This window comes from Modestobacter lapidis, from assembly GCF_054780755.1.
This window is the reverse complement of the sequence record NZ_BAAGVS010000002.1, coordinates 1-228,538: the sequence shown is the minus strand read 5'-3', so window position 1 is coordinate 228,538 and position 228,538 is coordinate 1. Positions and strand designations below refer to the sequence as shown.

At 74.0% G+C, this 228,538-nt stretch carries 212 protein-coding genes and 1 riboswitch (1 of these 213 cut by a window edge); of the genes, 76 read left to right on the top strand and 136 right to left on the bottom strand.

Annotation, left to right across the window (positions count from 1 at the left end):
• A protein-coding gene (locus tag ACYVG5_RS03725) for an MFS transporter (protein WP_460682972.1) crosses the window boundary here: on the top strand, positions 1–506 show its final stretch. It extends 886 nt beyond the left edge of the window; the window shows 506 of its 1,392 coding nt (coding positions 887–1,392); the start codon falls outside the window, past its left edge; the stop codon is at positions 504–506.
• Between the two features lie 28 nt (positions 507–534).
• Here the strand turns inward: ACYVG5_RS03725 and ACYVG5_RS03720 are convergent, their stop codons facing one another.
• Both ACYVG5_RS03720 and ACYVG5_RS03715 read right to left on the bottom strand, forming a co-directional pair.
• Positions 535–1,458 (bottom strand): GGDEF domain-containing protein, encoded by a 924-nt coding sequence (locus ACYVG5_RS03720; protein WP_460682971.1) that lies wholly within the window; start codon positions 1,456–1,458, stop codon positions 535–537.
• Positions 1,459–1,622: 164 nt separating this feature from the next.
• On the bottom strand, positions 1,623–4,766 hold the full coding sequence (locus ACYVG5_RS03715) for an efflux RND transporter permease subunit (RefSeq protein WP_222046704.1): 3,144 nt from the start codon (positions 4,764–4,766) through the stop codon (positions 1,623–1,625).
• 92 nt (positions 4,767–4,858) lie between these two features.
• Here ACYVG5_RS03715 and ACYVG5_RS03710 point away from each other — a divergent pair, with 92 nt between their 5' ends.
• A complete protein-coding gene (locus tag ACYVG5_RS03710) occupies positions 4,859–5,335 on the top strand; it encodes a MarR family transcriptional regulator (protein ID WP_222046702.1) in 477 nt (158 codons plus the stop codon).
• Positions 5,336–5,365: 30 nt separating this feature from the next.
• Here the strand turns inward: ACYVG5_RS03710 and ACYVG5_RS03705 are convergent, their stop codons facing one another.
• From ACYVG5_RS03705 to ACYVG5_RS03695, 3 genes are read right to left on the bottom strand one after another with little or no spacing between them, the layout of a single operon-like run.
• Positions 5,366–5,773 carry an ankyrin repeat domain-containing protein gene (locus ACYVG5_RS03705; RefSeq protein ID WP_222046700.1) on the bottom strand — a complete coding sequence of 136 codons (408 nt, stop codon included), beginning with the start codon at positions 5,771–5,773 and terminating at the stop codon, positions 5,366–5,368.
• Positions 5,774–5,810: 37 nt separating this feature from the next.
• The gene (locus tag ACYVG5_RS03700) at positions 5,811–6,563 is read right to left on the bottom strand and encodes a dienelactone hydrolase family protein (RefSeq protein ID WP_222046992.1); all 753 of its coding nucleotides are present in this window, start codon (positions 6,561–6,563) and stop codon (positions 5,811–5,813) included.
• Positions 6,564–6,621: 58 nt separating this feature from the next.
• Positions 6,622–7,170 carry a hypothetical protein gene (locus ACYVG5_RS03695; protein WP_222046698.1) on the bottom strand — a complete coding sequence of 183 codons (549 nt, stop codon included), beginning with the start codon at positions 7,168–7,170 and terminating at the stop codon, positions 6,622–6,624.
• A 141-nt stretch (positions 7,171–7,311) separates the two neighbouring features.
• On the opposite strand from ACYVG5_RS03695, the gene ACYVG5_RS03690 reads away from it, so the two are divergent.
• Positions 7,312–8,856 carry a helix-turn-helix domain-containing protein gene (locus ACYVG5_RS03690; RefSeq protein ID WP_222046697.1) on the top strand — a complete coding sequence of 515 codons (1,545 nt, stop codon included), beginning with the start codon at positions 7,312–7,314 and terminating at the stop codon, positions 8,854–8,856.
• A gap of 120 nt (positions 8,857–8,976) precedes the next feature.
• On the opposite strand, the gene ACYVG5_RS03685 is transcribed toward ACYVG5_RS03690, so the two are convergent.
• The 3 genes from ACYVG5_RS03685 to ACYVG5_RS03675 are packed head-to-tail and all read right to left on the bottom strand — an operon-like array spanning position 8,977 to position 10,582.
• Positions 8,977–9,498 (bottom strand): hypothetical protein, encoded by a 522-nt coding sequence (locus ACYVG5_RS03685; protein WP_222046695.1) that lies wholly within the window; start codon positions 9,496–9,498, stop codon positions 8,977–8,979.
• On the bottom strand, positions 9,495–10,079 hold the full coding sequence (locus ACYVG5_RS03680) for a hypothetical protein (RefSeq protein ID WP_460682970.1): 585 nt from the start codon (positions 10,077–10,079) through the stop codon (positions 9,495–9,497). Before ACYVG5_RS03680 ends, ACYVG5_RS03685 begins: the two co-directional genes overlap by 4 nt.
• A 38-nt stretch (positions 10,080–10,117) precedes the next feature.
• Positions 10,118–10,582 carry a PPOX class F420-dependent oxidoreductase gene (locus ACYVG5_RS03675; RefSeq protein WP_222046691.1) on the bottom strand — a complete coding sequence of 155 codons (465 nt, stop codon included), beginning with the start codon at positions 10,580–10,582 and terminating at the stop codon, positions 10,118–10,120.
• A 64-nt stretch (positions 10,583–10,646) separates the two neighbouring features.
• Between ACYVG5_RS03675 and ACYVG5_RS03670 the strand changes: the two genes are divergently transcribed.
• On the top strand, positions 10,647–12,122 hold the full coding sequence (locus ACYVG5_RS03670; protein ID WP_222046990.1) for an AI-2E family transporter: 1,476 nt from the start codon (positions 10,647–10,649) through the stop codon (positions 12,120–12,122).
• A 36-nt stretch (positions 12,123–12,158) separates the two neighbouring features.
• The gene (locus tag ACYVG5_RS03665; protein ID WP_222046689.1) at positions 12,159–13,106 is read left to right on the top strand and encodes a proteasome assembly chaperone family protein; all 948 of its coding nucleotides are present in this window, start codon (positions 12,159–12,161) and stop codon (positions 13,104–13,106) included.
• Between the two features lie 157 nt (positions 13,107–13,263).
• On the opposite strand, the gene ACYVG5_RS03660 is transcribed toward ACYVG5_RS03665, so the two are convergent.
• The 7 genes from ACYVG5_RS03660 to ACYVG5_RS03630 all read right to left on the bottom strand — a co-directional run bounded on the left by ACYVG5_RS03660 (position 13,264) and on the right by ACYVG5_RS03630 (position 20,691).
• Positions 13,264–14,925 carry a catalase gene (locus tag ACYVG5_RS03660; protein WP_222046687.1) on the bottom strand — a complete coding sequence of 554 codons (1,662 nt, stop codon included), beginning with the start codon at positions 14,923–14,925 and terminating at the stop codon, positions 13,264–13,266.
• Positions 14,922–15,392, bottom strand: a complete 471-nt coding sequence (locus tag ACYVG5_RS03655) for a Fur family transcriptional regulator (RefSeq protein ID WP_222046685.1) — start codon at positions 15,390–15,392, stop codon at positions 14,922–14,924. Before ACYVG5_RS03655 ends, ACYVG5_RS03660 begins: the two co-directional genes overlap by 4 nt.
• A gap of 109 nt (positions 15,393–15,501) precedes the next feature.
• Positions 15,502–16,392 carry a formyltetrahydrofolate deformylase gene (purU, locus tag ACYVG5_RS03650; protein WP_222046683.1) on the bottom strand — a complete coding sequence of 297 codons (891 nt, stop codon included), beginning with the start codon at positions 16,390–16,392 and terminating at the stop codon, positions 15,502–15,504.
• 77 nt (positions 16,393–16,469) lie between these two features.
• Positions 16,470–17,390, bottom strand: coding sequence for a non-homologous end-joining DNA ligase (gene ligD, locus ACYVG5_RS03645; protein WP_222046681.1), 921 nt, complete (start codon positions 17,388–17,390; stop codon positions 16,470–16,472).
• Positions 17,387–18,934: a non-homologous end-joining DNA ligase gene (gene ligD / locus ACYVG5_RS03640; protein WP_222046679.1), complete on the bottom strand. Its 1,548-nt coding sequence runs from the start codon at positions 18,932–18,934 to the stop codon at positions 17,387–17,389. Before ligD (ACYVG5_RS03640) ends, ligD (ACYVG5_RS03645) begins: the two co-directional genes overlap by 4 nt.
• Before the next feature lie 18 nt (positions 18,935–18,952).
• Complete coding sequence (ku, locus tag ACYVG5_RS03635) at positions 18,953–19,999, bottom strand: non-homologous end joining protein Ku (RefSeq protein ID WP_222046677.1); 1,047 nt, start codon at positions 19,997–19,999, stop codon at positions 18,953–18,955.
• Positions 20,000–20,124: 125 nt separating this feature from the next.
• Positions 20,125–20,691 carry a DUF1360 domain-containing protein gene (locus ACYVG5_RS03630; protein WP_222046675.1) on the bottom strand — a complete coding sequence of 189 codons (567 nt, stop codon included), beginning with the start codon at positions 20,689–20,691 and terminating at the stop codon, positions 20,125–20,127.
• 178 nt (positions 20,692–20,869) lie between these two features.
• Here ACYVG5_RS03630 and ACYVG5_RS03625 point away from each other — a divergent pair, with 178 nt between their 5' ends.
• Complete coding sequence (locus tag ACYVG5_RS03625; RefSeq protein WP_222046673.1) at positions 20,870–21,289, top strand: hypothetical protein; 420 nt, start codon at positions 20,870–20,872, stop codon at positions 21,287–21,289.
• A 215-nt stretch (positions 21,290–21,504) separates the two neighbouring features.
• Positions 21,505–21,900: an STAS domain-containing protein gene (locus ACYVG5_RS03620; RefSeq protein ID WP_222046671.1), complete on the top strand. Its 396-nt coding sequence runs from the start codon at positions 21,505–21,507 to the stop codon at positions 21,898–21,900.
• A gap of 75 nt (positions 21,901–21,975) precedes the next feature.
• On the opposite strand, the gene ACYVG5_RS03615 is transcribed toward ACYVG5_RS03620, so the two are convergent.
• A complete protein-coding gene (locus ACYVG5_RS03615) occupies positions 21,976–22,962 on the bottom strand; it encodes a DNA topoisomerase IB (RefSeq protein ID WP_222046669.1) in 987 nt (328 codons plus the stop codon).
• Positions 22,963–23,256: 294 nt separating this feature from the next.
• On the opposite strand from ACYVG5_RS03615, the gene ACYVG5_RS03610 reads away from it, so the two are divergent.
• Positions 23,257–23,751, top strand: coding sequence for an ATP-binding protein (locus ACYVG5_RS03610; RefSeq protein WP_222046667.1), 495 nt, complete (start codon positions 23,257–23,259; stop codon positions 23,749–23,751).
• Positions 23,748–24,701, top strand: a complete 954-nt coding sequence (locus tag ACYVG5_RS03605; RefSeq protein ID WP_460682969.1) for an RNA polymerase sigma factor SigF — start codon at positions 23,748–23,750, stop codon at positions 24,699–24,701. The genes ACYVG5_RS03610 and ACYVG5_RS03605 overlap by 4 nt, the downstream gene beginning before the upstream one ends.
• A gap of 71 nt (positions 24,702–24,772) precedes the next feature.
• Here the strand turns inward: ACYVG5_RS03605 and ACYVG5_RS03600 are convergent, their stop codons facing one another.
• Both ACYVG5_RS03600 and ACYVG5_RS03595 read right to left on the bottom strand, forming a co-directional pair.
• Complete coding sequence (locus tag ACYVG5_RS03600) at positions 24,773–26,002, bottom strand: SPFH domain-containing protein (protein ID WP_222046666.1); 1,230 nt, start codon at positions 26,000–26,002, stop codon at positions 24,773–24,775.
• A gap of 102 nt (positions 26,003–26,104) precedes the next feature.
• Entirely contained in the window at positions 26,105–26,536 is a 432-nt protein-coding gene (locus ACYVG5_RS03595) for an NfeD family protein (RefSeq protein WP_222046664.1), read from the bottom strand.
• A gap of 97 nt (positions 26,537–26,633) precedes the next feature.
• Here ACYVG5_RS03595 and ACYVG5_RS03590 point away from each other — a divergent pair, with 97 nt between their 5' ends.
• Positions 26,634–27,371 carry a hypothetical protein gene (locus ACYVG5_RS03590; protein WP_222046662.1) on the top strand — a complete coding sequence of 246 codons (738 nt, stop codon included), beginning with the start codon at positions 26,634–26,636 and terminating at the stop codon, positions 27,369–27,371.
• Between the two features lie 93 nt (positions 27,372–27,464).
• Here the strand turns inward: ACYVG5_RS03590 and ACYVG5_RS03585 are convergent, their stop codons facing one another.
• From ACYVG5_RS03585 to fabG, 3 genes are read right to left on the bottom strand one after another with little or no spacing between them, the layout of a single operon-like run.
• Positions 27,465–28,667, bottom strand: coding sequence for a ferrochelatase (locus ACYVG5_RS03585; RefSeq protein ID WP_222046659.1), 1,203 nt, complete (start codon positions 28,665–28,667; stop codon positions 27,465–27,467).
• Positions 28,668–28,690: 23 nt separating this feature from the next.
• On the bottom strand, positions 28,691–29,458 hold the full coding sequence (gene fabI / locus ACYVG5_RS03580; RefSeq protein WP_222046657.1) for an enoyl-ACP reductase FabI: 768 nt from the start codon (positions 29,456–29,458) through the stop codon (positions 28,691–28,693).
• Positions 29,458–30,162 (bottom strand): beta-ketoacyl-ACP reductase, encoded by a 705-nt coding sequence (gene fabG, locus ACYVG5_RS03575; RefSeq protein ID WP_222046655.1) that lies wholly within the window; start codon positions 30,160–30,162, stop codon positions 29,458–29,460. Before fabG ends, fabI begins: the two co-directional genes overlap by 1 nt.
• A gap of 194 nt (positions 30,163–30,356) precedes the next feature.
• Here fabG and ACYVG5_RS03570 point away from each other — a divergent pair, with 194 nt between their 5' ends.
• Both ACYVG5_RS03570 and ACYVG5_RS03565 read left to right on the top strand, forming a co-directional pair.
• Positions 30,357–31,508 (top strand): acyl-CoA dehydrogenase family protein, encoded by a 1,152-nt coding sequence (locus tag ACYVG5_RS03570; RefSeq protein ID WP_222046653.1) that lies wholly within the window; start codon positions 30,357–30,359, stop codon positions 31,506–31,508.
• A gap of 26 nt (positions 31,509–31,534) precedes the next feature.
• Complete coding sequence (locus ACYVG5_RS03565; protein ID WP_222046651.1) at positions 31,535–32,095, top strand: dihydrofolate reductase family protein; 561 nt, start codon at positions 31,535–31,537, stop codon at positions 32,093–32,095.
• On the opposite strand, the gene ACYVG5_RS03560 is transcribed toward ACYVG5_RS03565, so the two are convergent.
• A complete protein-coding gene (locus ACYVG5_RS03560; protein ID WP_222046648.1) occupies positions 32,071–33,393 on the bottom strand; it encodes a 3-deoxy-7-phosphoheptulonate synthase in 1,323 nt (440 codons plus the stop codon). The genes ACYVG5_RS03565 and ACYVG5_RS03560 overlap by 25 nt on opposite strands.
• Positions 33,394–33,523: 130 nt before the next feature.
• Between ACYVG5_RS03560 and ACYVG5_RS03555 the strand changes: the two genes are divergently transcribed.
• Positions 33,524–34,327, top strand: coding sequence for an MBL fold metallo-hydrolase (locus ACYVG5_RS03555; protein ID WP_222046646.1), 804 nt, complete (start codon positions 33,524–33,526; stop codon positions 34,325–34,327).
• Between the two features lie 7 nt (positions 34,328–34,334).
• Positions 34,335–35,393 carry a DUF2332 domain-containing protein gene (locus ACYVG5_RS03550; protein ID WP_222046643.1) on the top strand — a complete coding sequence of 353 codons (1,059 nt, stop codon included), beginning with the start codon at positions 34,335–34,337 and terminating at the stop codon, positions 35,391–35,393.
• Between the two features lie 280 nt (positions 35,394–35,673).
• On the opposite strand, the gene ACYVG5_RS03545 is transcribed toward ACYVG5_RS03550, so the two are convergent.
• From ACYVG5_RS03545 to ACYVG5_RS03530, 4 genes are all read right to left on the bottom strand, one after another.
• Complete coding sequence (locus tag ACYVG5_RS03545) at positions 35,674–36,294, bottom strand: dihydrofolate reductase family protein (protein ID WP_222046641.1); 621 nt, start codon at positions 36,292–36,294, stop codon at positions 35,674–35,676.
• A complete protein-coding gene (locus ACYVG5_RS03540) occupies positions 36,294–36,800 on the bottom strand; it encodes an SRPBCC family protein (RefSeq protein ID WP_222046639.1) in 507 nt (168 codons plus the stop codon). The genes ACYVG5_RS03545 and ACYVG5_RS03540 overlap by 1 nt, the downstream gene beginning before the upstream one ends.
• Before the next feature lie 3 nt (positions 36,801–36,803).
• Positions 36,804–37,145 carry an ArsR/SmtB family transcription factor gene (locus ACYVG5_RS03535; protein ID WP_222046637.1) on the bottom strand — a complete coding sequence of 114 codons (342 nt, stop codon included), beginning with the start codon at positions 37,143–37,145 and terminating at the stop codon, positions 36,804–36,806.
• A gap of 310 nt (positions 37,146–37,455) precedes the next feature.
• Positions 37,456–38,886 carry an amidase gene (locus ACYVG5_RS03530; RefSeq protein WP_460682968.1) on the bottom strand — a complete coding sequence of 477 codons (1,431 nt, stop codon included), beginning with the start codon at positions 38,884–38,886 and terminating at the stop codon, positions 37,456–37,458.
• Positions 38,887–39,092: 206 nt separating this feature from the next.
• Here ACYVG5_RS03530 and ACYVG5_RS03525 point away from each other — a divergent pair, with 206 nt between their 5' ends.
• A complete protein-coding gene (locus ACYVG5_RS03525) occupies positions 39,093–40,064 on the top strand; it encodes a zinc-binding dehydrogenase (protein ID WP_222046635.1) in 972 nt (323 codons plus the stop codon).
• Positions 40,065–40,124: 60 nt separating this feature from the next.
• Here the strand turns inward: ACYVG5_RS03525 and ACYVG5_RS03520 are convergent, their stop codons facing one another.
• The 5 genes from ACYVG5_RS03520 to ACYVG5_RS03500 form a co-directional block, all read right to left on the bottom strand.
• A complete protein-coding gene (locus ACYVG5_RS03520; protein ID WP_222046633.1) occupies positions 40,125–41,081 on the bottom strand; it encodes a VWA domain-containing protein in 957 nt (318 codons plus the stop codon).
• Positions 41,078–42,058 (bottom strand): DUF58 domain-containing protein, encoded by a 981-nt coding sequence (locus ACYVG5_RS03515; protein WP_460682967.1) that lies wholly within the window; start codon positions 42,056–42,058, stop codon positions 41,078–41,080. Before ACYVG5_RS03515 ends, ACYVG5_RS03520 begins: the two co-directional genes overlap by 4 nt.
• Entirely contained in the window at positions 42,055–43,257 is a 1,203-nt protein-coding gene (locus ACYVG5_RS03510; RefSeq protein ID WP_460682966.1) for an AAA family ATPase, read from the bottom strand. The genes ACYVG5_RS03515 and ACYVG5_RS03510 overlap by 4 nt, the downstream gene beginning before the upstream one ends.
• A 246-nt stretch (positions 43,258–43,503) precedes the next feature.
• Positions 43,504–44,796, bottom strand: a complete 1,293-nt coding sequence (locus ACYVG5_RS03505) for a C40 family peptidase (RefSeq protein WP_460682965.1) — start codon at positions 44,794–44,796, stop codon at positions 43,504–43,506.
• A 295-nt stretch (positions 44,797–45,091) separates the two neighbouring features.
• On the bottom strand, positions 45,092–46,630 hold the full coding sequence (locus ACYVG5_RS03500; RefSeq protein WP_222046629.1) for an AMP-binding protein: 1,539 nt from the start codon (positions 46,628–46,630) through the stop codon (positions 45,092–45,094).
• A 296-nt stretch (positions 46,631–46,926) separates the two neighbouring features.
• Between ACYVG5_RS03500 and ACYVG5_RS03495 the strand changes: the two genes are divergently transcribed.
• The 6 genes from ACYVG5_RS03495 to ACYVG5_RS03470 all read left to right on the top strand — a co-directional run bounded on the left by ACYVG5_RS03495 (position 46,927) and on the right by ACYVG5_RS03470 (position 53,929).
• A complete protein-coding gene (locus ACYVG5_RS03495; protein WP_222046627.1) occupies positions 46,927–47,676 on the top strand; it encodes a CoA transferase subunit A in 750 nt (249 codons plus the stop codon).
• Positions 47,673–48,395: a 3-oxoacid CoA-transferase subunit B gene (locus ACYVG5_RS03490; RefSeq protein WP_222046625.1), complete on the top strand. Its 723-nt coding sequence runs from the start codon at positions 47,673–47,675 to the stop codon at positions 48,393–48,395. Before ACYVG5_RS03495 ends, ACYVG5_RS03490 begins: the two co-directional genes overlap by 4 nt.
• A gap of 91 nt (positions 48,396–48,486) precedes the next feature.
• Positions 48,487–49,368 carry an IclR family transcriptional regulator gene (locus tag ACYVG5_RS03485; protein WP_222046620.1) on the top strand — a complete coding sequence of 294 codons (882 nt, stop codon included), beginning with the start codon at positions 48,487–48,489 and terminating at the stop codon, positions 49,366–49,368.
• A gap of 205 nt (positions 49,369–49,573) precedes the next feature.
• Positions 49,574–52,441 carry an aconitate hydratase gene (locus ACYVG5_RS03480; protein ID WP_222046619.1) on the top strand — a complete coding sequence of 956 codons (2,868 nt, stop codon included), beginning with the start codon at positions 49,574–49,576 and terminating at the stop codon, positions 52,439–52,441.
• 25 nt (positions 52,442–52,466) lie between these two features.
• Entirely contained in the window at positions 52,467–53,228 is a 762-nt protein-coding gene (locus ACYVG5_RS03475; RefSeq protein WP_222046618.1) for an SDR family oxidoreductase, read from the top strand.
• Complete coding sequence (locus ACYVG5_RS03470) at positions 53,228–53,929, top strand: sirohydrochlorin chelatase (RefSeq protein ID WP_222046617.1); 702 nt, start codon at positions 53,228–53,230, stop codon at positions 53,927–53,929. Before ACYVG5_RS03475 ends, ACYVG5_RS03470 begins: the two co-directional genes overlap by 1 nt.
• A gap of 1 nt (position 53,930) precedes the next feature.
• On the opposite strand, the gene ACYVG5_RS03465 is transcribed toward ACYVG5_RS03470, so the two are convergent.
• The 7 genes from ACYVG5_RS03465 to ACYVG5_RS03435 form a co-directional block, all read right to left on the bottom strand.
• Complete coding sequence (locus ACYVG5_RS03465; protein WP_222046616.1) at positions 53,931–54,209, bottom strand: hypothetical protein; 279 nt, start codon at positions 54,207–54,209, stop codon at positions 53,931–53,933.
• A 42-nt stretch (positions 54,210–54,251) separates the two neighbouring features.
• Positions 54,252–55,067: a sulfurtransferase gene (locus ACYVG5_RS03460; RefSeq protein WP_460682998.1), complete on the bottom strand. Its 816-nt coding sequence runs from the start codon at positions 55,065–55,067 to the stop codon at positions 54,252–54,254.
• Positions 55,068–55,069: 2 nt separating this feature from the next.
• Positions 55,070–55,522, bottom strand: a complete 453-nt coding sequence (locus ACYVG5_RS03455) for an SgcJ/EcaC family oxidoreductase (protein WP_222046613.1) — start codon at positions 55,520–55,522, stop codon at positions 55,070–55,072.
• A gap of 79 nt (positions 55,523–55,601) precedes the next feature.
• The gene (locus tag ACYVG5_RS03450) at positions 55,602–57,515 is read right to left on the bottom strand and encodes an ABC transporter ATP-binding protein (RefSeq protein ID WP_222046611.1); all 1,914 of its coding nucleotides are present in this window, start codon (positions 57,513–57,515) and stop codon (positions 55,602–55,604) included.
• Positions 57,516–57,588: 73 nt separating this feature from the next.
• Positions 57,589–58,371 carry an enoyl-CoA hydratase/isomerase family protein gene (locus ACYVG5_RS03445; RefSeq protein ID WP_460682964.1) on the bottom strand — a complete coding sequence of 261 codons (783 nt, stop codon included), beginning with the start codon at positions 58,369–58,371 and terminating at the stop codon, positions 57,589–57,591.
• Positions 58,368–58,598 carry a helix-turn-helix domain-containing protein gene (locus tag ACYVG5_RS03440; protein WP_222046609.1) on the bottom strand — a complete coding sequence of 77 codons (231 nt, stop codon included), beginning with the start codon at positions 58,596–58,598 and terminating at the stop codon, positions 58,368–58,370. Before ACYVG5_RS03440 ends, ACYVG5_RS03445 begins: the two co-directional genes overlap by 4 nt.
• 242 nt (positions 58,599–58,840) lie before the next feature.
• Positions 58,841–60,442, bottom strand: a complete 1,602-nt coding sequence (locus tag ACYVG5_RS03435; protein WP_222046608.1) for an ABC-F family ATP-binding cassette domain-containing protein — start codon at positions 60,440–60,442, stop codon at positions 58,841–58,843.
• Positions 60,443–60,572: 130 nt separating this feature from the next.
• Here ACYVG5_RS03435 and ACYVG5_RS03430 point away from each other — a divergent pair, with 130 nt between their 5' ends.
• Both ACYVG5_RS03430 and ACYVG5_RS03425 read left to right on the top strand, forming a co-directional pair.
• On the top strand, positions 60,573–62,720 hold the full coding sequence (locus tag ACYVG5_RS03430; protein WP_222046606.1) for a DUF2157 domain-containing protein: 2,148 nt from the start codon (positions 60,573–60,575) through the stop codon (positions 62,718–62,720).
• A gap of 69 nt (positions 62,721–62,789) precedes the next feature.
• Positions 62,790–64,616, top strand: coding sequence for an SCO7613 C-terminal domain-containing membrane protein (locus ACYVG5_RS03425; RefSeq protein ID WP_222046604.1), 1,827 nt, complete (start codon positions 62,790–62,792; stop codon positions 64,614–64,616).
• A gap of 110 nt (positions 64,617–64,726) precedes the next feature.
• Here the strand turns inward: ACYVG5_RS03425 and ACYVG5_RS03420 are convergent, their stop codons facing one another.
• The 9 genes from ACYVG5_RS03420 to ACYVG5_RS03380 form a co-directional block, all read right to left on the bottom strand.
• Positions 64,727–65,116, bottom strand: a complete 390-nt coding sequence (locus tag ACYVG5_RS03420; protein WP_460682963.1) for a metal-sulfur cluster assembly factor — start codon at positions 65,114–65,116, stop codon at positions 64,727–64,729.
• Positions 65,113–65,589, bottom strand: a complete 477-nt coding sequence (gene sufU, locus ACYVG5_RS03415) for a Fe-S cluster assembly sulfur transfer protein SufU (RefSeq protein ID WP_222046602.1) — start codon at positions 65,587–65,589, stop codon at positions 65,113–65,115. Before sufU ends, ACYVG5_RS03420 begins: the two co-directional genes overlap by 4 nt.
• A complete protein-coding gene (locus tag ACYVG5_RS03410) occupies positions 65,590–66,915 on the bottom strand; it encodes a cysteine desulfurase (protein WP_222046601.1) in 1,326 nt (441 codons plus the stop codon).
• A 73-nt stretch (positions 66,916–66,988) separates the two neighbouring features.
• The gene (gene sufC / locus ACYVG5_RS03405) at positions 66,989–67,828 is read right to left on the bottom strand and encodes a Fe-S cluster assembly ATPase SufC (protein ID WP_460682962.1); all 840 of its coding nucleotides are present in this window, start codon (positions 67,826–67,828) and stop codon (positions 66,989–66,991) included.
• Between the two features lie 14 nt (positions 67,829–67,842).
• Positions 67,843–68,187 (bottom strand): non-heme iron oxygenase ferredoxin subunit, encoded by a 345-nt coding sequence (locus ACYVG5_RS03400; protein ID WP_222046599.1) that lies wholly within the window; start codon positions 68,185–68,187, stop codon positions 67,843–67,845.
• A gap of 3 nt (positions 68,188–68,190) precedes the next feature.
• Positions 68,191–69,540, bottom strand: a complete 1,350-nt coding sequence (gene sufD, locus ACYVG5_RS03395) for a Fe-S cluster assembly protein SufD (RefSeq protein ID WP_222046597.1) — start codon at positions 69,538–69,540, stop codon at positions 68,191–68,193.
• The gene (gene sufB / locus ACYVG5_RS03390) at positions 69,540–70,946 is read right to left on the bottom strand and encodes a Fe-S cluster assembly protein SufB (protein ID WP_460682997.1); all 1,407 of its coding nucleotides are present in this window, start codon (positions 70,944–70,946) and stop codon (positions 69,540–69,542) included. Before sufB ends, sufD begins: the two co-directional genes overlap by 1 nt.
• A gap of 47 nt (positions 70,947–70,993) precedes the next feature.
• The gene (locus tag ACYVG5_RS03385; protein ID WP_222046592.1) at positions 70,994–71,833 is read right to left on the bottom strand and encodes a helix-turn-helix transcriptional regulator; all 840 of its coding nucleotides are present in this window, start codon (positions 71,831–71,833) and stop codon (positions 70,994–70,996) included.
• Between the two features lie 72 nt (positions 71,834–71,905).
• A complete protein-coding gene (locus ACYVG5_RS03380) occupies positions 71,906–74,443 on the bottom strand; it encodes an ATP-dependent Clp protease ATP-binding subunit (protein ID WP_222046590.1) in 2,538 nt (845 codons plus the stop codon).
• Positions 74,444–74,620: 177 nt separating this feature from the next.
• On the opposite strand from ACYVG5_RS03380, the gene ACYVG5_RS03375 reads away from it, so the two are divergent.
• Positions 74,621–75,574: a COX15/CtaA family protein gene (locus ACYVG5_RS03375; RefSeq protein WP_222046588.1), complete on the top strand. Its 954-nt coding sequence runs from the start codon at positions 74,621–74,623 to the stop codon at positions 75,572–75,574.
• A 62-nt stretch (positions 75,575–75,636) separates the two neighbouring features.
• On the opposite strand, the gene ACYVG5_RS03370 is transcribed toward ACYVG5_RS03375, so the two are convergent.
• Positions 75,637–76,560, bottom strand: a complete 924-nt coding sequence (locus tag ACYVG5_RS03370) for a heme o synthase (RefSeq protein WP_222046586.1) — start codon at positions 76,558–76,560, stop codon at positions 75,637–75,639.
• Between the two features lie 317 nt (positions 76,561–76,877).
• Between ACYVG5_RS03370 and tkt the strand changes: the two genes are divergently transcribed.
• The 5 genes from tkt to ACYVG5_RS03345 all read left to right on the top strand — a co-directional run bounded on the left by tkt (position 76,878) and on the right by ACYVG5_RS03345 (position 84,058).
• The gene (gene tkt, locus ACYVG5_RS03365) at positions 76,878–79,103 is read left to right on the top strand and encodes a transketolase (protein WP_222046582.1); all 2,226 of its coding nucleotides are present in this window, start codon (positions 76,878–76,880) and stop codon (positions 79,101–79,103) included.
• Positions 79,104–79,188: 85 nt separating this feature from the next.
• Complete coding sequence (gene tal, locus ACYVG5_RS03360; protein ID WP_222046580.1) at positions 79,189–80,295, top strand: transaldolase; 1,107 nt, start codon at positions 79,189–79,191, stop codon at positions 80,293–80,295.
• Between the two features lie 145 nt (positions 80,296–80,440).
• Complete coding sequence (zwf, locus tag ACYVG5_RS03355) at positions 80,441–81,958, top strand: glucose-6-phosphate dehydrogenase (protein ID WP_222046578.1); 1,518 nt, start codon at positions 80,441–80,443, stop codon at positions 81,956–81,958.
• Positions 81,959–82,016: 58 nt separating this feature from the next.
• Entirely contained in the window at positions 82,017–83,144 is a 1,128-nt protein-coding gene (locus ACYVG5_RS03350) for a glucose-6-phosphate dehydrogenase assembly protein OpcA (RefSeq protein ID WP_222046576.1), read from the top strand.
• A gap of 98 nt (positions 83,145–83,242) precedes the next feature.
• The gene (locus ACYVG5_RS03345; protein WP_222046978.1) at positions 83,243–84,058 is read left to right on the top strand and encodes a 6-phosphogluconolactonase; all 816 of its coding nucleotides are present in this window, start codon (positions 83,243–83,245) and stop codon (positions 84,056–84,058) included.
• 61 nt (positions 84,059–84,119) lie between these two features.
• Here the strand turns inward: ACYVG5_RS03345 and ACYVG5_RS03340 are convergent, their stop codons facing one another.
• From ACYVG5_RS03340 to ACYVG5_RS03285, 12 genes are all read right to left on the bottom strand, one after another.
• Entirely contained in the window at positions 84,120–84,461 is a 342-nt protein-coding gene (locus ACYVG5_RS03340) for an RNA polymerase-binding protein RbpA (protein ID WP_222046574.1), read from the bottom strand.
• A 196-nt stretch (positions 84,462–84,657) separates the two neighbouring features.
• Positions 84,658–84,894 (bottom strand): preprotein translocase subunit SecG, encoded by a 237-nt coding sequence (gene secG / locus ACYVG5_RS03335; RefSeq protein ID WP_246629819.1) that lies wholly within the window; start codon positions 84,892–84,894, stop codon positions 84,658–84,660.
• Between the two features lie 116 nt (positions 84,895–85,010).
• Complete coding sequence (locus ACYVG5_RS03330) at positions 85,011–86,774, bottom strand: ABC transporter substrate-binding protein (RefSeq protein ID WP_222046572.1); 1,764 nt, start codon at positions 86,772–86,774, stop codon at positions 85,011–85,013.
• Between the two features lie 38 nt (positions 86,775–86,812).
• The gene (tpiA, locus tag ACYVG5_RS03325) at positions 86,813–87,625 is read right to left on the bottom strand and encodes a triose-phosphate isomerase (RefSeq protein WP_222046570.1); all 813 of its coding nucleotides are present in this window, start codon (positions 87,623–87,625) and stop codon (positions 86,813–86,815) included.
• Positions 87,626–87,635: 10 nt separating this feature from the next.
• The gene (locus ACYVG5_RS03320) at positions 87,636–88,829 is read right to left on the bottom strand and encodes a phosphoglycerate kinase (RefSeq protein ID WP_222046568.1); all 1,194 of its coding nucleotides are present in this window, start codon (positions 88,827–88,829) and stop codon (positions 87,636–87,638) included.
• Positions 88,829–89,833, bottom strand: coding sequence for a type I glyceraldehyde-3-phosphate dehydrogenase (gap, locus tag ACYVG5_RS03315; RefSeq protein WP_222046566.1), 1,005 nt, complete (start codon positions 89,831–89,833; stop codon positions 88,829–88,831). The genes ACYVG5_RS03320 and gap overlap by 1 nt, the downstream gene beginning before the upstream one ends.
• Before the next feature lie 187 nt (positions 89,834–90,020).
• Entirely contained in the window at positions 90,021–90,995 is a 975-nt protein-coding gene (whiA, locus tag ACYVG5_RS03310) for a DNA-binding protein WhiA (RefSeq protein WP_246629886.1), read from the bottom strand.
• Between the two features lie 124 nt (positions 90,996–91,119).
• Complete coding sequence (locus ACYVG5_RS03305; RefSeq protein WP_222046563.1) at positions 91,120–92,067, bottom strand: uridine diphosphate-N-acetylglucosamine-binding protein YvcK; 948 nt, start codon at positions 92,065–92,067, stop codon at positions 91,120–91,122.
• On the bottom strand, positions 92,067–93,023 hold the full coding sequence (rapZ, locus tag ACYVG5_RS03300) for an RNase adapter RapZ (protein ID WP_460682961.1): 957 nt from the start codon (positions 93,021–93,023) through the stop codon (positions 92,067–92,069). Before rapZ ends, ACYVG5_RS03305 begins: the two co-directional genes overlap by 1 nt.
• 65 nt (positions 93,024–93,088) lie before the next feature.
• The gene (uvrC, locus tag ACYVG5_RS03295; protein WP_246629818.1) at positions 93,089–95,089 is read right to left on the bottom strand and encodes an excinuclease ABC subunit UvrC; all 2,001 of its coding nucleotides are present in this window, start codon (positions 95,087–95,089) and stop codon (positions 93,089–93,091) included.
• A 104-nt stretch (positions 95,090–95,193) separates the two neighbouring features.
• Positions 95,194–98,085 (bottom strand): excinuclease ABC subunit UvrA, encoded by a 2,892-nt coding sequence (gene uvrA, locus ACYVG5_RS03290; RefSeq protein ID WP_222046561.1) that lies wholly within the window; start codon positions 98,083–98,085, stop codon positions 95,194–95,196.
• Between the two features lie 101 nt (positions 98,086–98,186).
• On the bottom strand, positions 98,187–99,629 hold the full coding sequence (locus ACYVG5_RS03285; protein ID WP_222046559.1) for an amidase: 1,443 nt from the start codon (positions 99,627–99,629) through the stop codon (positions 98,187–98,189).
• A 48-nt stretch (positions 99,630–99,677) separates the two neighbouring features.
• On the opposite strand from ACYVG5_RS03285, the gene ACYVG5_RS03280 reads away from it, so the two are divergent.
• Positions 99,678–100,346: an MBL fold metallo-hydrolase gene (locus ACYVG5_RS03280; RefSeq protein ID WP_222046557.1), complete on the top strand. Its 669-nt coding sequence runs from the start codon at positions 99,678–99,680 to the stop codon at positions 100,344–100,346.
• Positions 100,347–100,362: 16 nt separating this feature from the next.
• Here ACYVG5_RS03280 and ACYVG5_RS03275 read toward each other — a convergent pair whose 3' ends face one another.
• The 12 genes from ACYVG5_RS03275 to uvrB all read right to left on the bottom strand — a co-directional run bounded on the left by ACYVG5_RS03275 (position 100,363) and on the right by uvrB (position 114,395).
• Entirely contained in the window at positions 100,363–101,946 is a 1,584-nt protein-coding gene (locus ACYVG5_RS03275; protein WP_460682960.1) for a polyamine aminopropyltransferase, read from the bottom strand.
• 4 nt (positions 101,947–101,950) lie between these two features.
• The gene (locus ACYVG5_RS03270; protein WP_222046555.1) at positions 101,951–102,409 is read right to left on the bottom strand and encodes a DUF350 domain-containing protein; all 459 of its coding nucleotides are present in this window, start codon (positions 102,407–102,409) and stop codon (positions 101,951–101,953) included.
• Between the two features lie 31 nt (positions 102,410–102,440).
• Positions 102,441–102,857 (bottom strand): DUF4247 domain-containing protein, encoded by a 417-nt coding sequence (locus ACYVG5_RS03265; RefSeq protein ID WP_460682959.1) that lies wholly within the window; start codon positions 102,855–102,857, stop codon positions 102,441–102,443.
• A complete protein-coding gene (locus ACYVG5_RS03260; RefSeq protein WP_222046553.1) occupies positions 102,854–103,366 on the bottom strand; it encodes a DUF2617 family protein in 513 nt (170 codons plus the stop codon). The genes ACYVG5_RS03265 and ACYVG5_RS03260 overlap by 4 nt, the downstream gene beginning before the upstream one ends.
• A complete protein-coding gene (locus tag ACYVG5_RS03255; protein WP_222046551.1) occupies positions 103,363–103,959 on the bottom strand; it encodes a DUF4178 domain-containing protein in 597 nt (198 codons plus the stop codon). The genes ACYVG5_RS03260 and ACYVG5_RS03255 overlap by 4 nt, the downstream gene beginning before the upstream one ends.
• 111 nt (positions 103,960–104,070) lie before the next feature.
• Complete coding sequence (locus ACYVG5_RS03250) at positions 104,071–104,820, bottom strand: SDR family NAD(P)-dependent oxidoreductase (RefSeq protein ID WP_222046549.1); 750 nt, start codon at positions 104,818–104,820, stop codon at positions 104,071–104,073.
• Positions 104,821–104,886: 66 nt separating this feature from the next.
• On the bottom strand, positions 104,887–105,900 hold the full coding sequence (locus ACYVG5_RS03245) for an acetamidase/formamidase family protein (protein ID WP_222046547.1): 1,014 nt from the start codon (positions 105,898–105,900) through the stop codon (positions 104,887–104,889).
• A 32-nt stretch (positions 105,901–105,932) separates the two neighbouring features.
• Entirely contained in the window at positions 105,933–107,147 is a 1,215-nt protein-coding gene (locus ACYVG5_RS03240) for an alpha-hydroxy acid oxidase (protein ID WP_222046545.1), read from the bottom strand.
• 28 nt (positions 107,148–107,175) lie between these two features.
• Positions 107,176–109,272 carry a S9 family peptidase gene (locus tag ACYVG5_RS03235; protein ID WP_222046543.1) on the bottom strand — a complete coding sequence of 699 codons (2,097 nt, stop codon included), beginning with the start codon at positions 109,270–109,272 and terminating at the stop codon, positions 107,176–107,178.
• Between the two features lie 56 nt (positions 109,273–109,328).
• Positions 109,329–110,651, bottom strand: a complete 1,323-nt coding sequence (locus ACYVG5_RS03230; protein WP_222046541.1) for an MFS transporter — start codon at positions 110,649–110,651, stop codon at positions 109,329–109,331.
• 228 nt (positions 110,652–110,879) lie between these two features.
• Positions 110,880–112,013 (bottom strand): TerC family protein, encoded by a 1,134-nt coding sequence (locus ACYVG5_RS03225; protein ID WP_222046539.1) that lies wholly within the window; start codon positions 112,011–112,013, stop codon positions 110,880–110,882.
• A 264-nt stretch (positions 112,014–112,277) separates the two neighbouring features.
• Entirely contained in the window at positions 112,278–114,395 is a 2,118-nt protein-coding gene (uvrB, locus tag ACYVG5_RS03220) for an excinuclease ABC subunit UvrB (RefSeq protein WP_222046537.1), read from the bottom strand.
• 203 nt (positions 114,396–114,598) lie between these two features.
• Here uvrB and glgX point away from each other — a divergent pair, with 203 nt between their 5' ends.
• The 8 genes from glgX to ligD (ACYVG5_RS03180) all read left to right on the top strand — a co-directional run bounded on the left by glgX (position 114,599) and on the right by ligD (ACYVG5_RS03180) (position 126,488).
• The gene (gene glgX / locus ACYVG5_RS03215) at positions 114,599–116,710 is read left to right on the top strand and encodes a glycogen debranching protein GlgX (protein WP_222046966.1); all 2,112 of its coding nucleotides are present in this window, start codon (positions 114,599–114,601) and stop codon (positions 116,708–116,710) included.
• Entirely contained in the window at positions 116,695–119,052 is a 2,358-nt protein-coding gene (gene treY, locus ACYVG5_RS03210; protein WP_460682958.1) for a malto-oligosyltrehalose synthase, read from the top strand. The genes glgX and treY overlap by 16 nt, the downstream gene beginning before the upstream one ends.
• Before the next feature lie 253 nt (positions 119,053–119,305).
• Positions 119,306–119,469, top strand: a riboswitch (cyclic di-AMP (ydaO/yuaA leader).
• A 3-nt stretch (positions 119,470–119,472) separates the two neighbouring features.
• Positions 119,473–120,057, top strand: coding sequence for a LysM peptidoglycan-binding domain-containing protein (locus ACYVG5_RS03205; protein ID WP_222046535.1), 585 nt, complete (start codon positions 119,473–119,475; stop codon positions 120,055–120,057).
• A gap of 143 nt (positions 120,058–120,200) precedes the next feature.
• Entirely contained in the window at positions 120,201–121,967 is a 1,767-nt protein-coding gene (treZ, locus tag ACYVG5_RS03200; protein ID WP_222046533.1) for a malto-oligosyltrehalose trehalohydrolase, read from the top strand.
• Positions 121,968–121,969: 2 nt separating this feature from the next.
• Complete coding sequence (locus tag ACYVG5_RS03195) at positions 121,970–122,722, top strand: dihydrofolate reductase family protein (protein ID WP_222046531.1); 753 nt, start codon at positions 121,970–121,972, stop codon at positions 122,720–122,722.
• An 8-nt stretch (positions 122,723–122,730) separates the two neighbouring features.
• Positions 122,731–123,804, top strand: coding sequence for an ATP-dependent DNA ligase (locus ACYVG5_RS03190; RefSeq protein WP_222046529.1), 1,074 nt, complete (start codon positions 122,731–122,733; stop codon positions 123,802–123,804).
• 40 nt (positions 123,805–123,844) lie between these two features.
• The gene (locus ACYVG5_RS03185) at positions 123,845–125,404 is read left to right on the top strand and encodes an alpha/beta hydrolase (RefSeq protein ID WP_222046527.1); all 1,560 of its coding nucleotides are present in this window, start codon (positions 123,845–123,847) and stop codon (positions 125,402–125,404) included.
• 16 nt (positions 125,405–125,420) lie between these two features.
• The gene (gene ligD / locus ACYVG5_RS03180; protein ID WP_222046525.1) at positions 125,421–126,488 is read left to right on the top strand and encodes a non-homologous end-joining DNA ligase; all 1,068 of its coding nucleotides are present in this window, start codon (positions 125,421–125,423) and stop codon (positions 126,486–126,488) included.
• 22 nt (positions 126,489–126,510) lie between these two features.
• Here ligD (ACYVG5_RS03180) and ACYVG5_RS03175 read toward each other — a convergent pair whose 3' ends face one another.
• Entirely contained in the window at positions 126,511–127,557 is a 1,047-nt protein-coding gene (locus ACYVG5_RS03175) for an LLM class flavin-dependent oxidoreductase (protein ID WP_222046523.1), read from the bottom strand.
• A 241-nt stretch (positions 127,558–127,798) separates the two neighbouring features.
• On the opposite strand from ACYVG5_RS03175, the gene ACYVG5_RS03170 reads away from it, so the two are divergent.
• The 3 genes from ACYVG5_RS03170 (at position 127,799) to ACYVG5_RS03160 (ending at position 129,015) form a co-directional block, all read left to right on the top strand.
• The gene (locus tag ACYVG5_RS03170) at positions 127,799–128,167 is read left to right on the top strand and encodes a hypothetical protein (protein ID WP_222046521.1); all 369 of its coding nucleotides are present in this window, start codon (positions 127,799–127,801) and stop codon (positions 128,165–128,167) included.
• Between the two features lie 81 nt (positions 128,168–128,248).
• Positions 128,249–128,629, top strand: coding sequence for a hypothetical protein (locus tag ACYVG5_RS03165; RefSeq protein WP_222046519.1), 381 nt, complete (start codon positions 128,249–128,251; stop codon positions 128,627–128,629).
• Between the two features lie 182 nt (positions 128,630–128,811).
• Positions 128,812–129,015 (top strand): cold-shock protein, encoded by a 204-nt coding sequence (locus tag ACYVG5_RS03160; RefSeq protein WP_222046517.1) that lies wholly within the window; start codon positions 128,812–128,814, stop codon positions 129,013–129,015.
• 93 nt (positions 129,016–129,108) lie between these two features.
• On the opposite strand, the gene ACYVG5_RS03155 is transcribed toward ACYVG5_RS03160, so the two are convergent.
• Positions 129,109–129,567: a hypothetical protein gene (locus ACYVG5_RS03155; RefSeq protein ID WP_222046515.1), complete on the bottom strand. Its 459-nt coding sequence runs from the start codon at positions 129,565–129,567 to the stop codon at positions 129,109–129,111.
• 242 nt (positions 129,568–129,809) lie between these two features.
• Between ACYVG5_RS03155 and msrB the strand changes: the two genes are divergently transcribed.
• Entirely contained in the window at positions 129,810–130,229 is a 420-nt protein-coding gene (gene msrB / locus ACYVG5_RS03150) for a peptide-methionine (R)-S-oxide reductase MsrB (RefSeq protein ID WP_222046513.1), read from the top strand.
• Positions 130,230–130,485: 256 nt separating this feature from the next.
• On the opposite strand, the gene hemQ is transcribed toward msrB, so the two are convergent.
• The 4 genes from hemQ to hemE are packed head-to-tail and all read right to left on the bottom strand — an operon-like array spanning position 130,486 to position 134,648.
• Entirely contained in the window at positions 130,486–131,205 is a 720-nt protein-coding gene (gene hemQ / locus ACYVG5_RS03145) for a hydrogen peroxide-dependent heme synthase (RefSeq protein WP_222046511.1), read from the bottom strand.
• 53 nt (positions 131,206–131,258) lie between these two features.
• The gene (locus tag ACYVG5_RS03140) at positions 131,259–132,182 is read right to left on the bottom strand and encodes a DMT family transporter (protein WP_222046509.1); all 924 of its coding nucleotides are present in this window, start codon (positions 132,180–132,182) and stop codon (positions 131,259–131,261) included.
• Positions 132,179–133,564, bottom strand: a complete 1,386-nt coding sequence (gene hemG, locus ACYVG5_RS03135; RefSeq protein WP_222046507.1) for a protoporphyrinogen oxidase — start codon at positions 133,562–133,564, stop codon at positions 132,179–132,181. Before hemG ends, ACYVG5_RS03140 begins: the two co-directional genes overlap by 4 nt.
• Positions 133,565–133,586: 22 nt before the next feature.
• Complete coding sequence (gene hemE / locus ACYVG5_RS03130; protein ID WP_222046505.1) at positions 133,587–134,648, bottom strand: uroporphyrinogen decarboxylase; 1,062 nt, start codon at positions 134,646–134,648, stop codon at positions 133,587–133,589.
• An 86-nt stretch (positions 134,649–134,734) separates the two neighbouring features.
• On the opposite strand from hemE, the gene ACYVG5_RS03125 reads away from it, so the two are divergent.
• Genes ACYVG5_RS03125 through ACYVG5_RS03115 form a run of 3 tightly spaced genes read left to right on the top strand, consistent with a single transcriptional unit; the run spans position 134,735 to position 136,781 of the window.
• Positions 134,735–135,346 carry a DUF3000 domain-containing protein gene (locus tag ACYVG5_RS03125; protein ID WP_222046503.1) on the top strand — a complete coding sequence of 204 codons (612 nt, stop codon included), beginning with the start codon at positions 134,735–134,737 and terminating at the stop codon, positions 135,344–135,346.
• 20 nt (positions 135,347–135,366) lie between these two features.
• Positions 135,367–135,498, top strand: coding sequence for a hypothetical protein (locus ACYVG5_RS03120; RefSeq protein ID WP_460682957.1), 132 nt, complete (start codon positions 135,367–135,369; stop codon positions 135,496–135,498).
• Positions 135,492–136,781, top strand: a complete 1,290-nt coding sequence (locus tag ACYVG5_RS03115; RefSeq protein WP_222046962.1) for an HRDC domain-containing protein — start codon at positions 135,492–135,494, stop codon at positions 136,779–136,781. The genes ACYVG5_RS03120 and ACYVG5_RS03115 overlap by 7 nt, the downstream gene beginning before the upstream one ends.
• 19 nt (positions 136,782–136,800) lie before the next feature.
• Here ACYVG5_RS03115 and ACYVG5_RS03110 read toward each other — a convergent pair whose 3' ends face one another.
• The 7 genes from ACYVG5_RS03110 to ACYVG5_RS03080 form a co-directional block, all read right to left on the bottom strand.
• On the bottom strand, positions 136,801–136,938 hold the full coding sequence (locus ACYVG5_RS03110) for a hypothetical protein (protein WP_222046501.1): 138 nt from the start codon (positions 136,936–136,938) through the stop codon (positions 136,801–136,803).
• 54 nt (positions 136,939–136,992) lie between these two features.
• Positions 136,993–137,298 (bottom strand): thiamine-binding protein, encoded by a 306-nt coding sequence (locus ACYVG5_RS03105; RefSeq protein ID WP_460682956.1) that lies wholly within the window; start codon positions 137,296–137,298, stop codon positions 136,993–136,995.
• Positions 137,295–139,241 carry a 1-deoxy-D-xylulose-5-phosphate synthase gene (dxs, locus tag ACYVG5_RS03100; RefSeq protein WP_460682955.1) on the bottom strand — a complete coding sequence of 649 codons (1,947 nt, stop codon included), beginning with the start codon at positions 139,239–139,241 and terminating at the stop codon, positions 137,295–137,297. The genes ACYVG5_RS03105 and dxs overlap by 4 nt, the downstream gene beginning before the upstream one ends.
• Before the next feature lie 117 nt (positions 139,242–139,358).
• Complete coding sequence (locus tag ACYVG5_RS03095) at positions 139,359–140,024, bottom strand: pyridoxamine 5'-phosphate oxidase family protein (protein WP_222046499.1); 666 nt, start codon at positions 140,022–140,024, stop codon at positions 139,359–139,361.
• A 44-nt stretch (positions 140,025–140,068) separates the two neighbouring features.
• Positions 140,069–140,437, bottom strand: a complete 369-nt coding sequence (locus ACYVG5_RS03090; protein WP_222046497.1) for a hypothetical protein — start codon at positions 140,435–140,437, stop codon at positions 140,069–140,071.
• Between the two features lie 98 nt (positions 140,438–140,535).
• Positions 140,536–141,828: a class I SAM-dependent RNA methyltransferase gene (locus ACYVG5_RS03085; protein WP_222046495.1), complete on the bottom strand. Its 1,293-nt coding sequence runs from the start codon at positions 141,826–141,828 to the stop codon at positions 140,536–140,538.
• Positions 141,821–143,860, bottom strand: a complete 2,040-nt coding sequence (locus ACYVG5_RS03080; protein ID WP_222046493.1) for an APC family permease — start codon at positions 143,858–143,860, stop codon at positions 141,821–141,823. Before ACYVG5_RS03080 ends, ACYVG5_RS03085 begins: the two co-directional genes overlap by 8 nt.
• A gap of 208 nt (positions 143,861–144,068) precedes the next feature.
• Here ACYVG5_RS03080 and ACYVG5_RS03075 point away from each other — a divergent pair, with 208 nt between their 5' ends.
• Together ACYVG5_RS03075 and ACYVG5_RS03070 are read left to right on the top strand one after the other, a co-directional pair.
• Positions 144,069–144,737, top strand: coding sequence for a potassium channel family protein (locus tag ACYVG5_RS03075; RefSeq protein ID WP_222046958.1), 669 nt, complete (start codon positions 144,069–144,071; stop codon positions 144,735–144,737).
• On the top strand, positions 144,737–145,405 hold the full coding sequence (locus ACYVG5_RS03070) for a potassium channel family protein (protein ID WP_222046491.1): 669 nt from the start codon (positions 144,737–144,739) through the stop codon (positions 145,403–145,405). Before ACYVG5_RS03075 ends, ACYVG5_RS03070 begins: the two co-directional genes overlap by 1 nt.
• On the opposite strand, the gene ACYVG5_RS03065 is transcribed toward ACYVG5_RS03070, so the two are convergent.
• The 7 genes from ACYVG5_RS03065 to ACYVG5_RS03035 all read right to left on the bottom strand — a co-directional run bounded on the left by ACYVG5_RS03065 (position 145,402) and on the right by ACYVG5_RS03035 (position 150,258).
• A complete protein-coding gene (locus tag ACYVG5_RS03065) occupies positions 145,402–146,232 on the bottom strand; it encodes a DUF3159 domain-containing protein (protein ID WP_460682954.1) in 831 nt (276 codons plus the stop codon). The two genes, ACYVG5_RS03070 and ACYVG5_RS03065, sit on opposite strands and share 4 nt — an antisense overlap.
• A 39-nt stretch (positions 146,233–146,271) precedes the next feature.
• Positions 146,272–146,649, bottom strand: a complete 378-nt coding sequence (locus ACYVG5_RS03060; protein ID WP_222046489.1) for an OB-fold nucleic acid binding domain-containing protein — start codon at positions 146,647–146,649, stop codon at positions 146,272–146,274.
• Positions 146,646–147,500: an alpha/beta hydrolase family protein gene (locus tag ACYVG5_RS03055; protein ID WP_222046487.1), complete on the bottom strand. Its 855-nt coding sequence runs from the start codon at positions 147,498–147,500 to the stop codon at positions 146,646–146,648. Before ACYVG5_RS03055 ends, ACYVG5_RS03060 begins: the two co-directional genes overlap by 4 nt.
• Positions 147,497–148,219 carry a DUF3710 domain-containing protein gene (locus ACYVG5_RS03050; RefSeq protein ID WP_222046485.1) on the bottom strand — a complete coding sequence of 241 codons (723 nt, stop codon included), beginning with the start codon at positions 148,217–148,219 and terminating at the stop codon, positions 147,497–147,499. The genes ACYVG5_RS03055 and ACYVG5_RS03050 overlap by 4 nt, the downstream gene beginning before the upstream one ends.
• 1 nt (position 148,220) lies before the next feature.
• Positions 148,221–148,778 carry a dUTP diphosphatase gene (gene dut / locus ACYVG5_RS03045; protein ID WP_460682953.1) on the bottom strand — a complete coding sequence of 186 codons (558 nt, stop codon included), beginning with the start codon at positions 148,776–148,778 and terminating at the stop codon, positions 148,221–148,223.
• A 47-nt stretch (positions 148,779–148,825) separates the two neighbouring features.
• A complete protein-coding gene (locus tag ACYVG5_RS03040) occupies positions 148,826–149,770 on the bottom strand; it encodes a hypothetical protein (protein WP_460682952.1) in 945 nt (314 codons plus the stop codon).
• A 185-nt stretch (positions 149,771–149,955) separates the two neighbouring features.
• The gene (locus tag ACYVG5_RS03035) at positions 149,956–150,258 is read right to left on the bottom strand and encodes a DUF4193 domain-containing protein (RefSeq protein ID WP_179653302.1); all 303 of its coding nucleotides are present in this window, start codon (positions 150,256–150,258) and stop codon (positions 149,956–149,958) included.
• 324 nt (positions 150,259–150,582) lie between these two features.
• Between ACYVG5_RS03035 and ACYVG5_RS03030 the strand changes: the two genes are divergently transcribed.
• Both ACYVG5_RS03030 and ACYVG5_RS03025 read left to right on the top strand, forming a co-directional pair.
• Positions 150,583–151,626 carry a phosphotransferase family protein gene (locus tag ACYVG5_RS03030; protein WP_222046481.1) on the top strand — a complete coding sequence of 348 codons (1,044 nt, stop codon included), beginning with the start codon at positions 150,583–150,585 and terminating at the stop codon, positions 151,624–151,626.
• 126 nt (positions 151,627–151,752) lie between these two features.
• Positions 151,753–152,292: a LytR C-terminal domain-containing protein gene (locus ACYVG5_RS03025; RefSeq protein WP_222046479.1), complete on the top strand. Its 540-nt coding sequence runs from the start codon at positions 151,753–151,755 to the stop codon at positions 152,290–152,292.
• 24 nt (positions 152,293–152,316) lie between these two features.
• Here the strand turns inward: ACYVG5_RS03025 and ACYVG5_RS03020 are convergent, their stop codons facing one another.
• The gene (locus tag ACYVG5_RS03020; RefSeq protein ID WP_222046477.1) at positions 152,317–153,141 is read right to left on the bottom strand and encodes an inositol monophosphatase family protein; all 825 of its coding nucleotides are present in this window, start codon (positions 153,139–153,141) and stop codon (positions 152,317–152,319) included.
• A gap of 59 nt (positions 153,142–153,200) precedes the next feature.
• Between ACYVG5_RS03020 and ppgK the strand changes: the two genes are divergently transcribed.
• From ppgK to ACYVG5_RS02995, 5 genes are all read left to right on the top strand, one after another.
• Positions 153,201–153,944: a polyphosphate--glucose phosphotransferase gene (gene ppgK, locus ACYVG5_RS03015; protein WP_222046475.1), complete on the top strand. Its 744-nt coding sequence runs from the start codon at positions 153,201–153,203 to the stop codon at positions 153,942–153,944.
• A 329-nt stretch (positions 153,945–154,273) separates the two neighbouring features.
• Positions 154,274–155,605: an RNA polymerase sigma factor gene (locus ACYVG5_RS03010; protein ID WP_460682951.1), complete on the top strand. Its 1,332-nt coding sequence runs from the start codon at positions 154,274–154,276 to the stop codon at positions 155,603–155,605.
• A 399-nt stretch (positions 155,606–156,004) separates the two neighbouring features.
• The gene (locus ACYVG5_RS03005; RefSeq protein WP_246629817.1) at positions 156,005–156,229 is read left to right on the top strand and encodes a DUF7455 domain-containing protein; all 225 of its coding nucleotides are present in this window, start codon (positions 156,005–156,007) and stop codon (positions 156,227–156,229) included.
• A gap of 145 nt (positions 156,230–156,374) precedes the next feature.
• On the top strand, positions 156,375–158,804 hold the full coding sequence (locus ACYVG5_RS03000; protein WP_222046471.1) for a VanW family protein: 2,430 nt from the start codon (positions 156,375–156,377) through the stop codon (positions 158,802–158,804).
• A gap of 122 nt (positions 158,805–158,926) precedes the next feature.
• Positions 158,927–160,069 (top strand): YihY/virulence factor BrkB family protein, encoded by a 1,143-nt coding sequence (locus tag ACYVG5_RS02995; RefSeq protein WP_460682950.1) that lies wholly within the window; start codon positions 158,927–158,929, stop codon positions 160,067–160,069.
• A gap of 64 nt (positions 160,070–160,133) precedes the next feature.
• Here the strand turns inward: ACYVG5_RS02995 and ACYVG5_RS02990 are convergent, their stop codons facing one another.
• From ACYVG5_RS02990 to ACYVG5_RS02970, 5 genes are all read right to left on the bottom strand, one after another.
• Positions 160,134–160,364, bottom strand: a complete 231-nt coding sequence (locus tag ACYVG5_RS02990; protein WP_222046469.1) for a DUF3039 domain-containing protein — start codon at positions 160,362–160,364, stop codon at positions 160,134–160,136.
• Positions 160,365–160,522: 158 nt separating this feature from the next.
• On the bottom strand, positions 160,523–160,876 hold the full coding sequence (locus ACYVG5_RS02985) for a DUF3099 domain-containing protein (RefSeq protein ID WP_222046467.1): 354 nt from the start codon (positions 160,874–160,876) through the stop codon (positions 160,523–160,525).
• Positions 160,877–161,061: 185 nt separating this feature from the next.
• Entirely contained in the window at positions 161,062–161,658 is a 597-nt protein-coding gene (locus ACYVG5_RS02980) for an HhH-GPD-type base excision DNA repair protein (protein WP_222046464.1), read from the bottom strand.
• Positions 161,659–161,724: 66 nt separating this feature from the next.
• Positions 161,725–162,204 carry a DinB family protein gene (locus ACYVG5_RS02975; protein WP_222046462.1) on the bottom strand — a complete coding sequence of 160 codons (480 nt, stop codon included), beginning with the start codon at positions 162,202–162,204 and terminating at the stop codon, positions 161,725–161,727.
• A gap of 92 nt (positions 162,205–162,296) precedes the next feature.
• A complete protein-coding gene (locus ACYVG5_RS02970) occupies positions 162,297–163,061 on the bottom strand; it encodes a hypothetical protein (protein WP_460682949.1) in 765 nt (254 codons plus the stop codon).
• Positions 163,062–163,268: 207 nt separating this feature from the next.
• Between ACYVG5_RS02970 and dtd the strand changes: the two genes are divergently transcribed.
• A complete protein-coding gene (dtd, locus tag ACYVG5_RS02965; RefSeq protein ID WP_222046460.1) occupies positions 163,269–163,700 on the top strand; it encodes a D-aminoacyl-tRNA deacylase in 432 nt (143 codons plus the stop codon).
• Positions 163,701–164,001: 301 nt separating this feature from the next.
• Complete coding sequence (gene sigB, locus ACYVG5_RS02960) at positions 164,002–164,985, top strand: RNA polymerase sigma factor SigB (protein WP_222046459.1); 984 nt, start codon at positions 164,002–164,004, stop codon at positions 164,983–164,985.
• A gap of 55 nt (positions 164,986–165,040) precedes the next feature.
• Here the strand turns inward: sigB and ACYVG5_RS02955 are convergent, their stop codons facing one another.
• Together ACYVG5_RS02955 and ACYVG5_RS02950 are read right to left on the bottom strand one after the other, a co-directional pair.
• Positions 165,041–167,737 carry a bifunctional GNAT family N-acetyltransferase/acetate--CoA ligase family protein gene (locus tag ACYVG5_RS02955; protein ID WP_222046458.1) on the bottom strand — a complete coding sequence of 899 codons (2,697 nt, stop codon included), beginning with the start codon at positions 167,735–167,737 and terminating at the stop codon, positions 165,041–165,043.
• Positions 167,738–167,803: 66 nt separating this feature from the next.
• Positions 167,804–168,988 carry an acetoin utilization protein AcuC gene (locus ACYVG5_RS02950; RefSeq protein WP_222046457.1) on the bottom strand — a complete coding sequence of 395 codons (1,185 nt, stop codon included), beginning with the start codon at positions 168,986–168,988 and terminating at the stop codon, positions 167,804–167,806.
• A 212-nt stretch (positions 168,989–169,200) separates the two neighbouring features.
• Between ACYVG5_RS02950 and ACYVG5_RS02945 the strand changes: the two genes are divergently transcribed.
• On the top strand, positions 169,201–169,920 hold the full coding sequence (locus ACYVG5_RS02945; RefSeq protein WP_222046456.1) for a metal-dependent transcriptional regulator: 720 nt from the start codon (positions 169,201–169,203) through the stop codon (positions 169,918–169,920).
• Between the two features lie 130 nt (positions 169,921–170,050).
• Positions 170,051–172,159 (top strand): S9 family peptidase, encoded by a 2,109-nt coding sequence (locus tag ACYVG5_RS02940; protein ID WP_222046455.1) that lies wholly within the window; start codon positions 170,051–170,053, stop codon positions 172,157–172,159.
• Between the two features lie 23 nt (positions 172,160–172,182).
• Here ACYVG5_RS02940 and ACYVG5_RS02935 read toward each other — a convergent pair whose 3' ends face one another.
• Together ACYVG5_RS02935 and ACYVG5_RS02930 are read right to left on the bottom strand one after the other, a co-directional pair.
• Positions 172,183–173,322, bottom strand: a complete 1,140-nt coding sequence (locus tag ACYVG5_RS02935) for a DUF4192 domain-containing protein (protein ID WP_222046454.1) — start codon at positions 173,320–173,322, stop codon at positions 172,183–172,185.
• 138 nt (positions 173,323–173,460) lie between these two features.
• Entirely contained in the window at positions 173,461–173,754 is a 294-nt protein-coding gene (locus ACYVG5_RS02930) for a Dabb family protein (RefSeq protein ID WP_222046453.1), read from the bottom strand.
• A gap of 101 nt (positions 173,755–173,855) precedes the next feature.
• Between ACYVG5_RS02930 and ACYVG5_RS02925 the strand changes: the two genes are divergently transcribed.
• From ACYVG5_RS02925 to ACYVG5_RS02905, 5 genes are read left to right on the top strand one after another with little or no spacing between them, the layout of a single operon-like run.
• Positions 173,856–175,109 (top strand): glycosyltransferase family 4 protein, encoded by a 1,254-nt coding sequence (locus tag ACYVG5_RS02925; RefSeq protein WP_222046452.1) that lies wholly within the window; start codon positions 173,856–173,858, stop codon positions 175,107–175,109.
• Entirely contained in the window at positions 175,103–175,837 is a 735-nt protein-coding gene (locus ACYVG5_RS02920; RefSeq protein ID WP_222046450.1) for a class I SAM-dependent methyltransferase, read from the top strand. Before ACYVG5_RS02925 ends, ACYVG5_RS02920 begins: the two co-directional genes overlap by 7 nt.
• Positions 175,830–176,927, top strand: coding sequence for a prenyltransferase (locus tag ACYVG5_RS02915; RefSeq protein ID WP_222046448.1), 1,098 nt, complete (start codon positions 175,830–175,832; stop codon positions 176,925–176,927). The genes ACYVG5_RS02920 and ACYVG5_RS02915 overlap by 8 nt, the downstream gene beginning before the upstream one ends.
• A 29-nt stretch (positions 176,928–176,956) precedes the next feature.
• Positions 176,957–177,835 carry a glycosyltransferase family 2 protein gene (locus ACYVG5_RS02910; protein ID WP_460682948.1) on the top strand — a complete coding sequence of 293 codons (879 nt, stop codon included), beginning with the start codon at positions 176,957–176,959 and terminating at the stop codon, positions 177,833–177,835.
• Entirely contained in the window at positions 177,832–178,767 is a 936-nt protein-coding gene (locus ACYVG5_RS02905; protein ID WP_222046444.1) for a glycosyltransferase family 2 protein, read from the top strand. The genes ACYVG5_RS02910 and ACYVG5_RS02905 overlap by 4 nt, the downstream gene beginning before the upstream one ends.
• A 15-nt stretch (positions 178,768–178,782) precedes the next feature.
• Here ACYVG5_RS02905 and ACYVG5_RS02900 read toward each other — a convergent pair whose 3' ends face one another.
• From ACYVG5_RS02900 to ACYVG5_RS02875, 6 genes are all read right to left on the bottom strand, one after another.
• On the bottom strand, positions 178,783–181,362 hold the full coding sequence (locus tag ACYVG5_RS02900) for a multicopper oxidase domain-containing protein (RefSeq protein ID WP_222046442.1): 2,580 nt from the start codon (positions 181,360–181,362) through the stop codon (positions 178,783–178,785).
• A gap of 86 nt (positions 181,363–181,448) precedes the next feature.
• Positions 181,449–181,799: a TraR/DksA family transcriptional regulator gene (locus tag ACYVG5_RS02895; RefSeq protein ID WP_222046440.1), complete on the bottom strand. Its 351-nt coding sequence runs from the start codon at positions 181,797–181,799 to the stop codon at positions 181,449–181,451.
• On the bottom strand, positions 181,796–182,440 hold the full coding sequence (locus tag ACYVG5_RS02890) for a class I SAM-dependent methyltransferase (protein ID WP_222046438.1): 645 nt from the start codon (positions 182,438–182,440) through the stop codon (positions 181,796–181,798). The genes ACYVG5_RS02895 and ACYVG5_RS02890 overlap by 4 nt, the downstream gene beginning before the upstream one ends.
• On the bottom strand, positions 182,437–183,801 hold the full coding sequence (locus ACYVG5_RS02885) for a YibE/F family protein (protein ID WP_460682947.1): 1,365 nt from the start codon (positions 183,799–183,801) through the stop codon (positions 182,437–182,439). The genes ACYVG5_RS02890 and ACYVG5_RS02885 overlap by 4 nt, the downstream gene beginning before the upstream one ends.
• Positions 183,802–183,890: 89 nt before the next feature.
• Entirely contained in the window at positions 183,891–185,924 is a 2,034-nt protein-coding gene (locus ACYVG5_RS02880; protein ID WP_222046436.1) for a TPM domain-containing protein, read from the bottom strand.
• Between the two features lie 45 nt (positions 185,925–185,969).
• Positions 185,970–187,109, bottom strand: coding sequence for an epoxide hydrolase family protein (locus ACYVG5_RS02875; RefSeq protein WP_222046434.1), 1,140 nt, complete (start codon positions 187,107–187,109; stop codon positions 185,970–185,972).
• Between the two features lie 83 nt (positions 187,110–187,192).
• On the opposite strand from ACYVG5_RS02875, the gene ACYVG5_RS02870 reads away from it, so the two are divergent.
• The 3 genes from ACYVG5_RS02870 (at position 187,193) to ACYVG5_RS02860 (ending at position 189,260) form a co-directional block, all read left to right on the top strand.
• Positions 187,193–188,173: a YihY/virulence factor BrkB family protein gene (locus ACYVG5_RS02870; protein ID WP_222046432.1), complete on the top strand. Its 981-nt coding sequence runs from the start codon at positions 187,193–187,195 to the stop codon at positions 188,171–188,173.
• 177 nt (positions 188,174–188,350) lie between these two features.
• Positions 188,351–188,842 (top strand): Hsp20/alpha crystallin family protein, encoded by a 492-nt coding sequence (locus ACYVG5_RS02865; RefSeq protein ID WP_222046430.1) that lies wholly within the window; start codon positions 188,351–188,353, stop codon positions 188,840–188,842.
• A 73-nt stretch (positions 188,843–188,915) separates the two neighbouring features.
• Entirely contained in the window at positions 188,916–189,260 is a 345-nt protein-coding gene (locus tag ACYVG5_RS02860) for a helix-turn-helix domain-containing protein (protein ID WP_460682946.1), read from the top strand.
• Here the strand turns inward: ACYVG5_RS02860 and ACYVG5_RS02855 are convergent.
• Entirely contained in the window at positions 189,199–190,383 is a 1,185-nt protein-coding gene (locus ACYVG5_RS02855) for an MFS transporter (protein ID WP_460682945.1), read from the bottom strand. The two genes, ACYVG5_RS02860 and ACYVG5_RS02855, sit on opposite strands and share 62 nt — an antisense overlap.
• Before the next feature lie 75 nt (positions 190,384–190,458).
• Between ACYVG5_RS02855 and ACYVG5_RS02850 the strand changes: the two genes are divergently transcribed.
• Positions 190,459–191,064 (top strand): TetR/AcrR family transcriptional regulator, encoded by a 606-nt coding sequence (locus ACYVG5_RS02850; protein ID WP_222046426.1) that lies wholly within the window; start codon positions 190,459–190,461, stop codon positions 191,062–191,064.
• Positions 191,065–191,290: 226 nt separating this feature from the next.
• Here ACYVG5_RS02850 and ACYVG5_RS02845 read toward each other — a convergent pair whose 3' ends face one another.
• Together ACYVG5_RS02845 and ACYVG5_RS02840 are read right to left on the bottom strand one after the other, a co-directional pair.
• The gene (locus ACYVG5_RS02845; RefSeq protein ID WP_222046424.1) at positions 191,291–192,223 is read right to left on the bottom strand and encodes a M56 family metallopeptidase; all 933 of its coding nucleotides are present in this window, start codon (positions 192,221–192,223) and stop codon (positions 191,291–191,293) included.
• Positions 192,224–192,225: 2 nt separating this feature from the next.
• On the bottom strand, positions 192,226–192,603 hold the full coding sequence (locus tag ACYVG5_RS02840) for a BlaI/MecI/CopY family transcriptional regulator (RefSeq protein ID WP_222046422.1): 378 nt from the start codon (positions 192,601–192,603) through the stop codon (positions 192,226–192,228).
• A gap of 116 nt (positions 192,604–192,719) precedes the next feature.
• Here ACYVG5_RS02840 and ACYVG5_RS02835 point away from each other — a divergent pair, with 116 nt between their 5' ends.
• From ACYVG5_RS02835 to ACYVG5_RS02820, 4 genes are read left to right on the top strand one after another with little or no spacing between them, the layout of a single operon-like run.
• Positions 192,720–194,267 carry a cytochrome ubiquinol oxidase subunit I gene (locus ACYVG5_RS02835; protein WP_222046420.1) on the top strand — a complete coding sequence of 516 codons (1,548 nt, stop codon included), beginning with the start codon at positions 192,720–192,722 and terminating at the stop codon, positions 194,265–194,267.
• Between the two features lie 9 nt (positions 194,268–194,276).
• Positions 194,277–195,293 (top strand): cytochrome d ubiquinol oxidase subunit II, encoded by a 1,017-nt coding sequence (gene cydB / locus ACYVG5_RS02830; protein WP_222046418.1) that lies wholly within the window; start codon positions 194,277–194,279, stop codon positions 195,291–195,293.
• Positions 195,290–198,706, top strand: coding sequence for a thiol reductant ABC exporter subunit CydC (cydC, locus tag ACYVG5_RS02825; RefSeq protein WP_460682944.1), 3,417 nt, complete (start codon positions 195,290–195,292; stop codon positions 198,704–198,706). The genes cydB and cydC overlap by 4 nt, the downstream gene beginning before the upstream one ends.
• Positions 198,707–198,755: 49 nt before the next feature.
• Complete coding sequence (locus tag ACYVG5_RS02820; protein ID WP_222046414.1) at positions 198,756–199,508, top strand: GAF domain-containing protein; 753 nt, start codon at positions 198,756–198,758, stop codon at positions 199,506–199,508.
• Between the two features lie 10 nt (positions 199,509–199,518).
• Here ACYVG5_RS02820 and ACYVG5_RS02815 read toward each other — a convergent pair whose 3' ends face one another.
• Positions 199,519–200,166: a hypothetical protein gene (locus ACYVG5_RS02815; RefSeq protein ID WP_222046412.1), complete on the bottom strand. Its 648-nt coding sequence runs from the start codon at positions 200,164–200,166 to the stop codon at positions 199,519–199,521.
• An 18-nt stretch (positions 200,167–200,184) separates the two neighbouring features.
• Between ACYVG5_RS02815 and ACYVG5_RS02810 the strand changes: the two genes are divergently transcribed.
• Positions 200,185–200,478, top strand: a complete 294-nt coding sequence (locus ACYVG5_RS02810; protein WP_222046410.1) for a hypothetical protein — start codon at positions 200,185–200,187, stop codon at positions 200,476–200,478.
• Here the strand turns inward: ACYVG5_RS02810 and eutC are convergent, their stop codons facing one another.
• Genes eutC through eat form a run of 3 tightly spaced genes read right to left on the bottom strand, consistent with a single transcriptional unit; the run spans position 200,479 to position 204,121 of the window.
• Entirely contained in the window at positions 200,479–201,252 is a 774-nt protein-coding gene (gene eutC / locus ACYVG5_RS02805) for an ethanolamine ammonia-lyase subunit EutC (protein WP_222046408.1), read from the bottom strand. It abuts the gene before it with no gap.
• Positions 201,249–202,661 carry an ethanolamine ammonia-lyase subunit EutB gene (locus ACYVG5_RS02800; protein WP_222046406.1) on the bottom strand — a complete coding sequence of 471 codons (1,413 nt, stop codon included), beginning with the start codon at positions 202,659–202,661 and terminating at the stop codon, positions 201,249–201,251. The genes eutC and ACYVG5_RS02800 overlap by 4 nt, the downstream gene beginning before the upstream one ends.
• Positions 202,658–204,121 carry an ethanolamine permease gene (eat, locus tag ACYVG5_RS02795; protein WP_222046404.1) on the bottom strand — a complete coding sequence of 488 codons (1,464 nt, stop codon included), beginning with the start codon at positions 204,119–204,121 and terminating at the stop codon, positions 202,658–202,660. The genes ACYVG5_RS02800 and eat overlap by 4 nt, the downstream gene beginning before the upstream one ends.
• A 225-nt stretch (positions 204,122–204,346) precedes the next feature.
• Between eat and ACYVG5_RS02790 the strand changes: the two genes are divergently transcribed.
• Entirely contained in the window at positions 204,347–205,306 is a 960-nt protein-coding gene (locus ACYVG5_RS02790) for a hypothetical protein (RefSeq protein WP_460682943.1), read from the top strand.
• Between the two features lie 5 nt (positions 205,307–205,311).
• Here ACYVG5_RS02790 and ACYVG5_RS02785 read toward each other — a convergent pair whose 3' ends face one another.
• From ACYVG5_RS02785 to ACYVG5_RS02770, 4 genes are all read right to left on the bottom strand, one after another.
• Positions 205,312–206,013, bottom strand: a complete 702-nt coding sequence (locus tag ACYVG5_RS02785) for a cysteine hydrolase family protein (protein ID WP_222046400.1) — start codon at positions 206,011–206,013, stop codon at positions 205,312–205,314.
• 36 nt (positions 206,014–206,049) lie between these two features.
• A complete protein-coding gene (locus ACYVG5_RS02780) occupies positions 206,050–206,454 on the bottom strand; it encodes a hypothetical protein (RefSeq protein ID WP_222046398.1) in 405 nt (134 codons plus the stop codon).
• Between the two features lie 4 nt (positions 206,455–206,458).
• Positions 206,459–206,620 (bottom strand): hypothetical protein, encoded by a 162-nt coding sequence (locus ACYVG5_RS02775; protein WP_222047030.1) that lies wholly within the window; start codon positions 206,618–206,620, stop codon positions 206,459–206,461.
• 77 nt (positions 206,621–206,697) lie between these two features.
• Positions 206,698–207,675 (bottom strand): siderophore-interacting protein, encoded by a 978-nt coding sequence (locus ACYVG5_RS02770; RefSeq protein WP_222046396.1) that lies wholly within the window; start codon positions 207,673–207,675, stop codon positions 206,698–206,700.
• Between the two features lie 196 nt (positions 207,676–207,871).
• Here ACYVG5_RS02770 and ACYVG5_RS02765 point away from each other — a divergent pair, with 196 nt between their 5' ends.
• Complete coding sequence (locus tag ACYVG5_RS02765; protein ID WP_460682942.1) at positions 207,872–208,906, top strand: LacI family DNA-binding transcriptional regulator; 1,035 nt, start codon at positions 207,872–207,874, stop codon at positions 208,904–208,906.
• A 57-nt stretch (positions 208,907–208,963) separates the two neighbouring features.
• Here the strand turns inward: ACYVG5_RS02765 and ACYVG5_RS02760 are convergent, their stop codons facing one another.
• The 3 genes from ACYVG5_RS02760 to ACYVG5_RS02750 form a co-directional block, all read right to left on the bottom strand.
• Complete coding sequence (locus ACYVG5_RS02760; RefSeq protein ID WP_222046392.1) at positions 208,964–210,181, bottom strand: acetyl-CoA C-acetyltransferase; 1,218 nt, start codon at positions 210,179–210,181, stop codon at positions 208,964–208,966.
• 49 nt (positions 210,182–210,230) lie between these two features.
• Complete coding sequence (locus ACYVG5_RS02755; protein ID WP_222046390.1) at positions 210,231–210,620, bottom strand: LppU/SCO3897 family protein; 390 nt, start codon at positions 210,618–210,620, stop codon at positions 210,231–210,233.
• Between the two features lie 139 nt (positions 210,621–210,759).
• The gene (locus ACYVG5_RS02750) at positions 210,760–211,545 is read right to left on the bottom strand and encodes an SDR family NAD(P)-dependent oxidoreductase (RefSeq protein ID WP_222046388.1); all 786 of its coding nucleotides are present in this window, start codon (positions 211,543–211,545) and stop codon (positions 210,760–210,762) included.
• A 133-nt stretch (positions 211,546–211,678) separates the two neighbouring features.
• On the opposite strand from ACYVG5_RS02750, the gene ACYVG5_RS02745 reads away from it, so the two are divergent.
• Together ACYVG5_RS02745 and ACYVG5_RS02740 are read left to right on the top strand one after the other, a co-directional pair.
• Entirely contained in the window at positions 211,679–211,903 is a 225-nt protein-coding gene (locus ACYVG5_RS02745) for a hypothetical protein (protein WP_222046386.1), read from the top strand.
• A gap of 37 nt (positions 211,904–211,940) precedes the next feature.
• The gene (locus ACYVG5_RS02740) at positions 211,941–213,158 is read left to right on the top strand and encodes an MFS transporter (RefSeq protein WP_222046384.1); all 1,218 of its coding nucleotides are present in this window, start codon (positions 211,941–211,943) and stop codon (positions 213,156–213,158) included.
• Between the two features lie 19 nt (positions 213,159–213,177).
• Here ACYVG5_RS02740 and ACYVG5_RS02735 read toward each other — a convergent pair whose 3' ends face one another.
• From ACYVG5_RS02735 to ACYVG5_RS02670, 14 genes are all read right to left on the bottom strand, one after another.
• Positions 213,178–214,479 carry an RNA polymerase sigma factor gene (locus ACYVG5_RS02735; RefSeq protein WP_460682941.1) on the bottom strand — a complete coding sequence of 434 codons (1,302 nt, stop codon included), beginning with the start codon at positions 214,477–214,479 and terminating at the stop codon, positions 213,178–213,180.
• Positions 214,476–214,901 (bottom strand): YciI family protein, encoded by a 426-nt coding sequence (locus tag ACYVG5_RS02730; protein ID WP_222046382.1) that lies wholly within the window; start codon positions 214,899–214,901, stop codon positions 214,476–214,478. Before ACYVG5_RS02730 ends, ACYVG5_RS02735 begins: the two co-directional genes overlap by 4 nt.
• A 269-nt stretch (positions 214,902–215,170) precedes the next feature.
• Entirely contained in the window at positions 215,171–215,875 is a 705-nt protein-coding gene (locus ACYVG5_RS02725; protein WP_222046380.1) for a maleylpyruvate isomerase family mycothiol-dependent enzyme, read from the bottom strand.
• Complete coding sequence (locus tag ACYVG5_RS02720) at positions 215,872–216,699, bottom strand: fumarylacetoacetate hydrolase family protein (protein WP_222046378.1); 828 nt, start codon at positions 216,697–216,699, stop codon at positions 215,872–215,874. Before ACYVG5_RS02720 ends, ACYVG5_RS02725 begins: the two co-directional genes overlap by 4 nt.
• Positions 216,699–217,796: a cupin domain-containing protein gene (locus ACYVG5_RS02715; RefSeq protein WP_460682940.1), complete on the bottom strand. Its 1,098-nt coding sequence runs from the start codon at positions 217,794–217,796 to the stop codon at positions 216,699–216,701. The genes ACYVG5_RS02720 and ACYVG5_RS02715 overlap by 1 nt, the downstream gene beginning before the upstream one ends.
• A 279-nt stretch (positions 217,797–218,075) precedes the next feature.
• Positions 218,076–218,753, bottom strand: a complete 678-nt coding sequence (locus tag ACYVG5_RS02710; protein ID WP_222046374.1) for a hypothetical protein — start codon at positions 218,751–218,753, stop codon at positions 218,076–218,078.
• Positions 218,754–218,758: 5 nt separating this feature from the next.
• Positions 218,759–219,919: an SPFH domain-containing protein gene (locus ACYVG5_RS02705; protein ID WP_222046373.1), complete on the bottom strand. Its 1,161-nt coding sequence runs from the start codon at positions 219,917–219,919 to the stop codon at positions 218,759–218,761.
• 23 nt (positions 219,920–219,942) lie between these two features.
• Positions 219,943–220,845 (bottom strand): hypothetical protein, encoded by a 903-nt coding sequence (locus ACYVG5_RS02700; RefSeq protein WP_222046372.1) that lies wholly within the window; start codon positions 220,843–220,845, stop codon positions 219,943–219,945.
• Positions 220,838–223,498 carry an ATP-binding protein gene (locus ACYVG5_RS02695; RefSeq protein ID WP_222046371.1) on the bottom strand — a complete coding sequence of 887 codons (2,661 nt, stop codon included), beginning with the start codon at positions 223,496–223,498 and terminating at the stop codon, positions 220,838–220,840. Before ACYVG5_RS02695 ends, ACYVG5_RS02700 begins: the two co-directional genes overlap by 8 nt.
• Positions 223,499–223,631: 133 nt before the next feature.
• Positions 223,632–224,324 carry a hypothetical protein gene (locus ACYVG5_RS02690; protein WP_222046370.1) on the bottom strand — a complete coding sequence of 231 codons (693 nt, stop codon included), beginning with the start codon at positions 224,322–224,324 and terminating at the stop codon, positions 223,632–223,634.
• A 31-nt stretch (positions 224,325–224,355) separates the two neighbouring features.
• The gene (locus tag ACYVG5_RS02685) at positions 224,356–224,910 is read right to left on the bottom strand and encodes a tetratricopeptide repeat protein (protein WP_222046369.1); all 555 of its coding nucleotides are present in this window, start codon (positions 224,908–224,910) and stop codon (positions 224,356–224,358) included.
• A 384-nt stretch (positions 224,911–225,294) separates the two neighbouring features.
• On the bottom strand, positions 225,295–226,575 hold the full coding sequence (gene larA, locus ACYVG5_RS02680) for a nickel-dependent lactate racemase (protein WP_222046368.1): 1,281 nt from the start codon (positions 226,573–226,575) through the stop codon (positions 225,295–225,297).
• Between the two features lie 62 nt (positions 226,576–226,637).
• A complete protein-coding gene (locus ACYVG5_RS02675; RefSeq protein WP_222046367.1) occupies positions 226,638–227,501 on the bottom strand; it encodes an SDR family NAD(P)-dependent oxidoreductase in 864 nt (287 codons plus the stop codon).
• A 59-nt stretch (positions 227,502–227,560) separates the two neighbouring features.
• Positions 227,561–228,394, bottom strand: coding sequence for an alpha/beta fold hydrolase (locus ACYVG5_RS02670; protein WP_222046365.1), 834 nt, complete (start codon positions 228,392–228,394; stop codon positions 227,561–227,563).
• Positions 228,395–228,538: the final 144 nt, after the last annotated feature.

Sequence of the window (228,538 nt, the reverse complement as noted above, 5' to 3'; positions counted from 1 at the left end):
CGGGGTACGGCTTCGGGACCTCGATCGTCGTCGCCGGGTTGGTGCTGCTGCCGTTCTCGGTCGGGAGCGTGGTGGCCAGCCGGCTGGCCCGGCCGCTGGACCGGCGCGCCGGCCCCCGCGCGGTGCTGCCGGTGGGCGCGGTCGTGCTCGGTCTCGGCCTGCTGATGTTCGGGCTGGTCCGCGAGGAGCTGTGGCAGCTGTTCGTCGGGACGGCGGTCTCCGGCCTCGGCGTCGGGTGCATGTTCGCCGCGCTGCCCGGGGTGATCGTGAACGCCGTCCCGGTGCGGGAGACCGGCAGCGCGATGAGCCTGAACCAGGTGCTGCGCTACATCGGCTTCGCGGTCGGCAGTGCCCTCAGCGCCACCCTGCTGGAGGCGGCCACCCCCGAGGGCGCGGCGTACCCCGCCAGCGGCGGCTACACCGCGATCGCCCTCGTCGGCTGCGCGGCGTGCGTGGCGATGGCGGTGCTGGCGGTCACCCTGCCCGCGCAGCCGGAACGGGCCTGAGCCGCCGGCTGCGCGACCGGGTGCGCTGTCAGCCGGGGATGCGGACGGTCAGCTGCGGCGGGCGCGGGCGGGTGCGCCGACGCCGCGTCTTCGCCCCGTACATGTCCCGGTCGGCCCGCGCCACCAGCTCGTCGGGGTCGTCGCCGGCGCGGCCGATCGCCCGGCCGACGCTGACCGCGATCGGCAGCGGACCGGCCGGCGTCTGCGCCGGCCGGCGCAGCCCACGGCCCACCCGGCGGGCCAGCGCCTGCAGCGCGGCCGGGTCCGCGCCCGGGGTCAGCAGCACGAACTCGTCGCCCCCGAGCCGGGCCACCACGTCATCCGGTCCGGACAGTTGCTGGAGCCGCCCGGCGAGCTCGACGAGCAACTGGTCGCCGGCGGCGTGCCCGTGCCGGTCGTTCACGATCTTGAACTGGTCGACGTCGCAGAACAGCAGGCCGCACCCGTCGCCGGTCGCGGCGTCCAGGTGCTGCCGCAGCGCCGCGAAGACCACCCGCCGGTTGCCCACCCCGGTCAACGGGTCGGTGGTGGCCCGCCGGTGGCTCAGCGCCTCCCGCTCCCGGCGCTCGGTGACATCGGCGCCGACGAAGGCCATGGCGAACGGGCGGCCGGTCGCGTCGGCCAGCACGCTGTTGTGCAGCGCCACCCGCCGCCGGCCCCCGCCGGCGGCGAGCCAGTCCACCTCATGTGGGAGCAGGTTCCCGCCCGCCATCGCATCGGCGATCGCGACCCGGGCCAGCCCCCTCTCCTCCGGGATGGCCAGCACGTCCCACAGGTGGCGGTCCAGCAGCTCGGCGGCCGGCCGCCCGGTGAACCGCTCGAGGGCCGGGTTGGCCAGCAGGATCCGGCCGTCCCCGTCGGCGACGCAGATCAGCGAGTCGGTCGCGCCGACGAGGGCGAGTGCCAGCGCCGCAGCGGAGGGACGGGCGGCAACGTGCGACGGTGCGGTCACCGCGCCTCCTCGTACGGACCGGCCGGATCGGCCGGATCTGGCGGGACGCCGACCGGGACCTCCCCGGCAGCACTCCCCTGACCTGGTTGCCATCGGCCCCGCCGGGCATGCACTGGCGCCTCCGCCGGACGGTCTCCCCCTACGGGGTCAGTCCGCGGCAGACCTCAGACACCGGCAGGGACGTCCACCGGGCGCGCGGCAGCGGAGCTGCCCGCCGTGGTGGCCCGGTGCCGCGCCCGCCGGTCGGCCCGCTTCGCGCGCCGGGTCTCCAGCGTGGTGTAGAGCACCGGCACCAGCAGCAGCGTGAGCACGGTGGAGCTGATCAGCCCGCCGATGACCACCAGAGCCAGCGGCTGGGAGATGAACACGCCACCCCCGGTCAGCCCGATCGCCATCGGGGTGAGCGCCAGCACCGTCGCCGCCGCGGTCATCACGATCGGCCGCAACCGCTTGCGGGCGCCCTCGGTGACCGCCTCGGCCACGCTGCGGCCCCGCTCCCGGTACTGGTTGACCAGATCGATGAGCACGATGGCGTTGGTGACGACGATGCCGATGAGCATCAGCACGCCGATCAGCGCGGGCACCCCCAGTGGGGTACCGGTGAGCAGCAGCATCAGCAGCGCACCGGTGGCGGCGAACGGCACCGACACCAGCAGGATCAGCGGCTGGGCCAGGCTGCGGAAGGTCGCCACCATCACCAGGTAGACGATCACCACCGCGATCACCAGGGCCAGGCCGAGGTCGGCGAAGGCCTCCCCCTGGTCGGCGGCCACCCCACCGATCGTGACGTCCACGCCGGCCGGCAGGTCGAGCCCGTCCAGCGCGGTCTGCAGCGCGGCGGTCAGCGTGCCCAGGTCCGAGCCCGCCGGTGTCGCCGAGATCGTCGCGCTGCGCTCGCCATCCACCCGGGTGATCGAGCTCGGGGCCTGGACCTGCTCGACGGTGGCCAGCCGGCTCAGCGGCACCAGGCCGCTCGGGGTGGGCAGCGCGACGGCGCGCAAGCCCTCGATGCCCTGGGGCTGCTGGGTCGGGTCGAGGTAGACCGGGGTGGCCTGGTCGTCGACGTCGATGGAGCCGATCGGCAGCGCCGTGGTGAGCCCGGCCAGGGTGCGGGTGACCTCGGCCTGGGTGAGCCCGACCTCCGCCGCGGCGATCGGGTCGACCAGCACCCGCACCACCGGCAGGCCGGCGGACAGGTCGTTGGTGACGTCGGTGGCCCCCTCGACCCCCTGCACCGCCTGCTGCACCTGGTCAGCGGCCGCAGCGAGCACGTCCGGGTCGTCGGCCTGCACGAGCACATCGACGGTGGAGCTGCCGAAGCCCGAGCCGGCCGCCGCCACGGTGACCGTCCCGACGTCGTCCCGCTCCTCGGCAGCGGCCCGGATGGCGTCGCCGGCCTGCTCCGGGTCGGCGTCCTCGGCCAGCGTGATCGCGAACGTGGCCTGCGGCGTCCCGCCGCCGCCGGTGAACGCGGCGATGCCGCCGGCCGAGCCGACCGTTGTCTGCACGGTCTCGACGCCGGGGACGTCCGCGAGCGCGGTCTCCAGCGTCCGGGCGCGCTCGTCCTGAGCGGCCAGGCTGGTGCCGGCCGGGTACTCGGCGGTCACGGTGACGGTGTCCTGACCCGAGTCGCCGATGAAGTTGGTCTGCAGCAGCGGGGTCAGCGCCAGCGTGCCGATGAAGACAGCGACGGCACCGACGACGGTCCACCGACGGTGCGCGATCACCCAGCGGAGCGCCGGGAGGTACAGCCGCTGCAACCAGGTGCGCCGTTCCGCCGCCTCCGCCTCCGCGCGCTCGCGGGCCAGCTCGGTGGAGTCCGCCCGATCCTCCTCCGGCGCCTTCAGGAACGCCGAGGCCACGACCGGGACGATGGTCAGCGAGACCACCAGCGAGGCCAGCAGGGCGATGGCGATGGTGAGCGCGAAGGGGCGGAAGAGCTCGCCCACCAGCCCGCCGACCAGGGCGATCGGCAGGAAGACCGCGGCGGTGGCGAGGGTGGAGGAGGTGATGGCGCCGGCCACCTCGCGGACGCCACCGACGATCGCCCTGGTGCGCGCCTCGCCGTAGGACAGGTGCCGCTTGATGTTCTCGATGACCACGATCGAGTCGTCGACCACCCGGCCGATCGAGACGGTGAGCGCACCGAGGGTGAGGATGTTGAGCGAGAAGCCGGCGACCTGCAGTCCGATGAACGTCACGCACAGCGAGACCGGGATGGAGATCGCCGAAATCAGCGTGGAGCGGACCGAGCCGAGGAACACCAGGATCACGATGAGCGCGAACAGCAGGCCCAGGCCCCCCTCGGTGGCCAGCCCGCTGATCGACTCCTCGATGAACGGCGCCTGGTCGAACACGACGGTCACGGTGCTGCCCTCACCCAGGGCCGCGCGGACGTCCGGCATGAGGCCCTCGACCGCGTGCGAGATGTCGACGGTGTTGCCGTCCGGGGTCTGGGTGAGGCCGATGGAGAGCGCCTGCTGACCGTCGACCCGCGAGTACGAGGTGACCGGGGCCTCGCCCAGGGCGACATCGGCGACGGCGCCCAGGGTGGTCACCCGGCCGCCGGCACCGACCAGCGGGACCGCCCGCAGCTCCTCCACCGAGGTGAGCCGGGAGCCGGCCTGCACCGAGAGCGTCTGGTCGCCGGCGGGAAGCGTGCCCGCCGGGGCGACCACGCCGTTGTCCTGCAGCACCGTGGTGACCGCGGCCGGGGACACCCCGGACGCGGCGAGCGCCGCGGGGTCGAGGGTGATCTCGACGCGCGGCTCGCTGCCGCCGCTGACGCTCACGTCCCGGACGCCGTCGATGCCCTCGAACAGCGGGACGACGGCGGAGTCGATCCGCTCGGCGAGCTCGGTGGCGTCCCCGGGCCCGGCCACGGCCAGCTGCACGACCGGGAAGTCGGCCAGCGAACCGGTGAGCACCTGGGGCTCGACGTCGGCGGGCAGCTGGGCCTGCACCCGGCTCACCGCGGTCTGCAGCGCGCTGGTCGCCCGGTCCAGGTCGGACCCGTACTCCAGCTCGACGGCTACCGTGGCCAGGCCCGTGCTGGCCGTCGAGGTCGTCGCGACGACGCCGTCCACGGAGGAGATGGCCTGCTCCAGCGGTGCCACGACCTGCCGCTCCACCACGTCCGGCGAGGCGCCGGGCTGGGTGGCGACCACAGCGGCGGCCGGGATCTCCAGGGACGGGATGAGCTCCTGTTTCAGCGACCCGGCCGAGATCAGCCCGAACACCAGGACGACGATCGTGGCGAGGGCGACGAGCGCACGGTTGCGCAGGGACAGGACGGCGAGACGGGACACGCGGTTCCTTCCGGACGGGACGGTCGGCGTCCAGAGTAATTTGCTCGACACAAACTAACGGCTAGCGTGGCTTGTTCCCAGGAGGAGGTGCCATGTCCTCGGATGCGTCGCTCCGCCCGCCCGCCGGTCCCGAGGACCCGGCGGTCGCCGCCGTCCTGCGGCTGGGCGCCCAGGTCAGCGAGCACGCGATGCGGCGGAAGCTCGCCCCCCTGCTCGCCACGCCGCTGACCGTCCAGCAGCTGCGCTGCCTGACCATCCTGGTGATCGAGGGCAGCGCCACCCCCCACCACCTCAGCGACCTGCTGGCGGTCACCCCGGCCACGATGACCGGGATCACCGACCGGCTGGTCCGGTCCGGGATGGCCGACCGCGTGCAGGACAGCCGGGACGGCCGCGGCCGGGTGGTCTCCCCCACCGCCGCCGGCCTCCAGGTGGTCCGCGAACTGCTCGCCTCCGACATCGAGACCGACGCCGCGCTGCTGTCCGCGCTCGCCGCCGACGAGCTGGCCGGCCTGCGCCTCGGGCTCAGCGGCATCCTCCGGGTGCTGGGCGCCGGCTTCCCCGACTGAGACCACCGCGTCGCCCGCCGGCCATGCCGGTCAGGAAGGCGGCAGGTCGAGCAGCGCGGTCATCTCCGGCAGCTCGAAGAACGCCGCGGTGGCCCGCGCGCTGGGCTGCCCGGCGTCGGGATCGGCACCGGCGGCCAGCAGGTGCCGCACGGTCTCGGCCGACTGCTTGAACACCGCGGCGGCCAGCGGGGTCTGCCCGCGGTCGTTGATCCGACCGTGGTCCGCGCCGTGCTCGAGCAGCACCGCCACGGTGTCCGGGTGGCCGCGGTAGGCCGCCAGGATGAGCAGCGTGTCGCCCTTGTCGTTGGTCAGGTTGGCCGGCACGCCGGCGTCGAGGTAGGCGGACAGTTCCTCGGTGGCGCCCGCGCGGGCCAGGTCGAACACCCGGCCGGCCAGCTCGATGACCTCGGGATCGATGGGATCCGGCTGCTCGCTCACGACCGGGAGCCTAGGCGACCGGCCCGGCCACGGGCCGTCACCGGGCGGCGACCCGGTCGGTCAGCGCCAGCACGTGCTGCCACGCATCCGCGCAGGCCTCGGCCCACTCCCCGAACGCCCGGTCGAAGAACGAGTGCGGCGCCCCGTCGTAGACGACCGCGTCGACGTCGGCTCCGGCTGCCCGCATGGTGGCCGCCAGGGCCTGCTGGTCCTCGACGGGGGTGGCGCTGTCGGCACCGGCGATGATCATCACGGTGGGCCTGGTGGCCCGGGCGGCGGACTCGCCCACCATGCCGGGCCGCCCGTAGAAGCCGGCACAGCCGGCCAGGTCCAGCGAGCCGCCCGCCTGCCGCCAGGAGTGGCTACCGCCGAAGCAGAACCCGACCGTGACGACCGGTAGGCCCGGCTCGGTACGGCTGCGCAGGTACTCGATGCCGGCGGTGATGTCGGCATCGATGCCGTTCTCGGTGGTCTGCGGGATGTGCGGCTGCCACTCGAAGTCCTCCCCCCGGGTGCCGTTCTCGGCCGGGCCGGCGGTGCGCCCGAACCAGTCCAGCGCGACGGCCGGCAGCCCCGCCTCGGCCAGCCGCTCGGCCAGCGCCACGTAGTAGGGGTGCAGACCGCGGATGTCGGGCAGCACGACGACGCCGGCCCGGGCAGGGGCGGCCGGGGCTGCGTAGGCGGCGGAGAACTCGTTGCCGTCGGCGGCGGTCAGCGTCAGGAGGCCGCGCTCGGCGACGTCCCTGGACCGGGGCGGGGCGGGCGGACGGCTGTCGTGGTCGTGGCACATGGCGCTGTGTCTACCGGCGGGCCGCCGGCCGTGCAGGGCGACGGCCGGGGTTCGGGCCTCAGGCGTCCGTGTCGGCATCGGCGACCACGTCGGAGTCGCCACCGAAGACCTCGGCCGCCACGTCACGGCGCGTGTCGGTGGCCCACTCGTACTGCCGGTTGGCCTGCTCGATGAGCCGGTCAAACAGCGCGGCATCGATCCGTTCGTCGACCTCCGCGACGATCCGCAGGGTCTCGAACCCGCTCCGCTTGGCCCGGACGGCGGACGCCAGAACCTCGAACTCCAGCAGCGAGCTCGACGGTGACCGGCTGAGCAGGTGCCCGTTGAGCTTGGCCCGGCTGGCCTTCTCGGCCAGCCACAGGGCCGCCTGCTTGTACTGCCGCACCGGGAAGCCCAGCGACGCCATGGTCCGCGTCAGCACCACCTTCTCCTCGCGGAGCTCGGCCAGCAACTGCCGCAGGCCCTCCTCGTACCGGTCGCCCCGGTGCGCGCCGATCATCCGCGCGACCAGCTCGATGCCACCGGTGGCGGCGGCGAGGTGGTCGTTGCAGTACACCGACAGCAGGTCGGGATGGCGCGCGCCGGCAGGGCTCGGGGTGTCGGTCACGGGATCTCCTCGCGGACGGGGCGGCGCTGGCAGCGCGGACGGCGGACCCATCATGGCCGGTCCGCCCGACGTCGGCACACCGCCCGGATCCGTCGTCCCGGGGCCCGGGTGGATCTCAGCTGCGAGATACCGTCGGGGCCGATGACGCTCACCGAGGAAGCAACCGGTCAGTCCCTGCGCCAGATCGGCGCCCTCGTGCGCGGTGCCCGCCGGCACCACGGCCTGACCCAGAGTCAGCTCGCCGAGCGGCTGGGCACCAGCCAGAGCGCGATCGCGCGGATCGAGCAGGGCAACCAGAACCTGACCCTCGACCTCCTCGGCCGGCTGTCCGCGGCCCTGGAGAGCGAGCTGATCACCGTGGGCCGGGCCGGCCCGACCCACCTGCGGGTGCGCGGGGGCACCCCGCTGCGGGGCAGCGTGACGGTCAAGTCGTCGAAGAACGCCGCCGTCGCGCTGCTGTGCGCCTCGCTGCTCAACCGGGGCCGGACGACGCTGCGCAACGTCTCCCGCATCGTCGAGGTCGACCGCATCCTCGATGTCCTCACCTCGATCGGCGTCTCGGCCACCTGGGACGAGGCCGGCCGGGACCTGACTCTGGTCGTGCCCGCGGAGCTGGACCTGGCCTCGATCGACGCCGACGCGGCCCGGCGCACCCGCAGCATCATCATGTTCCTCGGCCCGCTGCTGCACCGGGCCGGCACCTTCGAGCTGCCCTACGCCGGCGGCTGCGACCTGGGCACCCGCACCGTCGAGCCGCACATGATCGCGCTGCGCCCCTTCGGCCTGGAGGTCGAGGCCCGGGCCGGGGCGTACCACGCCACGGTCACCCCTCCCGGCGCCCGGAACCGCAGCATCGTGCTCACCGAGCGCGGCGACACCGTCACCGAGAACGCCCTGCTGGCCGCAGCGCGGCACGACGGGACGACGACGATCCGCAACGCCTCGCCCAACTACATGGTCCAGGACCTCTGCCTGTACCTGCAGATGCTCGGCGTGGGCATCGACGGCTTCGGGACGACGACCCTGGTGGTCACCGGCAGGCCGGTGCTCGACGCCGACGTCGACTACCCGCTGAGCGAGGATCCGGTGGAGGCGATGAGCCTGCTGACCGCCGGCATCGTGACCGAGTCCGAGCTCACCGTCCGGCGGGCCCCGATCGAGTTCCTGGAGATCGAGCTGGCGATCCTGGCCGAGATGGGGCTGCGCTTCGACCTGTCGGCGGAGTACCCGGCCGACAACGGGCGCACCCGGCTGGTCGACGTGACGATCCACCCCTCGCAGCTGCGGGCGCCCATCGACAAGGTGCACCCGATGCCCTTCCCGGGGCTGAACATCGACCACCTGCCGTTCTTCGCCGTCATCGCGGCGACCGCGGCCGGCGCCACGCTGATCCACGACTGGGTCTACGACAACCGGGCGATCCACCTGTCCGACCTGACCCGGCTGGGCGCCGACGTGCGGCTGCTGGACCCGCACCGGGTGCTGGTGGAGGGCCCGACGCGGTGGTCGGCGGCGGAGATCGTCTGCCCACCGGCGCTGCGCCCGGCGGTCTGCATCCTGCTGGCCATGCTCGGGGCCAGGGGCGAGTCGGTGCTGCGCAACGTGGACATCATCGCCCGCGGCTACGAGCAGCTCTACGAGCGACTGGTGGAGATGGGCGCCCAGATCGAGGTGTTCTCCGACTAAAGAAGGACCCCGCTGCCCCCCACGCCTCGCGAGCTCGGCGCGGGGCCCTGCAGAGGGGCCGACGGAGCAAGGGGGGCCGAACGGCGAAGCCGAGTCCTGGCCCCTCGGGCACCGCAGGTGTCAACTGCGCAGCAGTGCGGCAACGCCCACGCAGCCGGCGGCCCACAGCGCGCTGGCCAGGGTGCCGATGATGAACCGCTCGGCGGCGGTTGGCGCACGCAGCTCGGCATACCGGCCCAGCCCCTTGACCGCGAGGACGACGGCGAGCCCTTCGGGGAACCCGCGGAGCAGCGTGACCGCGATCGCGATGCGCTCGAGCAGCCCGATCCAGGCCCCACCCCGCAACACCTGGGGATCGGCCGGCCCGCCGCTCGCCCCGGCGCCGGACGGATCCGCGGCCCGCAGCACCGCGGTGGCCACCGGGCCGCCCCCGGAGGTGGCCGCGAGGACCGCAGCGACGAGCCCGGCTGCGACGAGGCCGTCCGACGGCTGCCCTGCACGCCAGGCCAGCGCCGCGGCCACCCCGAGCCCGGCGGCCAGCACCGCCGCGCCGGTCGAGGGGCGCACCCGCTCCGGGCGCAGCGCCAGCCCGGCCCCGGCGAGCGCGACGACGGCCAGCACCAGCACCGCGGCGACGGTCATCCCAGCACCCGGGCCAGCAATCGCGCCGTGGCGGGCCGCAGGTCGCGCTCGACCTCCCACAGCCCCGCCGCCAGGCGCTGGCCCACCGCCTGCCGCGTGACGCCGAGCTCGGCGGCGGCCTCGGCCTGGGTGCGCCCGGCCTCCACCAGCGCGATCGCCTCCCAGGCCTGCTCGCTGCGCCGCTGGACCAGCACCGCCAGCGCGGTCAGCGCGGCCTGGGCGTCGCCGGCCGCCGTGGGCGCCGCACCGCGGACGGCCACCCGGGCCGGGCGGCGCTTGGCCGCCTCGAGCGCGGCGCGGGCGGCCACGAACGCCGCGCCCGCGCCGGCCCGGGTGCTTGCCGGCAGCGGCGTCTGCATCGGCCCGGCCCCCACTCCGATGCTCCAGCCGCCGGCCCGCACCAGGTCGAGCACCACCGCGACGACGACGGCCGGGTCGTCGAGCACACCCTGGAACTCGTCACCGGCCGTGCGCTCGAAGCGCAGCAGCGTCGGGACGTCCGCCAGGGTGCTCAGCGTGCCGGCGACCCGGTCGGGATTGCGACGGCTCGCCCGCTGGTCGACGGTCAGCACGAAGGGCACCCGGCAAGTGAAGCACCTTGCCTTGCCGCCCGCAAGCGTCAGCCCTTGCTCAACTCGGACGGAAAGCCCCCGGTCGCCACGGGCCCCCAGCGCTGCACGGTCACCCGCAGCAGGGACTTGCCCTGCTGCCACATCGCCGCCCGGTACTCGTCCCAGTCGGGGTGCTCACCGCTGATCGACCGGAAGTACTCCACCAGCGGCTCCAGCGCCTCGGGCAGGTCGAGCACCTCCGCAGTGCCGTCGAGCTGCACCCACGGCCCGTCCCACTCATCGGACAGGACGCAGAGCGACACCGCGGGGTCGCGGCGGGCGTTGGCCACCTTGGCGCGCTGCGGGTAGGTGGACACCACCACCCGTCCTCCGGCGTCCAGCCCGCAGGTCACCGGGGAGAGCTGCGGGCTGCCGTCGCGCCGGCGGGTCATCAGCACCGCACGGTGCCGCCTGCGCAGGAAGGCGAGGAGTTCGTCGCGGTCGACCCGGTCGGCGGTGGCGGTCTTCGGCATGCCCAGCAACCTACGGCCGCGCGGCCGGCAGGTCACCGGGGCCGCGATGTGCTGGGATCACCGCATGCCCGAGACGCCCGGCGACACCTCCTCCGACCGCCCCAGCGGCAGCACCGGCGCATCCGCCACCACTCGTGTCGGCAACACCTCCGGCGACACCGTCCCGGATGACACGACGGCCGGCACCACGACCGGCACGATGACCGCCGTGACGACCGGGGACGCGGCCGGGAACGCGGCCAGCACGAGGGCCCCGGCGCCCGGTCCGGACCGGGCGCAGCGGATGCAGGCCGCCACCCGGCACGTCGCGATCGCCGCCGCCCAACTGCTGCTGATCAGCGCCGCCCTCATCGTCATCGGCTACGTGCTCGGCAAGCTCTGGGTCATCCTGCTCCCCGTCGTCCTGGGCCTGTTGTTCAGCACGGTGCTGTGGCCGGCGACCCGGTTCCTCCGCAAGCACGGCTGGCCACCGGCACTGGCTTCCATCGTCACGCTGCTGGTCTTCCTGGGCGCCGTCGGCGGGATCGTCGCGGTGATCGCACCCCAGGTGGTCGGCCAGGTGGAGGACCTCGCCAACGGGTTCGCCGCCGGCCTGCAGCAGGTCCAGGAGTGGATCGCCGGGCCACCGCTCAACCTCGGTGACGAGCAGATCGGCAACGCGGTCGACTCGGTCATCAACTCGGTGCAGAGCAACGCGCAGAACATCGCCGGCTACGCCGTCACGACGGCGACCACGATCGGCACCCTCCTGATCAATCTGGTGCTGGCCCTGGTGCTGACGTTCTTCTTCCTCAAGGACGGCCCCCGCTGGACTCCCTGGCTGGCCGCGCAGACCGGTCCCCGGGCGGCACCGCACGTCGCAGCCCTGTCGACCAAGGCGTGGAAGACGCTGTCGGAGTTCATCCGGCAGCAGGCCCTGGTCGGCTTCGTCGACGCCTTCTTCATCGGCCTGGGCCTGCTGATCCTGGGTGTGCCGCTGGTGCTGCCGCTGGCGGTGCTGACCTTCTTCGGCGCGTTCATCCCGATCATCGGCGCCTTCGTGGCCGGCGCCTTCGCCGTCCTCATCGCCCTGGTCGACCAGGGCTTCACCACCGCGCTGATCGTGCTCGGCATCGTCCTGCTGGTCCAGCAGCTCGAAGGCAACGTCCTGCAGCCGATCATCCAGGGCCGCGGGCTGAACCTGCACGCCGCGGTGGTGATCCTCGCGGTCACCGCCGGGAGCAGCCTGGCCGGCATCATCGGCGCCTTCCTCGCCGTCCCGGTCACGGCGCTGATCGCCGTCGCCTACCGCTACGGCCGCGACCAGCTCGACGGGCTGGCCCCCGAGGTCGCCGCGGACGGCACCCGGCAGGAGCTCACCGGTGACGCCACGGGCTCGCAGCTGGTCCGCTCCCAGGTCGCCGACGAGCCGGTGGCCGAGACCCGCGACGCCGAGCGCGAGGACGATCCCGACAGCTCCACCGCGGCTCCCGGCCCGGGGAGCCCGGTTTCCCGCACCCTCGGGAATGCCCGCCGCCGCCTGCGGCTTCACCGCCAGTAGACAGGCAGGTCGGTTCGAACAGCAGGAGGACGTCCCGTGCGCCAGCTACCGGAGGACCTCGTCGAGGTGCTCCCCGACGCCGAGCCGCTGCTCGCCCGTGCGGCAGCGGTGCGCGCGGCCGACGACCGTGCCGGGCTGGTGCTCGTGCACGACCTGGCCGGCGAGTTCGACGCGGCGCACGCCGGCGCGCTGGCCGGGTCGCACCTGCTGGCCGGCCTTCCGCACCAGCTCGTCGCCCGGTTCGACGTCGACGCGCTGGTGGACTACCGCGGCCACCGGCCGCGGATGGTCTTCAGCGGTGACCGGTACGAGTCGATCACCTCGCCCGAGATCAACCTCTACGCCGTCGAGGACGACGCCGGCACGCCGTTCCTGCTCCTGCACGGCGCCGAGCCCGACTTCGCCTGGGAGCGGTTCACCGCCGCGGTGCGGCAGCTGGTCGACCGCTTCGGTGTCACCTCCGTGGTCGGCCTGCAGGCCATCCCGATGCCGGTGCCGCACACCCGGCCGGTCACCGTCACCGCGCACGCGTCCCGCCGCCAGCTGATCGAGTCCTACCCCGTCTACTGGGGCGAGATGCGGATTCCCGGCAGTGCCGGGGCGCTGCTCGAGCTGCGCCTGGGCGAGGCCGGCGTCGACGCGCTGGGCATCGCCGCGCACGTGCCGCACTACCTCGCCTCGGCCACCTACCCGGCCGCCTCGCTCACCCTGCTCGAGCACCTCGAACGGCTGACCGGCCTGCACGTCCCGACCGAGACGATGCGCGAGGCCGCCGAGGCCAACCGCACCGAGATCGACGAGCAGATCGGCCGTTCCACCGATAACACCGCCGTCGTGGCCGCCCTCGAGGAGCAGTACGACTCGTTCACCTCCGCCCGGGAATCCACCGGCCTGCTCGGCTCGCTGGGCGAGATGCCCAGCGGCGAGGAGATCGGTGCCCAGATCGAGCAGTTCCTGGCCGAGCAGGACCGCCGGCCCGACTGAGGAAGGACCCCGCTGCCCCCCACCGCTCGCACGCTCGCGGCGGGCCCCTGCAGCGGGGCCGGAGGGTCCACCCGAACACGGTGACGACTCGTGCACAGCACGCCCGAGGGCGGCCACCGATCGCTCGGTGACCGCCCTCAGGTGCGTGCAGTGGTCGTCAGCCGGCGACGGCGACGTGCTCGTTGGGCACGCAGTGCGTCATCGCCAGGCCGGTGACGTCACGCCGACCGTTCTTGCCGAGGTTGGCAGCGCGCTGCTGCTCCGCCTCGGACAGGGTCTGGCTCTGCAGCGGCGGCAGGCCACGGACGTCGTCCGCGGTGATGCCGAGCCCCTCGCCGACCCGCTGGCCCAGCTCGTCCTCGCAGAGGAAGAAGTGCCAGACCATGCGCTCCTGGATCTCGCGGCGGCACTGGGACAGGGCGCCGACCAGGTTGGCGACCAGGTCGTCCCGCTCCCACTGCTCCGACAGCAGGTAGCGCTCGCCGGCCTGCTGGTAGTCGTTCGTGCGCGGGATCCGCTTGCGGGTGACCCGGCCGACGATCTCCGGGCCCTGCTCGTCGTGCGTGGGGTACGTGCCCTCACGCAGGCCGCCGGTGATCGACGGCTCGTAGTTGACGTGCGGGTTCGCCCCGTTGTCGTCCACCCCGTAGGCCATCGGCCCGCCCTGCTGGTTGGTGGCGACCCGGGCGTTCTTGGCCGAGTTCACCGGCAGCTGCAGGTAGTTCGGGCCGACCCGGTAGCGCTGGGTGTCGGAGTAGGAGAACGTCCGGCCGACCAGCATCTTGTCGTCGGAGAAGTCGAGCCCGTCGACGAGCACGCCGGTGCCGAAGGAGATCTGCTCGTTCTCGACGAAGAAGTTCTCCGGCATCCGGTTCAGCGTCATGGTGCCGACCTTGCGGAGCGGGAAGATCTCCTCCGGCCAGACCTTGGTGTCATCGAGCGGGTCGAAGTCCAGCTCCGGGTGGTCGTGGTCGTCCATCAGCTGGACGTGCAGGTCCCAGGACGGGAAGTCGCCGGCCTCGATGGCGTCGTAGAGGTCCTTGGTGTGCGCCCCCAGCTGGCCGGCCTGCACGGCGGCGCCGTCGGCCGCGGTGTAGGACTTCACGCCCTGCTTGGGCAGCCAGTGGTACTTGACCAGCTGGGTCTCGCCCTGGGCGTTGACCCACTTGTAGGTGTTCACCCCGAAGCCCTGCATGTGCCGGTAGGTGGCCGGCAGGCCGCGGGGGCTGAACACCAGGGAGACCATGTGCATGGCCTCGGGGGTCTGGCTGAAGAAGTCGAACGCCCGCTCGGCCACGTTCGCCTCGAAGGTCACCGGGTCCGGCTTCTGCGAGTGGATGAAGTCGGGGAACTTGATGGCGTCCCGGATGAAGAACACACCCAGGTTGTTGCCGACGAGGTCCCAGTTGCCGTCCTCGGTGTAGAACTTCACCGCGAAGCCGCGCGGGTCGCGGGCCATCTCCGAGGAGTCCCGGCCGCCGGCAACGGTGGAGAAGCGGATCGCCAGGTCGGTCTTCTTGCCCTTCTCCGAGAAGAGCTTCGCGCGGGTGTACTTGCTGATCGGCTCGTCCCCGACGGTCCCGTCGGCCTCGAAGTAGCCGTAGGCGGTGACGCCGCGGGCGTGCACGACCCGCTCCGGGATGCGCTCCCGGTCGAAGTGGCTGATCTTCTCGAGGAACTGGTAGTTCTCCAGGGTCGCCGGGCCACGTGCGCCCACCGTCCGCTGGTTCTGGTTGTCGTAGACCGGGTGACCCTGACGGTTGGTCAGGACCGGACGGTCATCATTGGCGGCGGATGCCTGCGATGCGACGTCGGTCATGCTCCCACTCCCTCTCCGATGGCAGTTGCTGTTCCGTACCCGTGCTGCCTGCGCGCGACCTGGCAGTCGGCGCAGAGCCCCCAGAAGACGACCTCGGCCTCGTCGACGACGAAACCCGCTGCAGCCGAGGGGGTCAGGCACGGGGCCGCCCCCACGGCGCAGTCGACGTCGGCGACCGCACCACACTCCCGGCACACCAGGTGGTGGTGGTTGTCGCCGACCCGCAGCTCGTACAGCGCCGGCCCACCGGCCGGCTCGATCCGGCGGGCCAGACCGCCGCCGACCAGCGCCTTCAGCACCCCGTAGACCGCCTGCGGCGAGATCGACGGGTGCACGGCACGGGCCGCGGTGGCGATGGTGTCGGCGTCGACGTGCGGGTGCCCGGCGAGCACGTCGAGCACGGACAGCCGGGGCCGCGTCACACGCAGCCCGGCATTCCGCAGCCGGTGCTCCCAGGTCGTCTCCATCGGTGCCCACTCAACACCGTTGTCTTGACTAGGTCAAGAGAAGGACCCCTGCCCCCCACCACTCGCAAGCTCGCGGCGGGCCCCTGCAGGGGGCCATGGGGGCCTCGCTTCAAGCGAAGACGATGGTCTTGGCGCCGTCGACGATGACCCGGTCCTCCACGTGCCAGGTGACCGCCTGGGCTAGCACCTGCCGCTCGACGTAGCGACCCACCCGGCGCATGTCCTCGACGGTGGCGCGGTGGTCGATCCGGGCCACCTCCTGCTCGATGATCGGGCCGGCGTCGAGTTCCGGGGTCACGTAGTGCGCCGTGGCCCCGATCAGCTTCACGCCGCGGTCGGCCGCCGCCTGGTACGGGTTCGCGCCGACGAACGCAGGCAGGAAGCTGTGGTGGATGTTGATCAGCCGCTCGGGGAACCGGCTGCAGAAGTCCGCCGAGACGATCTGCATGTAGCGGGCCAGCACGACCAGGTCGACGTCCCCGATCAGCTCCAGGGCACGCGCCTCGGCCGCCGCCTTGGTCTGCGGGGTCACCGGGACGTGGTGGAAGGGAACGCCGTGCGCCCGGGCCACCGGTTCGAGGTCGGGATGGTTGGAGACGATGACGGCGATCTCGGCCCGCAGGTCACCGGCGTCGACCCGGTACAGCAGTTCCTGCAGCACGTGGTCGGCCCTGGACACGAAGACCGCCAGCCGCGGCCGGTACGCCGCCTCGGTCAGCCGCCAGGTGAGCGAGAACTCCCCCGCCAGCTCCGCGAGGGCCGCCTCCAGGTCGGGACGGCGGGCGGTCAGCCCGGCGAGGAAGAACTCCAGCCGCAGCGTGAACGTGCCGCCCGAGGGATCGGAGGAGTGCTGCTGCGAGTCGATGATGTTCGCCCCGGCATCGGCCATCAGCCCGCTGAGCGCCGCCACGATCCCGGGCCGGTCGGGGCACCGGACGACGAGACGGCCGACGTCGGAGGAACGGGCATCGCGGGGAGCAGGGGCGGACACGCCGCGCATCGTGGCAGAACCGCGGCCCCGGCCCTGCTGCAGGGTCCCGCCGCGAGCGTGCGAGCGGTGGGCAGCGGGGTCCTTCTTCAGCCGGCGGGCAGGTCGACCCGGCGGCGGGCGTCGACGTCGAAGAGGTCGCCGTGCTCGGCCACGCGCGCGAGCACCGCGGCGGTGTCGAACCGCAGGGTCGCGGGGTCGGTGCCGGCCCGGACATCGTCCACCTCGTCCCAGCCGATCGGCGTGGACACCGTGGCACCCGGCCGGGCGCGCAGCGAGTAGGGCGCCACCGTCGTCTTCGCGGTGTTGTTCTGGCTCCAGTCGACCAGCACCTTGCCCGGCCGCAAGGCCTTCTCCATCCGCCAGACCACGTCGTCGGGCGTCTGCCGGGAGAGCTCCTGGGCCAGCGCCCTGGCGTAGCGGCTCGGGTGGTCGCGGTCCGCGCACCGGATCGGCGCGTAGACCTGCAGCCCCTTGGAGCCCGACGTCTTCACCACCGGGTCCAGCCCGTCGGCGGCCAGCCGCTCCCGCAGCCGGGCGGCCACGTGGGCGCACTCCAGGACCCCGGTGCCCGGCCCCGGGTCCAGGTCGAGCACCAGCAGGTCGGGCAGCTCGGCCTGCCCGCCGTCGTCGACCCGCCACTGCGGGACGTGGATCTCCAGCGCGGCGAGGTTGGCCGACCAGGCCAGGTCGGGTACCGCCGACAGCAGCACCATGTCCAGGGTCTCCCGGCCCTTCGAGCTGCCCGGGGAGGGGATGGTCACCCGCTGGACCCAGGGCGGGGCGTGCCGGGCGCTGTTCTTCTCGAAGAAGGCCTTGCCGTCGACACCGGAGGGCCAGCGGGTGAACGTGACCGGCCGGTTCGCCACGTGCGGCAGCAGCACCGGCGCGATCTGCACGTAGTACTCGATGACCTGCGCCTTGGTGAAGGACACCTCGGGGAACAGCACCTTGTCGAGGTTGGACACCTCCAGCTGCCGGTTCTGGATCTGCACCCGCTGACGGCTCATGGCTCCCTCACCACGTCGGCCGGGAGGAGGTCCGCGCGGAGGCCGCGCCACGAGGGGTGGCGCAGCCGGCCCTCGCGGGTCCACTCGGTGAAGGCGACCTCGCCGACGAGGTCCGGGTCCACCCACTGCGCGTCCCGGGTCACCTCGCGGGGCAGCGCGCCGACGAACGGCGACGACGACCGCGGGGTGACGATCCGCTCCAGCTCGGCCAGCGCCGTCGCGGTGAACCCGGTGCCGACGTGCCCGGCGAACACCAGGTCGCCGCGGTCGTCCGGCACCCCCAGCAGCAGCGAGCCGATGCCCCCGGCCCGCCGCCCGGCACCGGGCCGCCAGCCGCCGACGACGACCGCCTGGGTGCGGATGTTCTTCACCTTGCGCCAGTCCGGGCCGCGCCCACCGGGCCGGTACGGGGAATCCAGCCGCTTGGCGACGACGCCCTCCAGCCCGTTCTCGCGACTGGCGACCTGCACCCCGTCACCCACGCCCGGTACGTCGCCGCGGAACCACGGCGTGGTCACCCACCGCTCGCCCGCCGGGCCGAGGGCGTCCAGTCGGTCCCGCCGCGCCGTGTAGGGCAGCGGCAGCAGGCTCTCCCCGTCCAGGGCCAGCAGGTCGAAGACCAGGTAGCTGACCGGCGCGGCGGCGGCCAGCCGCGCGACCTCCGGCCCGGTCCGGTGCATCCGCCCCTGCAGCGTGCCGAAGTCCGGCCGCCCGGCGGCGTCGAGGGCGACCACCTCCCCGTCGAGCACCGCGTCGTGTCCGGCCAGCGCGGCGGGCAGCCGGCCGAGCTCGGGATAGGTGGCGGTCACGTCGTTGCCGCTGCGCGCCCGCAGGGTGAGCGCGCCGTTCCGGACGTGCGCCAGGGCGCGGACGCCGTCCCACTTGAACTCGTAGCCCCACCGCAGGTCGTCGGCGCGGGGCAGCTCGCCGATCGCCGCCAGCATCGGCGGCAGGTCCTCCGGCGCCCCGGCGACCACCGGCCGGCCCGACGCGGGGTCGGGGGGTGCCGCCGGAGCCGCCTGGTCCCCCGGCGGAGCCGTGTGGTCGAGCTTGCGCACGTTCCAGGTGCCGTCGGGCAGCCGGAACAGCACGTACCGGCCGGACAGCCGGCCCCCGTCGAAGGCGACGGTGACGTGGTCGTCGGCCCACTTCTCGGTGGCGTAGCGGCCGGCGTCCCAGATGGTGACCTCACCGCCGCCGTACTCGCCGGCGGCGATCGTGCCGGCGAAGGAGGCGTACTCCAGCGGGTGGTCCTCGGTGGGCACGGCGAGCCGGTTCAGCCCCGGCCGGGTGGGCGGCCCCTTGGGCACCGCCCAGCTCTTCAGGACGCCGTCGCGCTCGAGCCGGAGGTCCCAGTGCACCCGCTCGCCGGCACGGCCGCGGGGGGTGTGGTGCTCCTGCACGACGAACGTGTCGTCGTCGCCGACGGGCAGTGGACGACCGGCGGCCGGGACGGGCTCGGCGGTCCGGTCCGGATCCCGCCTGGCCCGGTAGGTGGCCAGCGGGTCGGCGGGCCCGGGCGTCGGGCGGGCGCGCGGTGGCATGCGGGCGGGGTCGCCGGGTCAGGCGGTCTTGCGCGGGCGGGACGTCCGCTTGGCCGGCTTGGCCGCGGCGTCGTCGTCGGCCGCCTTCTCGGCCGGGGCCTTGGCCGCCGCCTCCTTCGCCGGCGCCTTCCTGGCCGGCGCCTTCCTGGCCGGCGTCTTTTTGGCCGGCGCCTTGGCGGCGGCGGCCTTCTTGGCGGGGGCGCGCCTGGCCGCCTTCGTCTCCTCCTCGTCGCCGTCGCCGTCGCCGTCGGCACCGGCGTCGGCCGGCGCGGCGCTCGCGGCCGGTGCTGCTCCCCCGGCCCGCTCGACGCTGCGGCGCAGCGCGCTCATCAGGTCGACGACCGCCGCGCCGTCGGTGTCCGCGGCCTCCGGCGCCTGCTGCACCTCACCACCGGACTGCTTGGCCTCCAGCAGTGCCTGCATCGCCTCGCGGTAGTCGTCGGTGAAGGCGGTGGCGTCGAAGTTCCCGGCCATCGTCGAGATCAGCGACTCGGCCATGGCGAGCTCCTGTGGGCGGACCGGCACCTCCTCGTCGAGGAAGCCGAAGTCGGGACGGCGGATCTCGTCCGGCCAGCGCATCGTGTGCAGCACCAGCACGCCGTCCCGCACCCGGAGCGCGGCCAGCGACTCGCGCTGCCGGATGGCGATCTTGGTGATCGCCACCTGGCCGGCGTTCTCCAGGGCGGTCCGCAGGAGCACGTAGGGGCGGGTCGCGACCCCGTCGGGCTCGAGGTAGTAGGTCTTCTCGAAGTGGATCGGGTCGATCTGCTCCTGGTCGACGAACTGGAGCACCTCGATCTCCCGCGTCGTGGTCAGCGGCAGCTCGTCGAAGTCGGCGTCGGTGAGGATCACCAACTGGCCGTCGGGCAGCTCGTAACCCTTGGCGATGTCGCCGTACTCGACCTCGTCGCCGTCCACCGAGCAGACCCGCTTGTACTTCACCCGCCCGCCGTCGGTCCTGTGCACCTGGTGGAACCGGATGTCGTGGTCCTCGGTGGCCGAGTACAGCTTCACCCCGATGCTGACCAGCCCGAAGGAGACCGCGCCACGCCAGATGGACCGCACGACTGCCTCCTGTCCACGCGCCGTCACCCGCGACGGCACGACAAGATCGCAGGATAGGTCCGCACCGGGCCGTCCGGCGCGGCGAGCGCCCTGCTCAGCGGCTCATCCCACCCCGACGAGGCAGATCAGGACGCTGCGTCGCCGCCCGGCTGCAGTGCGCCGTTCTGAATGGCGTCGTAGCCGAACTGCAGGACGTCCGACCCGGCCACCATGGTCATCGTCAGCGCGGCCAGCCGGGTGGCCCGCGGCGCGGCGACGTAGCCCAGGACGAAGCCGGTACCGACCCACTGCGCCAGGCAGAACGGGCAGGTGACCAGCTCGCCGACGGCATGCTTGACGCCGCCGTGCTCCCGCACCTCCTCCGCGACCTCCGCCTCGCCCGAGGTGCCCTGGTAGCTGGTGAAGGGCGCCCGGACGGGCGCGGTGACCGGGTCCTTGGCGATCCGCCGGGCCAGCCGGAAGGTGCCGATGGTCAGCAGGACGGCGTCACCGAGCGGGATCCGGGCCGGCAGCTCCCTGCCCGAAGCCCGGATGGCCGCCGCGGCCGCGCCGACCAGGCCGACGTAGACGCCCATGGCGCCGAGGTCGGCGCCCAGCGGCCGCGGCTCGCCCCGCGCGTACTCCTGCTTCTGGGTACGGGCCCAACGGCGCACCGGCTCCCCGATCTGAGCAACGTCGTCTGCGATCGCCATGCACCCCCGCTACCCGGGTCGGCCTGGCCCATGCCCGGCCACGCGGGTGACCGGGCCACAGCGGCCGAAGGCATGCCGCGTCGGCCGGCGGGTAGGGCGGGACCACGACGCCGGTGACCCCGCCGGCTCCACCCGTCAGCACGACGGCGACCCGCGCACGCGCGGCAGAGGAGGACCCATGACCGAGCCCGAGGGCCAGACCGCCCGCGACATCTCCTACGAGGACGACGGCATCCCCGAGATCGCCGACGACGAGACCCCCACCTCCGCCCTCGCCGAGGACCCGGAGTTCGCGCCGGTCCCCGGGGAGCGGGCCAACGCGAGCACCGACTTCGGCACCACCGCGGTGGAGCAGTCCGCGGGCGAGCCGCTCACCGACCGGCTGGACCGGGAGGTGCCCGACGTGACGGAGCGGGACGACGTGCGCGCCGCCGAGACCCACGACCGCACGGTGCCGCAGCTGGACCAGGACGCCGACACCGACCTGGCCGACGACTCGGGCACCGACACCGTGGGCGACGACGTGCTGGCCACCGGCGAGGCCCCCACCGGCGGGGAGGGTCCCGAGGAGCGCGCGATGCACGTCACCGACGGCTGAGGGGGCGCCCCGGACGGGCTGGTGCGTCGATCAGCGCTCAACTACCTTGGTGCCGCGGTTGAGCAGCCAGCCGCTGGCCCGTCCGGAACCCCGGGTGGGTCGCGCCCGGGGCGCCACCGTGTCCTGGGCAGCCGTCGGACGGTCAGCGCAGCAGCAGTACGCTGTCCGCCGTACGGGTGCCCGTTGGGCACCGCCCCTGAGAGGAGCTGCGGTCCGTGACCTCATCTGAACTGCCCGCCGAAGGTCCGCGCGACGTGTCGGCCCCGTCCGACGGCGGCGAAGCACCCTTCGACGACGTGATCACGCTCTCGACGTCGCACGACGGCGACGGCACGGTCACCGTGACGGTGGTCGGCGAGGTCGACACCTTCACCGCGCCGGTGCTCCGCGCGTCCCTGGACACCCAGCTCGAGCAGCAGCCCACCGAGCTGGTCATCGACCTGTGTGGTGTGCAGTTCCTCGGCTCCGCCGGCCTGGCGGTGCTGGTCGAGACGCAGAAGTCGGCCCGCTCTCGTGACGTCGGGCTGCGGCTGATCGCCAACACGCGCGCCGTGACCCGTCCGCTCGAGGTCACCGGCCTGATCGACCTGTTCACGATCGCGGAGAAGTAAGAGAACCTCGCGGGCCCCTGCAGCGAGGCTTGCACGACGACGGCGCCCCTCCTCGGAGGGGCGCCGTCGTCGTAGCTAAGCGCTGAGCAGGCTGCAGACGCCGGCCTCGAGCGCCTGCTGGGCGGTCCGGTCGTCCGCCGCCTGCGCCGCCTCCGCGAGCGCACCGCAGATCGTCTCACCGTGCTCGAACCGGTCGACCACCCGTGGATCCACGTAGCTGGACCGGCACACCGCCGGGGTGTTCCCGAGCTGCTCGGAGACCGTCTGGTAGGCCTGCCGGACGAGCTTCTTCCGCGCCGTCCGGCTCTTCGGCGGCGGGGCCTCGGCCAGCGTGGCGGCCATCAGCACCGTCGCCGTCCAGGTGCGGAAGTCCTTCGCGGTGATCTCCGCGCCGCTGATCTCCTTGAGGTAGGCGTTGATCTCGTCGCTGGTCACGTCGTGCCAGCTGCCGTCCGCCAGGAGGTATCCGAGCAGCTCCTCCCCCTGGTCGGCCGGCCGCTCGAGGAGCTGGCGCACGACCGTGGCGGTGGCTCGGTCGATCAGCTCGACCTCCCGGTCGATGCCCCCCTTGGCGGTGTAGTGGAAGAAGACCCGCTCCCCGCGCACCTCGACGTGGTCGCGGCGCAACGTGGCCAGCCCGAAGGTGCCGTTGTCCTCGGCGTACTGCTCGCTGCCCACCCGGAAGGCGCCCAGGTCGAGCAGCCGGACGCCGCAGGCCAGCACCCGTTCGCGGTTGAGGCCGCGGCTGCGCAACGCCGCCAGCACGGCATCGCGGACGTCGGGGAGCTGATGGGAGATCTGCAGCACCCGCTCGTGCTTGGCGGCGTCCCGCTTGACCCGCCACTCGTCGTGGTAGCGGTACTGCCGCCGGCCGGCGGCATCGGTGCCGACCGCCTGGATGTGCCCGTTGGGCCAGGGGCAGATCCAGACGTCCTTCCAGGCGGGCGGGATCGCCAGCGCGCGGAGCCGGTCCAGCCGGTCGTCTCTGATGAGCACGCCGTCGGCGTCGTGGTAGGCGAAACCCCGGCCGGCCCGCCGCCGGGTCCAGCCGGGTGCGTGCACGTCGCTCCGCCGCAGTCTCACCCCGGAGAGGTGGGCACCGTAGGGTTGCCCCAAACCCGACGGGGCACCCCGTCCCACTCTCGGGTGGTTCCTGGAAGAGACCGGGACGCCGATGTTTCCCGCGCTTCGCGTCTGGGCATGGCATACCGGCACTGCACCTTCCGCCGGTGGGTCCCCCTGGCCGCCGGCGGGAAGGCAGCTGCTCGTCGCTCGTGCTCCAGCAGGGGGCGGGTGAGCCATGATGAACGGGCCCCTCCCGCCCCGGGAGCGGTGCGAACGAAGGAGCAACGACGGATGGTCGACACGACAGACGCTCCCGCCGCGGAGCGGCGTGCGGAGCGGCTGGAACTGCGGGTCCCCACCTCGCCGACGCAACTGCCCGCGGTGCGGGCCATGACCGGTGACCTGGCCATGCGGATGGACTTCGACCTCGACGCGGTGGAGGACCTCCGCCTGGCGGTCGACGAAGCATGCGCGACGCTGGCCGCGATCGCCCTGGGCGACGCCCCGCTGACGGTGGTCTTCGAGGCCACCCGCGACGCCTTGCGCATCGACGCATGGGTGCCGACGGCGCCCGACACCGACGTGCCGCGGGACGGCTTCGGCTGGGCGATCCTGCAGACCCTCGTCGATTCGGTGGACGCCGGCCCCGGCGATCAGGCGAAGGTTCCCGCAGGCGACGGCTCCCCGTCCCCGGTGGCCGGCATCGCCCTGGTGAAGTACCTGCGGCGCTACAGCCCTGTTGCCGGGTTCGGCGTCGCGGACGACGACGTCTCGGTCGCGCGGTGACCCGGGCGGCTGCAGCGCACCAGCCGGCCACCGTCGATGACACCGTCGACGCCGTCCCCGGTGCCGGACACTCCGCACCCGCTTCCCCGGCGGGCGGCATCCCGGGCCCCGAGGTCGCCGCGCTGGTCCCGGCGGACCCGCCCGTCGCCGAGCCCGCCGAGGTGCCGGCGGACCCCGTGCCCGTGTCGGAGAACCGGAGCCGCGCGGAGCGCACGGCCCCGCTGTTCGCGGAACTCGCGACCCTGGAGAAGAACGACCCGCGACGGGAGCGGCTGCGCGAGATCCTCGTCGAGGAGCACCTGCCCCTGGTTCGGCACTTCGCCCGGCGGTTCAGCAACCGCGGCGAGCCCTTCGACGACCTGCTGCAGGTCGGCACCCTCGGCCTGATCGCGGCGATCGACCGGTTCGACCCCACGCGCGGCGTGGAGTTCCTGTCCTTCGCGGTGCCCACCATCACCGGGGAGATCAAGCGGCACTTCCGCGACCAGGGCTGGTCGGTACGGGTCCCCCGCCGGCTGCAGGAGCTGCACCTGTCGCTGAACGCCGCGGTGAGCGAGCTGGCGCAGAAGAACGGCCATGCCCCCAACCCCAGCGAGCTCGCCGAGCACCTGGGCATCCCGCGCGCCGAGGTCCTCGAGGGCCTCGCCGTCGCGAACGCCTACCGCAGCAGCTCCCTGGACGAGCGGCTCTCCGGTGAGGAGGACTCCCCCACCCTGGCAGCCACGCTGGGCGAGGAGGACGCCGCGCTGGAGGGCGTCGAGTACCGCGAGTCGCTCCAGCCGCTGCTGGCCACCATCCCGGCCCGCGAACGGCGCATCCTGATCCTGCGGTTCTTCGGCAACATGACGCAGTCGCAGATCGCCGCCGACATCGGCATCTCGCAGATGCACGTCTCCCGGCTGCTCAGCCAGACCCTGGCCAAGCTCCGCGAGGGCCTGCTCAAGGACTGAGCCGCCGACGCAGGAGACGTCACCGGCCGGCCGCCCGCGAGGGTGAGCCGGCCGGTGACGTCCGCGGGCCGCTACTGCTGCGGCGGACCTGCCGGGGACTCCGGGTCGGTGTCGCCCGCCCGGTTCCGCGGGTCGGCCGCCGGCCCGCTCTCCCGCACGTCCCGTGCGACCTGGGCGAGCGGCGGTGGGGTGGGCAGGGCCGGCTCGGTGGCGATGCTGGACAGCTCGATCTTCGCCTCCGGCTGCTCGGCGGCCGGCGGCAGGTTCGAATCGAACCAGCTGCTGGTGTCCAGCGAGGACGGCGCGGTGCCGGCGCCGGCGGCTCCGGCAGAGGCGTCGACGTCGAGCCAGGAACGCCCGCCGTCCTCGCCGCCGTCGCCACCGAGCCGGGACAAACCCTCCAGCGCCTTGCTGAACTCGCTGGGCACGATCCACATCTTGTTCGCGTCGCCCTGGGCGATCTTGGGCAGCGTCTGCAGGTACTGGTAGGCCAGCAGCCCCTGGTCGGGCTTGCCGTCGTGGATGGCCTGGAAGACCGTCTCGATGGACTTGGCCTGCCCCTGCGCCTGCAGGAAGAGCGCGGCCCGCTCGCCCTCGGCGCGCAGGATCCGGCTCTGCCGCTCGGCCTCGGCCTCCAGGATCGCAGCCTGCTTCATGCCCTCCGCCGACAGGATCGCCGCCGCCTTCTGCCCCTCGGCCGTGGTGATCGCCGATTGCCGGTTGCCCTCGGCGGTGAGGATGACCGCGCGCTTGTCGCGGTCTGCGCGCATCTGCTTCTCCATCGAGTCCTGGATGGACGGCGGCGGGTCGATCGCCTTGATCTCCACCCGCGCCACCCGCAGGCCCCACGGCCCGGTGGTGCCGTCCAGGACCGTGCGCAGCTGGGAGTTGATCCCGTCCCGGCCGGTCAGGGCGCCCTCCAGGTTCAGCCCACCGACGACGTTGCGCAGCGTCGTGGTGGTGAGCTGCTCCATGCCGGTGATGTAGTTGGCGATCCCGTAGACGGCCAGCCGCGGATCGGTGACCTGGAAGTAGACGACGGTGTCGATGCCGACCTGCAGGTTGTCGGCGGTGATGACCGGCTGCGGCGGGAAGGAGATGACCTGCTCGCGCAGGTCGATGGTGGCGCGGACGCGGTCGACGAAGGGCACGAGCAGCGCCAGGCCCGGGGACAGGGTCCGGCTGTACCGACCCAGCCGCTCGACGACCTTGGCCTGTGCCTGCGGAACGATCGTGACGCTCCTGGCCAGCAACACGATCGCGAACAGTGCGATGACGATCAGGGCGATCAGTGCTTCCACGGGACGGGACTCCTGTCCTCGGAATGGTGCGGAACACCGATCTTGCCCGTCCGGGGGAATCCGGTCACGCTCCCCCCGCACCGGCTCACCCGAACGCCGTGCTCAGAAGTGGCTGACGTAGGCGATCGGGCCCTCGATCTGGACGATCCGCACCTCGTCGCCGACCTCGTACACCTCACCGTCGAGCTGGGTCCGCGCCGTCCACTCGTCCGCACCCATCCGGACCCGTCCGGCGGCGCCGTCGACCCGTTCGCTGACCACGGCCGTGCGGCCGACGTAGGTCGCGACGCCGTCGATCTGCTCGGGTGTCCGGTCGACCAGGTGCCGTTTGGCGATCGGCCGGATGACGACGAGCAGGCCGACCGAGACGACGACGAAGGCCACCAGCTGCAGCAGCACCGGCCCACCGAGGAGGGCCACGCCCATCCCGCCCAGGGCGCCGCCGGCGAACATGAGCAGCACCAGATCCAGGCTGGCCATCTCGCCGCCGGCGAACAGCCCGGCGGCGATCAACCAGAGCAACCAGGCAGGCACGTTTCGCAGTCTGGCACGGTCCGCGTCCCCGTGCCGATGCCCCGCTCGGGTCGCGCGCCTCCACCGAGGTGGCGGCGGCGTCGTAACCTCGACAGTCGTGCACGACTACCCCGCCGGCCGGTTCGCGGTCTGGGCCACTGCCTGGCTCTCCGGACGCAGCTCCTACGACAAGGCCCTCGACGCGCTCCTCGGCGAGACGGCCCACCGGGTGGTCGGCCTGCCGGGAACCACGGAGGCGGTGCCGCTGGGCTGGGCGCTGAGCGCCCTGCGTGGCCTCGGCGAACGCCGGCTGCGGCTGGTGCTGCCGGTACCCGGTGACGTCCGGGGGCTGCCGGCGGCGCCCGGGCTCGCGCCGCTCGCCCTGGAGTCCGGTCAGGCCGCGGTCGGTGAGCGGCTCGCGCTGGTACCCGAGGAGCTCGGCCCCGAGGCGGTCTCCTGGACGGCGGTGCCCCTGGTCGGCGTCCCCGCAGCGGCCCCACCGGTCGAGGGCACGCTGCGGTCGGTGTCCGGGCAGCTGGACCTGGCCGTCGGGGACGCCGCGCGCACCCTGGCCACCCTCGACCTGGCCCGGTGGAACCCCGAGGTGCCGGCACTGCTCGCCGGGCTGGCGAGGACGACCAGCGCGCCCGGGCTCCCGCCGGACCACGACCCGCTGGCCCTCTCAGTGCTCGGCCGGGCGCAGCGGCTGGCCAAGGTGCTCGACCTCGCGATGGCCGACGCCCCCGGTGCCGCCGTCACGCACACCCAGGCCGCCGCGCGCGACGAGGCGCTGCGCCCGCTGGCCCAGGCCGTCCGCGAGGCGACGGTCGCGAGCTACAACTGGGTGCCGCGATGACGTACGTGAAGTGACCCAGACCGCGGCGGAGCCGCTCCGGTCCGCGAGTGGGGGCCGGAGGCCGCCGCGATGCGGGGCGGGCAGCGGCTCAGCTCAAGCCGGGGACGGCTCCTGGCCGCGGTGTCGTCCGTCAGGACGACGATGTGCGACAAAACAGCAGCTCGCGGGGCAGTCGGTGCCCAGCCGCGGCTCTCCCCCGGCGCGGCGTTCCTGCAGCAGCTCCCGCACGGTGGCCACGAAGGCCGGGTGGGTGCCCGCCGTCGCCGCCCGGGCGAATGCCAGGCCGAGCTCGGCGGCGGTCTGCTCGGCCTCGTTGTCGAGATCCCAGATGACCTCGAGGTGGTCGCTGACGAAGCCGACCGGGAACACCACGACGGCCTGCTCCCCCGCCTCGGCCAGCGCCCGCAGATGGTCGTTGACGTCGGGCTCCAGCCACGGCACCGACGGCGGCCCGCTGCGGCTCTGCCACACCAGGTCGAACGGCCGACCGGGCGCCGCGGCGTCCACGACCGCCTGGGCCGCGGCCCGCAGCTCGGCCTCGTAGGCCCCACCCTGCGGCCCGGCGACGGCGGCCATCGACGTCGGGATGCTGTGCGCCGTCGCGACCAGCCGGGCGGAGTCGCGGAGCCCGGCCGGTAGCCGCGCCAGCGCCGCAACCAGTGCCTCGGCGTTGGCCTGCCGGAAGCCGGGCCGGTCGAAGTAGTGCGGCAGCTTCTCCGCCGTCGGGCCGGCCGGGGCTGATGGGTCCGAGGCCAGCGCCGTCCGGGCCCGGGCGACGTCCTCGTGGTACTGCCGGCAACCGGAGAACGAGGCGTACGCCGACGTCGCGAAGACGTAGGCGTGCTCGATGCCGTCCTCGGCCATCTGCCGCCAGGTGTCCTCGACGTAGGGCGCCCAGTTGCGGTTGCCCCAGTAGACGGGCAGATCGACGCCGGCGCGGGCGAGCTCGGCGCGTACCGCCTCGATGAGCGCCAGATTCTGCGCGTTGATCGGGCTGACCCCACCGAAGTGGTGGTAGTGCTCGGCGACGGCCGTCAGCCGCTCCGGTGGGATACCGCGGCCGCGGGTGACGTTCTCCAGGAACGGCATCACGTCCGCCGAGCCCTCGGGGCCGCCGAAGGACAGCACCAGCAACGCCTCGCGGCGGCCGGCCGGCGCCTGCTCCGCGGACGGCGGCCGGCCGCCGTTGTTCCGGACGGCGAGGGACGGCTCCTGGTCGGGCTGCTGGCCGGGCGGGGTGATCGAGGCACCCGCCGGCACCGGGTGCCGGGGGCGCGACAGGTCGGCGGCGGTCACCCGCCGACCGCGTGGCTCCGTCACTACACGCCTACGGCGTGGAACCCGCCGTCCACGTGGACGATCTCCCCGGTGGTGGCCGGGAACCAGTCGGACAGCAGCGCAGCGACGGCCTTGCCCGAGGGCTCGGTGTCGGTGACCGACCAGCCCAGCGGGGCACGCCCCTCCCAGGCCTCCTCGAACTGCTTGGACCCGGGGATCGACTTCATCGCCATGGTGCGCAGCGGCCCGGCGGCGACCAGGTTGACCCGCACGCCCTCCGGGCCCAGCTCGCGCGCCAGGTAGCGGGAGGTCGACTCCAGGGCGGCCTTGGCCGCGCCCATCCAGCCGTAGACCGGCCAGGCGACGGTGGCGTCGAAGGTCAGCCCGACCACGGAGGCGCGGTCGCCGAACAGCGGCCGGCACGCCTGGGTCAGCGAGGCCAGCGACCAGGACGAGACCTGGAACGCCGTCGCCGCGTGCTCCCAGGCGACCTCGGGAAACCCGTCGCCCATCGCCTCCTGCGGCGCGAAGCCGATCGAGTGGACGACGCCGTCGAGCCCGTCGACGTGCTCGCGCAGCCGGTCGGCCAGGGTCGACAGGTGCTCGGTGTTCGTCACGTCCAGCTCGACGACCGGCGCCTCCTGCGGCAGCCGCTTGGCGATCCGCTGGCACAGCGACAGCGCCCGGCCGAAGTTCGACAGGACGACGGTGGCCCCCTGCTCCTGCGCGATCCGTGCCACCGAGAAGGCGATCGACTGCTCGGTCAGCACACCGGCGATCAGGATCTTCTTGCCCTCGAGAATGCCCATCAGTGCCCCATCCCCAGTCCGCCGTCGACCGGGACGACGGCCCCGGTGATGTAGCCCGCCTGCTCGCCGGCCAGGAACCGCACCACGCCGGCGATCTCGTCGGCCTGCGCGTATCGCCCCAGCGGCACCTGCCCGAGGATCTCCTGCTGGCGCTTCTCCGGCAGCTCGGCGGTCATGTCGGTCTCGACGAAGCCCGGCGCCACCACGTTCGCGGTGATGCCGCGGCTGCCCAGCTCGCGGGCGATCGAGCGGGCCAGCCCGACCAGCCCGGCCTTGCTCGCGCCGTAGTTGACCTGTCCGGCCGAGCCGGTGAGCCCTACCACCGAGGAGATGAAGATCATCCGCCCGGCGCGGGCCCGCACCATCTTCGACGCCGCCCGCTTGGCCACCCGGTAGGCGGCGCTCAGGTTGGCGTCGATGACGTCGGTGAAGGCGTCCTCGCTCATCCGCAGCAGCAGCCCGTCGCGGGTGATGCCGGCGTTGCTCACCAGCACCTCGACCGCGCCCTGGTGCTCCTCGACCTCGGTGAAGGCCCGGTCGACCGCGGCGGCGTCGGTGACGTCGCACTGCACGCCGAACAGCCCCTCGGGGGCGCCGCTGCCGCGGTGGGTCACCGCGACCGAGTCGCCCTGCTCGGCGAAGGAGCGGGCGATGGCCAGCCCGATCCCCCGGTTGCCCCCGGTCACCAGCACCGATCTGCTCACGCGCCCACCCTCGTCGATCGCTGCGTTCGGTCCAGGTGAACCTATCCGGTGATCGGCGGTCCCACCCCCGGGGACCGGGAGCCCACCCCGGCCGCCGTTGACGGCCCCGGGAGCATTGACTCCGAACGGCGCGCCGAGCCCCCCCGTCACCCGCGGTCGCGGCTGACCACCTCAGCACATCGGAGGAACCCGCCATGAGCAGCACCGGTCCCGAGGATCTCGAGGAGATCCGCCAGCTGGCCCGGTCGGTGGCGGAAGGCCGGATCGCGCCGTTCGCCGCCGCGGTCGACGAGGAGGCGCGGTTCCCCACCGAGGGGTACCGGGCGCTCGTCGAGTCGCAGCTGCACGCCGTCGTCATCCCCGAGGCCTACGGCGGGGTGGGCGCCGACGCGCTGACCGGCGCCGTCGTCGCCGAGGAGATCGCCCGCGTCTGCGCCACGACGCAGCAGGTGTCCGGCGCCAACGAGCTGTTCGCCTGGCCCCTGCTCCTCGCCGGCTCGGCGGAACAGCGACAGCGCTGGCTGACCCCGATCGCCGCCGGGGACGCGCTGGGCGCCTTCGCCCTGTCCGAGCCGGAGGCGGGCAGCGACGTGGCATCGATGTCGACCCGCGCGGTGGCCACCGCGGACGGCTGGCGGGTGCGCGGCACCAAGCGCTGGATCACCAACGGTGGCGTCGCCGACTGCTACCTCCTGTTCGCCGTCACCGATCCCGCCGCCGGTGGCCGCGGCATCTCCGCGTTCGTCGTGGAGGCGGGCGACGCCGGCCTGTCCTTCGGCGCCCCGGAGAAGAAGATGGGGCTCAAGGGCTCCCCCACCACCGAGATCTACCTGGACGACGTCGTGCTGCCCGCCGACCGGCTGGTCGGCCGGCCGGGCACTGGTCTCCAGACCGCCTTCGGGACCCTCGACCGGACCCGGACGGGGGTGGCGGCCCAGGCGGTGGGGATCGCGCAGGGCGCCCTGGACGTCGCCGTGGAGTACGTGTCCCAGCGGCGCCAGTTCGGCCGGGCCCTGGCCGAGTTCCAGGGCCTGCAGTTCATGCTCGCCGACATGGCCGTCGCCGTGCGGGCGGCCCGGCTGCTCACCCACGCTGCGGCCGCCGAGATCGAGGCCGGCGCCGCCTCGATGGGAGCGTCGGGAGCAGCGGCGAAGCTGTTCGCCTCCGACACCGCCATGTCGGTGACCACGGATGCGGTGCAGCTGCTGGGCGGATCGGGCTACGTCCGGGACTACCCGGTCGAGCGGATGATGCGGGACGCAAAGATCACCCAGATCTACGAGGGCACCAACCAGATCCAGCGCATCGTCATCGCCCGCGCCCTGCTGGCGGCCCACGGTCGCTGACGGCGCACGGCCGACATGATCGACGCATGGACACCTCTTTCACCGGGTCGGTCTTCCTCGGCATGAGCGTCGACGGGTTCATCGCCCGCCTCGACGGCGATCTCTCCTGGCTCACCGGCGGCGCCGGGGACGGCGGCCCGCCCGACGACGGCGCCGGCGGCGACTTCGGCTTCGCGGAGTTCGTCTCCGGCGTCGACGCGCTGGTGATGGGCCGCGCGACCTACGACGTCATCGCGCCACTGGACGAGTGGCCGTACCAGGGCAGGCCGGTGCACGTGCTCAGCACGACACTGCCGCCGGGCGCCGACCCACGCATCATCGTGCACAGGTCCTTCGAGGAAGCGGTGGCCGCGATGACTGCGGCCGGGTACCGGCGCGTGTACGTCGACGGAGGCCGGACGGTGCACACCTTTCTCGCCGCAGGGCTGGTCTCCGAGCTGACCCTCAGCCGGGTTCCGGTGCTCATCGGCACGGGCCACACGCCCTTCGGCGAGCTGTCGAGGGACGTGGCCCTCGACCACGAGCGCACCGAGGTCTTCTCCGGCGGCATGGTGCAGAGCACCTACCGGGTGCGCCGGCAACCGTGACCGGCGCCGGCGCCCCGCCGTACCCGGGCGGCCTCGGCGAGCTCCGCCAGCATCGCCTCGGTGGTCGGCAGATCGACGCAGGCGTCGGTGACGCTCTTGCCGTACTCCAGGGACCCCGGGTGCCGGCGATCCAGGTCCTGCCTGCCGGCGACGAGGTTGCTCTCGACCATCACGCCGCGGATCGCCCGCTCGCCGTCCGCGACCTGCCCCGCCAGATCGCGGACGACGTCGATCTGGCGCAGGTGGTTCTTCTGGCTGTTGCCGTGGGAGGCGTCGACGACGACGACCTCCGGCAGCCCCCGCGCGGCCAGCTTCTGCCGGGTGTCGACGATGTGGGCTGCCGAGTAGTTGGGGCCGTGCCGGTCGCCCCGCAGGATGACGTGGCCGGTGTCGTTGCCGGTCGTCGACAGCTGGGCGCTGACCCCGTGGTGGTCCACGCCCAGGAACTCGTGCCCCGCCCGCGCGGTCAGCACGGCCGAGATGGCGGCGTCGACGCTGCCCTCGGGGGAGTTCTTGAAGCCGATGACGGAGGAGAAGCCGGACACCCGCTCCCGGGCCGTCTGGTCGGTGACGTTGCGGGCACCGACGCCGTTGTAGGTGACCAGCCCGTTGACGTACTGCGGAGTGAGCGCGTTCAGCGGTTCGGCCGCCACCGGGACGCCCAGCGCGGTGATGCGGCACATGAGCAGCCGGGTGGCGACGAGGCCGACGCTGATCCGGCTGGAACCGTCGAGGAAGGGGTCGTAGGCGAAGCCCTTCCAGTCGACCTCGGTCCGCGGCTTCTCGGTGTAGGTCCGCATCAGGATCTCGAGGTCCGCGCCGTGCCGTTCCCGCATGCGGGCGATGAAGCCGGCGTACTCCACCGCGGCGGCCGGATCGTGGATCGAGCAGGGCCCGGCGATGACGGCCAACCGGTCGTCGGCACCGCGCACGATGTCGGTCATCGCGCGGCGCCCCGCCCGCGTCGTGGCGGCCGAGGCCGCGGTCAGCGGGACGACGGCGGCGACCGCGGCCGGCGTGACCACGACGCTGGAACCGGTGATGCGCATGTTGACCAGGTCGGCCACGTCGACGTCGCCGGCGGGCCCCACCCCCAGGCGCTGCTGCACGCCCGGCAGCGCCTCGGCCAGCGCCGCGTCGATCTGCGCGTTGACCCGCGTCTGGACGTCCAGCAGGCAGTCGGCGATCCGTGTCGCCACGTCCAGGATCTGCTCGGTGGGAATGGCGGCCTCCTCGGTCGTTCCGGTCGCCGGCACCTCGCTGAGGCGCACTCGCCCGGGGCCGGCGGAGTCCAGCATCCCCGGCCCGGGACCGGCCGGGGCGCGCGGGGCTGCGCATTGGGTGCACGATGACCGACGGGACCGGCACCACCCGGGTCGGTCGTGCCGCCGACCGGCCTGCCGACGCGCTCCATGACGAGGAGGACCCATGAGGGTCGGGGAGATCGACATCCACCCGATTGCCGACGGTACGTTCCGGGCGAGCCCCGGCTACTTCGGCGACCACGTCACCGCCCACGGCCACGAGGACTTCTTCGACCGGCACGGGCAGGCCTGGATGCCGATCGGCACCTTCCTCGTCCGCACCGGCTCCTCCGTCGTCCTGGTCGACACCGGCCTGGGGCCGGACCTGCACGACGACGGCCCCCGGCGGATGCTCGTCGGCGGGCAGTTGCCCGTCGGGCTGCGTGCGGCCGGCGTGAGCCCGGACGAGATCGACGTCGTCATCTGCACCCACCTGCACCTCGACCACTGCGGTTGGCTCTTCGATCTCACCGGCCGGCCGGTCTTCCCCCGGGCCGACATCTGGTTCGGTGCGGCGGACTGGCAGCACTTCGTGCTCGACCCGGGCAGCCGGATGCTCGATCACATCCGGCACGGTCTGCTGGGCACCGACGCCGCCCGCCTGCACCTCGTCAGCGGCGACACCACCGTCGTCCCCGGCGTCGACGTCACGATGACCCCGGGGCACACCCCCGGGCACCTGTCGGTCATCGTGTCCTCCGGGGTGCACCGGGCACTGCTCCTCGGCGACGCGATCACGTGTCCCCTGCAGCTGGACGAGCCCACGTGGCACGCGCTGGGGGACCTCGACCCCCAACTCGCCGCCGAGGTCCGCCAGCGACTGTTCCGGGAGCTCGAGGACGAGCACACCTACGGCGCCGGGGCGCACTTCCCCGAACTCCAGTTCGGCCGGGTGCTGGCCGGCGAGATGCGCCGGTGGATCGGCTGAGCGGTCCGTGGACCGGGCCCGCACCCTCGCCGCGGTCTACCGGCACTTCGGTGCGGTCGCCGCCGCCGGCACGCTGTACGGGCGCGTCGCCGTCGCCCTGAGCGAGTCCGACCAGGCGCTGCGCGCCATCGGGGCGGCGCCGGCGCGCAGGCGGCACCCCGCAGTGGTGCTCGCTGCGCTGCACGACCTCGCTCTCGCCGGGCGCGCCCCGCAGCTCGCCGCGGCCTACGCCGCTGCGGACGGCGACGCTGCCGCCGGCGCGGCGATCGACACGCTGATCCGAATGACCGACCCGGTCGTGGCCATCGCCGTGCGCCGACTGCCGCAGACGTACGAGACCCAGCGCTGCGCCGTGCTGTACCCGGCCATCGCCGAGGCGGCACGCCGGGCGGGCGCGAACGCGGTGGGGCTGATCGACGTGGGCTGCCCGGCCGGGCTCGGGCTCCACGTCGACCGGGTCGGCGTCACGTACAGCGACCGACGGTCGCTGGGCGACCCGGCATCTCCCGTGCAGCTCTCGGCCTCGGTCGTCGGGGCCCAGCCGATCCCGACCCGGTCGATGCCCGAGGTCGTCGCCCGGATCGGAGTCGACCCCGATCCGCTGGACCTGACCAACGCACATGACGCCCGGTGGTTGCACGCCTGCCTGTGGCCGGACCAGCCGGAGCAGGTCGCGAGGCTCGACGCAACGCTGGCGCTGGCGGCGACGGCCCCTCCGCTGCTGCTGCGCGGGAGCGCCGTCGAGGTGCTGCCCGACGCGGTGGCGCGGGTGCCTCCGGACGCCCTGCCCGTCGTCACCACGTCGTGGGCGCTGTCGCGCGTCCCGCTCGAGAGCCGGCTGCGCTTCCTGCACCGCCTGGACGAAGCGGCGGCCGGCCGGGCGGTGGCGTGGGTGTCGACCGAGGGGGTCGGCGTCGCACCGGCAGTACCGACGCTCGGCGACCGGCGCGCCGCCGGCCACAGCATCATCGGCCTGACGGTGCTCGACCGGGCAGCCCTGCGCGCGCAGGCGCTCGGCCGCTGCTGGTCACGGGGCCGCCTGCTGTCGTGGCTGGAGAATGCCTAGCGAGGAGACGACGCCTGCCGAGGACGTGCCGCCCGGCGTCGGCACGGAAGCAGGGTCCTGCGGAGGCAGGCCCCGGCCTCGCCTGCATGCCGGCCGTGCAGATCACCCGCGTCGGCGGCGTCGTGACAGGTCCTTCAGCAGCGTTGGCATCTCGAGTCGGCCGACGCCCGACCTGGACTGTTGCGAGTCGCAGTCTCCCGACTCCCAGCCATCCTTACGGCCCGATCGAGGAGCCGGCCCGGTGTTGCGCTGATCGAGCTGTTGCGCTGATCGAGCAGAGTCACCGCTCCCGGACTGCGTAGGTCAGGTGGGTCACCCGCTGCGTCGGCTCCGCGCGGACCGGCTCCAGGGCCACGCGGGCCGCGTCCACGCCCTCGAACAGCCGGATCCCGGAGCCGAACAGCACGGGCGACAGCGCGATCGAGAACTCGTCGACCAGGCCGGCGTTCACGTACTCCAGGATCGTCGCGCCGCCGCCCGCGATGCGGACGTCGCGGTCGCCGGCGGCCTCGCGGGCCCGGTCGAGCGCGGGCCCGATGCCGTCGTCGACGAAGTGGAAGGTGGTCCCGCCCGGCCGCTCCCAGGGATCACGCTTCGCGTGCGTCAGGACGAAGACCGGCGTGTGGAACGGCGCCTCCGCCGGCCACATCTGCTCGCCGGCGTCGAACATCCGCCTGCCCATCACACTCGCGCCGGTGCGCTCGAACGTCTCCCGCACGATGTCGTTGTCGCGCCCCTCCTCGCCACCCCCGCCGAGCTTCAGGTTCTCCCGCATGAACCGCGTCGGGAAGATCCACCGCTGCAGTTCCATCCACTGCCGCCCCATCAACTCCCCGAGGGACCCGGGAGCGATGAACCCGTCCAGCGACATCGACACGCTGAAGAACACCTTCCCGGCCATCAGCCCTCGGCTCCTGTCCGGCCGGTCCCGGTGACGTAGGCAGCCAGGTTGCCCAGGGTCTGCTGGCCGCCCTCGATCGCGTGGTGCTTCTCGGCCGCCTCGTCGCGCAGCCGCTCGGTGGCGAACACCGTGCGCATCTCGATCCGGGTCGCCGCCCCGTCGGACGCGAACGAGAGGGCCGACTCGAAGGCGTTCGGGTCGCCGCGGAACTCACCGTGCAGCAGCGCGATCCGCTCCGGGCGGACGATCTCGGTCCAGGAGATCCACTCCTGGTAGTCCGTCCCGTCCGGTCCGTGCATCACGAAGTCCCACTCCCCGCCGACGCGGAATTCGAAGGACCGTGTGGTGGTGGTGAACCCTTCCGGCCCCCACCACCGCGACAGGTGCCGCACCTCGGTGAACGCCTCGAACACCAGCTCCCGTGGGGCGTCGATGACCCGGGAGATCGTGATCTCCCGGTCAGCCGTCGCGGACCGCGCCGGCGCTCCTCGTCCCGCCGCGCTCATCAGCTACTCCTCCTGCCCTGCCTGCTCGAGGACGTGCACGTACGCGTCCAGCCGGTCGAAGCTCTCGTTCCAGAACTGCTCGAACCCGCCGCTCCACTCGTGCACCGGCCGCAGCCCGCGGGCGTCGAGGCCGTACAGGCGCTGCTTGCCTGCCTTGCGGTCCCGCACCAGCCCGACCTCCCGGAGCACCCGCAGGTGTTTGGACGCCCCCGGCTGTGGCATCCCCAGCTCCTGGGCCAACTCGGTCACCGGCCGCTCTCCCGCCCGCAGCAGCACCAGGATCTCCCGGCGCTGCGGCTCGGCGATCGCGTTGAAGACGTCCGACGTCGTCGCTGCTCGTGCCATGGCAGCCAACATATACCTATATAGGCATGTATCAAGCCGGAGGCGCTCGCCTCGGCCTGCGAGCGCGGCTGCACGCACGTCGGACGCCTGGAGATGCTGGCCGGACGGCACGGGTCGCAACGCGTCACCCGCTGCGTCCCCCGGGAGCGGCCACAGCCGTCGTCAGCCCGCCCTAGCCTGGCGTGCATGCGTGCTGTGCAGATCACCCGCTTCGGCGGACCCGGGGTCATGGACGTCGTCGACCTGCCCGACTCCACCCCGGGCCCCGGTAGAGGTCGCTTGAGCGAAAAGCCGGAAACGGACGTGGAGGTCAGGCCGAGGGCCCCAGGGCGCGATCTCGCGGTGCGTGGTAGCTGTCGGCCCAGGGACGCAGCGACTCGAAGGTGCCGCTGGCGGCGAGCACGTCGCTGTCGGCGTACCGACGTCCCTGGATCTGCATGCCCACGGGCAGCCCGTCGACCAGTCCGGCCGGGATCGATGCGGCCGGGTGACCGGTGAAGTTGGTCAGGTACGTCGGGCACCAGCCGATGTAGGGGTCGACCTCGATACCTTCGACCTCGCTCGGCCCAACGGTCGTGCCTGGGACCTCGGAGTTGAGGACCGGCATGGCGCTGAGGGTGGGAGTGACCAGCAGGTCGAAGTCGGCGTACACCGCCTGGATGGAGTCGTAGACCGCGGAACGCATCACGTAGTCCTCGTTGAGCTCGCTGATCGACATCCCGTAGACGTGGTCGGCCCAGCGCAGGTAGCCGTCAGGGAAGTCGTCGCGGTGCTCGCCGAGCAGGTCCAGGCCGTTCTTCTTCAGATTCTCGAAGGCGCCGACGTTGACCAGCATGATCTGCCGGCACCACAGGTCGCTGAGTTCGCGCTGGTCATAGGGCAGCGTCAGGTCAATCTGCTCCACGACGGCCCCGGCGTCACGGAAGGCCTGGACCGCCTGGCCGACCGTCTCGCGGATACGTCGGTCGACGGGAAAGATGCCGAAATCGGGGGTATAGGCGATCCGCATGCCGGAGATGTCCCGGTGCACATCGCGGGTGAAGTCGTGCGGTTGGCTGTCGATGCTGAACATGTCGCCCGGGTGGTAGCCGGACAGCACGTCGAGCACCAAGGCGGCGTCCTCGACGGTGCGCGTCAGCGGTCCCTCGAAGAGGAAGGGCATCGTGCTGCCGAACGCGTTCGGCCGGACGACCGAAGGAACTCGCCCGAAGGACGCCTTGTACCCGTACAGCCCGCACCAGGCGGCGGGGATCCGGATCGATCCGCCACCGTCGGTTCCCTCGGCGAACGGCACGAGCCCGTCGGCCACGGCTGCGGCGCTGCCACCGGACGACCCCCCGGGGTTCCGGGAGGTGTCGAAGGGGTTGGCGGTCGCCCCGAAAAGCGGGTTGTCGCAGGTGCCCCGGTAGCCCATGACCGGCGAGTTGGTCTTGCCGACGATGATCGCGCCGGCCTTCTCGACGCGCTCGGCGAAGATGCAGTAGGCGTCGAGGGAGAAGTCGGCCAGCGCGCGGACGCCGCCGAAGGTGGCCGGCCAGCCGGGCTTGAAGTCGAACAGGTCCTTGATCGCGGTCGGTACGCCGTGCAGCGGGCCGATCTCCGAACCGTCGACGAGCGCCTTCTCCGCCTCACGGGCGGCCTGCCGGGCGCCCTCGACGTCGGTGAAGACGAAGGCGTTCAGGCTGGGGTTGCGCTCCTCGATCCGGGCGGCGCAGGCATCGACCAGGTCTGTCGGTGACACCTCCCGGTCTCGGACGCGGCGGGCGAGCTCCGTCGCACTGACATAGGCGAAGTCGGCGTCATCCAGCACTGGTTCCTCCACGGTCGGAGCAGGCGGTGCGCCCGATGCTAGGGCCCCGGCGGTCGAGCCGCCTCACCGCGCATGCTCGATCCACGGAGGCGATCCCCGGCCCTCCCGCCCGCCGGTCGAGCCCTAGCCTCACCTGCATGCGTGCAGTGCAGATCACCCGCTTCGGCGGGCCAGAAGTCCTCGACGTCGTCGACCTGCCCGACCCCGTCCCGGGCGAGGGCCAGCAGCTCTACGAGGTGACCGCAGCAGGAGTCAACTTTGCCGACACCCACCAGGTCGAGAACAGCTACCTGGCCCCGCAGGAGCTGCCGCTGGTGCCGGGCGCCGAGTTCGTCGGCACCCCGGCCGGCGGCGGGCCGCGCGTGGTCGGCCTGCTCGCCGGCGGCGGTTACGCGGAGAAGGTGGCGGCCTCCCCGCGGCTGACCTGGCCGGTGCCCGCCGGGGTGAGCGACGAGCAGGCCCTCGCCGTCGTCCTGCAGGGCGCCACCGCCTGGCACCTGCTGCGCACCTCCGCGCACCTGGCCCCCGGGGAGTCCGTCGTCGTCGTCGCCGGGGCCGGCGGGGTCGGCTCGCTCGCCGTCCAGCTGGCGAAGCGCTGGGGCGCCGGCCGGGTCATCGCCACCGCGTCGAGCCCGGCGAAGCGGGCCCTGGCCCAGGAACTCGGCGCCGACGCCACCGTCGACCCCGGGCTGGCCGAGGACGACCCGAAGACCTTCACCGCGGCGCTGCGCGAGGCGAACGGGGGGCACCAGGTCGACGTCGTGCTGGAGATGACCGGCGGCAACGTCTTCGACGGCGCGCTGTCCGCACTCGCGCCGTTCGGCCGGCTGGCCGCCTACGGCATGGCCGGACGCACCCCGCCGGGAGCGGTGCAGGCGCCGGCGCTGATGGGCACCAGCCGCGCCGTCGTCGGTTTCTGGCTGGCGCACTGCTTCAGCCGCCCGGCCATGCTCGACGAGGCCGTCACCGACCTGCTCGGGCTGGTCGCGGAAGGGGCGCTGAAGCCGGTGTCCGGCGGGCGGTACCCGCTCTCCGCCGTCCGCGAGGCGCACCAGGACCTCCGCGCCCGCCGCACCAGCGGCAAGCTCGCCCTCGACCCGAGCAGGTAGGAGGCCCCGTCCCGAGGCTCGCCCCGAGCCTGCGAGGGGTGAGGAGGACGGGGTCCTTCATCAGAGCAGTCGGTTGGTCCACAGCAGCGAGGCGACGACGCCGAGGAAGGCGAACAGCAGCCCGCCCCGGACGAACCACGGGCTGATGTCCTGCGCCTCGGTGGTGTAGCCGATCTGGCTGCCGAGGTCCTCGTAGACCTCCGCGAGCTCGGCCGCGCTGGCCGCCTCGCTGTAGCTCCCGCCGGTCTCGTCGGCGATCTCCTCCAACGTCGCCCGGTCGACCGGCACCGGCACGGTCTGACCGTCCAGGTCGAGGGTGCCGTAGTCGGTGCCGAAGGCGATGGTGGACACCGGCACCTCGGCGCCGTTGGCCGCGTCGATGGCCTGGGTGGCCTCCCGGCCGACCGTGCTGTAGCCGTCGGACAGCAGCACGATGCGGGCCGGCGGCAGTTCCACGCCACCTTCGTCCAGCGACGACTGGTAGTTCTGGATGGCGGTCAGCGAGGTAAAGATCGCGTCACCGATCGCGGTGGACTCGGCCAGCTGCAGGTTGTCGATCGCGGTCGCCACCTGCCCCCGGTCGGTGGTGGGTGTGACCACGGTGGTCGCCGTGCCCGCGAAGGAGACCAGGCCCAGGTTGATCCGGCCCGGCAGCACCTCGACGAACTCCTTGGCGGCGGTCTGCATGGCCGTGAACCGGTCGGGTTCGATGTCGCCGGCCCGCATCGACAGCGACACGTCGACGGCCATGATCACCGTGGCCCGCTCCCGCGGCACCCGCACCTCGGTGCTCGGCACCGCCAGCGAGGTGACCAGCGCGGCCAGGCCGAGGGCCAGCGCGGCGAATGCCGCGTGCCGTCGCCAGCCCGGTCGCCTGGGCACCACCGAGCCGAGCAGCGCCACGTTGGTGAACCGGGCGGCGTAGCGCGCGCGCCGCCGGTGCAGGACGACGTACAGCGCGACGACGGCGACCACCGCGAGCAACGCGAGCAGCCACCACGGCGCCTGGAAGGTCATCGGGCCGCCCCACCGCTGCCGGCCCGACGCCGGTCGGCGACGTAGCGGACGACGTCGGCCACCCAGTCGCGGTCGGTGCGCAGCTGCAGGTGCCCGGCCCCCGCCCGGCGCAGGCCGGCGGCGATCTCCCGGCGCTGCGCGGCCGCCCCCTCGGCGAAGCGCCGGCGGAAGTCCGCGTTGCCGGTGGGCACCTCGAGGGTCTGGCCGCTCTCCGGATCGACCACGGTGAGCAGCCCGACGTCGGTCAGCTCGAGCTCCCGCGGGTCGACGACCTCGACGGCGAGCAGCTCGTGCCGGGCGCCGAGCCCGCGCAGCGGCCGCTCCCAGTCGGCCGGGCCGCCGTGCACGTCCGATCCCAGGAAGTCCGACACCACCACGACCAGGCCGCGGCGGCACGGCGGCCGGCGCAGCGTCTCCAGCGCGGCGGCCAGGTCGCCCCGCCGCCCACCGGCGGCGCGGGGCGTCGCGACGACGGCGCGCAGCAGCCGGTCGGCGGCGAGCCGGCCGGGAGCCGCCGGGTACCGGTCCACCCGCTCACCGGTGGTGACGACGGCGCCCAGCCGGTTGCCGCCGCGCACCGTCAGGTGGCTGACCGCGGCCAGCCCGGCGATCGCCAGGTCGCGCTTCTCGCACTCCGCGGTGCCGAAGTCCAGGCTGGCCGACAGGTCGAGCACCACCCAGGTCTCCAGCTCGCGGTCGGCGATGGTCTCGCGGACGTGCGGCACCTGGGTGCGCGCGGTCACCGGCCAGTCCATCCGCCGGACGTCGTCGCCGGGGTGGTAGGTGCGGGCATCACCGGCCTCGCTGCCCGATCCCGGCACCAGGCCCAGGTGGTCGCCCTGCAGCAGGCCGTCGAGCCGCCGGCGGATGGTCAGCTCCAGCCGGCGGAGCAGCAGCGCCGAGGACGCCGCGTCGGGGGCACCGCCGAAGCGGGGTGGTGCGGCGTCGGGCCGCGCCGGGACCGCTGGCGAGGTCACGCCGACTGCGGGCCCGGGTACCCGCCGTCCGGACGGCCGGAACCGGACGGGGGCCCGTAGGCCGTCGATCCACCGGAGTTCGGGCCACCCGGGAGCGGGCCGGGCGCACCGGTGCCGCCGAAGCCCGGGACGACGGGTCCGCCGGGGCTGCCCGGCCCGTAGCCGCCGGCGCGCTGCCGCGGGGTGACCTGCGGCAACGGCACGCTCTCCACGATCCGCTTCACCACGTGGTCGGCGGGCACGCCGTCGGCCAGCGCGTCGTAGGAGAGCACCAGCCGGTGCCGGAGCACGTCGGCGGTGACGTCGAGGACGTCCTGCGGCAGGACGTAGTCGCGTCCCCGGACCAGCGCGAGCGCCCGGCTCGCCGCGATCAGGCCGAGGGAGGCGCGGGGGCTGGCGCCGTAGGTGACCCAGCCGGCGACGTCGGGCATGCCGTGCTCGCGTGGCGCCCGGGTGGCGACGACGAGGCGCACCACGTAGTCGACCAGCGCGTGGTGGACGAACACCTCCTGCGCGGTGCGCTGCAGCCGGCGCACGTCGTCGGGCCCGAGCACCGGCTGCGCGGTGGGCGGGGTGGCGCCCATCCGGTAGATGATCTCCCGCTCCTCCTCGGGGCTCGGGTAGTCGACGAGCACCTTGAGCAGGAAACGGTCGCGCTGGGCCTCGGGGAGCGGGTAGACGCCCTCGCTCTCGATCGGGTTCTGGGTGGCCAGCACCAGGAAGGGGTCAGGGAGCTTGTGGGTGACCCCGCCGATGGACACCTGGCGCTCGGCCATGACCTCCAGCAGCGCCGACTGCACCTTGGCCGGCGCGCGGTTGATCTCGTCGGTGAGCACGAAGTTGGCGAAGACCGGGCCGAGCTCGGTGTCGAACGCGTCCTGGCCGGCCTTGTAGATGCGGGTGCCGATGATGTCGGCCGGGACCAGATCGGGGGTGAACTGCAGCCGGGCGAAGCTGCCGCCGACGACGCGGGCCAGGGTCTCCACCGCGAGGGTCTTCGCCACGCCCGGCACGCCCTCGAGGAGCACGTGCCCGCGGGCCAGCAGACCGACCAGCATCCGCTCGACCAGGCGGTCCTGGCCGACGATCACCCGCTTGATCTCGAACATGGCCCGTTCCAGCCGGGCGGCGTCCACCGAGGGCGGAACGGGCTGGTCCGGGGCGGGCTCTGCGGCGGACGAGGCGCTGGCGGCGGTCACACCCACCAGTGTCCTACACCCGCACCGACCGACCAGCGCAACGCACGTTCCGGCAGGCGACGGACAGGTTCCGGGACCTGCCCGTCGCACCCGTCGACTGCTAGCCTGATTGCCGCGTCGGGCAGCTCCCCCCGTGGCTGCCCGACGCCCTGACCCCACGAGCTCGCTGTCCTTCCGCACAGCCCTTCGGCCCCCTCCCGGGCCCCGCCCTGAGCGTGCGAAGGGTGGGGAGGGCGGGGTCCTTCTTCAGGCGCTGGGCCGCACGGCCCCGTAGTACTCGTTCCCGAAACGCACCCGCGCCGTCGTGACCCGCGACCCCGGCTTCGGCGCCTCGATCATCTGGTTGTTCCCGATGTAGATCGAGACGTGGTAGATCGTCGTGTAGGCGCTGCCCGACCCCCAGAACATCAGGTCACCGGGCTGCAGGTCGTCCGCGGACACCTGCTTGTTGCGGTTGAGCCACCACTGGTCGCGGCTGGTGCCACCGACCGCGATGCCGGCCTTCGCGTAGGCGTACTGCACGAGGCCCGAGCAGTCGAAGCCGAAGACCGCGGTGTCGGGCGGGATGCCGTAGCTGGGCCCGTTGCTGCCGCCGCCGCCCCACGAGTACAGGGCGCCGATCTGGCTCCTCGCCGCGTCGATGGCGGTCTGCGCGGCCGAGGCCGACGGTGCGCCCGCGGGAGCACCGACCGGGGGTGCCGCGACGGGCCGGCTCGACGACGGGGACGGCGACCTGCCCGGCGTCGCGGCCGGCGGGTCGACGCGCACCGGGGTGCGGGCCGGGACGGCGGCTGCGGCGGAGGCCTGGGCAGCCGCGGCGGCCCGGGCGGCCTCGCGGGCCCCCTCCAGGCCGTAGAGCGTCTCCTGGGCCTTCTGGAGCTCGGCCTCGATGCTCTCCTGCTGAGCGCTGAGCGTGTCGGCCTGGCTGCGCGCGGCCACCTCCTGCACCTGGGCGCTGGCGAGTTGGTCGGCGGCCTGCGTCTGCAGGACCTCCGCCTCACCGACGGCCTGCTGGGCGACCTGGTCGGCGGCCTCGGCGTGGTCCTCCAGGACGGTGAGCTCGGCGACGACGTCGGTGTGGTGCACGCCGGCGGCGTCCAGCAGCGCGGCACGCTCGATCAGCTCGGCGGGGCCACCGGAGCTCAGCAGGGCGTTCACGCCGGGCGAGGTGCTGCCCTGCTTGTAGCTCGCCCGGGCGAAGCTCGCGACGTCGTCCCGACCCCGTTGCAGCTCGGCGGCGGCCTGCGCGGCCGCGGCGGCCGCTGCGTCGGCGGTGCTCCTGGCGGCCTCGTAGGCGGCCTGGGTCTGCTCGTAGTCCTGCAGTGCGATCTGCGCCGCCTGGTGGGCGGCGGCCGCACCGGCCTCGGCCTGGGCCAGCTGTGCGGTGATCGCCCCCACCCGGGCGGCGGCGTCCTCCCTGGCCTGCTGCGCCGCGCTGATCTGGGAGTCGCTCGGGGCCGCCGGTGCGGCGGTGGCCGCTGCGGGAGCCGCGGCGAGGCAGACGACGGTGGCCGCGCCGACCCCGATTACCCGGCGCACCCAGCGGGCACCCGCCCGCTGTGTCCTGACCTGTGTCCCGCACCGCTCGCCCACGAACCCGACTCCTCCGTTGCCCGGACCGACCCTGGCGGGGCGGTGCGGTGTCCACCTGGTGCCGAACCCCCCGTTGGGGGGCACCGGGGTCCAGATCGACCGGATCGGGGACGCGGCGGAGGGGGTGCGCGGGTCGCCTCCCCCGGTAGGGGGAGGCGACCCGGACGCGGAGGACGAGGGGTGCGACGGCAATCAGGCCCCGCTGCGAGCCGGCGAGTGGCGGGGGCAGCGGGGTCCTTCCTCAGTTCACCTGGCGCTCCGCACCCGCCCAGAAGGACTCGCGGAGCTTGAACTTCTGGATCTTGCCGGTGGCGGTGCGCGGGATCGCGTCCCGGAACTCCACCCGCTTGGGCGCCTTGTAGCCGGCGATCTTCGCCCGGCAGTGCGCGATGATGTCGGCCTCGGAGGCGCTGGCGCCCTCGGCCAGCACGACCAGCGCGGTGACCATCTCGCCCCACTTCTCGTCGGGGATGCCGATGACGGCGACCTCCGCGACCGCGGGGTGGCTGAACACGACGTCCTCCACCTCGATCGAGGAGACGTTCTCCCCGCCCGAGATGATCACGTCCTTCTTGCGGTCGGAGATCGACAGGTAGCCCTCGTCGTCGACGCCGCCACCGTCGCCGGTGTGGAACCACCCGCCCTCCAGGGCGTCCGCCGAGGCCTGCGGGTTCTCCCAGTAGCCGGCCAGCACGGTGTTGCCCTGGGCGAGGACCTCACCGGACTCGTCGGTGGTGATCCGGGTGCCCAGCGCCGGAACGCCGGCGCGGGACAGCGCCTTGGCCCGGTCCAGCGGTGCGAGACCGTCGTACTCGGCCCGCGAGCGGTTCACGGTGAGCAGCGGCGCGGTCTCGGTGAGGCCGTAGATCTGGTTGAACTCCCAGCCCAGTTCCTCCTCGACCCGGGCGATGGTCCGGGACGGCGGCGGCGCGCCGGCGACGATGATCCGTACCCGGTCGCGCCCGGGGACCTCGCCGTCCCAGTCGGCGGCGGCCTCGAGGACGGCGTTCCACACCGCCGGCGCGCCGGCCATCAGCGTCACGCCGTGCTGCTCGACGCGGCGCAGGATCTCCGCGCCGTCGACCTTGCGCAGGCAGACCTGTCGGACGCCGAGGCCGGCGGCGGTGTAGGGCAGCCCCCAGCCGTTGCAGTGGAACATCGGCAGGGTGTGCAGGTAGACGTCCCGGTCGCTGACCTGCATGTGCATCCCGAAGGTGACGGCATTGACCCAGAGGTTGCGGTGGGTCATCTGCACCCCCTTGGGCCGGGCGGTCGTGCCGGAGGTGTAGTTGATCGTGGCGGTGGCGTCCTCGTCGGGCTCGGCCCACGGCCGGGGCTCCGCGTCGTACCGCAGCAGGCCGGTCTCGTACTCCTCACCGGTCAGCATCCGGTGCTTGGCGGTGACCCCGCCCAGCTGCCCCTCGAGCTCGGGGTCGACGAGGAGCACGCCGGCCCCGCTGTGCTCGACGATGTAGGAGACCTCGTCGGCCGACAGCCGGAAGTTGACCGGTACCAGCACCCGGCCCGACGCCGGCACGCCGTACAGCAGTTCCAGCAGCCGGGCGGAGTTGTGGCTGACGACGGCGACCCGCTCGCCCTCCCCCACGCCGAGCGCGTCGAGGCCGGCGGCCACCGCCCGCGCCCGCCGGGCCACCTCACGGTAGGTCAGCCCGCCCAGCGGGGCGGCCGGCTGATCGGGTTCGTCGACGATGCCGACCCGGTCGCCGTACACGAGCTCGGCGCGATCGAGGAAATCGCGGGTGGTCAGGGGGACGCGCATGCCGGCTCCCGGGCTCAGTGGCCCCGCCGGCCCGCAGGACACCGGGGACGGGACCGCTCGACGTGGTCCCGGTCACGCTAACCGGCGAGCCCGCGGACCACGAGGGGGCATGATCCGGCACCCACCGGATCGCTTCCGGGCCCCGGAAGGGGCCTTCCGCCCAGCCGCCGCCGGAATCGACCATGGCTGCGTCCGGGCGCGATCCGCGGACGGGCCAGCGCCGGGTTCCGGCGCCGGCCGGCGCGGCGGGCTCGGCCGGTGCGCACCGCACCCATTCCCCTGCGAAAGGACCTGGTGTGATCGACAAGTTCCGCACGGAGGTGCTGTCCGTGGTCGACCGGGTGCCCTCGGGGTCCTCGATCGCCGTCGGCGGCTTCGGCAGTTCCGGACGGCCCGACGCCCTGCTGGACGCCCTGTGCGACCTCGACCGCCGCGACCTGCACCTGATCGTGAACAACGTCGGGGACGACGCCAGCGGCGTCGGTCGGCTGGCCGTCGAGGGGCGGCTGCGCCGGCTCACCGCGTCGTTCCCGATCCTGCAGGAGTTCTACGACTCCTACTTCGCCGGCAAGGTCGAGCTCGAGCTGATCCCGCAGGGCACGCTGGCCGAGCGGCTGCGCGCTGGCGGGGCGGGCATCCCGGCCTTCTTCACCCCCTCGGGCGCCGGCACGATGCTCTCCGACGGCACCTTCACCCTCCGCTACTCCCCCGAGGGCGGCGTCGCCGAGCACGTACCCGCCAAGGAACACCGGATCATCGGCGGCCGCGAGTACGTCCTCGAGGAGGGCATCGTCGCCGACTTCGGCTTCGTCAAGGCGCACCAGGGCGACCGCAAGGGCAACCTGCGGTTCCGCCTGTCCGCCCGCAACTTCAACCCGATGGCCGGGATGGCCGGCCGGCACACGATCGCCGAGATCGAGCACCTCGTCGAGGTCGACGAGCTGCATCCCGACGACGTCCACCTGCCCGGGGTGTTCGTCGACGACGTGGTGCCCGCCGCCGGGGCAGGTGCCCAGCGACCGCTGATGGAGAGGTCCCCGTCATGACCGACCGTCGTTCGACCGCCGGGGGCCCCGCCCCGGTCACCGGCCGCAACCGCGCGGGCATCGCGCAGCGGCTCGCCCAGGACCTGCAGGACGGCTACGTCGTCAACCTCGGCGTCGGCATCCCGCTGGCCGTCCCGCAGTTCCTCCCGGCGGACAAGGAGATCGTGCTGCACGCGGAGAACGGCGTCCTGGGCCTGGGTCCGGCACCAGCCGCGGGCGAGGGCGATCCCGACCTCACCGACGCCGGCAAGCAGCCGATCACGCTGACCAGCGGCGCCGCGATCACCGACTCGGCGATGTCCTTCGCCATCATCCGCGGCGGGCACCTGGACGTCACCGTGCTGGGGGCGCTGCAGGTCTCGGCCCGGGGCGACCTCGCGAACTGGTACGTGCCCGGCAGGAACCCCGCCGTGGGCGGGGCCATGGACCTCGTGGCGGGAACCCCGCAGGTGTGGGTGACCATGGAGCACGTCGACCGGACGGGGCGGCCCAAGATCGTGCCGGAGTGCACCTTCCCGCTGACCGGCCGGGCGTGCGTCACGCGCATCTACACCGACCTCGCCGTCTTCCACGTCGTCGACGGTCAGCTGTTCCTGAAGGAGTGCGCGCCGGGGGTTCCTCCCGGGGCCGTGCGCGAACGCACCGCGGCCACCTACGTCGAGGACCTCGCCGCCGACGGACCACCGGCGGCAGAGCAGGTGGGCGTCGGCCGTCCTTGACAGCGCCGCGGGGAGCGCCACAGAGTGACCTGCGCCGTACGGCGCCCCGGCGCCCGCCCGCCGCCGGGGGCCCCGACGCCAGGAGGACGACGTGCCGGCAAGGCTGCCGCTGCCACCGACCCCTGCCTCCACCGGCCGGTCCGGTGGCCCGGGCATCGGGGGCACGCCCTCCACCGGCCCGTCCACCGCCGCCGGCCGCGTCCTCGCCGTGCTGGCCGCCTTCGGACCGCAGCACACCTCGCTGACCCTCTCCGAGATCAGCCGCCGCACCGGGCTGTCCCTGACCACCACGCACCGCCTGGTCGGCGAGCTGCGCGAGTGGGGCGCTCTCGAGCGGTCGGCCGACGGCCGCTACGGCATCGGTCTGCGCATCCTCGAGCTCGGCGCCCTGGCCCCGCACGGCCTGCAGCTGCGCGAGCTGGCGCTGCCCTTCCTCGACGACCTGCACCACGCCACCCGGGCGAACGTGCACCTGGCCGTCCGGGACGGCCACGACACCGTCTACGTCGAGGCGCTGCGGGCCCGCGGCGCCGTCCAGGTGCTCTCCCGGCTGGGTGGCCGCTGGCCGCTGCACGCCACGGGCACCGGTCAGGTTCTGCTGGCCTTCGCCGCACCGGAGGTCCAGCAGGAGGTCGCCGCCGCACCGCTGCGGCGGTTCACCGCGAACACCATCACCGACGTGGACACCCTGCGGAGGACGCTGGCGGAGGTGCGTCGCACCGGCGTGGCGATCGCGGCGAACCACCTGCCGCCGGTGGGCGCCCTGGCCCTGGCGGTCCCGGTGCGCGGCGCGCACGACGAGGTGGTCGCCGCACTCGGCGTCACCATCCAGCGGGGCAGCGCCAAGAGCCACTCGCTGATCCCGGTGCTGGCCGCCACGGCGCGGGGCATCTCCCGCGCCCTGGGCGCGCCCTCGGCCAGCACCGTCGGCCCCCGCTCGGTGCGCCGGACGGTGCAGCCGGACCTGCTCTGACTGCGAGCCCGATCAGGTCGGTCCGGCCGGTCCGGTCCGGTCCGGCAGCGCAGCGGGCCGGGACGGTCACGGTGCCCGACGTCGGGCACCCGAGCGCGGTAAGGGCAGCCTTGGTCCGCACCCCGCGCGGTGAGCTGGGATGATCGGGGGTGGCAACGGGCGCGCTGACAGCGCGCGTCAGGACCAGTGAGGGTGAGGCGCAGCAGTGGCAGCCAGCAAGGACAGCTTCGGAGCCCGGTCGGCACTCAGTGTCGACGGCACCGACTACGACATCTTCCGGCTCGACGCGGTGGAGGGCGCGGAGAAGCTGCCCTTCAGCCTCAAGGTGCTCCTGGAGAACCTGCTCCGCACCGAGGACGGCGCGAACATCACCGCTGACCACATCCGTGCCCTGGCCAACTGGGACCCGAACGCGGAGCCCGACCAGGAGATCCAGTTCACCCCGGCCCGCGTGGTGATGCAGGACTTCACCGGCGTGCCCTGCATCGTCGACCTCGCCACCATGCGCGAGGCGATGGCCGACCTCGGCGGCGACCCGCAGAAGATCAACCCGCTGGCCCCGGCCGAGCTGGTCATCGACCACTCGGTGATCGCCGACGTCTTCGGCACCCCGGAGTCCTTCGAGCGCAACGTCGAGATCGAGTACGAGCGCAACGGCGAGCGCTACCAGTTCCTGCGCTGGGGCCAGGGCGCCTTCGACGACTTCAAGGTCGTCCCCCCGGGCACCGGCATCGTCCACCAGGTCAACATCGAGCACCTGGCCCGCGTGATCTTCCCGCGCCAGGAGGGCGATCGCACCCTCGCCTACCCCGACACCTGCGTGGGCACCGACAGCCACACCACCATGGTCAACGGCCTGGGCGTGCTGGGCTGGGGCGTCGGCGGCATCGAGGCCGAGGCGGCCATGCTCGGCCAGCCGGTGTCGATGCTCATCCCCCGCGTGGTCGGCTTCAAGCTGACCGGCGAGTTGCCCGACGGCGCCACCGCCACCGACCTGGTGCTCACGATCACCGAGATGCTGCGCCAGCACGGCGTGGTCGGGAAGTTCGTCGAGTTCTACGGCGCCGGCGTCTCCGCGGTGCCGCTGGCCAACCGCGCCACCATCGGCAACATGAGCCCCGAGTTCGGCTCCACGGCGGCGATGTTCCCGATCGACGAGGAGACCATCACCTACCTGCAGCTGACCGGCCGCAGCGCCGAGCAGGTGAAGCTGGTCGAGGCCTACGCCAAGGAGCAGGGCCTCTGGCACGACGCGTCCCGCGAGCCGGCGTTCTCCGAGTACCTGGAGCTCGACCTCTCCACCGTCGTCCCGTCGATCGCCGGGCCCAAGCGCCCGCAGGACCGGGTGGCCATCACCGAGGCCAAGCCGGCCTTCCGTGCCGCGCTGGCCGACTACGTGACTGCCGACGAGACCGGCGGGGAGGACCGCAAGCCGGGGGTGCCGGCCCAGGAGACGCCCTACGGAGCCCACTCCTGCGTCGACGAGGGATCGGCCGAATCGTTCCCGGCCTCCGACCCCGTCGCGGTCTCGCGCGACGGCTCGGAGGGCAAGCCGCACCACTTCGACGGCCACGCCGTGCCCGACCGTCCGTCCAAGCCGACCAGGGTCGTGATGGAGGACGGCACGGAGACCTCCGTGGACCACGGCCACGTCGTCATCGCCGCGATCACCTCCTGCACGAACACCTCCAACCCGCAGGTGATGATCGGCGCCGCGCTGCTGGCCAAGAAGGCCGTCGAGCGAGGGCTGAGCAGCAAGCCGTGGGTGAAGACGACGCTGGCCCCCGGGTCCAAGGTCGTCATGGACTACTACGAAAAGGCCGAGCTCACCCCGTACCTGGAGAAGCTGGGCTTCTACCTGGTCGGCTACGGCTGCACCACCTGCATCGGCAACTCCGGGCCGCTCCCCGAGCCGGTGAGCCAGGCGGTGAACGAGGCCGACCTCGCCGTCGTCTCGGTCCTGTCGGGCAACCGGAACTTCGAGGGCCGGATCAACCCCGACGTCAAGATGAACTACCTGGCCAGCCCGCCGCTGGTGATCGCCTACGCGCTGGCCGGGTCGATGGACGTCGACCTGAACAACGACCCGCTGGGCCAGGACACCGACGGCAACGACGTGTTCCTGCACGACATCTGGCCCTCGCCGCAGGAGGTGCAGCGGACCATCGACCAGGCGGTCTCCGCGGAGCAGTTCGGCCGCAGCTACGAGGACGTCTTCGCCGGCACCGAGCAGTGGCAGAACCTGCCCACCCCGTCCGGGGACACCTTCGCCTGGGACGCCGAGAGCACCTACGTCCGCAAGCCCCCCTACTTCGAGGGCATGCCGGCCGAGCCGGCCCCGGTGCAGGACATCACCGGCGCGCGCACCCTGGCGGTGCTCGGGGACTCGGTGACCACCGACCACATCTCCCCGGCCGGCTCCATCAAGGCCGACTCCCCCGCCGGCCGGTACCTGCAGGAGCACGGCATCGCGCGCCGCGACTTCAACTCCTACGGGTCCCGGCGCGGGAACCACGAGGTGATGATCCGCGGCACGTTCGCCAACATCCGGCTGCGCAACCTGCTGGTGCCGGGCACCGAGGGCGGGGTCACGAAGAACCACCTCACCGGCGAGACGACCTCGATCTACGACGCCTCACGCGCCTACATCGACGCCGGCGTCCCGCTGGTGGTGCTGGCCGGCAAGGAGTACGGCTCCGGTTCCTCGCGCGACTGGGCGGCGAAGGGGACGGCGCTGCTCGGGGTCAGGGCGGTCATCGCGGAGAGCTACGAGCGCATCCACCGGTCGAACCTGATCGGCATGGGCGTGCTGCCGCTGCAGTTCCCCGAGGGCGAGTCGGCCGAGTCGCTGGGCCTGACCGGCGACGAGGAGTTCGGCATCACCGGGGTCACCGCGCTCAACGACGGCTCGATCCCGCGCACGGTGCAGGTCACGGCGCAGGGCTCGGACGGTCGGACGACCGAGTTCGAGGCCCGGGTCCGGATCGACACCCCCGGCGAGGCGAACTACTTCCGCAACGGCGGGATCATGCAGTACGTGCTGCGTTCGCTGCGCGGCACCGTCCCCGCCTGATCGGCCGATCGGTGGACCTGGACTGATGGACCTCGGGCTGGCCGGCCGCGGCTACCTGCTCACCGGCGCCAGCCGGGGGCTGGGGTTCGCAACCGCCCGGGCCCTCGTCGACGACGGGGCTCGGGTACTGGTCAGCTCGCGCTCCGCCGGCTCCGTGGACGCCGCCGTCGCCTCGCTGGGCGGGGCGCCGGCGGCCCACGGGCTGGCGGCCGACCTCGCCGACGCCGCGGCCGGGCCGGCGCTGGTCGAGGCGGCCACCGCCCGGCTCGACCGGGTCGACGGTGCGCTGGTCTCGGTCGGTGGGCCGGCGCCGGGCAGCGTGCTCGAAGTGGGCGAGGACGAGTGGCGGGCGGCGTTCGACACGGTGCTGCTCGGCACCGTCCGGCTGGTCAAGGCACTGGTCCCGGTGCTCGGCGACGGCGCCGCGATCGGGCTGGTGCTCTCCTCGTCGGTCCGCGAGCCGATCGGCCACCTGGCCACCTCCAACGCGGTGCGCCCGGGTCTGGCCATGACGGCGAAAGCGCTGGCCGACGAGCTCGGCCCGCGCGGCATCCGGGTCTTCGGGCTGCTGCCCGGCCGGATCGCCACCGAACGCCTGGTGCAGACCGACAGCCGGCACCCCGACCCGGAGGCGGCACGGCGGGCCACGGAGGCGTCGATCCCGCTGCGGCGGTACGGGCGGCCGGAGGAGTTCGGCCGGGTGGCCGCCTTCGCGCTCTCCCCCGCCGCCTCCTACCTGACCGGCATGATGCTGCCGGTCGACGGCGGGATGATCCGGTCGCTCTGATGGGAACGCCTCCCCCCGTACTGGTCGCCTGCGCGCACGGCACCCGCAACGCCACCGGCCGGCGGCTGATCGCCGAGCTCGCCCTGGCGGCCCGTGCACTGCGCCCCGGGTTGCAGACCACCGCCGCCTTCGTCGACGTCCAGCCACCCACCGTGGTCGACGTCGTTGGGGGCCTGGCCGAGGCCGGTACGCCGGTCGTCGTCGTCCCGCTGCTGCTGTCCGGCGGGTACCACGTGCACGTCGACATCGCCGGTGCCGTCGCGGCGCACGCCGGGGCACAGGCCGCCCGGCCGCTGGGGCCGGACCTGCGGCTGGCCGAGGTGCTGCACACCCGGCTGGTCGAGGCCGGCGCAGACCCGCGTGACCCGAACACCGCCGTCGTGCTGGCTGCCGCCGGCTCCAGCGATCCGCGATCGGTGGCCGACGTCGAGGACACCGCCGACCTGCTGCAGCGGAGCTGGGCCGGCCCGGTGACCACCGGCTACGGCTCGGCCGCGCAGCCGACCGTTCCCGACGCCGTCCTCGCCGCCCGCCGGGCCGGCGCAGAGCGGGTGGTCGTCGCGTCCTACCTGCTGGCGCCGGGGCACTTCTCCGACAAGCTCCAGGAGGCCGGCGCCGATAGCGTCACGGCGCCATTGCTGCCCGACGAGCGGATCGCCGCCGTCCTGCTCGACCGCTACGACGCGGTGGCTGCGCCCTGACTCAGGCCTGCCAGCCCAGCACCTGATCCCCGACCACCAGGACGAGCACGAGGAGCGCGGCCGCCGCCACCGGCACCAGCGGCGTCCACCAGGACCGACGCACCGCCAGCCGGATCAGCCACGCGGCGAGCACCAGCCAGACCAGCCACAGCGGGAGCAGCGCGTGGACCGGGACCACCAGGCCACTGGTCAGGTAGAAGTACCCCACGACCAGGTGGGCGGCACCCGCCGCGACGGCGAACAGCAGGGTCCCGGCGGCCCGCGCGGTGTCGGTCGGCACCGGCCGAGTATGGCGGCGCCGACGCCGGTCCGGGCGGTCCCGTCACCCGCCGGTGGCCACCGGACGGGTGGGGTCGGCCGACCACTGCGACCAGGAGCCCGGCCACAGCGCCGCATCGACGCCGGCGACCGCCAGGGCGGCCACCTCGTGCGCGGCCGTGACGCCCGACCCGCAGTACACGCCGACCGGCGTTCCCGGCCGGACGCCCAGCGCGGCGAAGCGCTCCCTCAGTACAGCGGCTGGAAGCAGCCGTCCGTCGTCGCCCAGGAGGGCGGTGGTCGGTGCGCTGACCGCACCGGGCACGTGGCCGGCGCGCGGGTCGACCGGCTCGACCTCGCCGCGGAAGCGCTCGGCGGCGCGGGCGTCGAGCAGCACCCCGCCGGCGGTGGGCAGCGCCGCGGCGTCGTCGGCGTCCAGCACCGGCATCCCGCCAGCGCTCAGCACCACGGTCCCGGCTGCGGGCGCGACGTCCCCGGTCTCGAGCTCGCCGCCCGCGGCGGTCCAGGCGGCCAATCCGCCGTCGAGCAGCGCGACCCCGGGAAAGCCGCCCCAGCGCAGCAGCCACCAGGCGCGCGCCGCGGCCGACCCGCCGGCGTCGTCGTAGGCGACGACCCGGCTGCCGGCCGAGACGCCCCACCGCCGTGCGGCTGATTGCAGTCGCTGTACAGAGGGCAGCGGGTGCCGCCCCCCGCCCGGCGAGGGCGGCGCGGACAGCTCGGTGGGCAGGTCGACGTACACGGCGCCCGGAAGGTGACCCGCCAGGTACTCGGCCCGGCCGGTGTCGGCGCCGAGCCGCCACCGGACGTCGAGCAGCACGTCGGCCGGCCGGGCCAGCAGCTCCCCCGCCGAGGTCAGCACGGTCAACGTGCCGCCTCCAGCTCCGCGGTGAGCGCGGCGATCGTGTCCGCGCGGCCGCCGTAGCGGGCCGGCGTGCTCTGCAGGACGGCGATCTTCCACCGTCCGTCGTCCTCGACCGCCACGAGCGAGTGGACCGTGTGCAGCGCCGGGTCCACCGACTCGGCACCCGGCGGCACCATCCCGGCCACCGCGTGCAGGACGGCGACGCCCTCGGTCAGCCGGCGCACCGAGCGCACGATGCCGACGAACGCCGGCGTCGCGTGGTCGGCGAACAGCCGGCGCATGTCGGCGGCGATGCTCAGCCGGCCGCTGCGCAGCGTCCCGTCGAGGTCGATGATCTCGCCGTCGTCGGCGAAGACGGAGGACACCGTCACGCCACTGCGCTGGTTCCAGCCCGCCAGGTACCGCGCGTACAGCGCGCGGATCTGGGTGTCCTGCGGATGGCCTGCGCTCAACGCTGCTCCTGGGTGGTGCGGGTGGGTCAGGAGTGACCGTAGTGCGCGGCCCCGGGAGACGGTCCACCCCTCGCCGGGTTCAGCCGACCTCGACGGCCCGTCCGGTGTCGTCGACGGTGTGCTCGCCGTCGGTGAACTGGGTGCGGTACAGGTCGGCGTACTGCCCGCCGGCGGCGAGCAGCTCCGGGTGGGTGCCGCGCTCGACGATCCGGCCGCCCTCGACGACCAGGATCTGGTCGGCGTTGCGGATCGTCGACAACCGGTGCGCGATGACCAGCGAGGTGCGGCCGGCCAGCGCGGTGTCCAGCGCGTGCTGGACGGCGACCTCGGACTCGCTGTCCAGGTGCGCGGTCGCCTCGTCGAGGATGACCACGCCCGGGCCCTTGAGCAACACCCGCGCGATGGCCAGCCGCTGCTTCTCCCCACCCGACATCCGGTACCCCCGGTCGCCCACCACGGTGTCCAGGCCGTCGGGCAGCGAGGCCACCAGCGCCGCGATCCGCGCCCCGGTCAGCGCCGCCCAGAGCGCGTCGTCGGTGGCGTCGGGCCGGGCGTACCGCAGGTTCGCCCGGATGGAGTCGTGGAACAGGTGGGCGTCCTGGCTGACCACGCCGATCGCCGCGCGCAGCGAGTCGCCGGTGGCCTGCCGGACGTCGACGCCGCCGACCCGGACGGCACCGCCGGTGACGTCGTAGAGCCGGGGCACCAGGTTGGCGATCGTCGACTTCCCGGCTCCCGAGTGCCCGACCAGCGCCACCAGCTGTCCGGGCTCGGCCCGGAAGCTCACGTCCTGCAGCACCATCGCCGGGGGGCCGCCGTGCTCGGGCAGGGACACGTCCTCCAGGGAGGCCAGCGAGACGTCCTTCGCGGCCGGATAGCTGAACGAGACGGAGTCGAACTCGACCGACCGGTTGCCGGCCGGGACGTCGACCGCGTCGGGGGCCTCGGCGATCATCGGGGCCAGGTCGAGCACCTCGAAGACCCGGTCGAAGCTGACCATCGCGCTCATCACGTCCACCCGCACGTTCGCGAGCGCGGTGAGCGGCCCGTAGAGCCGGGACAGCAGCAGGGCCAGGGCGACGACGTCGCCGGGGCTCAGCTCCCCGGCGAAGGCCAGCGACCCGCCGAGGCCGTAGACCAGCGCGGTGGCCAGCGCCGCGACCAGGGTCAGCGCGGTGAAGAAGGTCCGCCCGTACATCGCCGACAGCACACCGATGTCGCGGACCCGGGCGGCGCGGTCCCGGAACACCTCCGCCTCGACCGAGGGCCGGCCGAACAGCTTGACCAGCAGCGCACCGGAGACGTTGAACCGCTCGGTCATCGAGGCGTTCATCGAGGCGTTGAGACCGTAGGACTCCCGGGTGATCTCCTGCAGCCGCTTGCCGATCCGCCGGGCCGGCAGCACGAACAGCGGCACCAGCACCATGGACAGCAGGGTGATCTGCCAGGACAGGGTGAGCATCACCGTGGCGGTGAGCACGAGGCCGATGGCGTTGGAGACGACGCCGGACAGCGTCGAGGTGAAGGCCTGCTGGGCGCCGATGACGTCGTTGTTCAGCCGGCTGACCAGCGCACCGGTCTGGGTGCGGGTGAAGAAGGCCACCGGCATCTGCTGCACGTGCTCGAAGACCCGGCTGCGCAGGTCGTAGATGACGCCCTCGCCGATCCGCGAGGAGTACCAGCGCTGGGCCAGCGAGCTGCCCGCGTCCACCACGGCGAGCCCGGCGATGACCAGGGCGATCTGCACGATGTCGCCGGCCGTGCCGGACAGCCGGGCGATCCGGTCGATGATCTCGCCGGCCAGCAGTGGGGTGAGCACCCCGATGAGGGCGGACAGGACAACCAGCGACAGGAAGGCGATCAGCTCGCGCCGGTAGGGCCCGGCGACGCCGAGGATCCGCCGGACCGTGCCCTCGGGGATCTCCCGGGCGGTCACGGAGGGGTCCCGGCGGAACGATCGCATCGCCGCCATCGAGGTCATGCCACTGTCCATGACCGTCTCCTGTCAGCTCGGGTCACCGCACGTGCTCGCGGTCAACCCCACCGGGGGGACGGCTTGTTCCGGTTCAGCGCGCGGCGAGGGCGTGCAGCCGGCGCACCTGGGCGGCGCGCTCGGCCGCGTCCTGGGTCGCGGGGTCACTGCGGACGGCGCTGCGCAGCAGCGCGAGGGTCTCCCGGCCGGCGTCGACGTCGACGGCCACCAGCGCCGCCACGAGGTCGCGCACGGCGCCGGCCAGCTGACCGGCCGGAACGGCGACGTTCGCCAGGCCGATGGCCACCGCCTCGGCGGCGTCGACCGGCCGGCCGGTCAGGCAGATCTCCACGGCCCGGCTGTAGCCGACCAGGTCCACCAGGCTGCTCGTGCCGGTGAGGTCGGGCACCAGGCCGAGCACCGCCTCGGGCAGCCGCAGCTGGGCGTCCTCGGCGAGCACCCGCAGGTCACAGGCCAGGGCCAGCTGCGCGCCGGCCCCGACGGCGTGGCCCTGCACGGCGGCGACCGAGACGATCCCCGGCGAGCGCAGCCAGCGGAAGGCCGCCTGGTAGCCGCGGATCCGCTCGGCGGCGAGCCCGGGCGGCAGCGTGGCCAGCTCGCTGAGCCCCCCGGCCACGTCCGGACCGGCGGTGAACAGGCTGCGGTCCAGGCCCGCGGAGAACGAGCGTCCGGCGCCCTGGACGACGACCACCCGCACCTCGTCGTCCAGGCTGTCCCCGACCGCGCGGAGCGCTGCCCAGGTGCCCGGCGTCTGGGCGTTGAGCTGGTCGGCCCGGTCGAGGGTCACGGTCAGGACGGCGCCGTCCTGCGTCGTCCGCACCCACCCGTGCGGCGCTGCCCCGGAGGAGGGGCTCACCCGGCCTTCTTGGCGTTCCGGTTCGCCCCGCCGCGACCCCGCAGCGTGGCGCCGGACTCCGACAGCAGCCGGTGCACGAAGCCGTAGGAACGGTTGGTGGAGGTGGCGAGGGAGCGGATGCTCTCCCCGCCGTCGTACCGCTGGCGGAGCTCGTCGGCCAGCGTGGTCCGGTCCCCGCCGGTGATGCGCTTGCCCTTGCCCAGGTCCGCAGTGCTCGAGTCGGCCATGACTCCCCTCCGTGCCAGCGGAGGCACCGGCTTCCGCCAGGGCAGTCCGCTGGTCGCTTCGCGCCGCTGTCCGGGTGACGTCGGCGTCCCGACGCCATGATCACCCGCCGCTGCGGGCTCGGCCACCGCAAGCGATGACACGGTCGGCCTACCGGCCGACCCCGCCGCCAGGCGCGCAGCAGGACCCCCTCCCACGAGCCCTTCGCAGGCTCAGGCCACGACCGGAGGGGGCCAGGGGTCCGTCATGCCAGCGACACCAGGTCGGCGAAGTCCTCGCTCCAGGTGTCCTCCGTGCCGTCGGGCAGGATGATCACCTTGTCCGGCTGCAGGGCGTGCACGGCTCCTTCGTCGTGCGTGACCAGCACGATCGCGCCGGCGTAGGTGCGCAGTGCCTCCAGCACCTGCTCCCGGCTGGCCGGGTCGAGGTTGTTGGTCGGCTCGTCGAGCAGCAGCACGTTGGCCGCCGAGCAGACCAGGGCTGCCATCGCCAGCCGCGTCCGCTCGCCGCCGGACAGCGTGCCGGCGCGCTGGTCGACGGTCTCACCGGAGAACAGGAAGGCGCCCAGGATCCGGCGCAGCTCGGTGTCGGTGGAATCAGGAGCGGCCGACCGCATCACCTCGAGCAGCGTGCGATCCATGTCGATGGTCTCGTGCTCCTGCGCGTAGTACCCGATCCGCAACCCGTGCCCGGCCTTGACCTCGCCGGTGTCGGGAGTCTCGGTGCCGGCCAGCATCCGCAGCAGCGTCGTCTTGCCGGCGCCGTTGAAGCCGAGCACGACGACCCGGGTGCCCCGGTCGATGGCCAGGTCGACGCCGGTGAAGATCTCCAGCGAGCCGTAGCTCTTGCTCAGGTGCTCGGCGGTGAGCGGGGTCTTGCCGCAGGGTGCGGGCGTCGGGAAGCGGAGCTTGGCGACCCGGTCCTGCACGCGCACGTCGGCCAGCCCGGCGGCCAGGCGCGCGGCCCGCTTGTCCATGCTCTGTGCCGCCTTGGCCTTGGTGGCCTTGGCGCGCATCTTGTCCGCCTGCGCGGTCAGCGCGTCGATCTTCTTCTCGGCGTTGGCCCGCTCGGACCTCCGCCGGCGCTCGTCGGTCTCCCGGGCATCCAGATAACGCTTCCAGCCCAGGTTGTAGACGTCGACGGTGGCCCGGTTCGCGTCGAGGTGCCAGACCTTGTTGACCACGGCCTCGAGCAGCTCGACGTCGTGGCTGATCACCACCAGGCCGCTGCGGTGCCCGGCCAGGAAGCCCTTGAGCCAGACGATGGAGTCGGCGTCGAGGTGGTTGGTCGGCTCGTCGAGCAGCAGCGTGTCGGCGTCGGAGAACAGGATGCGGGCGAGCTCGACCCGGCGGCGCTGACCCCCTGAGAGGGTGCGCAGCGGCTGGCCCAGGACCCGGTCGGGCAGGCCGAGGTTGGTGCAGATGCGGGCGGCGTCGCTCTCCGCGGCGTAGCCGCCCATGGCGGCGAACTGGTCCTCCAGCCGGCCGTAGCGGCGGACCGCCTTGTCGCGCTCGGCGTCGTCGGCCGGTTCGGCCATCGCGACCTGGGCCTTGGTCAGCTGGTGCTTGAGGACATCCAGCCCCCGGCCGGACAACACCCGGTCGCTGGCGGAGATGTCGAGGTCGCCACTGCGTGGGTCCTGCGGCAGGTAACCGAGCTCCCCGGTCACGTCCACCCTGCCCGCGTGCGGCACGCGCTCGCCGGCCAGCGTGGTGAGGGTGGTGGTCTTGCCGGCGCCGTTACGCCCGACGAGGCCGATCCGGTCGCCCGGCTGCACCCGCAGGTCGGCCTCACTGATGAGGATACGGGCACCGGCACGCAGCTCGAGGCCGGTCGTCGTGATCACTGATCCCAGGGTAGGCGCTCCGGGCCGATGTTCCGACCTGGTCGCCGGTGATGTGGGCGGCATTCCCCGCGCGGGGCAGGTGCTGTGGAAAACCGGTCTCCCGGTGCCCGCGGCGCGCCAGGATGCGTCCATGTTCCCGCGCTCGGGGCCGCCCGGCCCTCCCTGCCCGGTCTGCGGCACCCCGGTGACCGCTGTCGCCGACGCCGCATGCCCGGTCTGTGGCCTGCCCGCCGCCGGTCAGGCCGCGTCGGTGGTCGCCCGGATCGGCGCCACCCTGCACGACCTGGCCCGCGACCGGGACGCCCTGCTCGCCACCCTCCGGGCCGCCGCGCCCGGCGCCGCGCCGGCTCCCCCGGCCGCGCCGACCGGCTGGGCACCGCCCGCGCCTTCCGTCCCGCCTGCCTGGGCGCCCCCCGCGGCAGCCGCGCCCCGGGCACCGCAGCCGACGGCACCCCGGCCGGCCGGTCCCGCGCCGCAGCCTCGCCGGCCGCGGCTCAGCCCGCAGCAGGTCCTGCTGGGCCTGGGCGCCCTCCTGGTGGTCGCCGGTGCGCTGGCGTTCGTCGCGGTCGCCTGGACCCGGCTGGGCGTCGCCTTCCAGGCACTGGTGATGCTCGTGGTCACCGCCGCCGCGTGCGCGGCATCGGCCTGGGCGGCCCGCCGGGGTCTGCGCGCCACCGAGGAGGCCCTGGCCGCCGCGGGCGCCGCCCTGCTCGCGGTCGACCTGGGTGCGGCGCACGCCCTCGGCCTGCTCGACGCCGACCGGGTGCCGCTGCGGTGGTGGACGGCGATCTCCTGTGCCGTCGTCGCCGGCGCGGCCGTCGGGCTGGGCAGGCTCACCCGCTCGACCACCACCTGGCCGCTGGTGGGGCTGGTGGCCGCCCAGCCGGTGGCGGTTCTCCTCCTGCCGCCCGACGTCCTGGGTGGCCCGGTGGGGGTCGCCGTCGTCCTGGGCATCGCGGCGGCCGATCTGGCGGCCCCGCTGCTGCTGCGTCCGGAGCTCGGCCGGGTCGCCGAGGTGCTCGCCGGGCTGTGGGCGGCGGCCGGCGTGCTCGGCGGCCTCCTGCTGGCCGCCGGCGACGATGCGGTCGAGTCATGGACGGCGACCGCGGTCCTGGTCGTCGCCGGCGTCTCCGCCGTCGCGCTGGGCCGGGTCGCCCGGCTGGCGGCGCGGCTGCCCGGCCTACCGGTCGTGGTCGCGACCGCGGCCGGTATCGCCGGGCTGGCCCTGGCCGGGTCGCTGCAGACCCTGGGCGGTTCCGGGCCGGTGCTGGCCGCCGCGCTGGGCCTGGCCGCGCTGACCGGCGCCGCGGGCACGCTGCTGAGCGCACGCACGACGGGTGCCGGCCTGCTGGCGGCCGGCACGGCGCTGACCCTGGCCGGGTCGGTGCTGCTCGCCGACGCCGGGCGGTTGCGGCCGCTGTCGCTGCTGGCCCTGGCCGCGACGGTTCCCGCCGCAGGAGCCGCACTGCGGCTGCCGGCGGTGCGGGAGTGGGCGACCGGGGCCGCGCTGCTGGCACCGGCGGTCGCGGTCCTGCTCGCGCGGGAGGACCGGTGGCTGCCGGCCGCCACCGCCGGCCTGCTGCTCGCGCTGGTCGGGGCCGTCGGCTTCGCGGTCGGCGCGTTGCGCTCGGGACGCCCCGAGGAGTGGAGCGGGCCGGCAGCCGGGTCGTTCGCCGGGATCGCCGCCGCGGCGACGAGCAGCGACGTGGACGCCTGGGGGCAGGTGGGCCTCCAGCTCGCCGTGGTCGGCGTCGCCGCGGGTTGCTACGCGCTGGTCAGTGGCCGCCGCTGGGTCGGGGCGGTCGCCGTCGCGGACCTGGTCGTCGCCAGTTGGGTGGCGATCGGCGGCGCAGGCGTGCAGACCCCGGAGGCCTACACGCTGCCGGCGGCGGCCGGCCTGCTGGTCGTCGCGGTGCCCCGGCTGCGGGCCGGCGCCCGGTCGTGGTCCGCGGAGGGTGCCGCCGCCGGCGTGGCGCTGCTGCCCTCGGCGTTCGTGGTGGTCGCCGAGCCCTCCGCCCTGCGGCTGGTGCTGGTCGTCGCCGGTGCCGCCGTCCTGACCGCCGGTGGCGCGCTGCAGCACCGGCAGGCACCGTTCGTGCTGGGGGCCGCCGCCCTGGCCTTCGTGGTCCTGGGGCGGCTGGGGCCCTATGCCCCGCTGCTCCCGCGCTGGGTGAGCCTGGCCGCGGCCGGGCTCCTGCTGCTCGTCGTCGGCGCCACCTACGAACGCCGCCGCCAGCAGGCGCGGGAGGCGGTCGCCTGGGTCGCGCAGATGGGCTGAGTCCGGGCGCCCGGACGGCGGTGCGGCCGTAGCGTGGGAGGTCCGGCGCTCGGCGGAGGAGGTGTGGGGGTGGTCCAGGAACCGACGGCCCCGTATCCCCCGGCCCCGGACCAGCCGCGGCCGGCCGGGGCCGCCCCGCCGGAGTCGGAGACCGGGCCCGGTCGGGTCAGCCCGCAGAGCGTGCTGCTGGGGGCGGGCGCGGTGGCCGTGGTGGCCGCCGGCGCCGCGTCCCTGCCCGTCGGCGGCCCGGTCGGCCGCGGGTTGGTGGCCGTGCTCGCCTGCGTCGCGGCTGCTCTCTCGCTGACCGCCGGCCGGCGCGGTCTGCGCACCACCGAGGAGGTGCTGGCCGGCTGCACGGCGGTGCTGGCGGTCATCGCCGCGCACTCGTCCGACGGGGGCTGGTCCCCGCTGGTGCTCGCCGCGCTGGCCGCCGCGCTCCTCGTCCTGGGCCTGCTGGGCCGCGCGGCGGCCACCTGGCCCGTCAGCTCCTGGGCGACGGCGCAGGTCGCCGTGCTCACCGCCCTCGGCGACCTCTCCGGCGGATCGGGGCCGCATGCAGCAGCCGTCCTGGGCACCGCGCTGTTCGGCCTGCTGGTGGCCTGGCGGGGTCGCCGATCGGTGGCGGTGGTGGCCCTGCTCAGCACCGCGCCGTGGTGGCTGGGCGGCGTGCTGGAGGGCCTGGGCGTGGCCTGGGCCGGGAACACCGACGCCGCGACGCGCACGGGGGCTGCGGCGCTGGTCATGGCGGTCGCCGCCGGCCTGCTGACCGTCCGGTCCCGCCGGGAGCTGCGGCCGTTCCTGGGCCCGCACCGAACGGTCCCCGTGCTCACCGGACTGGTCGCCGGCGCGGCCGCGGCCGGGGCGCTGTCGGCAGCCGGCCCGGTCGGCGTGCCGCTGACCGGGTACCTGGGGCTCGCCCTGGCCGTCGTGGTGGCCGCCGTCGCCTCCCCCCGGCCGGAGTCGGTGCTGCGCCCGGCCGGGCTCATCGCGGCGAGCACGCTGACCGCGCTCGCGGTCGGGCAGCTGCTGGCCGCCGGCCGGTGGCCGGCGCTCGCGCTGCTCCTGGTCGCCGCGGCACTGCCGGCCCTGCTCGTCGCTGCGCGGCAACCGGTGGACCGCCCGGTCGCGCTCCCCGTCGCGGTGGGCTGCCTGGCCGGCGCGGTGCTGCTGGGCGACACCGGCGATGTGCTCGGCCCGGCGCTGGCCGGCACCCTGCTGCTCGGCCTGGCCGTGGCGTCGCTGGGCGTCGCGACCCTGCTCCGATGGGAGCGCCCGGAACCGCCGCTCGCGGTCACCGGCGCCGTCGTGGGGGTGGTGGGCCTGGTGGTCTCCGGGCACTGGGAGTCCGCGGCACCGCAGCTGGCCGTGCTGGGGGTGGCGCTGACCGGCTACGGGACCATCGCCGAGCGCAACGGCGCCCGGGCCGCCGGCTGCGCAGCCCTCGTCGGGGCCGCGTGGCTGACCGCGCGCGGCGCCGATGCGGGCGTGGCGGAGGCCTGGACGCTGCCCGTCGCCGCGGCCCTGCTGCTCTACGCCGGGCCGCGGTTGGCCGACGCGCCGTCCCGCTCGAGCTGGGGGCCGGGCCTGATCGCCGGGTTCGGCCCGTCGGTGGCCCTCACGCTGGTCCATCCGGGGGTGGTCCGGGTGCTGCTGGTGGTCGCCGCGGCGACGCTGACCACGGTCCTGGCCACCCGCTGGGGGGTACAGGCGCCATTCCTGGTGGGCGCCGGCTCGCTGGTAGTGGTGTCGGTGGGCCGGCTGGTCGATGCCCTGCCGTGGCCCGGTCTAGCCGCCGTCGCCGCGGCCGGCGCCTGCCTGCTGGCCGTCGGAGCCGGCTACGAGCACCGCCGTCAGCAGGCCCGCGGCGCCCTCGCCCGGGTCGGGGACATGTGGTGACGCCAACCGTTACAGCTACTGCACTCTCACAGGCTCTCGCCGAGGGGAGCCGGCCCCGCTGCAGGGCCCCGCGCCGAGCTTGCGAGGCGTGGGGGCAGCGGGGTCCTTCCTCAGACCCGGAATCCGAGGGCGCGCAGCTGCTCGCGGCCGTCGTCGGTGATCTTGTCCGGGCCCCACGGCGGCATCCAGACCCAGTTGATCCGGATGTCGTCGACCAGCCCGGGGCCGGGGCCACCGGTCAGTGCCTGGCGGGCCTGGTCCTCGATGACGTCGGTCAGCGGGCAGGCCGCGGAGGTCAGCGTCATGTCGATGATGGCGACGTTGGCGTCGGCGTCCACATCCATGCCGTAGACCAGGCCGAGGTCGACGACGTTGACGCCGAGCTCGGGGTCGACCACGTCGCGCATGGCCTCCTCGAGGTCCTCGATCAGGGCCGACTTGCCGCCGACGAGGGCCGGCTCGGTGGTCGGCTCGACGCTCGACCCGGTGGTCTCGCTCATGACTGTGCTCCTTCCGTCGGGGCGGGGGCTGACGACCACGCTCGGGCGCTGGCGTCCTTGAGGGCCATCCAGCTCATCAGCGCGCACTTGATGCGCGCCGGGTACTTCGAGACGCCGGCGAAGGCGACGGCGTCCTCCAGCTCGTCCTCGAGCTTCTCGGCCACCGCCGGGTCGCCCTTGCTCTGCATCAAGGTTCTGAAGTGCTCGCCCGTGGCCAGCGCGTCGGGCACGGTCTTCCCGATCACCAGGTCGTACATGGCCGAGACCGACGCCTGGCTGATCGAGCAGCCCATCCCCTCGTAGGAGACGTCGGCGATCGTGTCGCCGTCCAGGTGCACCCGCAGGGTGACCTCGTCTCCGCAGGTCGGGTTGACGTGGTGCACCTCGGCCTCGAACGGCTCCCGCAGTCCGCGGCCGTGCGGGTTCCGGTAGTGGTCCAGGATGATGTCCTGGTACATCGACTGCAGCTGCACTCAGCTCACCCCTCCGGCCGCGACGCCGAAGAACTGCTGCGCGGAGCGGATGCCGTCGGCGAGCGCATCGATGTCGTCGTACCCGGTGTGCACGTAGAACGTGGCCCGGGTGGTGGCCGGCACGCCGTAGCGGCGGACGACCGGCCAGGCGCAGTGGTGCCCGACCCGGACGGCGATGCCCAGGTCGTCGAGGACCTGGCCGACGTCGTGCGGGTGGATCCCCTCGACGGTGAAGCTGACCGCTCCGCCGCGGGCGACCGTGTCCGGCGGGCCGATCACCGTGACGCCGGGGATCTCGGCGAGCCGGGCCAGTGCGTACCCGGTGAGTGCCTGCTCGTGCGCCTCGACCTTGTCCATGCCCAGCCGCTGCAGGTACTCGACCGCGGCGCCGAGCCCGATGACCTGTGCGGTCATCGGCACGCCGGCCTCGAAGCGCTGCGGCGGGGGCATGAACGTGCTGCCCTCCATCCGCACGACCTCGATCATCGAGCCACCGGTGAGGAACGGCGGGAGCGCGTCGAGCACGTCGTACCGGCCCCAGAGCACCCCCACCCCGGTGGGCCCGAGCATCTTGTGCCCGGAGAACACCAGGAAGTCCGCGCCGAGCGCCGTGACGTCGACCGGCTGGTGCGGCACCGACTGCGCGCCGTCGACCAGCACCAGGGCCCCGACCTCGCGCGCCCGGGCGACGATGTCGCCGAGCGGGTTGATCGTGCCCAGGATGTTCGACTGCTGGGTGACCGCGACCAGCTTCGTCCGGTCGTTGACCACCGTGGCCAGGTTCGCGAGGTCCAGCCGGCCGTCGTCGGTGAGCCCCAGCCAGCGCAGCGTGGCGCCGGTGCGCTCGCACAGCTGCTGCCACGGCACCAGGTTGGCGTGGTGCTCCATCTCGGTGACGACGATCTCGTCACCCTGACCGACGGCGTACCGGCGGAACGCCGGTTCCTTCGCCGTGGCGGCGTTGGACAGCGCGTAGGCGACGGTGTTGATCGCGTCCGTCGTGTTCCGGGTGAAGACGATCTCGTTCTCGGGTGCACCGATGAACGCACCGATGGTGGCCCGGGCCGCCTCGTAGAGGCCGGTGGCCTCCTCGGCGAGCTGGTGCGCGCCCCGGTGGGGGGCGGCGTTGTGGTTCTCGTAGAAGTCGCGCTCGGCATCCAGGACGCTGCGCGGCTTCTGCGACGTGGCCCCGGAATCGAGGTAGACGAGACGGCGCCCGTTCCGGACCGTGCGGCCCAGGATCGGGAAGTCCGCCCGGATCGCCTCGACGTCCAGCGGCAGCGGCGCCTGCGGCGCCCCGGCGGGACGCGAGACGGTCTGGGTCACTGATCCTCCTCGCTGGCGCTCGTCGGCACAGTGCCCCGGGTCGCCCTGCCCATGGCAGACCTCGCAAGCTCGGTCATGCGGTTGCCTCCACGGCGGCCTGCTCGGCGGAGTCCTTGACGTAGGCGGCGTAGCCCTCGTTCTCCAGCTTCTCGGCCAGCTCCGGGCCGCCCTCCTCGACGATCCGGCCGGCCACGAACACGTGCACGAAGTCGGGCTTGATGTAGCGCAGGATCCGCGTGTAGTGGGTGATCAGCAGCACCCCGACCGGGCTCTCGGCCTTCGCCCGGTTGACGCCCTCGGAGACGATCCGCAGCGCGTCGACGTCCAGGCCGGAGTCGGTCTCGTCGAGAACGGCGACCCGGGGCTTGAGGAGCCGCATCTGCAGGATCTCGTGGCGCTTCTTCTCACCGCCGGAGAAGCCCTCGTTGACGTTGCGCTCGGCGAACGCCGGGTCCATCTCCAGCGCGGTCATCTCGGTCTTGACGTCCTTGACCCAGGTGCGCAGCTTCGGCGCCTGGCCGGTCACCGCGGTGGCCGCGGTGCGCAGGAAGTTCGACACCGAGACCCCGGGGACCTCGACCGGGTACTGCATGGCCAGGAACAGGCCGGCACGGGCTCGCTCGTCGACGCTCATCGCGAGGACGTCCTCGCCGTCGAGGGTCACCGTGCCACCGGTGATGGTGTACTTCGGGTGCCCGGCGATCGAGTAGGCCAGGGTCGACTTGCCCGACCCGTTCGGGCCCATGATCGCGTGGGTCTCGCCACCGCGGACGGTCAGGTCGACGCCGCGGAGGATCTCCTTGGGGCCTTCGCCGGTGGCAGGGTCGCCCTCCCCGACGGTGACGTGCAGGTTGCGGATCTCGAGCACGCTGCCGGTCGCGGTGCCGGCGGCGGTGGCGGTGGGGCTGGTCACGGGGTTCTCGCTCCTCAGTTGCTGGCCACGGCGATGGGGGCGTCGACGTCCACGAGCACGTCGTCACCCTCCACCCGGACCGGGTAGACGGGCACCGGCTCGGTGGCCGGGAGGTTCGTGGGCTGGCCGGTGCGCAGGTCGAAGCAGGACCCGTGCATGGCGCACTCGATGGTGGGCGCGCCGTCGACCTCGTCGACGTCGCCGTCGCTCAGCGGGACGTCGGCGTGCGAGCAGACGTCCTGGATCGCGTAGATCTCGCCGTCGAGCTGGACGACGGCGACGTCCACGCGGGCGAGCTCCATCCGCAGGGACCCCTCCTCGGGCACCTCGGACAGCGCGCAGACCCGCTCGTACGTCATGGGTCAGACCACCTCGACGGGCTGCTCGTCCAGCTCCGGCAGGGCACCGAGGCGGGCCTCGATGGTGCGCATCAGCCGGTCCTGCAGGTCGGGGAGCCCGATGTGCTGGACGACGTCGGCGAAGAAGCCGCGCACGACCAGGCGCCGCGCGGTCTCGGCGTCGATGCCGCGGGAGCAGAGGTAGAACAGCTGCTCGTCGTCGAACCGGCCGGTGGCGCTGGCGTGGCCGGCGCCGACGATCTCGCCGGTCTCGATCTCCAGGTTGGGCACCGAGTCGGCGCGGGCCCCGTCGGTGAGCACCAGGTTGCGGTTGAGCTCGTAGGTGTCGGTGCCGGTGGCCGCGGGGCGGATCCGGACGTCACCGACCCAGACCGTGTGCGCCTCCTCCCCCTGCAGCGCGCCCTTGTAGACGACGTTGCTGCGGCAGTTCGGCGTGCCGTGGTCGACCCACAGCCGGTGCTCCTGGTGCTGCGTCCCGTCGGCGAAGTAGACGCCGTAGAGGTCCGCGGAGCCGCCGGGGCCGGCGTACTGGACGTTGCTGACCAGCCGGACGAGGTCACCGCCGAGGGTGACGACGACCTGCTTGAGGCTGGCATCCCGGCCGATGACGGCGTCGTACTGACCGCCGTGCACGGTGCCGGGCGCCCAGTCCTGCACCGAGACGACGGTCAGCTGCGCACCGTCGCCCAGCAGGAAGGCCACGCCACCGGAGTAGCGGGCCAGGCCGCTGTGATCGAGCACGACGGTGGCCTGGGCGAACTGCCCGACCTCGACGACGAGCTGACCCCAGACGACCGCGTCGTCGGCGGCGGCGTCCGGACCGGTGCCGGACAGCCCCAGGGTGACCGGGCGGTCGAGCACGGCTTCCTTGGCGATCCGGACGACGGCCGCGCCACCGCTGCGCTGCCGGGTGAGCGCGGCGAGCCGGTCGACCGGCTCGGGCAGGCTCTTGAGCAGTGGGTCGCCCGCCTCCACGGAGGTGAGCTCGACGCCCTCGGGCAGGTCGGTCTCCCACCGGAGGGAGGCAGAGGACCCGGGAGCGGGCGCAGCGCCGTCCAGCAGCGGGCGGATGCGGCGCATCGGGGTGAACCGCCACTCCTCCTCGCGGCCGGTGGGGACACCGAAGGCGTCCGGGTCGGTGGAGGTGAGACGCTCGGCCGGCGAGCCGGTCGGGGTCGGGCCGCCGTGCGAGTGCGAGCCGGGGCCCGCCTCGCCGGCAGCGCCGGTGCCGGCGGCCGGGGTGGTCGGCGGGCCGGCCTGCGCGCCGACGCCGGGAGCGAACAGCTCCGAGGCGAGGGCGGCGGACCCGTCCGCGGCGGTCTCGGTGTGGGTGTTCTGCGAACTTGCCGACATCAGCCGACGGCACCTTCCATCTGGAGCTCGATGAGGCGGTTGAGCTCGAGGGCGTACTCCATCGGCAGCTCCCGGGCGATGGGCTCGACGAAGCCGCGCACGACCATCGCCATCGCCTCGTCCTCGGACATGCCGCGGCTCATCAGGTAGAAGAGCTGGTCCTCGCTCACGCGGGACACGGTCGCCTCGTGGCCCATGGACACGTCGTCCTCGCGGACGTCGACGTAGGGGTAGGTGTCCGAGCGGCTGATCGTGTCGACGAGCAGCGCATCGCACTTCACCGTGGACCGGGAGCCGTAGGCGCCCTCGTCGATCTGCACCAGGCCGCGGTAGGACGTGCGGCCACCGCCGCGCGCCACCGACTTGCTGATGATGTTCGACGAGGTGTGCGGTGCGGCGTGCACCATCTTCGCGCCGGCGTCCTGGTGCTGGCCCTCACCGGCGAAGGCGATGGAGAGCACCTCGCCCTTGGCGTGCTCACCGGTCATCCACACGGCCGGGTACTTCATCGTCACCTTGGAGCCGATGTTGCCGTCGACCCACTCCATGGTCGCGCCCTCGTGGGCCACGGCCCGCTTGGTGACCAGGTTGTAGACGTTGTTCGACCAGTTCTGGATGGTCGTGTACCGGCAGCGCGCGTTCTTCTTGACGATGATCTCGACGACGGCGGAGTGCAGCGAGTCGCTCTTGTAGATCGGTGCGGTGCAGCCCTCGACGTAGTGCACGTACGCGCCCTCGTCGATGATCATCAGGGTGCGCTCGAACTGGCCCATGTTCTCGGTGTTGATCCGGAAGTAGGCCTGCAGCGGGATCTCCACGTGCACGCCCTTCGGCACGTAGATGAACGAGCCACCGGACCACACCGCGGTGTTCAGCGCGGCGAACTTGTTGTCCCCGGAGGGGATCACCGAGCCGAAGTACTCACGGAACAGGTCCTCGTGCTCGCGGAGCGCCGTGTCGGTGTCCAGGAACAGGACGCCCTGCTCCTCGAGGTCCTCACGGATCTTGTGGTAGACGACCTCGGACTCGTACTGGGCGGCGACACCGGAGACCAGGCGCTGCTTCTCCGCCTCGGGGATGCCGAGCTTGTCGTAGGTGTTCTTGATGTCCGCCGGGAGGTCGTCCCAGGTGGCTGCCTGCGCCTCGGTCGACTTCACGAAGTACTTGATGTTCTGGAAGTCGATGCCGGACAGGTCCGAGCCCCAGTCGGGCATGGGCTTCTTGCCGAAGAGCTTGAGGGCCTTGAGCCGGCGCTCGAGCATCCACTCCGGCTCGCCCTTGCGCGTGGAGATGTCGCGGACGACGTCCTCGTTGATCCCTCGGCGGGCCGAGGCGCCGGCGACGTCGGCGTCCGCCCAGCCGTACTTGTAACGACCGAGCGAGTCGATCTGCTCGTCCTGCGTCATGGGGGCACTGGCCTCGGGCGTGGTCGCCACGGGCTGCTGGGTGCTGGTCATGCGGGGGTCCTCTCCCGGTCGATCGAGGGGGTCGCTGCAGTGCTGGCGCCGGCGTGTTCCCGCGAGGGCGTGGAGTGCGCGGCGCGACCAGCAGGTACAGGGCGTGCGGGGGCGGCTTTGTTCCCTCCGCGGAGGGTGAACTGCCCCGGTATGTGGGTGGTGCAGATGCCATCGCCGTGGGCGATGGTGGCCAGCCGCTGGACGTGCGTACCGACCAGGCGGCCGATGACCGCGGTCTCAGCCTCGCACAGCTGCGGGAACTCGGCCGCGACGTGGGCGACCGGGCAGTGCAGCTGGCAGAGCTGGCCGCCGCCGGAGATCGCCGACGCGCTGGCCGCGTAGCCCTCCGCGCTCAGCGCCACCGCCAGCACCTGGGCCCGGTCGACGACCTCGCCGTCGACCGCACCGGCCTGGGCGCCGGCGACCGCCGTCGAGCAGCGCTGCTCGAGGCCGGCCAGCTGCTGCTCGGCCACCTCGCGGACGGCGTCGGGGCCACCGGAGGCGGCCACGAAGCGCAGCGCGGTGAGCGCCAGGTCGTCGTAGGCGTGCGGAAAGGCCGAGCGGCCGGTGTCGGTCAGCGTGAACCGGCGGGCCGGACGCCCCCGGCCGCGGCGCCCGGCACCGAAGGAGCCCGGCCCCGCGCCCTCGGCCACCCGGCCGGCGGCGACCAGGGCGTCCAGGTGGCGGCGGACCGCTGCCGGGGACACGCCCAGCCGGGCGGCGAGCTCGGCCGCGGTCTGCGGGCCGTGGTCGAGGAGCAGCGCGCTGACCCGGTCGCGGGTGCGCCCGTCGTCTGCCGGAGCGGGGCTCCGGACGGTCGCTGCAGCGGTTTCCACAACACGAGTGTGTGCTATTTCCGGGAGCCCGCAAGCAAGGCGGCCCTTACCTGCGGGCTCCCGGGACGGCCGTCACACCGAGGCGGCGACCGTGTCGTCGACGTCTCCGTCGGAGACGGCGAACTCCAGTCCGCCGTCCCCCACCGCGGCCACCACCTGCTGCCCGGCCCGGAGCCCGCCGCCGAGCACCAGCCGGGACACCGGGTTGTCGACCTCCCGCTGGATGGCCCGGCGCAGCGGCCGGGCGCCGAAGGTCGGCTCGTGGCCGCGCTCGGCCAGCCAGGTCACCGCCTCCGGGGCGACCTCCAGCGTGATGTCCTGCGCCGCCAGGCGCCGCCGGGTCTCGTCCAGCAGCAGGTCGGTGATCCGGGTCAGCTGCTCGGTCTCCAGCTGGCGGAAGACGACGATCTCGTCGATCCGGTTGAGGAACTCGGGCCGGAACGCCTCCCGCAGCCGCCGCATCACCTGGTCGCGCAGGTCGTTGCCCGCGTTGCCGCCGGCGGTGAAGCCCAGCGGTCCGCGGCCGGCGTTGACGATCGCCTCCGAGCCGAGGTTGCTGGTCATGACCACCACGGTGTTGGCGAAGGAGACCGTGCGGCCCTGGGAGTCGGTGAGCCGGCCGTCGTCGAGCACCTGCAGCAGGGTGTTGAAGACGTCGGGGTGCGCCTTCTCCACCTCGTCGAGCAGCACCACCGAGTACGGGTTGCGCCGCACGGCCTCGGTCAGCTGCCCGGCGTCCTCGTAGCCGACGTACCCAGGGGGCGAGCCGACCAGCCGGCTGATCGTGTGCCGCTCCTGGAACTCGCTCATGTCCAGCCGCACCATCCGGTCGGAGTCGCCGAACAGCGCCTCGGCCAGCGCCCGGGCCAGCTCCGTCTTGCCGACGCCGGTCGGGCCGAGGAACAGGAAGCTGCCGATCGGCCGGTCGGGATCCCCCAGGCCGGCCCGCGAGCGGCGGATCGCCTCGGAGACGACCTCGACCGCCTCGTCCTGGCCGATCACCCGCTCGTGCAGCACGTCCTCCAGCCGCAGCAGCCGGTCGCGCTCCTCCTCGGTGAGCTGGGTGACCGGGATGCCGGTGGCCCGGGAGACCACCTCGGCGATCTCCGCCGTCCCCACCTCGGGGATGCCCGCGTCGCCGCCGGTCCGGGCCCGCTCGAGCTCCGCCGTGGCGGCCGCGATCTCGTCGCGCAGCGTCGAGGCGCGCTCGTAGTGCTCGGCCGCCACCGCCTGGTCCTTCTCGCGCTGCAGCCGGTCGACCTCCTGCTCCAGGGAGCGCAGGTCGGTGGTCGGCGTCTTTACCCGCAGTCGCACCCGGGCGCCGGCCTGGTCGATCAGGTCGATCGCCTTGTCCGGCAGGTGCCGGTCGGCGACGTACCGGTCGGACAGCTCGGCGGCCGCGACCAGCGCCTCGTCGGTGAACCGCACCTGGTGGTGGGCCTCGTACCGGTCGCGCAGGCCGCGCAGGATCTCGATGGTGTCCAGCGTGCTGGGCTCGGGCACGAGGATGGGCTGGAAGCGCCGCTCCAGGGCCGGGTCCCGCTCGATGCTCGTGCGGTACTCGTCCAGGGTGGTGGCACCGATGACGTGCAGCTCGCCGCGGGCCAGCGCCGGCTTGAGCATGTTGCCCGCGCCGGCCGAGCCCTCCGAGCCACCGGCGTTGACCACCGTGTGCAGCTCGTCGATGAAGACCAGCAGCGAGTCGCTGTTGTCGCGGATCTCGTCGATGACCTTCTTCAGCCGCTCCTCGAAGTCGCCGCGGTAGCGGGTGCCGGCCACCAGGCCGGTGAGGTCGAGTTCCACCAGGCGCCGCCCGCGCAGCTGGTCGGGGACGTCCCCGACCGCGATCTGCGCCGCGATGCCCTCCACGATGGCGGTCTTGCCGACACCGGCCTCACCGATCAGCACCGGGTTGTTCTTGTTCCGCCGGGACAGGACCTCGATCGTCTGCTCGATCTCGGCGGCCCGGCCGATGACCGGGTCGATCCGGCCGCTGCGGGCCAGGTCGGTGAGGTCCCGGCCGAACTCGTCGAGCGTCGGGGTCTTCGACGGCGGCTGCTCGCCGCCCTGGCCGCTGCCGCGCGGCGCGCCCGCACCCGCCGCCCCCCGCTGCAGCGCCTCCGGCGTGACCCGGGCACCGTGCAGCACCCGGCCGGCACCGGACTCGGGGTTGAGGGCCAGGGCGAACAGCAGGTGCTCGGGCCCGATGTAGGTGGAACCGCTGGCCCGGGACACCTGGTGCGCGTCCAGCAGGGCCCGCTTGGCCGCCGGCGTCAGCGCCGGCGGCTGCCCGGTGGGCTGCCCGCGCCGCAGCTGGGCCTCCAGCTGGCTGCGCAGCGCACCGCCGTCCGCGCCGGCCCGGGCCAGCAGGGTGGCGGTCGGCTCGTGGCCGGCGAGCGCCCACAGCAGGTGCTCGCAGTCCAGGTCGGGGCTGCCCCACTCGGCGGCCTGCCGGGCGGCGCTGGACACCACCTCACGGGCCTGGTCGCTGAGCAGCTGGGTGATGTCCACCCGTTGCATGCCCCGGCGGGCACCGGGGCCCGTGAAAGCCTGGAAGAAGTCGTCGAAGGGGCCGCCCCCGAAAGGGGAGCCGAAGAAACCGCTGGTCATGGGATCGCTGCTCTCTCTCGCGTCGTCCGTACCGGTGCTCGCCTACCCACCGGGACGCCGCGCACCGCAGTCAGCGGAAGTGGATGTGGTCCGCCGGGTCTGCGCTCGTCCGGGTGGGCCGCCGTCCGACTGATTCCGCCGGGGGCGGGGGCACCTGCGGTCAGTAGCATCGACGGGGTGTCAGTTCTTCCCGCGACGGTGCGCAACTCCACGGTGTCCCGGCTCGCACTGGCGAGCGTGGTGGCCAACGGCCTGATCGTGCTGACCGGCGGCGTCGTCCGCCTGACCGGCTCCGGGCTGGGCTGCCCCACCTGGCCGCGCTGCACCGAGGAGAGCTTCGTGAGCACCCCCGAGCTCGCCGTCCACGGGGTGATCGAGTTCGGCAACCGGCTGCTCACCTTCGTGCTCGTCGCCGTCGCCGCGGCCACCCTGATCGCGGTGTTCCGCTCGGCCCGCCGTGACCTGCGGCGCTGGGCGGTGCTCGCCTTCCTCGGCATCCCGGCCCAGGGCGTGGTGGGCGGCATCACGGTGCTCACCGGGTTGAACCCGTACACGGTGGCCGCGCACTTCCTGGTGTCGATCGGCCTGGTGGCCATCACCACGACGATGTGGCTGCGCTCCCGGGAGCCGGGTGTCGGGCAGCTGCTCGTCCGGCGGCCGTTCGCGCTGCTGGCCCGCGGCATCGCCGCCGCCACCGCGCTGGTCCTGATCATCGGCACCCTGGTCACCGGCAGCGGCCCGCACAGCGGCGACCCGGACGCCGGCCGCACCGGCTGGGACCCGGCGCTGGTCAGCCAGCTGCACGCCGACGTCGTGTTCCTGCTCGTCGGTCTGACCGTCGCCCTGCTGGTGGCCCTGCACGCCACCGACTCCCCCGGCCGGGTCCGCCGGGCCGCCCGCGACCTGCTCGTCGTGGAACTGGCCCAGGGCGTCGTCGGCTACGTGCAGTACTTCACCGACCTGCCGATCGTGCTGGTGCTGGTGCACATGGCCGGGGCGGTGCTGATCACCGTCTACGCGGCCCGGCTGCTGTGGTCGGTGCGCGGCCCGGCGTCCGAGCTGCCCGTCGACGATGACACCGCCGTCCTCCGGACGGCACCGCGGCCAGGAGCCGTTCCCCGGCCGTCATGAGCCGCTGAGGTCCCTCAGTCGTCGAACGGACTGCGCCGCGGCGGGGGCGGCGGGGTCCTTCTTCAGACCAGGACGTCGACGACCAGGGCGATCGACAGCAACGTCATGTAGGTGATCGACACCGAGAACAGCCGCATCGGGCGGTCGGGCACGCCCGCCTTGATCCGGCTCAGCCAGGCGTGCGACTCCCCGACGTACCAGGCACCCAGACCCAGCGTGGCGATGCCGGTGGTCCAGCCCAGCAGCGGCGTCACCGGCACCATCAGGAGCGAGGTGCCCAGGGTGCCCCAGGCCCAGCCGACGGACTGGCGCCCGACGCTGACCGGTCCGGCGACGACCGAGAGCATGGGCACCCCGGCCCGGAAGTAGTCGTAGCGGAAGCGGCTGGCCAGCGCCCAGAAGTGCGGCATCTGCCAGCAGAAGACGATGCCGAAGAAGACGAGGGCCGGCCAGTCCAGCGAACCGGTGACCGCGGCCCAGCCGATCAGCACCGGAGCGGCGCCCGGCAGCCCACCGAAGACGGTGTTGTGCCGGGTCCGGCGCTTGAGCACCATCGTGTAGACCACGGAGTAGGCCAGCACCGCGCCGGCCGCGAGGGCGGTGGCCAGCGGCGTGGTGAACAAGCCGAGCAGAACCAGCGAGACCCACGCCAGCAGGACGCCGAAGTACAGCGCGGCACGGGGCTCGATCACCCCGCTGGGGATCGGCCGGTCCCGGGTGCGGGACATCAGCCGGTCGATGTCCCGGTCGTACCAGCAGTTGATCGTGTTGGCGGCCCCGGCGGCGAGCATCCCACCGACCAGGGTGGCCACGACCAGGCCCGTGCCCGGCCAGCCCCCGGCCGCGAGCATCATCGCCGGCAGGGTGGTGACCAGCAGCAGCTCGACGAGCTTGGGCTTGGTCAGCGACACGTACGCGCCCACCGTCGTGCGGGCCGAACGGAGTGCCCGGGCGCGGTCGACGGGGCGGTCGGCGATCGCCGTCACCGGATCCCCGGGAGGCCGGCATCGCGCGGGCAGCAGGGCACCACGAGGTCCTTCTCAGCCGGGGATGGGTTGCCCCTCCACTGTAGCCCCGCCCCCGGCGGGGAACGGCCGGGCACCACTAGGCTTGATCACGTTGATGCTGCGCGCGCAGCGGGTAGGGCAGTCGACGATGACGACGACGCACCTGCCACCCCAGGACGGGAACGGACCCGACCGGGCGACCGTGGCGCGCGCCGTCGTCCGCCCGGGGCGGGTGAACTCCGCGCCCCCGGGCGGTCCGCCACCCGACCGATCCCCGAGGGAGCACCGAGCGCCAGATGACCGCTGACAGTGGGACCAAGAGCACCCGGGCCGAGGCCCCGGCCGAGGCCGCGAGCGACGCCCCCACCGGTTCGCCCCGGCAGCCGACCCCGACCCTGCCCGACAGCTTCGGCGACCTCGACCGCAGGGCGATCGACACCGCCCGGGTGCTGGCCATGGACGCGGTCCAGAAGGTCGGCAACGGCCATCCCGGCACCGCGATGAGCATGGCACCGGTCGCGTACCTGCTGTTCCAGAAATGGCTGCGGCACGACCCCAGCGACCCGAACTGGGTGGCCCGCGACCGCTTCGTCCTGTCCATGGGGCACTCCAGCCTGACCCTGTACGTGCAGCTGTACCTCTCCGGCTACGGCCTGGAGCTCGACGATCTCCAGGCGCTGCGCACCTGGGGCTCGCTGACCCCCGGCCACCCCGAGGTCAACCACACCCCCGGTGTGGAGACCACCACCGGCCCGCTGGGCCAGGGCGTGGGCAACGCGGTCGGGATGGCGATGGCCGCCCGCCGCGAGCGCGGGCTGCTCGACCCGGAGGCCGCGGAGGGCGAGAGCCTGTTCGACCACACCATCTGGGCCTTCGCCTCCGACGGCGACCTGGAGGAGGGCGTCAGCGGCGAGGCCTCCTCGATCGCCGGCACCCAGCGACTGGGCAACCTCGTCCTGGTGTACGACGACAACGAGATCTCCATCGAGGACGACACGAACGTGGCGTTCACCGAGGACGTCGGCCAGCGCTACGAGGCCTATGGCTGGCACGTGCAGCACGTGGACGACGGCGAGGACCTCGCCGCCGTCGACGCCGCGTTCGCCGCCGCCAAGGCCGAGACCACCCGTCCGTCGATCATCGTGCTGCGCACCATCATCGGCTGGCCGGCACCCAACAAGCAGAACACCGGCGCCGCGCACGGCTCGGCCCTCGGCGACGACGAGGTCGCGGCGACCAAGCGGATCCTCGGCATGGACCCGGAGAAGTCCTTCGACGTCGCGCCGGAGGTCATCGAGCACGCCCGCAAGGTGGTGGACCGCGGCCAGCAGGCCCACACGGCCTGGCAGGAGCGGTTCGCCGCCTGGGAGCGGGCCAACCCCGACGCCGCCGCGCTGCTGTCCCGGATGTCCACCCGCACGCTGCCCGAGGGCTGGTCCGACGAGCTGCCGAGCTGGCCCGCCGACGCCAAGGGCGTGGCCACCCGGAAGGCCTCGGGCGAAGTGCTGGCCGCCCTCTACCCGAAGGTGCCCGAGCTGTGGGGCGGGTCGGCCGACCTGGCGGAGAGCAACAACACCGCGGTCAAGGGCGAACCGTCGTTCCTGCCGGCCGACCGGCAGACCAAGATGTGGTCCGGCGGGCCCTACGGCCGCACCCTGCACTTCGGCGTCCGCGAGCACGCGATGGGCGCGATCATGAACGGCATCGCGCTGCACGGCGGCACCCGCGTCTACGGCGGCACGTTCCTCACCTTCTCCGACTACATGCGCGGCGCGGTGCGGCTGGCCGCACTCATGCAGCTGCCGGTCACCTACGTGTGGACCCACGACTCCATCGGTCTGGGCGAGGACGGCCCCACCCACCAGCCGATCGAGCACCTGGCCGCGCTGCGCGCGATCCCCGGGCTGGACGTCGTCCGTCCCGCGGACGCCAACGAGGTCGCGGTGGCCTGGCGCACGATCCTCGAGCACAACGACCGGCCGGCCGGGATCGTCCTGTCCCGGCAGAACCTGCCCGTCTTCGACCGCGAGCAGGTCAGCTCCGCCGAGGGCGTCGCCCGCGGCGGGTACGTGCTCGCCGAGGCGTCGGGTGACACCCCCGAGGTGATCCTCATGGGCACCGGCTCGGAGGTGCAGATCGCCGTGGCCGCCCGCGAGACGCTGGAGGCCGACGGCGTTCCGACCCGGGTCGTCTCCCTGCCGTGCGTCGAGTGGTTCTCCGACCAGGACGACGCCTACCGCAACGAGGTGCTCCCGCCCACGGTGCGCGCCCGGGTGAGCGTCGAGGCCGCCGTCCCGATGGGGTGGCGGGAGTTCGTCGGCGACGCCGGCCGGATCGTCGGGCTCAACCACTACGGCGCGAGTGCGGCCTACACCGTGCTCTACGAGGAGTTCGGCCTGACCGCCGACGCAGTGGTGTCCGCCGCCCGCGAGAGCCTGCAGGCCGCGTCCGCCGACGTCGCGGTCCCGGCCGGCCCGGGCGCCTCGCGCGGCGGCCTGGACAACCCCACCGGCGACCGTTGAAGGACCCCGTCCTCCCCACCCTTCGCAAGCTCAGGGTGGGACCCGGGACAGGGCCATGAAGATCCCCCTAGGAAGGACCTGACTGATGACCCAGAACGAGAACCTCGCAGAGCTGTCGAAGGCAGGGGTCGCCGTCTGGCTCGACGACCTCTCCCGGGACCGGATCCGCAGCGGGAACCTGCAGTCGCTGGTCGACGAGCGCAGCGTCGTCGGGGTCACCACGAACCCGTCGATCTTCGCCGCGGCGATCAGCGGCTCGGACTCCTACGACGACCAGCTGCACGCGATGGCCGTCCGCAAGGTGAGCGTCGACGAGGCGCTGCGCACCATCACCGCGGCCGACGTCCGGGACGCCTGCGACCTGCTCGCGCCGGTCGCCGCCCGCACCGGCCGGGACGGCCGGGTGTCGCTGGAGGTGGCGCCCGGGCTGGCCCGGGACACCGACGCCACCGCCGCGGAGGCCGCCCACCTGTGGTGGCTGGTCGACCGGCCGAACCTGTTCATCAAGATCCCGGCCACCGTCGAGGGGCTCCCGGCGATCACCACCTCGATCGCCGCCGGGATCAGCGTCAACGTCACGTTGATCTTCAGCCTCGAGCGGTACCGGGCCGTGATGGACGCCTACCTCGCCGGTCTCGAGCAGCGGCTGGCCGCGGACCCGCAGGTGTCCTTCGAGGGCATCGAGTCCGTGGCGTCGTTCTTCGTGTCCCGGGTGGACACCGAGATCGACAAGCGGCTCGACGCCAGCGGTGCCGACGCCTCGCTCAAGGGCAAGGCCGGTGTCGCCAACGCCCAGCTGGCCTACCAGGCCTACGAGGAGGTGTTCTCCTCCGACCGCTGGAAGGCGCTGGAGTCGCACGGGGCCCGGCCGCAGCGGCCGCTGTGGGCGTCGACCGGGGTCAAGAATCCCGAGTACTCCGACACCCTCTACATCAGCGAGCTCATCGCGCCCGACACGGTGAACACCATGCCGGAGAAGACCCTCCAGGCCTATGCCGACCACGGGCAGGCCGGCATCCCGGCCCAGTCGGCCTACGCCGACGCCGAGGGCGTGCTCAAGGCCGTCGCCGAGGCCGGGGTCGACCTCGACGACGTCTTCCGCGTGCTCGAGGACGAGGGCGTGCAGAAGTTCGCCGACGCCTGGGACGAGCTGACCGACTCGGTCAAGGAGCAACTGGAGGACAAGAAGTGAGTGGCAGGACCCCCCTGCCCCCCTGCAGGAAGCCCTGACCCTCCCCCGCCGCCCGGTGCAGCGCAGCCCCGGGCGGCGGGCGCACTCCCATCCGCACCACCTCCCGCACCACCGAGGACCTCCCGCACCACCGAGGACGGAGACCATGACCACCAACCCGCTGCGCGATCCGCGGGACCGGCGGCTGCCCCGGGTGCCCGAGCCCTGTGCGCTGGTGGTCTTCGGCATCACCGGCGATCTCGCCCGCAAGAAGCTGCTGCCCGCGGTCTACGACCTCGCCAACCGGGGGCTGCTGCCCACCAACTTCGCGCTGCTGGGCTTCGCCCGCCGGGACTGGGGCGACGTCGAGTTCGCCGAGCTGGCCCGCGCGGCCGCCCGTGAGCACGCCCGCACTCCATGGCGCGAGGAGGTCTGGGAGCGGCTGGCCAACAGCGTCCGCTTCGTGCAGGGCTCCTTCGACGACGACACCGCCTTCGACGAGCTGGCAGGCAACCTGGCCGAGCTCGAGGGCAGCCACGGCATCGGCGGCAACGCCGCCTTCTACCTGTCGATCCCACCGGCCATGTTCCCGGTGGTGCTCAAGCAGATGCAGCGCACCGGGATGGCCGACAGCACCCCCGACCGGTGGCGCCGGGTCGTGGTGGAGAAGCCGTTCGGCACCGACCTGCCCTCCAGCCGGGAGCTCAACGAACTGGTCGACTCGGTGTTCAGCGCCGACGACGTCTTCCGGATCGACCACTACCTGGGCAAGGAGACGGTCCAGAACCTGCTGGCCCTCCGCTTCGCCAACACCCTGTTCGAGCCGATCTGGAACGGCCACCACGTCGACTCGGTGCAGATCACCATGGCCGAGGACGTGGGGATCGGCGGCCGGGCCGGGTTCTACGACCAGACCGGCGCCGCCCGTGACGTGCTGCAGAACCACCTCCTGCAGCTGTTGGCGCTCACCGCCATGGAGGAGCCTGTCGAGTTCTCCGCCGAGGAGATCCGCACCGAGAAGCTCAAGGTGCTGCGCGCGGTGTCGGCGCCCAGCGACATGGCCACCTTCGCCGTCCGCGGGCAGTACGAGCAGGGCTGGCTCGCCGGCCAGCGCGCCCGCGGCTACCGGCAGGAGGACGGCGTCGACCCCGACTCGACGACCGAGACCTACGCCGCCGTCCGGCTGGGCGTCGAGACCCGCCGCTGGGCGGGCGTGCCGTTCTACGTGCGGACCGGCAAGCGGCTGCCCCGTCGGGTCACCGAGATCGCCCTGTCGTTCCGCCGCGCGCCGCACCTGCCCTTCGCGCCGACCGACACCGAGGAGCTGGGCCACAACCAGCTGGTGATCCGGGTCCAGCCCGACGAGGGGGTCACGCTGAAGTTCGGCTCGAAGGTGCCCGGCAGCGTGATGGAGGTCCGCGACGTCGCGATGGACTTCCTCTACGGCGAGCAGTTCACCGAGGCCAGCCCCGAGGCCTACGAGCGGCTGCTGCTCGACGTCCTGCTCGGTGACGCGACGCTGTTCCCGCGGAACGCCGAGGTGGAGGCGTCCTGGGCCGTCATCGACCCGCTCGAGCAGTTCTGGGCCGACACCGAGCCCCATCCGTACCGGGCCGGCGAGTGGGGCCCGCGGGCGGCCGAGGAGATGCTCGCCGCCGAGGGCCGGCAGTGGCGCCGGCCGTGATCGGGCCGGCGACCCGGCACCCGGCTCCTCCCGCCCCTCCCCCGAACGGAGCAACCCCATGACCACGCTCTGGGACACCACCGGCTCGGCCGTGGTCAAGGAGCTCGCTGCCCAGCGGCGCACCGGTGGCGCGGTGATGAGCGGGGTGGCCCTCACCCTGGTCGTCGTCGCCGACGAGGGCCGGGTCGCCGAGGCCGAGGAGGCCGCCACCGCCGCCGCGGAGGTGCACCCGTGCCGGCTGCTCGTCGTCATCCGACGGCAGATCGACGCGCCCATGCCGCGGCTGGACGCCGAGGTGCTGATCGGTGGCCGGCTCGGCCCGGGGGAAGCCGTGGTGATGCGGATGTACGGCCGGCTCGGCCTGCACGCCGAGTCCGTCGTGCTGCCCCTGCTGGCCGCCGACGCCCCCGTGGTCACCTGGTGGCACGAGCGGCCACCGGCGCGGATCGCCACCGACGCGCTGGGCGTCATCGCCAACCGCCGGGTCACCGACTGCTCGATGGCCGAGGACCCGCTGGAGGCACTGCGGGTCCGGGCGGAGGACTACGCGCCCGGCGACACCGACCTCACCTGGACCCGGAGCACGCCGTGGCGGGCCACGCTCGCCTCCACCCTCGACTCGGTGGCCGGGCGGCGCGGTGGCGCCGTGCGGGTGCTCGGCGGGCAGGTCGAGGGCGACCCGGCCAACGCCACCGCCCAGCTGATCGCCGGCTGGCTGTCCGCCCGCTGCGGATGCCGGATCTCCGTCGTGCCGAGCACCCGGACGCCGGCCTCGTCGGGGGTCGACGGCGTGGTGCTGCAGCTGGACGAGGACGAGGAGCTGCGGCTGCAGGACGACCGCAAGGGGAGCGCGGTCATCACCCAGCCCTACCGTCCCGATGCCGTCGTGGCCCTGCCGGACCAGTCCCTCGGCGAGCTGATCGGTGAGGAGCTACGCCGGCTGGACTCCGACGAGCCGTACAGCGAGGCACTGGAGACGGCCACCGGGGTGGCCGGGCTCTCCGAGCACCCGGCCGGCCGGGAGCACGTCTGGTTCGACCCGATGCGCCCGGCCGACGCCGGCACCCCGGCTCCCACGGTCCCCGCGGACTCGGAGGGCACGGACGAGGTGGCCGAGGCCGGCGAGGACGACGACGCTGCCGACGATCCGGCGGCCTCCCCCGACGAGCAGGCGGTGCCCCGGTGACGCACTCCCCCGGCGAGCGGATCGCGGCGGCCCTGAAGAAGGACCCTCCTGCCCCCCACCGCTCGCACGCTCGCGGCGGGCCCCTACAGGAGGGCCACGTGCCGGACGTGGTGGTCGAGCCGGACGCCGACCAGCTCGCCCGCTCGGTCGCCTCCGCCCTGGTCGCCCGGCTGTCCGCGGCGCAGGCCGTGCACGGCACCGCGTCGGTCGTGCTCACCGGCGGCGGCATCGGTACCGCGGTGATGAAGCACGCCGCCGCCCTGGCCGCCGAGCCCGAGCACGCCGTCGTCGACTGGTCGGGCGTGGACGTGTGGTGGGGCGACGAGCGCTTCGTTCCCGGGAACGACGACGAGCGCAACGAGAGGGCCGCCCGCCGGGTGCTGCTCGACCCGGTGGGCGTACCGGCCGGACGGGTGCATGCGATGCCCGCCTCGGACACCCGGTTCGCCGAGCCCGAGGACGCCGCCGCCTGGTACGCCGACGAGCTCACGGCGGCCGCCACGCGACCTGAGCTGACGGCCCCCCCGCAGGGTCCCGCCGCGAGCTCGCGAGCGGTGGGGGGCGGGGGGATCCTTCAACTCCCCCGCTTCGACGTGCTACTGCTCGGCATGGGGGCCGAGGGCCACGTGGCCTCGATCTTCCCGGAGTCGCCGGCGGTCACCGCGGAGCGCACGGTGGTCGCGGTCCGGGACTGCCCGAAGCCGCCGCCCACCCGGATCAGCCTGACCCTGCCTGCCATCTGCTCGGCCGAGGAGGTCTGGCTGCTCGTGTCCGGTGAGGCCAAGGCACCCGCCGTGGCCCGGGCGCTGTCCGGGGCGGCACCGACGGACGTGCCCGCGGCCGGCGCCCGCGGCACCCGGGCCACCCGCTGGCTGCTGGATGCCGCCGCGGCCAGCCGGCTCCCCCGGACCTGACGCGGCCCCCTGCAGGGTCCCGCCGCGAGCTCGCGAGCGGTGGGGGGCAGGGGGTCCTTTCTCAGGCGCCGCGGCGGGCGCGCAGGCGGGTCAGCGCCTCCTCGAGCAGGGCGTCACCGTCGGCGTCGCTGCGCCGCTCCCGGACGTAGGCCAGATGGGTCTTGTACGGCTCGGTCCGCGGCGCCGGCGGCGGGTTGTGCTGATCGGTGCCGGCGGGGAGCCCGCACCGCGGGCAGTCCCAGTTCACCGGCACCTCGACCTCCATGGCGAAGGCGATGCGGGACTCGTGCCCGTTCGCGCACCAGAAGTCGACCCTGCGCCGCGGTGCCGTCTCGCCCCGCTCGGCCTCACCCATCGGACCCGCGCCGACCCGGCTTCCCCGGATCGCGTTGCCACCAGCCACGATCGCTCCCCTGACGGCCGCGTGCTGCGGCCACGTCCTGCGGCACCGGAGTTGATCACCGCTCGGGCAGTCTAGGGCCAACGACGCCCTGCTCAGGTCACGATGCGGACACCCTGCGTACCGGCTCGCTGCGGACCGGTCGGTTCGGTGCCGGAAATCCGCCCCAGCGGCGGGTGCCGGGCGCTGTCGCCCGGGTTCAGCCGGCCTTGATGAGGATGCCGAGGGCGACGATGCAGACCGTCCATACCATCCCGGCGAACACGGTCAGCCGGTTGAGGTTCTTCTCCACCACCGACGATCCGGACAGCTGTGAGGCGACCGCGCCACCGAACATCGACGACAGGCCACCACCCTTGCCCCGGTGCAGCAGGATCAGGACGATCAGCAGCACGCTGGTGAGGACCAGCATGATGTTCAGGACGAGCTCGATCATGGACGTGTCTCCTGTCCCGTGGACCACGGGGGTGTGGGCGTGCACCCGGACGGTCGGGGGCTCTCGACGGTCCAGCCTAACCGACGGGGGTCAGCCGGCACCGGCGTCACGCCCGCTCAGCGAACACCGGCGGTCGCGACGTCGTAGCTGCTGTACGGCCGCATGACCACGCCGTTGCGCAGCCGCTGCCCGGCGAGCAGCTGCACCCTGTTCTCCGCCAGCGGAACGTACGCCCCGGTGGCCGCCGCCGCGGCCGCGACCTGCCACCAGGCGTCGGTGGCCGCCGCCGGATCCGGGGCCGCCCGGGCGGCGTCGACCAGCGCATTGACCCCCGGGTCGGCCAGCCGGGCGTAGTTGGTGTTGCCCACCGCCCTGATGGAGCGCCCGTCGACGAGCGGCACCAGGAACGACGGGGGGGTCGGGAAGTCGGCCGTCCAGGTGGCCATGACCAGGCCGTAGCCGGCGGCGGTGACCGCGTCCGGCTTACCGACGCCGGCGGCGTAGTAGGTCGCCGGGTCCAGCGGCCGGACCTCGGCCTGGATGCCGACCTCGGCGAGGTCCGCGGCCAGGGACTCCGCGACAGCGACGCTGGTGGTCGCGTCGGCCACCGCCAGCACGGTGCCGAACCCGTCGGGCTTGCCACAGGCGGCCAGCGCCTCCCGGGCGGCGGCCAGGTCCGGCTCCGGGTCCGGGTCCTCCGGCGCCCCCGCCAGTGCCCGCGGCCACAGCTGCGAGACCCGCACCGCGTGCTGCGCGCCGCCGAGAGCGTCCTGCACCGCCGACCGGTCGACGACGGCGGCCACGGCTGCCCGGCAGTGCGGGTTGTCCATCGGCGCGACGGTGGTGGGCAGCGCGAGCAGCCGGATCGCGCCACTGGTCACGTCGTCGATGCGCGCGGCCAGGTCGCCGTCGTCGAGCCGGCTGATGGTCGCCTGGTGCACCCCGGTGCCGGACAGGTCGATGTCGGCCGACCCGGCCAGCAGCGCCTGGTCCCGCGCGACGGCGGTGAGGCCGGTGCGCACCAGCACCTCGTCGGGCAACGCGGTGCGGACGTCGTCGGTGGCCGGGTCCCACTGCGGGTTGCGGGCCAGCCGGACGCCGACCTGGGGGTCGACCGAGGTGATCGCGTAGGGGCCCGTGGAGACCGGGTCCCGGCCGTAGTCACCGGCGGTGTCGGCATCGAGGGGTACCGGGCTCGAGGAGGGCAGCGCCATCACGAACGGGAAGTCCGGCGACGGAGTGCGGAGGGTGAAGACGATGGTGCGGTCATCGGGGGTGGCGATGGAGGGCAGCCCCAGCCGGCCGGGCGACTCGTCCTGGTACGGGCCGGCGTAGGGGTCGGCCGGGTCGTCGAGCAGGTCCACGACGTAGGTGGGCCCGCCCACGACGACGTCCGAGGCGAACGACCGCTCGATGCCGTACTTGACGTCCCGTGAGGTGATCGGCTGCCCGGTCTCGAACCGCACTCCCTCGCGCAACGTGAAGGTCCAGGTGCGGCCGCCGTCCGGGCTGGTGCCCAGGTCGGTGGCCAGGTCAGGCACCAGCTCGTCGGTGTGGCCGGGTTCGGACGAGTAGGTGACCAGCGTGCGGACGTAGAGCCGCATCAGGTTCCAGACCCCCGGGAGGTAGGACCGCTGCGGGTCCAGGCTGTCCAGTGGTCCCGTCACCAGCCGCAGGGTGCCGCCGGCCGCGTCGGACGGGGCGCGGACGCCGCCCACCCCCGCGTCCGGCTCACCCACCTGGGTCGGGACGCCGGCCGCGCCACTGTTGCCGCCGCCACACCCGGCGACGAGCAGGAGGCAGGCCAGCGCGGCAACGCACCGGCCCGCCCCCCGGCGGGTGCGGGGGCGGGCCGGCGCGTGCTCGGTACGGCTGTTCAACTGGGTGCTGCTCCGCCCCGGTTCGGGCCGGCGGCAGCTCAGCTGCCGTCGGCGGCGGTCCGACAGATGGACGCGAACTCGTCGGCGTCCAGGCTGGCCCCGCCGACGAGGGCCCCGTCGACGTCCGGCCCGGCGAGGATCCCGGCGGTGTTGCCGGCCTTGACCGACCCGCCGTAGAGGATACGGACCACCGCCGCCGTCTCCGGGCCGTATCGCTCGGCGAGCCGCGCGCGCAGCGCCCCACAGACCTCTTGCGCATCATCGGGGGTGGCGACCTCACCGGTGCCGATCGCCCACACCGGCTCGTAGGCGATCACGAGCTCCTGCAGCCGGTCGGCCGCCAGCCCCTCGAGGGCGGCGTCGAGCTGCCCGGTGCAGTGGCCGACGTGCTCCCCGGCCCGGCGGACGTCGAGACCCTCCCCCACGCACAGCACCGGGACGAGGCCGTGCCGGAGAGCCGCCTGCACCTTGGCGGCGACGATCGCGTCGTCCTCGCCGTGCAGCGCGCGCCGCTCGGAGTGGCCCACCAGCACGTACCGGCAGGCCAGCGCGGCCAGCATCGCGCCGCTGACCTCACCGGTGTACGCGCCGGAATCGTGCGCCGACAGGTCCTGCGCGCCGTACCCGATCTCCAGCTTGTCGCCGGCGATCAGGGTCTGGACGCTGCGCAGGGCCGTGAACGGCGGGACGACGACCACCTCGGCCGCCTCCAGCTGCGGTTCCTTCAGCGAGAAGGCCAGCTTCTGCACCAGGCCGATGGCCTCCAGGTGCGTGAGGTGCATCTTCCAGTTGCCGGCGATCAGCGGACGGCGACCCTCCCGGGGAGCGCGGGCCTTGCTCGTGCGTGCCATGCCCGCCTCCTCAGTTCGCCAGCACCGCGAGGCCCGGGAGTTCCCGGCCCTCGAGGTGCTCCAGCGACGCGCCGCCGCCGGTGCTGATGTGGCCGTAGGCGGACTCGTCCAGCCCGAGCTGCCGCACCGCGGCCGCCGAGTCGCCACCGCCGACGACGGACAGCCCGTCGACGTCCGCCACCGCCTGGGCCACCCCGCGGGTGCCGGCGGTGAACGGAGCGAGCTCGAACACGCCCATCGGCCCGTTCCAGAACACCGTGCGCGCCCCGGCCAGCTTCCCGGCGAAGAGCTCGACCGTCCGCGGGCCGACATCCAGCCCCAGCTGCCCGTCCGGGATCTCCGCGACGGGGACGACGGTCGTCTCGACGTCGGCGCTGAACTCCGGGGCGCAGACCACGTCGACCGGCAGGACCAGGCGGTCGCCGGCCTCGGCCAGCAGCCGGCGGCAGGTGTCGACCTGGTCGGCCTCCAGCAGCGAGCCGCCCACCCCGTGGCCATGTGCGGCCAGGAAGGTGAAGCACATGCCACCGCCGACCAGCAGGGTGTCGACCTTGGGCAGCAGCGCCTCGATGACGGCGAGCTTGTCGCTGACCTTCGAGCCACCGAGGACGACGACGTAGGGCCGCTCGGGGTTCTCCGTCAGCCGGTCGAGCACCTCGAGCTCGCGGGCGACCAGCCGGCCGGCCGCGTGCGGGAGCCGCTCGGCGACGTCGAACACCGAGGCGTGCTTGCGGTGCACCGCCCCGAAGGCGTCGTCGACGTAGAGCTCGGCCAGGCCGGCCAGCCGGTCGGCGAGCTCGCCGCGGGCGGCGTCGTCCTTGCTGGTCTCAGCCGCCTCGAACCGGACGTTCTCCAGCATCAGCACCTCGCCGTCGGCGAGCGCCGCGGCCCGGGCCGTGGCGTCCGGGCCGGCGACGTCGGCCGCGAGCGGCACCGGGGTGCCGAGCAGCTCGGCGAGCCGGGCGGCCACCGGGGCGAGCGAGAACTGCGGGTCCGGCTCGCCCTTGGGCCGGCCCAGGTGGGCGGCCACGACGACCCGGGCACCGGCGTCGCGCAGCGCCGAGATCGTCGGCAGGCTGGCCTTGATCCGGCCGTCGTCGGTGATCTCGCGGGTGGCCTTGTCCAGGGGGACGTTCAGGTCGGCGCGCAGCAGCACGCGCCGACCCGACACCCCGTCAGCGACGAGCTCGTCGACGGACCTCATCAGAGCTTGCTGCCCACCAGCGCGACGGAGTCGACCAGGCGGTTGGAGTAGCCCCACTCGTTGTCGTACCAGCCGACGACCTTCACCTGGTTGCCGAAGACCTTGGTCAGGCCGGAGTCGTAGATGCACGACGCCGGGTCGGTGACGATGTCGGAGGAGACGATCGGCGCGTCGGTGTAGACCAGGTAGGGCGCCAGCGGGCCGTCAGCAGCGGCCTTGTAGGCGGCGTTGACCTCCTCGACGGTGACCTCGCGGGACAGCGTGACGGTGAGGTCGGTCGCGGAGCCGGTCGGGACCGGGACGCGCAGCGCGTAGCCGTCGAGCTTGCCCTTGAGCTCGGGCAGCACGAGGCCGATGGCCTTCGCCGCACCGGTGGAGGTCGGGACGATGTTCAGCGCGGCGGCGCGGGCGCGGCGGAGGTCCTTGTGCGGGCCGTCCTGCAGGTTCTGGTCGGCGGTGTAGGCGTGGATCGTGGTCATCAGGCCACGCTCGATGCCGAAGGCGTCGTTGAGCACCTTGGCCAGCGGGGCCAGGCAGTTCGTGGTGCAGGACGCGTTGCTGATGATCGTCTGCGTGCCGTCGTACTGCTCGTGGTTGACGCCCATGACGATCGTGAGGTCGTCGTCGGTGGCCGGCGCGGAGATGATGACCTTCTTGGCGCCGCCGGCATCGACGTGCTTGCGGGCGTCGGCCGCCTTGGTGAAGAAGCCGGTCGACTCGACGACCACGTCGACGCCCAGCTCACCCCACGGCAGGTTGGCCGGGTCGCGCTCGGCCAGCACCTTGATGGTGGTGCCGCCGACCTTGATGCCGTCGCCGACGACCGAGACGTCCTCGGCCAGCTTGCCCAGGATGCTGTCGTACTTCAGCAGGTGCGCGAGCGTCTCCGGGGTGGTCAGGTCGTTGACCGCCACGATCTCGATGTCCGCGCCGCTGGCGGCGGCCGCCCGGTAGAAGTTGCGGCCGATCCGGCCGAACCCGTTGATCCCCACCCGTACCGTCACTGCTGACCTCCATGAGCCCGAGCTGCGCACCGGTGGCAGCGCGTGCGCGCGGCCACATGTCCGGGTCAGCCTATCGGCCCTGCCGCAGCCCGGCCCGGCCCCCTCGGGACCCGGGCCGTTGGTCCCGGCCACCCTTCAGGGGCCCGCGCCGAGCCTGCGAGGCGTGGGGGGAAGGGTGGTCCTTCTACTACTGGGCCAGCATGTCGTCGGTGACGACGGACTCCGTGTCGGGGATGCCGAGATCCTTGGCGCGCTTGTCGGCCATCGCGAGCAGCCGGCGTATCCGGCCGGCGACGGCGTCCTTGGTCATCGGCGGGTCGGCGCGCTGACCGAGCTCCTCCAGGGAGGCCTGCCCGAACTCCAGGCGCAGCCGGCCGGCGACCAGCAGGTGCTCGGGGGCGTCGTCGGCGAGGATCTCCAGGGCGCGCTCCACCCGGGCGCTGGCGGCCACCGCGGCGCGGGCCGAGCGGCGCAGGTTCGCGTCGTCGAAGTTGGCCAGCCGGTTCGCCGTCGCCCGGACCTCGCGGCGCATCCGCCGCTCCTCCCAGGCCATGACCGCGTCGTGCGCACCCATCCGGGTCAGCAGCGCGCCGATCGCGTCGCCGTCACGGACGACGACCCGGTCGGTGCCCCGGACCTCGCGCGCCTTCGCCGCGATGCCCAGCCGGCGGGCGGCGCCGACGAGCGCCATGGCCGCCTCCGGCCCCGGGCAGGTGATCTCCAGCGACGAGGAGCGCCCCGGCTCGGTCAGCGAGCCGTGGGCGAGGAAGGCCCCGCGCCAGGCGGCCTCCGCGTCGCCGATGCCACCGGAGACGACGGCCGGCGGCAGGCCGCGCACGGGACGGCCGCGCTGGTCGACCAGGCCGGTCTGCCGGGCGAGCCCCTCCCCGTGCTTGGCGATGCGCACCAGGTACCGCACGCCGCGGCGGATGTTGCCGCCGGCGAGCACGCTCACGCCGCTGGTGTAGCCGTAGACCTCGCTGATGTCGCGCCGCAGCCGCCGGGCCACCGAGCCGGTGTCCAGCTCGGCCTCGATGACCACCCGGCCACCGACGATGTGCAGGCCACCGGAGAAGCGCAGCAGCGCCGTCACCTCGGCCTTGCGCTCGGAGGTCTTGGTGCACTCCACGCGGGAGAGCTCGTCCTTGACCATCGCCGTCATCGCCACGTCGGACACCTCCGTGTCGCCCCGGTGCGACCGGATCGTGAGCTGCGTGTGGTTCCCATGCGCGGTCTTCCTTCCCCCTGAGTGCCGGCCCCGGACCGGTCGGCCGCTCCTCCGCGGCTCACCGCGCGCCGACCACGGAGGCCAGCGCGGTGGCGAGCCGCACAGGATCGTGCCGCGGCGTGCCGTCCGACGCGGCCACATGCGCCAGCACGAGCTCCGCTCCACATCCCTGCACAGCAGACAGCAGACCACGCCGGTCAACAACCGCAGCCGCATCGGCGATCACCGTGTGCAACGACACGCCTCCCAAGTGTCCCAGAAGCACGTTCAGATGCTCCTCCGGGGAGAACCCGTCCGTCTCGCCGGCCTGCGGTTCGAGGTTGAGCACGACGATCACCTTGGCCCGGGTGGCCTCCAGCGCGTCCCGCAGCCGCGGGACGAGCAGGTGCGGCAGCACGGAGGTGTACCAGGACCCCGGCCCCAGGCAGACCACGTCGGCGGCGGCGATCGCCGCCACGACGGCGTCGGAGACCGGCGGGTCCGGAGGTGACAGCTGGATGTCCTGCACCCGGCCCGGCGTGGCCGCGATCGCCACCTGCCCGCGGATCCGGCGGAACCGCTCCGGGTCGTCGGGGTCGACGCTGGCCACCGTGGCGACCAGGTCCAGCGGCACGTCGGCCATCGGCAGCACCGTGCCGCGGGCTCCCAGCAGGCGACCGATGACATCCAGGGCGCGCACGGTGTCCCCGCCGTACATCTCGGTGAGCCCGGTGAGCACCAGGTTGCCCACCGGGTGGCCGGCGAGCGCACCGGTGCCGCCCAGCCGGTGCTGGAACAGCGCGGCCATCTCCTGGGTGCGGGCGTGGTCACCCGCCAGGGCGGCCAGCGCCATCCGGAGGTCGCCGGGGGGCAGGACCGGCATCTCCCGCCGGATGCGCCCGGAGGACCCACCGTCGTCGGCGACGGTGACGACGGCGGTCAGGCACCCGGTGAGCTCCCGCCAGGCGGCCAGGGACGCGGCGAGGCCGTGTCCTCCGCCCAGCGCGACCACCCGGAGGTCATCCACTACTCGCGGCCCAGGTCGCGGTGCTGTGCGGTCGCCGCGACGCCCTCGGCGGTGAGCCGCCGGGCGAACTCCTCGGCCATGGCGACGCTGCGGTGCTTGCCGCCGGTGCAGCCGACGGCCAGGGTCAGGTAGCGCTTGCCCTCGCGCCGGTAGCCGGGAACCAGCAGGCGCAGCACCTCGGTGTACCGGTCGAGGAACGCGCCGGCGTCGTCCTGGCTGAGGACGTAGTCGCGCACCTGGGGATCGCGGCCGGTCATCGGCCGCAGCTCGGGGACCCAGTGCGGGTTGGGCAGGAACCGGGCGTCGACGACGAGATCGGCATCCAGCGGCAGGCCGTACTTGAAGCCGAAGCTGAGCACCGTGGCGACCACCTGCGGGGGTGCACCGTGCTCGATGAACGCTGACTCGAGTGTCGCCCGCAGTTGGTGCACGTTGAGGTCGCTGGTGTCGATCCACAGGTCGGCCTCACCGGCGATGCCGGTGAGCAGCTCGCGCTCGGCGTCGATGCCGTCGATGAGGCGACCGCTGCCCTGCAGCGGGTGCTCCCGGCGGACCGACTCGTACCGGCGGATCAGCACCTCGTTGCGGGCGTGCACGTAGACCACCCGTGGCCGGTGCCCGGCGTGGTCGAGCAGCCGGATGGACTCCTGCAGGTCGGTGGAGAACGCCCGGCTGCGGACGTCGACGACCGCGGCGAACCGGCGCACGTCACCGCGGGCGCCCAGCTCGACCATCGGCTGCAGCAGCGCCGGCGGCAGGTTGTCGACGACGAAGAAGCCGAGGTCCTCCAGCACCCGGCCGGCGGAGTTCTTCCCCGCCCCGGACAGCCCGGTCACCACGACGACATCCAGCGGGGCGACCTCGGTGGATGCCCCGTCGGCGGACGGCGGCACGTCGCGCTGCGGGCCCGCGCCCCGGTCGTCCAGCGGCACCGCGCCCTCGCCTGCGGCGCTCACGGGTTCTCCTCGCCGGAGCTCGTCGGCCGCGTTCGCGGCGCTGCTGTGCTCATTCGCTCGCTCGCTCACGTGCCGGCCCCGGCGGCCGGCTGGACGCGCCCGATCTCCGCCGTCTCCCCCGCCATCTCCCCCGCCGCGGCACCGGGTGCCCCGGGCGTCGGCTCGGCGACCGCGGCGAGCACGGCCTCCGCCGTGCGCCGGCCGATGCCCGGCACCGCCGTGAGCTCGTCGACGGTGGCGGCCCGCAAGCGCTTGAGCGACCCGAACTGCTTCATCAGTGCCTTTCGCCGTGTGCCGCCCAGCCCCGGCACGTCGTCCAGGAGTGAGACCAGCATGGTGCTGGAGCGCTTCTGCCGGTGGTAGGTGATCGCGAACCGGTGCGCCTCGTCCCGGATGCGTTGCAGCAGGTACAGCGCCTCGGAGGTGCGCGGCAGGATCACCGGGTCGGGGTCGTCGGGCAGCCAGACCTCCTCCATGCGCTTGGCCAGGCCGCAGACCGCGATGTCCACGATGCCCAGCTCGGCCAGCGAGCGACCGGCCGCGGCGACCTGCGGCGCCCCGCCGTCGACCACGAGCAGGTTGGGCGGGTAGGCGAACCGGCGCGGCCGCCCCTCCTCGGCTGCCACACCCTGCTCGTCGCGGCGGTCGGCCTCGTCCCTGAGGTGCCGGGCGAAGCGGCGCCGGACGACCTCGGCCATCGCAGCAGTGTCGTCGGTGCCCTGGGCGACCGCGAACCGGCGGTAGTCGGACTTCTTCGCCATGCCGTCCTCGAACACCACCATGCTGGCCACCACGTTGGTGCCCTGGACGTGCGAGATGTCGATGCACTCGATCCGCAGCGGCGCGTCGGGGAGGTCGAGCGCCTCCTGGATCTCGGACAGGGCCAGGGACCGGGCGGTGAGGTCGCTGGCCCGCTTGACCCGGTGCCGGGCGAAGGACTCCTGGGCGTTGCGCTCGACGGTCTCCATCAGGCTGCGCTTGTCGCCGCGCTGGGGGACGCGCAGTGACACCCGCGAGCCGCGGAGCTCGCTGAGCAGCTCGGCGTAGACCTCGGCGTCCTCGGGCAGCTCGGGGACGAGCACCTCGCGCGGCACGGCCTCGCCGGCCTCCCCGACCCCGGTCTGATCGTCGACGCCGCCGTAGACCTGCAGCAGGAACTGCTCGACCAGCTGGCCGGTGCTGACGTCCTCGACCTTGTCGATGATCCAGCCGCGCTGGCCACGGACCCGGCCGCCGCGGACGTGGAAGACCTGGACGGCGGCCTCCAGCTCGTCCTGGGCGAAGGCGACGACGTCGGCGTCGGTTCCGTCACCGAGGACGACGGCCTGCTTCTCCAGCGCCCGCCGCAGCGCCCCGAGGTCGTCGCGCAGCCGGGCCGCCTTCTCGTACTCCATCTCGGCCGCGGCCGCGGCCATCTGGCGTTCCAGCCGGCGGATGATCTGGTCGGTGCGGCCGCCCAGGAAGTCGCAGAAGTCGTCGACGATCCGCCGGTGCTCGTCCGGGGTGACCCGCCCGACGCAGGGCGCGGAGCACTTGCCGATGTATCCCAGCAGGCAGGGGCGCCCGATCTGGCCGGCCCGCTTGAACACCCCTGCCGAACAGGTGCGGGCCGGGAAGACGCGGGTCAGGGTGTCGAGGGTCTCGCGGATCGCCCAGGCGTGCGCGTAGGGCCCGAAGTACCGCACGCCCTTGCGCTTGGGGCCGCGCATGACCTGCAGCCTCGGGACCTCCTCGTTCAGCGTGACCGCCAGCGACGGGTAGCTCTTGTCGTCGCGGTAGCGGACGTTGAACCGGGGGTCGAACTCCTTGATCCAGTTGTATTCGAGCTGGAGGGCCTCGACCTCGGTGCCGACGACCGTCCACTCCACGCTCGCGGCCGTGGTGACCATCTGCCGGGTGCGCGGGTGCAGGCCGGAGACGTCGGCGAAGTAGCTGTTCAGCCGCTGGCGGAGGCTCTTGGCCTTGCCGACGTAGACGACCCGGCCGCCCGGGTCGCGGAACCTGTAGACCCCCGGCGACTCTGGGATGCTGCCGACCGCTGGGCGGTACGTGGACGGGTCGGGCATGGCTCCAGATTAGGTCGGGGCACCGACGGTCCGCCGACGCCGTCCCCCGCGTCGCGGTGACGGCCGACGGTGGTGACGAGGACGCAGGTCAGCAGGACGCCGGGTCAGCTCGCCTTCTTGCGGACCCGCTTCTTCGGCGCGGCCGCGGCGGTGACCGCGTCGGCGTCGAGGATCTGGGCGAGGAAGCGGCCGGTGTGGCTCTCCGGGACGGAGGCGACGAACTCCGGGGGGCCCTCCGCGACGACCGTGCCACCGCGGAAGCCACCCTCGGGGCCCATGTCGATCAGCCAGTCGGCACTCTTGATCACGTCCAGGTTGTGCTCGATGACGATGACCGAATTGCCCTTGTCGACCAGGCCCTGGATGACCAGCAGCAGCTTGCGGATGTCCTCGAAGTGCAGCCCGGTGGTGGGCTCGTCGAGCACGTACACGGTGCGGCCGTTCGACCGCTTCTGCAGCTCGCTGGCCAGCTTGACCCGCTGCGCCTCACCGCCGGACAGCGTGGTCGCCGGCTGACCGAGCCGGACGTAGCCGAGACCGACGTCGGTGAGCGTGCGCAGGTAGCGGGCGATCGCCGGGATGGCGGCGAAGAAGTCGGCCGCCTCCTCGATCGGCATGTCCAGGACCTCGGCGACCGTCTTGCCCTTGTAGTGCACCTCCAGGGTCTCCCGGTTGAACCGGGCGCCCTTGCAGACCTCACACGGGACGTAGACGTCCGGCAGGAAGTTCATCTCGATCTTGAGCGTGCCGTCACCGGAGCAGGCCTCGCAGCGCCCGCCCTTCACGTTGAAGGAGAAGCGCCCGGGGAGGTACCCGCGCACCTTCGCCTCGGAGGTGCTGGCGAACAGCTTGCGGACGTGATCCCAGACGCCGGTGTAGGTCGCCGGGTTGGACCGCGGGGTGCGGCCGATCGGTGACTGGTCGACCCCGACGACCTTGTCGAGCTGGTCCAGGCCGGTGACCGTGCGGTGCCGCCCGGGCACCAGGCGGGCGCGGTTGAGCTGATTGGCCAGCACCGTGTAGAGGATGTCGTTGACCAGGCTGGACTTGCCCGATCCGGACACCCCGGTGACGGCGACCAGGCAGCCCAGCGGGAACGTCACGTCGACGCCTCGCAGGTTGTGCTCGCGGGCGCCCTTGACGACGAGCTCGCGTCCGGGGCTGGGCCGGCGGCGCTCCTCGGGGATGACGATCTCCATCCGCCCGGACAGGTAGGCGCCGGTGAGTGACCGCTCGCTGGCGAGCAGCTCGTCGTAGGTGCCACTGACCACGACCTCGCCGCCGTGCTCGCCGGCACCGGGGCCGATGTCGACGATCCAGTCGGCCTTCTTGATCGTGTCCTCGTCGTGCTCGACGACGATCAGGGTGTTGCCCATGTCGCGCAGCCGGACCAGCGTCTCGATCAGCCGGATGTTGTCCCGCTGGTGCAGCCCGATCGACGGCTCGTCGAGGACGTAGAGCACGCCGACCAACCCGGAGCCGATCTGGGTGGCCAGCCGGATGCGCTGCGCCTCGCCGCCGGCCAGGGTGGCGGCCGGGCGGTCGAGGGACAGGTAGTCCAGGCCGACGTCGACCAGGAACGACAGCCGGGCCTGGATCTCCTTGAGCACCCGGTCGGCGATGGCGCGCTCACGCTCGCCCAGCTCCAGCGCGCCCAGCCACTCCGACGCGTCGCCGATGGAGAGGTTGGTGACCTCGGCGATCGACCGGCCGTTCATCTTGACCGCGAGGATCTCCGGCTTCAGCCGTGTCCCGTGACAGACGGGGCACGGGACATCGCGCATGTAGCCCTCGTACTTGTCCTTCATGAACTCGCTGTCGGTGTCCTCGTGGCGGCGCTCGAGGAAGGGCAGCACGCCCTCGAAGGCGGCGTAGTAGCTGCGCTCGCGGCCGTAGCGGTTCTTGTAGCGGACGTGCACCTGGTCGGGGGAACCGTGCAGCACCGCCTTCTGCACCCGGGCCGGCAGCTCCTCCCACGGGGTCTCCATCGAGAACCCGAGCATGTCCGAGAGGCCGCTGAGCAGCCGGGTGAAGTACTCGTTGCTCATCGAGCCGGCCCAGGGCGCCACGGCGCCCTCGCCGAGGCTCTTGGTCGGGTCGGGGATGACGAGTTCGGGGTCGACCTCCTTGCGGGTGCCGATGCCGGTGCACTCGGGGCAGGCGCCGAACGGGGAGTTGAAGGAGAACGAGCGGGGCTCGAGCGCCTCGAAGGACAGTCCGTCGTCGATGCAGGCCAGATGCTCGGAGAAGGTGCGCTCGCGGTGCGGGTCGCCCTCGGGCAGGTCGACGAAGTCGAGGACGACCATCCCGCCGGCCAGGCCGAGCGCGGTCTCCACGGAGTCGGTGAGCCGACGCTTGGAGCTCTCCTTGACGGTGAGGCGGTCGACGATCACCTCGATCGTGTGCTTCTCCTGCTTCTTGAGCGTCGGTGCCTCGGTGAGCGGGTGCACGGTGCCGTCGACCCGGACCCGGGAGAAACCCTGGGTCTGCAGCGAGCCGAACAGGTCGACGTACTCGCCCTTGCGGGCGCGGACCACGGGGGCGAGCACCTGGAAGCGGGTGCCCTCCTCCATGGCCAGCACCTGGTCGACGATCTGCTGCGGGGTCTGCCGCGAGATCGGCTTGCCGCAGTTGGGGCAGTGCGGCTGGCCGGCGCGGGCGTAGAGCAGGCGCAGGTAGTCGTAGACCTCGGTGATGGTGCCCACGGTCGACCGCGGGTTGCGGTTGGTCGACTTCTGGTCGATGGAGACCGCCGGCGACAACCCCTCGATGAAGTCGACATCGGGCTTGTCCATCTGGCCCAGGAACTGGCGGGCGTAGGCCGACAGGGACTCGACGTACCGGCGCTGACCCTCGGCGAAGATGGTGTCGAAGGCCAGGCTGGACTTGCCCGAGCCGGAGAGCCCCGTGAACACGATCATCGCGTCGCGGGGCAGGTCGAGGTGGACGTCCTTGAGGTTGTGCTCGCGGGCGCCGCGGACGACGAGCCGGTCCATGTGATCCCTGTCGGTCGCAGTGGTTCGTTGCTGGGTGGAACGGAGTACCCGCGGGGCCGCTTCCCCGATGTGCTGGACGGCACCCGGGCGGCGGTGCCCGGTCAGCCCGCCGTGTTCCCGGCGGGGACGAGTGGATCGAAGACAGGCGCGTGCCGGCGCCAGGGCAGCCGGCGCTCGAGCTCTCCGGCCAGCCAGAGTAGTCGCGTCTCGGACCCTGCCGGCCCGACGAACTGGACCGACGTCGGGGTGCCCTCGGGACGCGGTGCGGTGGGCAGCACCAGGGCCGGTAGGCCGGCCAGGTTCCAGGCCGACGTCCAGGGCGCCCAGCGGGCGTTGGCCGAGATGTTGGCCAGGAACCCGCGCTCGTGCCAGGGCCGTGCGGGCAGCGGCGGGCCGCTGACGACCGGGCTGAGGAGCACGTCGACGTCGGTGAAGAATGCGGTCATCCGGGCGCGGAACGCCTCGGCGGTGCGCGGCCGTAGCAACCCGGCCCGGCGGGCGAGCCGCCCCAGCCGGGCGTGCACCCGGCTGCGGGGCTGCAGGGCGGCCCGGTCGAGGCCGAGCGCCTCGGCGTCGGAGTCGGCACCGGCCAGCCAGCGCACGACGGTGCCCAGCGCGGCGGACGGCGGCAGCACCGGCTCGCGCCGGACGACCACGTGCCCGGCCGCCCGCAGTTCGGCGACGACGGCATCGAGCGCGGCGCGGCCCGAGGCGTCGAGCCGGACACCGGCCACCGGGGACCGCGTGGAGACGGCGATGGTCAGCGGCCGGCCGGGCGCGGCCGGCTCGGCCGGTGGGCGGCCGGCCAGCACCGCCGTGGCCAGGGCGAGGTCGGCGACGGTGGTGGCCAGCGCACCGTTCTCGGCCATGCCCGACCAGCTGTCGGCACCGATCAGGGCGGGGACCACGCCGCGGCCGGGCTTCAGCGTGACCAGGCCGCACGCGGCGGCCGGCAGCCGCAGGGAGCCCATGCCGTCGTTGCCCTGGGCGAGGGGAACCACTCCGGCGGCCACCGCCGCGGCGCTGCCGCCGGAGGAACCGGCCGAAGAACGCGCGGTGTCCCAGGGATTGCGGGTCACCGTGCCGGGGCCGTCCGTGGCCGAGTAGAGGCACAGCTCCGGAACGCGGGTGATGCCGAGCACGATCGCGCCGGCGGCCCGCAGCCGGGCGACGACCGGGTGGTCGGCGGTGGCCGGCGACGGGTCGTGCGCCGCGGACCCGTCGGTGGCCACCTCGCCGGCGACGGCGACGTTGTCCTTGATCGCGATGGGCACGCCCGCGAGCGGCAGGTCGGCTCGCCGCGGGGACGCGTCGACCGCGGCGGCCTCGGCGAGCGCGGCCTCGGCGCGGACGACCCGGAAGGCACCGATCCGGCTCTCCACCGCCGCCAGGTGGTCGAGGTGCGCCTGCACCACCGCCACGGCGGACAGCTCGCCGGACCGCACACGGGCCGCGATCCCGGTGGCGGGCGCACCGACGATGCCCGGCGCAGCGTCCTCCCCGCCGCCCGTCGCAGGCGGCCGGGGGGCTGCACTAGCGTCCATGCCGTCGAACCTATCCGGGAGCACCGACAGTTCTCAGGCGGGAGCGGGATGAGCGCACAGACCTACACCGGTGACGTCGAGGTCGGCGGGCCTGCCGACACCCGGGAGCTGCCCGGGCTCACCATCACCAAGCTCGCGGTGAGCGAGATGGCGAACAACGCGTACCTGCTGACGGCCACCGCGACCGGGGAGTCGCTGCTGGTCGACGCCGCCGCCGACGCCCCGGCGCTGCTGGCGATGATCGGCGACGCGGGCGTGCGCACCGTCGTCACCACGCACGGGCACTGGGACCACCACCGGGCACTCCCCGAGATCGTCGAGGCGACCGGCGCCGAGACGGTCGCCCACCCGGCGGACGCCACCGACCTCCCCGTCCCGGTGAGCCGGCCGGTCGAGCACGGCGACACGGTCCCCGTCGGGGACCAGACGCTCGAGGTCGTGCACCTGCGCGGCCACACGCCCGGCAGCATCGCGCTGGTGTGGCGGGGGCCGGAGGGGGCGGGCACGCACGTGTTCACCGGCGACAGCCTCTTCCCGGGCGGGGTGGGCAACACCCAGCAGGATCCGGAGCGGTTTACCAGCCTGGTCGACGACGTCGAGGCCCGGCTGTTCGGAACGCTGCCCGACGAGACGTGGGTCTACCCCGGCCACGGCAGGGACACGACGATCGGCGCCGAGCGGCCGCACCTCGCGGAGTGGCGCGAGCGCGGCTGGTGAGCGGGCCGTCGGCTGCTCAGCCCTGGTAGCCCTGTCGCAGGTCCGCCACGATCCGCGGCCGGTCCAGGGTGGACGGCTCGAGCCGCTGCGGCTGCCGGTCCGGGGCGAACACCCCGGCGGCAGTCAGGGTGGCCGCGTCCAGCGACCGCAGCACCGGGCTCCGCGCGGACAGGGTGAGCTCCGGAGGCTGCGCGCCGGCCGCAGCCAGCACGAAGCCCCAGTCGCCGAAGCTGGGGACGTGCACGTGGTACGGGGTCGGCTGCAGGCCGGCCGAGGCGATCGTCGAGACCGTTCGCGAGTAGGCGGTGGGGGTCGAGTACGGGCTGCCGGCCTGCACGGTGACCAGCCCGCCGGGGGCCAGCACCCCGCGCACCAGGCCGTAGAACTCGGTGGAGTACAACCGGCCGAGCACCGGGGTGTCCGGGTCCGGCATGTCCACGACGACCGCGTCGAAGGCGGCCCGGGGCGCGTTCCGCAGCCACCGGAAGGCGTCCTGCAGGACGACATCGACCCGCGGGTCGACGAGCGCACCCCGGTTGAGCTGGGCCAGCCGGGTCCGGGCCAGCCGCACCACCTCCGGGTCCAGCTCCACCTGCACCACCTCGGCGACCGACGGATGGCGGAGCACCTCCCGGGCGGCGAGGCCGTCGCCGCCACCCAGGATCAGCACGCGCCGGGGGTCGCGGGCCAGCGCCGGGTGCACCAGCGCCTCGGTGTAGCGGTACTCGTCGACACTGCTGAACTGCAGGTCGCCGTCCAGGTACAGCCGCAGGTCGGGGCCGCGCCGGGTGAGCACGATCTCCTGGTGGTCCGACCGGCCGGCGGAGACGATCGGGTCGGCGTAGAGCCGCTGCCGTGCGGTGACCTCGATCTCCCGGGCGTTGACCAGCAGCACGCCGAGGAGGGTCGCGGCACACAGCAGGGCGGCGCCGGCGGACCGCCGGGCGCGGGGGCTCAGCTGCGCCCGCAGCAGCAGCGCCGAGACCACGGCGGCGGCGAGCACGTTGACCAGGCCGGTGAGCGCCGCGCCGCGGATCTGCCCGGCCAGGGGCAGCAGCAGGAACGGCCAGGCGAGCCCGCCCAGCAGCGCCCCGGCGTAGTCGGCCGCGTTGAGGTCGGCCAGCAGCCGCCCGGTGCCGCGGGCGTCGGCGGCCCGACGACCGGCCTGCAGCAGGGTCATGAGCAGCGGCAGCTCGGCGCCGACGAGGACGCCGATGAGCAAGGTGGCCAGCACGAGCACCGACCCGCTGGTGCCGTACCAGGAGAAGGTGACGTACAGCGTGACCGCGCTGAGGCCGCCGACGACGCCGAGCAGGATCTCGACCGCGACGAACGTGACGGCGGCATGTCCCAGGAAGGGCTTGACCAGCAGCGCGCCGGCACCCAGCGCAGCCACGAACCCCGCGACGATCAGCGAGGTCTGGGTGATCCCACCCCCGACGAGGCTGGCCGACAAGGTCAGCAGGACCAGCTCGTAGACCAGCCCGCACGCCGCGCAGACGGCCACTGCGGCGAGCAGCAGCGGCCGGGACCGCCGCCCGATGGCGACCCCGTCGGACACCGTGGCGGCCTCGCTCACCGGCGGCGCGGGGGCGGCCACCGGCTCAGGACAGCGCCGCGGCGTTGACCGCGCCGACGGCCAGCAGCGTGGCCGCGACCGCCCAGGCGGCGGCGCTGAGGTGCGGCTCGTCGACCAGCTCGGCCAGCCGGGCGGGAACCACCAGGTCCAGCACCCGCAGGGCGACGGCCTGCAGGACCACGCCGACGAACCCATAGACGGCGGAGTCGACCAGGCCCTGACCGAGGGAGTCGGAGCTGGTCATGATCGCCGTGACCACGATGACGGCCAGGGCCAGGTGGTTGGCGGCCAGCAGGATCACCGCGTTCGGCCTGTGGTGCGTGTAGACCTGGGTGCGCAGGTTGCCGGGCGTGAGCAGGTCGAGCGCCAGGAAACCCAGGCTGAGCACGGCGGCGCCGACCAGGAAGAACAGCAGCGTGGCCACCACTCCCTGGCCGAGGTCGCCGCCGTCGATGGTGCCGAATTCGAGGGCGAACGAGGTCACTGCACTCTCCTGAGGGTGGGGATGCGGGGGCTCACTTGCCGTCCCCGGGGCCGCCGTCGCCGCCGCCGGCGGCCGGTGAGCCCGGACGGAAGCCGGGGCCGAGGAAGGCGTAGAAGCCGCTGCGGTAGCGGTCGTCGAGGTCCTCCATGCGGACGGTGCTGCCATCCGGGGCGGCGCTGACGATGACGATGTCGTCGTCGTAGCGGAGGTACTCGCTACCGCCGTCGGCCTGACGTTCGGCCGGCCGGGCCGCGTCGACGATCGCGGTCGCCGTGGTGCCCACGGGATCCGGGGACGCGTAGGTCCGGGAGTCGCCGCTGTTGTCGGTCAGCTCGTACGTGTCGTCCAGGAAACCGCGGACGTCGTTGCCTGCGCCGCAACCGGTCAGCAGGAGCAGAGCGGTGAACAGGGCGGCCGCGATGCCCCCCGGTCGGTGCGCGCGGCTCACGACGGCGACCACCGGCTGGTGGTGGCGACCAGGTCACCGGTCTGCGGGCCGGGGTAGAGGTGCCAGGTCGACCAGGTCCAGCCGCCCGACGGCAACGGGCCGGCCGTGAGCGCGGTGAGCGCGCTGCTGGCGCCGGGGAACGTGCCGCACAGCCAGTCGGCTCCACTCCGGGCGCGGGCGCGCAACCGGGCGGCGGAGGCGTCCAGGTCCGCCGCGGGGAGGGAGGTGATCGTCGCGGACATCTCGTAGCCCCCCGATCGGGCGCTGGCCGGCAGCCGCTGTCCTCCCGCGGCGACGGCATCGCAGGAGACCTGCTCGGTCAGCCGGTGACCGGGTGTCGTGGCGGTCACGACGTGCGAGGCACCGAGGACACCGAGCACCAGGACCCCGCCGCGACCGTCGCGCAGCACGAGCTCGGCCAGCGGTTCGGGGGCGGGCGCATCCAGCAGCAGACCGAGAGCGTCAGCGGCGACGTCCCGCGGCGTCACGTCCAGGAGATGGACGGTCATGCGCCGGGCGCCGAGTGGTAGACGGTCAGCTCGGCCGGCGTGACCACCCGGCCGGTGGAGACCTCCCAGGACTGGGTGTCGGCCCAGCGTTCGAAGGCCAGGAGGCCGGTGCGGTCGGCCGTCGCGTAGTCGGCGTAGTCCATGGTCCCGGTGGGCGGGGTGCCCGTGGTGCCCTCGGCGGTGTAGGTGGCGCGGCCGCGTTCGATGCGGCGGTGCACCCGGTCGTCGAGGATGACGTCGCCGTCCGGGGTGAGGCCGGTGCCCTCCCGGCGCATCCACAGGGTCAGTTCCAGGTCGCCCTCGTCGTCCTCGACGCTGAGCCACCGGCGACCGGTCGACCCGTCGAGCAGGTGCTCGCGCCAGGTCATCCCGCCCTCGCTCAGCGCGATCGTCCCGCGGACGACGTGGTCGATGCCGGCGTAGGTGATCACGTCTCCGACGCCGATGGCATGCGGGTCCCAGTCGGCGGGCTGGTCGGCCAGCGGATCGACGCGGGGCGTCCGGGACGGCGCAGCTCGCCGCCGGGCGCGAACGGCGACCACCACCGCCACGACGAGGGCGACCAGCAGGAGGACGAACAGCAGTTCGGGCATCGGCTACTTCCGGTCTGGTGTGCGCGAAGCAGGAACCCTATCGACAGGCGATCCCGGATGGGCCCCGTCGAGCGCCGGAAGTGATCTTCCCCCGGACCGCGGCAACTCAGCTCACAGCTGCACGCCCCTCGTCAGCGCGCCGTCCACCACCAGGTTCGTGCCGGTGGTGAAGCTGGACACCGGGCTGGAGAGGAACACCACCGCCCGGGCCATCTCCGCCGGCGTGCCCATCCGGCCGGTCGGGTTCAGCGCCAGGGAATCGGCGTACAACTGCGGCTGACCGGTCTGGATCTGGTGCCAGACACCGCCCTCGAAGTACGTGTTGCCCGGCGAGACGGTGTTCGCCCGGACCCCGGTCGCGGCCAGCTGGTACGCCAGCCCCTGCACGTAGTGCACGATCGCGGCCTTCATCACACCGTACGGGCCGGCGGTGAAGTCGATCTCCCGGCCGGAGACGCTGGAGATGGCCACGATCGACCCGCGGCTCTCGATCAGGTGCGGCAGCGCCGCGGTCACGAGCCGCACCGTGCCCATGAGGTCGACCTCGAAGGACGCGCGCCAGTTCTCCTCGCCGTCCCCGATCGCCAGCGCGCTGACGTTCGAGACCACCGCGTCGATCCCACCCAGCCGGCCGGCGGCCGCCTCGACCCACCCGGCCAGCGCGGCGGCATTCCCGACGTCGACCGCCGTCCCGGTGACCCGGTCACCGACAGCGGCCGCGGTGGTGGCACAGACGTCCGCGCTGCGGGCGCAGAACTCGACGGCGGCGCCCTCGGCGGCGAACGCCTCGACGATCGCGCGGCCGATGCCGCGGGTACCCCCGGTCACGAGCACGCGGGAGCCGGTCAGCTGCAGGTCCACGGAGGTTCCTTCCGGGTGGGTCGGCGCGGGGTGGGTCGGCGCAGGGTGGGGCGGCGCAGGGTGGGGTCAGCGCAGGGTGGCGGCGCGGCGCCGCAGGTCGTCGTGCAGGCCGCCGTAGGCCGAAGCCCCCGGCAGCAGCGACTTGCGGGCCTTCACGACGGCGGAGTAGTTCGCGTCGACGACGTTGGCGATCGGCACCTCGACGATCTGCGAGAGCAGCTGGTAGGCGTCCATCGCGTGCAGGCCGTACAGCTCCTGGAACCAGCGCACCAGCTGGGTCTGGCCGATCCGCCAGGCGTCCTCCAGCGGCCGGCTGGACCCGACGGTCATCCAGTGCGTGTCGTCCTCGATCCGGGGCCAGGCCGGTCCGCCGGCGGAGTCGCCGCCCTTGACCAGCTCGACGATGACCGTCGTGGTCATCGCGCCCTCGACCGCGGTGCCGCAGGCCTCTCCCTCGCCCTGGCGGTAGTGGCCGTCACCGAGGGAGAACAGCGCGCCCGCCACGTTGACCCGCAGGAAGCACGTCGAGCCGGGGCGCATCTGCGGGGTGTCCATGTTGCCGCCGAAGGCGTCGGGCACCAGCGAGCTGCGCACCTCGTTGCCGGCCGGCGCGACGCCGACCGTGCCGAGCATCGGCTCCACCGGCAGCTCGATGCTCAGGTCGCTGTGCCGGGCCACGAACGTGACCGTGTTCCGCGCCCGGTCCAGCTCGTAGATCCACGTGGTGTCCGGCAGCGGCTCCTGCAGCGTCGCCGTCCGGTCGGTGCCGGTGAGCCCACCGAAGAACGGGATCGCCGCGGACGCACCCCAGTCGCGGGCCGGCTCCATCGCGACGAAGTGCAGCGCGAGGGTGTCACCGGGCTCGGCGCCCTCGACCCAGAACGGGCCGGTCTGCGGGTTCACGTAGCGCAGGTCGACCTTCTCGCTGGACAGGTCGGTGGCCGAGCGGAGGGCACCGGAGAACGCGTCGTCCGACCACAGCCGCAGCGCGGTGCCGGGGGTGACCCGGCGCAGCGGCGCGACGCCACCGAAGGTGAACGCGTACTGCAGATGCGAGGGAACGACCTCCACGACGTCCATGGCGGCACCCTAGGACACGGCCGGCCGGATGATCACGGTCGCAGTCGCACTCGGTCCGGCGTCAGTTCCGCCACCGACGGGACGCCGAGCAGGGCCAGCGTGCGGGCCACCTCCGCGGACAGCAGGTTGACCGCCCGCTGGACGCCGCGCTCCCCACCGGCCATCAGCCCGTAGAGGTAGGCCCGGCCGACCAGCACCCCCTGCGCCCCGGAGGCGACGGCGGCGACGATGTCCGCGCCCTCCAGCACCCCGCCGTCCAGGTACACCTCGGCCCGCCCGTCGACGGCCCGCACCACGTGCGGCAGCTCCTCCAGCGGCGTCGGTGCCCGGTCCAGCTGTCGGCCGCCGTGGTTGGAGACGACGACGGCGTCCGCGCCGGCGTCCACCACCGCCCGGGCGTCCTCGGCGGTCTGCACGCCCTTGACCACCAGCTTCCCGGGCCACGTGGCCCGCAGGTCGGCCAGGTCGGCCAGCGTGGCGGCCGGCTCGAACACCCGGTCGGCGAGCTCGGCGACGGTGCCACCCCACGAGTTCAGCGACGCGAACTCCAGCGGCGGGGTGGTCAGCAGGTCGATCCACCAGCGCGGGTGCACCGCGGCGTTGGCCATCGTGCGCAGCGAGAGCGCCGGCGGGATGGTGAACCCGTTGCGGACGTCGCGCAGCCGGGGCCCGGCCACCGGGGTGTCCACGGTGAGCACCAGCGCCTCGTAGCCGGCTGCCCGGGCCCGCTCGACCAGGTCGGCGCTGGCCGCCCGGTCGCGCCACAGGTAGAGCTGGAACCACCGGCGGGCGCCCGGCGCTGCCGCGGCCAGGTCCTCCAGCGACGTCGTGCCCATGGTGGACAGCCCGTACGGCAGCCCGACCCGCTCGGCCACCCGGGCCACCGCGGGCTCCCCCGCGGTGTGCATCAGCCGGGTGAACCCGGTCGGTGCGAGCACGAACGGGACCGGGGACGGCCGGCCCAGCAGGGTCGTGCCGGTGTCGACGACCGAGACGTCACGCAGCACGCTGGGCCGGAACTCGACCCGGGCGAACGCCTCCCGGGACCGGCGCAGGCTGATCTCGGCGCCGGCCGCGCCGTCGGTGTAGTCGAACACCGCCCGCGGCACCGTGCGCCGGGCCAGGTCCCGCAGGTCCCCGATGGTGGCCGCCCGGCCCAGCCGCCGGTCGGTCGCGTCGCCGGGCAGCACCCGTGGCCGGATCAGCTCCGACAGCTCGGACCAGCGCGGTACCCGTCGTGTGACCACCTGTCCTCCTCCCTCTCGATCGTCGGCTTCAGAGCCGGGTGGCCGGCACGGTGAGCATCTCGCCGCGCCGTCCGGACGGCTCGCCGTCCACGGCCGCGGCCTCGGCCGGTCCTGCGCTGTCCGCCGCACCGTCTCCGGCCGGCGGCCCGGCGGTCAGCTCCCCCACCGACGACGGGTTCTGCGCGGTGGGCAGCCACCGGGCCCACCAGCGCAGCACGTGCTCCAGCCGGGCCAGCCGGTGCTTCGGCCGGCCGGACCGGGACAGCTCGTGGCCCTCTCCCGGGAACAGCAGCAACTCGGTGGGGACGCCGCGGCGCTTGAGCTCGACGTAGAGCCGGGTGCCCTGCTCCAGCGGGCAACGCCAGTCCTCCTCCGAATGGACGACGAGGGTCGGCGTGGTGATCTCGTGCGCGTGCGCCAGCGGCGACTGCGCGGCGATCCGCACCGGGTCGGTGCCCACGTACTGGTCGGCGAAGTAGAACCCGATGTCCGAGGAACCGACGAAGCTCACCGGATCGTTGAACGCCCGCTCGCTGATGCCGGCCGCGAACCGGTCGGTGCGACCCAGCAGCAGCGTGGTCAGGAAGCCGCCGTACGACCCGCCCATCAAGCCCACGCGGGACGGGTCGAGGACGGGATCGGCCAGCGCGTCGTCGAGGAAGGCGAGCACGTCGGCCGCGTCGAGCTCGCCCATGTGCTCCTTGATGACCCGCCCGTGCGCCTGCCCGTAACCCGACGAGCCCCGCGGGTTGCACTGCAGCACCGCGTAACCGGCTTCGACGTAGGCCTGGGTCTCGTCGAACAGGGTCCAGCCGTACTGCGAGAACGGGCCACCGTGCACGGTGAGCAGCACCGGATGCGGCCCCGGCCCCGCCGGCGTGGTGAGCCAGCCGTGCACCGGGTAGCCGTCGGGGGCGGTCGCCGTCCGCTCGCGCATCCGGTGCAGCCGGCCGGTGGCCTGGAGCGGGGCGCCGAAGCGGGTGAGCAGCCGCCGGCGGCCGGGCGTGATCGCGATCAGCTCGCCGGCCGAGCGGTCGTGCGCGACGGTGGCCACGACCACGCCACCGCCGACCCCGACGCCGCGGACGGTGAACGACCCGTCGACCAGCTCCTCGGGCTCGCTGCCGTCCAGCGGCACCCGCAGCAGCTCCACCGAGCCGCGCCGCTGGACCCCGAAGAAGGCAGCCCCGTCAGCGACGACGGTCGTGGGCGTCTCGTCCCCCCGGTCGTGCTCCTCCGGGTCGAGCACCGGTACCGGGTCCCCGCCGGAGACCGGCACCCGGCACAGCGTGGCGTTGCGGGCGACGAAGTCCACGCCCGCGGGTCCGAGGTCGGGCTGCGCGGTGAGGTACAGGGTGTCGCCGTCCGGGCCGTAGGCCGGTTGCAAGCACCCCGACCGTCCCGCGGTGACCCGGCGCAGCTCCGAACCGTCGGTGCGCACCACGTACACGTCGGTGACCAAATCGGCGTCGGCGCGCTCGTGCCGGGCGGAGACGAACGCCAGCTCGGTGCCGTCCGGGCTCCACGTGACGTCGCTGTCGTCCACGTCGCCGTCGGTGATCTGCACCGGCTGCGGTGTGGGCGCCGCGTCGTCGTCGAGCTCGCCGGGCAGGTCGACGACGAACACGTGGCTGCGGCGGTCGGTGCCGAAGCCCAGCGCGTCCTGTCGGTACTTCAGCGTGGTGATCAGCCGGGGGGCCTCCGCCGATGCCGGGACGTCCTCGTCGGTGCCGTACCGGCCGGGCTCGGGCAGGCGCGCGGTGTAGGCCAGCCGGCGGGAGTCGGGCGACCACACCGGCGCACCGGCGCCGAGGTGGTGGTCGGTCAGCCGCCGGGCGGACCCTCCCCCCACGGCCAGCACGTGCACCTGCGGCCGGCCCTTCGGCTCGGCCGACAGGTAGGCCAGCCAGCGACCGTCCGGGGAGAAGGCCGGGGCGCTGTCGGTGTGCCCGGAGGTCAACGGCCGCGCCGGCGCGGTGGCGTCGGTGGGCACCGTCCAGAGCTGGCTGCGGTACTCGTCGGCCACCAGGTCCAGCCGGGTGACGGCGACGACGGCGGTGCGCCCGTCCGGGGACACCGCCGGCACACCGGGGACGCGCAGCAGGGACAGGTCGGTCGGCCGCATGAGCGCACGCTAACCGAGGGCCGGCCGGACGCCGGTGCCCCATCGCGCCGGTCGGCTCAGGAGGTGAGCCGCTCCCGGCGGATGGCGCGCACCAGGCCGAGCGCGCCGACGACCGGCAGCAGCGCGAGCAGCAGCAGACTGCGGTCGAGCCCGAGGACCTCCCCCGCACCGCCGACCACGGCCGAGCCGACGCCGCCGCCGACGAGGAACACCAGCGTGGCGATGCCGAGGGCCACCCCGCGGACGTCGGCCGGGACGGCACTCCCCACCGCGGCCATGAGGGCGGGCTGGCCCACCCCGAAGGCGAGGGTCACCAGGACGACGGCCACCACCAGCGCCGGAGCGGAGCCGCTGGCCGCGCCGGCGGCGGCGACGACGAGCGCCAGCGCCGCTGTCACCCCGGACATCGCCAGCGAGCGGGCGGGCCCGAGCCGGGCGATCAGCGGCCCGGACAACCGCGGCGCGAGGAACCCGGTGACCGCGCTGGGCACCAGGGCCAGCCCGATGTGCAACGGCGTCCAGCCCTGCCCGGCGAGGACGGCCGGCACCGCGATGAGCAGCGCGAACCAGGCCGCCGGGACCGCGGAGGCGGCGAGGGCGCTGCGCACCACGACCGGCTCGCGGAGCACCGCTCTCGGCAGGAAGCCCTCGGGCCGACGGCGGACCTGCGCGGCGACCGCGGGTACGCCCAGCCCGAGCAGCAGCGCGCCGACGGTGGCGATCACCGCCCCCGAGGAGGGCGACTGGACCAGCAGCACCAGCCCGGCGGCAGTGGCCGCCACGAGCACTGCGCCGAGGACGTCCAGCCGCGCGCCGGTTCCCGTGCTCGGGACCGAACGCCAGAGGACCGGGACCAGCAGCAGCCCCAGCGCGGGCAGCGCCACGACCGCGCGCCAGCTGGACAGGTCCTCCACCAGGCCGCCGGCGAGCGGCCCCAGCGCGCTCACCGCGGCCGCCGTCCCGGCGACCCGGCCCAGGGCGGTGGAACGGACCGCGCCCTCGTACTTGGCGCTGACGATCGCCATGCCGAGCACCGGGACGGCGGCGGCGCCGGTCCCCTGCAGGAGCCGGGCGGCCAGCAGCACCTCGAAGCTCGGGGCGAAGGCGCCCAGCACCGCACCGGCGGTCATCAGCCCCACGCCCACGACCAGCGGCAGCCGGATGCCCGCCAGATCGGCGACCCGACCGTAGACGGCGGTCGCGACGGCGAGCATCAGCGCGTAGAGGCTGATCACCCACGAGACCCCGCCCGTGGTCAGGTCGAGGTCCGCGGCGATGGCCGGCAGGGTGACGGCGACGGCCGCGCTGCCCATGCCGGCGAGGCCGAACAGCAGGCCGACGAGCGCAGCGATCCGGCCGGCGTCCGTCGTGGGGGTCACAACCCGCCCCCAACCGGGAACGCCGCCGGCCTGTTCCCGCCGGAGACGGTCGGCTGCGGTCGTTCCACCAGCCGCCGTAGAACCTCGCTGGCCTCGGCCGCCGAGGCCCCCCGTGCAGTCGGCGGGCGAGGATCGGGGTGGGCGCTCCGGAGAGACGCACCGGGGCGGTGCCCGGACGACGATCGCCGTCCGGGCACCGCCCCGGCACTGCCCAGGTCAGCCGACTGCTCAGCGCTGGTCGCGGGGCCCCTGCTCGGTCACCGGAACGTCCCGCGGCGTCGGCGGGGCGTCCGTCGACGGCGCGTCCGGCACGCCGGGGGCGCCGATGTGCCGGCCGGTGCTGTCCGCGCCGGGGTCCCCGGCACCGGGGTGGGTGGCCCGGCGCTGCGCCTCGTCGCGCTTGTTCTTCCGCAGGCTCAGCACGGTGGTGACCAGGAGGGTGACCAGGATGACCAGCAGAGACAACCAGGTCGGGATCTCCGGGACCGCCGTGACGTGCTCGCCGCCGTTGATGAACGGCAGCGTGTTCTCGTGCAGCGCGTGGATGACGAGCTTGATGCCGATGAAGCCGAGGATGACGGACAAGCCGTAGGCCAGGTACACGAGCTTGTCGAGCAGCCCGTCGAGCAGGAAGAACAGCTGGCGCAGGCCCAGCAACGCGAACGCGTTCGCGGTGAAGACGAGGTACGTCTCCTGGGTCAGACCGAAGATCGCCGGGATGGAATCGACGGCGAAGAGGATGTCGGCGCTGCCGATGGCGATCAGCGCGATGGCCAAGGGGGTGATGTGCCGCTTGCCGCTGATCTTCGCGGTGAGCCGGTCGGAGTGGTACTCCTCGGTGGTGGGCACCACCTTGCGGGTGAGCCGGAGGACGGAGTTCTCCTTGAACTCCTCTTCCTCGTCGTGCCCGCCGCCCTTCGCCTGCGCGTAGGCGGTGTAGAGGAGGAACCCGCCGAAGAGGTAGAAGATCCAGCTGAAGTTCTCGATCGCCGCGGCACCCAGGAAGATGAAGATCGTCCGCAGCACCAGCGCGAAGGCGATGCCGAAGAGCAGCACCTTCTGCTGCAGCTGACGGGGAACCGCGAAGCTGGCCATGATCAGCACGAAGACGAAGAGGTTGTCGACCGACAGGCTCTTCTCGGTGACCCAGCCGGCGAAGTACTCGCCGCCGTAGGTGGGCCCCCAGACCCACAGCACGATCAGTCCGAACACCAGCGCGATGCCGACGTAGATCGCCGACCAGGTACCCGATTCCTTCAGGGTCGGCGCGTGCGGCGTCCGCACGTGGCCGTAGAAGTCGAAGACGAGCATCCCGATGATCGCGGCGACCGTGATGCCCCACACCCACAAGGGGACGTCCATGCAGTTCCTCCGGTTGTCTGGCTCGTGTCAGCACCGGAGGTCTCTCCCGCCGGCCCGCGAGACGGGTCGGCCGGCAGCGCCGGGGACCATCGGATCCCGTGTTGACGACGCTGCCGCGGTCGGGATACTCCCCTCCACGTGAGGCCCGCTCAACCCGGCGCATCAACGCACCGGACCCGGCGTTCCCGGCCCCAGCGTCCCCTACGAACGGCCGTTGCGCACAGTTCCCGCGGCCATCGGCGATTTCCCGGATGGCGGCGCTGCTCAGGCGTGCGCGGCGTCGAACTGCCGCAGCTCCCTCTTCAACTCGTTCAGCTCGTCGCGGAGCCGGGCGGCGACCTCGAACTGCAGCTCCCGCGCGGCGGACAACATCTGCTCGTTCATCGTCGCGATCAGATCGGCCAGCTCGTTGCGGGGCAGCCCCTGGACGTCGATCGCCCCGGCCTTCTTGCCACTCGTCCGGGACGACAGCCCCGGCACGGGCGACTTACCGCGGGACTGCTGCCGGCCGGACCCGCCGAGCAGCTCGGTGGACTCGACGTCCTCGGCGGCGGCGTAGATGCCGTCGAGGATGTCGACGATCTTCTTCCGCAGCGGCTGCGGGTCGACGCCGCGCTCCTGGTTGTAGGCGATCTGCTTCTCCCGACGCCGGCTGGTCTCGTCGATGGCCTGCGCCATCGACGGGGTGATCTTGTCGGCGTACATGTGGACCTCACCGGACACGTTGCGCGCGGCGCGGCCGATGGTCTGGATCAGCGACGTCCCGGAGCGCAGGAAGCCCTCCTTGTCCGCGTCGAGGATCGCCACCAGCGAGACCTCCGGCAGGTCGAGCCCCTCACGCAGCAGGTTGATCCCGACCAGCACGTCGTACTCGCCCTGCCGCAGCTCGCGCAGCAGCTCGACGCGACGCAGCGTGTCGACCTCCGAGTGCAGGTAGCGGACCTTGATGCCCAGCTCCAGCAGGTAGTCGGTGAGGTCCTCGGACATCTTCTTGGTCAGCGTGGTGACCAGGACCCGTTCGTCCTTGTCGGTGCGCAGCCGGATCTCGTGGACCAGGTCGTCGATCTGGCCCTTGGTCGGCTTGAGGACGACCTGCGGGTCGACCAGGCCGGTGGGCCGGATGACCTGCTCGACGAACTCGCCCTGCGTGCGGCCGAGCTCGTACTTCCCCGGCGTCGCGGACAGGTAAACCGTCTGGCCGATCCGGTCGGTGAACTCCTCCCACCGCAGCGGGCGGTTGTCCATCGCCGAGGGCAGCCGGAAGCCGTGGTCGACCAGGGTGCGCTTGCGGCTCATGTCACCCTCGTACATGCCGCCGATCTGCGGCACGGTGACGTGGGACTCGTCGATGACGAGCAGGAAGTCGTCGGGGAAGTAGTCGATGAGGCAGGCACCGGCCGAGCCCGGGGCCCGGCCGTCGATGTGCCGTGAGTAGTTCTCGATGCCCGAGCAGAAGCCGACCTGCCGCATCATCTCGATGTCGTAGGTGGTGCGCATGCGCAGCCGCTGCGACTCGAGCAGCTTGCCCTGCCTGTCCAGCTCCGCCAGTCGCTGCTCCAGCTCCGCCTCGATCGTGGCGATCGCCCGCTCCATGCGCTCGGGGCCGGCGACGTAGTGGGTGGCCGGGAAGACGAACAGCTCGTCGACCTCGCGGATCACCTCACCGGTGAGCGGGTGCAGGTAGTACAGCCGCTCGATCTCGTCGCCGAACATCTCGATCCGGCAGGCCAGCTCCTCGTAGACCGGGAAGACCTCGATCGTGTCGCCCCGGACCCGGAAGGTGCCGCGGGTGAAGGACAGGTCGTTGCGGGTGTACTGCTCGGTGACCAGGGTGCGCAGCAGTTCCTCGCGGTCGCGCTGCTCCCCCACCTTCACCTTCAGTGCCCGCTCCACGTACTCCTGTGGCGTGCCCAGGCCGTAGATGCAGGAGACGGTGGACACCACGACCACGTCACGCCGGGTGAGCAGGCTGTTCGTCGCCGAGTGGCGCAGCCGCTCCACCTCCTCGTTGATCGAGGAGTCCTTCTCGATGTAGGTGTCGGTCTGCGGGACGTACGCCTCGGGCTGGTAGTAGTCGTAGTAGGAGACGAAGTACTCCACCGCCGCGTCGGGCAGCAGCTCCTTGAACTCGTTCGCCAGCTGCGCCGCGAGCGTCTTGTTCGGCGCCATCACCAGGGTGGGCCGCTGCACCTGCTCGATCAGCCAGGCCGTCGTCGCGGACTTGCCGGTGCCGGTGGCCCCGAGCAGCACGGTGTCCGTGTCACCGGCGTTGACCCGCTCGGCCAGCGCCTTGATCGCGGCCGGCTGGTCGCCGGCGGGCTGGAACTCGCTGACGACGCGGAAACGCCCTCGAGTGGGCCGGATGTCCGTGGAGGTGGGCACGGCACGACGGTACGACGGAGGTGTGACAGAACGGGTTGCGAGCGTCGTCCGGGAGCGGTGGGGCGTCGTGCTGCCCGTCACCGCACCGTGACGTGTGGTTGGCCGCAGGATCGGGCAACGCACGCTTGATATCCGTGCCGCCGCGACAGCGGCGTGCTCCGGCCCCGACCCCCGGGGCCACCATCCAGGAGGAAGACCCGCCCATGACCACCAACGTGTGGCCCGGTACCGCCTACCCCCTCGGCGCGAGCTATGACGGGACCGGCACGAACTTCGCGATCTACAGCGAGGTGGCCGAGAAGATCGAACTGTGCCTGTTCAACGACGCGGGCAAGGAAGAGCGCATCAAGCTGCCCGAGATGGACGCGCACGTGTGGCACGGTTTCGTGCCCGGCGTCCAGCCCGGCCAGCGCTACGGCTTCCGGGTGCACGGGCCCTACGACCCGTCCCAGGGCCAGCGGTGCAACCCGCACAAGCTGCTGCTCGACCCGTACGCCAAGGCGATCGACGGCGGCGTCCGGTGGCATCCCTCCGTCTTCGGCTACAGCTTCAAGACCGGCAAGCGCAACGACCAGGACTCGGCCAAGCACATGCCGAAGTCGGTCGTCGTCAACCCGTACTTCGACTGGGGCGTGGACCGCCCGCCGCGCATCCCGTACCACAAGACGGTCATCTACGAGGCGCACGTCAAGGGCCTCACGATGACCCATCCCCGGGTACCCGAGGAGCTGCGCGGCACGTACGCCGCCCTCGCCCACCCGGCGATCATCGAGCACCTCACCGAGCTGGGCGTGACCGCGATCGAGCTCATGCCGGTGCACCAGTTCGTGCAGGACGACGCGCTCGAGCGGAAGGGGCTGCGCAACTACTGGGGCTACAACACCATCGGTTTCTTCGCCCCGCACAACGAGTACGCCAGCAACACCACCAACGGGATGCAGGTCGCCGAGTTCAAGGGGATGGTCCGCACCCTCCACGAGGCGGGCATCGAGGTCATCCTCGACGTGGTCTACAACCACACCGCCGAGGGCAACCATCTGGGCCCGACGCTGTCGTTGAAGGGCATCGACAACGTCGCCTACTACCGGCTGGTCGAGGACGACAAGCAGTACTACATGGACACCACGGGCACCGGGAACTCGCTCAACGTCCGGACCCCGCAGTCGCTGCAGATGATCATGGACTCGCTCCGCTACTGGATCACCGAGATGCACGTCGACGGCTTCCGCTTCGACCTCGCCTCGACCCTGGCCCGCCAGTTCCACGAGGTCGACCGGCTGTCCGCGTTCTTCGACCTGGTGCACCAGGACCCGATCGTCAGCCAGGTGAAGCTGATCGCCGAGCCCTGGGACATCGGCGACGGCGGCTACCAGGTGGGCAACTTCCCGGCGCTGTGGACGGAGTGGAACGGCAAGTACCGCGACACCGTGCGCGACTTCTGGCGCGGCGAGGACGCCACCGTGGGCGAGTTCGCCAGCCGGCTCACCGGCTCGGCCGACCTGTACCAGCACTCCGGCCGGCGCCCGGTGGCGAGCATCAACTTCGTCACCGCGCACGACGGCTTCACGCTCAACGACCTCGTCTCCTACAACGAGAAGCACAACGAGGCCAACGGCGAGGACAACAACGACGGCGAGAGCCACAACCGCAGCTGGAACCACGGCGCCGAGGGCGACACCGACGAGGTCGAGATCCTCGAGCTCCGCGCCCGGCAGCGGCGCAACTTCATCACCACGCTGATGCTGTCGCAGGGCGTGCCGATGCTGCTGCACGGCGACGAGCTGGGCCGCAGCCAGGGCGGGAACAACAACGGCTACTGCCAGGACTCCGAGCTGACCTGGATCGACTGGGAGCACGTCGACGAGGGGCTGCTGGAGTTCACCAAGCTGGTCACCCGGCTGCGCACCGAGCACCCCACCTTCCAGCGACGCCGGTTCTTCCACGGCCGGCCGGTGCGGCGCGAGGAGGGCGACCCGGTTCCCGACATCGCCTGGTTCACCCACGCCGGCGAGCTGATGACCGAGGAGGACTGGGACGCCGCGTACGCCAAGTCGATCGGCGTCTACCTCAACGGCCACGGCATCCGCTCCACCGACGAGCGCGGCGACCCCGTCGTCGACGACTGCTTCTACCTGGCGTTCAACGCCTGGCACGAGGACATCGGGTTCACCGTGCCACCGGCCGAGTACGCCGAGGGCTGGACCGTCGTCGTGGACACCGCGGAGATGGGCGAGGTGGAGCCGGTCGAGGTCAAGGCGGGCGAGACGATCACCCTCGCCGCCCGGGCCATGGTCGTGCTGTGCGCGTCGGCGTGACCGCCCCCACCCGCGGTGGCGACGGCCGCCGGGAGGTGCCGGCCAGCACCTACCGGCTGCAGGTGACCGCGGACTTCACCCTGGACGACGCCGCCGCGGTGGCCGGCTACCTGGCCGACCTCGGGGCGACCCACGCGTACTCCTCGCCGCTGCTGCGCTCCGCGGCCGGCAGCACCCACGGGTACGACACCACCGACCACGCGCACATCGACGAGCCGCGCGGCGGGCGGGCCGGGTTCGACCGGTTCGTCGCCGCGCTGCACGCGGCCGGGCTCGGCCTGGTGCTGGACCTGGTGCCCAACCACATGGGGGTGGCCGACGCGCACGAGTCGGGCTGGTGGTGGGACCTGCTCAAGCTCGGCCGGGACAGCCCGCACGCCGACGCCTTCGACGTCGACTGGGACTTCGGGGGCGGCCGGGTGCGGCTGCCGGTGCTCGGCTCCGCCGAGGACCTGGCCACGCTGGAGCTGGTCCGGGCCGACGGCGAGTGGGAGCTGCGCTACTACGACAACCGGTTCCCGGTCGCACCGGGCACCGCCCGGGACGGCGACGACCCGGTCGCCGTCCACGACCGCCAGCACTACGAGCTGGTCGACTGGCGCCGGGCCGACGCGGAGCTGAACTACCGCCGGTTCTTCGCGATCAACACCCTCGCCGGGCTGCGCGCCGAGGACCCCGCCGTCTTCGCCGCCACCCACGAGCTGGTCGGCCAGCTGGTGGAGTCCGGGGCCGTCGACGCGCTGCGGATCGACCACCCCGACGGCCTCGCCGACCCGAGGGCGTACCTGGACGCGTTGGCCCGGCTGTCCGGGCACCGGTGGACGGTCGTGGAGAAGATCCTCGAGCCCGGCGAGCAGCTGCCCGCCGGTTGGGCGACGGCCGGGACGACGGGCTACGACGCCCTCGCCGAGGTCGACCGGGTACTGGTCGACCCGGCCGGCGAGCCGGCGCTGACCGCGCTGGACACCGAGCTGGCCGGCACGCGGGTGGACTACGCGCAGCTGGTGCGGATGTGCAAGCGCGAGGTCACCGACGGCATGCTCGGCTCCGAGGTGGCCCGGCTGACCCGGATCGTCGGCGAGCTGCCCGGGGTGCCGGCCGAGCTGGTCACCGAGGGCCTCGCCGAGCTGCTGGCCGGCTTCCCGGTGTACCGCAGCTACCTGCCCGACGGCCGCGAGCACCTCGACGAGATGGTGCGCGCGGTCCGGGAGCGCCGTCCCGAGCTCACCGCCGCGGTCGATGCCCTGCACCCACTGCTGGGTACCGCCGGCTCCGAGCTGGCCACCCGGTTCGAGCAGACGTCGGGCCCGGTGATGGCCAAGGGCGTCGAGGACAGCGCCTACTACCGGTGGGCGCGGTTCGTCGCGCTCAACGAGGTGGGTGGCGACCCGGCCCGGTTCGGGACGACGGTGGCCGACTTCCACGCCGCCCAGCGGCTGCGCGCCGAGCGGCTGCCGGAGTCGATGACCACGCTGTCCACCCACGACACCAAACGCAGCGAGGACGTCCGGGCCCGGCTGGCGGTGCTGGCCGAGCTGCCCACCGAGTGGGCCGGGCTGGTTCGCGGCTGGCTCGATCGGCACCCGCTGGCCGACCGCTCGCTCGCCCACCTGGTGTGGCAGAACCTGGTCGGGGCGTGGCCGCTGTCCCGGGAGCGCGCGCACGCCTACGTGGAGAAGGCCGCCCGCGAGGCCGGCACCTCGACGACCTGGACGAACCCGGTGCAGGAGTTCGAGGACCAGCTGCACGCGCTGGTCGACGCCGCCTTCGACGACCCGACGACCGCCACGGAGGTCGACCGGTTCGTGGCGCGGATCGCACCGTTCGGCTGGTCGAACTCGCTGGCGCAGAAGCTCCTGCAACTGACCATCGCCGGCGTTCCGGACGTCTACCAGGGCACCGAGCTGTGGGACTTCTCGCTGGTCGACCCGGACAACCGGCGTCCGGTCGACTACGACCTGCGGCGCTCGTCGCTGGCCCGGCTCGACGAGGGCTGGATACCGCCCGTGGACGACACCGGTGCCGCCAAGCTGCTGGTCGTCTCGCGGGCGCTGCGGCACCGCCGCGACGTCCCCGAGGCCTTCGGCGGCTACACGCCGGTCGAGGCCACCGGAACGGCGGCGGACTCCGTCGTCGCCTTCGACCGCGGCGGCGCCGTCACCGTCGCGACCCGGCTGCCGGTGCGCCTGGCGGGCACCGGCTGGGGCGATACCGCGCTGCACCTGCCCACCGGCTCGTGGCGGGACCTGCTCACCGGCAGCCGGGTGGTCTCCGACGCGTCCGGCGCCGCGGTCTCCGAGCTACTCACCCGCCTGCCGGTCGCACTGCTCGCCCGCGACTAAAGAAGGACCCCCTGCCCCCCACCACTCGCACGCTCGCGGTGGGTCCCTGCAGGAGGCCGATCACTAACGCAGGGTTACAGGCCGGGGACGCTGCGGCGTCTCCGGCCCGGCCTGTCGGAGCCCGAGCTGGGCGGATGTCGGACCGAGCGATCCGGACCGAAGCGGAACCGGGCGGTTTCGTTCACAGTGGGAGAGCGCCTGGGCCACACCGGACGGGCGCGAGGCACCGGACCGCCGAGCCCCGTCCGCCGGCAGCCTGACACCGACCCACCCAGGACGGGGACGGGGAACCCACTTCCGACGCGCAGCGCGTGTCTCGGGGTGAAGCCGTGCCGCGCCCTTCCGGGGGTGCGAGCGGCCGGGCACCGATTCGCCCGAACCCGACAGCTAACCCCGCAGGCGGTGATCGGAGGATCACCCATGTCCCACCTCTCCATGAGCCGCGCCCGCCGCAGCGCACTCCGCGCCGGAACGGTCGCGGTCGGCGCCGCCGCCCTCGGGATCGGCGTCCTCGCCGGGCCCGCCTCGGCGTCGCACTACGACTGGTCCGGCGTCGCCCAGTGCGAGTCCAGCGGCAACTGGCAGATCAACACCGGCAACGGCTACTACGGCGGGCTGCAGTTCAGCTCGCCCACGTGGCTGGGCCACGGCGGCGGCGAGTTCGCTCCGCGCGCCGACCTGGCCACGCCGGCGCAGCAGGTCGAGGTCGCCGAGCGGGTGCTGCTGACCCAGGGCGTCGGCGCCTGGCCGACGTGCGGCAAGCAACTGCGCGACGGCACGACCCCGGCGGCCGCTGCCCCCGCCCCGGCACCGGCACCGGCGCCTGCTGCGGCGCCCGCGCCCGCGCCCGCGGCCTCGGGCGACACCTACACGGTGCGTCCCGGTGACACGCTGGCGGAGATCGCCGCCGCGCACGGCACCAGCTGGCAGGAGCTGCACGGCCGCAACTCCGCCACGGTGCCGAACCCGCACGTGATCCGGGTGGGCCAGCAGCTGGCGCTGTGACACCCGGGCGGCCGGAGGACGTCGTCCTCCGGCCGCCTCCGGGGCGCGATCGTGGGGCACCCCACGGTTGGCGCCGCCCGTGGCGGGCATGATCGGCCAGGCTCCGTCGGAGCCGCACCGCCGCGATCCGAGCAGGAGTTCCCATGGCAGCACCGTCCGCCTCGCCCGCCGAGTTCTCCGTCTGGGCCCCGCTGCCGGAACGGGTGCGCGTCACCGTCGACGGCACGATCTCCGACATGCAGCGCGACGACGCCGGCTGGTGGCGGGCCACCGTGGATGCGGCCCCGGAGGCCGACTACGGCTTCCTGCTCGACGACGACGAGACACCGCGCCCCGACCCGCGCTCGCGCCGCCAGCCCGAGGGCGTGCACGGGCTGTCCCGCCGCTTCGACCCCTCGGCGTACCCGTGGGGTGACTCCAGCTGGACCGGCCGTCCGCTGGCCGGGAGCGCCGTCTACGAGCTGCACGTCGGCACGTTCACCCCCGAGGGCACCTTCGATGCCGCGATCGGCAGGCTCGGCCACCTGGTCGAGCTGGGCGTGGGCTTCGTCGAGCTGCTGCCGGTCAACGCGTTCAACGGCACGCACAACTGGGGCTACGACGGCGTCGCCTGGTACGCCGTCCAGGAGACCTACGGCGGGCCCGAGGCCTACCAGCGCTTCGTCGACGCCTGCCACGGCTGCGGTCTGGGCGTGATCCAGGACGTCGTCTACAACCACCTCGGGCCGTCGGGGAACTACCTGCCGGAGTTCTTCCCGATCTTCGCGGAGGGCGGCGCGAACAGCTGGGGCAAGTCGATCAACCTGTCGGGCCCGGAGTCCGACGAGGTGCGCCGCTACATCCTGGACAACGTGCTGATGTGGCTGCGCGACATGCACGTCGACGGGCTCCGGCTGGACGCGGTGCACGCGCTGGTCGACGAGCGCGCCACCCACCTGCTCGAGGAGATGGCCACCGAGGTCGACCGGCTGTCGGTCGCCGAGGGCCGGCCGTTGACGCTCATCGCCGAGAGCGACCTCAACGATCCGCGGATGGTCACCCCCCGGGTGGCGGGCGGCACCGGCCTGGACGCGCAGTGGAGCGACGACTTCCACCACGCGCTGCACGCCACGCTGACCGGTGAGGAACAGGGCTACTACGCCGACTTCGCCGCGGCCGGCATCGGCGCGGTCGCCAGGACGCTGACCGGCGCCTTCTTCCACGCCGGCGACTGGTCGAGCTTCCGCCGCCGGCACCACGGCCGCCCGGTCGACACCGCGAGCCTGCCCGGCTGGAAGTTCGTCGGCTACCTGCAGGACCACGACCAGATCGGCAACCGCGCCGTCGGCGACCGGATCTCCGCCTCGCTCTCCCCCGGCCTGCTCGCGGCCGGCGCCACCCTGGTGCTGACCAGCCCCTTCACCCCGATGCTGTTCATGGGCGAGGAGTGGGGCGCGAGCACGCCGTGGCAGTTCTTCACCAGCCACCCCGAGCCCGAGCTGGGCCGGGCCACCGCCGAGGGCCGGATCGGCGAGTTCGCCGCGCACGGCTGGGACGCCGCCGTCGTCCCGGATCCGCAGGACCCGGAGACGTTCACCCGCTCCAAGCTGGACTGGTCCGAGCTGGGCCGGGCGCCGCACGCGGAGCTCTTCGAGGTGCACAAGGCGCTGCTCGCGCTGCGCGCGGCGCACCCCGACCTCGTCGACCCCGACCTGTCGGCCGTGCAGGTGCACTGGGACGACGCGGACCGCTGGCTGGTCGTGTACCGCGGCTCGCTGCGGGTGGTCGCGAACCTGTCCGACCAGCCGCGCGAGATCGACCTCGACGTCCCGGCGACCGGGGTGCTGTTCGCCACCGCGGAGCTGCCGGTGCTGGACGACGACACCGTGACGCTGCCGGCGGAGAGCGCCGCCGTGCTGACCACCCGCTGACGGTGCAGCGGCTGCTGCCCTCGCCCGGGCCGGTCGACGAGCGCGGGCTGGCCGAGGCGTACCGGCTGCCGGGCGGCCGGCACGTGCGGGTCAACTTCGTCGCGGCCCTGGATGGCGCCATCAGCGTGGCCGGGCGCAGCGGCGGGCTGGGGTCCGACGGCGACCGGCGGGTGTTCCGGGTCCTCCGGGCGCTGGCCGACGCCGTCCTCGTCGGGCACGGCACGGCCGCCGCCGAGGGCTACCGGCCGGTGCTGGCCGATTCCCCCGTCGGCCGGTTGCGGACCGCGCTGGGCAGCCGGCCGACCGCGCCGGTCGTGGTTGTGTCCCGGCGGGCGTCCCTGGCCCCGGACGCGCAGCTGGTCACCGACGCGGTCTCCCCCACCGTGCTGGTCACCTGCGCCGCCGCGGACGCCGGCCGGCGGGCCGCGCTGGCCGCCGCCGGCGTGCAGGTGCTCGTCTGCGGGGACGACGACGTCGACCTGCCCTCGGCGGTCGACGCCCTCGCCGATCGCGGCCTGGCCCAGCTGGTCTGCGAGGGCGGACCGGCGCTGTTCGCCGCCGCGCTGGCCGCCGGCGTCGTCGACGAGCTCGACCTGTCCGTGGCCCCGTTGCTGGTGGGCGGCGGACCAGGCCTCCTGGCGGGCCCGCCCCTGCCCGGGCCGGCAGCTGCGGAGCTGGTCCAGGTGCTCGAGGAGGGCGGCTACCTGTTCACCCGGTACGCGCTGGCCGGCCCGGCACCGCCCGGTGCTGCTTGACTGCCCCCATGGACCTGCCCGTGCTCCCGCCGGTCAAGCCGATGCTCGCCAAGCCCGCGGCGAAGCTGCCCACCGGCGACGACCTGTTCTACGAGCCGAAGTGGGACGGTTTCCGTTGCATCGTGTTCCGCGACGGCGACGAGGTGGAGCTGGGCAGCCGCAATGAGCGCCCGCTGACCCGCTACTTCCCGGACGTGGTCGCGGCGGCGAAGGCCCAGCTGCCCGAGCGCTGCGTGGTCGACGGCGAGATCGTCGTCCCGCGCGGGAACCGGCTGGACTTCGAGTCGCTGCTGCAGCGCATCCACCCCGCGGCCTCGCGGGTGGACAGGCTGGCCGCGGAGACGCCGGCGTCCTTCGTCGCCTTCGACCTGCTGGCCCTCGGGAACGAGTCGCTGCTGGACACCCCGTTCGGCGAGCGGCAGGCCCGGCTGCGGGCGGCGCTGTCCGGCACGCAGGCGCCGGTGCACGTCACCTCCGTGACCCAGGACGCCGAGCTGGCCCAGCGGTGGTTCGCCGAGTTCGAGGGCGCCGGCCTGGACGGCGTCATCGCCAAGCGCGCCGACCTGCGCTACGCCCCCGACCAGCGGCTGATGACCAAGGTGAAGCACGTGCGCACCGCCGACTGCGTGGTCGCCGGATTCCGCTGGCACAAGAGCGGCCCGGTGGTCGGGTCGCTGCTGCTGGGCCTCTACGACGGTGCCGGGACGCTGCAGCACATCGGGGTCGCGGCCTCGTTCACGATGAAGCGCCGCGCCGAGCTGGTGGCGGAGCTCGCCCCGTTCCGGGCCGACGCGCTCGGTGACCACCCGTGGCAGGACTGGGCGAACGCCCAGGTGGAGAACGAAACCGAGCACCGGATGCCCGGGGCGACGAGTCGCTGGAACGCCGGGAAGGACCTGTCCTGGGTGCCGCTGCGCCCCGAGCTCGTGGTGGAGATCAAGTACGACCAGCTGGAGGGCAGCCGGCTCCGGCACACCGGGCACTTCCTGCGCTGGCGCCCCGACCGCGAGGCCCGCTCCTGCACCTACGACCAGCTCGAGGTCCCGGTGCGCTACGACCTCGCCGAGGTCCTGGGCGGCTGATCGGTGTGCCCGGCCCGGCCGACCTTTACCCTGGGTGATCGTGACCGTCACCCGCCGCCTGCTGGCCGCCGCCGGACTCGTCCCGGCCACCGTGCTGGCCCTGGTGGGCTGCACGTCGTCCGACGACGACACCCAGCCGACCGCGAGCTCGTCCAGTGCCGCGCCCGCGACGGCCGAGGCCGACGAGATCGACTGGACCGACTGCGACGCCGAGATCTCGACGATCGTCGCCGGCCGGCCGGGCTCCGAGCGGGATCTCATGTTCTCCTGCGGCACGACGTCCGTGCCGGTCGACCACGCCGACCCCGGCGGCCCGACCCTGCAGCTGTTCCTGGTCAAGGCGGTGCTCGCCGGGCAGACCGACCGGATCGGCTCGCTGCTGGTGAACCCCGGTGGTCCGGGCGTCTCGGCCACCGACGCGGCGGTCCAGTCGGCGCTCACCCTGCCGATCGAGGTCCTCAACCGCTTCGACATCGTCGGGCTCGACCCCCGCGGCGTCGGGTTGTCCACGCCGGTCGAGTGCATCAGCGACGAGCAGAAGGACGCGATCACCGCGGCCGAGCCACGGCCGACCACGGCCGAGCAGCTCGACGCGGCGTTCACGATGGCCGAGGAGGTCGCTGCCGGGTGCGCCGAGCAGTACGACACCACGCTGGGTGCCTTCAACACCGTGGCCGCCGCCCGGGACATGGACCTGGTGCGCCAGGCGCTCGGGGACGAGCAACTGACCTACCTCGGCTACTCCTACGGCAGCACGCTGGGCTCCACCTACGCCGAGCTGTTCCCCGAGAACGTGCGGGCCCTGGTCCTCGACGGCGCGGTCGACCCCGACACCGACGCCCAGGGCGACGCGGAGGCGCGGGCCCGCGGCTTCGAGGACGCCTTCAACGCCTTCGCGGCCAACTGCACCGGCCTGGTCGGCGGCTGCCCCGTCGGCCCCGACCCGCGGCAGTTCCTGAACGACGTGCTGGCCCAGGCCGCCGCCGCGCCCATCCCCAGCAGCCGGCCCGGCGAGACCCGGCAGGCGACCCCCGGGCTGGTGCTCACCGGGGTGCGCTCGGCGCTGTATCAGCCGAGCGCCTGGCCGCAGCTGGCGCAGTCGCTGGCCAGTGCCCGCAACGGCGACTCCGCCGGCATCCTCACCCTCGCCGACACCCACACCGGCCGGAACGCCGACGGCACCTACAGCAACGTCATCGACGCGAACCGCACGATCACCTGCGCCGACACCGCAGCCGAGTTCACCGGCGAGGAGGTCCGCGCCCTCGTCGCGGACTGGAGCGCGCGCTACCCGCTGTTCGGCGCGGGCGCCGCGACCAGCCTCTACACGTGCTCGGCCTGGGATGCCCCGCGCACGCCGCTGCCCGAGCGCGACGCCGAGGGCAGCGCGCCGATCGTCGTCATCGGCACGCGCGGTGACCCGGTGACACCGCTGCAGGGCGCAGTGGACCTGGCCGAGGACCTCACGAGCGGGGTGCTGCTCACCTGGGACGGCAGCGGGCACACTGCCTATCCCAAGACCGATTGCGTGACCGCGGCCGTGAACGCGTACCTCATCGACCTGGTCGTGCCCGCCGACGGGCTCACCTGCCCGGCCTGACCTGATCGGAGCCCGCATGGCCAGCAGCAAGGATGCCGTCGTCCTGCAGGTGGACGGCCACGAGGTACGGGTCAGCAATCCGGAGAAGCCGTACTTCGCCGACCAGGGCCTCCGCAAGATCGACGTCGTCGAGTACTTCATCGCCGTCGGGCCGGGGATCCTGCTCGCGCTGCGGGACCGGCCCACGACGCTGGAGCGCTGGCCGGGCGGGGTGTTCGAGGGGGCGCGGATCTCCACCCGGATCGACAACACCGGTGACGCGTTCTACCAGAAGCGGGTGCCCAAGAACGCCCCCGACTGGGTGCCGACGGCGCACATCACCTTTCCCAGCGGGCGCACCGCCGACGAGATCGCCCCCGACTCGGTCGCCGTCGTCGCCTGGTGCGCCAACCTCGGGACGCTGACGTTCCACCCGTGGCCGGTATCCAGGACCGACGTCGAGCAACCCGACCAGATCCGGATCGACCTGGACCCGCAGCCGGGCACCGACTTCTCCGACGCGGTATGGGTGGCCCCGCACGTGCGGGAACTGCTCCACGAGTTCGGCATGGAGGGCTGGCCGAAGACCTCCGGTGGCCGCGGAGTGCACGTCTACGTGCCGATCCAGCCGCGCTGGACCTTCCCCGAGGTGCGGCGTGCGGTGATCGCGTTCGGCCGCGAGCTGGAGCGGCGCCTGCCCGACCGCGTGACGATGAACTGGTGGAAGGAGGAGCGCGGCGAGAAGATCTTCATCGACTACAACCAGATGGCCCGTGACCGCACGATCGCGAGCGCCTACTCCATCCGGCCCAAGCCGCACGCGCCCGTCTCCGCGCCGGTCGACTGGGACGAGCTGCCCGACGTCTCCCCGTTCGACTTCGACGTGCGCACCATGCCGGCGCGCTTCGCCGCCGTCGGTGACAGGCACGCCGGGCTGGCCGACCACGCCTTCGGCATCGAGCCGCTGATCGAGTTGGCCGATCGCCAGGAGCGGGACCTCGGGATGGGTGAGATGCCCTACCCCCCCGACTACCCCAAGATGCCCGGCGAGCCGATGCGGGTGCAGCCCAGCCGGGCGAAGAAGCCGGCCGCCGACCCGGCCTGACCGGGCGGCGGCCGGCCGCCGGCTACGCCTGCTGCAGCTGCGGCTGGACGTGCTCGACGAACAGGTCGAGCGAGCGCCGCGCCTCGTCCATGGTCATGTCACCGGTCGGCAGCATGAGGACGACCCGGTCGACCATGCCGGGCTCGAGGAAGCCGGCGAAGCGCTCGGCGATCTGCGCCGGAGTGCCGGCCCCCAGCCCGATCGACATCTCCAGACCCGCCAGGATCTTCCCGAGGGGAGCCATGACCTCCGCCCGCTCGTCCTCGGAGATCACCGTGTGGTCGAAGCGGTGGGCCGATGTCGTCCGCCGTCCCAGGCCGTCCGCTCCGCGCCGGGCCACGGCCACGGCGTCCTCCTCCCGCTCCGCGATCGCCAGCAGCATCGAGCAGGCCACCTGCGGCCGGGCGTCCGGGCCCTCCAGCCGGATCCGGTCGCCCTTGTGCTTCTCCCAGCTCTCCACGTACAGCTCGTACGCCGCCGGGCTGATCGGGCCCGGCCACATCAGGCTCATGCCGTACCGGCCGGCCGTCTCGGGATTGCCCGGGTACCAGAACGGGATGTGCTCCTGGAACGGCTTGGTCGACATCGGCATCGTCGGGAAGTCGTGGTACCTGCTCTGCTCACTGGAGATCTCCCCGGTGCGCAGGGCGTCGGCGATGATCCCCAGCGTGTCGACGAACCGCTCCTTGGCGTCGCGGTGGTCACTGCCGTGCCAGGCGTGCTCGGCCGGCACCGCGCCCCGCCCGACCCCGTAGTCCAGCCGCCCCTCGGTGAGCTGGTCCACCACGCACATGTCCTCGATCAGCTGGACCGGGTGGTGCATCGGCAGCAGCTTGACCATCGGGCCCAGCCGGATGCTGCTCGTGATCTGCGACGCGGCCGCCACCACGAGGTCCTGGTTCGGGGCCAGCGACAGGTCCGACCCGTGGTGCTCGGCCAGGTGGATGCTGGCGAACCCGGCCTGGTCCGCGGTGCGGAAGAGCTCGAGGCGGTCCTTCAGCAACCGGTGCGTCGGGGTTCCGGGGATGCCCTCGATGTGGTCGAACAGGCCGAAGGTCGGGACGGGCATGTGGGGCACCTCACTGGTCGTCGGGTCGGGCGAGTGTGCCACGGCCCCCGCGGAGGGCCGGGCGACGGAGTGCGCTGACCGGCGGTTCCCGTGCGGCGGGCTGCCACTCCCCGCACGCCGTTCCGGGCCGGGCTCACCCAACCGGGTGAGCACGCCCACCGGACGTGCCGCCCGGACTCGTCCCGCCGCCCTTCCCTGTCGTTGATCGATCCGTCGGTCGGAATCAGGGAGGACCCGGGCCATGCGCGCCTCGTTCGTCGTGTACGGCGTGCTGTACGTCGTCATCGAGATGGTCGGGTACCAGCTCGAGCTGATCGGCTGGCCGCAGATCACCGCACTGGACGTCGCGAGCGCGGTCACGAACGCCCTGCTGTGGGTTGCGCTGGTCGCCGCCGTCCTGGTGGCGCTGGACGTGGCCGGTGACCGCTGGCGCCGCCACCGCCGGGAGCAGCAGCGCGAGCTGGCCTGGGACGCGAGGTGGCACCGCCGTCAGGACTGGGACGACGCGGGCCCGATCACCGTGGCCAGCTGGCGCTCCCCGATGCCGGCCCTCCCTCCGGCGGCGGCCCGGCCCGATCCGGACGCCGTTCCGCGCGTACGTCTGCTCTGAGGCATCCGCGCTGGTCACCGAGGGTTTCCCGGACAGCACCAGCGGGCATCCGCCACCACCGGCTCCGAGAGAGGAAGACCCGTGGACACCTGGCTCATCGTGGTGATCGTGATCGCCGTCCTGGTGCTGCTGGCGCTGATCGCGCTGGCAGCGACGAAGCGGGGCGGCGCGGGCAAGGAGCGCAAGCGCGCCCAGGCGCGTGACCACATGCAGGAGGCGCAGGTGCGTGCGGCCAACGCCGACAAGGAGCAGGCCCTGGCCGACGAGCAGGCGGCCCGCGCGCGCCGGGAGCGCGCCGAGGTCGAGGAACGCGCCGCCCGGGCCGAGCAGGAAGCCCGCGATCGCATGGGGCACGCACGGGAGGAACGATCCGCCGCCCAGCAGCTGCAGGACAAGGCCGAGAAGCTCGCTCCCGGCACGGTGCGTCGTGACGACGACAGCGGCACCGCTCAGCGGCGCTGAGCCGGTCGGCACGGGCCCGGGATGGGGCGCTCCGGCCGGTGCCGGCGGCTCCGGCAGCAAGAATTTGCATCGATCGGGGGTCCGGGGCAGCGCGAGGGGGGCATGTGCGGCTAGGGTTCAGTCGTCGGGAAGGCCCTGCAGATGGCAGGACCCCGACGTACGACCTCAGCTAGGAGCGAGCAATGCCCGAAGGAACAGTGAAGTGGTTCAACGCCGAGAAGGGGTTTGGCTTCGCCACCCCTGACGGGGGCGGCCCGGACGTCTTCGTCCACTACTCGGCCATCCAGACCAGCGGGTACCGCTCGCTCGACGAGGGCCAGCGCATCTCGTTCGACGTCGAGCAGGGCCAGAAGGGCCCGCAGGCCGCGAACGTCGCCCCGCTCTGACCCAGAGTGGGCGGCTGATCCCAGCCACCTGACCAACGACAGTGCCCTCGCCGGGGAAACCGGGCGGGGGCACTGTCGCGTCCGGCCACGGTGTCAGCGTGCGCGGGGGACGTAGCCGCCGATCAGCGCGGACATCAGCAGCGCCCCGTCGTTGGGCCCCAGGGCGACGGCGGCGTCGCACATCGCCTGCCACCGCTGCCGCTCCACCTCGGTCATCGCCCCGGCGGCCCGAGCTGCCAGCTGCTCCAGCAGGCGCTCCCACTCACCCTGCGGGGTCGGCCACAGCCCGGTCAGCCGGCGCGCCTCGGCCGAGGCCGACGTGAAGCGCACGATGTCACCGGCGTGGTTGGTCAGCGCCACGACGTAGCCGGCGGCCACCAGCGCGTTGGCCGCCGACACCACCTGCGGCTTCGGCAGCCCGCTGGCCGGCACGACGGCCCCCAGGTAGGGGGCGCTCCCGTGCGGCGGCTCGTCCAGCAGCCGCACGATGGCCCGCAGCACGGGCAGGTCGCGGGTGAACCACACGTCGTCCAGCGGTTGGTCCGCGGTCATGACGTCCTCTCGATCGGATGGCGGGGGCGGCGCTCCCAGCCCGTCCACGGTACGAGCCCCCCGCTGCCCGGCCGGACGGCCGTCGATGCACAGCCTCCGCACAGCGGCCGGTCCCGCTCCGATCCGTCCCGTGACGTGCTGCTGACAGTCCGGTCATGCCGCGCTGACCTGCGCAGACACGATCGGCCGTGCGAACCCCGAGGGGCGGCGCACGGGTGGCGCGCCCGCCGTACGGTGGAGACATGACCACATCCGCCCAGCAGCCCCAGGTCGTCAGGACCGACGAGGAGTGGCGCGCCCAGCTGTCGCCGGAGGAGTACGCCGTCCTCCGCGAGGCCGGGACCGAACGGCCCTACACCGGCGAGTACGTCGACACGAAGACGGCCGGTGTCTACTCCTGCCGCGCCTGCGGCGCCGAGCTGTTCCGCTCGGAGACGAAGTTCGACTCCCACTGCGGCTGGCCCTCGTTCTACGAGCCGTCCGTGCGCGACAACGTCGTTCTCCGCGACGACCGTAGCTACGGCATGTTGCGTACCGAGGTGCTCTGCGGCAGCTGCCACAGCCACCTCGGGCACGTGTTCGAGGACGCACCGCAGACGCCCACGGGCGACCGCTACTGCATCAACTCGGTGAGCATCGCGCTGGCCCCCAGCGAGGGCTGAGTTCCCCGCAGCACCACGCACGACAGCGCCCCCGCCCGGGATCACGGGCGGGGGCGCTGTGCTGTGCACCTCGCCGACGGAGGAGGCTGGTGGCCGGCGGCGATGTAGGGCGCGGACGCCATACCGGCCCGCCAGGGCCGTCTGCGGACCCGTCGCGGAGGCCGGAGGCCTCCCGACGGGCACGCAGGAAACGGCTCAGCTCACCAGGGGCACGGCACCTGGCCGCGGTGTCATCCGGAGGATGACGATGTGCACCTCACGGCAGGTCGGCGACCAGCTCCGCGACCTGCTTGCGGGTGCCGGTGTAGAACGGCACCTCCTCGCGGACGTGCCGGCGGGCGCGGCTGGCCCGCAGATCGCGCATGAGGTCGACGATGCGGTGCAGCTCGTCGGCCTCGAAGGCGAGCATCCACTCGTAGTCGCCGAGGCCGAAGGAGGCGACGGTGTTGGCCCGGACGTCGGGATACGGCCGGGCCTGCATGCCGTGCTCCTTGAGCATGTCGCGCCGCTCCTCGTCGGGCAGCAGGTACCACTCGTAGGACCGCACAAAGGGGTAGACGCAGACGAAGCGGCGCGGCTCCTCGTCGGCGAGGAACGAGGGGATGTGGCTGAGGTTGAACTCGGCGGGGCGGTGCAGCGCCAGCTGCGACCACACCGGCTCGAGGTGCCGGCCCAGGGCGGTGCGGCGGAGCCGACCGTAGGCCTCCTGCAGCGCCTCGACCCGCTCGGCGTGCCACCAGATCATCAGGTCGGCGTCGGCCCGCAGACCGGCCACGTCGTAGACCCCGCGGACGACGACGTCCTTGCCGGCCAGCTCCGCGAACAGGGCGGTGACCTCGTCGGCAGCGGCCGCCCGCTGGTCGTCGCCGAGCGGGCGGGCCAGCTTGAACACCGACCACATCGTGTAGCGGATCTGGGCGTTGAGTTCGTTCGCCCGCTTACCGATGCTGCGCTCTCCGGTCTGCTGCTCGCTCATGTGCCCATTGTCGCGCGCCCGCCAGGAGCCCTGTCGCGCGGCCGCCGGGACGGTCAGCGGGGGGACGTCGTCCGGCGTCGGGGTGGCCGCAGGACCAGCGCCACGCCGACGGTGGTGACCACCACCCCGGCCAGCGACAGCAGCGGCAGCTCCTCGCCGAACAGCAGGTAGGCCTCGACGGCGGTGGCCGGCGGCACCAGGTACAGCAGGCTGGATACCCCGGAGGCGCTGCCGCGGCGCAGCAGGAACAGCAGCAGCAGGACGGCGCCGAGGGACAGCGGCAGCACCAGCCAGACCAGGGCGAGGACGAAGTCGGCGGTCCACTCGATCGTCATGCTCTCGGTCAGGCCGGCGACGGCGACCAGGGCGAGGGCGGCCGCGGCGTACTGCACGGCGGTGCCGGACAGCAGCGGGATGTGGTCGCCGTGCTTCTTCTGCCACAGCGTCCCGGCCGTGCCGCACAACAGGGCCACCAGGCAGGACGCGACGCCGACCGGCGGGAACGAGCCCTCGTCCCCCGCCGCGCTGGCCAGCCCGGGGGCGAGGACCAGCGCCACGCCGCCGACGCCGAGCACGAGCCCCAGCCACTGCACCGCCACCAGCCGCTCACCGAGCAGCCGGGTGGCCAGCGCCGCGGTCAGCACCGGCTGCAGGCTCACCACGACCGCGGCCACGCTCGCCGGCAGGCCGGAGTCGATGGCGAAGAACACGCCCCCGAGGTAGCCGGCGTGCAGCAGCAGACCGGCCACGCCGGCCCGGCCGGTCTGCGCCCGGTTCGCCGGCCAGGCGGCCCGCAGGACGACGGCGATCCCGGCCAGCAGCATCCCGGCCAGCGCCAGCCGCAGGGCCAGGAAGGTGAACGGCTCGGCGTAGGGCAGGCCGTACTTGGCACCCACGAAACCGGTGCTCCAGAGCAGCACGAAGACCACCGGTGCGACGGTGATCGCGGCCCCGCGCACGCGGGCCGGAGCGCTCACAGCAGCGCCGCGACGGCGCGGCGGGCGCCCCGGATGCAGGCCGGCACCCCGACGCCGCCGTAGGCGGCACCGGCGACGGCCAGCCCGGGCACGGCCCCGACGGCGTCCAGGACGGCGGTGACCCGCTGCGGGTGCCCGACCAGGTACTGCGGCAGCCCCCCGCCCCACCGGACCAGGTGGGTCTCCAGCGGCTCGGGGCGTTCGAGGTCGAGCAGGTCGGCGACGTCGGCGACGACGGCCGCGGTGAGGTCCTCGTCGGACCGCTGCAGCTGCGACTCGTCGCGGTACCGGCCCACCGACGACCGCACCCGCAGCACCCCGGCGCCGTCGGCGCCCCCGGACAGGTGCGGCCACTTGGCCGAGGAGATCGTCACGCCCTTCACCAGCCGCCCGGTCACCGGCGGCACGAGCAGCCCGGATCCGGCGGCCACCGGCTGGGCGGGGAACGCCATGGCGACCACGGCCATCGACGCGTACGGGATGCCCCGCAACGGTTCCTCCGCTCCGGGGGCGACGCCGGCGAGCAGCCGGGCGGCCTTGCCGGCCGGTGCGGTGACGACCACCGCGTCCGCGGTCAGGATGTGCGGCGACCCGGCCGGGCCGACCGACAGCTCGAACCCGGAGCCGGAGTGGCGCAGCGCGTGCGCCGGGGTGCGCAGCCGGATGTCGGCCCGGGACGCCGCGACGAGGGCGGCGGGCAGCGAGCCGATCCCGTCGGCGACGGTGACGAACACCGGCCCGTCGGCGTCGCCGCGGCTGCGCGCACCGGCCTCGCGGGCGGCGAGCGCCCCGGCGAGCACCGACGGTGCCCGGCGCAGCTGCGCGGCCAGCGCCGGCATGGTGGCGGCCAGCGAGAGGTCGTCGGGCCGGCCGGCGTAGACCCCGCCGAGCAGCGGCTCGACCAGCCGGTCGACCACCTCGTCGCCGAGCCGCTCGCGGAGCAGCCCGCCCACTGTCACGTCGCCGTTCGGGTCGAGGTGCAGCGGCGGCAGGTCGGCCTCGGCCCGCACCCGGGCCACCCCGGCCGGGGTGAGCACGCCGTCCAAGCCGTCCGCGGAGGTCGGCACGCCCTGGACCGTGCCCGGCGGCAGCGGGTGCCGGCCGTCGGGCAGGACGATCGACGCCTGCGTGGTGGCCGGCGCGACCAGCTGGCCGGCCAGCCCGAGGTCCTCGACCAGCTGCACCGCCTCGGGCACCCGGGCGAGCATCGCCTCGGGTCCGGTGTCGTACCACTGTCCGGCCAGCCGGACCCGGTCGAGCTTGCCGCCGATCCGGCCCGACGCCTCCAGGACGACGACCTCGTCGTCGGGGCGGGCGCGGTGCCACTCGTAGGCGGCGGTGAGCCCGGTGATGCCGGCGCCGACGACGACCAGCCGGGTCATCGGGCGGAAGGGGTGGGCGGGGTCATCGCTGCGAGAGCTCGTGCACCAGCTCGACCACGTGGGTCAGGACGCCGGGGTCGGTGTCGGGCAGCACACCGTGGCCGAGGTTGAAGACGTGCCCGCGGGCGGCGCGGCCCTGCTGCACGACCCGGGTGACCTCCCGGTCGACGGTGGCCCGGTCGGCCAGCAGCACGGCGGGGTCGAGGTTGCCCTGCAGCGAGTAGCCGGGTCCGACCCGGCGGGCGGCCTCGTCCAGCGGCACCCGCCAGTCGACGCCCACCATGTCGGCACCGGCGTCACCGATCAGCGGCAGCAGCTCCCCGGTGCCCACGCCGAAGTGGACCCGCGGCACGTCCGCGTCGCCGAGCCCGTCGAAGACCGCCCGGGAGTGCGGCAGCACCCGCTCGGCGTAGTCGGCGGCCGACAGCACCCCGGCCCAGGAGTCGAACAGCTGGACGGCCGACGCGCCGGCGCCGATCTGGGCCCGGAGGAAGACGGCCGCGGAGACGGCGAGGTGCTCCAGCAGCCGCTGCCAGGCCGCGGGCTCGGCGTACATGAAGGCCTTGGTGCGGGCGTGCTCCTTGGAGGGGCCGCCCTCGATCAGGTACGTGGCCAGGGTGAACGGGGCACCGGCGAAGCCGATCAGCGGTGTGGGGCCGAGCTCGGCGACCAGCCGGCGGACCGCGGTGACCAGGAAGTCCAGCCGGTCGGGTTCCAGCGGCGGGAGCGCGTCGACGTCGGCGACGGTGCGCACCGGGTGCGCGACGACCGGGCCGATCCCGGGCTTGATCTCGATGTCGACGCCGGCCACCACCAACGGCAGCACGATGTCGGAGAACAGGATCGCGGCGTCCACCCCGTGCCGGCGGACCGGCTGCATGGTGATCTCGGTGACCAGGTCGGGGTCCTGGCAGGCCTGCAGCATCGCCGTCCCGGCGCGCAGCGCCCGGTACTCCGGCAGCGAGCGCCCGGCCTGGCGCATGAACCACACCGGCGTGCGGGAGACGGGCAGGCCGCGCGCGGCGCGGACGAGGTCCGAGTCGGCGGGGCCGGGGGTCGCGGACGGTCCTCCAGGTGTTCCCACGGGGTCGATGCTCCCAGACGGCCCCGGCGGCCCACGGCGGCGCGTCGGGACCCCGCCGGGCGCCCGATCGGACCTACCCTGCGCAGGTGGCTCCGCAACGCACCCGTCCCGACGACGACGTGCAGGTCCCTGCCCCGTTCCGGGCCGCCCTCGAGGCGCTGTCCACCGTCCGGGTCCGCCCCGAGGTGGTCGTCGAGCACATCCCGGCGCCGCAGCGGCTGGCGCCCTACGCCCACGCGGTCGCGCTGACCGTCGGCGAGCCCGACGGCGACGACGAGGTCGAGATCGCCAGCGGCCGGTTCATCGTGCTGTTCGACCCGGCCGGACACCAGGCGTGGGCCGGTACCACCCGCTGCGTCGGCTACGTCACCGCGGTCACCGACGAGCACATGGTGGACGACGCCATGTTCTCCGAGGTCGCCTGGAGCTGGCTCACCGACGCCCTGGCCGACAGCGGCGCCGAGCACCACCACGTGGGCGGCACCGTCACCCGGACCGCCTCCACCCGCTTCGGCGAGATCGCCGCCCCCGAGCACTCGGTGGACGTCGAGATCCGCGCGTCCTGGACGGCGGAGGGCACCACGCTGGACCGGCACCTGCGCGCCTACCTCGAGGTGCTCGCCCAGGCAGCGGGCCTGCCGCCGGAAGGCGTGCACCTGCTGGGCGCGGGCGGGCAGACCGTCGGCACCGGCGCCTAGACTCCCCCCACGAAACCCCGGTGCGGCCGCTCGGAGCCGCACCGGACGCGCCGGTCACCTCCGACCGGCCGATGACGGGAGGCCGGATGTCGCTGGGCCTGTACCGGGCCGCCGGCGTCCGCCTCGCACCGGTCACGGGGGTGCTCTGCTGAGCACCGACCTGTCCGGCGCCGGCACCCCGGAGGAGCCGACCGTCGCCGCCCCCATCGCGGGTGCGGACGCGGAGGCTCCCGACGAGCCCACCGCCGTTCCCCTGCTGGCCCCGCGCGACGGGCTCCCCCCGGTCATCGACACCTCGACCGCGCTGGTCGACTACGCCGCGGCGCTGGCCGCCGGCACCGGCCCGGTGGCCGTGGACGCCGAGCGCGCGTCGGGCTACCGCTACGGGCAGCGTGCCTACCTCGTCCAGCTGCGCCGCACCGGCTCGGGCACCGGCCTCGTCGACCCGGTCCCGCTGCCCGACCTCTCGGTCGTCCAGGAGGCCATCGCCGACACCGAGTGGGTGCTGCACGCCGCCAACCAGGACCTGCCCTGCCTGGCCGAGATCGGGCTCGTGCCCGGCCGGCTGTTCGACACCGAACTCGCCGCGCGGCTGGCCGGCCTGCCCCGGGTGGGGCTGGGCCCGGTGGTCGAGTCGCTGCTCGGCTTCGCGCTGCAGAAGGGCCACTCGGCCGCCGACTGGAGCACCCGCCCGCTGCCCCGGGACTGGCTGGTCTACGCCGCGCTCGACGTCGAGGTGCTGGTCGACCTGCGCGACGCGCTGGCCGCGATCCTCGCCGACCAGGGCAAGACCGAGTGGGCGCGGCAGGAGTTCCAGGCGATCCTCGCCGCCGGCCCGCCCGCCGCCAGGGTCGACCCGTGGCGGCGCACCTCCGGCATGCAGGGGCTGCGCAACCGCCGGCAGCTGGGGATGCTCCGGTCGCTGTGGCAGGCCCGCGACGAGCTGGCCCGGCGCCGCGACATCGCGCCGGGGCGGGTGCTGCCCGACGCGGCGATCGTGTCGGCGGTGCAGGCCGATCCGAAGACCGAGAGCGCGCTGCTCGAGCTGCCGGTGTTCCGCGGCCGGGCCAACCGCAAGCTGGTGGGTACCTGGTTCGGCGCCCTGGCCCGTGGCCGCGCGATCCCCGAGGGCGAGCTGCCGCCGCACAGCCGTCCCGGTGACGGCCCGCCGCCGGCGAACCGCTGGGCCGACCGCGACCCGGCGGCCGCGGCCCGGCTGAAGGTCGCCCGGGCCGGGCTGACCCGGGTGTCCGAGGAGTGGTCGGTGCCGGTGGAGAACCTGCTGTCCCCGGACCTGATGCGCCGCCTGGTCTGGAGCCCACCGTCCCCGGCGGACGCCGACGCGGTGGCCGCCGTCCTGCGCGCCGGCGGGGCCCGGGAGTGGCAGGTCGAGCTGACCCGCGACCTGCTGGTCGAGGCGATCGCCGCCGGCTGAGGCGGCGCAGCGACGGGGCTCAGTCCGTGGTGAACGTCGCCTGCGACAGCTGGCTGTTCGCGTTCCGATCGCTCGCGATGACGATGTGCAGGTCGTCGTGCAGCGGCAGCGCCAGCGGCGTGCCGCGCCATCCGGCCCCCGGGCCGACCAGGTCCACCCGCGTCGACTCCCCTACCTCCTCACGCGCGGCGAGGTCGGCACGAGCGGTGGGTCAGCGGAACTTGTGCGTGAGGCTGTCCATGGTGCGGTTCACCGTCGCCACCTTGACGTGCGAGATTCCCGCCGTCGCACCGGCCGCCAGCATCGCCTCGTGCGCGGCGCGCAGCGTGGCCCAGACGGTGTCGGCGTCGCCCTCCAGCGTGGTGCCCAGCGCACCCACCTCGCAGCGCAGCCCGGAAGCCCGGATGACGGCGATCGCGGCCTCCACGTGCGCATGCCGGTCGTCCGGCCGGCCCGGCGGGGACGGCGCGACCTGGATCTCGGCGATGACCAGCGACGCACCGACCGGCGGGGTCACTGCTGCTGGCCCTCGACCTGCTGGCCCTCGGTGTCGGAGACCGGAGCGACGGTGTTGGCGCCGTTCGGGCGGTCGGCGAGCCGGGCGGCCCACTCGACGACCCGACGGGCGACGTCCTGCTCGGTGAGCCCGGCGTCGGCCAGCACCTGGCCGCGGCTGCCGTGCTCGAAGAACTGCTGGGGCAGCCCCATGGTGCGCACCGGCACGTCGCTGTCGGCGTCCTGCATCGCCCGGGTGACCAGCGAGCCGAGCCCGCCGGCCCGGCCGCCGTCCTCGACGGTGACGACCAGCCGGAAACCGGATGCCAGCGCCACGAGTTCAGCGGCGACCGGCATCACCCAGCGGGGGTCGACGACCGTGACGTCGATGCCGTGGTCGGCGGCGCGCTCGGCGGCGGCGAGGCACATCGGCACCATCGCGCCGGCGGCCACCAGCAGCACCTCCGGGGAGGCCCCGCGGCGCAGCACGTCGACCGGACCGCGGCGCTCCAGCGCGGGCACCTCGACCGGCAGCGCGCCCTTGGGGAACCGGACCACGGTGGGGCCGTCGGTCACCGCGACCGCCTCGCGCAGCGCCTCGCGCAGCGTCGGCTCGTCCCGGGGCGCGGCCAGCCGCAGCCCGGGGACGATCGAGGCGATCGACATGTCCCACATGCCGTTGTGCGAAGCGCCGTCCGAGCCGGTCACGCCGGCCCGGTCCAGGACGACGGTGACCGGCTGGCGGTGCAGCGCGACGTCCATGAGCAACTGGTCGAACGCCCGGTTGAGGAAGGTCGAGTAGATCGCCACGACCGGGTGCAGGCCGCCCATGGCAAGGCCGGCCGCCGAGGTGAGCGCGTGCTGCTCGGCGATGCCGACGTCGTAGGTGCGCTCGGGGAAGCGCTCGGCGAACGGAGCCAGGCCGGTCGGGTGCAGCATCGCGGCGGTGATGGCGACGACGTCGGAGCGCTCGGTGCCGATCCGCACGAGCTCGTCGGCGAACGCGTCGGTCCACTCCGGGCCCTTGGCGGCCGAGGACAGCCCGCTGTCGGGCTCGAAGACGCCGGTGGAGTGCCAGGCGTCGACGGTGTCGGTCTCGGCCGGCGGGTAGCCGAAGCCCTTGGTGGTCACGGCGTGCACGATCACCGGGCCGCCGAAGGACCGGGCCCGGCGCAGCGCGGACTCCATCACCTCGACGTCGTGGCCGTCGACCGGACCGACGTACTTCATGCCGAGGTCCTCGAACATCCCCTGCGGGGACAGGACGTCCTTGAGGCCCTTCTTGATCGCGTGCAGGGCGTCGTACAGCGTCGAGCCGACGACGGGGGCCTTGTGCAGCGCCTGGCGGACGGCGTCCAGCGCCTGCTCGTAGCCGGGGCGGAGCCGCAACGTGGCCAGCGCGTCGGCGACCCCGCCGATGGTCGGCGAGTAGGAACGGCCGTTGTCGTTGACCACGATGACCACCGGCCGGTCCTGGGCGGCGGCGATGTTGTTCAGCGCCTCCCAGGCCATCCCGCCGGTGAGGGCGCCGTCGCCGATCACGGCGACCACCGGGCGGCGCTCCCCGCGGACGGCGAAGGCCTTGGCCAGCCCGTCGGCGTAGGACAGCGACGTCGACGCGTGGCTGTTCTCCACCCAGTCGTGCTCGCTCTCCGTGCGGCTGGGGTAGCCGGAGAGCCCGCCGCGCTGGCGCAGCTGCTCGAAGCCGTCGAGCCGGCCGGTCAGCAGCTTGTGCACGTACGCCTGGTGGCCGGTGTCGAAGACGATCGGCTCGCGCGGGGACTCGAACACCCGGTGCACGGCGATGGTCAGTTCGACCGCGCCGAGGTTGGGGCCGAGGTGCCCGCCGGTCTTGGCGACGGCAGAGACGAGGGCGTCGCGGATCTCGGCGGCGAGAACGGGCAGCTGGTCGGGCTGGAGTGCCCGGAGGTCCGCAGGACCGGTCAGCGAGCGGAGCAGCGACACGACGCGACAAGGTCCCTTCGACGTCGACGGGGCTGAACGGGTGGCACACCGCCGGGATGTCCCACTGTAACCGCGCACGGCGCACCTGCCCCGGTGGACGAGGAGACCGGGAACGGCTCAGCGGCCGCCAGTGCGGGCGATCACGTGCGCGGGGACTGCGGTGCCCGGCGGGACGTCCGGCGCGGCCACCGGGGCGCCCACGACCGTGCCGACCGGCAGGACCCCGGCCCAGTACGGCAGCGACACGTCCGCCGGCTCGTCCGAGGGCGGGCCGCTGCGCACCTTCACCGACACCTCGGCCAGGTCGAGCCGCAACACCGTGGTGGCGGCGAGCTCGCGGCGGTCGGGAACGCGGCTGCCCGCCGACCGGCCGGGGACGACGCCGTCCACCAGCGCGATCAGCGCTGCGGACTTCTCGTCCGGGTCGTCGACGACGACGGCGGTGCCGTGGGCGACCACCGACCGGTAGTTGATCGAGTGGTGGAACGCGGAGCGGGCCAGCACCAGCCCGTCGAGCAGGGTCACGGTGACGCAGACGTCGAGCCCGTCGCCCCCGGCCATCCGGAGCGCCCGGGCGCCGGTGGAGCCGTGCAGGTACAGCCGCTCCCCCACCCGGGTGTGCAGCTGCGGCAGGACGACCGGCCGCCCGTCGACGACGAACCCGACGTGGCACACGACCGCCTCGTCGAGGACCGCGTGCACCGTCGCCCGGTCGTAGGACACCCGCTCCCGGCTGCGGGACGCCCGGGTGCGTGCGGTCGGGGGGTAGTCGGCGCCGGTCACGGGCCGATCCTGCCGGACCGGCACCGTCGGGCTCCATCGACTTCCTACAGCCGCGGTACCCAGCGCTCACCGCGGAGGGCGCCGGCGACGACCTCCACGCCCCGCGCGGCGCGGGCCAGCCGTTGCCCCTCGCGCTCGTAGGCGCTGATCGCGGCCTCCATCGCGGCCGGCGGCAGCTGGTCGGCCAGCTCCACCCGCACCGTCCGCCAGCCGGCGCGGGCGGCCTCCAGGCCGGCGGTGAGGTGGTCGGCGGCGAACCGGGCGAGCAGCACCGGGTACTGGCGCAGCACCTCGTGGGCGCGGTAGTCCGGCGGCACCTGGTCGTAGAGCCAGGCGACCGCCGTGCGCTCCCAGTCCGGAGCGCCCGGCGGGGCGACCTCGTCGGGCCAGCCGGGCGGCAGTGCGGCGTCCACGGGTCCAGTCTGACCGGCCGGCCAGGGACGGCATGCGGCGCCGCCCCCTGGATCCCGCTGCAGGTGATGCTCAGCGCACCAGCCCCGTGCTGGACCGGTCAGGCCGGGACCAGCAGCGCGACGCACTCCACGTGGGCGGTCATCGGGAAGCAGTCGAAGGCGCGCAGCCCGGCCAGCCGGTAGCCGGCCGCGGCGAACGCGGCCACGTCCCGGGCCAGCGACGCCGGATCGCAGGCCACGTAGACGACGGCCCGCGGACCGGCGGCGGCGAGCGCCTGGCTCACCCCGGGCCCGGCACCGGCGCGTGGCGGGTCCAGCACGACGACGTCGAAGGAACCCACTTCGGCCAGCAGCCCGCTCACGCCCTCGGCGTCGATGTCGCCCTGCCAGACCTCGGCCTGCGGCAGGTCGGCCAGGTTGGCGTCCGCGGCGGCGCACGCCCCGCCGTCGGCCTCCACGCAGACCACCCGGCCCGCCGGCCCGACCGCCGAGGCCAGCGAGCCCCCGAACAGCCCCACGCCGGCGTACAGGTCCAGCACGCGCTCGCCGCTCATCATCGCCGCGTACCCGGCGACGGCGCCCACGAGCGCGTCGGCGGCGCCCGGGTGCACCTGCCAGAAGCCGGTGCCCTCGACCTGCCAATCCCGGTCCCAGGCCCGGCGGGCAGCCCGCCCGGACGCCTCGACGGCGCGGTGCTCCCCCGCCGGCACCACCCGGGTCGACTGCGGATGGCCGCGTCGGTCCAGCCGGGTCGTGCTGATCGCGCCCTCGGAGTCGACGGCGACGTCGACCGCCCCCGCCCCCGGCCAGGTGCGGCCGAGCACGGCGGCGGCGGCCGGTTCCATGGTGATCGGGCAGTCCGCGAGCGGCAGCACCTCCCGGGAGCGGTGCGGGTGCAGCCCGGGCCGGCCGGACCGGTCCACCGCGAAGCGCGCCCGCGACCGCCACCGCAGCGGGCCGCCGGGCAGCTCCTCGACCTCGACGGCGACGTCCATGCCGGCGAGCCGGGCGAACTGCTCGGTGAGGACGTCGGCCTTCAGCCGCCGCTGTTGCGCCGGCGCCACGTGCTGCCAGTCGCAGCCGCCGCAGCGGCCGGGTCCGGCGTACGGGCACGGCCGCTCGACCCGCTCGGGATGTGCCTGCAGCACCTCGACGGCGTCGGCCCGGCAGTACTTCGCGTGCCGGTCCTCGGTCACCAGCACGATCACCTGCTCACCGGGCAGCGCGTGCCGGACGAACACCACCCGGCCCTCGTGGCGGGCCACGCAGTGCCCGCCGTGCGCCACCGGGCCCACGGTGACCTCGAACCGCCGGCCGACCCAGCTCGGCCGCCCTTCAGGGGCCCGCGCCGAGCCTGCGAGGTGTGGGGGGAAGGGTGGTCCTTCAGCCATGGGGGTTTGACTCCTGGTCGGCCGTGAGACCACGCCGCAGGTCGCCCGGCGCGGTGCGACCGTTGCCGCCGTCCTCGTCCCGGCCCACCGAGCTCTCCAGCTGCCACGGCACGCTGGTGATCATCACGCCCGGCTGGAACTGCAGGCGGGTGCGCAGCCGCAGCGCGCTCTGGTTGTGCAGCAGGTTCTCCCACCAGTGCCCGACCACGTACTGCGGCACGAACACCACCACCAGCTCCCGCGGGCTGGACCGGCGGATGTCCCGCACGTAGTCGACGACCGGCCGGGTGACCTCGCGGAACGGCGACTCCAGCACCGTCAGCGGCACCGGGATGTCGTACCGATCCCAGGCGGCCTGCAACTGCCGGGTCTCGGCGTCGTCGACGTTGACCGTCAGCGCGGTCAGCGCGTCCGGGCGGGTCGCCCTGGCGAAGGCCAGCGCCCGCAGCGTCGGCTTGTGCACCTTGGAGACCAGCACGACGGCGTGCACCTTGCTGGGCAGCGTCCGCGCGTCGCTGTCGGGCACCAGCTGCCGGGAGACGTCGGAGTAGTGCCGGTTGATGCCCCGCATCAGCAGGAAGATGATCGGCATCACCAGGATGACCAGCCAGGCGCCATGGGTGAACTTGGTGACCACGATGATCAGTAGGACGACGGTGGTGAGCGTCCCGCCGACGGCGTTGATTCCCTGTGCGCGCCGCATCCGGCGCCGCGCGTCCGGGTCCTCGGCCGACCGCAGCTCCCGCTTCCAGTGCCGCACCATGCCCCACTGGCCGATGCTGAAGCTGGTGAACACCCCCACGATGTACATCTGGATCAGCCGGTTGGGGTCGCCGTCGAAGGCGACGATCAGCAGCGCGGCGAACCCGGCGAGCAGCAGGATGCCGTTGCTGTAGACCAGCTTGTCGCCCCGGGTGTGCAGCTGGCGGGGCATGAACCGGTCCTGGGCCAGCACCGAGCCCAGCAGCGGGAAGCCGTTGAACGCCGTGTTGGCCGCCAGGACCAGCACGAGTGCGGTCGCGGCCTGGATGGCGAAGAAGCCGATCGAGGTGTCGCCGCCGAAGGTGGCGGCGGCGAGCTGGGCGATGACGGTGCGCTGCGGGTCGGTCTCGCAGTCACCGGGGAAGCCCACCAGGTCGCAGGTGTTCTGGGCGTACCTCACGTCGGCGTGCAGGGCCAGCGCCGTCACCCCGGCGAACATGACGGCGGCGAGGCCGCCCATCCAGGCCAGCGTGGTGGCCGCGTTCCTGCCTTTCGGCGGCCGGAACGCCGGCACGCCGTTGGCGATCGCCTCCACCCCGGTCAGCGCGGTGCAGCCGGAGGCGAACGCCCGCAGCACGAAGAACACCAGGGCCAGCCCGGCCAGCTGGCCGTAGCCGGGCTCGGGGGTGATCGACCAGGCGGCGCTCTCGGCGACCACCGGGTCGTCGGTGAAGAGGTCGCGCACCAGCCCGGTGCCGATCATGACCAGGATGCCGGTGACGAACAGGTAGGTCGGGAACGCGAAGGTCCTCCCCGACTCCCGCAGGCCGCGCAGGTTGGCCGCGGCCAGCAGCGCGACCAGGCCCACTGCGATCAGCACCCGGTGCTGGTTGAGCCCCGGGAAGGCCGAGATGATGTTGTCGGTGCCGGCCGACACCGACACGGCCACGGTCAGCACGTAGTCGGTGAGCAGCGCACTGGCCACGGTCAGCCCGGCGAACTGCCCGTGGTTCTTCATCGCGACCTCGTAGTCGCCGCCGCCGGAGGGATAGGCGTGGACGACCTGCCGGTACGAGAGAACCACCACCGTGAGCAGCAGCACCACGGCCACGGCCAGCCACGGGGCGAGGAAGAGGAACGCCGTTCCGGCGAGGGTGAGCACGATGAGGATCTCCTGGGTGGCGTACGCCACGGAGGAGAGCGGGTCGCTGGCGAAGACCGGGAGCGCCAACCGCTTGGGGAGCAGCGACTCACCGGCCCGGGCACTGCTGACGGGGCGGCCGAGGACGAGGCGCTTCGGGAGTTGTCCGAGGTCGGACAGGGTCGGCACGCGGGCGATCGTACGGTCGCTGGAGCGCCCCGGAGCGCACGACGGAGCGACCTCGCTCACAGCGGTGCCCCGGGCGGGTGATGCGCGGCCGGTGCCGCCCTCCGGGGTCGGCCGGCGGGTGTACGTTCGCGCGCGGTACGGCCCGGCGGTCCGCCCGGGCCGGCGACGGGATCGACGAGCAACCAGCGAACGGGCGGGGTGGATGCACGTGCACGTGGTCGTGATGGGCTGCGGCCGCGTCGGATCGGCGATCGCCCGCCGGCTCGAGGAGATCGGGCACAGCGTCGCGGTGATCGACCAGGACCCCGGGGCCTTCCGCCGGCTGGGTCCGGAGTTCACCGGCCGCCAGGTGACGGGCCTGGGTTTCGACCGGCAGACGCTGCTGGCCGCCGGCATCGACTCGGCCGGCGCGTTCGCCGCGGTGAGCAGCGGCGACAACTCCAACATCATCAGCGCCCGGGTGGCCCGCGAGACCTTCGGCGTCGAGCACGTCGTGGCCCGCATCTACGACTCCAAGCGGGCCGAGGTGTACGAGCGGATGGGCATCCCCAGCGTCGCCACCGTGCCCTGGACGGTGAACCGGCTGATGCGCGAGCTGCTGTCGGTGAAGGTGAGCGAGCTGTGGCGGGAGCCCACGGGCACGGTGCTGCTGATGCGCGTGACGGTGACCGACGTCTGGGTCGGCCGGCCGCTGGCCGACCTCGAGGCCGCCTCCGGAGCCCGCGCCGCCTGGGTGGTCCGCTTCGGTGCCGCCCAGCTCCCCGGCCCGGCCACCGTCCTGCAGACCGGCGACCACCTGGTCGTCGCCGTCACCGACGAGCTCACCGAACGGGTGCACCGCGCCGTCGAGCAGGGTCCTGAGAAGAGGCAGCACTGATGCGCGTCGCCATCGTGGGCGCCGGCGCCGTCGGCCGCTCGATCGCCACCGAGCTGCTCGGCAACGGCCACGCCGTGATGCTGATCGAGAAGAACGGCGCCAAGGTCCGCGCCAGGACGGTGCCCGGCGCCGAGTGGGTCCAGGCCGATGCCTGCGAGGTCTCCTCGCTGGAAGAGGCCCAGCTGGCCACCTGCGACGTCGTGATCGCCGCGACCGGGGACGACAAGGCGAACCTGGTGGTCTCGCTGCTGGCCAAGACCGAGTTCGCGGTGAACCGCGTCGTCGCCCGGGTGAAGGATCCCCGGAACGAGTGGCTCTACACCGAGGCGTGGGGCGTCGACGTCGCCGTGTCCACCCCGCGGGTGCTCGCCGCGCTGGTCGAGGAGGCGGTCACCGTCGGCGACGTCGTCCGGCTGATGAGCTTCCGCAAGGGCGCCGCGAACCTGGTGGAGATCACTCTCGCCGACGACACCCCGTGGGTGGGCCGGCCGGTGCGCGAGCTGGTGCTCCCCCGGGAGACCGTCCTCACCACCATCCTGCGCGGCGAGCGGGTCATCACCCCGCAGGCCGACGAGCCGCTGGAGGCCGGCGACGAGCTGCTGTTCGTCACCCACGGCGACATCGAGGACGAGCTGAAGCAGATGATGTGCGCCGGCGGGAACGATTAGGCCCCGTCCAGCGGCTCACCCCGAGCTTGCGAGGGGTGCGGGGGACGGGGTCCTTCTGCAGTGCGGTGCCGGTGTAGCCGGGCCACCACCCAGAGCGTAATGACCAGCTGGACGGCGGTCACCGGGAGCCCCAGGGTCACGGAGACCGCGCCCAGCATCTCCACGTCGTCGCGCACGTAGAAGAACCAGGTCAGCCCGGCGCGCAGCAGGAAGACCGATGCCCACAGCACCGTCAGCCAGGAGTAGGCGCGCACCAGCCGGGGGTCGTCGCGCCAGTGCTGCTCCGCGACCGCGTCCGGCACCCGCTCGGCGCCGCCCGTGGCCGGTGGGACCGGCTCGACCGGCTCGACCGGCGTGGCTGCGGCAGTGCCCCGTCCGGCTCTCAGGGCGCGCAGCGAGGGCAGTGAGTGCGAGGCCATCGCGCCCAGATGGCTGGGGGCGAGGAACTCCGCGACCACGCCCACCAGCGGCCAGCGGAACGCGATGGAGCCGAGCAGCACGACGCCGATGCCGGCGTTCCGGATCAGCCCCAGGGTGAAGAAGTCCCGCGCCTCCCCGGTCTTCCAGGCGATGGCGACCGCCACCGCGACCGCGAACAGGCCGCTGATCCCCTGCTGGACGCTCTGCCGGCGGACCAGCCGCAGGCCGAAGACGAGGACGGCGGCCGCCAGCGCGGCCCAGATGCCGACGGTCAGCCCGGCCAGCGAGTTGGCCACCACGAACGCCACGGTCGGCAGCGTCGCGTCGACCATCCCGCGCCAGCCGCCGAGCTGGTCGAGCACCAGGTGCCGGTCGAAGCTGACCTTGCGGTCGCCCGCGTCGCTCACGACGCCCTCCGGCTGGGCTGCTCGCTCACCGGGGGCACGTCACCCGGCGCCCAGCTCGTACCAGGGGTTGTAGATGACCCGGCGGCCGTCGAAGGCGGCGAACCGGCCCCGCGCGGTGAGGGAACGCCCCGGCTCGATGCCGGCGATCTTCCGGCGCCCCAGCCACACCAGGGTCACCGACCCCGAGCCGTCGAACAGCTCCGCCTCGAGCGTCGGCACGGTCTCCCGCGGGGTGTAGACGACGGACCTCAGCCGGCCGGTCACGGTGACCACCTCGCCCTTCCGGCAGGTGCTCACCGGGGCGCACCCGGAGCTGGCGACGTCCGACTGCAGCGCCTCGGCATCGACCGTCTGGTCGTCCGCGGTCAGCTTCGCGAGCCGCCGGGACAACCAGCCGCGCGCACTGGTCTCTGTCACGAGTCCAGGGTAATGCGGTCGGCGGTGGCGGTGCGGCGGGCCGAGAGCCAGTCCAGGACGCGCCGCCAGGCCTCCCCCGCCAGGTCGATGACCATCATGTGGTCACCGGGCACGAGGACCACCTCCACGGTGTCACCGGCGGCGGTGGCCGCCGCGGCGTACCGGTCGCTCTGCTCGGGCGGGACGGAGGTGTCCTCGGTCCCGTGGACGCACAGCACGGCGGCGCCGGTGGGCAGCAGCCGCACCGGGTCAGCGGTGGCGTACCGCTCGGGGACGTCGTCGGCCCGGCCCCCGAGGAACTGGGCCACCGCGTCCTGGCCCATGTGCTGCTCGTCGGCCCGGGTCAGGTCCAGCACCCCGGCCTGGAGCACCGCCGCCGCCACCCGGACCCGCGGGGACGCGCCCGGCGCACCCGCGGGAAGCCGGCCGCGCCCGGCCGCCCAGGCCGCCAGCTGGCCGCCGGCGGAGTGCCCGACCACGGTGACGTCGGTCAGGTCGAGGCGGGCGGAGCCGGGCAGGTCGGGCAGTGCGTCCAGCGCCGCGGCGACGTCGTCCAGCGTCTCCGGCCAGCCACCCCCGCCGCCCGCCCCGGTTCCGACGCGGCGGTACTCGACGGCGACCGCCGCCCAGCCCCGGGCGGCGAGGTCCGCGGCCAGCGGCCGGGCCAGCTCGATGCCGCGGGCGGCCCGCCAGAACCCGCCGTGCACCACGACCACGACCGGCGCCGGCCCGTCGCCCGCGGAATGCCCCGGCAGCGCGGCGGCGCCGTCCGGCTCCTGCACCGGAAGTGGGAGGGTCAGCTCGAGGAACTGGTCCGGCCCGGGGCCGTAGGCGTGCGTCGTGGGCGTCATGCCGGCCCACCGGAGGTCGTGCCGCCGGCGGCCGCACCACCACGGGCGGCCGCCTGCTGGCGGGCGACCTGCTCGGCGGCCTGCGGCGGGAGCGTGAGCGGCAACTGGTCGCGCACCGGCATGGGCTGGCTGCCCCGCACCACGACGATGGCGCGGAACGCGGCCTCCAGGACCGCGGCGGCCTGCGGGGTCTCGGCCGCCGGACCGCTGATCATGCCGCGGAGGAACCACCGCGGGCCGTCCACGCCGACGAACCGGGCGGCTCGGCGCACCGGCGCGCCGGGCGTGCTCCCGGCCACCGGCGCGGCGGCGATCAGCACGGACCCGGTGAGCTCGGGGCCGAACGGGCCCGACACCTCTGTCAGCGAGCCGCCCTGGCCGCTGGCGCTGCGGGCCAGTTCGGTGCGGACGTCATCCCAGATGCCGGTGGCACGCGGAGCAGCGAAGGCCGAGACCTGCAGCAACGACTCCCCCTGCCGCAGGGTGGCGCCGACGACCTGCTGCTGGGCGTTCACGTCGATCCGGAGCTCCAGACCGGGCACGGCCGGCAGCCGCAGGCAGCCCAGGTCGATGCGCGGGATGCCGTCGTCGGGGACGTCCGCGTCGTCCCAGGGCCCCTCGGTGGCGGGGACGTCCCGCTCGCGCACCTGGGGTTCGGGGGGGACACCCCGCTCGCGGAGGCTGCGGTCGATCCGGTTGCGCCGGCGGCCGATGGGCATCTCAGACCCGCCCTTCGGGGAGTGGTTCGACGGTGGAAGGCCGGCCGGGCGCCGCGGCGCCGCCGGTGGAGCCGCCGGTGGAGCCGTGGCCCCCGGCTCCGCGGTCGCTGGCCGGGAGCTCGGTGACGGGCACGAAGCGCGCGCGCACGACCGGTTGGACGACCAGCTGGGCGACCCGGTCGCCGCGGTGCAGGCGCACCGTCGTGGCCGGGTCGAGGTTGACCAGGTTCACCTTGATCTCGCCGCGGTAGCCGGCGTCGATCGTGCCGGGGGCGTTCACCAGGCTCAGGCCGAGCCGGTGGGCCAGCCCCGACCGGGGGTGCACGAACCCCGCGTACCCCTCGGGGATGGCCACGGCGATCCCGGTGCCGACCAGCGCCCGCTGGTGCGGGGCCAGCACGACGTCCTCGGTGAGGGCAAGGTCCGCACCGGCGTCGCCGGGCAGGGCGTACCCCGGCAGTACGGCGTCGGGTGAGGTCAGCCGCACGGGCACGTCCAGCGCCGCCGGGGAGGGCGCCGGCGGCTCGCCGGACGACGGTGACGGGAGGAGGTCGGGCACGGCCGCGAGGCTAGCCCGCTCCGCCCGCCCGGGTGCGGAGCGGCGGGTCAGGGACGGGCGTCGGGCGGCGCGGACGGCGGGAGGCCGGTGCGCAGGTCGGCCAGCACCCGTTCGGCGAGCGCCACGGTGGCCTTCGAGTTGCTGCGGGCGGACAGCGTGGCGCCGACCAGCAGCGGGGCGAACGAGGTGGCGCTGCCGGCCAGCCGCCGGGTGACCCGGCGGCGCAGGGCCTGCGCACCCGCCGAGGACAGCCGGGAGAACAGCCCACCGGATCCGGTGGTGCCGACGGCGCGCTGGGTGCTCCAGCTGGTCAGGTAGGCGCGCGCCCGTTCCCGGGCGTCGCCCGGGGCGGGCCGGCGGTACAGCTCGTGCAGCTCGCCGACCAGCACCACCTCGACCGCGGCGACGAGCACCGTCTGCGCGCCCATCTCCAGCGGCATCGCCACCAGCGAGGGCGGCGCGAACCACTGGGCGGCCGCCAGACCGCCGGTGGCCGCGCCGACCCCGCCGGTCAGCCGGGCCGCACGGGCCACCAGGACGTCGGCGATCTCCTGCTCGGTGGCGCCGGGGTGCGCGGCCTGCAGCCGGGCCCGGTCACGGATCGGCAGCGCCGGGGCCGCGGTGTCCAGCAGGTCGGTGAGCAGACCCCCCGGCGCCCACCGCCCGGCCCCCGTGCCGCGGCCGCCGGGCGCGCCGGCGACCGCCGGGCCGACCGCGCCGGGCGAGGTGGCCTCCCGCCCACCGCCCGACCGGGCGGCACCGGCCACGGCCGAGACCACGTCGGCCAGCACGCCACCGGCCGACCGGCCGCTCGCCCCGGAGGCCCGGGAGCCGCTGTCGGCCGGGTCCCGGCCGAGCAGCCCGGTGACGGCATCGGCCAGCGCCCGGGCGGCGCCGCCCACGCCTCCGCCGGCCACCTCCGGGTCGGCGGGCACCGGCCGCGGCGGCGGGACGTCGCGCGGTGGACCGGTCGGGGAGCCGTGCTCTGTCATCGGGCACCTTCCATCCGTGCGGCCCCGCTGCAGGGCCACGCGCCGAGCCTGCGAGCCGTGGTGGCAGCGGTCAGGCCCCCGCGCAGGGCCCCGCCGCGAGCTCGCGAGTGGTGGGGGGCACGGGCGGCCCCTCTGCAGGGCCCCGCCGCGAGCTCGCGAGTGGTGGGGGGCACGGGGGTCCTTCTTCAGGCCGCGCAGTCCCGGCAGACCAGCTGGTCACCGCGGGTGGCGGCCAGCCGGCTGCGGTGGTGGACCAGGAAGCAGCGCGAGCAGGTGAACTCGTCCTCCTGCTTCGGCAGGACCCGGACGGTCAGCTCCTCGTTGGAGAGGTCCGCACCGGGGAGCTCCAGGTTCTCGTTGAAGTCGGTCTCGTCGACGTCGACCGAGGACGACTGGGCCTCGGCCCGGCGGGCCTTGAGCTCCTCGAGCGAGTCCTCGCCCAGCTCGTCGGCCTCGTTGCGGCGTGGGGCGTCGTAGTCGGTGGCCATGGGTGTGCCCCTTCTCTCTGTCTCGCGGGACGCTGCCCGCTCTGCTGCCGTCGGTACCCGGAGGGTGCCTGCGGTCGGGACCGGCCGCAGGGGCGGCCGGAGGTCGTGTCGCCGGATCGGTGGGGGCCCACTGCTCGGGCCTCCGCCCTCCCCGGCGAGGGTCGGACGGACGCGCGACCCGGCGGTGCGCCCGGTCGCTCACACACCGGCGAGCCCCCCAACGTGGTGCGCGCCTGATTTGTGCCCGGGGCCGGGTGGTCGACACCTGACGGGCACCGACGGTGGCCGCTAGACCACGGGGCGCCAGAGGCTACCCTGCCGCCGATGACGACCACCGCGGGAGCTGATCCGGGCACGGTCGGGCCGTACCTGGCCACCGTGCTGGGCGACGAGCGATGGCGCTCCGTGGACGTGGAGCTGATCACCGCCGGCCTGTCCAACCTCACGTACGTGGTGAGCCCGGCGGGCGGGACGGCCGACGACGCGGTGATCCTGCGCCGGCCGCCCACCGGTGCCGTGCTGGCCACCGCGCACGACATGGTGCGTGAGCACCGGGTGATCTCGGCGCTCGGTGGCACCCCGGTGCCGGTTCCCCGGACGCTGCACCTGTGCACCGACACCGCGGTGCTCGGCGCCCCGTTCTACGTCATGGAACGCGTCGTCGGCGTGCACGTCGTCGACCAGCTGCCGCCCGGCTACGCCGACGAGCCGGCCCAGCGACGGGAGATCGCCGACGGGCTCGTCGACGTGCTGGGTGACCTGCACGCCGTCGACCCCGCCGCGGTCGGGCTGGCCGACTTCGGCCGCCCCGAGGGCTTCCTCCAGCGGCAGGTCCGGCGCTGGACGACGCAGTGGGAGGCCACCCGCGACACCGACCGCCCCGACCTCGACGCCCTCGCCGCCCGACTGGCCGGAACCGTGCCGGCCACCGCCCGCACGGGGATCACCCACGGCGACTACCGGCTGGACAACTGCCTGCTGCACCCCCAGGTACGCGGCCGGATCCGCGCGGTGCTGGACTGGGAGATGTCCACCCTGGGCGACCCGCTCACCGACCTGGGCATGCTGTTCGTCTACTGGCCACAGGCCGGGGAGACCACGGCGAGCGTTCCGGGTGTGAGCACCCTCCCGGGCTTCCCCACCCGGCTGCAGCTCGCGGAGAGGTACGCCTCGCGCACCGGTGCCGACCTGACGGCACTGCCCTGGTACGTCGCCTTCGCCTGGTTCAAGTTCGCCGCGATCGTGGCCGGCATCGTGGCCCGGTCCGCGGCCGGGGCGATGGCCGGGAAGGACACCAGCGGCTACGCGGAGCGGATCGGCCCCTGCGTGGCACGGGGACGCGCCGCGCTCGAGGACGGTGCGCTCTAGCCCAGCCCCGCGCCGCTAGAGTCCGCTCCGTCATCCGGCCCCCAGTCCGGCCGGTCGCGAGCCCTCCACCGGCGAGTCCGCCGTCCGGCGGCCGGCGACCGCCGTCCCCCCGAGCGGAGTGCACCGTTGAGCGAGCCCAGCGACCGGTCCCCGGTGCGCGCCCGTAGCGGTCGCCGGCCGGTGCCCGGGCTGATCTTCCTGCTGGTGCTCGCGCTGGCCGCGCTCGGCGTCTGGTGGAACGTGCTGCGCCAGGACGCCGCGATGGAGCAGGCGGAGGCGGCCGCCTGCACGTCGGCGGCCGAGGCACCGCCCTCCCTGGACCCGGCCTCGGTGACGGTGCGCGTGTTCAACGCCACCTCGACCGCGGGGCTGGCCAACACCGTCGCCGACTCGCTGCAGGGCCGCGGGTTCACCGTGTCCGAGATCGGCAACGACCCGAACCCCGACCTGGAGGTCACCGGGGCCGGGGAACTGCGGTACGGCCGTCGCGGCGCCGAGAACGCGTCCTTCGTGCGGGTGTTCCTGCCGGGCATCGGCGAGCGGCCCGACACCCGCGCCGACGCCGTCGTCGACGTCGTCCTCGGGCCGGAGTTCCAGCAGCTCGCATCCCCCGAGGAGGTCGCCGCCGCCCTGGCTCCGGCGGCCGGCGCCTCGACGGCCTGTTGAAGGACCCCCCTGCAGGGGGGCCGTTCAAGCGTTGGCGGGTAACCGTTCGAGCAGCTCGACCAGCGGCCCGGCGATGCTCGGTGCCGCCGCGACCGCCATCGGCTCGGCGAACGGGCGGCCCCCCGTGCCGGTGACGACCAGCCCGGCCTCGGCCGCCACCAGCGCCCCGGCGGCGTGGTCCCAGGGCTTGAGGTCCAGCTCGTAGTAGGCGTCCACCCGGCCGGCGGCCGCGGAGCAGAGGTCCAGCGAGGCGCACCCGTTGCGCCGGATGTCGCGCACCTGGGGCAGCAGCTCGGCGACGACGGCGCCCTGCAGGCGCCGCTGCTCGACCCGGTAGCCGAAGCCGGTGGCGACCAGCGTGTGGTCCAGGTCGACGGGCGCGCTGCCGGCCAGCCGGGACGCCGCCGTCCCCGGCGCGGTCGACCAGGCACCCTGCCCGCGGACGGCGGTGAAGAGCTCACCGGTCGCGACGTTGAGGACGACGCCCACCTCGGTGCGGCCGTCCACCTCCGCGGCGATGGAGACGGCGTAGGCGGGCAGCCCGTAGAGGAAGTTGACCGTCCCGTCGATCGGGTCGACCACCCAGCGCACGCCGCTGGTGCCCGCCCGGGCGGCGCCCTCCTCCCCGAGCACGCCGTCGTCCGGGCGGGTCTCGAGCAGACGCCGGACGATGAGCTCCTCGCTGGCGGTGTCGACCGCGGTGACCACGTCCACCGAACTGGACTTGGTGTCGACCTGGTCGGCCGCGGAGCTGCGGCCGGCGCGGACGAGCAGCGCCGCCTCCTCCGCGGTGGCCCGGGCCAGGCCGAGCAGCTGGGCGGGCAGGTCCGCGGGCGAGGAGGTCGTCACAGGGAGCGATCCTGCCGGAGTCCTGCCCCTGGGACCGGGCCGGTCACTAGCCTGTCCGCGTGCAGGGCTTCGGAGTGGACATCGGTGGCAGCGGCATCAAGGGCTGCGTGGTCGACCTGGACAAGGGCGAGCTGGTCGGGGAGCGGTTGCGCATCCCGACCCCGCAACCGGCGTTGCCGGACCCGGTCTACGGCGTGGTGGGCGACATCGTCGGCCAGTTCGGCTGGACCGGGCGGATCGGCGTCACCTACCCGGGGGTGATGAAGCACGGCGTCGTGTTCACCGCCGCCAACATGGACCCGAGCTGGGTGGGCACCGACATGGCCGCCGGGCTCGAGGCGGTCATCCCCGGCACGGTGCAGACCCTCAACGACGCCGACGCCGCCGGCCTGGCCGAGATGGAGTACGGCGCCGGCCGCGGTGAGCGCGGCCTGGTGCTGATGCTCACCTTCGGCACCGGCATCGGCAGCTCCCTGTTCATCGACGGCACGCTGGTGCCCAATACCGAGCTGGGCCACATCGAGGTCGACGGCCAGGACGGCGAGATCCGGGCGTCGGCCGCAGCGCGGGAGCGGGAGGACCTGACCTACCCGCAGTGGGCGCAGCGGGTCGACCGGTACCTCGACACCCTGGAACGGGGCATCTGGCCGGACCTGATCATCGTGGGGGGCGGGGTGAGCAAGAAGGCGGCCAAGTGGGTTCCCCTGCTGTCCACCCGCACCCGGGTGGTCCCCGCCGCGCTGCTCAACGACGCCGGCATCGTGGGCGCGGCCCTGGCCGCGGAGCAGCGGATCGGGCAGTGACGCTGCGCAGCCGACTCTCCGGGCCGGCACTGGTACCGCCGGGAGGGCACCCGTCGGCATAGTCCACCCGGACGGGGCAGACCTGAACCGGTGGACCGGCGCGTCGGCGCCGTTACAATGGAGAAGACCCACCTCGCCTCGCCCCCTGCCAGCAGGTCATCCCCCGCCTCCCGCCCGGTGAAACGTGCGCCGGTCAGGACGTCGGACGACCGCCCCGCGGGGCGGTACGGGGCCGCTGCCCGCGGGCCACACGGTCCTCGAGGAACGCACCGCAGTACGGGAAGGAACACTGAGTGCCCGCCGACCAGCCAGGACCGGAAGCAGCAGCTGTGAGCAGCACGAGCAGCCGGAGGACGGTCGCCGCCCGTTCGGCCGCCTCGTCGCAGTCCACCGCTCCGGTCACCAAGGCCGCCCCCGCGAAGAAGGCGCCGGCCAAGAAGGCTGCCGCCTCCACCGCGAAGAAGGCGACCGGCGCCCGCAAGCCCAGCATCAGCCCCTCCCCCGGCACGGGTGAGGGCACCGTCCTCACCGCGGTCTCCTCCGACGGCGGCACCATCGCCGTCGTCGACGCCGGGTCCCAGGGCCTCAAGCTCGACGAGTCCGTCGTGACCGGCAAGGACGGCGTGGCCGTCGCCGACGCCACCGACGAGAAGACCGAGGGCGAGGGCCCGGAGTTCGAGTGGGACGACGAGGAGGAGTCCGAGGCGCTGCGGCAGGCCCGCAAGGACGCCGAGCTCACCGCCTCGGCCGACTCCGTCCGCGCCTACCTCAAGCAGATCGGCAAGGTCGCGCTGCTCACCGCCGAGGAGGAGGTCGACCTCGCCAAGCGGATCGAGGCCGGGCTCTACGGCGCCGAGCGGCTGCGGCAGATCGGGGAAGAGGGCCAGAAGCTCTCCCCGCAGATGCGCCGCGACCTGAACTGGATCGTCCGCGACGGCGAGCGCGCGAAGAACCACCTGCTGGAGGCCAACCTCCGCCTGGTGGTCTCGCTGGCCAAGCGCTACACCGGCCGCGGCATGGCATTCCTGGACCTGATCCAGGAGGGCAACCTGGGCCTGATCCGTGCGGTCGAGAAGTTCGACTACACCAAGGGCTACAAGTTCTCCACCTACGCCACCTGGTGGATCCGCCAGGCGATCACCCGCGCCATGGCCGACCAGGCCCGCACCATCCGCATCCCGGTGCACATGGTCGAGGTCATCAACAAGCTCGGCCGCATCCAGCGCGAGCTGCTCCAGGACCTGGGCCGCGAGCCCACCCCGGAGGAGCTGGCCAAGGAGATGGACATCACCCCGGACAAGGTGCTGGAGATCCAGCAGTACGCCCGGGAGCCGATCAGCCTCGACCAGACCATCGGTGACGAGGGCGACAGCCAGCTCGGCGACTTCATCGAGGACTCAGAGGCGGTCGTGGCCGTCGACGCGGTCAGCTTCACCCTCATGCAGGACCAGCTCACCAGCGTCCTGCAGACCCTCTCCGAGCGGGAGGCCGGCGTCGTCCGGCTGCGCTTCGGCCTGACCGACGGTCAGCCGCGCACCCTGGACGAGATCGGCCAGGTCTACGGGGTGACCCGCGAGCGGATCCGGCAGATCGAGTCCAAGACGATGTCCAAGCTGCGGCACCCCAGCCGTTCCCAGGTGCTCCGCGACTACCTCGACTGAGGAAGGGCCCCCCTGCCCCCCCACCGCTCGCGAGCTCGCGGCGGGACCCTGCAGGGGGGCCACGGGGGCCGCACCCACCGATGGAGTGAGCGCGGCGGTGTGGCGCGGCACCGGCCGGGTAGACGGCGTAGCGTGGGACCTGTCAGAACAGCAGCGGACCCACAGCTGGCCAGAGCCAGTACGACAGCAAACGAGTACGTGCACGTGCACCATCCGGACCCAGTTCCGAACCAGCGACGTCCCCTGCTGACCCGCTCCACCAGGCACTTCGTGTTACGACCGCATCTCATTCGGCGAGTCGGTGCACATCCGGTGCCGGAACGGGAACACGAGGGGCCATCCTGGCGCTGTGCAGGAGGCCGATCCGCAGTCGCGGGTCCGTGCGGTAGAGAGCGAGTGATGAGCCAGATGACCCAGACGCTGACGACGACCCCGCCCACCGAAGAACTCGTCGTTCCCTTCCACTGCGACCGCTGCGGTGCTCTGGCCAAGGTGCGAGTGGTCCTCCCGAGTGGGAGCGACCTCGTCTTCTGTGGACACCACGCACGTGAGTACGAGGACAAGCTCCGCGACCTCGCGGCCGACATCATCGAGACCGACGGCGAGGCGCGCGTCAACAGCTGAACGGGGCAACTATCGTCGCGAGAGCGATGACGCCCCCATTCGACCGAGCCGCCGATCTCCGGTTCCCCGCAAGGGGTGCCGGAGGCCGGCGGCTTCGTCGTACCGGGGACCGGTGGCCGGTCCCCACTGAGCCGGAGAGCAACTGATGCCGCACGACTCCTCGACGGAGCCGGACACCCGCCGGCTGCTCCCCGACGGCTCCGCAGGCCGCGGGCGGCCCGCTCCCCCGCCACCCGCCGGCCCGTCCGCCGAGCCGGCGACGACGGACCCTGCATCCGCCGTCGCCGCGGAGACCGACCCGGCTGCCGAGGTTCGCGAGCCCGGGCCCGGGCCCGGGAATCCTGCCGACGCACCTGCCCGCGACGCCGCTCCGGCGGCATCGCCGTCCGGCACCTCCGCCGCCGACGCCGCGCCGGATGACGTGCCCCGTCAGGACGACGGGCAGACCGAGGGTCCCGAGGCCACCGTGGTGATCCCGGCGTTGGACGGCCGACCCGCGGTCGACAGCCGGCCGGACGACCGGGCACCCGACGGGCCGGAGTCGGCACCCCCGGAGCCCGCCGCCCCGGAGCCCGCCGCGACAGCGTCGGTCCCGGACGCCGGCGACACCATCGAGTTCCGCCGCGACCTCTCCGCCGCCCCGCGTGCGGCCGAGGCGACGACGGGTGGTGCGACCGTCCCGGTCGACCTACCGCCCGGCGGACCATCCGCCGGCGGTGCCGGCGACGACGACGGTGCCGGCGGCGACGGCGACGGCGACGGCCCGCCGGCGGGCGCGTCCCCCGGAGGGCCGTCCGGGAACGATCGGCCCTGGTGGCGCCGGCGTGCGGTGCTCGCCCCCGCCGCCGCCGTCCTCGCGCTGGGCGCCGTCTACGGCCTGGACCTCGCGGTCGCCGGCGACGACATCCCCCGCGGCACCGTGGTGGCCGGCCTGGAGCTGGGTGGCCTCTCCCCCGCCGCTGCGGGCGAGCGGTTGGCCAGCGAGCTGGCACCGCGGATGAGCGCCGACCACACGGTGGTGGCCGACGACGTCCAGGCCGTGCTGCACCCACCTGCCGCCGGAATCGCCCTCGACGTGCCCGCCACGGTGGACGCCGCCGACGACCAGCCGCTGAACCCCTGGACCCGCCTGGTCACCCTGGTCGGGAACCGGGAGGTCGACCCGGTCGTGACCGAGGACGAGACCGCGCTGGCCGCCCAGCTGGAGCAGCTCGCCGCCCAGGTCGACCGTGCGCCGGTCGACGCCACGATCGCCATCGAGGGCACGACCGCCAGCGTGGTGGAACCGGTGGACGGCCGCACGCTCGACCGCGACAGCGCCGCCACCGCGATCACCGAGGCCCTCGCCGACGGCGGCGACCCCGCCGAAGCCATCGCCCTGCCGGTCGAGGTGGCCGAGGTGCAGGTCGGCGTCGACGAGGCGCAGCGGGTGCTCGACGAGACCGTCACGCCGGCGCTCTCGGCGCCGGTCACGGTCGTCGGCGCGGACGGGGCGGAGTCGGTGGAGCTGCCGGTCAGCGCCATCGCCGCGTCGCTCACCTTCACCCCGCAGGACGACGGCACGCTGGAGGTAGCCGTCGACCCGGCGGCCCTGCAGGCCGAGATGGGCGAGGACTTCTCGGTCTTCGGAACCCCGGCCCAGGACGCGCGTTTCGACATCGACGGCGACTCGATCTCCGTCGTCCCCTCGGTCGGCGGGCAGGGCATCGACCCGGCAGTCCTGGCCGGTCAGCTGCTGCCGGTCCTCCGGCAGGAGGCCCCGCGTGAGGTGACCGCGACCCTGGGGCCGGTGCCGGCGAGCTTCACCACCGAGCAGGCCGAGGCGCTGGGTATCACGGAAGAGGTCAGCTCCTTCACCACGGACTTCACCAACACCGCGAGCGGCACCAACATCCGGGTGGTCGCCGAGGAGGTCGACGGTGCGCTGGTGCTGCCGGGTGAGACCTTCAGCCTGAACACCCTCACCGGGCCGCGTGGCACGGCCCAGGGGTACGTGCCCGCCGGTGTGATCAGCAACGGCGAGTTCAGCACCGCGGTCGGCGGCGGCATCAGCCAGTTCGCCACCACGATGTTCAACGCCGTCTTCTTCGCCGGGCTCGAGGACGTCTACCACAAGCCGCACAGCTACTACATCAGCCGTTACCCGGCCGGCCGCGAGGCGACCGTCTACGAGGGCGTCATCGACCTGCAGTGGCGCAACGACACCGAGACCGGCATCTACGTGCAGACCGAGTGGGATCCCGGCTCGATCACCGTCCGGTTCTGGGGCACGAAGTACTACGACATCGAGTCGATCAGCAGCAACCGGTACGCCGTGACCCAGCCGGTGGTCCAGGAGAAGGTCGACGACGGCAGCGGCTCCTGCGAGCCCCAGAGCGGGAGCACCGGGTTCAGCATCACCGTGACCCGGGTGTTCAACGATCCGGCCACCGGCGCGGAACTGCGTCGTGAGGACTTCCGCACCCGGTACGCCGCCGAGCCGGTGATCCGGTGCGTGCCGCCGCCTCCCCCGCCCGAGGCGCCGCCCGGCGCGCCGGGGGCGACCCCGCCGACGCTGCCGACCCCGACCGGCTGATCCGGGGAGCCGGCCTGGGGTGCGCGGGACTGCTGCGCCGCAGGCGGCCGGCTGCCCCCTCCGGGTGGGTGTCGGCGGCCCGGGGCGGCGCGTCGGCGCCCCGGGCCGTGCACACTGATCGGGTGCCCCCTGTCCTGCCGCGCGCCTCGGCGCACCCCGATGACCTGGAAGGACGCACCCCGGGCGCACCGGCGGCAGGCTCCGGGGCGGCGCCGGCCGACGGCTCCGCGGGTGCCGCCGCGGACAGCGGCGACCGGGACCCGGACACCCCGGAGGCTCCGGCGGCCGCCCCGTCGGGCGGGGTGGTGCGTCGCTCGGTGCGCCGCCTGCTGACGCCGGTCCGGGTGCCGCTGCAGGTGCTGGGCCGCACCGCGGCGAAGGCCTGGTCCGACCGGATCCTCGGATTGTCCGCCGAGGCCGCCTTCTGGCAGGTGCTGTCCGTGCCTCCGCTGCTCATCGGGCTGCTGGGTTCGCTGGGCTACCTCGGCGACTGGATCGGCACCGACCAGGTGGAGCAGATCGAGGACCGCCTGGTGGACCTCGCCTCGGAGGGCCTGACGCCCAGCGTCGTGGACACCCTGGTCCAGCCCACGTTGAACGACATCCTGGGATCGGGGCGCCTGGAGGTGGTCAGCGTCGGCTTCCTGCTGTCGCTGTGGGCGGGCTCCTCGGCGACGGCCACGTTCATGAACACCGTGGTGATCGCCTACGACCAGCGTGACGTGCGCGGACCGATCCGCACTCGGCTGATGGCCCTGTGGCTGTTCGTGGTGGGCCTGGTGAGCGCCGTCCTGACGCTGCCGCTGCTCGTGCTGGGCCCCGGCGTGCTGGTGTCGCTGTTCCCGGCCGAGTACCAGGACACCGCGGGAGTGCTGGTCGGCGCCGTGTACTGGCCGGTGGTGGTGGTCGGCCTCATCCTGGTGCTCTGCAGCTTCTACCACGTGACCCTGCCGCGGCGGACCCCGTGGCTCCGGCACCTGCCGGGCGCCCTGTTCGCCGTCGGGTTCTTCCTGGCCGCCGCGGTGGTCCTGCGGGGCTACGTCGCCGACATCCTCACCACCGCATTGCCCTACGGCGCCCTGGCCGCCCCGATCGCGGCGCTGCTGTACTGCTTCCTGCTGGGCATGTCGATCCTGCTGGGCGCCGAGCTCAACGCGACGGTCGAGGCACGCTGGCCGTCCCAGCAGCGCCGGCACGACGAGCGCCGGCGCCGCCGCCGGGAAGCGAAGATGGCGCAGGAGGCACGGAAGCTCGGGCTCCGGTAGCCGCACCCACCTTCGGCCTACCGGCCTTCCCGCGGCCAGGTGCCGCCCGGCGCCGGTCGCTCCGTCACTCCTTCTTCAGCTGCTCGTAGACCTCCTTGCAGGCCGGGCACACCGGGCTGCCGGGCTTGGGGGTCTTGGTCACCGGGAAGACCTCGCCGCACAGCGCCTCCACCATGGTTCCCATGACGGCGCTTTCGGCGATCTTGTTCTTCCGGACGTAGTGGAACACCTCGTTGGCGTTGCCGGTGTCGGCTTCCCGGACGTCCGGGCGCTCGAGGATGTCGCTGCTGCTCACGGCTGCTCCCTGGGTCGGTGGTCGGGCGCGGCACCGGGGGCCTCCCGTGGCGCGCCACGTCGCCGTCCATGATGACAGGGTGCAGAGCACCCCTGCCCCGACCGCCGGATCCCCGGGCGCGCCCGGCCCGGTGCTCTCCCCCGAGGTCGCCGACGCTCTCACATGTCGATGACGCGGGACTGCGGTCCGGATTCCAGGATGCGGTCGGGCCGCGGGGCGGCGTAACGGTTCACGTCCAGCCGCTTCTTCGGCGGCCGGTCGTTGGCCATGACGACGGCGATCCAGGGCAGCACCGTCCCGAGGACGGCGAAGATGATCATGAGCCAGACGATCTGGTAGGTGACCGCGGCCATGAGGAGGCTGACCCCACGGATGGCCATGGTGATGACGTAGCGCTTCTTCCGGGCGGCGTGCTGGTCGACCTGGCTGGGCTCGGCCTCGGTGATGAGAACCGGGTCCGACCGGGTGGCTCCGGACGGTGCACGGTGCGGCAGCTGCTGGCTGGAGGCCACGGACGCCCTTCCCTGGACTGGCCGGGGTGGTGGGCGGCGCGCGCCCGTGCGATGGTCGCCCGGCCCGCGGAGTTCCCCGACTCCTGGGTTCCATCGTGCCACCGGATCGCACGCCGTGCAGGTACCCGGGGGCGTCGATCCGGAGGGGACCGCAGGAGCGTCGTCCGGGCGCGGCAGGGTCGGCGTCAGGCCTCCGCCCCGGCCGCCTTCGCCGCTCTGGCGGCCTGCTTGGCCTGCTGCTTGGTGCTGCGCACCTCCGCCAGCGAGGTCGGGCCGGTGACGTCGGCGACCGAACGGCGGGCGCCGTCCTCGCCGTACTGCCCCGCCGCCTCGCGCCAGCCCGGCGGCGTGACGCCGTACTGCTTGCCCAGCAACGCCAGCAGGATCGTCGCCTTCTGGGCGCCGAAGCCGGGTAGATCGCGCAGCCGGCGCAGCAGGGTGGCGCCGTCGGGGGCGTCGGCCCACAGGGCATCGGCCCGGCCGTCGTAGCGCTCGACCAGCAGCCGGGCCAGCTCCTGGGTGCGGGCGGCCATCGAACCGGGGTACCGGTGCAGCGCGGGCGGACCCTGGAAGTGCCCGAGCAGCACCTCGGGGTCGCACCCGGCCAGCTCCACGGCCGAGAGCGCCTCGACGCCCAGCCGGTCGGCCAGCAGCCGGGGTGCGGCGAAGGCCCGTTCCATCGGGAACTGCTGGTCCAGCAGCATTCCGATGAGCAGGGCGAGCGGGTCGCGCCCGAGCAGCTCGTCGGCGGCGTCGTCCTGGGCGATGCGGAGGGTGGGCACGTGGAGATGGTGCCGCAGGGCGCCCCCCGCGCAATCACCTGCCAGCAGGGTCGCTCCTCGACGGGGTCAGCCGGCCCGGCGCGCGAGCACCTGCTCCCGCAGGACGTCGGCGTGGCCGCAGTGGTGGGCGAGCTCGCGGAGCACCTGGACGTAGAGCGCCCACACCGGGCGCTCCCCGCGGCCGGTGACCACGTCCCCGAGGGCCAGGGCCGCGACCGCCTCCCGAGACCTCGCGCAGCGTTCCCGGTGAGCCTGCTGAACCGATGCGATGGTGTCCTCCGGGCGCAGCCGGAACGAGCTGTCCGGGGTCGCGGGGATGCCGACCTCGTGGTTCGACCGCCCCGTCAGCGCCTGGTCGAACCACACCCCCTCGACGTACGTCACGTGTGTGAGCAGGCCGAGCAACGTCGTCCGGGACGGGACCAGGCGCAGCCGGCCTTCCTCCTCGGTGAGACCGTCGAGCGCATCGTGCAGGGCCGAGCGGTACTGGTCGATCAGCTCCTCGAATCGGTCCCGGAGGTCGGCGTGCCACTCCTGCGCGTCCATCCCGTGCACCTCCCTCAGTTGCGGCCCTCGTTGCTGGACCGGCAAGTCCCACGGTTGTGCCCAGCAACGCGGCCGGGCTATGCCGGCACCGGTCAGAGCGCGAGCAGCAGGGCCGTGAAGGCGAGGCAGGCACCGGCGAACACGGAAAGGCGCACCTGTCCCGCGGCGGGCAGTTGCTGCTTCAGACTGGTGAGGATGATCGAGCCGGTCAGCAGCGCGGAGAAGACGCTCACCGCCGCGTCCCCGAGGTCGATCGCGGCGCCGAGCCCCCACCCCGCCAGGACCCCCGCGGCCAGGATCCACCGCCCCAGCCGGTCATAGCTGTACGGGTCCTGGTCGCGCAGCGCGATCTCCCCGGCGAGGTACCGGGCGGACAACGCGACCGTGTAGAGGACCAACTCCGTCGGACCGGGCCGCACCTGGTGCACCAGCAGGTAGCCGACGAAGAGGTTGAAGACGAGGTACAGGGCGCCGCTCGCCCAGAACGGCCACGGCGTCGGTATGCCGCCCCGCTCCCGCTGCTCCCGGCGATCCTGGTCCTGGGCCCGATCGAGCACCGCGTAGTACGCCAGCAGGCCCGCCAGCGCAACGAGGAACGCATGGTCCGCCAGCAGCCCGAACAGCCCCTCCGGGAGGTCGGCAGGAGGCGCCGTGGCCGCCTGGGCCAGGTCGGGGAGCAGACGGGCGAAGACATAGGCGACGGCCAGTCCACCGGCGAGCGACTGGAACCACACCGAACCGGGGGACACGCCCCGGCGCAACTGCGGCACGAGCACCTGCGCGAGCATCAGCGCACCGGCGGCCACCAGGCCCGCCAGCGGCAGGCCGCTTCCGGTCATGTCGGCGGCGGTCGGCATCGGGCGGGACTCCTCGTCGTTCAGGTGGCCACGCCCGGTTCGGGACACAGCGGGGACGGCGGGCACCGACGGCTCCGGACTCCCCCGGACCGGGCGCCGGCCGTGGATCATGCCCGAGCCGCGCGTCGGTGGTGTCGTCCTGGCCGAGGTGGCGGGTCGTCGGGCACCGGGGTCCTGCCGCCCGCCGGCACCGGCGAGGATGAGCGGATGCGTGCGGTGGTGACCCGGGTGAGCTCGGCGTCGGTGACCGTGGACGGGCAGGTCGTCGGGTCGATCGGCACCGGCCTGCTCGCGCTGGTCGGCGCCGGCCGGGACGACGACGCCGACCGGGCCCGGTCGCTGGCCCGGAAGGTCCACGAACTGCGGGTGTTCCCGACCGGGGACGGCGCCCGCTCGGTCGGTGACCTGGGCCTGGCGGTGCTGGTGGTCAGCCAGTTCACCCTCTACGCCGACACCCGCAAGGGGCGCCGGCCCTCCTGGTCCGAGGCCGCCCCCGGCGAGGTGGCCGAGCCGCTGGTCGACGAGGTCGTCGCCGAGCTGCGTCGCCGCGGAACACCCGTCGGCACCGGTGTCTTCGGCGCCCGGATGCAGGTCGCGTCGGTCAACGAAGGTCCGATGACGCTCCAGCTCGAGGTCTGAGCGGCGCCCATCGGGGGAACACCCGTCCGGGCGGGGTTGCTGTACCAGCACCGGATCGGCAGCACCGCCGGCGGGCACCGTGCCGGCCGCCGTCCGCACCTGGACGTTGCCTGTGAGTTGGGACGCGGTGGAACACCCGGGCCCCTCCGAACCGTTGGACACGATGTACCACACCGGACATCAGGCAGGCAGGGCCCCTCCGGCGATCCCGGTTCGACGCCCTGCACCGCAAGACGCCGGGATGCAGCGCCCATCGACGGGGCGGCGCATCCGAACCCCAGAGCAAGGACGAAGACACATCGTGACGCTGCTGCAGACCTCCCCCACCGACACCCTCGAGGTGCGCTCGCCCCGCCGTGCTCCGGACACCAGCGGCCTGGTGTCGACGGACCTCGTGCGCGTCTACCTCAACACCATCGGCAAGACGGCGCTGCTGACCGCCGAGCAGGAGGTCGAGCTGGCCAAGCGGATCGAGGCCGGCCTGTACGCCGACCGGCTGCTGGCCGAGAAGCAGCTGACCCCCGCGCTCAAGCGCGACTACAAGACCCTCGCCGCCGACGGCAAGGCGGCCAAGGCCCACCTGCTGGAGGCCAACCTGCGGCTGGTCGTGTCGGTGGCCAAGCGCTACACCGGCCACGGCATGACGTTCCTGGATCTCATCCAGGAGGGCAACGTCGGGCTGATCCGCGCCGTGGAGAAGTTCGACTACACCAAGGGCTTCAAGTTCTCGACCTACGCGACGTGGTGGATCCGCCAGGCGATCACCCGGGCGATGGCCGACTCCGGCCGCACCATCCGGCTGCCCGTCCACCTCGCCGAGCAGGTGAACAAGGTCGTCCGCACCCGGCGCCGGATCCACCAGGAGCTCGAGCGGGAGCCCACCGCCGAGGAGCTGGGCCTGGAGCTCGACCTGACCCCGGAGCGGATCACCGAGCTGCTCGAGTACTCCCGCGACCTGGTGAGCCTGGACCAGACCGTGGGCGCCGACGAGGAGTCCCGGCTGGGTGACTTCATCGAGGACGCCGACGCCGCCGTCGCCGAGGACGCCGTCGCCTTCCAGATGATGAAGGGCGACGTGCGCAACGTCCTGCAGACGCTGGAGGAGCGCGAGCGGGACGTCGTGATCATGCGGTTCGGCCTCGACGGCAACCAGCCGCGCACGCTGGAGCAGATCGGCAAGCGCTTCGGTCTGTCCCGCGAGCGCGTGCGGCAGATCGAGCGCGAGACGATGTCCAAGCTGCGCGACCCCGAGCGCGCCGACGCTCTGCGGGACTACCTGGGGTAAAAGCATGGAACGACAGGGCCGGTCACCTCTGCGAGGTGACCGGCCCTGTCGCGTCTCAGCTGCCCTCTGGCCGGAACATCCGCCGCGGGCCGGGGGCGAGCCGGCCGGTCGGCGGGCCGATCCGCACCGACGCGCCGGCCACCACGAGCGACCGGCCACCGTGCCAGGCGTCGGCGGGCCCGACGATCACCGGCTCGAGGCTCAGCCGCAGCACCTCGGGCAGGTCGTCACCGAGCTGGGCGACCCGCAGCAGCAGGTTCTCCAGGGCGGCGGAATCGGCGGGAGCGCTCCCGCGGTAACCGTCCAGGATCGGCCAGGCGCGGGGTTCGCGGACCAGTTCCGCGGCGTCCAGATCGGTCAGCGGCAGAGTGCGGTACGCGCGGTCACCGAGCAGGTCGGTGGCCACCCCGCCCAGGCCGAAGCTGACCAGCGCGCCGAAGGACGGGTCGTCGACGATCTCCACGACCGTGGCCACCCCGGGTGCGGCCTGCTCCTGCACGATCACCGGGTCGCCGGCCGGGATCGCGGCGAACGCGGCGCGCACGTCCTCGGCGTCGGCCAGGTCGAAGCGCATGCCGCCCAGGTCGCGACGGTCGCGCAGCCACGGCGCGGTGGACTTCAGCACGACCGGGTAGCCGATCTCCTCGGCCGCCGCGACCGCGGCGTCGACGTCGACGACCCGGCGGGTGCCGAGCATCGGCACGCCGTAGGCGCCGAGCAGCTCGATCGTCTCCTCGTCGGTGAGCGACCGGCCCGCCGGCGCGGCGGCCACCACCCGGGCGACGACCCCGCGTGCGGCCGCCGCGTCGATGCCCTCCAGATCGGGAACGACCCCGGTGGGACGGCGCCGCCAGCGGGCGTACTCGGCGACCTTGGCCAGCGCGGTGACCGCGCGCTCGGGCGTGGAGAAGGACGGCACCGATCCGCGGGCCGGCATGTCGTGCTCGTCGCGGATGGCCAGCTCGTCGGGGATGCCGTCGGTGGAGAGGAAGTTGGCGGCCACCGGCTTCTCCGCCCCGGCGGCCACCTCGCGGAGCACCCGGCCGAACACCTGGGACCCGCGCAGCAGTGGCGGCAGGAAGACCGCGACGACCGCGTCGACGCCGTCGTCGGCGAGCGCAGCCTCCAGCGCGGCCCGGAAGTCCTCCGGCCCGGCCGCGGTGCCGATGTCCACCGGCCGGTCGTGGGCCAGCTCCAGCCCCTGCTCCAGGACGGCGTCGGCCACCAGGACGCCCATCGCGGTGGAGTTGCCGACGATCGCGATCCGGTTGCCGGCCGGGAGCGGCTGGTGGGCCAGCAGCGTCCCGACGTCGAAGAGCTGGGACAGGGTCTCGACCCGGATCACCCCGGCCGAAGCGAACAGGGCGGCGACCGACTGCTCCGGCACCGAGACGCTGGTGCCGGCCAGGCCCGCCGTCATGCCCACGTGCCGGCCGCTCTTGACCGCGACGACGGGCTTGGTGCGCCCCACCCGCCGGGCCAGCCGGGCGAACTTCCGCGGGTTGCCGAAGCTCTCCAGGTGCAGCAGCACCACCTCGGTGGCGGGGTCGGTGGCCCAGTACTGCAGCAGGTCGTTGCCGCTGACGTCGGCCCGGTTGCCGGCGGAGACGAAGCTGGACAGCCCGATGCCGCGCGCCCGGGCCCGCTCCAGCAGGGCGACGCCGAGCGCGCCGGACTGGGCGAAGAACCCGACCCGGCCACGGCCGGGGACGTGCGGCGCGAGGCTGGCGTTGAGCCGCACCGCGGGATCGGTGTTCACGATGCCCAGGCAGTTGGGGCCGACCACGCGCATGCCCGACGCCCGGGCGGAGTCGACCAGCGCCCGCTCGGCGGCCCGGCCCGCCGGCCCGGTCTCACCGAAGCCGCCGGTGATGACCACCAGGCCGCGGACCCGCTTGCGCCGGCAGGCCTCCACCACGCCGGCGACCTCGTCGGCCGGAACGGCGAGCACCGCCAGGTCGACGTCGTCGGGGATGGCCTCGATGTCGGCGTGCGCCGGCACCCCGCGGACGTGCCGCACCGCGGGGTTCACCGGGTACAGCGGGCCGGCGAAGCCGTAGTCGAGCAGGTGCCGCAGCACCGCGTGCCCGACCTTCGTCTCGTCGTTGCTGGCCCCCACCACCGCCACCGAGCCGGGGGTGAGCAGCCGGCCGATGGAGCGGGACTCGCTGCGCTGTTCGCGTTCGTAGGTGACCGCCACGGACTGCTCGGTCGGGGCGATCGGGAAGGTCAGGTGGACGACCCCGTCGGCGTAGGACCGCTTCGCGGAGTACCCGGCGTCGATGAAGACCCGGACCATCTGGCTGTTCTGGCTGAGCACCTCGGCGACGAAGCGGGTGATGCCCCGCTCGCGGGCCGCCGCGGCCAGGTGCTCCAGGAGCACGGACCCCAGGCCGCGGCGCTGGTGGGCGTCCTCGATGAGGAAGGCCACCTCGGCATCGTCGGTGCCCGGGTAGCGGTCGTACCGGCCGACGCCGATGAGCTCGTCGCCCAGCAGCACGACGAAGGCGACCCGGTCGACGTGGTCGACGTGGGTGAAGTGGGTGAGGTCCTTGTCCGACAGGCGCCGCATCGGGCCGAAGAACCGGTAGTAGCGGGTCTGGTCGGAGCTGCGGTCCATCAGCCCGACGATGCCGTCGGCGTCGTCGGGGGCGATCGGCCGCAGGTGCACCGTGCCGCCGTCGGCGGCGACGACGTCGGCCTCCCAGTGCGGCGGCGCCACCGGCACGGGCAACTCTTCGCTCGTGGTCACGTGTCCTCCCGGCCACCCAGCAGGGGCCCGCCGCGAGCTTGCGAGTGGCGGGGGGCTGGGTGGTCCTTAATCACGGGGGTCGTCCGGGTCGAGGCCGAAGTAGGGGAAGGAGGCCGTGCGGGTCCGGGCGATCGCCCGGTCCACCCGGCTCTCGGTGAACGGGTCCCAGCGGGCGAACCCGACGTACCCGCCCTCGGTCATCGTCTCCGGCGGCCGGGCGCGCAGTCCACGCCGGCGGACGTCGTCCCGCCAACCGGCCGGGATCTCGGTGTCCGGCCGCAGCCGGTCACCGCTGGCCTCGGCGATGAGGTGGGTCCACGCCCGGGGGACGCACCGGACGAGGCCGTACCCGCCGCCCCCCAGGGCGATCCACTTCCCGTCGCACACGTCGTGCGCCAGGTCGTGCACCGCGCGGTAGGAGGCCCGCTGCCCGTCGACGGTGAGCCCCAGGTCGGCCAGCGGGTCCTCGTGGTGGGCGTCGCAGCCGCACTGGGTGATCAGGATCTGCGGCTGGAAGGCCCGGACCACGCTGGGGACGACGGCGGTGAAGGCGCGCAGCCAGCCGGAGTCGTCGGTGCCGTTGGGCAGGGCCAGATTGACGGCGCTGCCCAGGGCCCTGTCCGGGTCGCCGGTCTCCTCCGGGTAGCCGGTGCCCGGGAAGAGCGTGAGCGGCGTCTGGTGGATGCTGACCGTGAGGACACGCGGATCGTCGTAGAACGCGGCCTGGACACCGTCACCGTGGTGCACGTCCAGGTCGACGTAGGCGATCCGCTCGTACCCCTGGCGGAGCAGCCAGGCGATGGCCACCGCGGCGTCGTTGAAGACGCAGAATCCCGACGCCGACGCGCGCATCGCGTGGTGCAGGCCGCCGGCGATGTTGATCGCGTGCTGCGCCTTTCCCTCGTGCACCTGCTGCGCGGCCAGCACGCTGCCGCCGGTGATCAGCGCGGCGGCGTCGTACATGCCGGGGAAGACGGGGTTGTCCGCGGTGCCCAGGCCGTGGCCCGCGCCGTCGGGGTCGGCCGGCGCCCGCCGGACCGCGTCGAGGTAGGCCGGGTCGTGGATCAGGGTCAGCAGGGCCTTGTCGGCGGGCGTGGGGCGGAGCACCTGCAACCGGGGCCGGTCCAGCACGCCCAGGGCGTCGGCCAGCCGGACGGTGAGGTCCAGCCGCACCGGGTGCATGGGGTGGTCGCCGCCCATCGTGTACCCCAGCAGCGCGTCGTCCCAGATCACCGCGACCGAGTCGCTCATCGCTCCCGCCCGACCACGTCGTCCTCCTCGCCTGCGCCCGCGGCGCCGCGAGCCGGCGCCGTCCTGCTCGCGGAGGCGCCCGTCGGTCGCCGTCGCCGTTTGCGACGCTACCGGTGCCCGGGGTGCGCCGCGCCACCGTGAACTCGCTGCCGAGCCGCACGGTCGGCTACCCCCGGCCTCGTAGGATCGGGGGTACCTGACGGAGGAGTGACGTGAACGATCTCATCGACACCACGGAGATGTACCTCCGGACGATCTTCGAGCTCGAGGAGGAGGGCATCGTCCCGCTCCGGGCGCGGATCGCCGAGCGACTGCACCAGAGCGGCCCGACGGTGAGCCAGACCGTGGCCCGGATGGAGCGTGACGGCCTGCTGACCGTGGAGGGCGACCGGCACCTCCAGCTGTCGGACGAGGGGCGGAAGCTCGCCACGGCGGTGATGCGCAAGCACCGGCTGGCCGAGTGCCTGCTCGTCGACGTGATCGGGCTCGACTACGCCGACGTCCACGAGGAGGCCTGCCGCTGGGAGCACGTCATGAGCGAGGCGGTGGAGCGCAAGCTGCTCGCCCTGTTGGGCAACCCGAGCGTCTCGCCCTTCGGCAACCCCATCCCTGGGCTGGACGCCCTGGGCGGTGGCACCGCCGCGGTGCTGGACGCGCTGACCCTGCTCTCCACCACGGCCACGCCGGAGGGTCGCGAGGTGGTCGTCCGGCGGATCAGCGAGCAACTGCAGGAGGACGCCGAGCTGCTGCGGGAGCTCGCCGACCAGGGGGTGCGGCCCGGCCAGCGGGTGACTGCCTCGCTGGCCAACGGCACGGTCCTCGTCGACGGCGCGGCCCTGCAGCCCGGGGTGGCGCAGCACGTCTTCGTGAGCGCGGTCGACGAGGAGCTCACTCCGGTGGAGGCCGCCGAGGTCTCCCCAGCGGCGGTCTGACCACCAGCAGTCCCGCGCCCCGCGACGAGCCGCGGCCCCGGTCGGGGCCGCGGCTCGTCGCCGGCCGGGTCGTTCGCCCGGCTCACTAGGCTGGCCCGCGACCCGGCCGGCCCGCAGAGAGAAGATCCCGGTGAGCGACCCCGCAGCCTCCCCACCCTCCCCCGCCGAACCGCCGGAGGGCCCTGCGGGTGAGCCCGCCCCGGCCACGCCGTTCCACCGGCTCGCCGACTTCGTGGCGCTCCCCCGGCTGGCCGGGCTGGCCCTGTCGCCCGACGGCAGCCGGCTGGTCACCACCGTCGCCACCCTGGGCCCGGACGGCACCAGGTGGCAGCCGGCGCTCTGGGAGCTCGACCCGGCGGGCGCGCGGCCGGCGCGGCGGTTGACCCGGGGCGGGTCCGGCGAGTCGGGCCCGGTCTTCACCGCCGGCGGCGACCTGCTCTTCACCTCCGCCCGGCCCGATCCCGACGCCGGCAAGGACGCCCCGGACCCGAAGCCGGCCCTGTGGAGCCTGGCGCCCGGTGGCGGCGAGGCGCGCCTGGTGGCACAGCGCTCCGCGGGGATCAGCGGCGTCGCGGTCGCCGCCGATACCGGCGAGGTCGTGGTGGTCGCCGGCACCATGCCCGGCGCCGCGGACGGCGGGGCCGACGAGGAGCAGCGCGAGCGACGCAAGGACGCCGGCGTGACCGCGCTGCTGCACGAGAGCTATCCGATCCGCTTCTGGGACCACGACCTGGGACCGGCCGTGCCGCACGTCTTCTGGCTGGGCCGGTTGCCGGCCGAGGCCCCGGCCGGGACGGCCCCGGAGGCCCCCGGGTGGCGCGACCTCACCCCGGACGCCGGCCCGCCCACCGGCGCCGGGGACGACCTGGTGGTCTCCCCCGATGGTCGGCTGGTCGCGCGCGCCGAGGAGGTGCCCGACGGCCCGGCCGGGCGGCGCACCCGCCTGGTGGTCACCGCGGTCGCCACCGGGGTGACCCGGGTGCTCGTCGACGAACCGCTGGCCGACCTGGGCGGGCCGGCCTTCTCCCCCGACGGCCGGTGGATCGTGTGCACCCGCGAGTCGGCGTCCAGCTACAGCGAGCCGCCGGACCACACCCTGCTGCTGGTCGACCCGGAGTCCGGGGACACCCGCGAGCTGACCCCCGACTTCGACCGGTGGCCGTCGGCCCCGCAGTTCGACGCCGCCGGCACCGGGGTCTACTTCCTCGCCGACGACGACGGCCGGCACGCCCTGTTCCGGGTGTCGCTCGACGGCGGCGCACCGGTGCGGATGACCCGCGACGGCGCGTACAGCGACCTGCAGGTCGCCCGGGACGGCAGCGCGCTGTACGCCCTGCGGTCGGCCTACGACTCCCCGCCGGCGCCGGTGCGACTGGACCCCGGGGCGGCCGACCAGCAGCCGGTCGAGCTTCCCTCCCCCGGCGCCGTCGGTCCGCTGCCGGGGATGCTGCGGGAACTGCAGGCGACCACTGCGGACGGCACCCGGGTGCAGTCGTGGCTGGTGCTGCCCGAGGGCGCCGGCCCGGACTCGCCCGCGCCGCTGGTGCTGTGGGTGCACGGTGGGCCCCTGATGAGCTGGAACTCGTGGTCGTGGCGCTGGACGCCGTGGGTGCTCGCCGCGCGGGGGTACGCCGTCCTGCTGCCCAACCCGGCCCTCTCGCAGGGCTTCGGGCAGGACTTCGTCCGCCGCGGCTGGGGCGAGTGGGGCGGCGCCCCGTACACGGACCTGATGGCCGCGGTGGACGCCGCCGAGGCGCTGCCGGAGATCGACCCCACGCGCACCGCGGCGATGGGTGGCTCGTTCGGGGGCTACATGGCCAACTGGATCGCCACCCAGACCGACCGGTTCGCCGCGATCGTCACCCACGCCGGCCTCTGGCACCTGGACAGCTTCAGCGGTACGACCGACTCGGCCTGGTACTGGGAGAAGGAGCTCGGCGACCCGCTGGCTGAGCCCCGCCGCTACGACCAGAACTCCCCGCACCGCTACGCCGACGCGATCCGCACGCCGATGCTGGTCATCCACGGCGACAAGGACTACCGGGTGCCGGTCGGTGAGGGCCTGCGGCTCTGGTACGACCTGCAGAAGCGCGGCGTGCCCTCGAAGTTCCTGTACTTCCCCGACGAGAACCACTGGGTGCTCACGCCGGGGAACGCGATCGTCTGGTACGAGACGGTGCTGGCCTTCCTGGCCGAGCACGTGCTCGGCCAGGAATGGCGGCGTCCGGAGCTGTTGTGAGCGTCCGCCGCCCACCGGGCCGGTCACCCGGGCGCGTCCCGGCCGCCGGCCCCGAACAGGTCGCCCACGCCGACCGGGTCGTCCCGGTCGGGGAGGTCGCTGAGGCAGCTGCGGATCAGCCGGCGCACCTCGGCCGGCCGGAAGCAGGCATCCAGCGCGCTGCGCAGCAGCAGGGCGAGGGAGTACCCCGGCTCGCTGTCCAGCGCCCGGTCCAGGGCGACGTTGGCCATCGCGCCGTCGCCGCGGACCCAGGCGGTGACCGCCAGCAGCGTCGCCGGTGCCGCGTCCAGCGGCGGCGGGACGCGGCGGGTCACCTCGGTCCAGAGCACCTCCGCACCCGCCGCCGAGGCACCCAGCGCGAGCCCCATCGCCAGATCGCGGACCTCGAGGTCGCGCAGGCCCCAGGCGACGCGGGCGACGTCACGGTCGGGGAGCGTGCCGACGGATCCTGGTGACACCCGGTCGACGGCGGCCCGGATGGCGGCCCAGGACTCCTCCGCGACGACGTCCGGGCCCAGCACGCCGGTCCGGTCGGCGACCTCGCGGCCGACGTCAGCGCAGGCCTGTGCCATGCCGGCCGCGGCCAGGAAGCCGACCGGGGAGATCCGGCGGGCCAGCGCGTCCCGGCCGTCCTCGACCACCTGGCCGGTGAGCGCGGACGCGACGGCGAGGGCACTGGTGCCCCCCGGCACGGCCGTTCCGGCGCCCGGTGCGCAGCAGCCCTCGGTGCAGTCGTAGGACCACCACCGCCCCCGGCGCACCAGGACGACGTCGCGCACCGGCACCCCGGCCTCGCCGAACCGCCGGACGGCGCCGGCCACCAGGTCGCGGTGCGGCAGCTCGGCCACCGGCGCCCCGTCGGGCAGCCGGGCGCGCACCGGGCGAGCGAGCCGGTCGGCGTGCTCGGAGACGACCGCGAGCACCACCTGGCGGGGGTGGTCGGTGAGCACCGACCGCACGAACATGCCGAGCACCGTGTCCTCGGCCCCGGCCGGCGGAAGGTCGACCCGGGCGGTGAGGCCCACCCTGCTCCGGTCGCGGCCGCGCAGGCTCACCGCCAGCAGCGACTCCTCCGGGCGGAAGCCGATCAGGTGCGGCAGCGCGGCGACCAGGTCGCCGAGCGCGCCGAGACGGACGGGGGCGGGCGAAGGGGGAACGGGCATGCCGCGACCCTGGTGTCGCCGGTGCAGGTGCGGAGCCCGTCCGGTGCGGTTGTTGACCGACCGCCCGCCTGTGGACGGTGGAGGGCGCCGCCGGCCCTGACCGTGCTGGCCGGTGCTGGCCGGCGCGGGAAGCCGGGCTCAGGCCTCGTACTGCGCGGCCGACCGGCCCGCCAGCGAGGGGGTGACGTACTCGGCGATCACCGCGAGGTGCTGCGGGTCGGCGCGGTACCGGCCGAACGCCTCCGCGTCGGGGAAGTCGGCGACCAGCGCGGTGTGCGCGTTGCCCTCGACCAGGCCGGCGTCGTCGCCGACGGCGAAGGCGGTCATCCCACCGACCTGCTCGGGCAGCCGCCGGAGGGCGGCGACGATCTCGGCCCGGCGCTCGGCGGTGGTGTCCTCGGTCCAGGTGAAGAGCACGACGTGTCGCAGCATGCCCGCACCCTGCCAGGCCCGCGGCGGGCGCCGGCAGGGGGTGCGCCAGCGCCTCCGGTCTCCGGCCGGCCCCGCGGAGCGCCGCCGTTAGAGTCCGGCGCATGGGACGGTCGTTGCGGGTCGCACTGCTGTCCTACCGGAGCAAGCCGCACAGCGGCGGCCAGGGCGTCTACGTCCGTGCGCTGTCCCGGGAGCTCCGCGAGCTCGGCCACCGGGTGGAGGTGCTCAGCGGCCAGCCCTACCCCGAGCTCGACCCCGGCGTACCGCTGACCGAGGTGCCCAGCCTGGACCTCTACCGCGACCCCGACCCCTTCCGGATGCCGCGGCCGCACGAGTTCCGCGACCTGCTGGACGTCGCCGAGTGGGCGACCATGTGCACCGCCGGGTTCCCCGAGCCGCTGACCTTCAGCCTGCGCGCCGCCCGGCTGCTCGGCCGGCGCCGGGACGAGTTCGACCTCGTGCACGACAACCAGTCCCTCGGGTACGGGCTCCTGCAACTGCGCCGGCAGGGGTTCCCCACCGTGGCCACGGTGCACCACCCGGTGGCCATCGACCGCGACCTGGAGCTGGCCGCCGCCGCGCGGCTGCGCCGCCGGCTGACCCTGCGCCGCTGGTACGCCTTCACCGCCATGCAGTCCCGGGTCGCGCCCCGCCTGGACGGGCTCACCACCGTCTCGGAGAGCTCCCGGCGGGACATCGCCGAGCACATGGGGGTGCCGGCCGACCGGGTGGAGGTCATCCCGGTCGGCATCGACCCGGAGGCCTTCCGGCCACCGGAGGAGCGGGCGGGCCGGGAACCGGCCAGCATCGTGGTCACCACCAGCGCCGACGTCCCGCTCAAGGGCCTGGTGCACCTGCTCGAGGCCGTCGCCAAGCTCCGCACCGAACGGGACGTGCGGCTGACCGTGGTGGGCACCGCCCGGCCCGGCGGCCCGGCGGCCACCGCACTGGACCGCCTGGGGCTGGCCGGAACCGTCCGGTTCACCGGCCCGGTGCCGCAGGCGGAACTGGTCGCACTGCTGCAGACCGCGACCGTCGTCGCGATCCCGTCGCTGTACGAGGGCTTCTCGCTGCCCGCCGTCGAGGCGATGGCCTGCGCCACCCCGCTGGTGACCACCGACGCCGGTGCGCTGCCGGAGGTGGTGGGCTCGCACGCCGCCGTCCAGGTCCGGGCGGGGGACGTCGGCCAGCTCGCCGGCGCCCTGCAGCTGGTGCTCGACCACCCGTCGCTGCAGGAGCAGCTCGGGCGGGCCGGCCGCGCCCGGGTGCTGGCGAACTACACCTGGCGGCACACCGCCGAGCGCACCGCGGAGTGGTACGCCGAGGTGCTCGACCGGGCGGCGTCCCCGTGCTGACCGTCGACTACGACCTGCTCGACGTCCGGCCGGGCATGCGGGTGCTGGACCTGGGCTGCGGCGAGGGCCGGCACGCCTTCGAGGCCCAGCGGCGGGGCGCCACCGTGCTGGCCGTCGACCGGGGGCCCATCGAGGTGTCCACCACGCTCACCTGGCAGCGGGCGATCACCGCCGCCGGCGAGGCACCGGCCGGGGCCTCGGCCGGGGTGGCCCGCGCCGATCTGCGGGCGCTGCCGGTGCCCGACGCCAGCATCGACCGGGTGATCGCCTCCGAGGTGCTCGAGCACATCGCCGACGACCGGACGGCGATCGCCGAGATCGCCCGGGTCCTCCGGCCCGGCGGCCGGGTCGCGGTGACCGTGCCCCGGTACGGGCCGGAGCGGATCTGCTGGGCGCTGTCGGACGCCTACCACGCCAACGACGGCGGCCACCTGCGCATCTACCGCGGCGACCAGCTCTGGGAGCGGCTCGTCGCGGCCGGGCTGCGGCCCACCGACACCCACCACGCGCACGCCCTGCACGCGCCCTACTGGTGGCTCAAGTGCGCGGTGGGGGTCGACCGGGACACCGCACTGACCCGGGCCTACCACCGGCTGCTGGTCTGGGATCTCGTCCGGCGCCCGTGGCCGACCCGCACCGCCGAGCGGCTCCTCGACCCGGTGCTGGGCAAGAGCTTCGTGGTCTACGCCGACAAGCCGCGCGCGACCGCCGGCCCGGCGGGTGGCTGACCTGCCCGGCCTGCCGGGGGTGCTGAGCGCAGCGCAGCTGCAGGACACCGTTGCGGCGATCGCCGCCGAGCAGCTCCCCGACGGGGCGCTGCCGTGGTCGCGCACCGCCCAGCTGGATGCCTGGGACTCGGTGGAGGCGGCCATGGCGCTCGACGTGGGCGGTGCGCACGCCCGGGCCGCGGCGGCCTACGACTGGCTGGCCGAGCACCAGCGGCCCGACGGGTCCTGGGCGGCGGAGTACCGCGACGGCCGGGTCAGCGCGCCGGCCGCGGAGAGCAACCACGCCGGGTACCTCGCCGTCGGGGTGTGGCACCACTGGCTGAGCACCGGCGACGAGACGGCCGTCGTCCGGCTGTGGCCGGCGGTCCGCCGTGCGCTGGACCTGGTGACCGGCATGCAGCTGCCCTCCGGCGCGATCTCCTGGGCGCTGCGCCCCGACGGCGCACCCGACGGGACGGCGCTGCTCACCGGCAACGCGAGCCTCTTCCAGGCGCTGCGGTGCGGCACCGCCCTGGCCGCGCTGTGCGACGACCCGCAACCCGACTGGGAGCTGGCCACCGAGCACCTGCAGACCGCCCTGCGCACCCGCCCCGGCGCTTTCGCCGACCGGTCCCGCTATTCGATGGACTGGTACTACCCGGTGCTGACCGGCGCGGTGCGCGGCGCGGCCGCCGAGGACCGGCTCGCGGCCGGCTGGGACACCTTCGTCGTCCCGGGCCTGGGCGTGCGCTGCGTGGCCGACCGGCCGTGGGTCACCGGCGCGGAGACGTGCGAGCTGGCCCTGGCCCTCGCCGCCGTGGGCCGGCGGGACGACGCGATCGAGCAACTGGCGGCCATGCAGCACCTGCGGGCGGACGACGGGTCCTACTGGACCGGGCTGGTGTACGCCGACGACGCCCGGTGGCCGGTGGAACGCACCACCTGGACGGCGGCGGCCGTCGTGCTGGCCGTCGACGCCATCGCCGGCACCGGCCCGGCCGCCGGGCTGTTCGCCGACCCGGGCGCCCTGCAGGCCGTCGTCCCGGCCGGTGCGCCGGGCCCTTCCCGCGCCGGGTCGGACGGCGCAGGCCGCGGCGCCCGGGCCGGTTGAGCCCGACCTCCACCGGGCAGGAAGCCTCCGTGATCAACGACCTCGACGCCCCGCGATCCGCGGTGACCTGCGTGGTGGCCAGCCGCAACCGCCGCGCCGATCTGCTCGCCAGCCTCCCCCGCCACGAGGCACCGGTGGTCCTGGTCGACAACGCCTCCACCGACGGCACCGTGGCCGCCGTCCGGGCCGCCCACCCCGAGGTCACCGTGCTCGCCCTCGAGCGCAACGCCGGTGCGCTCGCCCGCACGCTGGGCGCCGCCCGGGCCAACACCCCGTTCGTCGCCTTCACCGACGACGACTCGTGGTGGGCTCCCGGCGATCTCGCCCGGGCAGTGGAGATCATGCGGGCCCACCCCCGGCTCGGGCTGCTCTCCGCCCGCATCCTGGTCGGCCCGGAGGAGAGGCTCGACCCGGTGTGCACCGAGATGGCCGCGAGCCCGCTGCGCACCGGACCCGACCTGCCCGGCCCCGCGCTGCTGGGGTTCGTCGCGTGCGCGGCGCTCGTGCGCACCGAGGCCTTCACCGCCGTGGGCGGCTTCGACCCGGTGGTCCGCTTCCCCGGCGAGGAGGAGCGGGTGGCCCTCGATCTGGCCGCGGCCGGCTGGGGGCTGGCCTACGTCGACGAGGTCACCGTGCACCACCACCCCTCCCCGCGCCGGGAGGCCGCGGCCGACCGCCAGGCCGGCATCTGGCGCAGCCGGCTGCTCACCGCCGTACTGCGTTACCCGGCACCGGACGTCGCCGGCCAGCTGCTGCGGGTGCTGCGGGCCGGTCGGCCCGGTCTGCGGGGGCTGGCCGGCGCCCTCCCCCGGGTGCCCGCCGCGCTGCGCCGGCGGCGGGTGCTGCCGGCCGAGGTGATGCGCGGGGTCCGGGAGCTGGCCTCGGGGGCCGGCGGGGAGGCCCGGTGACGGGCGAGCTGGCCGAACCGGTTCCGGTCGGCGTCGGCCCCGACCCGCGGGTCGCCGTCGTCGTCATCACCCACCAGCGACGGGACGAGCTCCTGCTCGCGCTGTCCCGGCTGCGGTCGCTCCCCGAGCAGCCGCGCGTCGTCGTGGTCGACAACGGCTCCACCGACGGCACCGCCGACGCCGTCCGCACCCGGCATCCCTGGGTCGAGCTGATCGCCAGCCCGGAGAACCTGGGGGCGGTCGGACGCAATGTCGGCGTCGCCCGGCTCGACACCCCGTACGTGGCGTTCTGCGACGACGACACCTGGTGGGAGCCGGGCTCGTTGCGGACGGCCGCCGACGTGTTCGACGCCCATCCGCGGCTGGCCGTGGCCACCGCCCGGATCCTGGTCGAGCCCGGGGGCACCGAGGATCCGATCGTCGCCGAGCTGCGCGACTCCCCCGTCGTCGGCGCCGGCTGGCTGCCCGGCCCGGCGCTGGGCAGCTTCCTGGCCGGCGCCAGCGTGCTGCGCCGGGAGGCGTTCACCGAGGCCGGCGGGTTCTCCGAGCGGCTGTGGCTGGGCGGTGAGGAGGAGCTGATGGCCGGCGACCTGGCCGCCCGCGGCTGGGAGCTGTGCTACCTCCCGCAGCTGACCGTGCACCACCAGGCCAGCACCGCCCGCGACCCGCACCGCCGGCGGGCCGACGGCATCCGGAACACCCTCTGGACGACGTGGCTGCGCCGGCCGTTCCGCCCGGCGCTGCGCCGCACCCTGCACCTGCTGCGCACGGTGCCGCGCGACCGGGTGACCGCCCGCGGTCTGCTGCAGGCGGTCCGCGGTCTGCCCTGGGTGCTGCGCGAGCGGCGCGTCCTCCCGCCGCACGCCGAGGCCCGGTTCGCCGCCCTCGAGCAGGCGCAGCGCAGCTCCACCGCCCGCCGCTACGTCAGCTGACCCGCGGGCCGGGCCTCACGGGCCGACCCGGACCAGGCCGTGGCCGCCCCGCTCGGCGTCGGCCAGCAGGTGGCTGACGAAGGGATAGGACCCGGGCTCGGGAAAGGCGAGCTCGACGAACCCGCCCTGGGCCGGCATCAGGCCCAGCGCCTGGCTGCCGCCGGTGTTCCCGCCGTCCGGGCGCAGGTCGTAGGCGCCTTCCCGGTAGACGGTGTCGAACTGCCCGCCGACGACGTGGAAGGCGGTGCTCCGGTTGGGCCCGGCGTCGAGGACCCAGATCCGGACCCGCTCGCCGACCCGGGCGGGCAGCGGCGCGGCGTCGTACTGGTCGGCGTAGCCGTTGAACACGACCAGGTCGGGCGGCCCGGCGGTGCGAACGCGGTCGGCGTCGGCGGTTCCGGCGTCGGGCCCCAGGTACAGCTCGGACTGCACCAGCACGTACTCCCGGTCGACCGGAGGCAGGTCGGGTGGGTCGATGACCACGGCCCCGAACATGCCGTTGGCGACGTGCAGCGACATCGGCATGGTCGAGCAGTGGTACAGCCAGATCCCGCTGTGCGTGGCGGTGAACCGGTAGGTCAGCGACTCCCGGGGTCCGATCGTGCGCATCGGCCCCTCGGGGGCGAGCTCCCCGGCGTGGAAGTCGATCGAGTGCCCCATGGTGCCCGAGTTGACCAGGGTGATCTCGAAGACGTCCCCGACCCTCCCGTGCAACGTCGGGCCGGGCGCGCTCCCCCCGAACAGCCACCGGGTCTGGGTCACCCCGGGGGCGACCTCCCGCTCCTCCTCGGTGACCTCCAGCGTGATCCGGTGGGTGGTCCCCTCCGGAACCGGCGGCAGGACCGCGTCGTGGGGCACGAACCCCGGCGACGGGGCAGCCTCCAGGTCGAGGTCGTCCGCCGCGGAACGCTCCTCCGCGCCGGGCGAGGCACGCACCGGCGGCTGGTCCCCGCCGGTGGCACGGACGACGAGCACCATGCCCATCTGCCGGTGCCCGGCGACCGAGCACCACCCGTCCAGGTCGCCACCGACCACCCCGGCATCCAGCTCCGTGCTCGCGCCGGGCGCCAGCCGCGGGGTGCGCGCACCGTTCTCCAGCACCAGGTCGTGGGGTTGGTCACCGTGGTTGGTCAGCTCGATCACCAGCCGGTTCCCCGCCGGGACCGACAGGCTGGCCGGCGCGAAGCGCATGCCGTGCATCTCCACCTGCGCGATCGTCGTCCGGCCGGTCGCCTCGACGCCGGCGGCCGCGTCCTTCCCCGGTATCCCGACGGCGGCCGGATCGACGGCGACCCCGGCGGCCGCGGTGACGAGCACGACGGCCAGGCCGGCGGCGGCCAGGCCCGCCCGGCGCTGCCCCGAGCGGGCCGGCGGCGGGCCGGGCCGACCCGGCGGGCCGGTCGGGATCCGCCGCGCGAGGACGACGGCCCGGCCGGCCAGGGGCAGGAAGCCGGCCAGCCCGACGAGGACCACGGCCGACGCCAGGACCCGGACCGCACCGGGTACCGGCAGCACCGCCAGCAGCAGCGCCCCGTTGACCATCACGATCCGGGCCGGCGAGCCCCGGTCCAGGACGGCGACGGCCGCCCGCGTCGCCGCCGGACCACGACCGAGCACCATCGGCACCAGATAGGTCAGGGCCCCGAGCAGGACCTGCGCGGCGAAGCCGGCCAGCAGCGGCGCCGTCAGCCGGGCGGCCCGGTCGGCGGCAGCCACCCAGTCGCCGGCGAAGCCGACGGCCACGGCCAGCGCGACCAGCGACCCGGCCAGCCAGATCATCCCGGCCAGGACCGACAGGGTGGCGAAGTCGGCGGGGACCTTGCGACGGACCTCCGCCCGGTGCGGGGCCGCCGTGCCCACCAGGCCGCCCAGGTAGACCAGCACCCCGGCGGCCGCGGCCGGCCGGCTGCCCAGCAGCGCGCCGCCGGCGGCGAGGATCAGGCCCCCGACCAGGACCGGCAGCATGCGGGCTGCCCGCTCCTCGACCCCGGGCGCGATCCGGGTGCGCAGCATGGTCGGCCACAGCGTGACCAGCGTGCCGAGCACCGTGAGCCCGATCCAGCCGAGCAGGTTCAGCACCTCGTGGGCGACGACGACCCGGCCGTGTGCGACGTCGCCGAGCGTGCCGCGAGCTATCACGACGCCGAACGCCACGCCCACCGGCAGGAGAGCACCGGCGGCCACGTAGTACCGGATGGTCACGCCGAACCGCGACGGCAGCGCCGCCCGCACCGCGCGCAGCAGGGCCACCGCGTGCCACGTCGCCGCGCCGGCGACGGCGACGCCACCGGCCACGACCGTGCCCCAGCCGGCGGTGAGCACACCGGCGACGACCGCCAGCGCGCCGGCGTTGAACAGGATGATCCGCTGGGCCTGTCCGCGCCGGGTCGCCTCGTCCTCCAGGCGCAGCAGCGCGCCGGCGAAGTGCCAGCTCCACAGCAGGATGGCGTTGCTCGCGGCACCCAGCACCAGGAGGTGGACCAGCAGCCAGCGCGGCGCCGGCACGAACGGGTGGGCCAGGGCGACGGCGACCAGCGCGGCGAGCCACGCCGCGATCACCGCGCCGGCGCGCAGGTGCCAGGAATCGCGGTTCATGTCCCGGCCGACGGCTCTATTTCCACGGAGTACACCGTAGTAAATTTGCCGACGGCCGGCCAGGCTCGTCCCGCCCGATCACCCGCTCACCGGCGGGGGGCCGGCCCCCCGGCGCACTCGATGCAGGTGCGGGCCTGCGGCCGGGCTTCGAGCCGCTCCGCAGCGATCGGCCGCCCGCAGTCGGCGCAGGTCCCGTAGTCGCCGGCCGCCGCCCGGACCAGCGCCGCGTCGACGTCGGCGAGCCGGCGGCGGGCCCGCGCCAGCAGCGCGGCCACCTGCTGGCGCTCGAAGGCGATGGTGGCCCCCTCGGGGTCGTGCTCGTCGTCGGCGTTGGACGACTTCGACGCCGCCACGACCTCGTCGAACTCGCGGGTCAGCGCGTCGATCTGGGCCAGCGTCTCGGCGCGGGCCCGGGTCAGGTCGTCCACGATGGTCACCGGGCCATCGTCCCAGGGGCCTGCGCCACGCGGCGCAGCAACCGCAGCGAGCCGGTGCCGGGCAGTTCGGTGAACTCCCCGGACGCGAGCACCCGGGAGTAGACGCCGAAGGGTGCCTGCCCGCCGTCGGCCGGGTCGGGGAAGACGTCGTGGATCGCCAGCGTGCCGCCGGCCGCGAGCTTCGCGACCCAGGCGTCCTGGTCGCGGCGGGCGGACTCCTCGGTGTGGCTGCCGTCGAGGAACAGCAGTGCCAGCGGCGTCGACCAAAGCGGCGCGAGCACCTCCGACCGTGCCACCACGGTCAGGACGACGTCCTCCGCACCGGCGTCGGCGATCGTCCGCCGGAACCCGGGCAGGGTGTCGATCCGGCCGGTGTGCGGGTCGACCAGCGACGGGTCGTGGTACTCCCACCCGGGCTGGTGCTCCTCCGAGCCGCGGTGGTGGTCGACGGTGACCACCACCCGGCCGGTCTCCCGCGCGGCGGCGGCGAGGTAGAGCGCCGACTTCCCCAGCCAGCTGCCGACCTCCAGCAGCGGGCCGGGCACCTCCACCGACCGGGCGGCCCGGTAGAGCGCGCGGCCCTCGTCGGCCGGCATGAACCCGGGGGCGGCCGCTGCGGATGCGAGCAGATCGGAGGTCATCGCAGTCCGTCCTCCCGCGGCGGGCGCCCGGCGGCCCGCGGCCCGGCGGCGCGTGCGCCCGTCCGGGGCCCGGCCCGCCGGGCCCGCGCCGACGCCGCGCCGACGTCCGGGCCGGACCCGGGCACGGGCGCCGTCGGGACGGCGCTGGTCGAGGCGGCGGCCAGCAGCGCACCCACCGCCGTGGTCACCGGGACGGCGAGCACCAGGGCGATCGCCCCGACCAGGGTGCGGATCACCTCGGTACCGAGCGCCTCGCCGGTGAGCACCGTCCAGGCCGGCCGCTGGTAGAGCTCGAACAGCAGCAGCAGGGGCAGCGCGGCGCCGGCGTAGGCGAACACGATCGTGTAGACGGTGGAGGCGATGTGGTCCCGGCCCACCGCCATCCCGCGGGAGTAGAGCTCCCGCCAGCCCATCTGCGGGGAGGCCTCGGACAGCTGCCAGATCGCCGAGGCCTGGGTGATCGTGACGTCGTTGAGCACCCCGAGGCCGGCGACGACGATGCCGGCCAGCACCAGCCCGGTGAAGTCCAGCGTGGGGTCGAACTGCAGCAGCTGGATGGTCTCGTCGCTGGAGAAGCCGGTCAGCCGGGCGACGGCGACCGCCACCGCTCCCATCACGGCGACCAGGGTCAGCCCGAACAGCGTGCCGACCAGCGCCGTCGTCGTCCGGGCGGTGAAGCCGTGGGCGAGGTAGAGGACGACGAACATGATCGCCGCCGACCCGACCAGGCTGACCAGGATCGGTGACTGGTCGGCCAGCAGCGCGGGCAGCATGAACTTCAGCAGGACGAAGAACGCGAAGCCGAGCCCGAGCAGCGAGGCCAGCCCGCGCAGCCGGGCCACCAGCCCGACGACGATGGCGAAGATGAGCGCCAGCACGACGATCGGTGTGCCGCGGGCGAAGTCCTGGAACTGGTAGGTCGGCCCGCCGGCGTCGATGCCGGGGTCCCGGCTGAGCACCAGCTCGTCGCCGGCCTCGATGCCCAGGTCGGCCACCTCGGGGGGCAGCTCAACCTGCACGTAGTCGCCCGCGCCCTCCCCCTCCGAGACGACCACCACCGCCTGGAGGGCGCAGGGCAGCGGCTGGCCGGGGGCGCTTTCACCGCAGTCCCGCGCCTCCACCGAGGCCACCGTGCCCACCGGGTAGGTGGTGCCCGGCGGGTAGAACGACTCCGCGGCCTGCTGCGCCGCCGTCTGCTCCGCGCTGGGCCACAGCGCGATCAGGCCGATGACGGTGGCCAGCCCGGCGGGCACCAGCAGGAACAGCATCAGCCGCACCGCCCACCGGCGGCGGGCGATCGCGGCGGGATCCGGCGGCGGGGCGTCCGGATCGGGGCCGTGGCTGTGGGGATGGTCCGGCACCCGGTCAGGCTAGGCGGCACACCCGGTCAGGTGGACCAGGTGGGCGGGCGCGTGGCGCCGGCCGGACGGCGGCGGTCCGGTGTGCCCGGTCAGAAGCTGCCGCCGCCGCCGAAGTCACCCCCGCCGAAGTCACCGCCGCCACCGAAGCCGCCCCCGTCGCCACCGCCGAAGCCCCCGCCGAAGCCCCCGCCCAGACCGCCGAGCAGCAGGCCGCCGAGCATCCCGCCGGCCAGGCCGCCGGCGAACCCGCTGCCGCCGTAGCCACCGCGGCCCTGGTACCCGCCGCCGTAGCCGTCGGACTGGTAGCGGTTGACGTCCTGCTCGGCCGCCTCCATGGCCTGCCGGGCGAGCGCGTCGGCGCGCTGCGCCGCGTGCAGGGCGCCGGTCGGGTCCTCCGTGCGCAGCCGCATCGCGGTGTCCAGGTGCCGTTCGGCCTCGGCCAGCCGGGTGCGGGCCGAGCTGCCCACCGCGCCGCGGCGGGTGGTGATGAAGTCGCCGGCCATGGTCACCGAGGCGACCGCGGACTGGAACGCGGACTGGAAGTGGGCCCCGGCCCGCTCCAGCTGCTGCTGCCGGTCGTCCCGGGCCAGCTCGAGCGCCGCTTCCAGCGCCAGGTCGGCCTCGTCGAGCTGCCGGACCACGGCCAGCGGGTCGGGCAGGCCGGGGCCCGAACGCTGCGGGCCGGTGGTGGCGGCCAGCGCGCTCTCCGCTCGGGCGAGCTGTTCCCGCAGCCCGCGGGTGTCGATCCCCCGCTCCAGCAGCGCGTGCGCCTCGGCGATGTCCTTCTCGGTCTCGATGCGCACCGCCTCGAACCGGGCCCCGGACGACTCCAGCTCGTCGGCGAGCCGGCGGACCGCCTCGAGCAGCGTCCGGCTCTGCGCCAGCGCGTCCTCGGCGGCACGGATGGCCGGCACCGCACCGGCCGGCCGGCCGGCGTCGAGCTCGGCCCGGCCGTGGGCGATGACCTGCCGGGCCAGCTCGATCCGGGCCCGCGCCTCGGTTCCGTTGTCGGCGACCGACGACCACGCGGTGCGGGCGTAGCGCTGCTCGAGGTCGGCCAGCGTGCGCTCGGCCGCCGGCACCTGCGCGCTGACCGCCTCCGCCGCCGGCACCAGCGCCCCGAGCGCCTGCGGAGCGGACTTCTCCAGGTCACGCAGCCGGGAGTAGGCCTCCGCCTGGCCGGTCAGCCGGGCGTTCGCCGCGGCGGTCAGCTGGAGCAGCTCGGTGAGCATCCGCCGCTGGGTGGGCTCGTCCTCCGGGATGTCGTCGTCCAGCTCCTGGCGGATGGTGAACGCCCGGGACAGCTCCCCCTTCGACTCGTCCAGCGCCTCGCCGAAGCCGGCGACCGGCTCGTCGCCGTACTGCGAGCGGGCGTAGGCCAGGTCCAGCTCGGAGGTCTTGACCGCCTCGTCGAGGGCGAGCAGCTCCTCGCTGGCCCGGAAGGTGAGCTGCTCGGTGGAGGTGCCGTGGTGCGGGTCGCGGGCCGCGGCCTCGGCGGCCGCGCGCTCCTCGGCCGCCTTCGCCGAGGCGGCCGCCTGCTTCTTGCGGCGCCGGCTGCGGACCAGGGCGTAGCCGCCGCCACCGATCACCGCGATCCCGAGCAGCACCGCCAGGGCGCCGCCGCCGCCGTCGCCGGCACCGCCGGCCGCGCTGCCCCCGCCGTCCTGGATCCCCTCGGCCAGGGTCACCGCCGCGGCGGTCCAGTCGCCCTGGCCCAGGTACGGCTCGACCTCGGTGGAGACGAACGAGGCCAGGTCCGCCTCGGACACCGGGGTGTTCGGCCCCACGTAGTAGCCGACGCGCTCCTGTTCGGTGGCGACCGCGAAGAGCACCTCGTTGGTGCCCAGCCCCGCCAGGTCGAACGCCTGCTCGGCCCACTCGGAACCGCCCAGCCCGTCGAACGACTCGACGTAGGTGATGTAGAGCTGGGTGCCGTCCTCGGTCTGCAGCTCCTGCAACGCCGCCTGGACCTCGGCCTCCTCGCCGCCGTCGAGCACGTTGGCCGGATCGGCGAGCTGCTCCTCCGGCGCGAACGGCGGAACGGCGAGCGCCGGTGCGGCGCCCAGGAGGAGGGTCGCCAGACCGATGACCAGGACGGCGAGCAGGCGGGAGAGAACACGCATGATCGAAGTCTCCCCCACGCCGCTGGACGTCCGCTGTGGGTTGGCTCAGCGCGCCCGCCGCAGGAACGCCCGCAGGTCGCCGACCAGCAGGTCGGGCACCTCGATCGCCGGGAAGTGCCCGCCGCGGTCGAACTCGGTCCAGTGCACCAGGTCGACGGTGCGCGCCACCACCGCCCGGGTCGGCGGGATCAGCTCGTACGGGAACACCGCGACCCCGGTGGGCACCTCCCGGGACCACTCCCCGGGGCCGGCGTGCCGGGTCTCCCAGTACACCTGCGCCGACGAGCCGGCCGTGCGGGTGAACCAGTAGACGGCGACGTCGGTGAGCAGCAGGTCCCGGTCCACGACGCTCGCCGGATCGGTCCACTCGGCGAAGCGCTCGGCGATCCAGGCGAGCTGGCCGACCGGGGAGTCGGTGAGCGCGGCGGCGATCGACAGCGGCCGGGTCGACTGGAGCAGGTTGTAGCCGGCGAGGTCCCGGCGGAAGCGGGCGGCCCGCTCCGCCGCCCGGCGCTCGTCCTCGGTCGTCGGCTGCCCGGCCGCCAGGCCCATGGTCATGGTCACGTGCACGCCGAGCAGGTGGGCGGCGTCGCAGACCGCCAGGTCGCGGACCACCTGCGACCCCCAGTCGCCACCGTGCGCGGCGTACCGGTCGTACCCGAGCCGGCGCACCAGCTCGGCCACGGCCCGGGCCATCCGCGCGGTGGTCCAGCCGGTGTCCGGCGGCGGGCCGGAGAAGCCGTAGCCGGGCAGCGAGGGGACGACGAGGTGCACAGCGTCGGCCGGGTCACCGCCGTGCGCCCGCGGGTCGGTGAGCGGGCCGAGCACCCGGGCGAACTCCACGATCGAGCCGGGCCATCCGTGCACCAGCACCAGCGGAACGGCGTCCGGTTCGGGTGAGCGCACGTGCAGGGCGTGCAGCCGGGTGCCGTCGACCGTCGTCGTCACCTGCGGCCAGGCGTTCAGCGCCGCTTCCTGCGCCCGCCAGTCCCAGCCGGTGCACCAGTGCTCGACCAGCTCGCGCAGCACCGCGGCCGGTAGCCCGCGGGAGCCGTCCTCGGCGTCTGCCGGGGCCGGCGCCGGCCACCGGGTCCGGGTCAGCCGGTCGGCGAGGTCGTCCACCTCGGCCTGCGGCACGTCGACGCGGAAGGGCTGGACGGCGTCGGCCGCGGTCTGCTCGTGCACACCGCCGACCCTCTCCCGGTCGGGCGGCTGCCGCGCGCTCGAGTCCTGTGGTGCGCAACGGAAGGCCGTGGTGCACTGCGCCGGTGAGCCTTGCCGACCGACTCGACCGGCTGCAGCGGCGCCACCCGGGCGCGAGCTTCCCGATCGCCGTCGTCTACAAGTACGTCGACGACTTCGGGCCCTACCTCGCCGCGCTGATCACCTACTACGCGTTCGTCTCGCTGTTCCCCCTGCTGCTGCTGATGTCCACGATCCTGGGGTACGTCCTGACCGGGAACCCGGAGTTGCAGCAGCGGGTCATCGACTCGGCGCTCAGCCAGTTCCCGGTGGTCGGTGAGCAGCTGGGCCGGCCCGGTGAGTTGAGCGGGGGCGTGCTGGGCATCGTCGTCGGCGTGCTCGGTTCGCTGTACGGCGGGCTGGGCGTCGCGCAGGCGGTGCAGTACGCGATGAACACCGCGTGGGCGGTGCCGCGCAATGTCCGGCCCAACCCGTTCCTCGCCCGCGGTCGCAGCCTGCTGCTCCTGGGCACCGCCGGCCTGGCGGTCGTCGGGACCACGGCGCTGTCCGCGGTGGGCGCCGGGGACGCCGGGCCGTTCGGCTCGCTGCTGCGGGTGGCGCTCTTCCTCGCCGCGATCGCCGTCAACGCGGTGGTCTTCGTCTTCGCCTTCCGGCTGGCCACGCCGCGGCCCCTGACCGTCCGGCAGGTGCTCCCCGGTGCACTGACCGCCGCCGTGCTCTGGCAGCTGCTGCAGACCTTCGGCGTCACCTACGTCGGGTACGTGATGGAGACCGCCAGCGCGACCAACGGGGTGTTCGCGCTGGTCCTGGGGCTGTTGGCGTTCCTCTACCTGGCCGCCGTCGTCGGCGTGCTGTGCGTGGAGATCAACGTGGTCCGGGTCGACCGGCTCTACCCGCGCGCGCTGCTCACCCCGTTCACCGACGACGTGCACCTGACCGCCGGCGACCGGCGCAGCTACACCGGCATGGCCAAGGCCCAGCGCAGCAAGGGGTTCCAGGAGGTCGAGGTCAGCTTCGACCGGCCCGACGGGCGCTCGCCCTCCTGAGCCCCTGCGCTCCCGTTGCCGTCCGCACGACGTGGCGGAATCTTCTCCGGCCCGCGATGTTTACCTCGGTGCGCGTCCGAGGTATTCTTCAGTTGCCACTGGAGGTTCCGCAGGGAACGGATCCCAGCAGGCAGCGCACACCAGAACAGCACCCGTACGACCTGGAGGTACTCAGCCATGATGCTGACCGCCTACGACCCGTTCGCCGCCACGTCCGCCGCCTTCCGCGCGCTGGACCAGCTCACCGGCCGCGCCGGCACCACCACGGCCCGTGCCCTGGCGGGCATGCCGATGGACGCCTACCGCGTCGGCGACCACTTCGTCGCCCACTTCGACCTGCCCGGTGTCGACCCCGGCTCGATCGACCTGTCGGTCGAGGGCACCACGCTGACGATCAGCGCCGAGCGTTCCGTTCCGCAGCTCGAGAACGCGGAGTGGTCGGTGGCCGAGCGGCCGTTCGGCAGCTACACCCGGCAGCTGGTGCTGGGCCGCAGCCTCGACACCGACCGGTTGGAGGCCAGCTACCACGACGGTGTGCTCACCGTGAGCATCCCGGTCGCGGAGAAGGCCAAGGCGCGCAAGATCTCCGTGACCCGGGCCGACACCCCGGCCGCGGTGGAGGCGCACACCATCGAGGGCGGGTCCGCTCAGCAGTCTGTCGAGAGCTGATCGGCCGGACGCTCCGGGAGGGGCGGGGCCGCGCGGCCCCGCCCCTCCGCCGTTCCCACCCGGAGGACGCCCCGTGAACCCCGACCCGCTGCGCCCCCTCGACGACCCCGAACACCCGGTGCTCACGATGAGCCAGGCGGCCGAGCTCCTGGGCGTCCAGGCGGCCTTCCTGCGCAGCCTCGACTCCGCCGGCGTCCTCGCCCCGCACCGCTCCGGCGGCGGGCACCGCCGCTACTCCCGCTCGCAGCTCGAGCTCGCCGCCCGGGTCCGGGGCCTGCTGGACGACGGTCACCCACTGGCGTCCGCCCAGCTGATCGTGGGCCTGCAGGACGACCTGGCCGATGCCCGTGCCGATGTCACCGAGGCCCGGGACCAGCGCGACGCCGCCCGCCGCGAGCTCGACGACCCGACCGGCTGACCGCCACCGCCGGATCGCACCCGGGCACCACGGGTTCCGCGGCCGGTTCCGCGGCCGGTGCCGCGGCGAGGACCAGGGCCGCAGCGACGAGGAACGCCGTCCGGGTGCTCGTCCCGTCCGCCACCGCCCCCAGCAGCAGGGCGCCGGCCGCCTGCCCCACCGTGAGGCCGATGAACAGCACCGCCGCGGCCTGCGGTGCCGCCGCGGGTGCCCGGCACCCGCCCCAGACGATGAGCACCCCGCTGAGCGCGACGAACGCGGCGCCGAACCCGGCCAGCGCAAGCGCCACGACGGCGGGCGAGCCGGGCAGCGCGGCGAGCAGCAGGACGGCGGCGGCCGCGATCCCGGCCGAGCACAGCCAGGCCCCGCGCAGCCCCACCCGCAGCACCAGGTCGCCGCTGAGCCCACCGATCAGGCCGGCGGCTCCCAGCACGCACCAGAGCAGCCCGGTCGTGCCCTCGGGCAGCGCACCGGCACCGGTCATCAGGTCCCGCCCGAACGTCCACACGGCGGCGCAGCCCGCACCCGCCAGGACGGCGGCGACCAGCGGCCGGACCAGGTCGCGCAGCGGCGCCTCCGGGCGGGTCGGCGGAACGGTGGGCCAGCGGCTGTTCCGGTCGGCCCACCCGGTGACCAGCACGGCTCCCACCGCGAACCCCGCCCAGGCCGGCCGCCAGGCGCTGGGCACGGCGAGCACGAGCAGCCCGCCGACGACGACGCCGGCACCGGTTCCGCTGTTGACCAGCGCCTGCGCCCGGGGTTCGGCGTCCGGCCGCACGGTCGCCGACACCGCGGCGACCAGCGCCGGGGTGGCTGCCCCTGCCCCGCTGCCGGCGACGAGCACCCCGACCGCCAGGGCCGGGACCGACCACGCGGCTGCCACGAGCAGCGAGCCCAGCGCAGCCGTGCCCCCGGCCAGCCAGAGCGCCCGGCGACCTCGGGCCCGCCCGGCCAGCCGCTGGCCCGCGACGGCGGCGAGGCAGTACGCCAGGTAGCCGGCCGACGCGATCGCGCCCGCGGTGCCCGGAGAGAGCCCGAACGCGGCCCGGAACTGCGGCAGGTAGAGGCCGAAGCCGTACCTGGCCAGCCCGTACGTGACCGCGATGACCGCCAGTCCGGGCACGATCAGAGCGGCCGGCCGGTCGAGCGCCGCTGACTGTAACGATCGCTTCGCCATAACGAGCGTTACACTAAGGCCGTGACCCCGCGTTCCGCGACCCGGCCCGCTCGCGAGCGACTGCTCACCGCCGCCGGCGAGCTCTTCTACGAGTCCGGCATCGCCGCGACCGGGGTCGACGCGGTGCTCGCCCGCGCCCAGGTGGCCCCGGCGACGATGTACGCCCACTTCGCCGGCAAGGACGGACTGGTGGCCGCCTACCTGGAGCAGCGGCACGAACTGTGGCGTCGAGTCTGGGACGAGGTGCTCGCCGAGCGCACCGATCCGGTCGACCGACTGCTGGCGGTCTTCGACGCCGCGGTCCGGTACCGGGAGCGGGAGGGCAATCGGCGCGGCTGCGGGTTCCTCGCCGCGGCCACCGAGCTGCCGGCCGACCACCCGGGGCAGCCGTGGCTGCGCGCCGACTCGCGGTTGCTGACCGACCGGCTACGGGAGCTCGCCGTTGCCGCCGGCGTCGCCGACCCGGACGAGGCCGCCACCACCCTGCTGCTCTGCTACGACGGCGCGCTGGCCCGCTCGGCCCGGGAGTGGACCACCCCCGGGCTCGGCGCCGTCGACCCGGTGCAGCGGGCGCGCGAGCTGGCCGCCGCCTGGCTGGCGAGCCGGGGCCACGTTCCGGAGGGCTGAGCGTTCCCGCCACCCGGCGAACCGGCCGTCGCCCGGCGAGACATGTCGCCCGGCGAGACATGTCGACGGGTGGACATGTCGCCGTGGCGACTCAGAACGGTGGTGGATCGTCCGGATCGGATGCTGGACCCGGGCCATTCGACTGTCGTGGACCGGGTGCAGGCCCGGTGGTCGGGTGGCTCGGGTGACGCCGGTAGGGGTGGTGACCGCCGGCCGGCCGGGCGAGTCAGGCCACGGCGGGAAGCAGCAGCAGCAGCGTCGGCACGAGGAGCAGGGCGACCGCGCCGGCCAGTGCTGCCCCCCGGGCTCCGGGGGGCAGCGGATCCGCGGGGGCGAGCAGCCGCCGCACGCGAACCGCCACCGACCCCCCGGTGATGGCAAGCGCCCCGTCGGGCACCTGCCCGCTCGACCCGCCCGCGGCGGCCACGATCGCGACGGCCAGCGTGCGGCGCGGATCGGGGCCGGACAGCGAGCCCAGCGCCACGTCGTCGGCGCGCATCTCGACCAGGTCCCGGACGGCGTCGTGCGCCCGGCCGGCCGCCGGCAGCACCGGTAGCGCGGCCCGCCAGGCGACGAACGGCAGCAGCAGCAGGTGGTGCCGCTCGGCCAGGTGCGCCCGCTCGTGGGCGATGACGGCGGCCAGCTGGGCGTCGTCCAGCTCGGCCAGCATCCCCGAGGAGAGCACGAGCAGCGGCCGGGCGCCGGGGATGCAGAACGCCACCGGCGCGGGGTGCTCGAGCAGCAGGGTCTCCCCCGCCGGGCCGCCGGGCCGGACGACGAGCTCCAGCAGCTCGCGGTGCCGGCGTCGGGTGCGGGCGGTGCGGACCGACGACAGCAGCAGCACGCCCAGCAGCTCCAGCGCCAGCACGGCGGCGAGAGTCTGGGCGACCCAGTGGTCGCCCCGCACGGCCTCCTGCGCCGGCTCCCGGGTCACCCAGCGCCACCAGGCCTCGGGCAGCGAGTGCCCCCACGGTGCCAGGCCGTGCACCAGCAGTGCGCCGATCATGGACAGCCCGCCGGCCAGGCCGATCGCCTGCCAGCACAGCAGCGCGGTGAGCGGGTCGCGCCGCGGCCACCCGGCGCGGGCGAGCGCGACGGGCACGGGCCAGGCCAGCAGGGCGGCCAGGACGCCGAGCGCGACCGCGGTGGCCGGGAGCACGGTCAGCCGGCGGGGGGCTCGTCCACGCCGGCGCCGGCGTGCTCGGCCAGCAGCTGCCGCAGCATGCCCACCTCGTCGGCGCTGACCGAGCCCACGAACCGGGCCAGCGCGGCCTGCCGGTTCCCGGCCTGACCGAGCACCTCGCGCATGAGCTCGGCGGCGTGCTCCTCGCGGGAGGCGCGGGCGGTGAACCGGCGCGGCCGCTCCTCGTCGTGCACGACGAAGCCCTTCTGCTCCAGCCGGGTCAGCACGGTGTGCACGGTGGTCAACGCCAGCCCACGATCGGCCAGTCCGTCCCGCAGGTCGGCCGCGCTGAGCGCACCGCCGGCCGACCACAGCCGGTCCATGACGGCCCGCTCCAGCTCGCCGAGAGATGCCACCGGACCTCCTGTCGCCCGACTCACAGAGCATTTTTCTACGCGTCGTAGAAGAGTGGGTTCTACGCAGCGTAGAAACAACGCGTCGATCGTACGACAGCTACTCGAGGGAGACCGCGGTGGACGTGCTGGACATCGCTCGCTGGCAGTTCGGGATCACCACCGTCTACCACTTCCTGATGGTCCCGCTGACCATCGGACTGGGGCTGCTGGTCGCGGTCATGCACACCATGTGGGTGCGCACCGACAAGCCCGAGTGGCTGCGGATGACCCGGTTCTGGGGCCGCGTCTACCTGATCAACTTCGTGCTCGGCGTGGCCACCGGGCTGGTGCAGGAGTTCCAGTTCGGCCTGGCCTGGAGCGAGTACAGCCGCTTCGTCGGCGACGTCTTCGGCTCGCTGCTGGCGATGGAGGCGTTGCTCGCCTTCTTCCTCGAGTCCACCTTCCTCGGCCTGTGGATCTTCGGCTGGGGTCGGATCCCGAAGAAGGTGCACCTGGCCGCCCTGTGGGCGGCGGTTCTCGGCTCGGTGGTGAGCGCGTACTTCATCATCGCCGCCAACTCCTGGATGCAGCACCCGGTCGGCGTCGTGATGGACGGCGATGCGCCCCGGCTGACCAGCATCGGCGCCGTGCTGACCAACAACACCGCGATCGCCGCCTTCAGCCACGCGGTCGTCGCCGCGCTGACCGTGGCCGGCGCGCTGCTGGTCGGCATCGGCCTGTGGCACCTGCGCCGGCGCAGACTGGCCGGCCTCTCCCCCGACGACGTCGATCACCGGGTCTGGCACCGCTCGGTCCGGCTGGGCGGCTGGGTGTCGCTGGCCGCCTTCCTCGCGGTCGCCCTCACCGGCGACTGGCAGGGCAAGCTGATGTACCAGCAGCAGCCGCTCAAGATGTCCTCGGCCGAAGCCCTGTGCGAGACCGAGGCGCCGGCGTCCTTCTCGGTCTTCGCCTTCGGCAAGCTGGGCAGCAACGAGTGCGACGACGTGCATTCCTTCACCGTTCCCTACGTGCTCTCCTACCTGGCGCACGGCGACTTCTCCACCGCCGTCCCCGGGGTCAACGAGCTGCAGGAGCGCTACGCCGAGGTCTACGGCGCCACCTACCCCGACGACCCCGACCGCTTCGGCGACCTGGCCGGCGAGCCGGTCGACTACAGCCCGGTGCTCGCGGTGACCTACTGGGGCTTCCGGCTGATGATCGGCATGGGCGTGCTGTCGGCCGGGGTCGGCGCGTACGCGCTCTGGGCCACCCGGAAGGGCCGGGTGCCGACCTCGAAGGTCGGCGTCTACGGCTCGTTGCTGGCCGTCGGTGCCCCGTTCGTGGGCAACGCGGCGGGCTGGGTGTTCACCGAGATGGGCCGCCAGCCGTTCGTCGTCGTCCCGAACCCCGACGTGCCGGTCGACGAGCAGATCTGGTTCTTCACCGCCCAGGCCGTCTCCCCCGGCGTCACCGCCGCCGAGGTCTGGACGTCGCTGTCGGTGCTCACCCTCGTCTACGGCGTGCTCGCCGTCATCGAGTTCGGCCTGCTCGCGCACTTCGTCCGCCGGGGGGTCACCAGCGGCGACGGCGCCCCGACGCCGGGCGGCCCGCCCGGCGGCAGCCCGGACGACGACACCCCCGGCGGCCGCGACGCCGACGACGACGTCCTCTCCTTCGCCTACTAGGAGCTCACCATGGACCTGCAGACCCTGTGGTTCGCCGCCGTCGCCGTGCTGTGGACCGGTTTCCTGCTGCTCGAGGGCTTCGACTTCGGCGTCGCTGCGCTGCTGCCGGTGCTCGGCCGCCGGCCGGCCGACCGGCACCTGATGCTGCGCTCGATCGGCCCGCTGTGGGACGGCAACGAGGTCTGGCTGATCACCGCCGCCGGCGCGGTCTTCGCCGCCTTCCCCGGCTGGTACGCCACCTGGCTGCCGGCGCTGTACCTGCCGTTCGTGCTGGTGCTGCTCGGGCTGATCGTGCGGGCGGTGGCCTTCGAGTGGCGGCACTCCTCCCACGACGCCCGGTGGGACAGCACCTGGACGCACGTCATCACCGCCGGCTCGCTGGTCGCCGCGCTCGGCATCGGGGCGGCGCTGGGCGCCACCACGCTGGGCCTGCCGATCGACGCCGACGGCATCCGGGTCGGCGGCGCGCTCGCCGGCATCGGCTGGTCCGCGCTGCTGGGTGGCCTCGCCGTGCTGGGCTTCTCGCTCGTCCACGGCGCGGTCTTCCTGGCGCTCAAGGTCGAGGGGCCGGTGCGCGCGGCCGCCTGGGCGTTCGCCCGCCGCTGGTCCCTGGTCGCCGCGCTGCCCCTGCTGGCGTGGGCCGGGCTGGTGCAGCTGCGCTCGGGCACCGCGGTCACCGCGGCGCTGTGGCTGGTCGCTGCGCTGTCGGTGCTGGTGGCCAGGCAGTTCCTGCGGGCCGACCGCGAGGGCGCCGCCTTCACCGCCTGGTCGGTGCTGCTGCTCGCCGCCGCGGCCACGATCTTCGGGGCTGCCTACCCGGTGGTCGTGCCGTCCACGATCGACGCCGCCTTCGACGTCACCGTGGCGGACGCCTCGGTCAGCGACTACACGCTCACCGTTATGACCTGGGTCGCCGGCTTCGGCCTGCCGGTGGTGCTCGGCTACCAGGCCTGGACGTACTGGGTGTTCCGCCAGCGGCTGACCGCCGACCCGGAGACCCCGCACCGCGAGCAGGTGCCCGCATGACCTTCCCCGGTTCCGCCAAAATGGCCATTTTGGCGGAAGGAAGCGGGGGACGCGGGCCGCTGGGGGCGCTGGCCGGGGTGCCGGGGCTGCCCGGCGCGCTGGCCCGGGCCGCGACGGCAGCCCTGGTCCAGACCGTCGGCGTCGTCCTGCTCGCCGCCGGGCTGGCCCGGGCGGTGGCCGACGTCGCCGCCGGCGGAGCGGCCGGCGTCCCCGGGACGGCGCTGACGGTGGCCGCGCTCGGGATCGCCGTGCGGGCGGCGGCGCGTGCCGCCGGCGCGGTGCTCGCCGCCCGGGACGCCCGCCGCGCCGAGGACGCCCTCCGCCACCGGCTGCTGACCCGGCTGCTGGCCGGCGAGGGCGAGGCGGTGGACGCCGCCGGCGGCCGCGGGCCCGCCGCGGTGCTGGCCACCACCCGGCTGCACGACCTCGGCCCGGCGCTGGCCACCTACCTCCCGGCGCTGGCCCAGACGGTCGTCGTCCCGCCGGTGGTGCTGGTGGCGATCGGCGTCGCCGACTGGCTGTCCGCGCTGCTGGTCGCGGTCACCCTGCCGCTCGTGCCGCTGTTCCTGGCCCTGGTCGGCCTGCACACCCGGGACGCCACGGCGGCCGCCGCCCGCGCGCTGGACCGGGTCGCCGGGCACGTCGCCGAGCTGGTCCGGGGCCTGCCGGTGCTGGTCGGGCTGGGCCGCGCCGCCGACCAGCTCAACGCCCTGGCCGAGCTGGGCGAGACCACCCGCCGGCGCACGCTGGCCACGCTGCGGGTCGCGTTCCTGTCCGCGCTGGTGCTCGAGCTGATCGCCACCCTGTCGGTCGCGCTGGTCGCGGTCACCGTCGGCGTCCGGCTGGTCGAGGGACACCTCTCGCTGGACGTCGGGCTGCTCGCGCTGCTGCTCGCCCCGGAGGCCTTCGCGCCGCTGCGGGCCCTGGGGTCGGCGCACCACGCCGCCGAGGACGCCACCGAGGCCGCCGCCGCGGCCCGCCGGGTGCTCGCCACCCCGGTGCCGCGCCCGGTGGTCGCGGCACCCCCGGCGGGCCGGCCGCGCGGCATCACCGTCACCGGCCTGACCGTCGGCTACCCCGGCCGGCGCGCCCCCGCGGTGGCCGGCCTCGACCTCACCGTCGACCCCGGCGAGCTGGTGGCGCTGCGCGGGCCCAGCGGGTCGGGCAAGTCCACGGTGCTCGCCGTCCTCGCCGGGCAGCTGCTCGACGGCGCCTCGGCCGCGGTGTCCGGCACGGTGCTGCGGCCCGAGGACGTCGCCGTCGTCCCCCAGTTCCCGCGCACGGTCGCCGACACCGTCGCCGGCGAGCTGCGCCGGTACGCCGCGGACCTGCCCGAGGATCGGGCGGACGCGCTGGTCGAGGCCGCGCTGGACTGGCTCGACGCCGGACCCCTGCGCGACCGCGCCTGCCGCACCCTCTCCCCCGGTGAGCTGCAGCGGGTGGCCCTCGCCCGGGCGCTGGTGCGCGTGCAGGTCGGCGCCCGGGTGCTGCTCCTCGACGAGCCGACCGCGTCGCTGGACGCCGCCTCCACCGCCCGGGTCGCCGAGGTCCTGCACCAGCTGCGCGGCTCCCTGTGCACCGTGCTGGTCACCCACGAGCCGTCGCTGGCCGCCCTCGCCGACGCCGTCGTCGATCTCGACACCCCCGCCGTCCCCCCGGCCACCACGGCCCCGGTGCGGGCTTCCGGCACAGAAAGCCCTCCCGGCGGCCGGGCTCCGGTTACCGGGAGCCGGGCCGGGGACGGCGGGCTGGGCCGGCCCCGCCGGGCGGTCGTGCGCTCGGTGCTCGCCGGCGCCGCCTCCAGCGCGTCCGGGATCGCGCTCACCGCGGTCTCGGGCTGGCTGATCGTCCGGGCCGCCGAGCAGCCACCGGTCCTCACCCTGCTGGTCGCGACCGCGGGCGTGCGCGGCTTCGGGCTCGCCCGCGCCGGCCTTCGCTGGCTGGAACGGCTGGCCGGTCACGACGCCGCCCTCCAGCTCGCCCAGCGCACCCGGCTGCGGCTGTGGAGCGCACTGGCCGCGCAGGGTCCCGCGGCCGACCGCTCGCCGGGCCGCGCGCTGGCCCACCTGGTCGGGGACGTCGGTCTGCTGCAGGACCTGTCGGTCCGGGTGGGCACACCACCCCTGGTCGCCGGCACCGTGCTGACCGGGACGACGGCGGTGATCGCGGTGCTCGACCCGCGGGCCGGTGCGCTCACCGGCGTCGTCCTGCTGGTCGCGGTGCTCACGATCCTGGCCGTGCACCGGGTCGCCGACCACGGCCCGGCGCGGTCGGCCGCGGTGCTGCAGACCCGCACCCTGCGGGAGACCAGCGCCGTGCTGGAGGCCGCCGCGGACCTGCGCGCCGCCGGCCTGACCGGCGGCGAGGTCGACCGGCTCGACGGACTGGGTCGCCGGCAGGGCCGCGCGGCGCAGTCCGCGGCCGTGGCCACCGCCGTGGGTGACGCGGTCGCGGTGCTGGCCAGCGGCGCGGCCGCCGTCCTGGCGCTGGCCGCCGGGGCGACCGCCGTCGGTACCGGCGCGCTGTCCGCTCCGGCCGCCGCGGTGCTCGCCCTGGCCCCGCTCGCCCTGCTCGACCCGCTGGTCTCGGTGAACGCCGCCCGGCGGCACCGATCGGCCTGGCGGGACGCGCGCGCCCGGGTCGAGGCGGTGCTGGCCGAGCCGGTGGCCGCCGACCCCGCAGCGGAGAACCGCCTTCCTGCGCCGCGACCGGTGCGGGAGCTGGGCACCGAGCGGCTCACCGCCGGCTGGCCCGGGCGGCCCGGCGTGCTCCGCGACCTCGACCTGGTCGCCACCGCCGGGCCCGACTGGCTGGTCGTGACCGGCCCCTCCGGCTCGGGCAAGTCGACGCTGCTGAGCGTGCTGATGGCTGCCCTGCGGCCGGCGTCGGGCGAGTACGTCCTGGGCGACGGCCGCCGCCCGGTCGCGGTGGCGCAGCTGACCGGCGAGGACGTCCGGGCCGCCGTCGCCTGGTGCCCGCAGGACGCGCACGTCTTCGACGCCTCGCTGCGGGCCAATCTGGCGCTGGCCCGCCCACGCGGCGCGCTGGCCGGGCCGGACGGCGACGCCGCGATGCGGTCGGCGCTGAGCGCGGCCGGGCTGGGGCCGCTGCTGGCCGCGCTGCCGGCCGGCCTCGACGCCCCGGTCGGCGCGGGCGGGACGAGCCTGTCCGGTGGTGAGCGCCGGCGGCTGGCCGTCGCCCGCGCGCTGCTCGCCGACCGGGACGTCGTCCTGCTCGACGAGCCGACCGCGCACCTGGACCCGCCGACGGCCCGGGCGCTGGTCGCCGACCTGCGCCGGGCGCTGGCCGGCCGGCTGGTGGTCTGCGTGACGCACGACGGCGACCTCGCCCGGGACGACGACACCGTGCTGGAGCTGGGCCGGCGGAAGGTGCCCACCGCCGTAGCCGGATGACCGCCGGGCTCGCACGGTTGCCGCTCGCCGCTGGGGGCACCTCACGCGCATGGACAGCGGCGCGACCCTGGCCGAGCGGTTCCGCGCGGCCCTCTCGGAGCAGGCGACGCCGGAAGCCCTGCCGGAGCTGCTGCCGCAGCGGCTGTCCCGGGCGGTGGCCCGGGTGCTGCCCGTGGACGGCGTCGGGATCAGCGTGCGGGTCGACCCCGACCGGCACTTCCCCCTGGGCGCCAGCGACGCGCACTCCGGCCTGGCCGAGCGGCTGCAGTTCACCGTCGGGGCCGGTCCGTGCCTGCAGGCCAGCGAGGCCCGCCAGCCGGTGTTCGTCGTCGCGCAGGACATGGCGCGCCGCTGGCCGGCCTTCCACGACCTGCTGCTGTCCCGCACCCCCTACCGGGGCATCGTCGCGCTGCCGCTGCGCCGCGGCCTGGCCGGTGCCGGCGCGATCGACCTGTACTTCCGCCGGGCCGACGAGGTGCCGGTGCTCGACGTGTTCGCCGCCATGACCATCGGCGACCTCGTCACCGCCACCCTGGCCGAGGCCGCGGTGTGGTCGTCGTGGGAGGAGACCGACGGCCCGCGGTGGCTGCAGAGCCCGTCGGCCCGGCACCGCGCCGGGGTGTGGCGGGCGATGAGCATGACCAGCCTGGCGCTGGGGGTCGAGACCGACGAGGCGCTGGCCGTGCTCCGCGCCCAGGCCTATGCCCGGGGCCGCACCGTGGACGACCTCGCCGCGGACGTCGTCGACGGCCGGCTCGACCCCCGCGAGGTCTTCGGCGACGGCGCGACCGAGCCCCGCTGAACCCCCCGGGTCAGCAGGGGTCAGTCGCGTCGGGAACGTCGACCTCGATCTCCGGGCCCAGCTCCGCGCCGATCAGGCCCAGCTGGTCGCCGGACCAGAAACTGCCCGGGTCGTAGCTCGTCAGCGGCCGGTTGGCCGGCAGCAGCCCCATCGCGGTGTAGGTGGCCGCGACCAGCTCGGCGCAGAAGACGGTGTCGTTGGACTCGTGCCGGCGGACCTTGCCGTTGACCCAGCCGCGCACCAGGCCGCGGGTCGTGGGGAACGGCCGGCCGTCGAGGAGGGCGATGGTGCGCAGCATCTCGTCCTCCATCTCCTGCGTGACGCCGCCGTCGTCGGCCGGGCCGACGAGCTGGCGCAGCCAGGCCTGCTGGCCGTACCGCTTGCGCCACACGCAGACCGCGTCGTTCAGGTCGTGCAGCTGCACGCCGCGCTGGTGGTGGCCGGTCCAGGCGTCCGGCAGCGAGTGCCCGAGCTCGGCGTGCCACAGCAGCGGTGGCAGGTCGTCGATGACCACGGCCATGCCGACGTGGTTCACCGGGGCGTTGGTCAGGGTCTGGATGGCCCGGTCCGCCAGCGACGCACCACGGAACACCCACACGTCACCGGTGCGAGTCAGCTCCACAGCGTCGTGCAGCGAAAGGGCACGGGAGTCGGCCACGCCGATACCGTAGGGGACATGCGCCTCGTGAAGCTCCTCGGAGTCGCCGGTCTCGCAGGAGTCGCTGCCACCGGCGCAGTACTGACCCGCCACGAACGGCACCGTCGGTCCTACACCCCCGACGACATCCGGCAGCGGCTGCAGGTGCGCATCGGCACCGTCACCACCCCCACCAGCGTCACCGCGGCCAAGGTCGACGCCGACCCGGACATGGCGCCGCGCTGGCCCGCGACCGAGGAGCCGCCCCGCCGCGACCCGGTCGAGAGGCTGCTCAGCGGCGTGATGTGGGTGGGGCGCCAGGTCCGGCGCTGATCATCCGCCGCCCGGCGGCAGGGCCGCCCCCTCGTCCTTGAGCACCACCCCGGAGGCACCCAGCCGTCGGGCCGCCTGCAGCAGCGCGGCGAGGGTGTCCGCGGCCTGCACGTAGGCCAACCCGTGCGGGGGGCGCACGTTGGAGATGCAGTTGCGCTCGGAGTCCGCGCGCCCCGGCCGCGGGCCGGAGGTGAGGTAGAGGCCCAGGCTGTCGGCCGAGCTGAGGCCGGGCCGCTCCCCCACGGCGACGACGACCACCGCGGCGCCCAGCGCCTGCCCGACCGGGTCGCCCAGCGCCACCCGGGCCTGGTGCGCCAGCACGATCGGGGCCACCGACCAGCCGGGCAGCCGCTCGAGCACCGCCGCGACGGTGCCGGCGGCGTGCTCGTGCACCGCCCGTGGCGAGAGCCCGTCGGCGAGCACCAGCGCCAGGTCGTAGCGGCCGGCCGGCAGCTCGGTGCCCTCGGCCGGCTGCCGGCCCAGGTCGGGGCGCTGCAGGTAGGTGCCCCGGTCGGGTGCCCGGCTGCGCACCTCGAGCACGTCGAGGGGCACGCCGGCCGCGGTCAGCGCCGTCCGCACCAGGTCGCCGTCCAGCGCGGTGTGCACGGCGTCCCGGGCGGCGGCGTGCGCGGCCCGGAACTCCAGCCAGCGGGCCGTCGGCAGGCCGTCGCCGGCCCGGCCCAGCGCCACCCGGGCGCGGGTCGACCCGCGCAGCACCGCCCACGGGTCGTCCGGAGGGCCAAAGTCGCGACTTCGGCCCTCGGGATGGGTCATGGGAGGGCCGCGGCGAGCAGGGCCTTCGCCGCGGGGGTGTCGGGGGCCAGGTCGCGCACCCGGCCGGCGTCGTCGAGCAGTTCCATCCGGCCCAGCCAGGTCTCGAACTCCGGCGCGGGCCGGAGGCCGAGCACCTGCCGGGCGGTGAGCACGTCCTGGAAGGACAGCGACTGGTAGTGCAGCATCACGTCGTCCGACCCGGGGACGGCGATGACGAACCCGCAGCCGGCGGCGCCCAGCAGCAGCACCAACGTGTCGGTGTCGTCGCCGTCGACGTCGGTGTGGTTCGTGTAGCAGACGTCCACGCCCATCGGCAGGCCCAGCAGCTTGCCGCAGACGTGGTCCTCCAGCCCGGCCCGGATCACCTGCTTGCCGTCGTAGAGGTACTCCGGGCCGATGAATCCGACGACGGTGTTCACCAGCAGCGGGTCGAACGCGCGGGCCACCCCGTAGGCGCGGCACTCCAGCGTCTGCTGGTCGACCGCCCGGCCGTCGACGCCGCGGTGCGCGTCGGCCGACAGCGCCGAGCCCTGCCCGGTCTCGAAGTAGGTGACGTGCTCCCCGACCGTGCCGCGTCCCAGCTCCAGGGCACCGGCCCGGGCCTCGGCGAGCAGGTCCAGGGTGACCCCGAACCCGCGGTTGCCCGCCTGCGTCCCGGAGACCGACTGGAACACCAGGTCGACCGGGGCCCCGGCCTCCAGCGCCCGCAGCGTGGTGGTCACGTGGGCCAGCACGCAGGACTGGGTGGGGATCTCGTAGCGGCTGATCACCGCGTCGACCAGTTCGAGCAGGGCGACGGTCCGCGTCGGGGAGTCGGTGGCCGGGTTGATCCCGATGACGGCGTCCCCGCAGCCGTGCAGCAACCCGTCCAGGATGCTCGCCGTCACCCCGATCGCGTCGTCGGTGGGGTGGTTGGGCTGCAGCCGGGACGCCAGCCGTCCGGGTAGCCCCAGCGTGCTGCGCAGCCCGGTGACCACCCGGGTGCGGCGGCCGACGGCGACCAGGTCGGCGGTGCGCATCAGTTTCGACGTCGCCGCGACCATCTCCGGGGTCAGCCCGCGGGCCAGGCCGGAGATCGCCGCCTCGTCGCCCTCGGCGGCCCGGGCCAGCAGCCAGTCGCGGAACTCCCCCACCGTGAGGGCGGAGACCGGGGCGAACGCGGCCGGGTCGTGGCCGTCGAGGATCAGCCGGGTGACGTCGTCCTCGTCGTAGCCGACCACCTGCTCGTCGAGGAAGGTGGCCAGCGGCACGTCGGCCAGCACCAGCTGGGCGGCCACCCGCTGCGCCTCCGACTCCGCGGCGACGCCGGCGAGGACGTCGCCGGAGCGGGCCGGGGTGGCCTTGGCCAGCAGGTCCGACAGCGCCGGGAACTCGTAGGTGTGCCCGGCCAGCGTGGTCCGCCGGTTCACCGCAGCTCCTCGCCGGCGGCGGCGAGTGCGGCGAACTCCTCCTCCGGCGCCGCGGCCACCAGGTGGTGCCGGCTGTAGAGGGCGAAGTAGGTCAGGAAGACGCCGTAGGCGACCAGCGTCCACACCGCGGCGACCGGGTCGACCAGGAAGGTGGCCAGGACGGCCGCCGCGGCGAGCACCAGCGCGATGCCGGTGGTGACCGTGCCGCCCGGGGTCCGGTAGGGCCGCGGCAGGTCCGGCTCGCGCCGGCGCAGCACGATGTGGGAGACCATCATCAGCACGTAGGAGACCGTCGCGCCGAACACCGCCATGTTGAGCAGCATCGCGCCCTGGCCGGTCAGCGAGAGCACGAAACCGATCGCGCCGGGCACCAGCAGCGCGAGCATCGGCGCCTTGCGGGAGTTGGTGATCGACAGCCGGCGTGGCAGGTACCCGGCCCGGGACAGGGCGAAGGTCTGCCGCGAGTACGCGTAGATGATCGAGAAGAAGCTGGCGACCAGGCCGAAGAGCCCGGCGTAGTTGACCACCGTGGTCAGCCAGCTCGACGCCCCGGCGACCTCGAGCGCCTCGACCGGCGGGTTGCCGCTGGCCGACATCGCCGCCGACCCGCCCGCCCCGGAGGTGAACACCAGCATCAGCACGGCCAGCACGAGCAGCACGCCCATCGCCGCCACGATGCCCCGCGGCATCGCCCGGGCGGGGTCACGGGCCTCCTCGGCCGCCAGCGGCACGCACTCGACGGCGAGGAAGAACCAGATCGCGAAAGGGAACGCCGCCCAGATGCCGAGCACCCCGTACGGCAGGAAGTCCGAGGCGCCGGCGGCGCCGGTGGGCGCGATGTCGAGCAGCTTGCCGGCATCGAAGGCCGGGACGGCGCCCACCAGGTAGAGCACCAGGCCGGCGACGGCGACCCCGGCGATGGCCATCATGACCTTCAGCGCCTCGCCGACGCCCAGCAGGTGGATGCCGATGAAGATCGCGTAGACGGCGAGGTAGACCCACCACCCGTCGGTGATCCCGAACAGGCCGAGGGACTCCACGTAGGCGCCGATGAAGGTGGCGATGGCGGCCGGCGCGATCGCGTACTCGATGAGCACGGCGATGCCGGTGGCGTAGCCGCCCCACGGGCCCAGCGCGCGCCGGGCGAAGGTGTAGCCACCGCCGGCGGTCGGCAGCGCGGAACCCAGCTCGGCCAGGCCGAACACCATGGCCGAGTACATGACCGCCATCAGGACGACGGCGATCAGCAGGCCGCCGAAGCCGCCCTCGGCCAGCCCGAAGTTCCAGCCGGCGTAGTCGCCGGAGATGACCGCCGCGACGCCGAGCCCGGCCAGCAGCACCCACCCGGCGGTGCCCGTGCGCAGTTCCCGCTTCTGCAGGTAACCGGCGTCCACCGCCTCGGCCTCGACCCCCCGCCCCGGTCCGTGCGGCGCTCGTGCAGCGGCGGGCTCGACGGTCATCTGTGGTCCTCTGGCTCGGAGCCTTCCGGATCGGGCGCGGTCAGCGTGTTCCCCGCACCGTCGCCGGTCAACAGCCCGCGGAGAAACGGCGCACGCCGTTCACCCTGCGCAGCGGTCCGGTCAGCTGGGCGCGGGGTGCCGCCACCTTGCTTCCGGGCGGAGGTGTCCCCGCGCTCCGGACCAACCGGGTTGCCGCGGGGACGTCCCGCACGCAGGGTCGGGGGCATGACCGGGTCCTTCGCACGGGGAGTGCTCGCCGGTGCGGCCGGCACCGTCGCCCTGAACGTCGTCACGTACCTCGACATGGCGGTGCGCGGCCGCCCGGCCAGCACCGTCCCGGCGCGCACGGTGGACGCCCTCGCCGATGCGCTCGGCCGCCCGGTACCCGGTTCCGGCGCGGAGCGGGAGGCGCGGCGCACCGCGCTCGGCGCCCTGGCCGGGATCGCGCAGGGCCTCGCCGTCGGGGTCCTGGCCAGCACGGCCCGGTCGGCGGGGCTGCGGCTGCCGGGTGCGGTGGGCGCCCTGGCGGCCGGTGCGGCCTCGATGGCGGCGACCGATGGCCCGGTCGCCGCGCTGGGGGTCAGCGACCCGCGCGATTGGTCGGCCGCGGACCGGACGGCCGACGCCGTGCCGCACCTGGCCTACGGGGCGGCCGTGCAGGCGGTGCTGGCAGCGGTGCCGACCCCGGCGGAGCGGTCCCGGCCGCGGCGGCCGGCCGGTGCCGGGCTCACCGTCCTCCTCGCGCTCCTGGGGGTCGCGACCGGCGGCCGCAGCGCCGTGGGGCTGGGCGCGCCGGCGCTCACCACCGCCGGCACCGCCCGGCGGAGGCAGGTCGCCGCCGTCGCCGCCCTCGCCGGTGAGCTGGTCACCGACAAGCTGCCGGGCACCCCACCGCGCACCGGCCGCGGCGCGCTGGGGGCCCGGATGGTCTCGGCCGCGGGCGGTGCCGGGCAGCTGGCCGGCCGGGAGGGCGCCAACGCCGCGCTGCCCGTGCTGGCCGGGGTGGCCGGCTCGGCGGCGGGGTCGTTCGGCGGGATCGCGTGGCGGCGGTGGGCGTCGACCCGGGTGCCGGACTGGCAGGCCGCCGTCGCGGAGGACCTCGTCGCCGTCACGCTGGGGCTGCTGGCCTGCCGGCCGGTCCGGTCCCGCCGGCCGCGACCGGCGCTGACCGTCGTCCCCGGCTGATCCGGTCAGCCGGCGGGGAGGTGCTCCTGCGGCACCCGGCCCAGCGCGGCCACGACCTCGTCGGTGGTCGGGACGTCGGCGAACACGCCGGCCAGGCTGAACAGCACGGCACTGTGGGTGAGCTCGTCGCGGGCCGCGTTGGCGTCGGAGACGAACGCGACCCGGTAGCCGAGCATCAGCGCGTCCCGGGCGGTGGACTCGCAGCACACGTTGGACAGCGTTCCGGTGACCAGCACGGTGTCGACACCCCGCGCCCGCAGCTGGGCGTCGAGGTCGGAGGACCCCTGGATCAGCGCGCTGAAGCGCGTCTTGTCCACGACCGGGTCCCCGGGCTGCACCTCCAGCCCGGCCCACAGCCGGTGACCCGGCTGCCCCGCCCGGAGCAGCTCGGTCATCGCGCTCTCCATCCAGTCCGGCCGCATCTCGAAGAAGGCGCCCCAGCGGGGAGCGTCGGGGTCGGCGGTCATCCGCAGCCACATCACCGATCCCCCGGCCTCGCGGACGGCGCCGGCCAGCCGGTTGACGTTCGGGACGACGTCGCGCGCGGCCGGCACCTCCATCGGCATTCCCGGCGCCATGAAGAACTCCTGCAGGTCGATGACGAGCAGCGCCGTCCGGGTGCCGTCGAGCGGGAGCGGGGCCGGGGCGAGGGACCGCCGCAGCTCGGCCTGCTCGCGGAGGCGCGCGGTGATCATCTCGTTCTGCATGGCGGTCCTGTCCTTCGGGAGAGCGGGCGTCGCACGCTACCCGGCGGTGGCGCCGTCGGCCGCCGACAGCAGCCAACCCGGGCCGGTCACCCGGGCGGCGGCGGGCAGCCGGGCGCGCAGCCCCCGGTCCGCGGTCACCACGAGGAGGTCATCGTCGCCGTCGGCCAGGTCGGCGGCCACCACCGCGAGCGCGTCGTCCCCGCTTCCCTCGGCGTGCACGACGCGCAGGCCGGCCGGCACATCGGCGGCGCGAGCCTGCCCCTCGACCACCGCGACGACCGCGGTCACCGCGACCGGGACGCCATCCGGCCCGGGCAGCGCCCGCCCGGCGAGCCCGGTCAGGCGGTGCAGCAGCCGGGTGGTGGCCCCGGCCCGGTCCCGCCACCAGCCGTCGGGCCGGGAGCCGACGACGTTGGCCACGTCGACGAGCACCACGGTCACCGGATCAGTGGCGGCGGCCGGCGCGGCCGAGCACCGCCGAGCCGACCAGCACCAGGATGCCGACGACGGCGAGCCAGAACAGGCCCTTCACGACCCAGCCGAGCACGCCCAGCACCACCCAGACCGCGAAGAGCAGTAGAACCAGCGCGAGCAGGACACGCAGCACAGGAGACTCCTTCCGCGCCGGGGAACCCGGCGCCCGGCCCCCGACCGTAGGCCACCGCGCCACCTGCGCGCCCGGGGTCAGCTGCCCTCGGCCGCGCCCAGCCGCCAGTAGCCCATGAACGCCACCGAGGTGCGTGGCAGGCCGAGGTCGCGCACCAGCCGGCGGCGCAGCGCCTTGACCATCCCGGCCTCGCCGGCCAGCCAGGCGTAGCAGCCCTCGGTGCGCCGCTCGGGAACCTCCCACAGCAGGCCGCGCCCGAGGTCGACGTCCTCCGGGTCCTCCCCCGCCGACCGCTTGGCGACGCCGAGCTCGCACAGCGCGGCGTGCACAGCGGGGCCCAGCGCCTCCCCGCGCGAGCGGCTGCCCCGGACCAACCAGCGGACCTCCACGCCGGGCGGCACGTCCAGCGGCAGGACGTCGCCGGCGGTCGGCACCTCGAGCACGGCGATGGTGGGCCGCTCGCCCGGCAGCGCCTCGAGGATCGCGCCGATGGCCGGCACGGCCGTCTCGTCGCCGGCCAGGAACAGCGGGCCGGTGAGCGGCGGCGCCCACTCGCAGCCCCAGGGGCGACCGCGACCCGGGCGGTCGGGACCGAGCACGACGACCGGGTCGCCGGGCTCGGCGGCGGCGGCCCAGGAGGCGGCCGGACCGGCGTGCCCGCCGTCGACGCCGTGCAGGACGACGTGGACGTCGAGCTCCCCGAGCCCGGGACGGGCCGCCCGGACGGTGTAGGTGCGCAGGTACGGGCGGACGTCGTCGGGCAGGGCGCAGTAGTCCTGGTACCAGTTCGGGCCGTCGGTGAGCAGGCCCTCGACCGGCCGGCCGTCACGGGAGATGACCAGCTTGATGCGCTGGTCGTCCCCGCCGGCGCCGAAGCCGGTGAGCGCCGGGCCGGCCAGGGTCAGCCGCCGGAAGCTCGGGCCCAGCTGCTGGGTGCGGGCGACGGTGACGGCGAAGAACCGGTAGGCCGGGGCAGCCGGCGCGGCTCCGACCGGGCCGCTCGCAGCACTGGTCGCGGGTGCGCGGCCGGCCGGAGCGCTCGTGGCCGTGGTCATCCGGATCTCCCTGCCGTCGATGGATCCGACCTCTCGCGACGTCGGACACCAGGAAGGTTAGCCTCACCAATCATCGGAGGGAAAGGATTCTCGACCGCCCTCCCGGGAACCCCGGCCGGCCGGGACGACGGAGGTCACCGGGGTGGCCCGGCGGGTCAAGGTCGTGATCCATGCTCATGACCTGTAGGAATCAGCTGTGTCCGCGACGCTGAGTTCCGTGGCGGCCCATGCCGGAGTGAGCACCAGCACCGCCAGCCGTGCCCTCTCCGGCCATCCCGCCGTCCTGCCCACCACCCGGCAACGGGTGCTCGCCGCGGCCGAGGAGCTGCACTACCAGCCCAACCGGATGGCCAGCGCGCTGCGCACCAACCGGTCCGGCCTGCTCGGGCTGGTCGTGAACAACCTGCGGACGGCGACCTTCCACGTCATCGCCGAGACGCTGCAGGCCTGGGCCGGCGAGCACGGCTACCAGGTGCTGGTCTGCACCACCGGGGGCGACCCGGAGCGGGAGGCGACCTTCCTGCAGACCGTGCACACCCACTCCTTCGACGGCGTCGTGGTCGCCGGGTCGGGTGCCAACGCCGACCTGGTGAACGGGCTGCTGGACGACGGCCGGGCCGTGGTCACCATGAACCGCGAGGTGCCCGGCTCCCGGGCGCCGTCGGTGATGGCCGGGTACGAGGCCGCCTCCCGGCTGGCCGCCGAGCATCTGCTGTCCCTGGGGCACACCCGGATCGCCGCCATCGAGGGCCCCGCCGACGTCACGTCCGGCCGCGCGCACCACGCCGGCCTGACCGCCGCACTGCGCGCCGCCGGCGTCGAGCCGGACCCCGCCCTGGTCCGGCGTGGGCCGTTCGACTGGCTGTTCGGGCGCCAGGCGGCGGAGAGCCTCCTGCACCTGCCCGAGCCGCCCAGTGCGCTGCTGGTCAGCAACCTCGAAGCGTCCTTCGGGGTGCTGACGGTGCTGGCCGACAGCGGGCTGCGCGTCCCCGAGGAGCTGTCGCTGATCTGCACCGAGGAGGAGCCCTTCTTCACCCTCTGGTCCCCGCAGATCAGCACGGTGGACAACCGGGCCGCCGAGCAGGCCCACCGGGCCGCCGAGCTGCTGCTCGGCCAGCTCACCGGCGCCGACGAGCCGGTTCCGCGAGCGGAGCTGGTGGCCCCCCGGCTGGCCCGCCGGGGATCGACGGCCGCTCCGCCCGGCCGCCTGCCGCACGCTGCGGCCGGCTGACCCGACCGGGCCGACGGTGGCGCGGCGGCCTCCGCCGCGCCGCTGTCGGCGCCCGCGTCAGCTGACGCGCTCGAACACCGCGGCGAGCCCCTGCCCGCCGCCGATGCACATCGTCTCCAGCCCGTAGCGGGCCTCGCGGCGGCGCATCTCGTGGGCGAGGGTGGCCAGGATCCGGGCGCCGGTGGCCCCCACCGGGTGGCCCAGCGAGATGCCCGAACCGTTGACGTTGACCCGCTCGCGGTCCTCGGCGCCGAGGCCCCAGGCGTTGAGGCAGGCCAGCACCTGGCTGGCGAAGGCCTCGTTGAGCTCGATGAGATCCATGTCGGCCAGCGTCAGCCCGGTCTGCTCGAGCACCTTGGCCGTCGCCGGCACCGGTCCGATGCCCATGGTCTCCGGCGGAACCCCGGCGACGGCCCAGCCGGACAGCCGCACGAAGGGTTCCCAGCCGCGGCGGTCGGCCTCGGCGCGCGTGGTGACCACGCAGACGGCGGCGCCGTCGTTCTGCCCGGAGGCGTTGCCCGCGGTGACGGTGGCCTCGGGGTCGACGCGGCCCATCACCGGCCGCAGCCTGGCCAGGTCCTCCATCGTCGTCTCCGGGCGGGGGTGCTCGTCCTCGGTGACCACCCGGGCCGGCGTCTTCCGGGTGCCCGGGACCTCCACGCCGATGATCTCGTCCTTGAAGCGGCCCTCGCGGATGGCGGCACCGGCCGCCTGCTGCGAGCGCAGTGCCCAGGCGTCCTGCTCCAGCCGGTCGATGCCGTGCTCGCGGCGGACGTTCTCCGCCGTCTCCAGCATGCCGCCGGGCACCGGGTGGTCGCGGCCGCCGGCGGTCTCCCGGGCCCGGGCGAGCCGGTCGTGCAGCATGACGCCGTCACCCTTGGCCCCGGTGCGCAGGCCGAGCGCGTAGTGCTCGACGTTGCTCATCGACTCCACGCCACCGGCGACGACGACCTTCCCCGACCCGGCCGCGACCTGCATGGCCGCGTAGATGATGGCCTGCAGTCCGGAGCCGCAGCGCCGGTCGATCTGCAGCCCGGGTACCTCGACACCCAGGCCGGCGTCCAGGGCGGCGATCCGCCCGATCGCCGGGTTCTCCCCGCTGGGGCTGCAGTTGCCGAGGATGACGTCGTCCACCTCGCCCGCACCGAGCCCGGTGCGCTCGACCAGGCTCCGCAGCGCGGTGGCGGCCAACTCGTTGGCGGACAGCCCGGCGAAGACGCCGCCGAAGCGGCCGACCGGCGTACGGACCGGGGAGCAGATGACGACGTCGTCCATGACGTCCACTCTGCCAGCCGCAGGTGCGCCGAGCGCGCCGCGGGTGCGCTCAGCCGGCGCCGAGGCAGTAGGCGGTGCCGGTACCGCCGGCCTCGCCTTCCCATCCGAACGCCACCACGCCGGGGACCGCGCCGCAGACGACGGGCGCGTCCGCCTCCGGGACGTCGTCTCGCGTCTCGAGCACCCGGTAGGCGGCCTCGGCATCGTCGCAGGGCACCGGATCGGTCCCGTCGGAGGCCAGGCAGTCGCCCGCCTGCAGCCGGGGCGCGGTCGACCCGCCACCGCCGCTGAGGGCGAACAGGACGACGACGCAGACGGCGATGACCACGCTCCCGACGATGATCAGCGGCGTCTTGTTGCCCGACTGCGGAACCCGGCCCGGCCCCTGCGGTCCGCGGCCGTACGGCCCCTGCCCCTCGCCGCCCTGTGGCGTGCTCACCGCGCTCCTCCGTTCGTGACCGGCGCCCGGCGCCCGCCCAGGAGGGGCGCCGCACCGGCCGACCGGTGGTCGGGCACCCAGGGTAGTTCGCCGGGGCGGACCGGCCGCGGCGACCAGCGCCCTGGTCGGGTGACCGCTGCTACTCCTTCGGCTCGGCCATCCGCCGGTGCGTGGCAGCCTTGGCGCTGTCCGGCAGCACCTTGTTGGCCAGCCCCTGGACCTTCGTCTTCACCGACCCGGCGATCACCTTGTCCGCGCCCGACATCAGCGCCTGGAATCCCTGCGCGGCCACCTGCGCGGGGTCGTCCTTGCTGCCCTGGCCGATCATGGTGTCGTCCATGTCGGCCCGGTGGAAGAACTCGGTGTCGGTGGGGCCGGGCATCAGCGACGTGAGGGTGACGGCGGAATCCTCGAGCTCGTTCTGCACGGCCTCGGTGAGCGACTGGAGGAACGACTTCGAGGCGTTGTAGACCGCCTGGAACGAGCCGGGCATCGTCGCGGCGATCGAGGAGGTCACCAGCACCCGCCCCTCGTTGCGTCGGGTCATCTGGGTGAGGACCAACTTCAGCATCGCGGTCGTGGACACCACGTTGAGCTGCATGACCTCCAGGTCGTCGGCCCAGTCGGTGTCGAGGAAGGCGCCGCCCCGCCCGACGCCGGCGTTGAGCGCGGCGGCCGACAGCGGCCGGTCCAGCCCGGTCACGCCGGTCCAGAGCTGCTCGATCCCCGCGGGGGTGCGCAGGTCGGCCTGGACGGCGTGCACCTCGGCGCCCTCCGCGCGCAGCAGCATGGCGGCCTTCTCGATGCCGGCGTCCTCGGCGTTGACCACCAGGTCGAAGCCGTGCTGGGCGAACTGCCTGGCGAGCTCGTGGCCGATGCCGCTGGACGCACCGGTGACCAGGGCGAGGGGCTTGGTGTTCGTCATGGCCCCGCCGGTACCCCGCGGCCGGCGGAGGTCAACCTCGATACCCACCGACCTCGACACCCACCGACCTCGACACCCACCGACCTCGCCACCCACCGACGGAGCGGGCCGGGTGCGCAGTCAGACTCCAGGCATGACGGAGGACGCGGCACCGGCGGAGCGGCCGGCGATCTGCTCGGCGAAGGCGTGCACGCGTCCGGCGCAGTGGCAGCTGGTGTGGAACAACCCCCGGCTGCACACCCCCGACCGGGAGAAGATCTGGACCGCCTGCGACGACCACCGGGAGTCGCTGTCGCACCACCTGGCGGTCCGGTCGTTCCTCCGCCGGGTCGACCCGCTGGCGCCCCCGGCGCCCTGAGGCGGGGCCGCCGGGGCACCTGCCAGGATCGATCCTCGTGCGCCGACCCCGCGGAACCGACCCCCTCCCCCGCGAGGTCGGCGTCCTCGCCATCGTCGCCTTCGTGGTCGCGCTGGGTTTCGGCGTCGTCGCCCCGGCGATCCCGCTGTTCGCCCAGGCCTACGGCGTCGGGACGACCGCGGTGGGCCTGGCGATCAGCACCTTCGCCTTCTTCCGCTTCGTCTCCGCCTTCGCCGGCGGCTCGCTCGTGGAGCGGCTGGGCGAGCGGGCGGTGCTCGCCGCCGGGCTGGTGATCGTGGCGGTGACCACCGGGCTGTCCGCCCTGGCCGGCAGCTTCCCGCTCTTTGTGGCGTTGCGCGGCGCCGGCGGCATCGGCAGCGCTCTGTTCACCGTGGCCGCCCTGTCGCTGCTGCTGCGCGCCGCGCCGGCCACCCAGCGGGGTCGCGCGGCGGCGACGTACCAGGGCGGGTTCATCCTCGGCGGTATCGCCGGTCCCGCGGCCGGCGGCTTCCTCACCGAGGTCTCCCCGCAGCTGCCGTTCTTCGTCTACACCGCCGCCCTGCTGGTGGCCGGCACCGTGGCGCTGGTGCTGCTCCGCCGCCCGTCCCGTGACCTCCCGGAGGCGCCGGTGCCGGCCCCCGACGCGGCCGGTCCGCCCGCCCCGAAGGCCGGGAGCGGGTTGGCGGCGGCGTTCCGTTCCCGGGCCTACCTCGCCGCACTCGTCGCCAACCTCGGGGTGGGCTGGGTGCTGTTCGGGGTGCGCAACTCGCTGGTCCCGCTGTACGTGACCGAGGAGCTGGGCAAGACGGCCGCCTGGGCCGGCGCCGGCCTGCTGGCCGGGTCGCTCGCCCAGGCGGTGGGTCTGCTGCGCGCCGGGCGGCTGTCGGACAACTGGGGACGGCGTCCGGCGCTGCTGCTCGGCTCGGCGCTGGCCACGGCGTCCATGGCGGTGCTGGTGCTGCCGCCGGTCACCGCGCTGTTCCTGCTGTCGATGGCGACCTTCGGGCTGGCCGCCTCGTTGCTGGCCAGCGTGCCCGCGGCGATCGTCGGCGACGTCAGCCCGGCCCGCGGTGGCCGGCTGGTCGCGGTCTTCCAGATGGTCGCCGACCTCGGCGCGGTGACCGGCCCGCTGGTCGCCGGGTGGCTGACCGACGCCTTCTCGTTCCAGGTGGCCTTCGGCGCCAGCGCCGCCGTCCTCGCGCTGAGCCTGATCACCGCCCTGGCCATGCCCCGGACGCCCCGGCCGATCGGCTGAACGCCCCGGCCGGCGCCGATCAGCCGGGCCGGGCGGCGGCAGCGTCCCCCGGCCCGGCCGCGCAGGCCGCGGCCCGGCCGGTCAGCAGGGCCCGCTCACGGTCGTTGCGGGTCAGCGCCGCCGCCCGCTCGAACTCCGCCCGCGCTTCGGCCGGCCGGCCGAGCTTCGCCAGCAGGTCGCCGCGCACGCTCGGCAGCAGGTGGTAGTTCCGCAGCGCGGGGACGGCGGTCAGCCGGTCGACCAGCTCCAGCCCGGCGGCCGGGCCGTAGGCCATCGCGACGGCCACCGCCCGGTTGAGCTCCACCACCGGGGACGGCGTCTCCCCGGCCAGCGCCTCGTAGAGGGCCGCGATCCGCGTCCAGTCGGTCTCCTCCGCCGTCCGGGCCCGGGCGTGGCAGGCGGCGATCGAGGCCTGCAGCGCGTAGGGCCCGAGCGCCCGGCCGGACTGCTCCGCGCGCTGCAGCGCGGCCAGGCCACGGCCGATCAGCACCCGGTCCCAGCGGCTGCGGTCCTGGTCGAGCAGCAGCACCGGCGCCCCGTCGGGAGCGGTGCGGGCGCCCAGCCGGGACGCCTGCACCTCCATCAGCGCGACCAGGCCGTGCACCTCCGGCTCGGCCGGGGTGAGCTCGGCGAGCACCCGGCCGAGCCGCAGCGCCTCGGCGCACAGGTCCGGCCGGGTCCAGTCGGCGCCCGCGGTGGCCGCGTAGCCCTCGTTGAACACCAGGTAGAGCACCTCGAGCACCGAGGACAGCCGGGCGGTGAACTCCGCGCCCGCGGGCACCTCGAACGGCACCCGGGCGGCGGTGAGGGTCCGTTTGGCCCGGACGATCCGCTGGGCGATCGTCGACTCGGCGGCCAGGAAGGCGCGGGCGATCTCCGCGGTCGTCAGACCCCCGACCAGCCGCAGGGTGAGGGCCACCCGGGCCTCGCGGGAGAGCACCGGGTGGCAGGAGATGAACACCAGCCGCAGGACGTCGTCCTCGACGACCTCGTCCAGCGCCGCCGCCCAGTCCGGCTCCTCCACCTGCGTCATCGACCGGCCGATCTCGGCGGTCCTGCCGGCCAGCCGCTGGGCCCGCCGGAAGGAGTCGATCGCCCGGTGCTTGGCGGTGGCCATCAGCCACGCCCCCGGCCTGGCCGGCAGCCCGGTGCTCGGCCAGGTCTCCAGCGCCGCGACCAGCGCGTCCTGCGCCAGCTCCTCGGCCAGGGACATGTCGCCGGTGACCCGGGTGAGCGCGCCGACCAGCCGCGCGGACTCCATCCGCCACACCGCGTCGACGGTGCGGCGGACCGAGTCCGGCGTGGCGCCGGCCGAACTCACGCCCCGTGCTGCTGGGCGACGGCCTCCCGCATCCGGTCCTCCTGCTCGCGCAGCTCCGGGGTGAGCGCGTCGCCGAAGTCGTCGGTGTCGAAGACCTGCCGCACCTCCAGCTCGTCGTTGCGGAACGGCGCCTTCTTCACCCACTCGAGCACCTCCTCGCGGGAGGAGACCTGCAGGATCCAGAAGCCGGCGATCAGCTCCTTGGTCTCGGTGAACGGCCCGTCGATCACCGTGGCGTTGCCGTCGGCGTCGAAGCGCACCCGAGCGCCCTTCGAGCTGGGGTGCAGGCCGTCGCCGGCCAGCATCACGCCGGCCTTCACCAGCTCCTCGTTGAACGCGCCCATCTCCGCGAGCTCCGCCTCGGTCGGCATCGTGCCGCCCTCGGTGTCCTCGTTGGCCTTGACGATCACCATGAACCGCATCGCTGGTCTCCTCGTTCGGATCGGTCGGGGGCGGCGTCTGCGCCGATCCTCTCGACCGGCGCAACCCCCGCTGCCCATCCGACGAACGGGCGACGGCCGGATCGACACGACCGCGGAGAATTCTTCGCCGTCCGCGAGCCGGGCCCGCAGTAGTCACGCGCACCGAGCGCCCGGCCAGGGCCAGGGCCAGGGCCAGGGCCAGGGTCAGGGCCAGGGCCAAGGCCAAGGTCAGCCCGCCGAGGCCGGCACCGCGGGCGACGAGGGGGCACTCACAGCCACGCCGCGGGGGTCGGCAGCGGGCCGTCGGCCTGCAGCCCGGCGCCGTCGGAGCGGCCGGTCAGCCAGCCGACGACGTCGGGCAGGGAGCCGGCCACCGCGAGGGAGCCGGTGCCCCACTCGCGGTCACCGGCGAAGACGGCCACGTCGGGCACCTGGTCGCGCCGGTCCCACATCCGGAACACGTCGTCCGCCAGGGCGGCCAGCACGTCCCCGGGAACGTCGGCGAAGTCGAGCCCGGCGGCCAGGTCGACCGCGTGCACCCACACCTCACGGCTGCGCATCCACGGCACCTCCCGGGCCGGCACGGTGCGGCCCTGCGCGGTGCGCACCTCCGCCGACCAGGCATCGGCGGGCAGCGCCCGCATCGCCTGGACCAGCCGCCCGGTGGCCGCGACCACCTCGGCGCGCAGCTCCGCCGGCGCCAGCGCGGCCGCCTCGGCGATACCGGCATCCCGGGCCTCGGGCGAGGCGTACATCGGCGTCTCGACGCCGGTGCGCGCCCAGGTGAGCAGGTTGACCAGCGCGTCGGCGTTGCGGGCCACGTGCGCCAGCAGGTGCTGCCGCGACCACCCGGGCAGCAGCGACGGGGCGGCGAAATCCTCGTCGGTCAGCCGGCCGAGCGCCGTGCCGAGGTGCTGCTCGCCGTCGGCCCACCAGCCCAGGACCTCGGTCGGGACCTGGGGCGGGGCGCTCATGCGCGCTTCTCCGGGACGCAGGTGTTGCGGCACTCGCCCAGCCCGGCGATCGCGGTGGTCAGCACCGCGCCCGGGGTGAGGTAGCGCGGTGGCTTCCGGGCGTGGCCGACGCCGCCGGGGGTGCCCAGCGCCAGCACGTCGCCGGGGTTGAGGGTCAGGATCGTCGAGACGTAGGCGATCGCCGCGGCCGGCCCGAAGACCAGGTCGGAGGTGTTCGCCGTCTGCACGGTGTCGCCGTCGACCGAGCAGGACAGGTCCAGCCCGGCACCGGCCTCGTCGGGGGTGACCAGCTCCGGCCCGAACGGCGTCGTGGCCTCGAAGGTCTTGCCCTGCAGCCACTGCATGGTCCGGTACTGCCAGTCGCGGGCGGTCACGTCGTTGAGCACGGCGTACCCGGCGATGGCCGCCTCGGCGGTTGCCTCGTCGGCGTGCCGCACCGTCGTCCCCACGACGACGGCCAGCTCGGCCTCCCAGTCGATCGCCTCGGACGCGGCGGGCAGCACGACGTCGTCGTAGGCGCCGATCAGCGCCTCGGGGTACTTGGCGAACAGCGTCGGGTGCTGCGGCAGCTCCCGGCCCATCTCGGTGATGTGGTTGGCGTAGTTCAGCCCCACGCAGACGACCTTGCTGGGGCGCGGGACCACGGGGGCGTAGTCCAGCCCGGCCTTGTCGTGTGCCGGGCCGTCGGCGGCCTCGGCGGTGGCCCGCCAGTCGGCGACGGCGAGCAGCTCACCGACGTCGGCGTGCCCGGTCTCCACGGCGCGGTCGCCGTCGATGCGGACGGCGCGGGTTCCGGTGGCGGTGCGGATCGTGGCGAGGCGCATCAGGCGTCATCCCCTTCGGGGGTCAGGTCCTCGGAGAACGAGGTGCGGAGCAGGTCGAGCTTCTCGAACACGGGTGCGTCGGAGAAGGTGAACAGGTCGAGGGTGGACTCGGCCTGCAGGCTGAACTCGGTCCAGGCCGGGACGGCGACGACGTCGCCGTGGGTGAGGGTGCGGGCCACGCCGTCCATCGTGACGGTGCCACTGCCGTCGAAGACCTGCCAGACCGACGACGCCGAGGTGCGGCTGCGGCGGGTGCGCGTCCCGGCCACCAGCCGGTGCATCTCGGTGCGCATCGTGGTGAGCGCGTCACCGCCGGTGGTGGGGTTGCTGTACCGGACCGCCGCATGTCCGGGCTCGACGAGCGTCCCCGGGATGCCCTCGTCGGCGAGCTCGAGCTGGGCGTTCAGCGCGGTGTCGGTGTGCTCCCAGCGGTAGGCCATCAGCGGCGAGCTGGGGCGGGCGCCGACCGCGCCGACCGGGGTCAGGCCGGGGCCGCCCCACAGCCGCTCGGAGTTGGACCGGTCCGGGGTGCGCTTGGTGCGCACCTCCTCGGGGCCGAACTCGAAGAATCCCTGGTCGAGGCCGACGACCAGCGGGATGTCCAGGCCGTCGAGCCACGCCATCGGGGTGTCGGAGACGTTCTGGTGGCCGTGGAAGTGCCAGCCGGGGGTCAGCAGCAGGTCGCCGCGGCGCATCGCGACCGGGTCGCCGTCGACGACGGTCCACACGCCCTCGCCCTCGAGGACGAAGCGGAACGCCGACTGCGAGTGCCGGTGCTCCGGGGCGTTCTCCCGCGGGTTGAGGTACTGGATGGCGGCCCAGAGCGTGGGCGTGGCGTACGGATCACCGGGCAGGCCGGGGTTGCCCAGGCCGATGGCCCGGCGCTCGCCGCCGCGGCCGACCGGCACGAGCTCGCCGCTGCGGGCGGCCAGCGGGTACAGGTCGTCCCAGCGCCACAGGTGCGGAACCGCCCGCGGCTCGGGCACCTGCGGCATGAGGCCCTCGCGGGTACGCCACAGCGGGGTCATCCCGACGGCGTCGAAGTCGCGGTAGAGCTCGGCCAGCCTGGCCTGGTGCTCGGGGCTGTCGAAGTCCACCGCGGCGGGGCGGTGCTCGAGGGCGGTTATGGCAGGTCTCCTCTCACGGGCGTGCGTGCGGGCGGGGACGACGGCCTGCGTCGGCGCGGCGGCACGGACGGGTGGAGCCGGCCCGGATCCGTGGGCAGCGACGCGGACATGCCCGGAACGGTAGCCACGCATTCGTCACCGGACGACACTCACCCCCGGCCGTTCTGCTGTCGAGAACGCGCCTGATCCGCCTTTCGCTCCCGGAGCGGCCCGGACACCCGTTGGGGCCGCCTGCGCCCGCCGCGGAGCTCAGCGATGGGCCACCAGCAGCCGGTTGCGCTCTTCCAGCAGCCCGGAGATCGCGGTCACCGCCAGCAGCGCCTCCGCCTCCGAACCGCCCGGCGCCAGGTCCCGTGCCAGCTGGTCGAGGCCGTAGCGGAGCTGGTCCTCGAGGTCGCTGACGCCGGGCGAGGAAGCGGTCGGGCTGAACCGGAAGGACTCGGCGAGCCGCTCGAGCGCGCGGCGCAGCGCCGGGTCGGACACGGTGCTGCGGTGGGACTCCAGCCGGGCCGCAGCCGCCCGGAGGAAGGCGACCTCCGTGTGCGACCGCTCCACGCTCACGGCCGCGTGGTCGTTCGAGATCGCGATGCTCAGGAAGACGAGGACGAACACCCCGGCCAGCACGATCTGCACCAGGACGGAGACCGTCGCCGGGACGATGTCCGGCGCGAAGACGAGCACCAGTCCGACCACCACCTGGACCATCAGGTAGATCCCCGACACGTACGCCAGCGGGCCGGCGTGGACGGCACGATCCCGGCCGCCGGGCACCAGCCGGGGGCCCACGCCCATCGCGACGTAGGCGAAGGCGGTGAACCCGATCGCGACCCAGCCCTGGGTCTCCGGGTCCCCGGCCGCGACGACGACGGCCGCGTAGATCACCGGCGGGACCAGCCAGGCCAGGAGGAGCAGGAACCTGCGGTTCATGTCGGTCACCCTTCCGCTGCGACGTGCTGGGGAGTGCCGCACTCCGGGCAGAACCTCGCGGCGGCCGCGACCGGCGCCCCGCAGCCGGTGCACCCGCGCACGGCGGCCGGCTGCTGGGCACCGCACTCCATGCAGAACTTCGCCGTCGGCGCGTTGTCGGCGCCGCAGCCGGGGCAGGGCACGGTCGCGGACTCCGCCGGGCGCTCGGCGTACCGGGACGCACGGCTCGGACCCGCGAACGTGGCCGCGGGCGGCGCCGGGGGGTCCAGCGGCTGGGCGAACATCCTCGTCGACATGTCACCGAAGACGTTCCCGGCCGCGAGGCCCAGCCCGACTCCGGCTCCCGTCGCCGCGACCCCGCCGGCGCCGGGGTTGTTGGCCAGGTCCCGCAGGATCCCGGCCGACTGCTGCCGCCCCCAGTCCGCACCGAGGATGCCCATGACGCCCTTGTCGGCGAAGGCCTCCTCCAGCTTGCCGCGGTTCGGGTCGCTCTCCGGGATGTCGACCGATTCCAGGTAGAAGTCGACGAGCCGGATGCCGTAGTCGTCGGCGATCGGGGTCAGGCGCTCGGTGATCGAGCGGGCGATCGCGGTCTTCTCCACGCAGACCTCGAGGATCTCCTGTCCGGAGTCCTTGATGTGCTGGGCGATGGCGTCCTTGACGTGCTGGAGGAAGGCCGAGCGGAAGTAGGAGCCGAGGTCGGCCTCGCTGAGCAGCTGCAGGTTGCTGCCCACCAGCTTGACGAGGAACTTCTTGGAGTCGTGGACCTGCACCGAGTACGAGCCGCGGGCCTGGATGCTCGTCTGGAGCCGGAGCACGGGGTCGCGCATCTGGATCGGGGTGTCGGTCCCCCAGAACAGACCGAGCTTGTGGTCCTTGCTGACGAAGTACACCTGGGCGCTGAACGGGCTGACCCCGCCGGTGAGCCGGCGCCGGATGCTGCCGATGAACGGGTGGTTGTTCGTGTTCAGCGTGTACCGGCCACCGGTGAAGACGGCGACCGCGACACCGTCCCGGACGAAGACCGCCTCCTCGGACTCCGAGACGATCAACTGGGAGTTGTCGTTGAAGTCCTCCCCGGTGAACTTCCAGACGAGCAGCTTCTTGGTTCCGAGCCCCCCGTTCAGGTTCCCCGACTCGTTCTTGATGACGTCATAGATCTTCATGTGGCCTCTTCGTCTTCGATGGTTCAGTTGCGGAACGGCAGATGCCTGATCCCGAGCAGCCCTGCCTGCTCCAGGCGGTGGCGGCCACCGTTCACGTCGAGCTTTCCGTTGGGTTTCACGCCGCCGCTGGTGATGGGGTCGTCCCCCAGGAAGTAGTCGAAGACCCCGGACAGGCGCTGGTGACCGGCGAGGCCGTGGGCGTCGTCGTGGGCGGCGAAGTCGTCCCGGGTGGCGCCGGTGGCGAGAGCGGGCGCGATCGTGTCGTCCCACCGCTGCACGGCATAGGCGACGTCCTCGGGAGGAGCCGACTCCCGGTAACCGAGCACGGGGTTGTCCGTGAAGTCGAAGTCCTCGACCGCGCCCAGCCGCAGGCCGCGCGCGCTCAGCTGCTCGGCCAGCGCAGCGTTGTCCGGCGCGTTGCGCAGGTCGGTTCCGGTGCCGTCGTCGCCCTGGACGGCGTCCGCGGCGGCAGCGTCGGCGCTGTCGCCCGGCGGCACCGCATCCTCGACCAGCGCCTCGTCCACGGGCACCTCGTCCACCGGCATCTCGTCCACCGGAGCCTCGGCGACGTGATCCGCGGCGCCGTCATCCAGCGGCTCCTCGAGCAGCGCCGCCTCGTCGGACGCGGCGTCTGCGGGCAGCCGCTCGGTCTCCGCGGACGACGGCTCCTCCGTCAGTTCCCAGCTGGTGCCCGCAGCGTCCGCCTCGGTCGCCTCGGGCGGGTGCTCGTCCTCGTGCAGCTCGACGACGTCGCCCTCGGCCCACGGCGACGGTTCCCCGTCCAGGTCGCTCCGGCCGTCGTCCTCCGGCAGCGCCGCGACGTCGGGGACCGACTCCAGCGCCTCAGGGGCCTCCGGCGCCTCCGGGGCCTCCGGGCCGGCGGACGACCACTCCGGGGCCGACGAGGTCGGCTGGGCGTCAAGCACCGACCGCCACCTCCTTCCGGCCTGCCTGCAGGGTCGCCCGGATGACACCGTCGGGCAGCGGGATGCGGGTGTAGTACTTGACGAAGCGGAGGAAGTTCAGCCGGATGGCCGAGGCGAGCTCGGTCGAGTAGTCGAGACCGGGGGGCAGTTCCGCCCTGATCAGGGGATCGATCCGGCGGTAGACCCGCTGGAGCTCCTCGACGCGCGCGGACTCGGTGGTGAAGTGGGCGAGGAAGACCCGCCGGGCGATCTCCCTGCTCATCTCGTTCAGCGAGACGTCCCAGCTGTCGAGGTACGCACACTCCCGGTAGGGGATGAGGAGGTCGGGGTTGTCCCGCCAGTAGGTGAGGGTGCGCGCGATCTCCTCGTCGGACACGAAGACCCGGATGCCGCGCTCGGACCGGGCATCGGGCAGCGTGACCTCTTCCGGCTCCTCCAGCCGCTCGTAGAACAGCATCGCCTGCCCCGGGCGCAGCCGGGCGAGCCGGGTCTTCTGCACGTCCGCCATGTTCGTGCTCTGGGCGAAGATCTCCTTGTCCTCGGCCTCCACGAGCCGGAAGCCGACCTTGATGTTGGTCAGCGCGACGATGTCGCTGGATACCTTCCGGGGCGACTGGTCCGCGATCACCAGGCCCACCCCGTACGAGCGCAGCTCGGCCAGCATCCGCCGCAGCAGCGCCTTGGCGATCGCGGCCGGATCGGCATCGCCGTGCTGGGAGCCCCGTTCCCGGGCATCGAGCAGGACGTGCGCCTCCTCGAGCAGCAGGACGTTCTTCAGCTTGCCGTCGCCGGCGAGATTGCCGTTCACGTAGCTCATGACGTTGAGCAGGAGGAGCGCGATGATCAGCGCCTTCTCCTCGGGGTTCTCCACCGCGGCCAGCTCCACCACGGTGGGCTTCGTCATGAGGTCGGCGACCGGGATCGTCTGGTAGTTGTCGAACAGGCGCACGAGGCTGTTGAGCCGGACCTGCCCGGCCCGGCCGATGTTCTGCGCCTCGCCCACGTAACCGATCCGCTCGAACGTCTCGCGGAACACCGCGAGGAAATCGAGCATCCCGAACGTCTCGCCCGGGTCCGCCGTGGTGTAGGAGTCGAACCACCGGTGCTTGGAGTAGGCGTTGGCGATCGCCTCCTCGAAGATCCGGTCCAGCGGTGACGCCATCGTCACCGCGGCGGAGAACGCGGTCTTCAGCGTCGACTTGTAGCTCTCCAGCCGCACGTTCTCCGGTGGCGTGAAGGGGTTCATGATCAGCGGGGAGACGGAGTTCTTCCCCGGGGTGAAGATCTGCAGGTCGGGGATGGTCTCGATGAGGGCGCGGTACTCGGTCTTGGCCGGCTCGATCACCAGGAACGGGATGCCGTGCTCGCGCCACAACTGGTCGAGCATCCCCACGATGAAGGTCGTCTTGCCCGACCCGGGGGTTCCGGTGACGAAGGCGTGCTTGGCGAGGTCGTCGCGGTTGAACCCGATCGACACCCGCCGCTGACTCGAACTGAGCGCGCCCACGTGGATCTCGCTGCCGCCGACCACGCCGGTGCTGAAGTTGCGGCTCGCCCGGACGGTCTCGTTGACCTCGAACCCGGCGCCGACGCGGGAGTTGGCCAGGGGCAACCGGAAGACCTCGGCGGCCTCGCCCGCGGTGAGCAGGAACGGCAACCGGCAGAAGGCCGGACCCGGCATTCCCCCGGGCCAGGCGTCCGGGCCGCTCGACCGCTCCTGCAGGACCTCGTTGACCCGCCAGGGCAGGCCGGCGACACCCCGGTAGGCGGGCAGCAGCTCGCCGGTGACCTCCAGGATCCGCGGGGTGAACGACTGCGCCGACGAGACGGACGCGAGGTGGCTGGAGACCCGGCTCGCCACCACCGATGCCGAGACGCGGGGGCCGGTCACGACGATGTTGAACAGGAACAGCGGGCCCGCCTTGTGCCGGTCGTAGTACTCGTAGACCCGGGCGCGCTTGGCGGCGGAGAGCAGGCTGACCTGGCCCAGCGTCTGGTCCGCGACACCGGAGCCCAGCATGTGGAGCGTGGTGCTCGTCTGCTCCACCGCAGCCTGCTCCGCGGCCGAGAGCGCGGTCGGGATCAGCTGGACCGACACCGTGCACCCGGGGTGCTCCACCATGGCCCCGGCGATCCGGCTCAGGTCGCCGGTGGCCTCGGGCAGGCGGTCGAACGCCAGTACCCGCGGCAGGACGGCGTTCTGCAGGTCGTCGACCCACGCCTCCTTGACCAGGGTCAGGATGCGTCCACCCGGTTCGGGGGCCACCACCTGGGCGTACGTCTCGGCGGGGACGACGGCATGGTCGAAGTCGCCGGCGGCCAGCGCGGTGAGCACCAGGGCCTGCATCTGCTCCAGCCGCGCCCCCGCCTCGGCGCGGTCGCCGCCGATCATCCGGCCGATGAGGAACAGCCGGACGTCTGCCGCGTGCGGCTGGTCGGCGACCTGGCGGCTGGCCCACAGCAGCTCGATGCAGCACCCGCTGTCCAGATCGGAACCCGGGTAGCACATCTGGTGGATCTCGACGAGCAGCCGGGCGAAGTCCTCCTGACTGCGCTCCACGACGTCCGAGACGTCGCCGTCGTCGGCCAGGACCGTCACATGCGGGATGCGCAGGACCTCGACGACGAAGGTGCCGACGACCTCACCGCTCACCAGGGATGCGTAGGCGGGGGCAGATCCCGGACCCTGCACCATCTGCGGCCTGCTCCCTCGGACGACGTCGGGTAGGTGGTCCCGGTCGGGCCGGGTGCGGCACCGTGCCGCACCCGGCCGGACCGGGCAGTGATCAGACCAGCGACTTCTTCTCGCGGATCAGCTGGCGAGCGCCCTGCAGGGACCGGGTGACCTGGCCCTCGTCGCGGATCGCCGAGGTCACCGAGGTGCCACCGGAGGTGGTGAGCTTGAACAGCTCGAGGTTCACCGTCTTCGAGCCGCCCCCGACCTCGGAGACCTTGATCGAGTCGCTCGCGGTGGAGATCGAGACGACGTCGCGGTAGAAGTACTCGTCGGTCTGCTCGCTCACCCGGCCGTCTTCGACCAGCGAGAACTGGAGCTTGTAGGAGTACAGCTGCTGCTCGCTGAACAGGAGCACCACGCCCTCGTACCGAGGAGTCCGGAAGACGCCGTCCTTGCCGCGCTTGACCGTCTCGTTCCGAAGGACGTAGCCGTCGATGAGCAGCGGGTCGATGACCTTGACCTGGTCCTCGTCCAGCCCCAGCTTGGCGATCGCGCGCTGCTGGGACGAGCGGACGACGCCCATGGCCGCGCGGTCGATCTCCTCGTCGGTGGGGCGCCCGGCGAACTGGAAGTAGATCAGCGCCGCGCCACCGGCGAGGATCAGCAGGCCCACCACCTTGCCGGCACCCGGCCCCGCGATGAGCACGAGCAGACCGACAGCAGCCAGGACGAGGCCCGGCTTGAGGCTCATCGGCTTGAAGTACTTCTGGTTCTTCTTGTAGTCCAGATCCACGACTGGCACCTTCCGTTTCTGATGGGGAGTTCGAGCGGACTCAGTGGGACGTGAGGGAACCGAACGGCAGCGCCGCCGGGTTCACCCGCAGCAGGTCGAACAGCAGACGAACGTCCTCATCGGTCACGTGCTGGGCGATCGCCTGCTGGAGGAGATCGGCCCAGGAAGGTGAGCAGTTGAGCGACTTGCGTTCGTAGTAGTCGTACCGGAGATATGCGAAGAAGTACGAGTAGATGCCCCGGTCCTCGAGCTTCAGCGCGGCCTCAATGTAGGCCTCGGCCGCACGAATGGTGGCCAGCGGCGTGAGAAAGGCTTTCTTTCCACGCAAAAGGGTGATGGCTGCGTAGAAGTACGTCTCGCTGCGCTCGAGGTCGTCGTCGATCGCCGCCTCGAAGCGCTGCTGGGCCTGGTCATAGAGCCCCAGACCCAGGTAGCACATGCCGAGGGACAGGGCGATCCCCGGATCGCGGGGCTGTTCCGCGAGCGCGTCCTGGTAGGTGCGGACATGCGCCTTGAGGTCGCCGGGAAGCAGGTCCCGAAGGCTGGACAGGGAACTGATGATGACCTGACGACCGCAGTATTGGCAGGACGCCATGTCGGTGGACCAGGGGCCACCGCAGCCGGGACAGGTCAGGTCGACGACACGCTGGATGATTGCCCCCCGTAGGTCACCACCGGACTATTGATCACCCGCGCTGATTGCGGGATGCCGGGGAACTCGCAGGAAAGCTAGCAATGCCCGCAATGAGCATCAAGAAGCGAAACGCGGTGCGCGTGTGATCTGCGTCACAGCCATTCTGGTGACCCTCGGTGGCGGCCAAACCAACAAGAACACCACGAGCCACACCTTCCCCATCAATGATCCGAAATAACCCCACCCGAATGGGTGACAGGCCGCGCGTTCCCGCCGGAACGGTGCGGATCCGACGCCCACGGTCGGTGCACCCGCCCCGTCACTGAGCGTCAGTGCGTGCTCGGGTCAGACGGTGCCGCGGACGTAGGGGATGGTCTGCGGGCCCTCGGGGAGCACGCACACCCGAGCACCCGGGCCGGCCTTCTCCACCGCCTCGGCGACGGTGGCGGCGATGTCGTCGGTCTGCGACAGGTGCGCCTCGGCCAGCTGGTCGTCGGACAGGTAGGAGGTGTGCATGACGACGCGGTGCGCGGCCTGGATGCGGGCCTGGATCTGCACCTGCCACTGGTCGGCCACGGTGACCTCGCGGGCGCCGATCAGCTCCAGCAGCGCCTCCGGGGAGGCCGCCGAGGTGAGCACCTCGCGGTAGGAGCCGTGGTCGGGGAACCCGTCGACGCACTCGGCGGCGCAGACGATCAGGCCGTCGGGCCGGGTGACCTGCGCGGCGGCCGACATGCCCTTCACCGACTGGTAGAGGTTCTGGTCCAGCGGATAGCCCGAGCCGGTGGTGACGACGACGTCGAACGGCGCGTCGACGGCGGCCATGGCGACCTCGCGGGCCTGCTCGATGGCTGTCGCGTGCATCTCCAGGATGTCGCCGCCGAACGCGCTGATGACCTGCTGCTCCATGTTGAGGATGACGTCGAAGGCGTACGTGACGCCGCCGGCGCCGGCGGTGATCGCCCGGACGTCGTCGTGCACCGGGTTGCCCTGGGTGACGCCCCAGGTGGCCCGGGGGTCGCCGATCCGCTTGGCGTCGTGCAGCACCAGCACGGTGTCCAGTGCGGCCAGGCCGGGGGCCACCATCTTGGGCCCGCCGGAGAACCCGGCGAAGAAGTGCGGCTCGACGAAACCGGTGGTCAGCCGCACGTCGGCGTCGACCCACTGCTCGTTGAGCCAGACCGGCACCCCGTCGCCGTAGGTGCCCACGAACCGGTGGGTGTCACTGGCCCGGGCGTCGTGGTTGACGATCCGGACCGAGTCGACGACGGCGTCGCCGAACATGGCCCGTAGCTCGGCCTCGGTGTTGGGCCGGTGGGTGCCGGTGGCGACCAGCACCACGATGTCGTCGAGGTCGATGATGCCGTCGAGCTCCTCGAGGACCGCCGGGATCATCAGGTCCCGCGGCTGGGCCCGGGTGATGTCGCAGGCCGAGATCGCCACGGTCTGGCCGCGCTGCACCCGCTCGCGCAGCGGCGGCCCGGACACCGGCTCGCGCAGCGCCCGGAGCAGCTCGGCCGGGACGTCGGCCGCCGCGGCGTGCGGGACCGGGGTGATGACGGCGGCGTCGTCGGGAAGGTCGACGGTCAGCCCGTCACGGCCGTAGGCCAGGGTCACCTGCTGCATGCCGGTCTCCGGAGCTGGTCGGGTCGGTCGGACGTCGTCGTCCCCCTGGGCGACGGTAGTGCTCAGCCGGCCGGCGCGCCGCCGGCGGCGGGACGGCCCGGCAGCGGCCGCATCGCGGTCGCTCCCCCGTCGACGGTGAAGGTCGCGCCGGTGACGTAGCTGGACGCCGGGGAGGCGAGGAACAGCGCCAGCCCCTGCAGCTCGGCGGGGTCACCGATCCGGCCGAGCACCGTGGCCGAGGCGAACGCCTCGGCCACCTCCGGCTCGCGGATCCGGCCGCCGGCGATGTTGGTGCGGATGGAGCCGGGGGCGATGGCGTTGACCAGGATCCCGCGCCGGCCGAGGTCGGCCGAGGCCTGGTGCACCAGCGCGACGACGCCGGCCTTGGCCGCGGCGTAGGCGTAGCCCACCATCGGGTCACCGGCCAGGCCGGCGATCGAGGAGGTCACCACCACCCGGCCGCCATCGGCCACGTACCGGGCGGCGGCCTGCAGGGTGGCGAAGACACCGCCGAGGTTGACCTGGATGACGCGGTCCCAGCGGGCCTGCTCGACGGCGGTGAGCTGGCCGTCGGGAGTGGTCGGCCCGGGGCCGGCGGACATGCCGGCGTTGGCGAAGACGATGTCGAGCGTGCCGTGCGCCGCGGCCGCCTCGCGGAGGGCGGTGTCGACGGCGACGGGGTCGGCGACGTCGACGACGGCGCTGCGGACGTCGGCGCCCTGCGCGGCCAGCCGGGCCATCTCGCGGGCGACCCCCGCTGCGTCGGCGTCGGCGAGGGTGACCCGCGCGCCGCAGGTGGCCAGCACCTCGGCGATGGCCAGCCCGATCCCGCTGGCCGCGCCGGTGACGACGGCGGCTCGGCCGCGGACGTCGAAGAGCCGGTCCAGCACCGCCGCGCGGTCCTCGGGCTGCGCTCCCCCGGTCACTCGCGGCCACCGAGACGGCGCCCCGGGCATCGCGCTCGTTCGGTGTGCACTGGCGTTCCTCAGTCGCGCCGCACGGACCGGGCAGTGGCCGGCCAGACGGAATCAGTCCGTGCGAAGAAGTCCGTCGGCTTCTCCACGTGCGGCAGGTGCCCGGTCCGCGGAACGATCTGAAGCTCTGCATGTGGGATCGCACTGGTCCAGGACCGGGCGTGGGACAGCGGGATGATCCCGTCGAACTCGCCCCAGACGACGAGGACGGGTTGCTCCAGAGCCGCGACCCGCGCAGGGAGGCCGGCATCGTGGAGGTCGGGACCCAGCCGTCGAGCCGTCCGGCTGTTCCGCACCTGACGGGCGTGAGCGGCGGGGTCGTCCTCCGGCAGGCGGACCGCACGCGCCGTGGCGGCCGCACGCACATCCGGCTCGAAGTAGGTGAGCGCCACGGCCTCCGCGGCACCCAGGTCGGACAGGCGCGGACGCGGCTCCTCCGCCGGCATTCCGGCCGGGTCGATCAGGACCAGTCTCGAGACGCGCACCGGCTCCAGCAAGGCGAGTTCCGTGGCGATCCAGCCGCCGAACGAGCAGCCGACCACCGTGGCCGACTCCACACCGAGCTCGTCGAGGAGTCGGGAGTAGACGGCCGCGACGTCGGCAGGCGAGTCCACCGACATGTCATCGCTGCCGTTGAAGCCCGGGTGATCCGGCCGCAGCACCAGGTGATCCTTGGCCAGCTCGCTCAGCGGCGGGATCCAGCCGCCCAGGTCACCGACGCCGTGCAGGTACAGGATCGCCGGCCCCGCGCCTGCGCGCAGCATCCGGATGCGGTGGCCGGCGATGTCCACGAACGTCTCCGTGACGTCCCGCGACACGTGGTGGAGCGGAGTTGCCGAGCTCATCGTGCTCCTTCGACGTGGAGGGCAGCCGGATCGGGCAGCGAGTCTAGCCTTGATCTTTCGTGATCTTGTCGGGGTTCATGATCGTCGGGGTTCTGAGCCCGCGTGGGCGTGAGGATGACATCGGGGTGTGACGGTTCGCCCGAG

What these genes read in the sequence shown, in the direction of transcription:
- ACYVG5_RS03710 (WP_222046702.1), top strand. Translation starts at nt 4,859, where the DNA reads ATGTCCTCGGATGCGTCGCTCCGCCCGCCCGCCGGTCCCGAGGACCCG.
- ACYVG5_RS03700 (WP_222046992.1), bottom strand. Translation starts at nt 6,563, where the DNA reads ATGTGCCACGACCACGACAGCCGTCCGCCCGCCCCGCCCCGGTCCAGG.
- ACYVG5_RS03690 (WP_222046697.1), top strand. Translation starts at nt 7,312, where the DNA reads ATGACGCTCACCGAGGAAGCAACCGGTCAGTCCCTGCGCCAGATCGGC.
- ACYVG5_RS03685 (WP_222046695.1), bottom strand. Translation starts at nt 9,498, where the DNA reads ATGACCGTCGCCGCGGTGCTGGTGCTGGCCGTCGTCGCGCTCGCCGGG.
- ACYVG5_RS03675 (WP_222046691.1), bottom strand. Translation starts at nt 10,582, where the DNA reads ATGCCGAAGACCGCCACCGCCGACCGGGTCGACCGCGACGAACTCCTC.
- ACYVG5_RS03670 (WP_222046990.1), top strand. Translation starts at nt 10,647, where the DNA reads ATGCCCGAGACGCCCGGCGACACCTCCTCCGACCGCCCCAGCGGCAGC.
- ACYVG5_RS03660 (WP_222046687.1), bottom strand. Translation starts at nt 14,925, where the DNA reads ATGACCGACGTCGCATCGCAGGCATCCGCCGCCAATGATGACCGTCCG.
- ACYVG5_RS03655 (WP_222046685.1), bottom strand. Translation starts at nt 15,392, where the DNA reads ATGGAGACGACCTGGGAGCACCGGCTGCGGAATGCCGGGCTGCGTGTG.
- purU (WP_222046683.1), bottom strand. Translation starts at nt 16,392, where the DNA reads ATGCGCGGCGTGTCCGCCCCTGCTCCCCGCGATGCCCGTTCCTCCGAC.
- ligD (WP_222046681.1), bottom strand. Translation starts at nt 17,390, where the DNA reads ATGAGCCGTCAGCGGGTGCAGATCCAGAACCGGCAGCTGGAGGTGTCC.
- ligD (WP_222046679.1), bottom strand. Translation starts at nt 18,934, where the DNA reads ATGCCACCGCGCGCCCGCCCGACGCCCGGGCCCGCCGACCCGCTGGCC.
- ACYVG5_RS03630 (WP_222046675.1), bottom strand. Translation starts at nt 20,691, where the DNA reads ATGGCGATCGCAGACGACGTTGCTCAGATCGGGGAGCCGGTGCGCCGT.
- ACYVG5_RS03625 (WP_222046673.1), top strand. Translation starts at nt 20,870, where the DNA reads ATGACCGAGCCCGAGGGCCAGACCGCCCGCGACATCTCCTACGAGGAC.
- ACYVG5_RS03610 (WP_222046667.1), top strand. Translation starts at nt 23,257, where the DNA reads ATGGTCGACACGACAGACGCTCCCGCCGCGGAGCGGCGTGCGGAGCGG.
- fabI (WP_222046657.1), bottom strand. Translation starts at nt 29,458, where the DNA reads ATGGGCATTCTCGAGGGCAAGAAGATCCTGATCGCCGGTGTGCTGACC.
- ACYVG5_RS03570 (WP_222046653.1), top strand. Translation starts at nt 30,357, where the DNA reads ATGAGCAGCACCGGTCCCGAGGATCTCGAGGAGATCCGCCAGCTGGCC.
- ACYVG5_RS03565 (WP_222046651.1), top strand. Translation starts at nt 31,535, where the DNA reads ATGGACACCTCTTTCACCGGGTCGGTCTTCCTCGGCATGAGCGTCGAC.
- ACYVG5_RS03560 (WP_222046648.1), bottom strand. Translation starts at nt 33,393, where the DNA reads ATGCTGGACTCCGCCGGCCCCGGGCGAGTGCGCCTCAGCGAGGTGCCG.
- ACYVG5_RS03555 (WP_222046646.1), top strand. Translation starts at nt 33,524, where the DNA reads ATGAGGGTCGGGGAGATCGACATCCACCCGATTGCCGACGGTACGTTC.
- ACYVG5_RS03545 (WP_222046641.1), bottom strand. Translation starts at nt 36,294, where the DNA reads ATGGCCGGGAAGGTGTTCTTCAGCGTGTCGATGTCGCTGGACGGGTTC.
- ACYVG5_RS03540 (WP_222046639.1), bottom strand. Translation starts at nt 36,800, where the DNA reads ATGAGCGCGGCGGGACGAGGAGCGCCGGCGCGGTCCGCGACGGCTGAC.
- ACYVG5_RS03535 (WP_222046637.1), bottom strand. Translation starts at nt 37,145, where the DNA reads ATGGCACGAGCAGCGACGACGTCGGACGTCTTCAACGCGATCGCCGAG.
- ACYVG5_RS03525 (WP_222046635.1), top strand. Translation starts at nt 39,093, where the DNA reads ATGCGTGCAGTGCAGATCACCCGCTTCGGCGGGCCAGAAGTCCTCGAC.
- ACYVG5_RS03520 (WP_222046633.1), bottom strand. Translation starts at nt 41,081, where the DNA reads ATGACCTTCCAGGCGCCGTGGTGGCTGCTCGCGTTGCTCGCGGTGGTC.
- ACYVG5_RS03500 (WP_222046629.1), bottom strand. Translation starts at nt 46,630, where the DNA reads ATGCGCGTCCCCCTGACCACCCGCGATTTCCTCGATCGCGCCGAGCTC.
- ACYVG5_RS03490 (WP_222046625.1), top strand. Translation starts at nt 47,673, where the DNA reads ATGACCGACCGTCGTTCGACCGCCGGGGGCCCCGCCCCGGTCACCGGC.
- ACYVG5_RS03475 (WP_222046618.1), top strand. Translation starts at nt 52,467, where the DNA reads ATGGACCTCGGGCTGGCCGGCCGCGGCTACCTGCTCACCGGCGCCAGC.
- ACYVG5_RS03470 (WP_222046617.1), top strand. Translation starts at nt 53,228, where the DNA reads ATGGGAACGCCTCCCCCCGTACTGGTCGCCTGCGCGCACGGCACCCGC.
- ACYVG5_RS03450 (WP_222046611.1), bottom strand. Translation starts at nt 57,515, where the DNA reads ATGGACAGTGGCATGACCTCGATGGCGGCGATGCGATCGTTCCGCCGG.
- ACYVG5_RS03440 (WP_222046609.1), bottom strand. Translation starts at nt 58,598, where the DNA reads ATGGCCGACTCGAGCACTGCGGACCTGGGCAAGGGCAAGCGCATCACC.
- ACYVG5_RS03430 (WP_222046606.1), top strand. Translation starts at nt 60,573, where the DNA reads ATGTTCCCGCGCTCGGGGCCGCCCGGCCCTCCCTGCCCGGTCTGCGGC.
- ACYVG5_RS03420 (WP_460682963.1), bottom strand. Translation starts at nt 65,116, where the DNA reads ATGAGCGAGACCACCGGGTCGAGCGTCGAGCCGACCACCGAGCCGGCC.
- ACYVG5_RS03400 (WP_222046599.1), bottom strand. Translation starts at nt 68,187, where the DNA reads ATGACGTACGAGCGGGTCTGCGCGCTGTCCGAGGTGCCCGAGGAGGGG.
- sufD (WP_222046597.1), bottom strand. Translation starts at nt 69,540, where the DNA reads ATGTCGGCAAGTTCGCAGAACACCCACACCGAGACCGCCGCGGACGGG.
- sufB (WP_460682997.1), bottom strand. Translation starts at nt 70,946, where the DNA reads ATGACGCAGGACGAGCAGATCGACTCGCTCGGTCGTTACAAGTACGGC.
- ACYVG5_RS03380 (WP_222046590.1), bottom strand. Translation starts at nt 74,443, where the DNA reads ATGACCAGCGGTTTCTTCGGCTCCCCTTTCGGGGGCGGCCCCTTCGAC.
- tkt (WP_222046582.1), top strand. Translation starts at nt 76,878, where the DNA reads ATGACCGCTGACAGTGGGACCAAGAGCACCCGGGCCGAGGCCCCGGCC.
- tal (WP_222046580.1), top strand. Translation starts at nt 79,189, where the DNA reads ATGACCCAGAACGAGAACCTCGCAGAGCTGTCGAAGGCAGGGGTCGCC.
- zwf (WP_222046578.1), top strand. Translation starts at nt 80,441, where the DNA reads ATGACCACCAACCCGCTGCGCGATCCGCGGGACCGGCGGCTGCCCCGG.
- ACYVG5_RS03350 (WP_222046576.1), top strand. Translation starts at nt 82,017, where the DNA reads ATGACCACGCTCTGGGACACCACCGGCTCGGCCGTGGTCAAGGAGCTC.
- secG (WP_246629819.1), bottom strand. Translation starts at nt 84,894, where the DNA reads ATGATCGAGCTCGTCCTGAACATCATGCTGGTCCTCACCAGCGTGCTG.
- tpiA (WP_222046570.1), bottom strand. Translation starts at nt 87,625, where the DNA reads ATGGCACGCACGAGCAAGGCCCGCGCTCCCCGGGAGGGTCGCCGTCCG.
- ACYVG5_RS03320 (WP_222046568.1), bottom strand. Translation starts at nt 88,829, where the DNA reads ATGAGGTCCGTCGACGAGCTCGTCGCTGACGGGGTGTCGGGTCGGCGC.
- whiA (WP_246629886.1), bottom strand. Translation starts at nt 90,995, where the DNA reads ATGACGGCGATGGTCAAGGACGAGCTCTCCCGCGTGGAGTGCACCAAG.
- uvrC (WP_246629818.1), bottom strand. Translation starts at nt 95,089, where the DNA reads ATGCCCGACCCGTCCACGTACCGCCCAGCGGTCGGCAGCATCCCAGAG.
- uvrA (WP_222046561.1), bottom strand. Translation starts at nt 98,085, where the DNA reads ATGGACCGGCTCGTCGTCCGCGGCGCCCGCGAGCACAACCTCAAGGAC.
- ACYVG5_RS03285 (WP_222046559.1), bottom strand. Translation starts at nt 99,629, where the DNA reads ATGGACGCTAGTGCAGCCCCCCGGCCGCCTGCGACGGGCGGCGGGGAG.
- ACYVG5_RS03280 (WP_222046557.1), top strand. Translation starts at nt 99,678, where the DNA reads ATGAGCGCACAGACCTACACCGGTGACGTCGAGGTCGGCGGGCCTGCC.
- ACYVG5_RS03260 (WP_222046553.1), bottom strand. Translation starts at nt 103,366, where the DNA reads ATGACCGTCCATCTCCTGGACGTGACGCCGCGGGACGTCGCCGCTGAC.
- ACYVG5_RS03255 (WP_222046551.1), bottom strand. Translation starts at nt 103,959, where the DNA reads ATGCCCGAACTGCTGTTCGTCCTCCTGCTGGTCGCCCTCGTCGTGGCG.
- ACYVG5_RS03245 (WP_222046547.1), bottom strand. Translation starts at nt 105,900, where the DNA reads ATGGACGTCGTGGAGGTCGTTCCCTCGCATCTGCAGTACGCGTTCACC.
- ACYVG5_RS03235 (WP_222046543.1), bottom strand. Translation starts at nt 109,272, where the DNA reads ATGCGGCCGACCGACCTGTCCCTGCTGCGCGTCCCCGGTGTGCCGGCG.
- ACYVG5_RS03225 (WP_222046539.1), bottom strand. Translation starts at nt 112,013, where the DNA reads ATGGACGTCCCCTTGTGGGTGTGGGGCATCACGGTCGCCGCGATCATC.
- glgX (WP_222046966.1), top strand. Translation starts at nt 114,599, where the DNA reads ATGACCACCAACGTGTGGCCCGGTACCGCCTACCCCCTCGGCGCGAGC.
- ACYVG5_RS03205 (WP_222046535.1), top strand. Translation starts at nt 119,473, where the DNA reads ATGTCCCACCTCTCCATGAGCCGCGCCCGCCGCAGCGCACTCCGCGCC.
- treZ (WP_222046533.1), top strand. Translation starts at nt 120,201, where the DNA reads ATGGCAGCACCGTCCGCCTCGCCCGCCGAGTTCTCCGTCTGGGCCCCG.
- ACYVG5_RS03190 (WP_222046529.1), top strand. Translation starts at nt 122,731, where the DNA reads ATGGACCTGCCCGTGCTCCCGCCGGTCAAGCCGATGCTCGCCAAGCCC.
- ligD (WP_222046525.1), top strand. Translation starts at nt 125,421, where the DNA reads ATGGCCAGCAGCAAGGATGCCGTCGTCCTGCAGGTGGACGGCCACGAG.
- ACYVG5_RS03175 (WP_222046523.1), bottom strand. Translation starts at nt 127,557, where the DNA reads ATGCCCGTCCCGACCTTCGGCCTGTTCGACCACATCGAGGGCATCCCC.
- ACYVG5_RS03170 (WP_222046521.1), top strand. Translation starts at nt 127,799, where the DNA reads ATGCGCGCCTCGTTCGTCGTGTACGGCGTGCTGTACGTCGTCATCGAG.
- ACYVG5_RS03160 (WP_222046517.1), top strand. Translation starts at nt 128,812, where the DNA reads ATGCCCGAAGGAACAGTGAAGTGGTTCAACGCCGAGAAGGGGTTTGGC.
- ACYVG5_RS03155 (WP_222046515.1), bottom strand. Translation starts at nt 129,567, where the DNA reads ATGACCGCGGACCAACCGCTGGACGACGTGTGGTTCACCCGCGACCTG.
- msrB (WP_222046513.1), top strand. Translation starts at nt 129,810, where the DNA reads ATGACCACATCCGCCCAGCAGCCCCAGGTCGTCAGGACCGACGAGGAG.
- hemQ (WP_222046511.1), bottom strand. Translation starts at nt 131,205, where the DNA reads ATGAGCGAGCAGCAGACCGGAGAGCGCAGCATCGGTAAGCGGGCGAAC.
- hemG (WP_222046507.1), bottom strand. Translation starts at nt 133,564, where the DNA reads ATGACCCGGCTGGTCGTCGTCGGCGCCGGCATCACCGGGCTCACCGCC.
- ACYVG5_RS03085 (WP_222046495.1), bottom strand. Translation starts at nt 141,828, where the DNA reads ATGGCTGAAGGACCACCCTTCCCCCCACACCTCGCAGGCTCGGCGCGG.
- ACYVG5_RS03070 (WP_222046491.1), top strand. Translation starts at nt 144,737, where the DNA reads ATGCGCGTCGCCATCGTGGGCGCCGGCGCCGTCGGCCGCTCGATCGCC.
- ACYVG5_RS03055 (WP_222046487.1), bottom strand. Translation starts at nt 147,500, where the DNA reads ATGACGCCCACGACGCACGCCTACGGCCCCGGGCCGGACCAGTTCCTC.
- ACYVG5_RS03050 (WP_222046485.1), bottom strand. Translation starts at nt 148,219, where the DNA reads ATGCCCATCGGCCGCCGGCGCAACCGGATCGACCGCAGCCTCCGCGAG.
- ACYVG5_RS03040 (WP_460682952.1), bottom strand. Translation starts at nt 149,770, where the DNA reads ATGACAGAGCACGGCTCCCCGACCGGTCCACCGCGCGACGTCCCGCCG.
- ACYVG5_RS03035 (WP_179653302.1), bottom strand. Translation starts at nt 150,258, where the DNA reads ATGGCCACCGACTACGACGCCCCACGCCGCAACGAGGCCGACGAGCTG.
- ACYVG5_RS03030 (WP_222046481.1), top strand. Translation starts at nt 150,583, where the DNA reads ATGACGACCACCGCGGGAGCTGATCCGGGCACGGTCGGGCCGTACCTG.
- ACYVG5_RS03005 (WP_246629817.1), top strand. Translation starts at nt 156,005, where the DNA reads ATGAGCCAGATGACCCAGACGCTGACGACGACCCCGCCCACCGAAGAA.
- ACYVG5_RS03000 (WP_222046471.1), top strand. Translation starts at nt 156,375, where the DNA reads ATGCCGCACGACTCCTCGACGGAGCCGGACACCCGCCGGCTGCTCCCC.
- ACYVG5_RS02975 (WP_222046462.1), bottom strand. Translation starts at nt 162,204, where the DNA reads ATGGACGCGCAGGAGTGGCACGCCGACCTCCGGGACCGATTCGAGGAG.
- ACYVG5_RS02970 (WP_460682949.1), bottom strand. Translation starts at nt 163,061, where the DNA reads ATGCCGACCGCCGCCGACATGACCGGAAGCGGCCTGCCGCTGGCGGGC.
- dtd (WP_222046460.1), top strand. Translation starts at nt 163,269, where the DNA reads ATGCGTGCGGTGGTGACCCGGGTGAGCTCGGCGTCGGTGACCGTGGAC.
- ACYVG5_RS02950 (WP_222046457.1), bottom strand. Translation starts at nt 168,988, where the DNA reads ATGAGCGACTCGGTCGCGGTGATCTGGGACGACGCGCTGCTGGGGTAC.
- ACYVG5_RS02935 (WP_222046454.1), bottom strand. Translation starts at nt 173,322, where the DNA reads ATGCCCGTTCCCCCTTCGCCCGCCCCCGTCCGTCTCGGCGCGCTCGGC.
- ACYVG5_RS02930 (WP_222046453.1), bottom strand. Translation starts at nt 173,754, where the DNA reads ATGCTGCGACACGTCGTGCTCTTCACCTGGACCGAGGACACCACCGCC.
- ACYVG5_RS02925 (WP_222046452.1), top strand. Translation starts at nt 173,856, where the DNA reads ATGGGACGGTCGTTGCGGGTCGCACTGCTGTCCTACCGGAGCAAGCCG.
- ACYVG5_RS02900 (WP_222046442.1), bottom strand. Translation starts at nt 181,362, where the DNA reads ATGAACCGCGATTCCTGGCACCTGCGCGCCGGCGCGGTGATCGCGGCG.
- ACYVG5_RS02890 (WP_222046438.1), bottom strand. Translation starts at nt 182,440, where the DNA reads ATGACCTCCGATCTGCTCGCATCCGCAGCGGCCGCCCCCGGGTTCATG.
- ACYVG5_RS02880 (WP_222046436.1), bottom strand. Translation starts at nt 185,924, where the DNA reads ATGCGTGTTCTCTCCCGCCTGCTCGCCGTCCTGGTCATCGGTCTGGCG.
- ACYVG5_RS02865 (WP_222046430.1), top strand. Translation starts at nt 188,351, where the DNA reads ATGATGCTGACCGCCTACGACCCGTTCGCCGCCACGTCCGCCGCCTTC.
- cydB (WP_222046418.1), top strand. Translation starts at nt 194,277, where the DNA reads ATGGACCTGCAGACCCTGTGGTTCGCCGCCGTCGCCGTGCTGTGGACC.
- cydC (WP_460682944.1), top strand. Translation starts at nt 195,290, where the DNA reads ATGACCTTCCCCGGTTCCGCCAAAATGGCCATTTTGGCGGAAGGAAGC.
- ACYVG5_RS02820 (WP_222046414.1), top strand. Translation starts at nt 198,756, where the DNA reads ATGGACAGCGGCGCGACCCTGGCCGAGCGGTTCCGCGCGGCCCTCTCG.
- ACYVG5_RS02810 (WP_222046410.1), top strand. Translation starts at nt 200,185, where the DNA reads ATGCGCCTCGTGAAGCTCCTCGGAGTCGCCGGTCTCGCAGGAGTCGCT.
- eutC (WP_222046408.1), bottom strand. Translation starts at nt 201,252, where the DNA reads ATGACCCATCCCGAGGGCCGAAGTCGCGACTTTGGCCCTCCGGACGAC.
- eat (WP_222046404.1), bottom strand. Translation starts at nt 204,121, where the DNA reads ATGACCGTCGAGCCCGCCGCTGCACGAGCGCCGCACGGACCGGGGCGG.
- ACYVG5_RS02790 (WP_460682943.1), top strand. Translation starts at nt 204,347, where the DNA reads ATGACCGGGTCCTTCGCACGGGGAGTGCTCGCCGGTGCGGCCGGCACC.
- ACYVG5_RS02785 (WP_222046400.1), bottom strand. Translation starts at nt 206,013, where the DNA reads ATGCAGAACGAGATGATCACCGCGCGCCTCCGCGAGCAGGCCGAGCTG.
- ACYVG5_RS02770 (WP_222046396.1), bottom strand. Translation starts at nt 207,675, where the DNA reads ATGACCACGGCCACGAGCGCTCCGGCCGGCCGCGCACCCGCGACCAGT.
- ACYVG5_RS02760 (WP_222046392.1), bottom strand. Translation starts at nt 210,181, where the DNA reads ATGGACGACGTCGTCATCTGCTCCCCGGTCCGTACGCCGGTCGGCCGC.
- ACYVG5_RS02750 (WP_222046388.1), bottom strand. Translation starts at nt 211,545, where the DNA reads ATGACGAACACCAAGCCCCTCGCCCTGGTCACCGGTGCGTCCAGCGGC.
- ACYVG5_RS02745 (WP_222046386.1), top strand. Translation starts at nt 211,679, where the DNA reads ATGACGGAGGACGCGGCACCGGCGGAGCGGCCGGCGATCTGCTCGGCG.
- ACYVG5_RS02730 (WP_222046382.1), bottom strand. Translation starts at nt 214,901, where the DNA reads ATGCGGTTCATGGTGATCGTCAAGGCCAACGAGGACACCGAGGGCGGC.
- ACYVG5_RS02725 (WP_222046380.1), bottom strand. Translation starts at nt 215,875, where the DNA reads ATGAGCGCCCCGCCCCAGGTCCCGACCGAGGTCCTGGGCTGGTGGGCC.
- ACYVG5_RS02720 (WP_222046378.1), bottom strand. Translation starts at nt 216,699, where the DNA reads ATGCGCCTCGCCACGATCCGCACCGCCACCGGAACCCGCGCCGTCCGC.
- ACYVG5_RS02710 (WP_222046374.1), bottom strand. Translation starts at nt 218,753, where the DNA reads ATGAACCGCAGGTTCCTGCTCCTCCTGGCCTGGCTGGTCCCGCCGGTG.
- ACYVG5_RS02705 (WP_222046373.1), bottom strand. Translation starts at nt 219,919, where the DNA reads ATGAAGATCTATGACGTCATCAAGAACGAGTCGGGGAACCTGAACGGG.
- ACYVG5_RS02685 (WP_222046369.1), bottom strand. Translation starts at nt 224,910, where the DNA reads ATGGCGTCCTGCCAATACTGCGGTCGTCAGGTCATCATCAGTTCCCTG.
- larA (WP_222046368.1), bottom strand. Translation starts at nt 226,575, where the DNA reads ATGCAGCAGGTGACCCTGGCCTACGGCCGTGACGGGCTGACCGTCGAC.
- ACYVG5_RS02670 (WP_222046365.1), bottom strand. Translation starts at nt 228,394, where the DNA reads ATGAGCTCGGCAACTCCGCTCCACCACGTGTCGCGGGACGTCACGGAG.